Origin of the sequence: Clostridium paraputrificum AGR2156 (genome assembly GCF_000424025.1) — a bacterium.
Classification (GTDB): domain Bacteria; phylum Bacillota; class Clostridia; order Clostridiales; family Clostridiaceae; genus Clostridium; species Clostridium paraputrificum.
This window is the reverse complement of record NZ_AUJC01000006.1, coordinates 1-222,297: the sequence shown is the minus strand read 5'-3', so window position 1 is coordinate 222,297 and position 222,297 is coordinate 1. Positions and strand designations below refer to the sequence as shown.

Below are 222,297 nucleotides of genomic sequence, written 5' to 3'. Positions count from 1 at the left end.
TGGTCTATTTGGGGAGGACAAGGTAATTTCTATCCAAAGGATATACCAGCAGATAAATTAACACATTTAAATTTTGCTTTTATGGATTTTAATGCTTCAGGTGAGTTGATTTATTGTGATAAAGATGCAGCTATAGGACATCCGTTAGGAAACGCAGGTGTAACTTATGGTGATGTTAATGGTGGTATCTTAAATGCATTCCAAGTATTAAGAGCAGAAAATCCTAACTTAAAGATAGGTGTATCTTTAGGTGGATGGTCTAAGTCTGGAGATTTCTCAACAATAGCTGCAAATGCTTCAACAAGAGCTAAGTTTGTAGAAAACGTTATGAAGTTTATTAAGTATACAAATATGGATTTTGTTGATTTAGACTGGGAATATCCTGGTGAGTATAGAGAGTCTGATAAAGCTGACAATACAAACGATGAAGGAACACCAAATGCAAGTCCACAAGACAAGGATAATTACATCTTGTTATTACAAGATTTAAAGAATGCCTTAAATAAACAAGGTAAAGAGCTTGGAAAAACTTATGAATTATCTGTAGCATTACCAGCAGGAGTATCTAAAATAGAGGCTGGTATAGATGTTGATAAGTTATTTGATATAGTAGATTTTGCTAATATAATGACTTATGATATGGCAGGAGCTTGGAGTACAACAAGTGGTCATCAAACTGCATTATATGCTAATCCTAATGCTCCAGAAGAGTATAAAGGGTTTTCAGTAGATGAATGTGTTAATTATTATATATCTCAAGGTGCAGAAAGACAAAAAATAGTTATTGGAGCAGCATATTATACACGTGGATGGGAACAAGTTTCAGATAAGGGCGTTGACCCAAATAATCCAGGACTTTTTGGAGAAGCTGCAGTAGTTAATAAGAATGCAGACCTTACACCAACACCAGGAGCACTTAATGAAGCTCCATTGAAGAATGGTGAAGGTGGAAGAGCTGGTGGAGTATGGGGATACAATGCCCTAGATAAGTTAAAGGCTAAGTACACTGGATTAAAAGAGTACTGGGATGATAGCGCTAAGGCTCCATATTTATATAACCCAGAAACAGGTGCATTCTTTACTTACGATAATGTAAGGTCAATTCAAGAAAAAGCTAAGTATGTTAAAGAAAATAATCTTGGTGGTATGATTGCTTGGATGGCATCACAAGATGCAACTACAACTTCTACTAAGAGAGATGAATTAACAAATGCTACTAAGGAAGCTCTGTTTGGAAAAGAAGATTTACCTAAGTATGAAGTAAAATATAATAATAATGATATAAGTTGTACAGTAACTCCAGGAACTCAATCATGGGGAACAGGAGGCGTTTTAAAGATGTATATAACTAATAATGAAAAGCTAAGTGAGTCAGGTGAAGTATTGTCAAGTGTAGAAGTAGCAGCAAAAACGGTTAAGAATATGAAAGTTTATATTAAGACTGATGGGGTAGCTATTACAGGGTCACAATATCCAGCAGGACCAGTTTCAAAAGTAGGAGATTATTATGTTGTAGATTTTGGAGAAGTATATGATGGTAAGCTTATGAAACCAGGTACAACTTTTAATTTTGAGTTGAATCTTGATAAAGCTATTGAAGATACTAGTAGCATTATAAGTGTTGAAGTATCGCAAAGAATGTATCAAACATCTCCTGAAATTATGAGACAAACAATTTGGGAGAACACAAATTTATAATAGTACAGTATTAATCTAAAAAAGGTAGTGAGTTGATTCACTATCTTTTTTAAAATTATTAAAAAGATAAAATATAAAAGTGAAAGCATCTATTAGCTGTATTATTAATTTGCGCAGCATTTTTAGTATATTTCATTGTAATAAATCCATTTGGCGAACATGATATAATGCTTGCACTAGCTGTTACAGCAGGTTTTATTGCATTGGGAGATAATAAAGTTGGAAAAGATAAATCCTAGTTTTTTTAAAAATGTATAGATCAGTTATAAAATTTAAATTAGCTACAACTTAAAGGTATTATTATAATTTCATATTAAAAAATATAAAATCAAGGATAATAATTTTATAATTTCCTTATCTTTAGTATGAGTGGGGGGATATTTGTTTCCATGTGACTTGGAGCGTAGCGACGGAACAAATAAAATAAATATCCACTCCACCTTTTTTATTTCAAGCAGTTGAAGAGTCTGAATAGCCTTTTGGAAAAACTGATGTAAAAATAACACTACTTAATGATAGAAAGAAAAAAGTAGAAACTTTAATGTAGGAGATATTTACAAATTATTGTTAATACTCTATTTTTAGTATATTATTATATCTGAAATGGAGGTTTGATTTATATGAAGCATAAATTTTTGGGACAAGTAACTAATTTTTTTGTATTTATATTAGGGGGAATTTTATTATTGATTTTATAAATTAATAAGTATTTAAAAATTAGTGTTTATATAAAGTCTTAAAGGACCATATAAGTAAGTAGATTGTTAGAAAGAGCTTAGGAGATTCTAATCTTTTTTATTTTAGATAAAATCTAATAATATGGGAGATAGTTGTAATAAAGAAGAACAGTCATTAGGTTTTTGCGTTTGTGTATTATATATTGTTGTTAATACTCAGATAGGTGTTAATTACTTAATAAGTGTTGGAAATAGCGTTAAAGCAATGACTCCATTATTAGATTAAGAGGGGAAGTAGTAGTTGATAGATAAATAAGAATTTGGGAGGAAATTTTATGAAATTATATCATTATTCAGTAGATTCGTATAATGGTGATAAAAGTTTAAAAAATGATTTTGCAGGACATTATAGGTTTGTGGAACCTTTTATTTTGGCTCTAAGAGAAAATATTTCAGTATTTAAAGCAACTTATTATGCATGTATGTATTTTTCTCGTGAACTTTGCGATTTAAAATTGAGAAAACATGAGAACTTTAGAAAAGATGCTGTTGAAGCAATATTTGAATATGTAAGACAAACAGAGTTTGCTGAACATTCATGTAGCAGATTAAACTGTGTTTATTATTGTGATTCCAAACAAGAGGCTATCCAATATGCACTTGATGATTGCATCAACTGTGGTGATTTTACTAAGGAACAAGTAAAACTATTAGAAGTTGAAGTTCAAGAAAATAGGATATTTCGCTATGACCAGAATATCTATAATAGGGCAATAAACGTTATGAAAGAAAATGATTTTGAAGGAGTATTTGCTTTGGCTAGAGCTTACTTTAAGTTTGAAAGAACTGAAGAATCACTTATAGAAATTCTTTGTGATAGCCAAAACACCGTGTTGCAGATTATTGAGTATTAAAACACATAGTTTGAGTAGCATACAAATTCAGCTTATTATCTGATTGTAAGTAAGAAGGCTAGTAGCCATAATACGAATAAACTAAAATTGTAAATTCCATTAGATTTTGAGTAAGAATCCTTAATATATTACTAAGATAAAATTAAATATAAATTAGTAAGAATACCGTACTATTCAAATTGAATATGCGGTATTTTTATATACAAATACTAAGATGGTACAAGCTATTTATATATTGTGAACTAAACGATATTTGAAAATTGAATAATACAGTACTTACAAAAAATGTTATTATATATGTGTATTTAATTAGCTAATAATAGTATTAAAATTAAAGTTCAGGGGTGAAATTTTTACACTTACTGATTTTGAAGTGTGAATTATTTTGTGAGTCAAATAAATAGTAGGTAAATATTATGGAGGAGCAGAAAATGAAAAAGAAAGTGAACGTTTTATTTGTTATTGCAATTTCTATTTTAATTTGCATAGTAATTTCAGTTATACCAAAAGTAAAAATGTATTCACATAGATACAAATGTAAACAAGAGTTATATAAAGTTAAGACAACAATAGATACAACTGATGTTACTTTTAAAGCATTAGAACTATTTGAAAATGATCTTGAGAATAATGAAATTTTTATTGCTGGAGAATCTCATGGTTCTGTAAAATCTATTGATATGAATCTATATCTATTGAAATATTTTGTAGAAAGAGGAAATGTTAAATATATATTATATGAAGATGGTTATGCTAGTGCGCAGTATTTAAATATTTACTTAGATACTGGAGATGAATCAATACTGGAAGATTTATTTTATAAAATAAGAGGAACTATGAGTTACACCATGGAAAACTATAATTTTTTGAAAGGTGTCTATGAGTATAATGTAACATTAGAAGAAGAAAAAAATTAAGGTTTATTGGTATAGATAAAGAAAATCCACTTGTAGCAATAAAGTACATTAGGTCATTACTTCCAACAGCTGAACCTACAGACGATATAACAGAAGAATTTATTTCTGTAATAAAAGAGCTTTCTAAAAGTACCTATATTGATAAATCAAAAGAAGCAATTCAGTTATTAAGTGATGGAGAAAAAGAAATAGAAAAATACTTAGGGAAACACTATTTTGACTTGACATTTACATTGAAAAATTTAGCTGTTAGTGAAGGTCAATTAGATAGAGAGGATTTGTTGATTAATAATTTTATTGAATTATATGAGTACTTGCCTAAAGGAAAATTCTTTGGTCAATTTGGAGGTGCCCATACTAATCTAAGTCCTAATACAAAATCATTAGCAGCATATTTACAAAATAATTATGAAAAAACAAAGGATAAGGTTATTAGTATAAACTATGAATATAACAATAGTCATAGTTACATACCACAAGGATTGAATGTAGACTCTAAATTAACTGAGCGTATAGATTCATATTTCTTTCCAGATGATAAGTCCACTGTTTTATTAAAATTAAACTATGAAGATAGCGTTTATAATAAAAAGGACATTTATTTAAATGATAACAATCCACAAATAGAATATTTTCAATACATAATACTAATTAGTGATTCTCAAGCTGCTAATAAGTATTATATGAATTAAATATTAATTATTTTAAATATCGCAGTATTCAAATTGAATATGCGATATTTTTTGTAGATAATATGTAGAAAGTGAGAGCTAAGTGTTCTTTGAAAATTGAATAGTACGGTATTTACAAAATATGCTATAATAGACTCATAAGTATGATTTGATCTGGATAAATTGGAGTTTAAAGGAAAGATATATATGAAAAAAATATTATTAATTATATCTATTTTTATACTGTGTCTGCTAATATTAACAGGTTGCTTAAACATGAAATCTCAACCAGCTACAGATAAATCTTCAAATGATCTACCTGAATTAAATAGAGATTACGCATATTTGCGTGTGGAAGTAATTTCAAAAGATCCTGCAACCAAAATGATTCAAGTTAAAATTGTTGATTTTGGTTCTGTTTCTGGTGTAAACATAGGGGATGTTCCAGTAGGCTCAGAAGGTAAATTAGATTGCTCAGGTTTATTCACAATTGGAGGAATTAAAGAAGGTGCTGAATGGATTGTCTCATATAAAGATGAAAAACAAAGCAATTTGCCTTTGTATATATACTCCATAGAAAATATAGATTATTTTAATGAACGGTTATTGAAAAAATAAAATACCTAGTAGAATTCTCATAAATATATCTTCATTATTAATCGGAATCCTATGGATTGATATAAGAAAAACTTAAAGTAAACTGAAATTTGAAGCTCATTATATGGTATAATTGATTTGTAATTGACTATGCTGTTTAACAATATAAAGGAGAGTTATTGTGATTTTATTGTTTTCTCTTGGGTGTATTATTGCAACGATATTTATTGTTTACAACATTATGTGCTACAAAAATAAAAAAACTATTTATATGTTAAGTGATAAGTATGCTATTCTAAATTCTCATTATTATACTATACAATTAATTTTGGGATTATGTAATTCATTCTTATTACTTATTTTTTACATTACATGGTATATATTTAGTAAAAATGAATTCTTATTTATTATTTTGACTCCAATAATTTTTTGGGGATTAAACTACATTTTAGGATTTTATTCTAGAAAAAAAGGATATATAGGTGATAAAGAAGAATCATAATAATTAAGAAAATAAAAATATATTTATAGAAATACCGTACTATTTAATGTTGAATATGCGGTATTTTTTAGTGTGCTATTCTAAGATAATACGAAGTATTTAAATAACAAGATCCAGTGCTCCATAGCACTGGATCTTGTTATTTACTAAAGATAATTTTTAATAAAAAAGAGTTTATTCTTCAGAATCTATTTTTTATCTCGAAACATTAAGTTTCTTAAAATTAGTTCTTAATAAAGTTGGTATAAGTATATCTTTCTGTTACAATATGCTTTATAGAAATAAGTATAATTTCGTTATTTGAATCATAAAACTTTTTTTTAACACATAATAAGGGATGATTAATTTCTATATCTAATTTATTACTTAATTCTTGTGATGCAGACTCGATTATATAATTTTCTTCTACTCTATTTATCTTTATCTCCATTTTATCTAGCAGATCATCAATACTATTAACTTCTAAAGAACTTTTATCAATACTATTAAATTTATTATCTAAAAAGTAATAATCTACTAAAATTGATTTTTTATCGTTTATTATTACTAAGTATTGCATAAGTAAAGCTTTCATTTCTTCAGCTAAACTTGTTATATCTTTATCAAAAATTGACGTCATCCCAAACATAATTAATATATATTCATATAAATTATAATATAGCTTTTCTAATATGTTTCTCTCATCAACTTCAATAAATGAATTTGAGGATACTTTTTTTAAATCTGATACAAAAGATCCTTTTCCTTGTAATCGATATATAAAGCCGTCTTTTTCTAATTCAGCCATTGCAAGCCTCACTGTTGTTCTGCTAACAGAGTACATATCACAAATTTCTTTTTCTGATGGTATTTTATCATTTTCCTTCATATTTTCTTTAATTTGTTTTTTTAAAGTTTTAACTAATTGAAGATATAAAGGAAGTTTATTTTCACTACTAAGCAAACTCAGCACCTCTACTTAATTTATTATAATATCAATATTATTTGTTTGTATATTTAAAATGAGGGGATAAATAATCCCCCCCATTTATTATAGCTTATAAATCTATATCATCCAAATTAAAACTATCTACATCATTAGTTTTATTTTGTTCCATTAAAAGTTTAGATCTATCGTCTATTTTAAAGAATGGATAGTAAATTAATACATCTATTGCTATGGTTATGATTTGTATTATTGCACCACTTATGGAACCCCCTGTTGCCAAATATCCTGCGATAATTGGAGGGGTAGTCCATGGAATTACAGCTCCAATTGGTTTGTGTACAAATCCAAAATCCATTGCAAAATACGTAATAATAGCTGTAATAACAGGTGCTAAGATAAAAGGTATAACCATTTTTAAGTTCATTATAATAGGATTACCAAATAATACTGGTTCGGCAATTTGAAAACTTACTGGAGCTAAGGACATTTTCCCTAATGCTTTATTTTCTTTACTCTTTGACTTAAAGAATAGCAATAGTGCTAAAGCAAAAAGACATCCAGCCCCTCCCATAAATACAAAGTTATATAAAAATTCATATGTTATAATATTTGGTAATTCTTGTCCAGCCTGATATGCTATACGATTAATATCAGAATTCTGAAGAAGTAGAGGTTCTATTATAGGCGCAGTAACTTGAGCTCCATGAATACCAAACATCCAGAAAAAACACTGTACAAATATAACAAATATTATTCCTGGAAGTGTACTACCTAATACACCTAATAATGCTCCAATTGTATCTGCTATTAAATCATGAATATTATCAATTCCAAATGCATTAAGCCCTAATAATACTAGTAACCAAAAAACTATAACTGCTAATCCTGGTATAATGGATGAAAATGCTTTACTTACATTTGGTGGAACTGAGTCTGGCATTTTGATCATAATATTACGAACAACAAACCATCTGAAAACTTCTGTACTTATTATTGCAACAAATATTCCAACGAAAAGCCCTGAACTTCCCAAGTATTTTATTGGGAATCCTGTCCCAGATTCACCTGTTATAACTGGTGTTAATAATATAAATGAAGAAAGAGATATTAATCCTGCTGATATTGTATTTAATTTATAATAGTTTGCTAAATTATAAGCAGCTGTAAAAGTTACGGCAAATCCCAATATTCCAAAAGTAGCATCACTAGCCTTATTTAAAATTGCCTGTAAACCTATTGAGTTTAAAAAATCAGTAAATGGTTTATATGGAAATTGTGCAATTAACATAAATATAGAACCAATTATAATTAATGGCATAACGGTAGTCATAGCATCTCTTAATGCAATCAAATGTCTTTGCGACGTAAATTTACCAGCAAAAATTTGGATTTTACTTTCAAAACTGGCTTTATTCCTCATTAATCTCACCTCATAATCAACGAATATTAGACCTGGATAACATTATTAGTTGATGTCTTCTTCCTCTGATAGCTTGTCCTAATGCAAATATGTTTTCTGGTAAACATATCCCATTAAATGAATCTCCTATATGTTGTAAATCAGCTCCACAAGCTTTTGATACTAAACCAATTTTTTTAATTGTTTCAATATCAGCAGAATCTTGACTAGTACCATTAGCAGTCATAACTAAAATTTTATCTTCAATTGATTTGCCTTTATTAAATTCTTTTACTAAAGTTACAATTTCATATAAATCTTTTTCTCTAAAATATGGAACTGTATATGGTGCTGGAACTAGTAGTATATCGATTCCTTCGTTTATAAATTCCTTAGCAATATCAACATTCATAACTGGTTCATCAACACCTGCTCCATGCATTTTACCTGCAATAATTAATCCGCTATAATATTTTTTTGCCATTTTTATAGACTCTTTAATTGCTGAGTTAGATACTCCTGTTCCTGGATTTCCTGTCAAGCATATAAAACTAAAACCATACTTATCTGCTAGTTCTAACGTCTTAGGGGATACTATACGACCAATTGAAATTTCTGAACGATTTTCATTCATTTTTGCATTATAGTCAACTGGTTCTAGATTAATACCAATAGGTCTTGCTATTGCTTGTTTTACCCAAGTAATTTGTTCATCTGTTTTTATATTATTAGGTACACCTGCTATTTTAGGTTCAAATAAATCTAAGGCATTGAACATTATTAAATCAGCTCCAGCAGCTCTTTCAATTTCAGCGTTAGTAACTCCATTTAGAAAGCATCCTCCAGTTGGAACGTTTTCTGCCATTATAGTTCTTCCTTCTGATGCTAAAATACTTTGTTTTAAATCAATTGGAGATACATTTAAAAAATCTTGTCCTCCATAATCTAGTAGTCTTTTTTTCATTTTATCACTCCTAATAAATACTATAATTATAAAAATGTTTAAACAAATACCTATTTTATTTAATGTCATCTATTTATTACTTTGTTTATATAAAGAGATTGCAGACTTTAATACCTTTTCTCCATCCATTTTTCCATAATCAATCATGTTAATAGCCATAATTGGTATTGGACTATATTTCTTTATAGTTTCATCTAATAAATATCTAACTTGTGGACCAAGCAGTATACAATCTGGATTTTCAGTTTTTACAATATCATCCATAACAGATATTGAAAAAGCTTTAATTTCAACTTTTAAGTTATTTTCATTGGCGCAATTTTGCATCTTTTTTGCAAGCATACTTGTGGACATACCTGCACTACAAAACAAGTAAAATTTTTTCATTTTTTATCTTCCTTTCTAATGTATATATTTGAACTTGTTATAACAAGTTCGGATTTATATTTTTTATTATAATCGTTTTCAGGTCTTTGTCAACGAATTTTTTGTTAAATTATTATATTTTATTACAAATATATCAAGTTTGTTTGTAGAAATCCTTCTACTTGTTATAACAATAATGCTATAAAAATGGAAGGGATATTAAGTGATTATATCAAGGAAATATAAAAAATATAGCTTTAAAATATTCAAATTACAGGTTAGTTTGTTTATAATTACCAGGTAGAGGGGGTGATATATTGAAGAATAAGTCCAAACTTATTTTGATGGGAATAGTATTCATAATTCTATTTGGATATATTTTTTATCAGAATTATAAAATTAATAATTATAAAGAAAACTTATCAAGAATTACAAGACAGCATATTCAAAAGTTTGCTACTACTGCTGGAAATATAGAAAATGATAAAAACTATTTGCAAGAGTATGCAAGTATTGTTACTGCACAAGAGGCATATATTGCATTAAATGAATATAAAGGTGTTCCTTCAGATGAGTGGCCTACAAGTATTGAATATTTATTTATTCAGATAAAGGAAGTTATGCTTAATAATAAAGAAAAATTAAAAAAAGTATTTAAAGAAGAAAATGGATCTGAATTGATGTTTAGGATATCAAATAACTTTAAAGATAAAGATTCTATTAAGAAAGTAATTGAGTTATTAAATAATTAAGTTTAGCGTTAAGTTTATTATAGATTTATATAATGGGAGAGTTAAAATGATATTTTGTGTGTTACTTATTGGTATTATATGTATAGTACTTTTGGTGAATAATGTGATTTCTATTCTATATAAGATTAGAGATAATAAGAATAATACATCAGCAAATATATTTATTTGTTGTATAGCATTAATATACCTATGGCTTAGTATAATATTTTTATCAAGTATATAATCTACATATGAGATAAGAAAAGAAAGAGTATAATTTTACAAAGGTATAAAATTAGAAATTTAATAAATAATTTTAGGAAGTTAATAGGTGTTGAAGGGAGCTCTGCTAATATGAAAAAGATAAAAAAAGTTTTAATTGTTATATTATTAATTAGTATAGGAATATTAGCATTTTATTTTATTCCCGTGAGAATAACACCAAAGGTTCCATTAACAAGTGAAGATATTAGTATAAAAGTTGAAAGAACTAGCGGAAATACTGGGCCAGTTTTTAAAGTAGATAAAGATAAAAATAGACTAAAGAATATATTAAAAGAAAAGTATCCTGATAAACATATAGAACCATATTATATTGAATTAATAGGGAACTTGCCATACGGAGTAGTAAATGACCCAATATTATTGGGGGACTTTGTAGTGCATGGTAGGATTATTTCTCCAGATGGAGGAGAGGAAAAAAGTACAATAATTGATGTTAAATACACAGATGCAAGAATTTCAAGATTTTTTAGAGATGACTTACAAAATAGTGGAGAATATGCAACACTAACAGTAGTTATTGCATTTATAGTTGCATTAGCATCTGCAATTATGTTAATTATTATATTTATAAATCCTTAAGACTTAATGAAAGTTTATTATAGCAAATTTAAGTTTATAGAGTAGATAAATAAGTATGAAATTAATTTGAGTTTGAAGGGGGAGCTATGAGAAAATGTTTAATTTGATAAAACAGAGAAAATAGAATAGCAAATAAGAATAAGAGGCTTGAATTAATAAGTCTCTTTTCTAATTTTATAAGTAAAACAAAAAACTATCAACAGCATCTTTTGATATCATAAAATCTTTTTTATTCTAGCAATTTCAAATTTCTAAATTGTTTTTTTAGAAATTTTATCTGCATAAATGTATATTTAAGTATTGTTTTAAATAGTTAATTAATGTGAGCAGAATATTTTAGGTAGTGGTTTAGAATAATTAATGATGAACCATACCATAAATAAGTGAGGTGATTTTTGTAAGTGAAAAAAATATATAATAAGCAAGAGTGTAGTATCTTTGTTGGAATATTAAAATAACTAACAGTTATTTTTTGTGAAAAAAATATGAAAACACTTCAATTGTTTAAAATAGATAGCTTTGATATTATTTAATTAACAAATTCAAACTTAATGGATGATATAAATAGGGGGCTATTATGAAAATAAATGAAGTAATTAGATATTATAGGAAAAAGGAAAATCTTACTCAAGAGCAAGTCGCTAATTATCTAAATATAAGTGCACCAGCAGTTAATAAATGGGAGAATGGAATATCATATCCAGATATAACTTTACTATCTTCTCTTGCACGCGTATTAAAAATTGATGTTAATACTTTATTGGAATTTAATAAGGAGTTAACAGACACAGAAGTGAAAGAAATTACAAAAGAGATAGGTGAAATAATATCCAAGGAAGGGTTTAAAAAAGGATTTGAAAGAAGCTGTGCTTTAATTAAACAATATCCCAATTGTGATGAGCTAACAATTGGGATATCAACAGTGTTAAGAATATATTTATTAGAACCTAGTATTGAGGATAAATATAAATATGAAACTAAAATTATTGAGTGGCTTGAACTTGTAGCATCAAGCAATAAAGAAAAAATAGCTTCTATGGCTAAACTAGACCTATCGGCAATATATAGAGAGAAAAAAGAATATAAGAAGGCTCAAGAAATATTAGATAAGATTCCAGAGATAGATATAGATAAAAAAATTCAGCAGGCATTATTATTTGAAAGTAGTGGAGAATATGAGAAAGCCTATAGCATTTATGAAAGTAAGTTATGGAAAGATTCTCATGAAGTATTTGGAATTTTATCTTTTATAATAAACCTATTATATAAAGAAAATAAATTTAACGAAGCAGAAGAGTATGTTGAGTTTTGTAAAAAGATTATTGAAGTATTTGAGTTTGGTGAATACTATAAATATCAATTAGATTTATCCTTAGCAAAAGAAAAACGTGATAAAGATAAAACTATAGAAATGATTATAAAAATAGTCAGTGAAGCAAATAGTATGAATAATTCTATGAAGTCAAAATTATATAGACATATGAAGTTTAATGTAAATTCAAGCATTAGTAAAGATAAATACGAGAAAATGGTGAAAGAGGCAATTAAGAAAGATAAGACTCTTGATTTTGTAAAAAATGATTCTAGGATAAAATCTATCTTATTATAAGTCCAAAGTTTATATGATTTTATAAATATAAAAAAAGATAAACGAGAAGTTTGTAAGTGGCGCTAATATACTATGAATTATAGAAACTAATAATAGTCGTTAACAAGTATACTTGGTATGATATGTTATAAATATAAAGTGCACTTGTAAAGGAGGATGATTATAGATAAAAATCAAATTTTAGAAAAGAGTAGAAAAGAAAATTTTCTAGGAGATGAGCGTCAAAAAAATACAGATAGACTAGCTATTGAATGAGGATATATAACTGGAACAATAGGATTTATATTTGTTATGTGTCTTTCCTTTCTTAAATCATATGATACATCTTCTGCAAAAGTAGTTTTAATAAGTATGGTAATAGGTAAATGTTTATACAGCTTTATAAAAAGTGATAGAAAACAATCATCTTTTGAAAAAGTAGCTATGATTTTAGTAATTCTAGAAAGAATTATTATGATTATAGTTTTTGTAGGAGATGCTCTTAGCAATGGAACGTAATCATAACTTAGAACTTAACAACAATTTAAAATCTATAAGAGCTGAAAAAGGTATGACACAGACTGATTTAGCAAATCGTGTTGGAGTTTCTAGGAATACAATAAGTTCTATTGAGACTGAGCAATTCAATCCAACAGCAAAGTTAGCATTAATATTATGTATTGCATTAGATAAAAAGTTTGAAGAAGTTTTTTATTTTGAATAGGAATCAATAAAATTTAGTTTATAGATAATTAAATTATGAAGTGAAAAATAAATGTTATGTTTAAAAATCGCAATGTTCAAATTGAATATGCGGTATTTTTTTGAAGTAATATGTGAAAAGTGGGACGGAAATGATCTTTGAAAATTGAACAGTACGGTATTTACAAAATATGTTATAATGAATTCGTAATGATAATAAAGGGAGAGATAATTATGGCAAAAAAAATTATTTATCCATTACTGATTGGTGCTGGAGTTGGGTTAATAGGATCATTTTTGTATGGAGATTTTACAACACCAATAAAAATAGGTGGTGTTGTTTTATCACTGTGTATATTAATTAGCGGAATGATTTTTAATTATAGAAGTAATCATGAAAATAAATAATAGAATTAAAAATAATATTATTTGTTATATACAAAAAGTTAAAATTTGAATTCATGAAATACCGTATTATTTAAAAAAATATACGGTATTTTTTAGTGCACAATTCTAAGAAATGTTGTAGTAATCTGATAAAAGAAGAGGCTTCCATTAGCAAGCCTCTTACTTCTGCTATCTCCAATAATTTTACATCTAAAACTTATTTTAAAGTTTTAGCAAATTTATATGTTCTATCTAGAATATCTTCTGTTCCAAGCCATATATCTGGTTCTAAGCCTTTACCTTCTTCTATTTCAAATGAACTATAATTATAGGCCTTTGTGCCAAAAGCACATACTATTTTAGTATTAGGCAATAAAAAACCAAGTTTGTCCATAATCTTTGTGGTTCCTGAAGAGTTAGTACCTATAAAAATTACATTTTTTACTGTTCTAAGATAAATTAATAAGCTTTCAGCAGAAGATGGAACAGTATTATCAACTAAAACTAATAGATAGTTATCATTATCTAGAATCTCATCTACTTCAGTGTATGGGACAATACTATTCATCTTTTCTTTAGAGTAGAAATCAGATATTCTCTTAACTTCATTACTATATTCTTCTTCTGAACACAAACCAAGATCATATGTTGTTTTTATTTCATTTAGATACATCTCTTTTATAAATTCAGTATACTTAAAGAAAATAGTACCATTTATTCCTATTTTATAATTAAAATAAGTTTCAAACCACTTACGTGCCTCAAGATCACTACCTCCTGAGCATCCTCTTAGATCTAAAATATTTACTCTATTATTCTTAATAGACTTTGTTTTGTTTAAAATATCATCCGATATTTTTTTCATACTATTTAGTTTTATATAGCCAATACTGCTATCTTTTATACTAGCATTTTTAACTGTGTTACTAGACTGTTCCAAATTAATAGAGATTGTTTTCTTATGGTTATTGTTAGAAATCAGAACCTCTAGCTGTTTATTCTCTAAAGATAAAATTCCTAATTCATAAGATAGTACTCCATTTTTATTTAAAGTATAGCGAATGTAATTTTCAATATTTTTGTCTTTATTTATACTTTCTATCTTATATTTTTTATTCTCAAAGTTCATGTAATATTCTTGGCCATCTTTTATTATAGGGTGGTCATTATAATAATAAGTATATTTTTCTTTAAATACAGGATTTTCATTAATTCTAAAGTGGTTGTCTTTTATAAAACTTAAGTTATTTATCAAAATAGTTTCTAAATCTTTTACAAGCAAATTATCATGATTATTAATTTCTTTTAGAATGTTATTTTTAGCTTTAGTGAATATTTCATCGCCACCAAATATTTCATAACCACCATAGCCAAACTTAAGTGCCTTAAAAAGTAAGTTTATATCTTCTTTGGCATCCTTTTTTAATACTACATTATTATCATAGTTATAATAATTTCTTGCTATATTCATATTATCTTTTGTTATAAATAAAGAATACATCTCTTCTTGAGACATATTACAAGAAGGCAATTTTATGGATTCATAAATAGTGTTCTTTGCCTCTTTAGCTTCTAACAATCTCTCACTATTAACTTGCTGAACAAATTCATGATTCTTGTTACCTTTATAATTTAAAATAACAAATAAAAACAAAGTAACTATTAAAGCAAATAACATTGTTTTTTTATTCATCAACTACATCTCCTTATCTTATAAGATTATTATACTATTTTTAGAACTAAAAATTTAAATATCTTAATTTAGATTTCATTTGTACTTATTACTTTAAGTAGGGAATATGAAATTGAGACTATAGGAATGTGACTTCGGATACAAAAACAGGAGAATAAGTTACTATATAAATAGACTGGAAAATTTGTAAAGATTAGATTTTCCTTATTAGAAAATTTATATAAGGGGTGTGTTTATGGAACTAAAAAAAGTGTGGGCACAAGAGCATAGTTTTGATGTGGACAATCAAAATAAATATTCACTCCACTTTTTTGCCTCTAATACTAAAAAAGTGTAAGGAAAAGATGGGCATAAAAAATAAAATCACACAATAAATGCAATATATAGTTTACATTTGATAATATATATATTACAATATGCAATATAAGGAGGGTGTATATGAAAAATAAGAGAATGAAAATAGCACGTATAGAGTGTGATATGAAACAAGAAGATTTAGCAAAGGCTGTAGGTGTAACAAGACAAACTATTGGATTAATTGAATCAGGAGATTATAACCCTACACTTAATCTTTGTGTATCAATATGTAAAGCACTTGGAAAAACATTAAATGATTTATTTTGGGAGGAATAGTAATGAAGAAAGAAATAGTTCAAGATGAAAGAGTTTTATCACAAAAAAGAAAGATTGGAAATGATGCCTTTCAAATAATTTTTTTAGGCTTATTTTTATCTATTTTTGTGCAATCATATATATTTAATGCTGATTTTTCACAATATGCAGTAGAGGTGATCCTACTTATAGTGGGGGCTTTGTATGTTATAGTAAGAAATATAACAGTTGGAAACAATATTTTTGAGTCTAATAACGTAAATCAAAGATTTGTAATTATAAATAGCATTATTTGTGGAATCATAGTAGTTATTATAAATACTACTCTTAATTATATTAAATTTAAAGATTTATTTAAAAATGAGATGGGTGATATGTTAATTGCATCACTAATTACTTTTCTGTGTGCAACAGCTTCCACATTTGTAGTTCTTCAAGGATTATACTTTATAAATAAGAAAAAACAAATGAAAATAGATTCAAAGTTAGATGATGAAGAGGAGAAATAGTTAAATAAAAATTGAATAAAGCTATGCTAATTTAGATATGGAAAGTGTGGTTATAGGGGTGTATAATTGCATTATTATATAAGCTATATGTTTACTAAGTTACTAAATAAATTAGAATTTGTGGAGGAGAAGACGTATGAAAATAGCAATTATCTATGATAGCATAACAGGAAATACAAAGAAGATAGCTGAAGAGATAAAAAAAGAAATAGATGAATCAAATCTTGTTTATTTTGGAGAACCAGAAAAAGAAATTGAAGCAGACTTGTATATTGTAGGTTCCTGGACAGATAAAGGAATGTGTTCAAAAAAGATTACAGAATTTTTAAAGCAATTAAAAAATAAAAAAATTGCTTATTTTGGAACAGCTGGCTTTGGAGGTTCAATTGAATATTATGAAAAACTATATAATCGTGTAAAAGAAATAATAGACAGTAGCAATACTATACTAGGATATTTTTATTGCCAAGGTAAAATGCCAATGAGTATTCGTGATAGATATGTGAAGCTAATTACTGAAAATCCTGAAGATAAGAATATACAAGTATCTATAGAAAATTTTGATGAAGCGCTAATGCATCCAAATTATGAGGATATAATTAACGTTAAAAAGTGGATAGAAGGTATAATAAATTAATATAAAAAAGCATTTTCTAAAACCTTAGAAAATGCTTTTTATTTTTAAGTATCTATTCTATTATTTTCTTTTTAGCTTTTTTACTAAATGAAAATATTGCTAATCCTCCAGATGCAACTAATATATAAAATAATAAATTTGTCTTAGAAGTATCCCCTGTTTTAGGAATATCAGGAGTTTCAGTACCTGATCCATTATTAGTGTTGTTGTTATCATTATTTGGCTTGTCAGAAATTACAGGATCAGCAGGCTTAATAGGGGTAAGTGGAATTTCTTCATTTGAATTACGTTCTTTAATTGTTAAGTTTACAGCCTTCCTATCAAACTTATATTCTTCACTTGCTAATGGAACCATTGGACTATTTGGATCTTCTGGGTTTGAGCTTTCTAACTGCATGTTCTTTGGTAAAGCAGTATAATATAATGTATATTCACCAGCTGGTAACTTAGCTAAAGAATCTAAATCATTTTTTCCTGTACATAATAAGTCTACACTTGTAAGAGGATTATTAGATGTTGCAGTTTGCTCTTTTTTATTAAATTGTGGTTGGTCAGTTATTGAAAAGTCTACATCTCCATTTTCAGCAACTACATTTTCTAATATAGCATCTGTTTCACCTTCATAAATTGTTAAGTCTTTATATCCACTTAATCTAGGAGCATCTTTATAATATGCTTCTGCATCAGCTTTTTGTTGTGGTGTTTGAGCATAGTATACATAATCAATTGCAAATTCAGTACCAGCTAAGCCTTCTGAAATTTCTCCTGGCCAAGCTCCTCCCATTGCTAAATTAAATTGAATATATTGTGGTCTATCTAAACATTTTCTTGCAATTTCATCATTTGAATAATCAATTGATGAAACTATTTTATCATCAACATAGAAATCTAACTTTCCTTTTGACCAATCAATTCCAAAGATATGATAGTCATCATAAAAGTCTTCACCTATTGTATAGCTTGTCCCTAAAAGTTTATGGTCAGTATTTGAATCTGGTTTATTTGATGTATGAATAGTTTGATATACAGTTTTGTTACCAGCTTGATTTTCTTCAGAACCTATTAGTTCCATGATGTCTATTTCTCCACAACGTGCCCATCCATATCCTTGCTTAGAACTTACGTCACCATCTAATGTAAAATCAGATCCAAGTGTCCAAAAGGCAGGGAACACAGATTTACCTTTAGGAAGTTTAGCTTTCATTTCAATACGTCCATATAAAAATTCTTGCTTACCATGAGTTCTAACACTTCCAGAATCATAAATTACTTTTCTATCATTATTTCTAGGGTTATTATATTGTAATTCTTTAGGTCTGTCTGTTGCTTTTAAAACTAATTCTCCATTGTCTCCGTTCTTTCTTATAGAAACATTTTCTGGATCATTAACATAATGTTGTTGCTCAATTCCTCTAATAGAACCTAATTCATATTCCCAATTAGATAAATTTAAATTTTCATCATTAAAGTCATCAGCCCATACAAAATCATAATTTTCTTTATCAATAGAAGTCTTATATTCAACGCTTACATCATCAATATATGCTTCTGAATCTTTTAATGAAGCTGAAGCGTTATCTTCCCAACGTCCAATACCTACTGCATATTTTGTTGTTGAATCTGTTGTAAATTCTAAAGAAACTTCTTGCCATTCATTATTTATTGCTGTTACTTTTTTATCTATAAAATACTTAGCTTCAGAACTTCCTCCTTTTTTTACATCTAAAGTTACATAGCTATTTTTATCATCACTTAAAACCTTAACTTTTGCTTTTAATATATATGTTGTATTTGGTTTTAATGTAACGTCTTGCCATATATGTCCATTAGCATGAGGATCTGTAGTTTTTCCTAGTTTTCCATATTTGTTATTATCCTTGTCTGTTATAACAGAACTATTTTGTCCTACTATATTCCAATAGTTATTTTCTTCTTGAAAATTACCATTCTTAATGAAGTTACTATTTTGTAAGTCTGCTAGTTCATATTGATGTTTTACTGTTGATGCTGATACTTCTTTAAGTGGTATATTTGTAATTAATCCTCCAACAATACCTGATAGAACTAATAAAGATAATGCTTTTTTATGTTTCTTCATAGTTAATCTCCTTTAAGCCATAGAATTTGTTAATATTGTAGTAAAAGTATCTTTTTATTAATAATATTTTATAATTTTTATTAATAAAATTCATTAAAAAACGCGTTAATTAATTATTTTATATAACCAATTATAAAGTATGAATGGTTTTATGTAAACCTATTCTTTTAAAAAATATGTTAATTTTTATAAAAAAGCATTAATATTTGCTTTATCAGTGGGAAACAGTGACTAGAATATGCAATAGAAAAATAGCATAGATAAAGAAGAGGTTTTAATAAAATGAAAAAGATAAAAAAGTTTCAATTATTATTTTATTGATTAGTATAGGGATATTAGCATTTTATTTCATTCCAATAAGAATAACGCCAAAGGTTTCTTTAACAAGTGAAGATATTAGTATAAAAGTTGAAAGGACTAGTGGAAATACAGGACCAGTTTTTAAAGTTGGTGAATATGAAACAATAACTATATTTATTGCATTCATAGCTGCATTAGCATCTGCATTTATGTTAATTATTATATTCCTAGATAGATGAGTAAGAAAAATTATTAAAGCAATTAAGAATTAATTAAAGCTATTTTATAGCAAGTTTAAATTTGTTGAGTAGATAAAATAAACATGAAGTTAAGTATTCTTGCGTTTAGGACTGTGGTATAATTACTCAAAAGTAACCAATTAATTCAAGTTTGGAGGGTTAGCTATGAGGAAATGTTTAAGATGTGGTGAAACAATGAGTGAAGGTTATATGTTAAAGACAGAGAATATTACTGCACAAGCATCAGTTATGTTAGGTAAAGGAACTGGAATTTTTTCTGATACAAAGGGAAAAGTGAAGGCTGCTGTATGTAGTAATTGTGGAGAAATATCTCTTTATTTTGATAAAGTAGAGAAGATAGAATAGGAGATAAGAAAAAGAGGATTGCAATAAGTTGCGATCCTCTTTTTTATATAGTCATTTAAAACCTATAAATTATGATTTTAACATTTTTTATTTTTTTGATGACTTTTTCTATATTTTGAGGCTGACATAGAAAAGTGTTTAGAAAAAATTTTAGAAAACAATAAGGGATCACTGTAGCCAACCTTATTTGCAATTTCTGCTATAGATAAACTGGTTTCTTTTAATAATATGGATGACTTATACATTCTAATATTAATTAAATAACTTTGAGTAGATTCACCAAGATGTTTAATAAACATCTTATATAAATAACTTCTACTTAAGTTTACATGATCAGCTACCTCTTGTACTGTTATTGGATTCATATAATTATTATTTATAAATGTAGTAGCCTCTTGGATATAAGTATGAGTTAGATTGTTATTATATTTAAAAGCCTTAGGAAATTCTGATGATATATAGTATAAAAGTAGATGTAATTTACTTAATAGTAGTATATCATCAGAGGAAGTTTGATCATATTTCTTTGAAATATTACACATATCAATTATAAGATTGGGAATTTTAGATTTTTTACTAAAGTTAATAACGCATGAATCTATAATTGAAGTTCTTTTTAGATATTCATTTAAACTTTGTCCGCTAAATCCTATCCAATAATACTTCCAAGGATCATTAATAGAAGGGATATATTCTACATTCATATCTTTTAATAGAATAAAACCATCCCCTTTTTTAATGTATAAATTTTATCATTAATCTTAAAGGTTCCGCTACCTTTTGAAATATAATGTATAACAGCATTTTTTTCTACTTTATAATTATAACCAGCTCCAGGGGTACCTTGTTCAATTCCACATTCATCTAAATTTGCTTCAAAGTTATTACTTTTATATTTATTCCATAAAATTTGCATCTTTTTACCTCTGTCAGATATTTTAGAAACATTATAACATATTTTAGCGCTATAATTCTATGTAAACGTAAATATTTATCAATTATAATATAAATGTATTTAAGTAAGCGCTTTCTTAAAACAAAAATATATGTTTATGATGACTTTTCATAATCTATATATTTGAAGAAAGGTGGGTAAAGGTGTTATTAAATTCATATCATGAAAATATTTCTTTTTTACATGTAAATATGATGCCTAGACGAAGTTATTATGTTCCATTTGAAAGTGTTAATGAAGCACTTAAAGAGATTAGTAGAGATAATCAAAAGAGTTTTAAATCACTAAATGGTACTTGGAAGTTTAAGTACTTCAATAGCATAGGAAATATTAATATTGATAATCTTTTAAATAATAAAAATGAAAGTTTTGACTTAATAAAAGTTCCTTCTCTTTGGCAAATGGAGGGATATGATAATCATCAGTATACAAATGTTAAATATCCTATCGGTTTTAATCCGCCATTTGTGCCAAGCAATAATCCATGTGGGTTTTATATAAGGGATTTTGAAATAGATGATTTCTCTAAGGATAAGGATTACCACTTGAACTTTGAAGGAGTAGATTCATGCTTTTATATTTGGTTAAATGGTAAGTTTATTGGATATAGCCAGATTTCTCATAGTATTTCAGAGTTTGATATAACACAAGAAATATTAGAAGGAAAAAATACAATGGCAGTACTTGTTTTAAAGTGGTGTGATGGTACTTATTTTGAGGATCAGGACAAGTTTAGAATGTCTGGTATTTTTAGAGATGTATATATTTTGGAGAGAGCTAAGCCAAGAATTGTAGATTATAAAATAGATACTGATATTAACTTAGAAAATAAAATAGGATTTTTAAATTTCAAAGTTACAGACAAGGTAAACAATCCTAATATTACTTATAGTTTATTAAATCCTAAAGGTGAAGTTATTCAGTCAGGCCTTATAAATAATGATTCTGTTACTTTAAAAATAGAGGATGTTGAACTTTGGAATCCTGAAGAACCATTATTATACACTTTATTAATTAAGACAGAGGATGAAGTTATTAAAGAAAAAGTTGGAATGAGAGTAATTTCAGTTGAAGATAGTGTTTTAAAGCTAAATGGAGTAAATGTGAAATTACGTGGTGTAAATCATCATGATAGCCATCCTTTAAATGGATATGTTATGACAGAAGAGGATTTACTTTTAGATTTAAGGCTAATGAAACAATATAACTTTAATTCAATTAGAACAGCTCATTATCCCAAATCACCAATTTTTTATGAAATGTGCGATGAGTATGGATTCCTAGTTATCAGTGAAGCAGATATTGAAACTCATGGTGTAGTTGAATTATATGGCCTTGGATATCTTGAAAACTATAATATGATAGCAAATGATCCTATTTATGAAAAAGTTATAGAAGATAGAATTGAAGCTTCTATTATTCCTTATAAAAATAGACCATGTATTTTTATGTGGTCAGTTGGTAATGAATCAGGTTTTGGGTGTAATTTTGAGAAAGGGTTAATAAGAGCTAGAGAGTTAGATAACACTAGGTTATTACATTATGAAGGTGCATTTTATGCTGATAAAAATAGAGAAAATGACTTTAGCAATATAGATGTTATAAGTAGAATGTATCCTAGCATTGATGAAATAAAAGAGTATTTCAACAAGGGGATAGATAAGCCATTTATATTATGTGAGTATGCACATGCAATGGGAAATGGTCCTGGTGGATTAAAAGAATATGATGAATTAATTCAAGATCATAAAGAATTTGCAGGGGTCTATGTATGGGAATGGTGCGATCATGCTATAGATATTGGAAAAAGTAAAGATGGTAAAACAATGTATGGCTATGGTGGTGATTTTGGAGAAATATCTCATGATGGAAACTTCTGTGTTGATGGATTGGTATATCCAAATCGTATTCCTCATACAGGACTTTTGGAATATCAAAACATTAATAGACCAATAAGGCTAATTGAGGTAGATGAAGTTAATAAAAAAGTTAAGCTTAAAAATACGATGGATTTCAAGGATATAGGTAACTTTTTAAAGGTTAAATATAAGCTTTTTTCTGATGGAAATGTTATTAGTGACAAAGAATTGCTTATTGATACTTTAAAATCTAAGGAAGAAAAATGGTATTATTTAGATTTGCCAGAAATACCAAATACAATTGTAACTATATTATTTGAATACATTGTAAAAGCTGATTTTCTATTATATAAAGAAGGATTGAAATTAGGACATGACCAAATAGTTTGGTCAAATAATGTGAAAAGTCTTAAATCTTTTGAAAGTATTACAGAAGTAAAAAGTTGTGAAGAAGTATTTATAGTGAATGAAAGTGCAGAAGAAATAAATATAGTCAATGGAGATTTTAACTATATTTATGATAGAAACACTGCATTATTCAAATTAATAGAAAATAAAAAATGTAGATTTATTGAAGATTCTATGAAGTTTAAAGTATGGCGTGCTCCTACTGATAATGATAGAAAAATAAAATTTCAGTGGATAGAAGCTGGCTTTAATAACTTAGAGTCAAGAGTATACAAAACTACAATAGAAAATAAAGAAAGTTCTATAACAATTACCAGTCATTTGAGTTTGATTCCTATATACCGTGAGAAAGTATTAGATATTGTAATTAGGTGGATTATATTACCAAATGGTTTGATAAAATCTGAGATTGATGCAGTTAAAAATGTTAATTCACCTTTCTTACCAAGGTTTGGAGTTGAAATTAAATTAGATAAATCTTATGAGAATTTAAGTTATTTTGGGTTAGGACCTTATGAGAATTATCAAGATAAACATTATGCTAGTTATTTAGGAAGATTTAATTCAAGTGTTTCAAAAATCCATGAAGACTATATTCGTCCACAGGAAAATGGAAGCAGAAGTTTATGTAAAGAAGTTGAAATCTATAATGAAAATTCAAGTATTTATGTAGCGTCACAGGATGATTTCAGTTTTAATGTATCTCATTTTTCAACTGAAGAATTAACAAATAAAAAGCATAACTTTGAATTAGTTGAAGATGATGCAACCTATTTAATAATTGACTACAAACAAAGTGGAATTGGGTCTAATAGCTGTGGTCCAGAATTAGATCATAAATACAGATTAAATGAAAAATCTATGAAGTTTAATTTCTATTTAAAGTTTGAAGAAAGGTAACAGGAGGGATTTAAATGGCACGACTTGGAATTTCTATATATCCAGAACATTCAACAAAGGAAAAGGATATTGAATACATTCGTTTAGCTGGAAAATATGGATTTAAAAGAGTTTTTACATGTCTATTAAGTATAGGAAAAAAGACAAGGGAAGAGCTTATAGATGAATTTAGAGAATTAATTGATGTTGCACATGAAGAGGGCATGGAAGTAATTCTTGATGTTAATCCAGTAGTTTTTAAAGATCTTGGTGTATCTTATGATGATTTATCTTTATTTAGTGAGATACATGCAGATGGAATAAGATTAGATGAAGGTTTTGATGGAGTAAAAGAAAGTCTTATGACATATAACCAAGGTGGTTTAAAAATAGAGCTAAATGCAAGTGGGGGTAGTGGGTACTTAGATAATGTAATGAGTAATTTTCCAAACAAAGATAAGGTTATTACTTGTCACAATTTTTACCCACAAAGATATACAGGTTTAAGTTTAGAGCACTTTAATAATTGTAATAAAGCAATGAAAGAGTATGGGTTACATACAGCAGCTTTTGTATCTAGTAATAATAATGATACATTTGGGCCTTGGCCAGTAAGGGAAGGGTTATGTACTTTAGAAATGCATCGTGATTTGCCTATAGATTTACAAGTAAGACATCTATTTGCTACTAGAATGATTGATGACGTTATGATAGGAAATGCTTATGCTTCAGAAGAAGAATTAGAAGCATGTTCAAAAATTAATCCTGGAATTTTAACATTTGGAATTGAGTTAGATAAAGAATTAACTGAAGTAGAATATGAAATTTTATATTACAAGGAAAATCATGCAAATAGAGGAGACGTTAGTGAATATATGGCTCGTTCTAGTGCTCCAAGAGGAACATTTGCTAATGAATCTATTCAAAAAGCAAATGCTGTGGATATGAAAAGAGGAGACGTTGTTATATTAAATGATGAATATTCAAGATATAAAGGTGAGCTTCACATTGTACTAAAAGATATGCCTAATGATGGAAGAAAGAATGTAATTGGGCATATACCAAAGGAAGAATTATTTTTACTTAATTATATGGAACCTAGAAAAATATTTACATTCAAGAAAAACTTATAAAGAAAGTGAGAGGGTAGAATGAAAAAAATATATTTATTTTGTAGTGCAGGAATGTCAACTAGTATGTTAGCTAATAATATGCAAAAGGTGGCTAATGAGCATAAGCTTCCACTAGAAATAAAAGCTTTTCCAGATGGGAAGATAGATGAAGTTGTTGAAGAAAAACATCCAGATGTAATTTTATTAGGTCCTCAAGTAAAGTATAGATATAAGGAAATTTCAAAACGTTATGAAAATAGTGGGATTCCAATTGAAGTAATTAATTCTGATGATTATGGAATGATGAATGGAGAAAAAATATTAAAACATGCTATAAAGCTTATAAAAAGTAATAAATAAAAAAGTGAGGTGATTATTAATGTTAGATAAATTAGAATCAATTTTTATGCCACTTGCTGAAAAGATTGGGAAAAATAAATACTTAATTTCTATTAGAGATGGATTTTTACTTACAACACCATTATTAATTATAGGATCATTCTTCTTACTTATTGCAAACTTCCCAATTAATAATTGGACAGAATTTTGGGCAAGATTTTTTGGAGAAAATTGGACAGCCTATATGGCTAAACCAACAAGTGCAACATTTGATATTATGGCTATCTTAGCTGTAGTTGGAATTGCATATTCTTTTTCAAGAGAATTAAATGTAGATAAATTATCAGGAGCTGCTGTAGCTGTAGTATCATGGTTTATATTAATGCCATATAAAGTTACAGATGGAAGTGTAACATTAAATGGAATTCCATTAGATTGGGTTGGTTCTAAAGGAATATTCATAGGAATAATAACTGCATTTGTATCAGTTCATATATACGCATGGGTAATTAAAAAAGGATGGATAATTAAAATGCCTAAAGGTGTTCCACCAGCAGTTACTCAATCATTTGCAGCGTTAGTTCCTTCAGCAGTAGTACTTGGAGTATTCTTTTTAGCTAATAGTTTAATAGCAATTACACCATATGATAATGCATTTAATTTTATATTTAAATTTTTACAACAACCACTTCTAGTGTTAGGAAATACATTAGGTGCAGTATTAGTTGCAATGGGATTCCAACATTTCTTCTGGTTCTTTGGAATAAATGGAGGTTCTATTGTTGGTAGTATAATGCAGCCTATATTAACACCGCTTTCAATGGAAAATTTATCAGCATTCCAAGCAGGAACTGCACTTCCAAATGTAATAAATCAACAGTTCTATGACTTGTTCACTACATTTGGAGGAGCTGGATCAACATTATCTATGTTAATTGCAATGATTATTGTATGTAGATCACAACGTATTAAAAACTTAAGTAAGATTTCAATTGTACCTGCATTATTTGGAATAAATGAACCTGTTATATTTGGATTACCTGTAGTATTAAATCCAACAATTTTAATTCCATTTTTATTAACACCACTTATAAATATTTTAATATCATATTTTTCAATGGTTAGTGGACTAGTTCCATTTACTAGCGGAGTAAGTATGCCATGGACAACTCCTGTTATTATATCTGGATTTTTAACAACTGGCTGGAGAGGAGCACTTCTTCAATTAATTCTTGTAATTTTAGGTGTATTCATTTATATGCCATTTGTAAAGATGATGGATAAGCAATATAAAAAGGAAGAATTACAGGCAAGTGAAAGCTCAGATGATGATATCTCTCTTGATGATTTATCATTTGACGATTTATAGGATGGGAAGTTAATTATGAAAGTTATAATGATATTAGATCAAGTTCAATCTGGATATGGAACAAAAAATGATAAAATGATTCCTCTTACTGGAACAAAGGAGATAATTGGACCAGGGGTAATTATGAAGCCTTATTTAAAAGAAATAGATGGTAATATAGTTGCAACACTTTATTGTGGAACTGGAACATATCTTGAAAATCCAGAGGAGGTTAGTCGTAAGCTTTGTGGCATGGTTAAAAGGTTAAATCCGGATGTTGTAATATGTGGACCTTCATTAAGTTATGCAGATTCTGCTTCTATGTGTGCAAAAGTAGCTTATGATATTGTAACAACAACTAGTACAAAAGCTTTAGCAGCAATTTCAGAAGATCGCTCAGAAGTAATTGATATGTATAATGATAAAATTACAATTATTAAGACACCTAATAAGGGAGAAAGTGGACTTAGAGAAGCTTTTAAGAATATTTGTAGTGTTGCAAAAAGATTAGTAGATAGTAATGAAATAGAATAGATATAGAAAAAATAGGCTTGCAGTCACTTGCAAGCCTATTTTCCTTACCTTAAGTAGGAAGGGAATAGAATTTTATTTTTCTGTGAATTTGAGCTTGCGATGGAACAAGGAAAATAAATATCTATCCCATATTTTTTATTAAGCTACATTAAACTTAGTAACTTGTCTTTGTACTAACTGAGCTGAATACTTGCCAGTTAATGTACCATTCTTAGTAAGGAAAATATCTTTTTCTATGATGGTATCCATTAAAGTTGAAGCTTCAGCTTGAGTTAAGTTTTCCTTAACTCCTTCAATAGAGATAGTAGATTTATCTCCATTAGAAGTAGTGAAAGTCATTGATAAAGTAAACTCCATAACCTAGTTCCTCCCTTTCTTTAAGATTTAGAAATTACCCCTATTACTCTTGGTCGTTGTCAAGCAAGTTAGAGTCATTTAGGTAGTAGTTTCTAGTTGGATTCTTCATTACTGCTTTCACAGCATCTGCAACAGCATATACATTTTCAACAGCAGCATTTCCCTTAACTCCAGCAAAAGATTTCTTTCTATAAGTTGGAGCTCCGTTTTTGTCTGATCCATTTTCTACTTCAATAACTAAAGCAGAACTAGCTAAAACCTTAGTAATTGCCATAATAAATTCCTCCTTTCAAAGTATTCATAAATGATATATGCAGAAGTTAAAAAAGTAATATGTAAAGTAATACAAGAATGATTAACCAAATTGTACATAACTTCATATTATGTATATTACAGATAAGATTTTTATAATTTGGAGGGAAATTTTATGTCAAATTTTTGTAGAACTTGTGATAGATTTGCTGAAATACTTGGAGCTAAGGTTTTAAGTAGGGATAATGATGTATGTACAGTAATGTTTATGAGAAATATAAGAGCTGAAATATTAGGAAGAAGAACACAATCACCATTAGCTTTACCAGCAATGTTCTCTTTTGAGTGTCCTGATAATAATGGTAGAACTCTTAATTTAGGTGAAACAGTTATACTTCAAGACGAGATAAATAATTTTATAACTGAACTAAGAAAAAGGGGCATATTAGTAACTGCTTTTCATAATCACTGGTTATTTGATAATCCAAGACTTATGTATATTCATTTTGAGTCTATTGATAGGCCATTAGACTTTGCTATAAAAGTGGCAGAAGCTTTTAGAGTATTAAGAAGATAAGATAAACAATTTTTCAGCTATTTATACTTTACTAATCATATCTTTTAAAAAGGTAAAATGTAAAAGAATCCTAATGATAGGGTTCTTTTTTTATGCCTATGAAATTATAAAATTTTGATTAATTGTGAATATATAGAAAGTATGACATAAGTGTTCTTTGAAAATTGAATAGTACGGTGTTGGGAAAATATGCTATAATTAGCTCATAATTGTATTATTATAGTTTGTAGTTTTTTTACTAAACGATAAATTAGAAGTTGGGGGGGATTATAAAGTTGTCTAAAAGTAGAAAAATTTTGCGTGGTATTATATTGGTTGTATTGTTAATTTGCACAGCGTTTTTAGTATATTCCGTTGTAACAAATCCGTTTGGAAAACATGATATAATGCTTGCACTTGCAGTTACAGCAGGGTTTATTGCACTGGGAGATGATAAAGTTGAGAAAAGATAAATTCCAGTTTATCTAGTAAGCTAAATAATTAATTGTAAAATAAACGAACTAACGGAGGCGATTTTAATGAGCTTTATAGTAAAGTTTAAAACCTATATGAATAATAAAAAAATTAGCATCCCTTTTCTTATTGTAATTATAGGATTAGCATTAGCACCTTTCATTCATTATTCTTGGATTGCATCGATGATTGCATGTCTTTTCCTGAAAGAGGATGAAATTGATTAATATATAATCTTAAGAAATTGTGACATAAAACTTGAGAGGTGCTACACTCAAGTTTTTTTCATTACATGATTATAATAAAAGCAGATAGCACTATCAATAATAGTATTCATATAGATATTGTAGTCAGTGCTTGTGCCTTTAATTTGATTAAGCTTTATTAGTGTAGATTTTCTAAAAGAATAAGATCTACGGACTTCAAAATACTCTCCATCTATAGGTGGCGTAATACCATTGGGGTGAGCTTTATGTCTCTTATCTTCAATAGATGGGGTAGTAAAGTTGATTTGAGTGACAGGTTGAGTCTCTTTTTTTTCAAAAACTGCATTCTCTTCTTTAGCTTCATCAGTAAAACAAAAGCTAGCAACAACATCTTTAGATGGTGGTACATAATCTGTAAAACAGATTTCATCAATTGGTTCTTCGTAACATAAATCATCTTTGGACATTGTAAATTCTTTTTTTCTTCTTGCCATTTCAAACCTCCAAATTGTTTTTCTATAAATTTTATATGCAAAAAGATAAGTTCTTAAATTTTTGACAAGTTAAGAACTTAAGAAGAAAAGAACTTAAGAAGTTATAGTAAAAATGCGGGCTTGAAGGGGTTTTTATGAAATGAATTCTAAAAATACATATATTTTATTTGAAAATAATTTTTGGAGGTATTTATCATGGAAGATAAAATTAAATTGAGGGATGAAGAGTTTGAGAGTTTGATCGCTACGATAAGAAGGAGATAGCTTTAGCTATAAGGAATTCAACCTTGGATTACGAGATGGAGTGTTCATTATTAAATGAGAATATTATTTCTGATTGTAAGAACTACAATTTGTAATCTATTTGTGAGAAAATTGATAGGATAACTGATGAGTATATTGAAGAAACAAGAAAGGTTATTGGGAGTTTTAAAGTTTAATTAGAAAAGACTTGAAGTTAACTTTAGAATAATGAATAGTGAACCGTACCATAAGTAATGATCAATTAACAAAATATGTTGTAATAAAAGAAGAAGATAATTCTTTAGTGATAGGCAAATAATAGTTTGCCTGATTGAATAAAACTTGTATAAATTTAACATTTTAGTACAAATAACCTATATTTCATTACTTTTTTAATGAAATATAGGTTATTTGTATTTAGAATAAAGTTATGAAGTTAATTAAATATATATTCTAAATATGGAGGGATATAAAATGGAAGAAAATTCAAAAATATCAATTTTACAAATTCTCAAAGAGTCACTTAGAAAGTTTAAAAATATGGAAATTTTAATTGTAACTATGACTTTTATATTAGTAGGAACATTTGTGTCTACAATTTGTAGTGCTGGTGATAATCTTACAATTAAAGAGTTTGTCTTTGATGTTCTTGGTGACTTTATAAGTTTAATTGGATATATGACAATAATTAAGATAGTAGAGAAAAAATATAAAAAAGAAGAAGTTTATGTGAAGAATATTATTAAGGAAGTGATTCCGAGAAGTTTTCCTGCTTTAGTGCTATATTTAACAGTGGTTATTTTAACCCTTATTGGAACATTATTAGTAATCATACCAGGAGTGCTATTCTGCATATTTACAGCATTTTATCTTCAAGTTTTTACCCTTGATAATAATGGGATAATTGATTCTATAGGTAACAGTATTAGTTTTAGTGAAGGTTTTAGAGGATGCATTTTTAAAATGTCCATAATTGAAATAATTATATATTTAATTAATGATTATACAATATTATGGTTATTAACCCACCTATTTAATTCAACTATATCATCGGGAGTAGGTATAATTATATCATCTGTCATTACTTCAATTATGACAATAGGCTACACAAGTTTATATTTGAAGATAAGAGAAATTAAAACTATAGAATAAATAGTTAATTATACTAAAATTACAATTAATTGGACATGTTTTATATAAATCACCTATAATTTTATATATAATATGTTTGATTCAAAGTTTTTTTATGGAGTTGATGCTGGAATGATTTATATATTGGAAATATGCTCTTGTCTAGCAAGTATATATTTTGTTTACTTTCTGGGATTATTCAAATTTCAAGTTAAAAAATGTTTAACCATAAGCATAAGCGTTCTTAGTTCTATGATTATATTTTTTGTATTTGAGGATAAATTAAAAGACATTAGCTACATTTTAGATTCAAAGCTTATTTTGAGTGTAAGTTTAGTCATAGCTTTTTCTTTAGCCTATTATAAAGAAAAATATAAATGTCTAGAAAAATCACTATTTTCAGTATTTATAATATCTATAGTTAACAGATTTGTAGTAAATTTAGTTAAAATAATTTTTATCAGTGTTTATAATTATGATAAGCTAATTGATAATATTAATTTTATGCTTATATCAACCCTTGTAAGTTATCTATATACAATAGCTATAATATTTTTAATAAAAAAGTATAGTAAACTCAATAATTATAACATTAAGGATATATTTAAAAATAACTTTTTATACTACAGCATAATATCTTTGTTTTCGTTTACTTTAGTTATTGATAGATTTATAGTATATATGATTTCAATTATAGAATTTAACAAAAGTATTTTTAATGCATTACTAATTTTAAGTGAAATTACCATTGTTGTTGTCTTTGCAATAATTTTGGCTTTCATATATTTAAGTAAAAAACATGAAGAAATATTATTTAGACAATTAGAAATTGAAAAACTCACAGAATATACCAGAAATATAGAAGTTTTAAATCAAGATACTAGAGCTTTTAAGCATGATTTTGTAAATATACTGTCTTGTATAAGAGGATATTTAGATACAGATAATTTTAGTGAATTGAAAAGTTTTTTCTTTAATAAAATATTACCAATTAATGATGATTTGAATAAGGATTCTTTAAAACTACATTTACTTTCAAATATAAAAATTCCAGAACTAAAAGGACTTATTTCTTCAAAGGTTTTAAAAGCAAAGGCAGAGGGAGTAGATATATTTATAGATATAGCTGAACCTATTGAGGATATAAAGATGGATACTATTGATTTGTGCAGAGTTTTAGGTATTCTACTAGATAATGCTATTGAAGCAGCAGTTTTATGTGCTAATCCAATTTTGAAGCTAGGGGTTATTAAGAAAGAAAAGTCTATTGATTTTATAGTAATTAACTCATTTGAAGGAAAAACACCTAAAATACACGAAATATTTATAAGAGGATTTTCAACTAAGGGGAGTGGGAGAGGAATAGGACTTGCTAATTTAAAAAGCATACTTAGCAATTACTACAATACTATTCTTGATACTACTATAGAAGATAATTTATTCACTCAAAATATTAAGATTATAAGTAGGAGAATAACTCTATGATTAAAATATATATTTGTGAAGATATTGAAGAGCAAAGGAATAGGATAAGAAGTTTAGTTAAAGATATTATATTAGAAGAAAAATTAGATATGACAATTGAGATAGCATCTCCTAATCCTATGGAGATACTAAATAAGGCAAAAGAAAATGATAAGGATATTTCATTGTACTTTTTCGATGTAGATTTAAATTCTAATATTAATGGTATAGACTTAGCTAGTAAAATTAGAGAGTTTGACCAGAGGGGATTTATAGTATTTATAACTACTCATGGGGAAATGAGTTATTTGACTTTCACCTACAAGGTTGAAGCTATGGATTATATAATTAAAGATGATTATTCAAATATGGCTGAAAGAATAAAGGAATGCATTTTAGAAGCTAAAAAGAGATATTTAAAGAGTGATGAAGAAGAAGGTAAAGTTTTCACTATAAGAAAAGAAGATAAAGTTATAAATGTAAAGTATAAGGACATGCTTTTCTTTGAAACATCTGATACAATTCATAAGATAATATTACACGCAATTAATAGACAAGTTGAGTTTTATGGCAAAATGAAAGATATAGAAGAAACTTTAGATGAAAGTTTTGTAAGATTTCATAGAGCATATTTGGTTAATAAGAATAATATTTCGGAAATAGATAGGAAAAATCGCATAATTCATATGATAAATGGAGAGATATGTTATAGTTCGGCTAAGAATCTAGAGAAATTTTATAAGGGGAAGTTTTAATAACTTTAGGGCCTAGTATCAGTACACTTTCTATAAAAGTGGCAGAAGATTTTAGAGTATTAAGAAGATAGAATAAACAATTTTTCAGCTATTTATACTCTATAACTCATATATGTAAAAGAATCCTTATGATAGGGTTCTTTTTTGATGCCTAGGAGATTATAAAATGTGAATGTGTAGAAAGTATAACATAAATCTTCCTTTATAACTGAATAATATAGTATTGGAAAAAGATGATATAATAAGTATTAAGTTTAAATAGATAAAGTGGAATTTGAGGAGGTAAATTAAAATGGCGATTACTGTAAATATTTATTATACTGGTAAAAATGGGAATGCTAAAAAATTTGCAGAAGAGATGATTTCTAGTGGAGTTGTAAATGATATTCGTACTGAAAATGGAAATATACAATACGAATATTTTTTTTCTATGGATGACGAGGAAACCGTACTTTTAATTGATAGTTGGAAGGACCAACAGTCTCTTGATTTACATCATGATTCACCGATGATGGCGAAAATTATTCAACTTAGAGAAAAATATGATTTGCATATGAAAGTAAAACGATACATTGATGATGAAGTAGGGTGCGATTCTAAAGACAAAAAATTTATTAGGAATTAAACAAATAAATTCCAGTTTGTTGGTTAGCTTATTGAAGAGATAAAAATAAACAAGGGAGGAAAATAAAATGAAGAGATGTATAAAATCAGTTTTTTTGATTTTATTAGTATTTACTACCTTTATTGGTTGTTCATCAAAAAACAGCAACAAAGATGATATCACACTTATACCTACTGAAAATGATGAATTAATATGTGAGGAAACTATATCTCCCAATAAGGAATATGTAACCTCAGATGAGGATATTGTTAATTATACAATACAAATTTATCAAAATACAAAGAATAATATTATTGTTAATGCAGATTCTAATTCTGGCTTTTTTGAAAAAACACAATATGTATTAGATTATGATAAACCAATTTCTAAATCAGATGTAAATGTAGAATGGACTACTTTAATGGGAAATCCAAAATATACGGAAAAAGATCAATTGGCAGTTGCAAATGTATCAATTTCTTCAAATAATGAAGTGTTCAGCAAGCGAAAAATAAACTTCTTTAGTAAAGGCATTGAAATTATTGTTGATACAATAAACAAAAACAAAAAATAAAGATTAAGGTAGTATATTGTTTTAATTTAAGAAAAAGAGGCTTGTATATGCAGGCCTCTTTCTTTCAGAAGTTGAAGGATTAAATTAAAATGAGTAAGAACACCATATAATAAGCATCTTATTAATATATTTAATAGTTAAAATGTATAGATACATGATTTTTTATAAGCTTTTCTTCTAGCTCCTGTGCAAAATTTATAGAGTTTTCAAAGTAATTAGATACTCCAAAATTATAGATAGAAGGACCTTTCTTGTAATTTATTATTACATTATCATTTTTTATTAAAACTTCATTTATTTCATTAAAATCAATAATTATTTCTGAAAAAGATTTTTCTTGATCTATTAGTTTTTCTATTTCAGGTTTTAATAACTTTTTAGTTAATGGACTCATTTTTAGAAATGAATTATAATAATTTTTTAGTATAAGTAAATAATATAATTGAGGTGATTTTATGAAAAAGAAAGTTTTAACTTGTCTGTCAATAATATTATTATGCTTAGCAATATCAAATTCTAAAGTAAAAGCAGATGAAGAAATTTATCCTATTAATAATACATATAAACCAGGTATCTATATCTTGAATAAAAATGATAAAAATTCTTACAATTTAACTTATGAATTTGTAAATAAGGGACAGAAATCTGCTATTATTATTTTAGATGAGAATTATGATATTACCTATAAAAATGTTAATTGTAATAGAAGATGTAATGGTGGGACTATAACTAATAAAAACACTATAATAGTAGTGGGTGGAGAGATTGCTTTTTATTTTGAAAAAAATAGTTAATATAAAAAATACCGTATTATTCAAAAGAATATGCGGTATTTTTTTAGTTTCACTTCACTTTTTATGTGTAGTATTTTCTGAATTACGAGGATATATTATCTTTTTCAGTTTGGATTACAACACCTAATTTTGTTGATATTATGGTATTTAGCTTGTTTATAGAAGAGGTAAGTGTGGTTATCTGTTTTTCTAATCTTATTAATAGATAAGCACTAACTGCAACAGGGAAACCAACATTACCAATTAAATTCACAAGTTCATTTAGTTCCATAGAAAATCACCTCCTATTAGTCATATATGCAAGGAAGGTCATTGTATCTTTCTAATATAAAAGTTAGCAATAGATCTATAGATATTACAAACTAAGTAATCTTTGAAAAATGAATAGTAAGAAATTTACAAAACATGGTATAATAAATGTGTAATTGTATTATACATTTCATCATTTAAAACTGAAAAAGGGGGCATAGACAATGAAAGAATACTCTTTTGTTGATTTAATTAAATATCTTATTTTTCTAATTCCTATATTCTATGTGCTTGGAGTTATAGTAATGTTCTTTATTCAATGTTGGGGATATTTCCTATGAAAGAGTATTTAAGAAAAAAGCAACTAAATAAAACAGTCTTTATATTAATTATTAGTTTGTTTTCTTTAGTTTCTTTTATGTTTGGTTGTTTAACAATTCTAAAGTTAGGGGTATATTCATCTGTAATTGAGGGTTCTTCAATGGAAAAAACATTTTCTGATGGTAGTAAAATTTTACTTGTAAATACTTCTATAAGGGAAATAAAAAGAGGTGATTTAGTTTCTATTGGGGTGGAGGACCCTATCTATGGATATTGTCACTATACGAAAAGAATAGTAGGATTGCCTAATGAAACCATAAAAATAAAAGGAAAAACTGTATATATAGATGATAATATTTTAGAAGAACCATATGCATATTATAGTGACGACAGTGTTGATGACTTTGTATATGAATTATGTGAAAACCAATATTTCGTTATGGGTGATAATAGAAGTAATAGTTACGATTCAAGAGGTATTGGTCCTGTTGAAAAAGATGATATAGTATCAATTATATGGAAATACAAAGAATAATGAATAAATTCAGTATATTACTTAAATAAAATTAGATAGTAAATTAATGAAAATACTGTATTATTGAAAAGTGAATTTATGGTATTTAATCAAATATGAAGGGTGTGAAATTTATATGAAATCAGTGTTAATTGGTATAGGCGTTTTTATTGTAGGTTTTATTATATCAATTATTGGTTCAAATTTTTTTGATGGTGGTAGTGCTGAGTTTTCTTATTATACTGCAATTGTATTTTCAGTATTATACCTTTCAGGAGTTGTGGGAGTAGCAACATCACTTATTTTAAAGGCCTTAGAGAAAAATTATAAGGATAAATAAATTAGTATTTATAAAGTTAAATAACATATTACAGAATACCGTATTATTCAAAACTGAATATGCGGTATTTTTCAGTGCGTAATCCTAATAAAATATAATATATGTAGATATTACAAATGAAGTAATATTTTAAAAACGAATAGTACGTGCTTGAAAAAGGTGTTATAATTAACCTATAATTGTAAAAATGTCCAGATATAAATAAAATAAGCTCAAAAGGAGAGTATTAAATGGGGTTAATTACTATAGGAATAATTTTAGTAGCTATATTTATGGTTATATTCTATATACCAACTAAGTTAAAAGAACAAGAAGAAAAACAATCGTTATATGTTAAGGAACTATATATAAGAATAAATAGACTTGAATCTAAGATAGATAAAATACTAGATTCAAAGAAAAATGAACTTTAAAATAATGATTTAAATATATTAATAACAATATTAAATCAATGGTAACACCGTATTATTTATTTTGTATGATATAATCCAAGTTTGTAATTAGAATTAAGTATCAATTTATTAAAAGATAGATACATGGGGTGCTAGAAGTATGAAAAAAATTATATTGAAAATTATTGCTACAATATTTACTATTTTAGGTATGTTTATTATTTGGTTTATATATGTTACTGAATTTAAAGTTACATATGTTTCGCAACATGTAAACCCAATTAATAATTATACTATTTTATTTCAGGAAGTTGGAGAGCCTGAATGGCCCTTTGGAAAAACTCATGTCAAAATAACACTACTTAATGATAAAAAGAAAAAAGTAGAAAAAATTCCTACTTATATTCAAAATGATGGATCAGTTGCGGGAGAAGAAAATATTTTAGTTGAATGGTTTGAAGATTATGCCGAGGTTACATTATTAGGCAGTGAACAAGAGGATGAAGTTCATAAAATATATTATAATTAATAGTTTGATAAAATTGAATTTATTGGGTAAATTATATGAATAATATTAAGAAGATAAAAACAAATATTAAATTGGGAAAATATCGTATTATTCCAAAAAATATGCGATATTTTTTTATTCGCAATTCTAAGAAAGTGTACAACAAAAGATACATAAATTACTAAACTTGTAAAGTAAAAGGAGGATATTTATAAGAAAATATTGAATATAACAAATATAAAATTAAATTATGGGGGTATAAAGGGTGTATAAGAAAATAATTTGTGGGTTTTTTATTATTTGCTTATCGTTATTTACAATAGGTTGTACAGGCAAGCATAGTGATACTAATAATGGTGATGGTAATTATAGTTTAGGAAATGTGTCTATAAGCGAAAATACACCATGGAATGAGAGTACAAATTTATCAAAAGATGAAAAAAGCTTCTTAGAAGAAGTTAAAAAGGAGATAAATCATGATATTAAATTATATAGCGAAGGAAATATAAATACATTCCTAAATAAAACTATTTCAGGAATGGGAATTTTTAATTCTACTAGTAATACATTTTTTGAAGATAGTAATTTTGATAAATATGTTGCAAATAAAACAGATATTAAAGTAATAGATATTCAAACTGTAGACAATAATAATGCTAAGATTTTGTTGAATATTAAATATCCAGATATGAGACTTCCTCTTTATAAGTCTATAAAAAATAATGAACTAAAAAATGATGAGGATATAACTTTACAGTTTATAAAAGATACTTTTGAAAAAAATCCAGTATATAAAGAAGGAACTTATATTTTAAATTATAAAAAAGCTGAAGATAATAATGAAGTAATATATATATGTAATAATAATATCAGAAAGGCATTAACAGGTAGTTTGATAAATCCTGGTATAAGAAAAATAGATTCTGATGAAGATAAATGTGAACAAGTAAATAAATATTTAAATGATTGCCTTAAATTATTAAAGGACGATGATTTAAACAATTACTACTCAATGGTGTCTTCATGGAAAATAGAGAATATAAGAAAAGAAGTTTTAGAAAATGAAGCTTTTAAAACCATAAGATATTATTTTGTTGATAATATAAAGATTGAAATAATAGAAGGAAAAGAATCATTTCGAGCTATAGTTAGATATCCAGATTTTAATAAAATATTTTTACCCTTATTACAAGAAAAAAAGAATACTAATGAAATTATAAATGAGATAAATAAAAGCATAGTTGATGGTAAGGTAGAAATAGTAGAAGATACACTAGAAGGGGAAATTTATATTGATGGAGAGATAAAGGGAATTCTCGATGATTATAGCTGGCTATTTTCTAATTTAGGAATTGATAGCATTGACATGATAATGAGTAATTTTCAAGAACCATATAATTTTAACATATCTACAGAAATTGAAGGATTAAATTAAAATAAGTAGACCTCGATAGAATCGAGGTCTTATTTATATATTTAGTAATTAAAATGTACGGATGAATGATTTCTTATAAGCTTTTCTTTTAGCTCATGTGCAAAATCTATAGAGTTTTCAAAGTAATTAGATACTCCAAAATTATAGATAGAAGGACCTTTCTTGTAATTTATTATTACATTATCATTTTTTATTAAAACTTCACTTATTTCATTAAAATCAATAATTATTTCCGAAAAAGATTTTCCTACATAATTGTTACTTGATGTGCAAACAGCTACCTTCATTATGCCTCTAAATTCTATTGAATTATCTAATATAATGGCTTCTAAAGATTTTCCTTCATTTATTAATTTATCTATTTCAGGTTTTAATAATTTTTTTGTTAATGGACTCATTCTTTTTGGAATTAAAAGTTCAAATAATATAAGTAATAAAAAAATAGTAGACATAAACAAAACTACAAGATATAGATTTTTATCATTACCAGTTTTGTTTTTTAAATTTAAGAATACAAAAATAATAATTATTAGTAACAATGGAATAAATAAAAAATCCATTAATGAAGGCTTTTTAGTTTTTTTATAAAGATTTTCATTAAATTTGTACACAAAACCACCCCTACCATAACACCAACAATATATATAAAATATAACACATATTGAAAAAAATGTAAAACAATATTATAATTTAAAGGAATGAAAGGTAAAAGGTAAAAAAATTTTTTGAGGGGGATTTTATGAAGAAAAAGGTAAAAGTAATTCGTATTATTAGCATGCTTGTATTAAGTTTATTTATTTTGGACTTAATACCATCTAAGGTACATGCTACTGAAGGTAGAGATACTGAAACAAAAGAATGGAGTGAATATGGAATACTATCAGTATTAGATAAAGATATGGTACTTAATGTAGGGGATTTAGAAATTTCTTCTGATGTTCATTCTAATGGAAACATAAAGTCAAATTCTACTAAGCTAAGTGTTAATGGAGTACTAGAGGCATCTAAAAAAGTAGATATAGTAGCAAGTGAAGAAAATATTAATATACGAGAGAATACAAATAAGATAGAAACTGATGATGTATATGAAGATATATTAAATGAAACTAAGGATAATAGAAAAGAAATTAATGGGTTAAATTTTTTGAATGGGGCATCTATAGATGTAAACAATAATTATAATTCAACAGGTAATACAATAGTAAATGCTTCACAAGTTAACTTTCAAAAAAGTTTATTGTCAGATGGGGAAATATCACTTAATTCTTCAATTGTAAATAGTGGAGAATATAAAAGCTTTATAGCATCAAGAAACAGCAATATAACAGTTAATGCTGCCAACTTTAATTTTAAAGGTATAATTTATGCTCCAAATGGAGTTGTAAATATACAAGGTTCAGATATAAATATAGAAGGTAGAATAATTGCTAATGAGATAATCATAAATGGTAGTAAAGCAAAAATTAAACAAAATGATGATGATTTTGATTTTATTAAAGATGAAGTTAAACCAGATTTAAGTATATTGTCACCAAGCTATGAAAATGATTATCTAGTTACACAAGATGTAGATATAGATATAACAGGTATAGCTAAAGATAATAAGAAAGTAGAAAAAGTTGAATATCAAATTGTTTCAGAAGAATCAAATAATAAAATTAGTGGACAAGCTACTGGAATTGAGAATTGGGCAGTAGAAGACATACCGCTAGAATTAGGAATGAATTATTTAAAAGTTATAGCTTACGATACAAGTAATAATTCTGTTGAAAAAGTAATTAATATTAAAAGAATGAACACAGAAATTAATTTTAGTGATGATGTTGTATACGCTACAGAAAATGATGCAGCTAAATTGAAAGATCAATTTATAAATCAAAAATTAGATCAAAATAAGACTGATGGATATACAGCAGATGATAGAATAATATTAAAGCTAACAAAAAATAATATATTGTTAGATGCTATAAACAAGGGGAATTTTGGAGTAAATAAAATTCTTTATTTTGATCCTTGTGATGTTCTTCCGTCAGGATTTAGTGGTAAATTAGAAAGCTATAATGAAGTATCAGATGGTATAGAGTTTAGATTTAAAAAAGCTGAATTTAATGAAATGATAAATGATTATGTAAGCTTTGATTTAGACAATAATATAGATTTTCAAAATGATATAGCATATATTTTAGCTCCTGATGGAACTAGAGTTGATAAACCTATTCAGAAATCCAGGCTAAGAGCAAGTGAAGAAGTTAAGAAAGGCGTTCAGTTAAATGAATTAGTAAGATTTCTTGTTCCTAAATTTGATGGTTCATCCTTAAGGTTTGGTGATGCTAAAGATGGTCTAGTAATATATGATGAGGATGGTTTAAGAGAAACCAAAGGAGACCAAGTTGTGTTAAAAGCAGAACAAAAGTATTCTAATTTTCAAATTGATTCAGCTTTTGACTGGAATATGAAGATTAGTGATGTATTACCAAAGCAAATACGATTCAAGTTTTCATATGAAGATACAAAAACAAATGGAGTAACATTTAATAAATACTCTAAAGATTTAGAGGAAGTAGTAGATGATATACAAAGTTTAACTAATTCAAGTTTTGAAAATAAAATAGAATTCTTAAATTTCTTTGATATAGAAGGTGTTAAACTAGATGATACTATTGTCTTGGGTTGCGTAGGGGTAAGAACAAACGCAGGTACATCTATAAGCCTTATTCCTAAATATACATTAGATGGATTGGCAGAATCGTCATCAGGAAGGTTGGACCCTATTATATCATTGATGATTGTAATGGATATGAGTGGAGAGATTTCACTTAAGGCTTCTATAGAATCAAATACTAGTTCTTATGTTGAGAAAGGATTTAATATACAAAAAGAGGGCTATGTTGGCAAAGGTGGTAGCGTTGAAGATAATAAGGGGCAAAAAACTTATGATCTAGCTTTTGATAGAGTTGCTGATGTATATGATAGAGAATGTAATTCTAGATATGAATTAGATAAGGAGCCAGTTACAACTTTAAAAGGTTCTTTAGAAGGTAAAGCATCAGTAGATTTTGGATTAGGAGTTGGAATAGGATGTTTTACTATGGGAATAATGCCTGGAATGGTAAGAGCTTCAGGATATGCAAAATTTGATTCTAACTTAAAGGGGGATTTCTTAATAAGTAGCGAAAATTCTGATATAGGTTTTGAAGGAAAATTTGGTGCAGAGTTAGGTATAAGAGTTAGAGTAGATGGTAGAGTAGCAACCGACTTAGGTGTGTTAGAATTTAAGTATGTAAAACCTTGGGTATTATGGAGCAAAGGAATAGGAACTAGTGATGATTTAAAGATAGTTTTGACATGGAGCGATTTACCAAGAGATTTAGATTCACATTTATATACGTCTAAGGGTAATCACATTTACTATAGTAATAAGTATGAGTATGGATATGATGATTCTAATGAATATAAGAAGTTCATAGATTTAGATATTGATGATACTAGTGGATGGGGACCTGAAACTACTACTATTTACGAATATACACCAGGAGTATATACATTTAAAGTTAATGACTATACAAATCGATGGGATAGTAATTCATATGAACTATCTCAATCACGTGCAGTAGTTAAAGTTTATAAAGGAGATCAAGAATTACAAACATTTGTAGTACCAACAGAGAAAAAAGGAACTGTATGGAATGTTTTTTCTTATGATACAAGAACAGATACAATTACATCAATAAATACTATTAATTAAGTTAGAGAATAGGCTTATATATTTAAGCCTATTCTTTTTGTTTTTAGGTTATTAAGATATTTCATCTTTGTAAGGAAGAGTGAAGTGAGTTAAATTATACCTTAAATAAAATGCATGTTGCAGTGAGTATGAATAGTTAAGAATATGTAGTTAAGGTGAATTAAATGATCTTTGAAAATTGAATGATACAGTATTAAAATATGTTATTATTATAATAAAATTAATAATATATTATTTAAATTTTGATTAGTTAGGAGATAATAGTATGAATTTACTAATTACAGATATTTCTTTAGATATCAATTTTATTCAATCTGAGAATTCTAGATATGTAGATATATCTAAATTAAATATAGCTAATTGTTTAGGGTGTTTTAGTTGTTGGACAAGAACACCTGGTAAGTGCATAATACGAGATGATGCAATTTCAGTTTATCCATTAATTGCAAAAAGTAAGAACTTAATTTATGTAACTAAAATTAAATTTGGATCGTATGATACACCAATGAAAGTTTTGCTTGAACGTTCTCTACCAATACAAAAGGCGTTTATTAGACTTTATCAAGGAGAAGCTCATCATGTTCAACGAAATGTCGAAGAGAAAAATGCGATAATTGTTGCATATGGGAATGCTTCAGAAGAGGAAAAAGATTTATTTAGAAGACTTGTTGCTAGGAATTCACATAATATGCTATTTAAAAATTATAAAATAGTATTTACTCAAAAAGAAAATTTGAATGATTTTATTAAGAAAGAGGTTTCATTATGGGAAAATTAATTATTATAAATGGAAGTCCTAGAGCTAAAAAGTCTAATTCTAGAAAATATGCAGAAGTCTTTAAATTACATTATGAAGGTGAAATTTTAGAGTATGATGTTATCTCGAAAAAACATAAAAGTTTATGTGAAAAAATAGAGGCATATTCTGATATTCTTTTTATATTTCCACTATATGTAGATAGTATTCCTGCAGTATTAATGGATTTTTTGAAAGTATTAGAACAATATAAAATAGAAAACAAACCTACAATAAATGTATTAATTAATTGCGGTTTTATCGAACCAGAACAAAATTTTGTGGCTGTTGAAATAATAAAGCTTTTTTCTAAACAAAATGGATATCCTTTCGGATCAGTATTATGTATTGGTGGTGGAGAAGCTATAATGGAAACACCATTTGCTTTTATAGCAAAAAGTAAAATTAAAAAGTTTGCTAGAGCTATTAATAAGAATAGAGGTTCTTTCTATACAGTAACTATGCCATTAACTAAGAGACTATATATAAAAGCTTCTACAAACTATTGGATTAGTTATGGTAAAAGAAATGGAATAACGAAGGAACAAATGGAAACTATGGAAATTGAGTAGGCTTAAATTATTATTGTCAAATTAGGAGTTATGGAGGCATTTATGACAGAAAGAGAAAAGATGTTAGCAGGAGAACTTTATGATTGTGGTGATGCAGAATTATTAAAACAATGGCATAAAGCAAAAGATTTAGTACGAGATTATAATAATATAGATTCTGCAAATGCAGTGGAAAAAGAAAAGATTTTAAATGAGCTATTAGGAGGCAAAGGGAAAAATCTTTGGATCACAGCACCTTTCTTTGTTGATTATGGTAATAATATTTATTTTGGTAATAATTGTGAAGTAAACATGAATTGTACTTTTTTAGATGATAATATTATTCGTATTGGAAACAATGCACTTATTGCTCCCAATGTTCAAATATACACAGCATTTCATCCAACAAATGCTATTGATCGATTTGGAGAAGCGAAGGAAGATGGATTCTTTGAGTTTTGCAAAACGCAAACGGCTCCAGTTACGATTGGTAACAATGTTTGGATTGGTGGAGGAGCTATTATTATGCCAGGTGTTACTATTGGTGATAATGTTGTAATCGGAGCAGGAAGTATTGTAACAAAAGATATTCCCGATAATACCATAGCGTATGGGAATCCTTGTCAAGTGATAAGAGAAAATAAATAATTCTAATATATAAAATTGATTCATCCAAGATATAAAGAAAAGATAAATAGGGATTTATGGGAGCAATTGATATGGCAGAGCTGATTATTATTAGAGGAAATTCTGGTAGTGGAAAGACTACTCTTGCAAGAAACTTACAAAGAAAATTTGGAAGAAATACTATGGTGATTTCGCAAGATGTTATTCGCAGAGATATGCTTATGGAAAGAGATGGTTTTGATACAAAAGCATTACCACTTTTAATTGAGTTATTAAAGTATGGAAGGCGAAATTGTGAAGTTACCATTTTAGAGGGGATTCTGAATTCACAATGGTATAAACCACTGTTTGAAACAGCAATTTTAGAATATGGTTCCAATATTCATGCTTATTATTATGATATTCCTTTTGAAGAGACAGTTCAGAGACATAAAACGAAGTCTAATTGTAATGAGTTTGGTGAAGATTCCATGAGGATATGGTGGAAAGAAAAAGATTATATAAAGATTATTGATGAGATTAAATTTACTTCCGATGTAAGTGTGGAGAAAGCAATTGAAATTATCTCAGATAATCTTGTAAACACCATATAACTTTGAAGATAAAGATTCTATTAAGAAAGTAATTGAGCTATTGAGTAATTAGGTTTAGCATTAAAAAATGCTAATGAAATTTAACATAGGTTTGATGATTCATGCTACTCAGCAGAGTCAATGATTAATGAAAATGTTTAAGGGGGAATATTTTTGAAAAAGAGAATACCTAAAATACTATGGGGAGTTGGATTTTGTTTAATTATTTTAGTTATAGGAATTTTTACGTATTTATATTTTAATCATGTAATAAGAATATCTGAGGGAAAAGAATTTAAAAATCAAGGTAGTCCAGTACTAGAAAGTCGGCTATCTAAAGATGATGTGAAAGAAGATATTGACTATATAATTGATATTATGGAAAACACTCATCCTATATTTTTAGAGGATATACCAGAAAGTTATTATGCAGCAAAGGATGAACTTTTAGCTGCAAGTAATGAAGAGATGACTGTTGGTGAATTACAGTATAAAGTATCAAGATATCTATCATCAATAAATGATGGACATACTGCACTTTGGTGGACAGAAAATATGTTTTTAGATATAGATTGGAAATACTTAGACGGTAATTTATATTTACTTGATTCTAATAAGAAATTAACTGATAAGGTTGTAACTAAAATTGGAGATATAGAAATAGAGAAGATTATAGAAAGCATCAGGGCTCATTTTCCAGCAGAGAACTATGTAGCAGAAGCAAAAAATATAGAAAGTTTTTTAAAGGGTAAATTAGTTTTAGAAAATGTAGGAGTGGATTGTGCTAAAGATATTTTAGTTACTTTAAGTAATGGAGAAGAAGATAAGATTTTAGAGGTTGAATTTATAAGTGGGCCAGAGTATCGAAGTGTAAATAACGGTATTTATAGCAAAGTAATTGATAAAAATGTTGCATACATTAGATTAGGAACTTGTGATGTTAATTCAACATTGAAAAGTGTAGTAGAGAATATAGAAAAGTATAAGAATGAAGGAATTAAAGATTATATAATTGATGTTATAGATAATCCTGGTGGGGTTTCAAATGCTTGCTCAATGCTTCTAGAAGCGCTTAATATGAAGGGTGGAACATATGGTGGAATGTTAAGATTTTCCCCTTTAGCACAAGAGCAACTTGGTTATCTAAGAAAAAGTGGACATATAGAATATAAAAGTAATAATAATGCAGTTAAAAATAATGACATTAATTTGTATATTCTTACAAATGAGAATACTTTTAGTTCGGCACAGATGCTTGCTGTATGGGTTAGTGATGGTAACTTAGGGAAAATAATCGGTAGACCAAGTAGTAATATGCCTTCAAATTATGGAGACGTATTAAAGTTTCAGATGAAAAACTCAAAGTTAATAGGTCAAATATCTCATAAGAAATTTATACGACCTGATATACGTAAGGATAAGGAAAAGATATTAGAACCTGATATCTATGTTGAATATGGTGATGATATTTTAGAGACAGCAATAGATTATATAAATAAATAGGAACTTGAATTAGAGAGGAATAGTTTTTATAAGAAGAAAAAAAGTTGAGAAAGGTTACTCTAAACTTTTTTCTTTATATGTAAAACAGATTTCATCTATTAGTTCTTAGTAACATAAATTACTCTTTAGAGATTACCAATTCTTTCTTATAGATAGTGAAACTTAAGAGGTAATTAAGAGAAGGAGGGGGTAAGGTTGGAGTATGTTGAGAAAAAAGTTAGAGCAAAAAAATACAGTTGTAAAAATTGTGGGAAGAATTTTTATTCACTGAGAATTCAAGAAAACAAATATATTTAAATTGTTTTGATAATGAAGAGTTTATAGACGAAATAGAAAAAATAATATTTAAGTTTTTTCCTGGTATCAGTAAAGTTGAAGAGAGCAGAATATTTGATATTATATTAGGAAAGTGTTGTGATGAGGTAGGTGGAGAAAGATTAGTTTCTGAAGCAGATGAAGAAGTTTGTGAAGTTTGCTTAAGTAATGATGTTATTCATATTAACCATAGTGATGAATTATTAGAAGTTAAATTACCTTGTGTCACACATAAGCAATGGGATAGCTATAATTCTATTGAAAAGAAAAATATTGTTAGCGAAGAATTTAAATTAAAGAAGCTATTATGAAAATAGACCTGGCTATAGTCCAGGTCTTAAAGGTTAGCCATAAATATCACCTCCTTAAACCATGCATATATCACATTTGGAGGTGTTTTTTATGAATTTAAAGTGTATTGGAATTGATATTGGTCATAACTTAAGGTGTGATGTTGGAGCTGTGGGGATAAGAAGGGAAGATGAGCTTAATTTATTGGTTGGTAAATCTCTTATAAAAAGCTTTAGGGCAAAGGGAATTAAGGTGGTAGAATGTTTACCTCATTCAGCTAGTAGTCATAGGGATAGTTTAAGTAAAAGATGTAGGGTTGCTAATTATGGGAAAGTGGATATTTTTATTTCTATTCATCATAATGCTTGTCCTGGTGGATATGGAAGTGAGTGTTTGTGCATTAAGGGTGGGCAACAGAATGCTTTATCTGAAAAGTTGAGTAAGGTTATTTTAGAAGAGATATGTAAGCTTGGATTTAGAAATAGGGGAGTTAAAGATAGAAGAGATCTTTATGTGATAAATAATACAACTATGCCGGCTATAATTGTGGAGTGTGCTTTTGTTGATTCTGCTAGGGATATGAATGGGTATGATAGTGAAAAGATGGCTGAAGCTATATTTAGGGGAGTATGTAGGTTTTATGAAATAAGTGTAAGTGTTGACCAAGGAGAACTTGGTGGGACAAGCTCTCCTAAGTATCACGTTGTACAGAAGGGGGATACTCTTTGGGGAATTAGTAGAAAGTACGGAGTTAGTGTTGAAAGATTGATTGAGATTAACGGAATTAAGGATAGAAATAGTATTTATGTGGGGCAGAAGGTTTTAGTTAGTAGTTAGATTTAGAATAATGTATAGTGAACTATATCACTAATATGGTGATTATTTACATGGGTTAAAAACTAGTGATTTATATATGTTCATCTATTGCTCTAATTATAGCGCTTTTAATATTTGTAATGAGTGTATTTAAGAGTAAAATAAAGAATAACGGGCTTTAGATTGTTGATAAAATTAACATTTAAGATAAATAAAAGAAGAAATAATACAAATTTATTGACAATACGGTAAAGATAATATAATATATAAGTATGAAAACGATATACATGAGATGGATAGTGATTGTTTAAGTACAAGCTAGACCTATTTGTACGGATTTATTTTTGTAAATTCTGCAGGTGGGTCTTTTTTTATTCAAAAGAATCTAGGGAGGATATTATGGTTATTTCAAAGATACTAAATAATAATGTTATTGTTAGTTGCGACTCAAATGGTAATGAAATTATTGCTATGGGGAAGGGAATCGCTTATAAGAAAAAATGTGGAGAAGTTATTGAAGATGGACTTATAGATAAAGTTTATACTTTATCTAATAAAGATATTTCAAATAAGTTCCAAGAGTTGTTATCAAATATTCCAATAGAGTATTTGAATATTTCAAATGAAATAATTGAATATGCCAAAGTAACCCTAGGAAAGAACTTAAATGATAGTATTTATATTTCATTGACTGACCACTTAGGAACATCTATAGAAAGAGCTAAAAATAAAATTTTTGTTAGAAATGCAATGCTTTGGGAAATAAAAAGGTTTTATAAGGAAGAATATAAAATTGGTTTAAAAGTATTGGACAAGATTAAAGAGAAATTTGATATAGAGCTTCCGGAAGATGAAGCAGGTTTTATTGCACTACATATAGTAAATGCTCAATTAGATGAAACTATATCAGTGGTATATGATATTACTAAGGTTATGCAGGAAGTAGCTAATATAGTTAAGTACCATTTTGGAATAACATTTGATGAGAACTCAGTTTATTATTATCGTTTTATAACTCATTTAAAATTCTTTGCTCAAAGACTGTTTAACAAAAATGAGTATAAGGGACAAGATAATGATAGTTTAATGGAGCTAATAAAGAGTAAGTATGAAGATGCATATGCTTGTGTTCAAAAGGTAACAGACTTTATTAAGAATAAGTATTCATATGACTTATCAGAGGATGAGCAATTATACCTTACAATTCACATTGCAAGAATTGTAGAAGAAACAAAATAGAAATAGTTAAGAATTAAGAATTAGGCTCTAGTTCTTAATTATATATAAACATTAATAAGGAAGGAGGATATATAAAAAATTTTGGATGGTGACATTAAGTTGGCCAAACCTTCATGATTCAAAAAATTAAATGAAAAATGGAGGAATAAAAAATGAGAAAGTATGAAGATTTAGCAAAAGCCATAATTAGTAATGTTGGTGGGAAGGAAAACGTAAATAGCTTAACACATTGTATAACTCGTTTACGTTTCAAATTAAAGGATGAAAATAAGGCAAACACTGAAGCATTAAAAAATATGGAAGGTGTTGTAACTGTAATGAGAAGTGGAGGCCAATACCAAGTTGTTATTGGAAATCATGTTCCCCAGGTATTTGAAGTAGTTATGGAATTAGGTAATTTCAAAAGTGATCAACCAGGTCAAGAAGAATCAGGAGAAAAGCAAAGCTTATTTAATAAGTTTATTGATATTATCTCAGGAATATTTGCTCCAACACTAGGAGTACTTGCAGCTACAGGAATGTTAAAAGGTTTTAATGCGTTATTTTTAGCATTAGGATGGTTAACACAAGAATCAGGAACTTATCAAATATTAAATGCTATAGGGGATGGATTATTTTACTTTTTCCCAATATTCTTAGGATATAACGCTTCTAAGAAATTTAAAACAAGTCAGTTCTTAGGTATGTGTATTGGTGCAGCATTGGTGTATCCAAATATTGTTGGATTAACACAAGCAGAACCGCTATATACATTATTCCAAGGTACAGTAATTGAATCACCAGTTGCTATTACATTCTTAGGAATTCCAGTTATTATGATGAACTATACATCAAGTGTTATTCCAGTAATTGTAGCTACTTATTTTGGTGGTAAAATAGAAAAATTATTTAAGAAGATAATTCCAGATGTGGTTAAAGCATTCTTAGTACCTTTATTCACTTTAGTAACAATAGTTCCTTTAACTTTCTTAGTTATAGGACCAATAACAACATGGGCAAGCCAATTATTAGGAGCAGCAACATTAGGACTATATAATGTGTCGCCAATTATAGCAGGAATAGCTATAGGGGGATTATGGCAAGTATTAGTTATATTTGGTTTACATTGGGGAATTATCCCAATTGGCATATTAAATCTTACTACTTTAGGAGCAGACCCAATTTTAGCACTATCTTTTGCAGCATCATTTGCACAAACAGCAGTTATAATGGCAATGTTCTTAAAAACAAAAGATAAAAAACTTAAGGTATTAACAATTCCATCAATAATTTCAGGATTCTTTGGAGTTACTGAACCAGCAATATATGGTGTTACTTTACCAAGGGTTAAAATGTTTGTAATTAGTTGTATAGGTGGAGCAGTTGGGGGAGCTATAATAGGAGCTACTGCAGTTAAAGGCTATATAATGGGGGGACTTGGAGTATTTGGATTCTTTAACTTTATAAATCCACAGAACGGAAGCACAAGTGGAGTAATCAGTAGTATTATAGCAGTTGCTATAGCTATGGTAGTAAGCTTTGTTTTAGCATTCATTATGTATAAGGATGAAGAGAAGGAAACAGATAAAAAAGGAAATGAGCCATTATTATCAAAAGAGGCTATAGGAAGTCCAATAACAGGTGAAGTTATTAAGTTAACAGAGGTTAAAGATGATGCTTTTGCACAAGGAGCATTAGGAAAGGGTGTTGCTATAATTCCAACGGAAGGAAAAGTAGTTTCACCAGTAGATGGAGTTGTTACAACTTTCTTTCCAACTGGCCATGCTTTAGGAGTTACTTCTAATGGGGGAGCAGAAATATTAATTCATATAGGAATGGATACAGTTCAACTTGAAGGTAAATATTTTAAGCCTATGGTTAAACAAGGAGCAGAAGTTAAGAAAGGACAGCCTTTATTAGAATTTGATTTAGATGCAATAAAAGCAGAAGGTTTTGATATTGTAACACCAGTTATTATTACAAATGTAGATAACTATTTAGATATAGTTGAAACTAATTCAAAGGATATAGCTTTTGGAGAAGAGTTAATAAACGTGATTATTAGAAGTTAATAGGTAAGAATTAAGATTTGTTCTTGTCTCTTACTTAATTAATGAAAGTGAGGAATATTTATGTTTAATGAAGGTTTTTTATGGGGAGGAGCTATTGCTGCTAACCAATGTGAGGGAGCATATAAGGAAGATGGAAAGGGATTATCTTTAGTTGATATTATTCCTGCAGGGAAGGATAGATTTGAAGCTATGTTTAATCCTAAAAAGGCATTAGAAACTGATTATGGATTTTATCCAAGTCACTTTTCAATAGATTTTTATCATACTTATAAAGAAGATATAAAACTTTTAGCTGAAATGGGATTTAAGAGTTTTAGAATGTCAATATCTTGGCCAAGAATATTTCCACAAGGAGATGAAAAAGAGCCAAATGAAAAAGGATTAAAGTTTTATGATGATGTATTTGATGAATTGTTAAAGTATGGTATTGAGCCAATTGTTACAATATCTCATTTTGATACTCCTTTATACTTAGCTACTAATTATGGTGGCTGGAGAAATAGAAAGTGTATAGATTTCTTTGTAAACTATGCAACAGTTCTATTTAAAAGATATAAAGGAAAGGTTAAATATTGGATTACTTTTAATGAAATTAATATGATTCAACACATACCATTTTTGGGTGGCGGATTGATTATTGAAGAAGGAGAGAATAAGGAAGAAATTATATATCAAGCTTCTCATAATCTTTTTGTTGCAAGTAGTTTAGCTACTAAGATTGGACATGAAGTTGATTCAGAAAATAAGATAGGATGTATGATTGCATCAGGTAGCGTTTACCCTTATTCTTGTAATCCAGATGATGTTTTAAAGGCTAATGATGATAATAGACATACTTATTTCTACGGAGATGTTCATGTTAGAGGAAAATACCCTCATTATATTAAATCTTACTTCAAGAAGAACAATATAAATATAGTAATGGAAGAGGGAGATGAAGAAATATTAGCTAAATACCCAGTAGATTATTATGCATTTTCATATTATTCTTCAAGATGTACAAGTGCAGATCCAGAAGTTTTAGGAAATTGCAAGGCGAATATATTTGATTCCCTAAAGAATCCATATTTAAAGGCTAGTGAGTGGGGATGGCAAATAGATGCAAAGGGATTACGTATTACAATGCGTGAACTTTATGATAGATATGAGATTCCACTAATGATAGTAGAAAATGGGTTAGGTGCAGTAGATAAAGTAGAAGATGATGGCTGTATAAATGATGATTACAGAATAGACTACTTAAGAGAGCATATTAAGGAAATGAAAATTGCAGTAGAGGAAGGTATTGAGCTATTAGGATATACTCCATGGGGATGTATTGATTTAGTAAGTGCAAGTACTGGAGAAATGAAGAAAAGATATGGATTTATCTATGTTGATAAAGATAATGAAGGAAACGGAACATTAAAGCGTAGTAAGAAAAAGTCCTTTAATTGGTATAAGGAAGTAATTAAGAGTAATGGAGAGAAGCTTTAAAGAGCATTCAAACAAGACTGTAAATAATGAAAATACTATACAAATTCATTTACAAAAGAATATTACCTATTAAAAGGTAGTGTTGCACAAATAATACATGAATATAAGCAGGTAGCTAAATTATGATTTAGCTACCTATTATAATGCCTTCTTTTAAAAGCATTTGAAGGATACGCTATGCAACAAAAACTAATGGCCAATCCCATTAGTATTATACCTGGGGCATCGTTGTTATGTATAGCCAGATTAAAAATGGATATTGAAAAAAAGAATTTACTAAATTTTAAATTATGAAAACTAACCTGTATAGAAAGTAGTTAATAATTCCGATAATAATATATAATTATTAGTAAAATAAAATATTGTTAAATCTAATAAAATGTGCAAAGGAGGAATTTTATTATGGGTATACAACACTCTGAAGTAAATTATGATAATTTAATAAATAATTTAGGGAACTGCTGTTTAACAGAAGAAAGGTGTGGAACTTGCAAGCAAAGTAATTGTTTAATAGGTTATTCGAAAAAATGTGTTATAAGCTGTTTAAAAAGTAGTGTTACATATGTTATAGATGGACAAGCTAATATTCCAACTATAGATGGAAAAGTATATGATAAACATAATTTAATAGATGCAACTGCAGATGTATTAAAACAATGTAAGAACTGCAATAAGGATCACTTTGATAATTGCTTAATAAATGTTTTAAGAAATTGCTATGAAGTATTGTTATTTGGAGAAAAACAAGATTATAAAGGAAGTAATCTTTTATATTTAAATGATATAAAAAGCTTAGATGAAGAAATTGCAGAAGAATTATTAAAAAGATTATAGAAAAGGTGTGGATTAGTTAATTTTATATATTTAGAATTATTTAGCTAAGAAACATCATTACATGAAAGATTAAATCTTAAATGGATAATATAGAGGGTCATTATAACAATTGTTATAGTGACTTTTTTCTTTAAAGGAAATTGAATGTGTAAATAAAGAGTTGTATTGTGGCTTGTGTTGAAATTATGATAAAATAGAAAAATATTTAATTGTAGTAATCTAATCTTATCTTTTAAAAATAGAAGAGAAACTTTATATTTAAAATTACTATGGCTATAATAATACCAGTAGTTATATATTAATAGGTTTATTTACAATAAATGAATATACAGCAAGTACTATAATTTTAATAGCTTTTAAAGTAATAGTATAACTAAATTATTAGAAGGAGATAAGAATGAATAGGAAGTTTGGGAAATTCGCTAAGATAATTGTAGTATTTATAGCTGTAGTTATTATTAGTGCAATAATATTTAATAAGTTAATTAATACAAAGTATGAGTCATTAAATGATATGGATAGAAAAATATTAAATCAACTTTCAGAAGTTTATAAAATATATAATAATAATTCAAAGGAGATATGGAAAGAAGATTATAATGTAAATGATATCCCCATTGTGTTGACACCTGCAAAGAAAGAAAATGGTATGTTTCATTTATATTCATATGTAATAGGAGTAGATAAATTTAAAAGTTCAATATTTTCTAAAGAGATTGAAGTGCCAGAAGAAATGAACTTACCTCCAATATACAAGGTATCATTTCTTTCTCCAACGTTACTTAAACAATGGTTACCTATAAATTTTATATTTTCAGATATAGATGATGAACATGTGGCATTCTTTAAGTATAATCCAGTAAACACTGAATCTGAAGACACTGAGGAAGCTTTTAAATATTTTTTCATGCATGAAGTTTTTCATGAATATAGGCAAGTTCCAATTTGGAAAGATATTAATAGTTTAATTTCAAGTATATATACAGCAGAAAGAAATAAAGAACAATATCAACTTTTAATAACTGAGTTAGCAATTTTAGATAAAGCAGAAAAAGCAGGTACAAAAGATGAATTAAGAAATATTTTAAATAATTTTGTTACTATAAGAGATTTTAGATATGATAAGTTTACTTATATGGAACAAGAGAAAAAGGTTGAAACTTTAGAAGGAACAGCACAGTACATAGAATATAAATACTCAAGCTTGGTACAAGATAAGGTTAAGCCACCTATTACAGTTAATGGAAATAAGTATAACTTTTTAGATGTATTTAATGAGAAAACATTAAATGCCTTTGTGAACTTAAATGGTTTTATAGATAAAGATTTATATTATTATACAGGAGCTATACAAGAAACATATTTAGATAAATTGGAAGTTGATTGGAAAAATAGGGTTGAAAATAATGAGTTAATATATGATATTTTAAAAGAGGAAGTTAAAAAGAATTGGGTTAATAGTGAAAAAAGTGTAGATGATATAAAAAATGAATATGGATATAATAATTTTGAAGGTGAAGCAGAAATAATAGTAAATATATTAAAGGAAAATAGTTAATAAGTTTTGATAAAAACTCTTACTTAAATTTAAAGTAGGAGTTTTTATGTTGTAGAGAAATAAAAGAGGAATTTTAACAAAAAGGTATTATGTTTGACAATATCACTAATTAGTGATATATTGAATCCATAAAAGATACAAAGGGATGAAAGTAATGAAAGAAATTAAAGATATAATTAATGAGAATAAATTAGCATTATCTACATTAATCACATTTACAAGAGCAGAACATACTATCCATAAAAAGGAGTTAGAAACTATAAAAGAAAGTGGATTAACTACTGCTCAGTTTGGAGTATTAGAAGCATTATATAATAAAGGTGATTTAAGAATATGTGAGATTATAGAAAAAATATTGACCACATCTGGGAATATAACTGTTGTTATAAAAAATTTAGAGAAGGATGGATTAGTGAAAAAGAACTTAGATCCTAAGGATAAAAGATCTACTATAATATCAATAACAGATAGTGGGAAAAAAATTATTGAAGATATTTTACCAAAACATATTGAAAATATTAATGAAATTTTTAGTGTTTTAACTAAAGAAGAGCAAATTACTTTAAAAAACATATTAAAAAAGTTTAAAAATATCTAAAAACAAAAAAATTTATCTATATATAACTAATTAGTGATATCTTAAGATTAATATAATGAAATTTCAAATAAAATAGATAGGAGCTAAAAAATTATGAATAAGTTTAGAACAATAGAGAATATATTTAGAGGACCAGAACCTCATATGGTAGGGGATGGATTTAGAGTATAACAATATTTACCAGTAGGAGTAGGGGATATAAAACGCTTATCTCCATTTATATTATTAGATTATCATGCCCCACATTATTATGAACCGTCATCAATTAGGAGAGGTGTTGGAGCACATCCTCATCGTGGCTTTGAAACTGTAACAATTTCTTATGAGGGAAGTGTTGAACATCATGATAATAAGGGGAATCATGGAATTATAGGCCCTGGTGATGTTCAATGGATGACTGCTGCATCAGGAATTTTGCATAAAGAATACCATGAAAAAGAATTTAGTGAAAGTGGTGGAATATTGCATATGATTCAACTTTGGGTTAATCTTCCTAAGAGTGAGAAAATGTCAGAGCCTAAATATCAAACTTTATTAAAAGAGAACATGGGAGCTTTTAAGCTTGATAATAATCAAGGAAAAGTGAGCATTATTGCTGGAGAGTTTAATGGAATAAAAGGGCCAGCAAGCACTTTTACTAATATAAATATTTATAATATAAATCTAAAGAATTATGGAAAAACTATATTAAAAGAACCTGGTAATTTTAATACGGGAATATTAGTATTAAAGGGCGAAGTTAAAATAAATGAAAATCATACATGTAAAGAAAGTGATTTTATTATATTTGACAACATTGATGGTGACATTTCAGTCCAATCAGTTACTGAAGAATCTTTATTTGTTGTACTAAGTGGGGAACCTATAGATGAACCAATTGTTTCACATGGTCCATTTGTAATGAATACAGTGGATGAAATATATCAAGCATATGAAGATTTTAGAAATAATAAATTTGGAGTAGAAAACTTTTAAAATAAATATTAATCAAAAATAAAGTTAAAAAGGAGTAGAAAAAATGAGTAAAGTACTATATATTAAGGCAAACATTAAAAGTGAAGGAGAGTCAAGGACTTTTAAAGTATCTGATAGCTTTGTAGAAGAATATATGAAAAATAATCCACAAGATGAGGTGATTGTCTTAGATTTATATAAGGAGAAAATAGATTTTCTAAGACCTGAGGATTTGGGAGTAGTATTTGGACCTAAAAATGAGGATAGCAAGAAGCATCCAGTATTAAAATATGCATATCAATTTGCAGAGGCAGATAAATATATAATTGCGGCACCTATGTGGAATTTAAGTATGCCAGCAATATTAAAAGCTTATATTGATTATGTAAGTGTTACAGGAATAACATTTAAATATACAGAAAAAGGTCCAGTAGGACTTTTAAATGATAAAAAAGCTGTGCATATAGTATCTAGAGGTGGAGAATATGGGGATGCTCCATATGAAATGGGAGATAGATATTTAAGAACTATACTTGGATTCTTTGGTATCCACGATATAGAAACTATAGCAATAGAAAATTTAGATGTTGCAGGTGTAGATGTTCAAGGTAAAATTGAAGAAGGAATAGAAAAATCCAAGTTAATTGCACAAAAATTTTAAAGATATATTAAAAGAAAGATAAAATGGAACAAAAGCTTTTAAAGTGGACAATAAGTCAAGGACACAATAAAAAAGTTAAGAAGCTAATAAAAGATGATTTCTAAATTATTTAGGAGTCATCTTTTTTAAGTTTCATTATGCAAATTGTTTTTATGTTTTGATGTTAATTTATCAATTGTAGTTGCTATGATATCAAGAGTTCTTGAATTTGAGATATGAGGCGATACGGATTAGCATTTCTTATAGGACATTTAATATCATATTTTCTCATAATAGGTTGTAAGCTCTAATCCATCTAGCTGCTGCTTGTTCGTAGCGTCTAACACCAATAATATTCAAGTCAAATTCTGCTTCCTTAAAAATAATCCTAGGAAGCTTGCCTTTGAGATATTCTTCATCAAATATACAAAAGGATTTTATAAAAGTATTGAAGAAACTGTGATATTAAGTTAATATATACATAAAATTACAGTTTAAAAATAAAATTGTACAGGGGAAGATTAGGTGAAACCAATATTGGTTACTTTGCAATGGCAATAATTTTTAGTGTTATGATTAATTGATAAAAGATGGTATTAGGGGTGGTTTAGTGAATAATAATATATCAAAAATTTGGTTCTTTGCAGCAACTTGTTTTATTATAATTGGAATAGTACGTAAACATGCTACGTATATAGTATTAGGTTGTGCATATATTTGTTTTGGTTTTTCTAAACAAAATGAGAAAATAAATAGTAAGGATGATAAAAACAAATAACTACAAATACAGAATGTATTATAGATTAGAAAATATATTGAAAAGAAATAAAATTTACCTTATAATGATAAAAAACTTATTAGATAACTATAAAGAAATATACTGGAGGATAAAGATGGCTGGAAATAAAGTAGTATGTCATTGTAAGAACGTAAGCTATATAGATATTAGAAAGGCAATGATTGCAGGTGCACGTACTGTAGAAGAAATAAAAGAGATGACAGGAGCAGGTACTGCTTGTGGTGGTTGCGTTAAAGAAATAGAAAAGATTTTAGCATCTGTTTGTGGATGTAAAGGAACTTCATTAGAATCAGTAGTAGAAGCAGTGAAAAATGGTGCTGATACAGTTGAAAAGGTTGGAGAAGTTACAGGGGCAGGTACTCAATGTGGAAGATGTAAGGCCTTAGTACAAAACATAATTGAATTAAAAAGATAGAATAATCTGTATATATAACTAGAATACCCATAAATAATATTATTTATGGGTATTCATTTTTATTCTTTAGGAAATTATATCCATTATTAAATTGTGGATAACTTCAACTATTTAGCAATATATTAGTTTATTTCTTCCCAAAGAATAAAAAATTGTATAAGGTAATAAAAGTGATGTAGTAGGAATAACAAGACCATTTATAATAGTTAGTATTAAAGAATATGGTATAATTGAAAGTATAAAACTAACAGTTAGGTAGGTATTTAACTACTAATTTAATTGGGGGAAAGCCATGGATTATTATACAGCTTCAAAAAAGTTTATATTAAAGAATTCAAGACCGCTTGATATGGCCAGATGGAACTATTTATTTGAAAATGGAAGTAAGGAAGAGGTCATTAGTGCTTTAAAGGCATACCAAAATGATGATGGTGGATTTGCCAATGCACTGGAACCTGATTGTTGGAATATTAATTCAACACCCTTGCAAACATGGGTAGCAACTCAAATAATTAAAGAAATTAATTTAGATGATAAAAACCATCCAATAATAAAAGGAATTTTAGATTATTTATCTTCTAAGGATGAATTTGATGGACATAGGTGGCATGGCTTAAATACAGTAGTAACAAATGACAATTATCCTCATGCACCTTGGTGGTCTTATAGACAAAAACAAGAATCAACATATAATCCTACGGCGAGTCTAATAGGTTTTATATTGAAATATGCAGAAAAAGATACTGATATATATAAATCAGCATGTGAGTTATCAAAAGAAGCTTATGATTATTTTAAAGATAATTTTCCTTTAGAATCTATGCATGAAAGTGCTTGCTTTGTAGAGTTATACGATTATATTAAAGAGTGCTCTATTTTAAACTTATTGGATATGAAAGAATTTAAAAGATTATTACAAAAACAAATTAATCAAGTTATAACTTACGATACTAAAATATGGAACACTGATTATATATGTAAACCATCATTGTTCATAAATAGTAAATCAAGTGATTTTTATTTAGAAAACAAGGAGATATGTGATTTTGAATACCAATTTATTTTAAAGGCTCAAAATGAGGATGGTTCTTGGGGAGTTACATGGGAGTGGAATGATTATCCTGAAGAATGGGCTATAAGTAAAAACTGGTGGAAGTCAGATATTATTATAAAAAATATTAAGTACATTAGAGAATTTAAATTATAAATTATGCTATATAAATGAGTGTTTTTAGGATGTCAAATACTTTTGACATGAGTAAAATAGCCACTATCAAAGACTTTTGATAGTAGAAATTCATTTCAGGTTATAGACTGATAGTGCAGGAGGACATTTTATGAAGATTGGAAAACAAATAAGAAAATATAGAACAGAGATGGAGCTTTCACAGGATGAACTAGCTGAAAAGATTTTTGTATCTCGTCAAACTATTTCAAATTGGGAAAACAATAAGAACTATCCTGATGTGAAAAGCTTATTATTGCTAAGCTCTCTTTTTAGTGTATCTCTTGACATATTAGTTAAAGGAGACCTTGAAGAAATGAAGGAAAAAATTAAATCAGAAGACATTAAGGAATTTAACCATCTAAGTAGCATCTTTGCTGTGTTATTATTAGCAACTATTTTATTACCTGTTCCACTTGTACACTTTTTTGGGAAGATTGGAATGGGAATTTGGGGAGTAATTGCAATAGTTACATTTTGCTATTCCTTGAAGGTTGAAAAATACAAAAAGAAGTTTGATATCCAAACATATAAAGAAATTCTTGCTTTTATGGATGGAAAGAATATGGACGAGCCTCAAAAAAATCAAGAGTATGGAAAACGACCATATCAGAAAATTTTCTTAGCAGTAGGCGCTGGGACATTGGCAGTTGTAGTAGCCGTAATTATGGCTATTATTATAAAACTTTAAAATATATAAGCTCTAATTAATATACCCTATTATTCAAAAGAGAATATGGGGTGTTTTTTTATTCCTTACCTTAAGTAAGAAGGGAATAGATATTTATTTTTCTGTGACTTGGAGCTTGCGACGGAACAAGCAAAATAAATATCCACCCCACCTATAAATTAAAATGCAAAGTATACTATACAACTATGGTAAAATTTGCTATAATCATATTGCAAAGCTTACTTTGCAATATGGAGGTGTTACTTTGAAAACAAGAATTGCTGAATTGCGAAAGAAACATAAAATTTCGCAAGAAGAACTTGCTTTAGCTGTGGGAGTTACAAGGCAAACTATAACCTCTTTAGAGGTTGAAAAGTATACTGCATCCTTGGTTTTAGCTTATAAGATTGCCAAATACTTTGGCACTACCATAGAGGATATATTTGATTTTTCAGAGGTGGAGGAAATATAAAATGGATAAGTTTAAAAAAGACTTGCAAACAAGAATAAGAATGCTAGTTTGTTACAACAGTATACTAATAATAATGGTGTCTTTTGGCCTTTTTCACCCTACTGCTGGACAAAGTGAATTTACATTAGGATTTATGTCTGGCGTTAATGTGGGACTATATATAGCTGTTCAAGCCTTACTAATTTATTTAGTGTTTAAGTATCAAGGAGCCCTTAGAAAAGAAGATAAATTGAGGGAACTATATATTTATGAAAATGATGAACGTCGTAAATATATACGTACTCACATAGGTGGAGTTGGTATAAATATCATTTTAGGGGGCTTGGCAATAGGAACGATCATATCAGGATTTTATAATGAAACAGTATTTTTTGTATTACTTTCAACTTTGATGTTCAGTGCATTAGTGAAAGGAATATTAAAGGTGTACTTTAATAGAAAGATATAAGGAGGTGTATGTTCTATGAAAAGAAAATTACTAGCTTTATCATCACCAGTGGGAATAATATTATTATTAATCTATACTATTGGAAAGCGTTTTATTGGTGAGTATCCAGATATTGTAGCTTATCCTATGATGGTTGTTAGTATTGTTCTAATGATAATTGGAATAGCTTATAATGGGTATTGTTTTGGAAAGAAAAAAAGTCCATATGACTTTAAGTCCTAATTAAAAATTGGAAGGATAGGCTCCAAGGAGGGGCTTATCCTTTTTGTTAACACCAATAATATATATGTTATAATGGATTAATAAAAAGTTATAGGAGATACAGATGGAGAAATATTCACAAAATGAACTAGATGCAACAGTAAGATTTATATCTTCTACTATAAGTAAGTGCGAAAAGATGCAGTTAAAGTTTGTAGAAGGTACATCACAACACTCACTATTAAAAAATAGAATAAAGGCATTATATATTTCAAAAGTTTTGATAGAAAATGATACTGATATTAGTATGTACACTAAAGAAGACTTGGAAAAAGCCTTACCACCTGTTGTTTCAATTATAAATAAAACAGAAAAGGCTCAAATAAAATATGAAGAAGGAACTGCTCAATTTAGAAGATTTGCTCCTATTATAAGAGCTATGTATATTTCAAAAGCATTTATAGAGAATGAACTAGAGAAACGAGGGTAGAAAACATGAAGAAAAAAGTAGCATTTATATGTGTCCACAATTCTTGTAGATCACAAATGGCAGAGGCTTTAGGAAAAAAGTTTGCAGGAGATGTGTTTTATTCATATTCAGCAGGCACAGAAAAGAAGCCTCAGATTAATCAAGATGCAGTTAGAATAATTAAAGATTTATATGATATTGATATGAATGAAACTCAAAAATCTAAGTTATTATCAGATATACCAACTGTAGATATAGTTATAAAGATGGGATGTAATGTTGTATGTCCTTATTTACCTGCAAATCATATTGAAGATTGGGGATTGGAAGATCCAACTGGTAAATCAGATGAAGAGTTTATTAAGGTAGCAAGAGTAATTGAAGAAAAGGTTAAGAACCTTGCACTTAGAATTCAAAATGGAGAAGTTTAATAAAAAAGGTGTGGCGGATATTTATTTCCCTTGTTCCGTCGCAAGCTCTAAGTCACATGGAAACAAATAACCACCCCACGCGTACTAAAGGTAAGTAAATTATAAAATTACTATCCTTTATTTTGTATTTTTTAATATGAAAATGTAATAATACCTTTGATTTATAGTTAATTGAAATTTTATAATTTACTAGACAGTAAAAAAAGAAAAGATAAGTACCAGGGGGGAACTTATCTTTCTCACAAACAACCAATAATGATTCGGCACAAATCACTATATAATGTAATTATAATCTATGACATATACCAAAAAAAGGTACGAAATTTAATAAAATGGTGTTATTATTTAAAAAAATAAATTAGAGTTAAGTCATATTTAAAAGATAGAGTTATGAACATTGCTTATTAAGAAGATATAAATACATCACCTTTACCCACTATTACGATTCTATAATCTGGCTTTAAAGGTAGTAGATTATATTTATCAGAGTTCTTGGAAAGATGAATTGACTGTAATAAATTTTGATTTTCGTCAAAAAGCTGAATGAAAGCACTATTCTCTTTAGAGATATTTTGAACAATATATTTATTGTCTGATGAAAAGCTGAAGTCAGTTGCTTTATAAACACCTTCTTCAAATATGTTTACAGCAGATACTAGCTTAGGAGAAAGAGAAAGTAATAGTGATAACGAAATTAAGGATATACTTATAATTTTTTTCATAAAAACAAAACCACCTTTCAATGTTATTTTATCTAAGTATATATTTAAATATACAAAGAAGAAGATGAGTAAAGCTAATGGAAAAATAAATTCTAAAAGCTCTGGTAACAGCATCTTCATTTAGAGTTTTAATTCTTTATATAGGAGCATGTCCAACGTTAAACTTACTCTCCAATTTATTTCTATTAATATTTATATATTGTTTTAAATATATAAAGAAATAAACATATATTTATATAAATACATAAATATATGTTTATATAAATATGCAATTAAAATTTTGCCTCACAAGGAGTTTATAAAATGAATTTTGGTGAGGTTATTGTGGAAGATCAAATTAAATCTGATTGAAAGAATTGTAATTTGAAATATAAGATTGATAAGATAACTAATGAGTATATTGAAAAATAATAAATATTGTTAAAAGTTTTAAACTTTGGTATAAGAAGTGAAGATATAGGGCGAGTTTTTGATTCTTGCCCTTTTTTATTAATAAAATATATAATAATCACAAATCTATAATTTTCTTTAATAAAGCAGAAAGATTACAAAATTTTAGATTTATATTCTTCTCCCCAATTCGCCATAGCATCTAAAATAGGTTTTAAACTTCGTCCTAATTCAGTTAATGTATATTCTACACGTGGCGGCACTTCAGCATATACTTTACGATTAACAAGTCCTTTTTCCTCCATATCACGTAACTGTGCAGTTAAGACTTTTTGAGATACGGTTCCAATAGATTGTTTTAATTCACCAAAACGCTTTGTTCCAGGAAGTAAATCACGTAAAATTAGTACCTTCCATTTATCACCTATTAGCATAAGAGTAATTTCAACGGGGCAGTTAGGTAACTTTTTTATCATATTTTCAACTCCTAATTCAATAGTATCCTTTTGGTAACTATAACACATAAATGTGCTTACTTTACAGAAGATATCTATGGAATTATTATAATGACTAAGGGAAGAAAAATCAAATTCTCAGAAGTTTTTATTTGTTTAGGAGGCAATTTACTATGAATGAAGTTGTTAAGTTTTTAGAGGAAAATCCAGTACAATATCTTGCTACTATTGGTAGAGATGGAAAGGCAAAATGTAGGCCGTTTATGTTTTGTTTTGAGCAGGGAGGGAAACTTTGGTTCTGTACTAACAGTACTAAAGATGTTTATAAGGATATTCAAATCAATCCGTATATTGAAATTTCTGTATCTAGTCCATCTTATGCGTGGATTCGCTTGAATGGAAAAGCTATATTTGAAAATAATATGGATGTAAAAGAAGGTTGCATGAATAATCCTATAGTTAAGGGTCAATACCAAACAGCTGACAATCCTATATTTGAGGTATTTTATTTAGAAGATGCTTATGCTGTTATAGCTGATTTCTCAGGTAATCCACCTAAGGAGTATAAGTTTTAAAGTTGTGCACTAACAAAATAGTTTAAAACTGTATTATAATACTCATTATTTAAAAGTGAAAAGATTATAATCAATAAAAAATAAGACATGGAATAGTTCCATGTCTTAAACATTATAAGTATTATTCATAAATTCATTAAAAGGAATTTTCATTTTATCTAATGCTGATTTCTTTTTCTTTACAGCAGTGGAGTAATTGAGATTTTTAAATGTAGCATATTCTCTAACTGTATGTTCTTCAAAGACTACAAGGTTAACTAATTCAAGTTCATCTTTATTTAGCCCTTTAAAAACATGTTTAATAAGTTCAGCATCTATAATTTCTGACTCCTTTTTCTCATAAGGACATTCCTCAGGTTTAAGAAGAGATTCTAAGTCTGTAGAAATATCACCAGAGAGCAAGCCCTCATGGTCATCCCTTTGAGTAGATTTCCTAAGTATATATTTGAAGTTATTTTTTATAGCATTAATAGAATAAGCAACAAATCTATGTTTACTTGTATCATATTTAGCTATGCAGTTAAAAAGGATTCTATAGGATTCACTAATAAGATCCTCCCTTTCATATTCAGGAGCAAATACCTTTTTAGTAAGCCCATATATTATTGGCTTGAATTCTTCAACAAGAATTTCTTGTGCTTCAATATCTTTTTCCTTTGCAAGCTTCACTAAAGATTCAATATACTTATAATCCATAAATATCACCTCTTTTATTATATATGCAATTGGTGCATATATCACATTTTTGGGCGTTTTTTAAGGCTTAGAAAAGTATAAAATTTTAAACTAAAGTTATTAATATATTTTCATATTAAAAAGCTAGAAAATAAGGATAATGCCAGTTTGAATTTGAAGTGGACAAGCATCTAAGAATTTAAGCAGATTACTATGTATCTTTCTTTCAACAAAGATAGGTATATTTTATATCAAGGAGATGATATAGTTAAAATGAAAGTGAGGGTTAATATATGAATGGAAAAATAATATTAAATTTAGCAATTAGTTTAGATGGATACATAGCAGATGAAGAAGGTGGATTCGATTGGATAGTTGGAGATGGTAGTGACACATTAAATACAAAAAATAAAATAGATTTTGATAAGTTTCTAGAAGGTATTAATGTAGTAGTTATGGGGAGAAATTGCTACAATCAAAATTTTCATAATGAATATAAAGATAAAGATGTATATATAGCAACCTCAGATGATATGGAGGATTATGAAAACTATCATTTTATAAAAGGTGATATCTGCAAACAAATAAGTGATTTAAAGGAAGAAGGGAAGAACATATTTTTATTTGGTGGAGGCAAAATGATTGATCCCTTTATTAAAGATGATATTATAGATGAATATATTATAGGGATAATACCTACTATTTTAGGGAAAGGAAGAAGACTATTCCTGGGAAATAATCCTAAAATAGACCTGAAACTTCAGGAGTATTCAGTTGAGGATGGGATTGTAATTATGAGGTATTCAAAGAGAAGTAATTAAGTGATAATAAAGATTTTAGATTAGGAAGTTAGAAAACTAACTTCCTTTTTCTTTTGTATGAAATACTAACATCAAATGTATTCTTCATCACCACTAATCCATTCAACATCTAAAAGTTCTGTTGCATTTAGTATATTTTTATTTGGGAGCTTGTCTGATATAATTGCTCTATATTTTTTCAAGTCATTGATTTTGAAGAATCCAGTCACTTCAAATTTTGAGCTATCTATTAGCAAGATAGTTTCTTTTGCCTTATCTATTATTCTCTTTTTTGAAACAGCTTGGCTAAGGCTTACTTCATATACGTTAAATTCATCAATCCCTCTTGCAGAACAGAAAGCTATATCAATATTAAAATGATTAAGTAATGAATTTTCAATATCTAAGTTAACCACAGAAGAAGAAAAATGTTTTACTTCCCCCCCAGTTATAAAAATTTTCATAGTTGGGTTTCCGTATTCCGCCAACTTTAAAGCTGTATTTAATCCGTTAGTAAAAATTATTAAATGTTCAATATCACATAAAAAGGGACATAGTTCATATACTGTGGTACTAGAGTCTAGGTAAATGCACATTCCAGGTGCTATAAAGTCTTTTGCTAGAGAAGCTATAGTTCTCTTTTTGATTACGTTTTCACTTTCGCGTAAAAATTGAGAAGGTTCTACGGTATTGAAGTTATTTAAAATAATTTCTCCATGTAACCTCTTAACTAGACCCTGCTTTTCAAGAAAAATCACATCTCTACGTATAGTAGAAATACTAGAAAAAGTAATTTTTGCTAAATCTTCAGTTCGAATTCTTTTTTTACTTTGCATAATATTAGTTATTTCCATTAATCTATCTTGTTTTAGCATAAAACTCACCTACCCTTAAATTTATATATTAAAATTAGCACAAATTTGAACAAAATTGAACTTTTATTTGTTAATATTTGAAGAATTTTCAACATTATGTTCATGTATTGAAACAGTAAGTTCAGCCTTAGTATAATGAACTTGTAAAAAATAACAACATTTATTGATAAGGAGAAGTGATATGGGTAGTGTGTTAGCAGTTGACTTGGGGGCTTCATCGGGAAGAGGTATTTTAGGAGAATTAAAGGATGGAAAAATAAATTTAAAAGAAGTAAGTAGATTTCCCAATAAGCCTATTTATAAAAAAGGGATTCTAAGTTGGAATACAGATTATTTATTTTCTGAAATTAAAAAAAGTGTAATTGAAGCAAAAAAGTTTGATGAAGTTGAAAGTATTGGAATTGATACTTGGGGAGTAGATTTTGGCTTACTAGATGAAGAGGGAAATTTAATTACTTTTCCAGCAAATTATAGAGATAGTAGGACAAAAGGTATTTTGGAAAGAGTATCTAAACTATTTTCTCTAGAAGATCTTTATATGATTACAGGAAATCAAATAATGGAAATAAATACTCTGTTTCAATTATTGGCTTTAAGAGAAAAGAATCCAGAATTATTCTATCAAGTGAAAACGATTTTGTTAATTTCTGATTTATTTAATTACTTATTAACTGGGAAAATAGCTGCAGAATGTAGTATTGCATCAACAACTCAACTTACTAATTCTTATACAAAAGAATGGTCAGAAAAGGTTTTAGATAATTTCGAATTATCTAGACATATGTTTCCTAAAATTGTTAAGGAGGGAAATTTTCTTGGAACAGCTAAACCAGAACTAGGGTTAGGTGATATAAAGGTTATTAATGTTTGTCAGCATGATACAGCTAGTGCTGTTGTAAGTGTTCCTTCTGAAAAGGAATTTTTATTCATTTCTTGTGGGACATGGTCTTTGATTGGGACTGAACTAAAGGAGCCTATATTAAGTAAAGATGCAATGAAGTTTAATCTAACTAATGAAAGTGGTCATAGTGGGACAACTAGATTATTAAAAAATTGTACAGGCCTTTGGTTAATACAAGAATTAAAAAGGAATTATGAAGAAGATGGAGTTAACTATTCCTATGAAGAAATAGCGAATATTGCTAGTTTGGTTTCTAGTAATAAGTGCTTAATTGATACTGATGATGAAATCTTTTCAGAGCCAGGTGATATGAGAGAAAGAATAGTCTCATATGCTAAAAGAACAACTCAGAGTATACCTAATAAACCAGAAGAATTCTTTAGATGTGCTTATGAAAGCCTAGCACATACATATAAAAAAACAATTGAAGAAATTGAGATTGTTACAAATAAAAAGTTTGAAGAGATTCATATAGTTGGTGGTGGTTCTAACGCAACATTTTTTTGTCAATTAGTTGCCAATATAACAGGAAAAAAAGTTATTGCTGGACCTGGAGAGGCAACTGCCATAGGAAATATTGTTATTCAGTTAATTTCATTGAAAAAAATTAAAGATGTTGCAGAAGCTAGAAAGATAATTTCTAATTCCTTCAATTTGATTACTTTTATGCCAAATATGAAGTAAAGAGGGTGATTGTTTGTTAAAGGGTATTCCAAAGAATATTTCTCCTGAATTATTGAAAGTGTTAATGGAAATGGGACATGGTGATGAAATTGTAATTGCAGATGGTAATTATCCAGCAGCAAGTAATGCAAAAAAATTAGTAAGATGTGATGGATTAAATATACCAGAACTATTAGAAAGTATATTAGCTTTATTTCCTCTTGATGTTTATGTGGATTCAGCAATTAGTTTAATGTCAACAGTAAATGGTGATCCAAAACCTGAGATATGGGAGGTATATAGGAAGATTTTTAATGAAAAAAGTGTTGAAAATAATAATATTACTTATATGAATAGAGAAGATTTTTATGAAAGAGGCAAGAGGGCATATGCTATTGTTGCTACTGGTGAAGAAGCAATTTATGCAAACGTTATCTTAAAAAAGGGTGTTATAAAGTAATTTATATGTAGAGGAGTGTGTAACATGAAAGTATATCCTAAAATAGGCATTAGACCAACAATTGATGGTCGTCAAGGGGGAGTTCGTGAGTCATTAGAAGAAAAGGCAATGAAAATGGCTCAGTCAGCAAAGGAATTAATAGAAAATTCTCTTTGCTATGCAGATGGAACTCCAGTTCAATGTGTGTTAGCAAGTAGAACAATTGGTGGTGGTGGAGATGCTGGAATTGTTCAGCAAGAGTTTACAGGACAAAATATAGTGGCAACATTATCTGTAACACCTAGCTGGTGTTATGGAACAGAAACAATGGATCTTGATCCAAATACAATTAAAGCTATATGGGGCTTTAATGGAACAGAAAGACCAGGAGCAGTTTATTTAGCTGCTGCAATGAGTGGATATGCTCAAAAGGGATTTCCTGCTTTTAAGATTTATGGACATGATGTACAAGAACTAGATGATAACACAATTCCAGAAGATGTTAAAGAAAAAATACTTTCATTTGCAAAAGGAGCTATTGCTGTTGGTCAAATGAAAGGTAAATCTTATGTGAATATTGGTTCTTCGGCTATGGGTATTGCAGGTTCACAAGTAGATGTAAGTTTCTTTGAGGATTATCTAGGAATGTTAGTTGAATTTGTAGATATGACAGAAATTTTACGTCGTATCCATTTAGGAATCTTTGATCAAGCAGAATATGATAAAGCTTTAGCTTGGATAAAAGCTAATTGTCACGAAGGAATGGATATAAATGAGGGGAAGGACTTACCTCATATTATTAAGAAATCAAAGGTAGTTCCACCAGATAAGGATTGGGAGTTTATTGCAAAACAAGCTATTATTATTCGTGATATTTTATTTGGTAATGAAAAACTATCAGAACTAGGTTGGAAAGAAGAGGCTAGAGGTAGAAATGCTATAGCAGGAGGATTCCAAGGGCAAAGACAATGGACTGACTGGCTACCTAATGGTGATTTTACTGAAGCAATTATGGCTTCTACCTTCGATTGGAATGGTCCTAGACAAGTAACTGCTTTTGCAACTGAAAACGATACATTAAATGGTGTTTCAATGTTACTTGGAACATTACTTACCAATAAAGCACCTATTTTCTCTGATGTAAGAACTTATTGGAGTCCAGAATCAGTTAAAAGGGTAACTGGTAAAGAGTTAACTGGAAAAGCTGAAAATGGAGTTATACATCTTATTAATTCAGGTGCATCTGCTTTAGATGGTACAGCAGCTTCAAGAGATAAAGATGGAAATAGAACAATGAAAGAATTTTGGAATATGACAAATGAAGATATTCAGTCATGTTTAAAAGCAACAGATTGGTGTAGAGCTAATTATGAATATTTCCGTGGAGGTGGATTCTCATCACATTTCAAAACAGAAGGAGAACTACCAGTTACATTGATACGAATCAATTTGATTAAAGGCATTGGACCTACATTACAAATTGCTGAGGGATATACTTGTGTACTTGATGAAGAGATACATAAGGTTTTAGATGAAAGAACAGATAAGACTTGGCCTACTACTTGGTTTGCTCCTAATTTGGGAGAACGTGGCTTTGAAACTGTTTATGATGTAATGAATCATTGGGGAGCAAATCATGGTGCATTTGTTCATGGGCATATAGGAGCAGATTTAATTACTCTAGCAAGTATGCTAAGAATTCCAGTTACACTTCACAATGTACCACGTGAAAAGATTTTTAGACCAAGTATTTTTGAAGGAGCAGGAACAAAAGAGTTAGAAAATGCTGATTTTGAAGTATGTAGATTATTAGGTCCATTATATAAAAAATAGAATTGCATTTATGAAAGGCGTGATTAAACATGATAATGGAAAAAGAAAGAAAACAGTTAATCAACTATGGAAAAAAGTTGGTTATAGAAAAGTTAACAAAAGGAACAGGGGGAAATCTAAGTGTTTTTGATAGAAGTTTAGGTCATATTGCTATTACCCCATCTGGAATTGATTTTTTTGAAATGAAAGAAGAGGACATTGTAATTTTAGATCTAAATGGAAATGTAGTTGAAGGAGAAAATCTTCCTTCAAGTGAATGGCAAATGCACTTAAAACTATATAAAACTAGAGAGGATATTGATGCTGTAATTCATGCACATACAATGTATTCTACAGTTTTAGCATGTTTACATGAGGAATTACCAGCAACACATTATATGATTGCAGTAGCTGGTAAAAATGTAAAAGTTGCAAATTATGCTACCTATGGAACAGAAGAGTTAGCAGAAAATGCAGCAAAAGCTATGGAAAATCGAAAAGCTGTATTATTGGCTAATCATGGGATATTAGCTGGATCAAAGGATTTATTAAATGCTTTTAATATCATAGAGGAAGTTGAATATTGTTCAAAAATATATTGTATTTCTAAAAGTATTGGAAATCCAGTAGTTTTATCAGATGATGAGATGAAATTAATGGATAAAAAGTTTGTTTCATATGGTCAACGCAAGGCTAAGGAAGTGAGGTAACACAAAAGATGAGTAAGTACAAAAATGGAGTATTAGTAGTAAGTCATGGTCCATTAGCTGCTTCAATTGTAAGCTCTGCAGAAATGATTGCAGGAAAAATATCTGATGAGAGGTTACAAACATTAATGTTAGAGTTAGGAGCAGATGTAGACTCATTCTATAAAAAAATGAATGAGTTAACTGAAAGTTTATTAGAGAAAAATGAAAAAGTCATTATATTAACTGACTTATTAGGTGGTACACCAAATAATACAGCTTTAAAAATAGCAATAGAAAATGACAGAGTTTCTGTTATAACAGGATATAACTTAATGCTATTAATTGAAGTTTTTTCAAGTATAGATGATGAACTAGATAATAATAATTTAGTTGAAAATGGAAAAGGAGCATTATTAAACCTTAATGGTATTGCTTTAGAAGAGGAGGAAGATGAAGAATGGCTATAGAGTTTACTCGTATTGATGATAGGTTGGTACATGGACAAGTTGTAACTACTTGGTTGAAAAAATATGATATTGAACAGGTTATTATTGTTAGTGATGCTGTGGCATTAGATAAGACTAGACAATCAATACTTAAGTTATCAGCACCAAGTGGAATTAAAATTGTTTTTTTTGATACAGAGAAGTTTATTAGCGTTTTTAATAAAGTTGAAATTAAAAGAAGAACTATGCTTATTTTTACTAATCCAAAGGAAGTTTTTCAATGTATTACTGGTGGAGTAACTATTAAGTATTTAAATGTTGGTCAAATGAGCAAAAATGACACTAATGAAAAGGTTACAGTAGGAGTTGCTTTAGGGGATGAAGATAAATTATATTTCAAAAAAATAATTGATTTAGGAATAAAAGTTGAGATACAAATGGTTCCAAATGACAAAATTACACTTATGGATAAGTTTGTTTAAATAATAAAAAATTATGAAATTAAGGAGGAGATCTAATGTTAACATCAGCAATAATTATCACAATTATAGCAATTATAGCTACAATTGACTACAATGGTCCATTATTAATGCTTCATAGGCCTTTAGTTACAGGTGCTTTGACAGGATTGGCTTTAGGAGATTTTACTCAAGGATTAATTATTGGAGCTACCTTAGAATTAATGTGGCTAGGGGTAACTGGTATTGGGGGATATACTCCACCAGATACAATTTCTGGAGCAATTATTGGTACTGCCTTTGGTATTTTATCTGGTCAAGGAGCTACAGCAGGTATAGCTATTGCTGTACCAGTAGCGGTAGTTACTCAACAACTAGATGTTATAGCAAAAACTGTAGATATTTTCTTTGTAAAGAAAGCAGAGAAAGCTGCTAGCAAAGGAGATATGAGTAAAATTGATTTATATCATTATTCCTGTTTATTAGTAATTGTATTATTTAAGATTATTCCTATTTTTGTTGCTATTTTAGTAGGAGGAGAATATATTAAAGATCTTTTTGATAAAATACCTCCAATAATTATGACAGGATTAAATGTTGCAGGTGGAATGTTACCAGCAATAGGATTTGGAATGTTATTAAATATGATGTTAAAGAAGAAAATGTGGGTATTTTTATTAGTTGGATTTATCTGTTCAGCTTTTGGTGGAATGTCAACTATAGGAATATCATTAGTAGGAGTAGCAGCAGCATACTTGTTTACTAATAATATTACTCCAGCAGAACCAAAGGTTGTAACAGAAGTAGCATCTAACAATATAGAAGAGGAGGAGTATGATCTATGAGTTCAAACAATAGTATTAACAAATCAGATATAAGAAAAATGTTTTTTAGAAGTTTTATGTATGGTGCATCTTGGAACTATGAAAGAATGCAAAATCTAGGATTTCTATATACTATTAAACCAGCTTTAAAGAAGATTTATAAAGATAGTAATCCAGAAGAAAAAGCTGTTGCTATGAAGAGACATCTTGAATTTTTTAATACTCATCAATCAGCTGCCCCATTTATTATAGGTGTAACTTCTGCCTTAGAAGAAAAAGAGAAAAATGAAGGAGCAGACACAATTACAGGTATTAAAGTTGGTCTTATGGGGCCACTTGCAGGAATAGGAGATAGTCTTTTTTGGTTAACACTTGTACCTATTTGTTTTAGTTTAGGTGCCTCATATTCTAAAAACGGAAGTGCTTTTGGTCTGTTCTTGGCATTAATTTTAATAAATGCAATTAATCTTCCTATTAAGTATTTTGGATTAAAATTTGGATATAAGGGAGGAGCAGAATTTATACAAGAAAGTTCTGCAAAAGGAAACTTAGATAAAATAACTAATATGGCTATTGCACTAGGACTTGTATTAGTTGGAGGATTAATTCCTCAAATGGTAGGAGTTAATTTTGCCTTAGAATTTACACAAGGAGATTTAGTTATTTCTATACAAAATCTTATTACTAGCCTAATTCCAGGATTTATTCCAATGGGACTTACACTAGCGATGTATAAATTAATTAGAAAAGGAAAAAATCCAGTAGTTTTAATATTTTCAATGATGTTAATTTCTATATTACTTGCATGGTTAGGAATTTTAGGATAAGGATTGTATAAACTTAACAAATTCAAAATTACAATATGGAGGGATTGACTTGGATATATGGTTTAATGAAAAAGCGAATAATTGGAATGAGGCTATTCCAATAGGTAATGGACATATAGCAGGAATGATTTTTGGTGGGACTATTGATGATAAAATCCAGCTTAATGATGAGACTTTATGGTATAGAGGAAAATGTGATCGAAACAATCCAGATTCCTATAAATATTTAGATAAGATAAGAGAGTTGTTAAAGATTGGAAAAGTTAATGAGGCGGAAGATTTAGTCAAGTTGACAATGTTTGCTACACCTAGGGATCAAAGTCATTATGAATCTTTAGGAGAATTATATATAAATCATGTTGAAAGTCAAGAACCTCATAATCATTGTAGGGGTTTAAGTCTATCAGATGCAGTTGCAAGGACTACTTATGATATTGAAGATGTTCAATATACTAGAGAATATTTCACTAGTTTTAATTCAAATCTTTTATTTATAAGGATGAAATCTAGCAAAAAAGGATCAATAAGTGTAAATATAAATTTAGGAAGACAGAAAAGATTTAGTGACATTATTGAGAAATATGAAAATGATGGAATTATAATGTGTGGCTCAGCAGGTGGCATAAAAGGTGTAGCTTTTAATGTAGGCTGTAGAGTAATAAACACTGATGGAGAAAGTGAAGTTTTAGGAGAAACAATTATAGTTAGAAATGCATCAGAGTTTACCTTATGTTTAACGTCTGTCACTGATTATTGGGAAAGTGATTTAGATATTAATTTAGAATGTAAAAAGATACTAAAAGAAATGTCTTTTCATGATTACGATTTAGAAATAGAGAAACATAAGGAGAATTACAAGAGACAATTTGATAGGGTTTCATTAAAGCTTGGAGATGAGCAAAATAATATAAAAAATACTAAGGAAAGACTTGAAAGTTTTAAGAAAAATGCAAATGATTTAGGGCTAATAAAAACAATGTTTGATTATGGAAGATATTTATTGATTTGTTCAAGTCAACCTAACGGCTTGCCATCTAATCTTCAAGGAATTTGGTGTGAGGATTTGAACCCTATATGGGGATCAAAATACACAATAAACATAAATACTGAAATGAATTATTGGATGACAGGCCCTTGTGATTTACCAGAAGTAGAAATTCCATTATTTGAAATGATGAATAAAATGAGAGAGCCAGGTAGGATAACTGCAAAGAAAATGTATGGAGTAAATGGTGTTACTGCACATCATAATACAGATGGCTTCTTTGATACTGCACCTCAATCCCATGCAATTGGGGCTGCAGTATGGCCTATGACACTTCCATGGCTTTGTACACATATATGGGAATATTATAATTATTTTCAAGATATAAGTATTTTGGAAAAATATTATCCATTAATAAAAGAAGTAGTTCAATTCTATGAAGGATATCTTTTTGAATATGATAACTATTTAGTAACAGGGCCATCAGTGTCACCTGAAAATAAGTTTATTACAGAAAATGGCGTAATAGGAAATGTATGTTTATCACCAACTATTGATAATCAAATATTACGTATGTTCTTTAATTGTTATCTAGATATTTGTGAGGTTTTAGATATAGATAGAGATCACTGTAAAAATGTAAAAGATATTTTAGCTAAATTACCACCTACAAAAGTTGGTAAACATGGACAGATACAAGAATGGTTAGTTGATTATGATGAAGTTGAAATTGGACATAGGCATATTTCACCACTATTTGGTTTACATCCTGGTAATGAAATTGACTTAGATAAAACACCAGTTTTGGCTAAAGCAGCTTTAAAAACCATTGAAAGAAGAACTAGTTATGGAAAATATTTAGATGTGAAAAATAGGGAAGAAGCAATAAATAGTTGGCAAACAGCAGGATTGTTTGAAAGCACTAGAACTGGATGGAGCTCTGCTTGGTTAGTTCATTTTTATGCTAGATTGAAAAAGGGACAACAAGGATTTAATGAGTTAGTAGGAATGATAAAAAATACTACATTACCTAATCTTTTCTCAGACCATCCTCCTTTCCAAATAGATGGGAATTTAGGGTTTGTTAGTGGGCTATGTGAGCTTTTAATTCAAAGTCATAACAACAAAATAAAGATTTTACCTGCTATTCCATCTGAAGTTCCTTCTGGAGAATTTGTAGGATTCAGGGTAAGAGGAGGAGAAAAGTTTTCTGTCAAATGGAAAGATAATATGGTTGAAAGAGTTTATATAAAAGGAGAACCAGAGAAAAAAATAACATTTTCTATTGATAAAGAAAAAATGAAGTGTGGAAAAGATACAGTTATTGAAATTGAGTTAGATGAAAATGGAGAAACTGAAGTTACTTTTTAAAATTATTAAAAATATACTTTGAAGGATGTGTATATTAATGAAGAAAAAATTTCATGGTTTAGCAATTTGTATAGTGTTATGTATGATGTTTAATATGCTTTTTAATAGCCGAATTGTATTTGCAAGTCAAGAAGATGAGATGAGAACAAAAATTAGTAATGATTCTCCTTTATTAATAGAACCTGTTTATGGGGATACAGAAAATTCACTTTGGTGGGGTAATACATTAAAAGGAGCATGGAATGCGATACCTGATGATGTAAAGCCTTATGCAGCAATAGAATTACATCCAGCTAAAGTCTGCAAACCAACAAGCTGTATTCCAAAGGATACTCCAGAGTTAAGAAGATGGTATATTAATATGTTAGATGAAGCTCAAGCTAATAATATACCAGTTTTTCTAGTAATTATGTCAGCTGGTGAAAGAGATACAGTTCCACCAGAATGGTTAGAAGAGCAATTTAAGAAATATAGTGTGCTAAAAGGTGTAATGAATATAGAAAACTACTGGATATATAATGATCAGATAGCAACTAACAGTGCAAAATATCTAGAAGTTTGTGCAAAATACGGAGCTCATTTTATATGGCATGATCATGAAAATTGGTTTTGGCAAAATGTAATGAGAAATGAAAATTTTTATAATGCAGCTAAAAAGTATAAAAAGAATCTTGTTTTAGCTACAAAAAATACTCCTATTAGAGATGATGCATCAACTGACAGTATTGTAAATGGAATGTGGTTATCAGGATTCTGTGACAATTGGGGCGCTTCTAGTGATAGTTGGAAATGGTGGGAAAAAAGATATACGAATACTTTTGAACCAGTAGGTAGCAGAAATAGAGATATGCGTTCATACGCCTCTGAACCAGAGTCAATGTTAGCAATGGAAATGATGAATGTTTATACTAACGGAGGAACTGTATATAACTTTGAGTGTGCAGCCTATACCTTTATGGATAATGATGTACCAACACCTGCTTTCTTAAATGGAATAATTCCATTTTTCAGACATGCTATTAAAAATCCAGCTCCTTCAAAGGAAGAAGTAATCAATCGTAGTAAAGTAGTATTTTGGGAAGGTGATGGTGAGATAAATAGCATACCTAATTTTTATAAAGACTTGTATTCAGATGATGAAACAATGCCTTTATATGATACAGGTAGATACAATATTTTACCAGTTATATCATCTAGACTAACTTTAGATGAGGTTAAGAAAATTTTCCCTAATGCAGATATTTTAACAAAAAATAGCCCTGAATTATCATCAAAGGTTAAATATTTAAATTCTAAATATCCTAGTTTATATACAGGAAGTGGATATGCACAAAGAGTTGGAGATAGCTGGTACACCTATAACAGCAATGTTAATATAGATGAAAATCAACAAGTTTCTCTACCAATGTATGTAAACAGTACTAAATCTTTAGATATTGATATGACTGCTCATACTTATGGAATTGTAAAAGAGAAAAAAGATAGCTTAGATATAACTTTAAATAATTATAGAACAGATAAAAGTAAGATGTGGTCTCTTTCAGGCAATTTTGATGCATCACAAAGTTGGAAACAAGGTGAATTAGATTTATCAAATTGGCTTAGTGAAAATTATTGTAAAAATCCAGATGATAATACATTAAGAAAGACTGTTTTAACAATAAATGGGTCTACCAACGCAGAAAAACCTAAAATAAATATAACAGGTGATAAAGATCATTACAATTATACTGAAGAATGGGATAAAGATACTGGAAAGTACACATTGACTATTGACCATAATGGTTACGTTAATGTTTCTTTAGAAGTAACAGGAAATGGACCAAATAAATTACCAGAACCAGATGAGTTTAACCCAGAAGATTTGAATTTGGCTTATGGTAAATCAACAAGTCAAAGTTCAGAAGCATATGGTGCTAGTTCTAATAGGGCTGTAGATGGAATCACAGATGGAGATTATGGAAAAGGATCAGTAACACATACAAATGGTGATTATCCTTCATGGTGGAAAGTTGACCTTGGAGAAACAAAAAATATAGATAGAATTTGTATTTTTAATAGAACTGATTCTAATATGGACAGACTCTCAAATTATGATGTTATTGTTTTAGATGAAAATAATAATGAAGTTTGGAGGGAGCATCAAGATAGCTATCCTTCTCCTATGAGAGAGTATAATTTGAAAAATATTAAAGGAAGATATGTAAAAGTTGAATTAAAAAATAACGGAGTTCCTTTAAGTCTAGCAGAAGTAGAAGTTTATGGTAAACAAGAATCTTTATAGGAGGTATTTTGTTAATGAAAGTAGTAATTGGATCAGATAAAGATGGTATGAAATTAAAAAATTTAATTAAAGAACGATTAATAGACATGGGTTATGAAATTATAGATAAAAGCGAGGTTGCTTCAGTGGATTTTGTAGAATCCACTCTAGCAATTGCAAAAGACGTTCTAGAAAACAATGAGAGTTTAGGCATTGCATTTGATGGTTATGGTGCAGGAAGCTTTATGGTAGCAACAAAAGTAAAAGGGATGGTAGCAGCAGAAGTTTCAGATGAACGTTCTGCATACATGACAAGAGAACATAATAATTCAAGAATGATTACCATAGGTTCAAAAATTGTTGGAGAAGAAATAGCATGGAATATAGTAAAAGAATTTTTATCTGCTAAATATGATGGGGGACGTCACCAAATAAGAGTAGATATGTTAAATAAAATGGCATAAGAAAAAGGGGGAAGGAACAAAATGAAAATTGCTATAGGATGTGATCATATTGTCACTGATACAAAAATGGCAGTATCTGATTTTTTGAAATCCAAAGGATATGAAGTTCTTGATGTAGGAACATATGATTTCACTAGAACACACTATCCTATCTTTGGTAAAAAGGTTGGGGAAGCTGTTGCTAGTGGAGAAGCTGATTTAGGTGTTTGTATTTGTGGAACAGGAGTTGGAATTAATAATGCAGTTAATAAAGTGCCTGGGGTTAGGAGTGCACTTGTTCGTGATATGACGACAGCTATTTATGCTAAAGAGCAATTAAATGCAAATGTTATTGGATTTGGAGGAAAAATAACTGGAGAATTTTTAATGTGCGATATAATTGAAGCTTTTATTAAAGCTAATTATGTAGAAACAGAAGAAAATAAAAGAATAATTAATAAGATTAAGAGTCTTGATGAAAATATGCCTAAGCAAAATGACATACATTTCTTTGATGAATTTTTAGAAAAGTGGAATCGTGGAGAATATCATGATTAAGTAGATAGAGTGAATTATTGCAGCCTAAATTAAAAGAGGAGATTAAAGAAGGATGATTTTTACTGGAAAGAAGAAAGAATATATTAGTCAATTAGTTAATGAAAATAATGTAATTGGAGCTCTTGCAATTGATCAACGTGGAGCCTTAAAAAGAATGATGGGAAAATTTCAAGAGGATGAAGTTGCAGAAAGTAAGATTAGTGAATTTAAAAAAATTGTTTCTTCAGAATTAACAAAATATGCTTCTTCAATACTTTTAGATCCTGAATATGGATTAGATGGAGCTAAAGTACGTGATAAAGATTCAGGCTTATTATTGGCATATGAAAAAACAGGGTATGATGCTAAGGTTAAAGGAAGATTACCCGATCTTTTATCAATGTGGTCAGTAAAACGATTAAAAGAACAGGGTGCTGATGCATGTAAGTTTTTACTCTATTATGATGTGGATGAAGATATCAAAATAAACGAACAAAAAAAGGTGTTTATCGAACGAATTGGATCTGAATGTTTAGCAGAAGATATACCATTTTTCTTAGAACTTGTTTCATATGACTCTAATAATGGAGATACATCTACTAAGGAATATGCTTTGAAAAAACCTCATAAGGTTATTGATATGATGAAAGAATTTTCAAATCCTAGATATGGAGTAGATGTTTTAAAAGTAGAAGTTCCTGTTAATATGGATTATGTAGAAGGATATGGCAATGGAGAATTCGTTTATACTAAAGAAGAAGCAATGAAATTTTTCAAGGAACAGTCTGAAGCAACTAACCTACCATTTATTTTCTTAAGTGCAGGGGTAAGTGCAAAGCTATTCCAAGAAACATTGAAATTTGCAAAATTATCTGAATCTAAATTTAATGGAGTTCTTTGTGGAAGAGCCACATGGGCAAATGGTGTTGATGAATTCATTTTAAAGGGAGAAGATTCTGCCCGTGAATGGATGAAAACTCAGGGACGTAAAAATATCCAGGAATTGAATGATGTTCTTAATAAAACTGCCACACCGATTATTATAGATTAGGAAAAAGATTATATAGTAAGGACTAGGAAGTTAGGAAACTAACTTCCTTTTTTAACGTCTAGGGAATTATAAAATTTCTGGAAAATCATAAGATATTTAGGAGGAATATGGAACTGTATGTAGAATTTTAAAGATATGAATGAAATGTTAACAAACAACTTTTAATAGACAGAAGAGTGGGAGATGAGATTTATGATTGAGGCTATGGAACAGCAAATGGTTAACTACATTAATAGCAGGTGGACAAAAGACATAAATAAGAGAAGAGAAGTTGATATTAATAAATTTTGTGAGTGTTTTAGGGTGCTATGTTCAAGTAGAAATTCTACTTTGTGCATAATTACAAGTATTAAAGAAGAAGGATATACCCATAGAAATGAATATGAGTTAAAAGAAAATCTTGCTTGGATATATGATTGGGTTACCAGTGATTGTATTAATAATGTAATAAAAAAATATGAGGAGTCTACAGGTAAAGATACAAAAAAAGTTGATGAATATAAAGCAGAGGTTCCTTTAATAAAAGAATTTCTAGAAAAGCTTAAAGAAGAAGTAATTGAAATAAGCATAAGAAAGTTATTTGTGTTTCATAACGTAAGTGAAGAGGTGTAAGATGATTAGTCCCCAAAGAGCATGGAAAGAATTTGATTCCTTTGAAGAAAAGTTAGAAAAACTAAAGGAGTTTGAGATTATATCCCCTAAGGCAAAAGAAATAAAGACCCTATACTACAAAGGAGCTTATACTGCAGATATTGTAGAATGTGATGTTGTAGGATATGTAGATAAATTTGAAATTATATTAAATATAAATGGTAAATTACATAGTATTATGCCAGAGTGTTTTGTAGATATGCAAAAAAGGGAAAGGTTTATAATTGTTGATATAGAGACTCCTAAAAGTTTTAAACCAAAGGATGGAATAAGAGAAGTAGTAGCAGTTTTTGTGGAAGACTATAGAGTGGTAGATTCTATTCATATTGCAAAGATAACAGATGAAGATTTGTATAAAAAAGGTTATGGACAAGGCCTAGAAGCAATTGAAGAAGATAAAGAGAGTATAGAAAGGTTCAAAGCATTCATATCAAAATATAAATGTCCAATAATAGCTCATAATGCACAGTTTGAAAGAAGTTTTCTAAGATATTGGAAGTGGGTAGATGAAAAACAAAAGTTTTACTGCAGTATGCATAATATAAAGTTAAAAGAGGATTTAGAGAGTTATAAGTTAATTAGCTTATTAAAACACTTTAGAATAAAGAGTGAACAAACACATACTGCAATGGAAGATGTCTTAGACTTACTGGAATTATTAAAGGTAGTAAAAATAGAAAAATGGGTAGAATTAGGTGCATCATCAATTAAAGGAGCTCCAGATAAAGATACTGATAAAAAAGTTAATACTAAAATAAAGTATTTAAGTAAGGAAGAAAAAGAAAATAATAAAAGAAGGCTTGAAGAGGCTAAAAATAATATAATTAAAGACATATTTAATGGCAAGAAGCTTGTTTTTACAGGGGATATGACAAAGGAAAGAAACGAAATGATGGAGTTAGCAATTAAATATGGTGCAACAGCTGCAACAAGCGTAAGTAGTAAAACAGATTTAGTTGTATTAGGAGAAGCTCCTGGAAAAAGCAAAATAAGTAAAGCAGAGCAATTAGGAATAAAAATGATATCTGAAAAAGAATTCTTTGAAATTATAGAAGGAGAAGAAATAGTTTAGGAGGTTAGGAAACTAACTTCCTTTTTTAATATCTAGGAAATAATTTGAAATATAATAAGGTATTTGGAAGGAATATGGAGATATATATAGAATTTTAAATATATGAATAAATTGTTAAAGGTGTAATTAAAAATGGATAAAGAATTTATGAGAAATATAGCAGAAAAAGAGATAGCCATGGGGGTAGATGTTCCCTATAGCAGAGAAGTAGATTACATAACTTTCTCTAGAGTTTTAAAGGATGATAGAGTTGTTGCAAGTTATAAAATGTATTGGCTACTAGCGATATTAGATGAAGTTCAAGAAGGTAATGTTGAAATAGAATTTAGAAAATTAATAACTAGAATGATTGCCTATGCATGGTATCCTATATCAAAATTCAGATTATACTTTGGAGCATATGATAACCTAGGAAAGGTTGTTAATTATATTTCAGATACCTATAATTTGAAGCCAAACATTAATAAAGGTGAATTAATAGATTTTATTTATAATTCTAATGATAAAGAATTAAACAAAATGATAAAAAACTTAACATATAATGTTCCACACAAGTTTTTATCACCATTTTATGATGGTATAGCTAAGGAGCCTCCTCTGAAGACTGTAATGATACTTTCTAAGGAGCATAAGAGATGGATATATGAAATCTATAGAAATAGTGATGAAGAAAACTGTATCAGAATTAGAGAAGGTTGGGATGATTATTTAAAGTATAACTATAAGATGATTCAAGGATGGGTTTATTATAAGTTGGTTTGTTTCTTGCAAAAAAGAAATCCTAATGTTCCTGGAATTGCAATGAAGCTTGAAGCACCACTAAATAGAAAACTTACTACTCAAACAAAGATTTGGACTAGCATTATTGAAAGAAAAAATATCATTGATTTATATACAGGATTACCATTTACAAAGGAAAACTATAAAGAACATGGTAACTTAAGCATGGACCATTTTATACCATGGAGCTTTGTACTTCATGATCAAATGTGGAATTTGGTGCCTACCTTTAAGAATATAAATAGTCAAAAAAGTGATAATTTATTTAATTATGAAGATTATATAGAAGGTTTAGCCCAATTGCAGTATGATGCTTTTTGCTTTGTGGTAGATGAGAAAAGGGAGAATGAAATTGAGGAATATAGGGGGATTTTAAGAGTTCCAGATGCAGTAGCTTTTAAAGGTAAAGGAAGTTATGAAGAGTTCTTTAAAAGGTATAAGGATGGGACATGCCCTATTTATAATATTGCTGCTAACCAAGGATTTAAGGTGGTTAATGGGATTTATATAAGAAGTTAAGTTTCAACAGGAGAAGAATTATGAAGGAATATAATAAGTTGGTTAGAGATAAAATTCCTGAAATTATAAGAACTGATGGCAAGGAATGTGAGATCAGAGTAGCTCAAGGTAAGGAAAAGTATGAATTGCTTGAGAAGAAACTTATGGAAGAAGTTAATGAGTTCTTAGAAGATAAGAATTTAGAGGAACTTGTGGATGTGATGGAGGTTCTTTTTGGACTGGCTAATGAACTTGGATATAGTGAAGAGGATTTGATTAGGAAGAGGGAAGAGAAGAAGAGAGAACGTGGTGGATTTGAAGAAGGAATTATTTTGAAAGGTGTAATGTAGAAAAAAATGTAAGAAAATTTATTTTTACAAATTAGGTAAATTAAAAATTTAATGAAGGGATGATAACATGAGTGATAACATTAAAAAATTAAGGGATATGCTTCTAGAGGGAGCACCAATTCTTTTTTTGGGAGCTGGTTTTTCGTTTGGTAGTAATATTGGAAATGGCAATGCTATACTACCGACAGATTTAAAAGCAGAAATTAAAGAGAAGTTATTACATATTGATGAAAATCATGGTGATATAGAAGAAATTAATAGATATAACTTAAAAGAAATGTGTGAGTTGGCAAAAGATATGAAGGGGCGTGACGAATTAGATGATTTTTTAACAACAATTTATTCTAATGTATATCCACAAGAGCATCATTTTAATTTGATTAAATATCCGTGGAAAAAGATTTATACTACTAATATAGATGATTTAGTTGAAAAAATATATATAAAAAATAAATTACCTATTAAGGTTCAGAATTCAGCTATTGAGAAAGAATATGACTTTGAAGGTACGGAGTATTATAAGTTGCATGGTTGCGTAAGAAACAGAAAAGAGGGATATACATTTACTGACAATGATTACATTAACAGAATCGGGAAGACTGACTATAGATTGCTAGAATTTTCATTCGATATTCAGCGTTATAATATTATTTTTTTAGGAACAAGTTTTGAAGAACCAGATATTGAATATTATATAAATTTATATAAGAATGCTGGATATCAATCGAGAAAAGGAAAATTAATTTTTATAAATCCTAAACCTTCAGCCAAGTTTAAAAGAATGATTAAATCATTAAATGCTGAGCTAATTGAGTGGGATACTAAAGAGTTTTTAGAGTATTTAGCCAGCTTAAATTATAAACCTGAAAAGATTAAATATTTAGAGGGAAAAATGTCTTATGAAGGGTTTCACTTGTTAAAGAGGATAAAAGAAATCTATGAACAAGGGGAATACAATAGTGAATTATATCAGGGTCAAAGTACTAAATGGGAAGATATATTTTATCAATGGGATTTTGTAAATCCATTAGAGAAACAAATTATAGAAGATATAAAGTCTGAAAAATATCTTATAGATGGTACAAATGTGCAATGTATATCAATGGTAGGGCAGTCTTATATCGGAAAAACAACTATGCTAAAAAGATTAGCAGTAGATTTATTAAATGATGGATATGAAGTAATAGAGTTTAAAGGTGAGGAATTTAATATTAAACTGTTAAAAGAATATATAAGTAGCATATCACATGATAAATTTGTATTGATTTTTGATAATGCAAGTCAAAGTTATCCTATAATAGAAAAGTTATTGTTAGATAGAAATATAAATAAGAAATTATTTATATTAGCAGCTTCAAGAAAATATTATCATAATAAAAAGAAATATTATTTAATAGATGATAATAAAAGTTATAAAGAATATTTAATTAGTACAGAAGTAAATTATGAATATGCATTAAATATAGTGAATAAATTAGATGAAAAAGGATATCTAGGATATTTAAGAAGCCAAAGAAGTTTAGATAATAAAATACGATTGTTAAAGAAAGAAAAAGATTTAATAACTTTCATGATAAAATTAACAAATGGCACAGATTTCAAAAACAGTATAAGTATAGAAAGCAAGGAAGCTTTAATGCAAGATAATATTTCAAAATATATAATTGTTACATTAGCTATATTTGATAAATTAGATGTTGACTACTTACCCAATGAACTTTTGAATATTATTTACAATACGAATATAGATATAGTACAAGGAAATAATGATGCTATTTGCAATATGTTAAAGATAGATCGAAATGGTATACAAATCAGAAATGGAATATATACAAAAAATATTTTGGATGCATGTGGAAATCCTTTTAAATTAAAATGTATTTATAATGTTCTTGTAAATATAGCAGGAAAAGTTAATGAAAATAAATATAATAGTTATAGAATTATATTTGAGCAATTAACAAAAGAAGATAGATTAAGAAAAGATATGAATTTTCAAAATGAAGAAATTAAAAAACTGTATTATCAAATTAAAGATTGGTATAATAATATTAGTTATTATTGGCTTCAGCTAGGATTGGTTGAGCAAGCAGATTTAGAGTTTGAAAAAGCACTAAATCATCTTGAGCAAGCTGAAAGTATTCGCCCAGATAAATATCAAATTCAGCATGCACTTGGTAGAAACTATTTAAGACATGCAAATAGTTTAAATGATTTAAGTATCGCTGAACCTATTTTTAAAATTGGTGAACAAAGACTTATAAAGTTAATTGAAGAAAAAGAAATTACTCAGCCACTTGCATATTCAATTAATTGCTATATAAATGAAAAAATTAAATATATAGATAAATTTAATATATCAATATCAAAAGATGAATGTATGAAAATGTTTGATTATATAAAGATAATGGTAACAAAGAGAATTGATGAAGATAATCAATTAGATGTATTGGTAGTTAAAAGATTTTTTGACTTATTAAAAAGTAAAAAAATATATGGAGTGATTAATTTTTCTAGTGGGGATGAGTTTGTTAAAGAGTTTATTTTAAAAAATAGAATAAAAATGGTCTAAAGTTATATTAATAGTATATACAGATATTGTTAATAAGGAACAAGAATTATGTTACGTATGAATATTTAATTAATAAAAGAGTCCATAATTAATATGAGGCGGTGTTAATTATGGACTCTTTTTATGTAGAAGAAACTTCAATATGGAGTTTTAAGGATAGAGGAGATTGGGCTACTCATAGAGGTGACTATCCTGGAAATTGCTCCCCAAGAGTTGTTAGAAACTTACTAATTAAATATACAAAAGAAAATGATGTTATATTAGATCAATTTTTAGGTGGTGGAACGACAGCAATAGAATGTTTATTATTAAATAGAAAAATTATTGGAATAGATATAAATAAAAATGCAATTTCTATTACACAGGATAGAACACGGAAGCTAAATGGTGATAAGAGTTTATATTTAGGTGATGCTAAAAAGCTAAATTTGCAGGGAGAATCGGTTGATTTTATTTGTACCCATCCACCATATTTAGACATAATTAAATACAGCAATAATATAAAGGATGATTTATCTTTGCTAAGGAAAGAGGAATTTTATAGTGCAATGCTAGAAGTTGCAACTGAATCTTTTAGGGTATTAAAGAAGCATAGTAGGTGTGCTGTAATAATTGGTGATGTTAGAAAAAAAGGATATATCGAGCCATTAGGTTTTACTGTCATGAATATATTTATTAATGCGAGATTTTTACTAAAAGAAATAATAATTAAAGAACAACATAATTGTAAAAACACAGAAAAGTGGAGAGAAATTGCGAAAAAGAAGAATTTTTTATTAATTCAACACGAATATATATTCGTATTTGAGAAGAGCTATTCAAATTAGCTCTTTTTTAATGTAAAATATAATTTGGAGGAGTGTGAATTATGAATAAACGTGTTGTAAAAGATAGATATAGTTTATATTGTGCTGATACAGTTAAAACTTTAAAAAAGCTAGAAGAAAAATCTATAGATATGATCTTTTCGGATCCTCCATACTTTTTAAGCAATGATGGCATAACATGTTCAAATGGGAAAATGGTTTCGGTAAATAAAGGTGAGTGGGATAAATCAAATGGTTTAGATAATGATATTAAGTTTCATAAAAGATGGTTAAAAGAATGCGATAGGGTGTTAAAAGATGAAGGAACTATATGGATTTCTGGAACATATCATTGTATTCATCAAATAACATATATATTGTTAAAATTGGGATACTATATTATAAATGAAGTTACTTGGTATAAGCCTAATGCTGCACCAAATCTTGGGTGTAGGTGTTTGACTGCAAGTCATGAAACTCTAATATGGGCGAAAAAAACTAAAAAATCTAAGCATATATTTAATTATAATTTGGCTAAGGAGCTTAGTGAAGGCAAGCAAATGAGAAGTTTATGGACTATAAGTACAACACCTAGAAGTGAAAAACAATTTGGAAAACATCCAACTCAAAAACCAATTAAATTACTAGATAGAATAATTAAGATATCAACAAATGAAAATGATTTGATTTTAGATCCTTTTTGCGGTAGCTCTACAACTGGAGTAGCTGCAGTTATTAATAATAGAAGATATATTGGTATAGATATATCAGAAGAATATATAGATTTATCTATAAAAAGATTAGAAGACGTTGAACTAAGGAGGAAATAAATGAGTAATAATGAAGCGAAACCAGTATTAAAATGGGCTGGTGGAAAATCCAAACTTATACCAGAAATTGAGTCAAGATTTCCCAAAGATATAGATAAGGAAATAACTACATATATAGAGCCTTTTATAGGAGGCGGAGCAGTTTTTTTTCATATAATGAATGAATATAAATTTAAAAAGGTTATAATTAATGATATTAATAAAGAATTAGTATTAATGTATAAGGTGCTTAAAGAAAAACCTTATGAACTAATAGAAATTCTGGAAAGAAAACAAAATGAATACAATAATTTAAATTCATTAGAGGAAAAAAGTGAACTTTTTTATAGTATTAGGGAAAAGTTTAATAAAGGAAAAGGAAGTATAAGTTATGATATTATAGATATAAAAGAGATAGAACATGCTTCCTATATGATTTTCTTGAATAAAAGTTGTTTTAATGGATTATATAGGGAGAATAAAAAGGGATTATTTAATGTACCTTTTGGAAAAAAAGAAAAAATAAATATATTCGAAAAAGCAAATATTTTATCAGCAAGCAATGCGTTACAAGATGTAATTATCTTAAATGGAGATTTTGAAGGTATAGAAAGGTACATTAATGATAAAAGTTTTATTTATATGGATCCACCATACAGACCTTTAAAAAAGGATAGCTTTACAGATTATTCTAGGGAGGAATTTAATGATAATTCGCAAAAAAGGTTAGCGGAACTGTGTGAAAGAATAGATAAGGTAGGAGCTAAATTTATTCAAAGTAATTCAGATCCTAAGAATACTGATGAGAATGATGAATTTTTTGATGAATTATATAAACAATTTAAAATAGATAGAATAAAGGCAGCTAGGAATATTAATAGTAAGGGAACTGGAAGAGGAAAAGTATCTGAATTATTAATTAAAAATTATTAGATATTAATTAAAAAGGGGATGGGAGAAATGAAAAGAAATTTTGAGGAATGGTTAGATAAATTTAGGACAAGTATATCTGGATATGGATATTATATTGATTTTGATAAGGTAGTTAATAATATTGAGAAGATAAAGATTGAATTAAATATACTAAATTCATTAATAGGTTCTAAAAATATAGAAGATGATTTTGAAAAAATAGTTAATAAATATCCAGAAGTATTAAAATGTATTCCATTATTATTGGCTGTAAGACAATATGAAATTTTTGCCCAAGATGAAGAAGGAAAATTTGTTTATAATTTTAAAAAAATGAATTACGATATAGAGCAATATAAAGTATTTATGAGAAAAACAGGGTTATTTGATATTATTCAAAACCATTTGGTAAATAATTTAGTTGATTATGCATATGGGGTTGAAACAGGATTAGATTCTAATGGAAGAAAAAATAGAGGAGGTCATCAAATGGAAAATTTGGTGGAAAACTTTATTAAAAATTCGAATGTTAGAGAGTATTACAAAGAAATGTATCTTGCAGATATTGAAAAGAAATGGGATATTGACTTATCAGCGTTGTCCAATAATGGAAAAGCAAGAAAGAGATTTGATTTTGTTGTTAAAACTGATAGTATGATTTATGCAATAGAAACAAATTTTTATGGAGGAACAGGTGGAGGTTCAAAATTAAATGAAACAGCTAGAAGTTATAAAATGCTTTCTCAAGAAGCTGATACTATAGATGGGTTTACGTTTGTTTGGTTTACTGACGGAACAGCATGGAAAAGTGCTAGAGGGAATTTAAGAGAGACTTTTGATGCTATGGAAAATATATACAGTATTGATGATATGGAAAATGGAATAATGAATAAGATTTTTAAATAGATAATATAAAGGTTTATATAAAATATGAGGTTAGAGGGAAAAAGATGTATACAAAGTTAGAGAAACAAATAGTAGAAATATTTAATAAAAATAATTTTTTGCAGTTATATTATCAGAATAAAAAAGCTTTTATCAAATTAAAAACAGGTTTGGAAGTAAATAATGATTTAGATATAAAGATAGTTTTTCCAGGATATAAGACTAAAGTTAGCGGGGATAAGGTAGAAAAATATGATTATAGAGTAGATTACAACGATATTCCTGTATCACATGTTAATATAGTTATAGATTTTTATAATAAAGTGGTACAAGCTCCTCATTTGAAGTCAAAATTAGAAGAATTTATAATTGACTTAGCGATAAAAGGAAGTAATATAAATAGAGATATCTATTTAGAATTAGAAAGATTTAGATTTTTGCCGCCTAACGTAGAGTTATTACAAAAAGTGAAATTATTGCATAACAAGATTGGAAAGAAGTATCTGTTTGAGGGAAATTATAATAAAAATTATTCCATTGATGAGCTATCTAAGTTGATAACATTAATAGTAATGCAAGAAGATATTAATTATCCTATGCCAAGGTATGAGGGGAGGAGAATGAGCTTTTATAGATATTTAGAAGCTATTCACTGCGTAGATATTAATAAAAAAATAGATGAAGTTATATTGAGGGCATTATCTCATACTAGGCCTAAGTTATGGAATGAAATTGATTATAGTAAAATAAGAAATATAGTGAATTTAAAAGAGTATAGTATTACAAAAAATGATAAATTTATATTAAAGTAATTTAAGATGATACAATTATATATTATAACAAATAATTAAAATATAAATAAAGTTAAAATTCTATTGTAATAGTATTTAAAGTCAGTATCAAATTAATTGGTACTGATTTTTTTTCAGTGACAAATTCCAAATAGAATAATGTATAGAAGTACTGAATGTATAGATAGTATTGGTCAAAGATAAAGATCACTCTATTTAAGAAATACAATAACATAAAGTTACTTTTTGGTGAATATAACTTTTATGGGGTGAGAAAATTGGAAGATTATAAATGTGAATGCGGTGGAACTGCTTTTAGGTTAGTAAAACTTACAGAAAAGGATAAAGAGTACACTAATGATAAGTATCAGTTTCAATGTACAGAATGTGACAAAGTTATTAATCTTGATGAAAACAATAGAATACTTAAAACTTTCAGAAAAACAAAAAAACAATTGCAAGATGTCGAAGATACTTTTGATGAAGATATTGAGCAGCTAGAAAAATGCTTGAAAGCTTTAGAACCTATAAAAACCAATATAACTCAATTAGAACACTTGCTTAGAGAATTAAAATTTATATACTTTGAGGAAAGTGGGGAAATTCCAAGTAATATAAAATCAATTGCAACAATAATAAATAAGAACTTGCCTTATGGACATAAGGGTGAATATGAGAACACTAGCAATCTTGATAGTCAAAAATATAAGGTTAAAGATGAAGAAGGAAAAGAAATATATTCATTTGAGGTAGGTTATAATAAAAATAATAATATACAAGTCATTATAAAAGACAAAGATAAAAGGGTTAAGCAGTGGTCATTTGAGATTACTGATAGCTTTAGAGTAATACAAGTATTATTAAGAATTAATGAAAAGTTTAATTACAGCAAGTAGAAAAATTAAAAATGATTAGATGTTTTAGACTACTTCTAAATAATTAGGAGTAGTTTTTTATATTTTCACCACAAAGCATAGAAATGAAATCAAATGCCAGAAGTTGGATTGAAGTTGCAAGATATGGTATAATATTGAAAAAAGTATTTACTGGTGGGGGTATAATATGTCTTTTTTAAAGAATTTATTAGATATTAGGGAGATAAAAGGTCCAGAGTTCTATAAAGATTTTGAAAGTGAAAATAAGCAATTATATGATCTTGAAGAACTCTTTTCTAGAGTAAAAAGCGAAAAGAGAAAGAAAATACAACGAGACATAATAAATCTAAAGATAGGTCTAGAAGGGGAAAGGGCAGTAAGCTATGAGCTAAAGAATTCTTTTATTCCAATGATTTGTTTACATGATATAAGAATTGAAAATGCTGGTTATGTTGCTCAAATGGACTATATCCTAATTACAGAATATTTTATTATGGTACTTGAAACTAAAAAACTTAATGGAGATATTGTAATAAATGAAGCAGGAGAGTTTATAAGAAGATTTAAAACTAAAGAAGGAAAGGTCTTTAAGCAAGAGGGAATGTATAGCCCAATTGCTCAAAATGAAAGACATATAAGAATACTAGAAAATTTCTTAAAGGGTAATGGAATAATTAAAAGAGTTCCAATTTATTCTACAGTAATAATTGCAAATCCTAAAGCTATTATAAATAGAAGTAAAGCACCTTATGCTATAAGAAATGGCATTTATAAATATGATCAAATAACAACTATGTTAAAGAAAAAGCTAAGTAAATGCCAAAAGGATGGCAAGATGTTTGAAAGCCATATGGTTAAAATAGCTGAATTCTTATTAGAGAATAATAAGGAGATAACTTTTGATTATAATGCTAAGTATGGATTAACAGAAGAGGATTTTAAGGAAGCTACAGTTGAAGAGAATGTTGAGGTTTCAGTGCAGGAAGAAGCCTGTGTTGAGGAAGTAGCTGAAAATGAGCAAGTAGTAGCAACTGAGGTTGTGGAAGAAGAGAAAACAGAAGAGCAGGTAGAAGATAATACAAGTGATTTATATGAAGAGATAAGAAAGTATAGATATAATAAAGCAAAGGAAGAGGGGAATAAGCCATATTTTCTTTTCAATAATAATACCTTAGATTTATTAGTTAAGGAGAGACCAAGAACAAAGGAAGAGCTTTTGAAAGTTCAAGGCTTTGGACAAGTTAAGGTAGACGAGTATGGTGATGACCTTTTAAACATAATAAATAAATATGTAAATATATAAATATAGAAAAAAATCCTTTTAGAGTTATTCTAAAGGGATTTTTGTTTTTAAATAAAACATATGTATTTTCCAAATTTATTTTATTAAAACTCATTCAAAGCCGTATTTTTACTATAACTTCTTATCTTCTTAAGAAGTTAAGAACATAAGAAGTTAAGTTTTTTTCTTTATCTTTAGTATAAGTGGGGGGATATTTGTTTTGATGTGACTTAGATCTTGCCACGAAACAAGCAAAATAAATATTCCCCCAACATTTTTTAGATTAATCTTGTACTTCTCTATTTGATTCTATAGTTTTATGTTTTCCAATTGGTTTAACATTTATATTAGATCTATATTCTGTTTCTGCCCAGTATATATTTTCAGCAACTAAAGCTTCAGGGTTTAGTTCAACTCCATCTAAAATTATTTCTTTAAACCTATGATATCCAGCTCTATCTATTAAGTGGCCTCCATGTAAGTATTCAGGCTTATAATCCAATGCCCAAGCAGAAAACTTTTGCCAGTTTGCAAACATTCCTAATACTACATCTTCAGTAACAAAGTTTAAGAAAGTTTTACCCATTCTAGGAGTTTGTTTTCCTGTTCTTCCACCTATAACAACTCTATAGAATTTTTGAGGACTTCTTGTCCATGCACTTGCAGGGCAAGCTAGAACACATTCACCGCAACCAACACAGCAGCATGGGTCTTTATCTACAAGTCCATTTTTATTTAAACTTAAAACTCTAGTTGCATGATGTTCACATGCTTTTACACAAGCACCACAACCAATACATCTTTCAGGATGATATATCATTCTAGCTTGACCAATAACACCAAAGTCTTGGAAATGAGCTTTAGCACAATCATTTGGACAACCTGATACTGAAACTTTAATATGGTAGTGAGAAGGGAAGACTAGGCTTTCTATTTTATTTGCTAAATCCTTAGTGTTAGCATTTGCTTTTATGCAATGAGAATTACCTATACATGCCATAACATTTCTAGCACCTATTGTAGGATATCCATTTTCATCTACTGTCATATTACAGTTACATTCATCAACTTCAACTTCTTTTAAATAATTAGAAATATACTCATTAACAGAAGGAATATTTTTATATTTAATTCCAGGGATACTGAAGGTTTGTCTCATTCCCATATGAAAAGTACCATTACCATAAGTTTCTGCAATATATTGAATATCACTTAAATATTTAGCATTAACAAGACCTCCTGGTACACGCATTTGAAGCATAAATTCTCCAGGAATCTTTGATTGACGAAAACAATTTAATCTAACCTTTTTAATATCTATATCATGATTCATAAAAGTATCCTCCTAATCTAATAATGATTTAGCCTTAGTATAGTTAAATACAGGGCCCTCTAAGCATACATAAGTTTCATCAATTCTACAGTGTCCACATTTACCAACAGCACAAGACATTTTTCTTTCAAATGATACCCAGATTTTTTCTTCAGGAACACCAAGTTTTAGCATTTCAAGAGCTGTAAAGTGCATCATTACTGGTGGCCCAACTATAACAACTTCATAGTTATCTTCAAAAGAGTCTAAAGGAAGTTTTGATAAATGTTTAGTTACAAGACCTTGTTCCCAACCATCTTTTTCACCCTTATCTAGTGTATATATTGTATTAAATTTCTCTCTCCATTTATCTAATTCAGGTTTGAACAATATAGAATCTATATCTTTAAAGCCAAAGATTAAACTTAATGATTTAACATAATCTTCTTCAATATAAAATTTATTAATCATACTTCTTACAGGGGCAACTCCTGTACCACCAGCAATTATAATTAAATTTTTATTTTTAAACTTTTCAACTGGCCATCCTTTACCATATGCTCCTCTTAAGAAGATTTTATCCCCTGATTGTAATTTGAAAAGCTCATCAGTTACCTTTCCAACAGATCTTATTGTAAAGTCCATATATCCTAGTCCAAATCCGCTTACAGAAATAGGTGCTTCGCCAATTTTAGGTAGTGATAGTTGTAGGAATTGTCCATGCTCAGGAACTATATCAGTTGCAACTCTAAAAGTGTATTCATGGTTAGTTTCATGAGTAACGCTAATAATTTCATATGATTTAGGTGTTAATATATTGTTTTCCATATTATTTTCCCTCCATAATTTCATTAACTGCATTATTTACTTTGTTTATTGTAGCTGTAATTGAAATATGTTCAGGGCATCTATCAGTACATCTACCACAACCAACACACATATGCTCATCTCCAAATTGAGCTTTATAATCATGAATTTTATGAAGAACTTTATATCTCATTTTATCTGCCTTAGTTGTTCTAAAGTTATGTCCTCCAGCCATTTCATCAAAACCATCTATGTGACAAGATGCTTGTACTCTTCTTCTTTCACCAATTTTACCTAGAGAATCATATACAATATCACGTGTAGTATAGCAAGAACATGTGCTACAAGCTATTGTACAACTTCCACAACCAAGGCATCTTTTGTTGTATTCATCCCACATTGGATGATTTTTAAGCTTTATTAATATTTCTTTATCATTAATTTCAGGAATTGTTACCTTTGCTTCATTTTCTTCAATAAATTTTAGTTCAAATTCTTCTTCTGTTTTATCATTGAAAAATTTACTGAATTCCTTATCTTTAACATCAAAAAGTAAAGAAGATTCATTAAATCTTACAGCTAAAGAGTAATCATCAGTCTTATTACTGTTCATTGATACGCAGAAGCAAGTGTCAAATCCATCAACACATTCAATACAAATAAATTTAATTCTTTCTCTTATCCTTTTATAGAAGGTATCTTCAAAGTTACCATTGTGAAGATAAATCATATCTTGTCTTCTTTGTGCATTAATATCACAAGGTCTAGCAAAAATTAATATCTTTTTGTTATGACCTATAGAACTTTCTCTAAATTCATCTTCTGTAAAGTAATAAAGTGTTTGAGTAATAGGAGTTATTACTTCCTTTACTGGATAGTGTGATTTTTCCTTAAATTCAATTTCTTCTACAGTAGAAACTTCATCATACTTTATAATGTCTGTGTCTGAGTATCTACCTTGTTTTTTAAATCTCTTTGGTGCATAAATCTTGTATTCTTTCTTTAAGTCTTCAAATAAAGTATTTACTTCTTGGAATGATAGATTATATCCCATATGATACCTCCTAAAATAGTTTTATTTTTAACAATCTTTCTGATTTGATTATATAGCTACATATGAAAAAAATATAATATCAAAAAAATATGGGAATCATAAGTAAAACCTATAATAAAAAATACTTAATTTAAATAGACTTTAATTCCATTAATAGTACTGTATAGTAGAATATAAATTAAAATGGTAAAATATAGACATAAAGTCTATATTAAGGAGAAATATTGTGGATATAAGTAAAAACCTAATAATGGTTATGAATAATAAAACAAATAAATTTGAAGATAAAACAAAAGAAATAAAATGGATTAATGATTATAAGGACACGTGGAAGCGTAAAGTTACATATACAAACGAAAAAACATATACCTACAACTACAACAATATCCAATGGTTTAAAGATCCTACAGAAATAGATTGCAAATCTAATGTAGTATTTTACAAAGGAGAACCAAGAAATGGAGCATTAAAAATCTTAGATTTTAATGAATACATAAAAATATTTTTTAAAAATGATTACACTGAAATCCATGAAAAAAGATACATAAGAATAGAAAAGTCATCTCTAGACAGTGCAAAGTCTAAAAGTTGTTTTAAGTATTTAAAGCATCTATCATCCCTAATAAAAATAGATGAAACAAATTTCCTAGAAAAACAATATGAAAAAATGGAGTTTATAAGTCCTAATAGTGTTTTGTCAAAATACCTTAATGGTAAAAATCCAAAAGAAAGAAAAAAATATGAGAGTTTTATATATCCCTTTGGTTTTAATATAAGCCAAAAGGAGGGTACAGAAAAGGCTCTAAATAGTGAAATTAGCATAATTGAGGGGCCTCCTGGTACAGGAAAAACTCAAACAATTTTAAATATTATATCCAATGCAATAATTAATAATAAAACTGTAGGGGTTGTATCAAACAATAACTCTGCAACCTCAAATGTTATAGAAAAGCTTAATAAATATGGTGTTGGCTTTATAGCTGCCTTTCTTGGAAATACAGAAAATAAAGAGAAATTTATAGATGGCCAAGATGGGGCTTATCCTTCTATGGAGGGGTGGTTCTTTAATTTTAGTGATGAAAAGGAACTTAAGAACAAGCTACTTCAGGTAGAAAATCATTTAAATGAAATGCTAAATAGAAAAAATGAATTAGCAAAGCTAAAGGAAGAACTAGATGGAATAAAAGTGGAGAAGGAGCATTATTTAAGCTCTACTGAAAAGCCTAATATACTTCCTTATAGGAGCTTGTATAGAAAAACTCCAGATAGAATACTTACTTTATGGAATAATATCCAGTATCACATAGAGAATAAGGGGGATTTTACTACCTTAGATAAGGTTAAGTATTTAATTAAGTTTGGTATATATTCCTTTAAGTTTTATGATAACCCTAGTGAAGAGGTGGTTTTATTATTACAGAACTTATATTATGAGATGAAAATTGAAGAGCGTGAGAAAAGAATTACTGAAATAAGCAAGTCCCTAGAAAGATATAAGTTTGAAGATAAGATGAAGGAGTATACTGATCTTTCTATGAAGTTATTTAAATCTAGTTTATATAAAAGAAAGGGAAATAAAAGTGCAAGAAGTAGGTTTTCTAAGGATGATTTATGGAAAAACTTTGGGGATGTGGTTAAGGAGTATCCTGTAATTTTAAGCACCACTCATTCCTTAAGAAATTCCATAGGGGAGAACTATTTATTTGATTATGTAATTATAGATGAATCATCTCAAGTGGACATTGTTTCAGGGGCTTTAGCCCTATCTTGTGGGAAGAATGTTGTAATTGTTGGGGATGAGAAGCAATTGCCTAATGTGGTATCCGATGATTTGAAGGTTAAAACAAATGAGGTGTTTTATAGCTATGATTTAGATGAAGCTTATAATTATAGTGAAAAGAGCCTACTTACTTCTATAAAAACCTTGTATCCAGATGTTCCTTATACTCTTTTAAAGGAGCATTACAGGTGTAATCCAAAGATAATAGGCTTTTGTAATGAGAAGTTTTATAATGGAGAGCTTATTCCTTTAACGGAAAATAATATAGATAATCCTCTAATGGTTTATAAAACAGTGGAGGGAAATCATGCTAGAGGTAAGTTTAATCAAAGGGAGCTTGATGTTATCTTTGATGAAGTAATTCCTAAGGAAAACCTACAAAATTTAAATGAATCCATAGGGATAATATCTCCCTATAGACTTCAAGCTGATGAGATTAGAAAGTATATTGGTGATTTAGATATTGAAGCAGACACTGTTCATAAGTTCCAAGGTAGGGAAAAGGATAACATTATAATATCTACAGTTTCTAATGAGATGAATGACTTTATTTCTGGTTCTAATTTAATTAATGTTGCAGTTTCTAGAGCTGTTAATAGGCTGATTCTTGTGGTTTCTGGAAATAAGGAGTTTATTGAAACTGAGAGCAATATTGGAGATTTAATTAGATATATTAGCTACAACAATGTGGAGTGTATAAAGGAAAGCAAGGTTAACTCTATTTTTGATTATTTATATAAATCCTATAATGATAGAAGGTTAGAGCTACTAAAAAACACCAATAAGTCAAGGTATGATTCTGAAAATCTTATGGTAAATTTATTAGAGGGTATTTTGGAGGATGAGAAAGATTTAAGTATAGGCTATGATATGCATTATCCTTTGAGAAACTTAATAAGGGACACTTCTTTACTTAATGATAGAGAGAAAAGCTATGTAGGAAATATTAATACTCATGTGGATTTTATATTGTTTAATAAGCTTGATAAATCTCCTGTTTTGGTTATTGAGGTTGATGGATTTAAGTATCATGATGAAAATGAAGTTCAGCTAGAACGTGATAATATTAAGAATTCTGTTTTGGAAAAGTATGAGATTCCTTATTTAAGGTTGAAGACTAATGGTAGTGATGAAGAAAAGAGGATAAGAGAAGCATTAATATCTTAGGATAAGAGGTGAATAATATGGCTATGTGGAATCCTTGGCGTGGATGTAAAAAGTGCAGTGATGGATGCAAGTTTTGTTATATTCATAAGGGAGATTATAAAAGAAAAGTAGATACTAGTAAAATAGTTAAAACAAAAGATTTTTATAAGCCTATAGAGAAATTAAAAAATGGAACTTATAAGATTAAGTCAGGAATAGTATATCTATGTTTTTCATCAGACTTCTTTATTGAAGAAGGGGATCAATGGAGAGATGAGTGCTGGAATATGATAAAAGAAAGAAGTGATTTAACCTTCTTATTTCTAACTAAGAGAATAGATAGATTTAAGGATTGTATTCCTGATGATTGGAATGAGGGGTATGATAATGTAGTAGTTTGTTGTACTATTGAAAACCAGAAGAATGTAGATTATAAGCTTTCAATTTTTAGGGATTTCCCTGCAAAGCATAAATGTATTACAGCACAGCCACTATTGGAAGAAATACATATTGAAAAATATTTGAAAGACATTGAACTTGTTGTAGTTGGAGGAGAGTCTGATTATAATGCAAGACCATTAGATTATGATTGGGTTCTTAGTATTAGAAAGCAATGTATGGACGCAAATGTGAACTTTGAATTTAGACAGTGTGGCACACACTTTATTAAGGATAAAAAACTATATAAGCTACAGGTGAAGGATTTATGTAAACAAGCCAAGTTAGCTAATATAGATTATAAAGCAACTTAGAAATAGAAACTACTTCTAAATTAGAGGTAGTTTTTTTTGTATTTAAAGATAAAAAACTTACCACTTACTTTTGAAAAATTACCACTTGTTTTACTTTTGTTTACAAAAAGATACCATAAGTTATAATTTATATTGTGGAGTGTGAGGAGATGAAAATAAGGATTGAAGTTGATGAGAATATTCAAGATGATGAAGTTATCATAAGATGTGCTAATTTAAATGAAGATATACAAAATCTTCAAAGTGCAATTAAAGATGCTTTATCCCAAAAGAATAGAATAATATTCTACAAAGATAATACACAGTTTTATATATCTTTAGATGAAATATTGTTTTTTGAAACAGAAGAAACAAGTATTAGTGCACACACATTAAATAATGTTTATGAGGTTAAATATAAGCTTTATGAGCTAGAAGAAATACTGCCTAATAATTTTATGAGGGTTTCCAAATCAACAATACTAAATGTAAATTATATTTATTCCATAACTAGAAATCTTACATCCTCAAGTCTTGTTGAATTTAAGAACACACATAAAAAGGTTTATGTTTCAAGATATTATTATAAACCATTAAAAATTAAGTTATTAGAAATGAGGAGATAAAATGAAAAAGGAAAGAGTTTTTTGGGGTCTATTTCTTGTAATAGCTGGAATAGTCTTAGTTGTTAGTAAGCTTGGATATTTTGCAGGCGTTAATTTGTTTAGTTTAGTTGCTACAGTATTTTTAGTTGCAATTATTATAAAAAGTGTATTTAAGATGAATTTTGCAGGCATTCTATTTCCATTAGCATTTATAGGAATACTTTTTGATGATCAGCTTGGAATTACTGCAATTACTCCATGGACAGTATTAATTGCTGCAACATTAGGAAGTATAGGGCTATCAATTATATTCCCTAAGAAAAAGAAATGGTATGGTAGAAACTATGATTATGATTGTAATGTTATTGATGTAGAAGATGATAGTCATATTAAGTTGGAAACTTTATTTTCTGGCAGTACTAAATATGTAAATTCTGACTCATTAGAACAAGTAGATCTAAAATGTAATTTTGGTGGTAGTACGGTATATTTTGATAACGCAAAGCTAAATGGTGGAAAAGCCATTGTAAGGTTAGATGTTAACTTTGCTGGTGTAGAATTATATGTGCCTAAAACATGGACTGTTGTTAGCAATGCAAATGTATCTTTAGGTGGAATAGATGAAAAGAATAAAGGAATAGGTAATGGAGAAAATATCTTAACTTTAGTTGGAAATGTTAGTTTCTCTGGTATAGAAATAATTTATATTTAAAGGTAATAAAGCTACTTCTAAGAAATTAGGGGTAGCTTTTTTAATTTCCTTACCTTTAGTACGCGTGGGGGGGATATTTGTTTTGATGTGACTTGGAGCGTAGAGACGGAACAAACAAAATAAATATCCACTCCACCTTTTTTATGCAAAGTTCAAATTCTAAAAGGAATTTTCTATAGCAATATAGAATTATATATTTAAACAGATAATATTTTGAAGGGAGAGATATTTATGGAAATGAAGAGAGTTTTAATACCTGTTGATGGAACTGAAAGGAGTATGCATTCTCTAGATTTTATTAAGGGTATATTTCCTAAGGATTCAGTTCACATTACCCTAATGAATGTTAAAGAGTTAGTTTTTATTAATGGTATGGCAGTAGCAGAAGAGCTTAAGGATGCTCAGGAAATTGGACAACAAATACTTGATAAAGCTGCTGAAAGAATGCAGGGATATTCCATATCAACATACTTTACCTTTGGATATGCAGGAGATGAAATATTAAAGAAAGCAAAGGAAGATAAAACAAATGTAATAATAATGACTAAGTCAACTAAGAGTGCATTAATAAGAATGATAGGATCAACAACATCACATGTAGTAAAAGGAGCTAAATGTGTAGTGATGATAGTCCCAGAATAAAAAGAGGTTGTTCACGCAACCTCTTTTTTAATTTCCTTATCTTTAGTATGAGTGGGTGGTTATTTGTTTTGATGTGACTTTGGAGCATAGCGACGGAACAAGCAAAATAAATACATACTCTACTTTTTATAGTTATTATAACTTCAATTTAGATAATAAAAAATTTCATAAAATGAAATTTTTAAATCTTTTTTCTGTAAGGTGATATATTATAGACATCCAAAGAAAACATTTACAGAAAAGAGGTATGGATATGAAGAAAAATGCAGTAGTTATAGTAGGTGCAGGAAGCACACACACACCAGGAATAATTCAAAGTTTATTACAAAAGAAGGATGAATTTCCTTTAAGAAAATTAGCTTTATTTGATATCGATGAAAAGAGATTACATTTAGTATATGATATCATGAAGCAATTCATTAATGAGACTTATCCAGGTCTTGAGGTTGTAGTTACAACAAATGAAGAAGAGGCTTATACAGATATAGATTTTGTATTTGCTCAAATTCGTCAAGGTGGATTAAAGTTAAGAAGTTCAGATGAAAAGATTCCATTAAAATATGGAGTAGTTGGACAAGAGACTTGTGGTCCTGGAGGATCAATTTCTTATGGAATGCGTTCAATTCCAGCTATAATTCATATCATAAAGATGGCAAAGAAGTATTCTCCAAATTGTTGGATTTTGAATTATTCAAACCCAGCAGCAGTTGTTGCAGAGGCTACAAGAAGAGAGTTCAATAATGAAAGAATACTAAATATATGTGATATGCCAACAGCAATTCTGTTATCTTACTCTAAGATGTTAGGCTTAGATAGCTGGCAATCACTAGATCCATGTTATTTTGGATTAAATCACTTTGGATGGTTCACAGCTTTATATGATAAAGAAGGAAAGGATCGTTTACCAGAATTAAGAGAAATGATATTAACTTCTGGTATGACAGCTTGTAGTGATAAGCATCATAAAGATAAGGATTGGCAAAAAACATGGAAGCAATATGCAGAGATAGTTAAGGATTATCCTGACTTCTTACCAAACAGCTATCTTCAATACTATTTATATTCATCAGAAATGGTAGCCAAAATGGATATAAATCGTACAAGAGCAGATATGGTTATAGAAGGACGTGAACAAGAAATGTTTGCAGAACACAAGAAATATTTAGAGTCACCAGAAAGCTACAAGAGTCCATTACAAGAGTTTACAGTATTTGGCGATTTTATAGTTGATGCAGCTTCATCTATTGCATACAATAAGGGAGAACGTTTCTTAGTAATTGTAGAAAATAATGGAGCTATCCCTAATATGCCAGCAGATGCAATGGTAGAAGTACCAGCATATATACGTTCATGGGGGCCAGAGCCAGTGTCAATTCCTGCAATACCAACCTTCCATAAAGGAATGATGGAAAATCAATTAGCTTCAGAAAAATTAGCTGTAGATGCTTATTTTGAAAATTCTTATGATAAAGCATTACAAGCTATAGCTATAAACAAAACAGTACCATCTACAACAGTTGCAAGAAAAATTTTAGATGACTTAATTGAGGCAAACGGTGATTATTGGCCAACATTAAAATAAAGAACGAAAGATAAGGGGGATTTTCATGGATAAGAAAAAAATATTTAGCTCATTTCAAAAACTAGGTAAAGTTCTAATGGCACCTGTTTTACTTTTACCTATTTCAGGTATTCTTGTTGGTGTTGGTAGTGCATTTACAAATGCTAGCTTAGTTGAAGTTGCACCTTTTTTAGGGAATAGTTTCTTTTCTCTTATATTCCAATTAATGAAGGATGCAGGTAACGTTGTAAATAATAATATTTCAATTATTTTTGCTATATGTATTGCGTATGGATATGCTAAGTCTGAAAAAGCTACAGCAGCATTATCAGGCTTCTTAGGATATATGACAATGAATACAATAATGGGAAGTTTTTTAATTGCTAGAGGTGTTATAGATACAAGCAATTTAATAACTGGGCAAAAAGCAATTTTAGGTGTAACTACTTTAGATACTGGTGTATTTGGTGGTATTATAATTGGTCTTATAGTAAGTTATCTTCATAATAAGTATTATAAGATACAATTACCTCCAGTATTAGGTATCTTTAATGGAACACGTTTTATACCTGCAATTACAATTATAGTTTCTAGTTTTGTAGGTATTGGGTTATCGTTTATATTTCCTCCTATACAAAATGCTTTAGAGCTATCTTCTGAATTTATTAATTCAACAGGTGTGTTTGGAGCATTTGTATACGGATTTGCAGAGCGTATGTTATTGCCTTTTGGGTTACATCACTTTATATATCTTCCATTCTTCTTTACATCTCTTGGTGGTGTAATGGAAATTGGAGGTCAAACAGTAGAGGGAGCTGTAAATATATATAATGCAATATTAAATACTCCTGGTGCTATGTTTGATATTAATATAAGTAGATATGTAATGAATGGTAAAGTATTATTTGCTATGTTTGGTTTAACAGGTGCGGCACTTGCAATATATAAGACTGCAAAGAAGGAAAATAGAAAGAAAGTAGCATCTCTTATGATAGCAGCAGTTATACCTTGTGCACTTATGGGAATTACTGAACCACTAGAGTATAGTTTCCTTTTCGTAGCACCTATGCTATTTGGAGTTCATGCTTTATTGTCAGGAATAGCTTATGTATTAACATATATAGTTCAATTTAATGTAGCAGGACCATCAGCCTTTGGAGGACCATTATTATCATGGATATTCAATGGAATATTAAATGCTGATAAGGGATCTAACTGGTATTGGTTACCTATACTTGGAATAGTCTATTTTGCAGTTTACTATTATGTATTCAAATTTGTAATTATTAAATTCAATTTAAAAACCCCTGGAAGAGAAGTTGTAGATGTAGAAGAAAATGCAGTAAGTGAAAGTAATACAGGAGATTTAATTCCTAGAATAGTAGAAGCTGTTGGTGGCAAAGATAATATTTTAAAAGTAGAAGCATGTTTTACTAGATTACGCTTAACACTAAAAGACACCTCGGTAATAGAAAAAGATGAGTATTTCAAAAACGAATTATCTGCTAATGGAATAGTTAAGGTTGCTCAAGGTGTACAAATTATTTATGGCAATAAAGCTTCTGTTTATAAAACTGAAATGAGAGAATATTTAGGTATTGAATAATTACATAAAGATATAGGGTAGTTTATGCTATCCTATATTTTTGTATTATAATATATATTTAATAGTTATAGATAGATAAATGGAGGAAGGTATGTATTCATTTTTTTCTAACTTAAAAAGATGTGTAGAAGAAATAACAGAGTATTCTTCTACAGATAGCTATATAGCACAGTACATTTTACATAACCATGAAATAATACCTAACATGACTATATTTGATATTGCAAAAGCATGTAACACCTCACCTTCTACAATAACAAGGTTTTGCAAAAGGGTTAATAATTCAAGCTTTAAGGAGTTAAAAGAGGATGTTATTGTTTATAATGAGTTTCTTCAGGATGAGATAAGCAATAGAAGTGTTAAAAGTGGTAAAGAAAATAGGAATAGTAACTCTATATTGAATGGGTATTTTAATGCACTTAATAAGTCATTTGTAGAAACAAAAGAACTTATTGATGAAAAGAAGCTGATTAAAGCTGTTCACTGGATTGAAGAAGCTAAGGGGATTTATGTCTTTGGTAGCTCTTTTTCTAATATTGTTGCTAAAAATTTCAGCGAAAAATTTACAAGGTTAAATAAGACTGCTTATTCGTTTCCAACTTTAAAAAGCCAGATACTTGCAATAGAAAGTATGAGTGAGGATGATATTGCAGTAATTATATCATTTTCTGGAACAACACGACATATTAAGCAAATAAATAAACTTTTAAAAGAAAAGAATATAAAGATAATTTGGATTACATCACAAAATGAAATTAAGAATTCCTTTAGAGAAATTAGATTATTAGTAAGTACTTTAAAAATGGAGGAGTTTCAAACATCAATTATTCAAGATCATGCACTAAATAGCATTGTAGATATATTATATATTTATTGTGTATACCTATATACTAGTTGATACAACTTGGCGTTTTCTAGCTTTTTTATAAAGTGTGGTAAAATATAAGAATAATAGAAAAGGGTTTGTATAAGGGTGGAAATAGTTACATATGAACATAAAGCACATTATTATGAAACAGATCAAATGGGAATAGTTCATCATAGCAATTATATTAGATTTTTGCAGTTTCTTTTTTTTTGTGTGGGGTTTGTATGAAAAATAGTTAAGATTATTTCATATATATTAATGAGGGGGTAATATGTATGAAATTGTATAAGGTAATAGTAAGAGAGATTCATTCTGATGTATGTAAAGAGAATGGTACTGAAGAGGTAATGGCAGAACTAACAAGCATTTATAATAAGATGGTATATTATGAATAATAAGAGTGTGATTGTATTTAGTTCTGATATAAGATGTATAAACTATAAGATGCCTGAAAGAGCAAAGGATTTAGATAAAACTACTGTTAAGAAGATTACTAATGCAATAAATTATGGTAAAACAGATAGTAGAGGACTTATTTGGATAAATTGTTCAACTATTCATACTGTATTAAGAGTAAGAAGAAAGGTAGATGCAAGACATTTATTAGAAACAATTGATTCAAAATATAAAACAACCTATGAAGGGGCAGAATATGTATTGTGGTCAAGCCTTATATCTATAGTTGAAAGAAGAAGGGAAGAAAATCCTAAAAACAGATATTTATCATTAGTTATGGAGATATTAAACGAAATAAATGAAAGTGATGATATACAGTTGTTGAGGTTAAGACCCCAAAATTTAATTGAGAAAAGGGTTAAACAAGTGGGAGATAGACGTGAAAAGTTCTGTTAGAAAGTAATGAGAATATAAAAAATATGAATAAAATATGAATATATTATTTTTTTGAAGAAACTAATATTAAGTTTGATTTTAGTTTCTTTTTATTTTTGAATTAAAAAAAATTAACTTCATATACTAAAGGTTATAAAAAAGTATAAAAGTTGGGAGAGGTGATTGATTAGTGTATACTAATTAATCAATATGTGGTATACAGACAAGTATTATTTGGTAAATAACATCTATATGTGCTACTTAAAATTATTAAAGAATTATAAATTTATTAAAAGAAGTGGGCATTTGTCGGAAAAAGTGTATTAATGTTATTAATTAGTTAAATAATAATTATAAAATGTTAAAATAACAGATATAATCTTGTAAAAGTATGATGAATTTAGTATATTATGAGTAGAACTGTTACAAATCGGTAACAAGTTTTTATGATATTTTACAAGCATACTAGGAAGACTTAAAGAAAACTAAAAATTACTAGAGGTGAAACATGATACAGATTGAAAATCTAAAAAAAGTTTATAACAACGGTTATGAAGCTTTAAAAAGCATTAATCTCGAAATTAACGACGGTGAACTTATTTGTTTATTAGGACCAAGTGGTTGTGGGAAGACTACAATCCTTAATTTATTAGCTGGATTATTAGATCCAACAGATGGAGATATCAAGTTTGACAAGGAATCAGTTATTGATAAGCATCCTAAGGATAGAAATATAGGCTTAGTATTCCAAAACTATGCATTATATCCACATATGACTGTCTTAGAAAATGTTATGTTCCCTCTTACAGTTGGAAATAAAAAGATGCCTAAAAAAGAGGCTGAGGAAATAGCAAGAAAATATATGAAGGTAACAAGTATAGAAGAGCTTGCTAATAAAAAACCAGGGGAAATGTCTGGTGGACAACAACAAAGAGTTGCAATTACAAGAGCACTAGTTCAAAATCCTAAGATTCTTTTACTAGATGAACCATTAAGTAATTTAGATGCAAGATTAAGATTAAAGATTAGAGAAGAAATTAGAAGACTTGTAAAGGAAATTGGTATAACAACTGTATTCGTTACACATGACCAAGAAGAAGCTTTATCAATAAGTGACAGAATAGTGTTAATGAATGAAGGTATAGTACAACAATTTGATGTTCCTCAAAATCTTTACCTAGAACCATCAAATCTTTTTGTTGCAAAGTTTATGGGTAACCCAATTATAAACATCTTCGAAATGGAGAAGGAAGGGAATGCCCTTAAAGCAAAAGATTTTACAATTGATTTAAGTTTACTAAATAAAGATAGATTCAAGGGTGAATTAAATGAAAGTAAGTACTTTGTAGGGATTAGACCAGAGTACTTTGAATTAAGTGAAAATCCATTATTTAAGGCTAAGGTTGAATCAATAGAATTAATAGGAAAAGATTGTATAGTAAATTTCAATGCTAATGGTATACATGCTAAGTCAATTACTGATATTACTCGTAATGTATCAGAAGGAGACGAGTTAGGATTTGAAATTGACTACAATAGTATATACATATTCCAAGAGAATGGAGTTAGAGTGTATTAAAATGAGAAAGTTAAAGTATAGAGCGGAGAATTCACCACAGGCATGGTTTTTCTTACTTCCTGCCTTAATAATAATAGGAGTATTTAGCGTATTCCCATTAATTAGAACATTTATAATGGCCTTTCAAAAAGGTACATTAAATAGCTTAGAGTTTAATGGATTTAAGAACTTTGAAGTAGTATTATCAGATCCAAAATTCCATACAGCAATAGGTAATACATCTCTTTATGCCTTTGTTGTTGTACCTGTTGGATTAATTATTTCAATGTTTATTGCAGTTACAATATATGAAAAGATTAAGCGTAAAGATGTGTTTGAAACAATTTTCTTTATACCTTACTTAACAAGTATTATAGCAGTTGGTATTGTATTTAGATTTTTATTAAATGGAGAGTATGGATTTGTTAACTATATATTAGGATTATTTAATGTAGGACCATTTAATTTCTTAGATGATCCATCTATGAGTATGATTACGTTAATTATATTTGGTATATGGTCAGGACTTGCATTTAATATAATAATACTTCTTTCAGGTTTAAGAAATATTGATGATAGTTATTACAAGGTTGCAGATATGTTTGGAGCAACTAAGAGACAACAATTTTTCAGAATAACTTTACCTCAAATGATACCAATTATTACATTCTTATTAATGGTTAACTTCATTAATGCATTTAAGGTATATGCACAGGTATTCTCTATATTCAACGGAAAAGCAGGTATAGCAGATAGTGCAACTACAGCAGTATTCTATATCTTTAATAAGTTCTATGTAGAAAATAGATATGGTCAAGGTATGGCAGCAGCAGTTATCTTATTTATACTAATTCTATTGTTTACATTAATTCAAAATCGTATATTAAAAAGAATATCTAAGTAGGTGAAGAGATGAAAAAGTTTAATTCAGTTTTGTCAAAAACATTCATTCTTATAATGGCATTAATTACGTTATTTCCTTTTGTATATATGATTCTAGCAAGTTTCATGACATATCAAGAGGCAACAAGTATACCGCCAACATTGATTCCTGAAAAGTTCAACTGGAGCAATTTTTCAGAAGCAATGAAGCAAGCACCATTTGTTAGATATTTCTTTAATACAATTTTAGTTTCAGGAATATCAACAATAGGTACAGTTTTAACTTCAGTTTTAGCAGCTTTTGCTTTAGTAAAGTTAGAATTTAGATTTAAGAATCTTTTAGTTTTAGTTATGGCAGCATTATTAATGGTTCCATATGAAGTTACAGTATTTACAAATTATCAAACAATTGCACAATTTGGATTATTAAATACATACACAGCTTTAATAGTTCCATCACTTGCAAGTGTCTTTTATATATTCTATCTAAAAGAGTATTTAACTAGTATTCCAATATCTTATTATAAGGCAGCAAAGGTAGATGGATGTGGAGATTTAGAGTTCATAAGAAGAATTTTAGTTCCATTAGGTAAGCCAGCTTTATTCACAATGGGAATATTAAGCTTCATTAATGGGTGGAATTCATTCCTATGGCCAATACTAGTTACAAATAGTAAGGAAATGAGATTATTAAGTAACGGATTAAGTGCATTTGCTACTGAAAGTGGTACAAATGTTCAATTACAAATGGCTGCTTCAACTATAGCTATAGTTCCAATACTAATTTTATATTTAGTATTTAGAAAGCAGATAATTAGAGGAGTTGTTAAGAGTGGCGTTAAAGGATAAGAAAACTAAGATTACTTTCCACAATGGTATTTTAACTATAGGTGGAACAATTATAGAAATTGCATATGAAGATAGTCATATCTTCTTTGACTTTGGTAGTGAATATAACCCAAAGGCACCAGTGCAACCAACAGACTTACAAGGATTATTAGATGAAGGATTAGTTCCTTATTTAAACAATATGTATGACCCAAGAATTCCTTTAAAGGGATATGAATCAAAGGAAGATAGTTTTAAGAATACAGCGGTATTCCTATCACATGTTCACTTAGACCATTCAAAGATAGTTAACTATTTAAATCCTTCAATTCCTTTATATACATTAGAAGGAACAAAGTCTTTATTAAACACTTTAAATATTAAGGATGATTTCTTATTCCCACTTCATGTTAAAGAAGGAAAGAATACAAGAGACATAATTGGTGTTAAGGAAAATGAAGTAATAAAAGTTGGAGAAATTGAAGTAAAGGTAATGCCTGTTGACCATGATGCTTATGGAGCTTGTGGCTTACTTATAAAAACTCCTGATTTAGTTATATCTTACACTGGTGATATTAGATTACATGGATATAGAGAAAATGATACATTAAACTTCTGTAAGGAAAGCGAAGGCTGTGATGTTCTTTTAATTGAAGGTGTTTCAGTATCATTCCAAGAGTTTGATGAAGATGTAAGTGATAAAGAAATATCTAATGAACCAGAATTATTAGATAAGATTAATGAAATTGTTAAGAACAATCCAGATAAACAAATAACTTTTAATTATTATATTTCTAATATTGAAAGAATTAAAAAGATAATAGAAACTAATCCAAGAAAGGTTGTTTTAGATGCTTATTATTCTTATGTAGTTAAAGAAGCAACAGGATATCAATCATATTACTATCAATTAGATGATAAAGATTATGGATTAGATGCAGCTTATAAAATTGATTTTGAGACCCTTTTAAATGACCAAGGTGATTTCTTCTGGCAATTAGATACTCTTGCCTTAGAACATATAGATAAACTTAAGGAAGGTGGAATTTATATTCACTCGAATGCTGTTCCATTAGGTGATTTTGATCCAGCTTATGAAAAGTTCATAGACAATCTTGAATCACACAAAATTGAATTTGTCAGAACTTCTTGTAGTGGTCATGCTCATCCAAATGACTTGATTAAGATAATTAACTTAATTAAGCCTAAGCTTTTAGTGCCTATACATTCATATCGTCCAGAGAAACTTTATAATGAAAATGGCGATAGACTATTACCAGAGAAAAAACAAACAATATAACTATGCGGAGGGAAGAGCATGAAATTTAAAAGATTATTAGCTTTAGGTCTAGTATTTATGTCTGCTGCTATGGTTGGATGTGGATCAAAAGGAAATGACACATCAAGCGCAGATATCGTAACTGAAATTAAAGAGCCAGTAGAAATTACTTTCTGGCATGCCATGAATGGAGATTTAGAAAAATCTCTTACAAGCTTAACTGAAAAGTTTATGGCAGAAAATCCAAACATAAAGGTAACTTTACAAAACCAATCAAGCTATAAGGATTTACAACAAAAGATAACAGCAACAGTTGCAAGTCCTAAGGATTTACCAACAATGACTCAAGCATATCCTGACTGGATGTTCAATCCAATAAAGGATAACTTAGTTACAGATTTAACTCCATATATTGAAAATGAAACTTTAAAGTTTGATAACTATGAAGATATATTACCAAGTTTCAGAGAAGCAGCTAAAATAGATGGAAAGATCTATGGAATGCCTTTCAACAAGTCTACAGAAGTTTTATGGTACAACAAGACTTTACTTGATGAACTAGGATTAAAGGCTCCAACTACTTATGACGAATTAGTTCAAGTTGCTAAGACTATAAAAGAAAAGAAGGGTATAGCTGGTGCTGGATTTGATTCATTAAACACTTACTATACAACTTTCTTAAAGACTGAAGGAAAAACTTTCGATTCAAGCTTTGATGTAACAAGTGAAGCATCAGCTAAGGCTCTTAACTACTACTTAGAAGGAGTTAAGGAAGGTTACTTCAGAATTGCAGGAACAGACAACTATTTATCAGGACCATTTGGTAATGGAACTGTAGCTATGTACGTTGGTTCAAATGCTGGTGAAAACTTTGTTAAACAAGGTGTTGGTGATAAGTTTGAAGTAGCAGCTGCTCCATACCCAACAAGTGCTTCATTACAACAAGGAACAGATTTATATGTGTTCTCAAGTGCTACAGCTGAACAAAAGACTGCAGCATACATGTTCTTAAAGTTCTTAACAACTAAAGAAAACCAAATTACTTGGGCTTCTGAAACTGGATACATGCCAGTAAGACAAAGTGCTATTGATTCAGAAGAGTACAAAAAGTCAGGAAGCTTAATAGCTCCAATACTTTCAGATGCAACTAAGAATCTTTACACTAATCCAGTTGTTTCAGGTGCAGATGCTGCATACCGTGAAGCAGGTACAGTAATGGAAACTGTATTAGCTAATCCAAGCAATGCAGATGTAACTAAGACATTAGAAGGATTTAAGACTACTTTAAAATCAATCTGGGAATAGAATAATTTAGGGCTGTATCAATAGAGATACAGCCCTTTTGTAAATAGGAGGTTTTTATGAAGATTGCTATATATCAAACAAGCGATTTACATGGATTTGTTTATCCAACTAATTATGTAACAGAAAAGCAATTAGGAATACTTAAAATAGGAAGCTATATATTAAAGGATAAGAAAAATTATGATGCTTCATTAACTATAGATTGCGGAGATTTAGTTCAAGGTTCTTCTCTAACTCATTATTTATCAAAGAAGAATCCTGAGGTGAATCCTATAGTTCAATGTTTAGAAAAAATAGGTTATGATGCCTATGTACTTGGTAATCATGAATTTAACTATGGATTAGATTATTTAACTAAAGCTTATACTCCTATTTCAGAAAAAGTTATTAATGCTAATATTGAAGGGTTAGCATTTAAGTCAAAACCATATAAAATATTTGATTTTAATGGATTTAAAATAGGATGTATAGGTCTTACAACCTCATTTATACCAAACTGGGAGCAAGAAAAAAACATTAAGGGAATTAAATTCTTAAATCCTGTTGAGGTATATGGAAAATATGAAAAAGAGCTAAAAGAAAAAGCAGATTATATTATTGTTTGTTATCATGGCGGATTTGAAAAAAGTTTAGATGAAAATATGACTCCTACTGAGAAGTTAAATAAAGAAAACCAAGGAAGTGAGTTATTAGAAACTTATGATTCTATAAATATGATTTTAAGTGGACATCAACATAGATCCTTCGCTACTAAAATCAAAGGGGTAGTTTGTACTCAACCTTTAAATAATGGTCAAAACTTTACTAAGATAATTTTTGATACAGAAACAAAAGAAGCTACTTTTGAATTAGTGGATGTTAGTAAGTTAACTGATGATATTAATTCAGATTTAGAAAGTCTTTTTACAGAGGTAGAAGGAGAACTTCAAGAGTACTTAGATAAGGAAATTGGAGAGTTTGATAAGGACATTTTAATGGATGATATATTTGAAGGAAGATTAAAAGGGCATCCTTTTATAAACTTCTTACATCAAGTACAGTTAGAAGAATCAGGTGCTGATTTCTCTGTTTTATCACTATTTGATACTGCCATTGGATTTAAAAAAAATGTTTCCATTAGAGATGTACTAATTAACTATCCTTACCCTAACACAATGATGGTTCTTAAGGTAAGAGGAGATAAGTTTAAGGAAGCAATGGAAAAGAGCGCTACTTACTTTGTTGTTAATGATGGTAAGGTAGAAGTAAATGAAGAGTTCTTAGTTCCAAAGGTGCAAAATTATAACTATGATACTTTTGGGGGAATAACTTATGAAATAGATTTATCAAGGGATTTCTATGATAGAGTTGTTTCTATAAAGAAAGATGGTAAAGAAATAGAGTTAGATAAATATTATACAGTGGTTATGAATAACTATCGTGCAACTAATACTTCAATTTACCCATCTTATGAAGGTGCAGAAGTAGTAAAGGAAATTACAAAAGAGATGAGTGAACTTATAATAGATTACTTTGAAAAGCATCATACTGTAAAAGCAATAGAGGAAAGTAACTACATAATCAAATAATGGATATATTTACATAGAATGCAAAGTGTGTTATTATATTAACAGAGTGATCAAGGTATCACGAAGGGGGACACCACCAAGGGTGTCATTCCTTCGTGATACCTTTTTTTAGTTTAAAAAAAGGAGGGATAAGATGATTAAGGTAAATGGTGAACTTATTAATGGATATGAAGGTAAGACCTTAAGTGAATTCCTATGTAATGAGGGATATGAAATTACTAGAATTGCTGTTGAATTAAATGGACAAATAGCAAGAAAAAAAGATTATCAAAGTATTATTTTAAAAGAAAATGATACCTTAGAAGTTGTAACCTTTGTAGGAGGGGGCTAAAGATGAAAATAGTATTAAATGGACAAGCTATAGATACTAATTGTAAAACTCTTTATGAACTAAAAAGAGAGTATTATGGAATTAAGGATAATATAGTAACAATAATTGAAGGCTTTGCTACAAATGATGATGTAGAATTACATGAAAATAGTGAAGTAACATTTATTGAAAAGGGAAAGCTTCCTTCAAAAGAAGTTTTTGAACATATGCTTTGTGCAAGACATACTCCAAATGTTCATGAAAAAGTAAAGATAGCTAGGGTAGCAGTTGCAGGACTTGGTGGTTTAGGGTCTAATATAGCAATAAGTTTAGCTAGAACTGGAGTTGGAACCTTACATTTAATTGATTTTGATATAGTTGAACCCAGCAATTTAAATAGGCAGCAGTATAAAATATCGCATTTGGGAATGTTTAAAACAGAGGCTTTAAAGAAGGAAATATCAGAAATAAATCCTTTTGTGGAAGTAATAGTAGATAGTGTTAAGGTAATAGAAGAAAACTTAGAAAGTCTTTTTAAAGATGATGATATAGTATGTGAGGCCTTTGATAATCCAGAAGGAAAAGCTTTGTTAGTCAATGGTGTTTTACAATATTTCCCAGGAAAAAAGGTTGTTGCATCCTCTGGTATGGCTGGATTTGAAAGTAGTAACACAATAAAAACAAGAAAAATAACCAATGATTTTTATCTTTGTGGAGATGGAGAAACATCAGCAAGGATTGGTAGAGGCTTAATGGCACCACGCGTAAGTATATGTGCTGGCCATCAGGCTAATATGATTTTAAGATTAATTTTAGAGGAAAAGGATGTGTAGGTTAAATGGAAAATAGAGATGATAAATTAATTATAGGTGGACATGAGTTTAATTCAAGGTTTATTTTAGGTTCAGGTAAATACTCTCTTGATTTAATTAAAGCAGCTGTTGAAAATGCTGGAGCAGAAATAATAACTCTTGCCTTAAGACGTGTTAATGATGGTGGAAAAGATAATATTTTAGATTACATTCCTAAGGGAGTAACTTTATTACCTAATACATCTGGTGCAAGAAATGCTGAAGAAGCAGTAAGAATAGCAAGGCTTGCAAGGGAGCTAGGTTGTGGAGATTTTGTAAAGATTGAAGTTATAAGAGATAGTAGATACCTGCTTCCAGATAATTATGAAACAATAAAGGCTACAGAGATCTTAGCTAAAGAAGGCTTTGTAGTTATGCCTTACATGTATCCAGATTTAAATGTAGCAAGGGATTTAATGAATGCTGGAGCTTCAGCAATAATGCCGCTTGCAGCACCAATTGGGTCAAACAAGGGATTATGTACAAAGGAATTTATTAAAATTTTAGTAGAAGAAATAGATTTACCTATAATAGTTGATGCAGGAATAGGTTCACCTTCTCAAGCTTGTGAGGCTATGGAATTAGGGGTAGATGCAATTATGGCTAATACTGCAATAGCAACCTCAGGCAATATACCATTAATGGCACAAAGTTTTAAGAAAGCAATTGAAGCAGGACGTGAAGCATATATAGCTGGTCTTGGGCGTGTTTTACATAATGGTGCTTCTGCCTCATCTCCATTAACAGGATTTTTAGAAAAGTAGGAGGGGATTAACATGATAGAAAGAACAAATCATATGGAATATACCCCTGGAATGGAAATAATAGAACATGATATTTTTAATAAGGTAATATCTGAAATGAATTCTTATGACTATAATTCTTATACTGAAGGGGATGTAAAAAGAGCTTTAAATAAGGATAGCATTAATTTAGATGATTTTAAGGCATTGCTATCTCCAGCTGCCTTTCCATTTTTAGAGGAAATGGCAAGAAAAGCACAAATAGAAACAAAGAAGCACTTTGGAAATTCAATATATATGTTTACTCCTCTTTATATATCTAATTATTGTGAGAACTATTGTATTTATTGTGGCTTCAACTGTTACAATAAGATTCACCGTGCTAAGTTAAATGCAGAAGAAATAGAAAATGAAATGAAAATAATTGCAGATACAGGACTTGAAGAAATCCTAATTTTAACTGGTGAAAGTCCAAGAATGTCTGATGTTAAATATATAGGAGAGGCTTGTAAAATAGCACGTAAGTACTTTAAGGTAATAGGACTTGAGGTTTATCCAATGAACTCTGAGGATTATGCTTATCTTCATGAATGTGGTGCAGATTTTGTTACTGTATTCCAAGAAACTTATAATTCTGATAAATATGAAACCTTACATTTAGAAGGTCATAAGAGAATATTCCCTTATAGATTCAATGCGCAAGAACGTGCAATAATGGGTGGAATAAGGGGAGTTGGTTTTGCAGCACTTTTAGGGCTAGATGATTTTAGAAAGGATGCCTTTGCAACAGGAATGCATGCATATATGCTTCAAAGAAAGTATCCTCATGCTGAAATTGCTTTTTCATGTCCAAGGTTACGTCCAATAATTAATAACCATAAAATTAACCCTAAGGATGTACATGAGCCTCAATTATTACAAATAATAACTGCCTATAGATTGCTTATTCCTTCAGCAAATATAACAATTTCAAGTAGGGAATGTGCAAGGTTTAGAGATAATATTATAGATATTGCAGCAACTAAGATTTCTGCTGGGGTTGATGTTGGAATTGGAGGTCACACAGGAGAAAATAAGGGTGATGAACAATTTGAAATATCAGATGGACGTACTGTAGATGAGGTTTATAATGCAATAGTTGAAAAAGGTCTACAGCCTGTAATGAGTGATTATTTATATGTTTAAGATAATTGCTGTTACTAATAGGAAGTTATGTCATATTGATTTTTTGGAACAAATTGAAGCTTTGGCAAAATCAGAGGTGGATTCAATTATTTTAAGGGAAAAGGATCTTAGTGAAGATGAGTATTATGTTTTAGCTAAGAATGTACTTAGAATATGTGAAAAGTACAATAAAGAGTGTGTTCTTCATAATTTTGTAGGCGTAGCTAAAAGGTTAAATTATAACAAGATTCATCTATCCCTTCCAATATTAGAAAAACACCATAATGAAGTTAAGAATTTTGAAAAGGTAGGAGTATCTATTCATTCACTAGAGGAAGGGGAAAGAGCAGTAACCCTTGGAGCAACTTATATTACAGCAGGTCATATATTTCAAACAGACTGCAAAAAGGACTTAGAACCAATGGGACTAGCCTTTTTAGAGAATATCTGTAGAGGCGTTGATGTACCTGTTTATGCCATAGGTGGAATTTCAAAATATAATATAAATTTAGTTAAGGAAACAGGTGTTAATGGTGCTTGCTTAATGTCATTCTTTATGCAAAGTAATGATTTTATATCAGATATTAGCGTTTTAAAAATATAAAATAGTAAGAAACAAGGTTAGGTATATAACCTTGTTTTTTATTTATCTTTTTAATTGTAACTAAATAGTTATATTTAAAGTTATTAATGTGATTATATTGAGATAATTAAAATCTATAATTAAAAGTGGAGGAGGGGAATAATAAAAAATGATAATAAAAACTAATTAAATAAAGATTAGGGGGAAGATTTATGAGAAAATTATTAATTTCAGCAGCTCTTACTCTTACAATGATTGGTGGAGTTACAGCTAGTTCCGCTACTATTTTAAAAGGGAAAAATGAAAGTATTAACAAAAAAGTAGAAGATAAAATAAGTACAATGACATTAGAAGAGAAAGTAGGACAAATGATGTTCTACGGAGTTAATGGGACGAATGTAGATGATAAAGTAGTAAATTTATTTGAAGATCAACATGCAGGAGGCATTATTTTATATGGTCATAGAAACTTTTGGGGAAGTAGTTTAGATAATAATGTTAAGTATGTAAATTCAATTAAAAAAGCTAACAGACAAAATAGTGATATACCTTTATTTATTGGGTTTGATGAAGAAGGAGGAAGTATGTCACAATTGCCTCAGGAGTTAATGAGAACACCTTCTAAAGGAGAGTTAGGAAATACAAATGATTCAAGTTTAGCAACTGGAATAGGAGCTGGTACTGCTAAAAAATTAAAGCTATTAGGAATAAATACGGATTTTGGTACTGTTTTAGATATTAATACTAATAAAAATAATCCAATTATAGGGGTAAGATCTTATGGCTCAACAAAGGAAAAGGTAACAGAGTTTGGTATTAATGAACTAAAAGCAATACAAAATGAAGGGGTAATCCCAACAGTAAAACATTTTCCGGGACATGGAGATACGGAGGTGGATTCTCATTTAGGGCTACCATCATTGAATCATGATTTAAATAGATTAAAAAGTACAGAACTTGTTCCTTTTCAAACTGCCATAAATAATGGAGTAGACATGGTAATGACAGCACATATTATGCTTCCACAAATTGATAAAGAGTACCCAGCAACTATGTCTAAAAAGATACTAACAGACTTGTTACGTGATGAAATGGGTTATAAAGGAGTTATTATTACTGATGATCTTGAAATGCAAGCTATAAGTAAGAACTGGGATTTAGGAGAAGCTGCAATAAAATCAGTTGAGGCAGGTGCAGATATTTTATTAGTTTGCCATACAATAGAAAATCAACAAAAAGTATATAATGCTGTAGTTCAAGGAGTTAATGATGGAAAGATTGATGAAAATAGGATAGATGAAAGTGTTAGAAGAATTTTAAGATTAAAATATCAATATAAACTTTCTGACAAGGCAAATAATCCTACTCAAGATGATATAAATAATGTAAATGGCTTCATATATGAAAGCATACAAAAGTATAATTCTAAAGTAGTTGAAGCAATGTATAAATAGATAAAAAAATCCATGGCTAAATAGTCATGGATTTTAAATTTAAACAGTGATGATTTCGTTTACAAAAAGTGTTATGATATAAGTAGGCAATGAATTATGCTTTAAGAAAGAGGGGATGTTATGAGATATCAAGATTATAAAGAAAAAGTATTAAATCACTTAGAAGAGTACAAGTTAAACTCCTTAGGTTGTGTAAAAGATGGGCTTTATCAAAATAAGGAATATGGACACATATTACCAAGTGGATTTAGGCCATTGAATTTTCTTTTAGGAGTTAATCAACCTAAAGATATACATTATCACATGCATTCACACCACTTAAATTCATCTCAAATTATGTGTATAAACTTTTTTGAGCCAATAATGAAAGATAATTTACTAATTGATATTTTAAAAGATACTTTAAAGATTAATATTCCAGATCACACAAAGATAATATTTTCAAAATTTGAATATGGAGCTCCAAAAGGAAAGGATGGGACAACCTTTGATTTCTTTATAGAGCTTATAACTGGAGAAAAAATATATTTTGAAGTTAAGTATACTGAGCAAGGCTTTGGAAAAATTAGCAAAAGTAAAGAAACTAATAAGCTACCTGAAAAATATGAACACAAATTTACTGATGTTTATATGAAGCAGTTAGGGGAAAGCATGCATTTAAAAGAATTAGTTAATGATAAGGACAAGTTCTATTCAAGTTATCAACTGTATAGAAATATTTCATATATAAAAGGGGATAAAGATTATGTGGTTTTCTTATATCCATATGATAATGAGAATTTAGCCCAAGAAATGAATGAGGTGAAGGATTTAAAAAATGTCTATTCATTAGATTGGAAGGAGCTTTCAACAAAAGCATTAGAGCATACTAAAAACACTCACAAGTATAGAGTATATAAAGAGTTTTATGATAAATATATGGATATATAAAGGGACTAACACATATAAAACAACATGAAATATGTTGTTGTTTAAAGATCATAAAGCTAATAAAAGGTTGAAGTTTTCTTCAACCTTTTATTTTTAGAAAATAAACATAGAATTTTAGTTTAAGTTTAGTGTTAAATTATTAATTAAATCTTGACCAGATTTTATTTGAATTGTATTTTTATCTAACCACTGAATATCCTTATCTATATTAATTTTATATGACGACACAAAATAAGCTTTTGGTATAGGCTTTTTAAAAAAATGAAAATGTTTTTCAAAAAAGCTATACTGAAATTTACCATTAAATGATGAAGTTTCTGTTACAATTAGTGAATAATTTAACTTATCATTTTGTACAATGTAATTATATGTAGGATTATTCAGAGCTACAGAACAAAGAATCGTTAATATTATTAACATAACACCAACTTTGGTAAAGGTTTTATTATTTATTAGTTTTAAGAATATTAGGAATATAGTTGAATTAATAAATAAGTAATAAAAAGAGTTTATAAAGTAATATTGATATTTATAAGCAATAAGTTCACAAATTAAAATTATAAATAATATTATATATGCAATTTTCTTTTTCAAATAATTATTCCCCTTTCGCTAAATAAGTTGTTTTTTACAATATATACATTATATTATATTGAGAGGGGAGTAGATTTTTGTTTTGATGAGATCAATAAGGAAAACAAATATCTACTCCATTTAATTACTCATAATGTTTTTTTAAATAATTTAATTCTTCTTTGGAATTTATCCATATTTCAGTGTAACCACATTCACAGCAAATATAATAATAAGGATTTAATAATTTAGGCATAATACCCTTTTGCATTTGAACTGGGGGAGCCTTTATTACTTTAATTTCGTCTGAGTTACATTTTAAACATTTCATTTAAGGGAACCTCCACTCTTCGTTATAATTCTATTATAAATGATTTATGGATTATAATTCCATATGGATGTATTGTTTTAAATATATAAATACATAAAGAAACAAATATATAAATATAAAAACATATAAATATGCAGTAAAGAAGTTTTCTTTGAGATTGAGCTTGCTATGAAAAAGGAAAATATAAAATTCTCATAAGTTACAATTCAGAGTTACGATGATATTTTGAAATAAAAAAATTATAAAGCCAAAGATAATAATTTTATAATTTCATTACCTTAAGTAGGAAGGGAATAGATATTTATTTTTCTGTGACTTGGAGCCAGCTATGAACAAGGAAAATAAATATCAATGAACCATACAAAACAAACATATACATAAACTATAAGAATAATTTAAAGGAGAAAAGTTTTATGTATTCCCTTGGAGATCAATTTATATCAATAGAAGATTTTAAAGAACCAGAGAGAATAAGAGAGTTAATAAATAAATGCAATAATATATATTTAATAGTTGATTATGAACCAAAGTATGTATTAGTACCAATTGAAGAAACAAAAGAAACTAAAGTAAGGTATGTAGCAGAGGGGAAGGAAGAGAAAAAAATAGGAAAATATATTAAAGAAACTTTATTTGATCTTATAGAAAAAGAATTAATACCTTTTGAAGAAGTAGAAAGGCTAGAGGAGGAAAAATATTCTAAGAAGGCCCTAAATTCTAATTATCCTGTATTAAAAGAAATAAGTAATGATGCAAGTGAAGAAGAAATTGATAAGGCGAAGAGAGATGAAAGAGGATATGGTAGATACTACAAGACTCCAATAAAAGCTTATGGAAGAACTTATCTTTTAGTTTCTCAATGGGTGGAGAACCAACATAGAAAGTATTTTAGTAAATGGATAGAGAACTTGAAAAAATAAACCCTTCAGTATGTTGGAGAAGGATATTTATTTTGGTGTGACTTGGAGCTTGCGACGGAACGAGAAAAATAAATATCTATGGACTATGCGACGGAACGAGAAAAATGAATATCTATGCACCTTGCGAAAGCTAAGTAAAAATGCTATTCTCAAAGTAGTGAACAAGAGAAAAAAGTAGGAGTGGGACCATGAACTTTGAGGAGAGAGTTTTATTAAATGAGTTGAGATTAACAGATACAGATGACCAAGTGGTGGATTATATACGAGAAGATTATAGTAGATTTGTAAATCAGTCTGTCCAGAAAGTAGCTGAGGATTTATTTACTGTACCCAATACTATAGTAAGATTATCTAAGAAACTAGGTTATAAAGGCTTTTCAGATTTAAAGTTTTCATTACGTGCAGAACTTGAAGGAAAGACTGGTGAATTAAAAGGAGAGACATTTAAAAATCTAGAATTGATTCCTGATACAATTAAAAAAACCTTAGATATTTTAGATAATAAAATAATTGATAAATTAGTAAGCCAAATAAAAGAAGCTAAAAATGTATACTTCGTAGGAATAGGAGATTCAATATATTTTTGTGAGATGTTTGCAAAGAATATAAGATGCATTGGAATAAAAGCTGAGTATTTTAATCATAGACACGATATGATGTATGCAGCAGAAAATTGTGATGATAAGGATTTGTTTATTGCTATAAGTGTAAGTGGTGAAAGCAAACAGATATTAGATGTGTGCAAAATTGCAAAAGAAAGAAATGCAAGTATAGTTAGTATGACTCATTTTAATAAGAATTCACTTATGGATATTGCTGATATAAATATTTTCTTTTGGGCACCTAGAGTTGAGATACATAAATATAATGCTCCAGATAGAATAGGAATAATGCTTATTATAAGGATCATAAATGAAGCTTTATGGAAAGATTATAATTGTGTATAAATACACAATGTATTAAATAAAAAGAAATATTTGTGTAAAAATAAGAAGAATTAATTCTTCTTATTTTTTTTTGATAATATAAGACTGTAAACGTTAAGCAAATCGGATTTGTTGAATATGAATGGGAGGAATAAAAAATGAATTTAAGAAGTCTAACAAATGAAAAACTTATTTCAATTGGTCTAGATTTAAACAAAAAAGAGGATGTTATTAAACACCTAGTTGAAAAATTATATGAAGAGGGAAAGATTACATCTAAAGAAGAATTTTTTAAGGATGTACTAGAAAGAGAAAAACTTTCTCCTACAGGTTTTGAAGGTGGACTAGCTGTTCCTCATGGAAAATCTAGTTCTGTTAAAGAAGCATCATTTGCAGTAGCAATTCTAAATAAACCTATGAAAGAATGGGAAAGTATAGATGAGAATAATGAAGTTGAAATAGTATTCTTATTAGCTATACCAACTGAAGAAGCAGGTTCAACTCATATTCAACTATTAGCAGAGCTTGCTACAAGAATAGCAAATCCATCTTATAAAGATTTGCTTAAGAATTCAAAGAGCAAGAAAGAACTTTACAATAATTTAGATAAAGAAATTATAAAAGAAGATATAGATATAAGTAAGTTTAAAAAATCAATCGTTGCTGTAACAGCTTGTCCTGCTGGAATAGCTCATACATATATGGCTGCAGAAGCTTTAGTTAATGCAGGTAAAGAAATGGGAGTAGCTGTTTATGTTGAAAAACAAGGAGCTAATGGTATAGAAGATAGACATACAAAAGAACAATTGAAAAATGCAGATGCTGCTATATTTGCAGTAGATGTAGCTGTAAAAAATGAAGAAAGATATTCGCATTTACCTACAGTAAGAGCTAAGGTTGCTACTCCTTTAAAGGATGCAAAGGGACTTATAGAAAAAGCACTTAAGGCAGCAGAAAACAAAGGAAAAGGAGAATATGTAGAAACTTCTGACGATGAAGAAAAAGTTTCATTTAGAGAAGAGGCTAAGAAGTCAATTCTTACAGGTATATCTCATATAATTCCTTTAATAGTTGCAGGAGGTATGATTCTAGCTTTCGCAGTATTAGTATCTCAAGGTTTTGGGTTACAAGAATTATATGAAACAGATGGTTCTTGGATTTGGATGTATCGTAAGCTAGGTGGTAATTTACTTGGAACAATAATGGTTCCTGTATTATCTGCATACATGTCATACTCAATTGCTGATAAGCCAGGTTTAGCACCAGGTTTTGCAGCTGGTATAGCAGCTAATATGATAAATGGTGGATTCCTAGGTGGTATGCTTGGAGGTTTCCTAGCAGGTTATACAATTAAATTATTTAAGAAGTATATACCAGCAAAAGGTACATTAGCAGGATTCGTTAGTTTCTGGGTATACCCTGTATTTGGTACATTATTAGTTTCAACACTTATGTTCTTTGTAGTTGGTAAGCCTGTAGCAGCATTAAACCAAACATTAATTGATTGGTTAGGATCTATGGGAGGAACAAATGCAGCACTTTTAGGTGCAATACTTGGTATCATGGTATCATTTGACCTTGGTGGTCCTATTAATAAAGCAGCTTATACATTCTGTGTAGGTGCAATGACTGATGGAATTATAATGCCATATGCAGCTTTCGCATCAGTAAAAATGGTTTCAGCATTTGGTGTAACCTTTGCTACTTTATTAGCTAAGAAGTATTTCAATAAAGAAGAACAAGAAATAGGTAAGTCAACTTGGATTTTAGGACTAGCAGGTATTACAGAAGGTGCTATTCCATTTATGATAGAAGACCCATTAAGAGTAATTCCTTCATTATGTGCAGGTTCAGCAGTAACTGGTGCTTTAGTAGCAATGTTTAACATAGGACTTGATGTTCCAGGAGCAGGTATATTCTCAATATTTATGCTTAAAGATGGTTCAACTATGTTAATGAATATAACAGTATGGCTTGGAGCAGCAATACTTGGAGCAATTATATCAGCAATATTATTAGTAATAACAAGAAAAATGAAACTTAAAAAGCAAGGACTTTTAAAATAATATTTTGCGAGAGGAATTTCCTCTCGCAAAGCTATATCATGGAAAAATATAAAGTTAAATCGGAGTAAGAGGTGTAATAAATGAGTAAAAAAGTTCATGTTGTGCCCCATATGCATTGGGATAGAGAATGGTATTTTACAACGGAAGAGTCAAGAATTCTTTTAGTTAATAATATGGAAGAAATAATGGATATGTTAGAGAACAATCCTAACTATCCTAATTATGTATTGGATGGGCAAACAGCTATATTAGAAGATTATTTCGCGGCAAAGCCAGAAAATAAAGAAAGAGTAAAGAAATTAGCTAAAGAAGGCAGATTAATAATAGGACCTTGGTATACTCAAACAGATGAAATGGTTGTAGGTGGAGAATCTATAACTAGAAATCTATTATATGGATTAAAGGATTGTGAAGAATTTGGTGATGCTATGATGATAGGATATCTTCCAGACTCTTTTGGACAATCTTCTCAAATGCCACAAATATTAAATGGATTTGGAATAAATCGTTCTATATTCTGGAGAGGTGTCTCTGAAAGAATGGGAACAGATAAAACTGAATTTTACTGGGAAGGTGAAGGGGATTCTAAAGTATTAACTCAATTATTTCCATTAGGATATGCAATAGGAAAGTATTTGCCAAGCAATATGGATGATCTTAAGAAGAGAATGGATAAGTATTTCCCTGTACTTGATAAGGGAGCTACAACAGAAAATATCATACTTCCAAATGGTCATGATCAAATGCCTGTACAAAAGAATATATTTGAGATATTAGAAAAGTTAAAGGAATTATATCCAGAAAGAGATTTCTTCTTAAGCAGATATGAAAAGGTATTTGAAGAACTAGAAAAAGAAAAGAATTTACCAACATTAAGAGGGGAATTCTTAGATGGAAAGTATATGAGAGTTCATAGAAGTATCTTCTCAACAAGAATGGATATTAAGGCTGCTAATACAAGGATAGAAAATAAAATAACTAATATATTAGAACCTTTAGCTTCACTTGCTTATTCATTAGGTTTTGAATATCATTCAGGGTTAATTGAGCTTATTTGGAAAGAGATAATGAAAAACCATGCTCATGACTCTATAGGATGTTGTTGTTCTGATAAGGTTCATAAAGAGATAATGAATAGATTTTTCTTAGCTGAAGAAAAGGTAGATAGATTAATAGATTTCTATATGAGAGTTATAGTTGATGCTATGAGCAAAGAGATAGCATTAGATAAATTAACAGCATTTAACCTTCTTCCATATGAAAGAGAAGCTGTAGTTAAAGGTGAAATCATTACAAAGATGAAAAACTTCAACCTTGTTAGTGATGATGGAGAAGAATATGATTTCCAAGTTATAAATAAAGAAGTAGTTGATGCAGGGTTAATTGATAGACAAATTGTTCACTATGGAAACTATGATCCTTTTGTAAGATATACTATTGAATTAAAGGATGTTATTCCTTCAATGGGATATAAGACTTACTTAATTAAAGGAGCAGAAGGAGTTATAAACTCTGAAGAAGGCAAGAAAACAGATAAGATTGAAAATAAGTATTTTAATATAACTGTAAATGAAAACGGGTCATTAAACATACTACATAAAGATACAAACACATTATATGAAAATGTACTTTTAATAGAAGATGGTGCAGATGACGGAGATGAATATGATTTCTCACCATTAGAGGATGATTTTATTGTTAAGAGTGATTTAGTTAAGTGTAACTATAATATAAGCACTTATGAAAATAGTAGTGAGATAGCTATTAATTATACTTTAGATGTACCAAAGGATTTAGATAGCAGAAAGAACAAGAAAATTGATGGTTCTATGGATATATCAATAATTGTTAAGGTTGATAATTGTAGCCCATATTTAAATGTTAAGATGGATATAGATAATAGAGCAAAAGATCATAGAGTAAGAGCATACATTCCAACTGGAATAAAATCTAATTTCTCATTCTCTGATAATCAATTTGGTGTTATAAAAAGAGATGTATATGATAGTGCTATGGATGTATGGGAAGAGGAAAACTGGGATGAAAGACCAGATTCTATTTATCCAATGCTTTCATTTGTAACTTTAAAGAATGAAGAAAGAGGAATGGCTGTCTTAACTAATAGTACTAGAGAGTATGAAATAATTGGAGAAGATTATGATACAATAGCTATAACTTTATTTAGAGGGGTAGGCTTCCTTGGTAAAGAAGAAATGTATAGAAGACCTGGAAGACCATCAGGAATAAAATTAGAAACTCCTGACTCACAAATGCTTGGAAAAGTAAGCTTAGACTTTGGAATATATCCATATGTATCTAGGGAAGATAAGGTATCAAGAGTTGCAAAAGAGTACTTAACTCCAGTGTATACTTACAATAAAATGCCTCACAATGCTATGAAACTAAATTCTGTAGACTTTGAAGTTCCATATAATTATTCTCTATTAAAAGAAGAGAATGATAATGTGACTTTAAGTGTATTAAAGAAGGCTGAAAATAAAAAGGGGTTAGTTCTTAGATATTTCAATGGAACAGCTTCAGAAAAGAAGGTTCATTTTAGCATTAAAGGAAGCAAGTTTAAGAAGGTTAATCTTAAGGAAGATATACTAGAGGATATAGAAGATTTTAGCAAAGTAAATTGTAGTAAAAATAAAGTAGATAATATATACTTTGAATTAGTATAAAAGGTTAGTAACTCTCTTAGCTAAGGTTAAGAGAGTTACAATAATTTTATTTAGAGGTGAATGATATGAAATTTATTTTAGCACCAGATTCATTTAAGGAGAGTATGACAGCTAAGGAAGCTTGTATATCTATGGAAAATGGAATAAGAAAAGTTTTTAAAGATGCTACCTGTATACATGTTCCTATGGCAGATGGTGGTGAAGGTACAGTAGATGCTTTAATAGAATCTACCAATGGAAATTTGCATGAAGTAGAAGTAACAGCTCCACTAGGAAATAAGGTGAAAGCAAAGTTTGGAATATTAGGTGATGGAAAGACTGCTGTAATAGAAATGGCAGAAGCTAGTGGAATTCACTTAGTTAAATTAGAGGATAGAAATCCACTCCTTACTACTACCTTTGGAACTGGTGAACTTATAAAATATGCTTTAGATATGAATATAGAAAGAATAATTATAGGCTTAGGTGGCAGTGCAACTAATGATGGTGGAGTTGGTATGCTTCAGGCATTAGGGGCAAGTTTTAAGGACAGTGATGGAAAAGAGATAGCATTTGGTGGTGGCGTCTTAAAAGATTTATGTACAATAGATTTAAGTGGTTTTGATAAAAGAATTTATGATGTAAAAATAGAAGTAGCTTGTGATGTAAAGAATCCATTAACAGGAGAGAATGGTGCAAGCTTTGTATTTGGGGCTCAAAAGGGTGGAAATAAAGAAACATTAGAGGAGTTAGATAGTAACTTAAAACATTATGCAGAAGTAGTAAAAAGAGATATGGGAAAAGAAATTGATAAGGTTGAAGGTGCAGGTGCAGCAGGAGGACTTGGTGCAGCTTTAATAGGTTTTTGTAATGGAAAACTAGAATCGGGAATAGATTTAGTAATTAAGCATTCTAATTTGGAAGATAAAGTAAGAAAGGCAGATTTTGTATTTACAGGGGAAGGAAGTATAGATTTTCAAACTAAGTTTGGAAAAACTCCTATAGGAGTAGCTAAAATAGCTAAAAAGTATAACATTCCTGTAATAGCTTTTGGGGGAAGAATTGGGGAAGGAATAGATGAATTATATTCATTAGGAATAGATTCTGTAATAGGAATAACCCCAGGGGTAATTTCTTTAGATGAAGCATTAAGCAAAGGGAAAGAGAACCTAGAGATATCAACTGAAAATGTAGTTAGAATATTAGAAACTAGAAAAGTATAATATAATTTATGATAAATTAAAAGAAAAATACATTTTTTCTTTTATGATTAGTTGAATTTTATTATATATAATGCTAATAAGTACAGAGAAAAAGGGGATATTTTGTCAATATTAGTTAAGTAAGAATCTTGAATATAATATATATTATGATATAATTAGGAAAGTAAAGAAATATAACTTGTCACAAATCTAATCTTAAATAATAGAATAACTAAATTATTTATTTTATTTAACTTTTCAATAAGGAGAAAATAAAATGAATGAATTTGGTATTCGTACAAGAGTTTATTTTGGTAAGGGATCATTAAATAAGCTCAATGATATTAAAAATAAGAAAGTTTTAATTGTATGCGATAAGTTTATGGAAACTTCAGGGATGGTTGAAAAGGTTTCGAAAGAACTATCTAATTGTGAAGTATCCATATTCAGTGATGTTGTTCCAGACCCAGCAGTAGAAATTATTGCATCAGGAATTCAAGCTCTTAAAGCATGCAATGCAGAAGTAATTATTGCATTAGGTGGCGGTTCAGCTATTGATGCAGCAAAATCAATAAAAGAGTATTATAATAATTTAAATGACGGTATACAAAAAATAGAAGAATTTTACGCAATTCCAACAACTAGTGGGACAGGTTCGGAAGTTACAGAGTATGCTGTAATTACTAATAAACAAGAGGGGATAAAATATGCTTTAACAAGTGAGTCATTGTTGCCTAATGTGGCTATATTAGACCCGGAACTTGTTAAATCAGTTCCTAAAAGTATAACTGCAGATACAGGAATGGATGTAATTACTCATGCCATTGAAGCTTATGTAGCTAATGGAGCTACTGATTTTTCAGATGCTTTAGCTGAAAAAGCATTAACTCTTGCTGTTAGATTTTTACCATTAGCATATGAAGATGGTAATAATTTATTAGCTAGAGAAAAACTTCATAATGCTTCTTGTCTAGCAGGGATTGCTTTTAATGCAGCAGGTCTTGGTATTACACATAGTTTAGCTCATGCTATAGGGGGTAAATTGCATATCCCACATGGAAGAAGCAATGCTATAATATTGCCTCATATAATAAAATTTAATGCAAATTTAAATGGTGGTTTATACAATAAGGATTATAGTTTAGCAGCTAAGAAGTATCAGAGATTAGCAAAGCTTTTGAAACTTCATGCACCTAATGTCCATATTGGAGTTAATAATTTAATTAGGAAGATTGAAGAACTTCAAAAGAATCTTATGATTCCAACTACACTTACTAAGCAAGGAGTAGATATTGGGCTATTAGAAGAATCTATGGAAGAGATTTTAAAGGCTGCGTTAAAGGATGTATGCACAGAAGCAAATCCTAGGGCTGTTACTAGAGAAGATTTATCTAATATAATAGATAAACTAAAGTAAATTAAACCACCATATGGTGGTTTTTTTCTTTGGGGAAAGATATAAAAAATAAATATAATAGATCATTTTTATAAATAAATTGGGGAGAATATAAAAGTTGGAGGCTTATTTATGGAAAATGATATGTACTCTATAGGTAAAGTTGAAGAAATGTGTAAGATTACGAAAAAAGCTTTGCGATATTATGATAAAATAGGGATTTTATCACCAGATAAGATATCAGATGATAGTGGATATAGATACTATAGTAAAAGAAATCTCTTGTTGGTGCCTTTAATAAAATATTATAAACAAAGTGGTTTTAAACTTGATGAGATGAGGGAATATCTTGGAGGGGCATCTTACTTTAAAATTGAAAATGGTTTCAGAAAAAAGATAGATGAATTAATATCATTACAAAGTGAACTTGAATTAAAGTTAAGATCAGTAAATGATTGGTACAAGCTTATTCTAGAGGCTGAGGGGATAATGGAATGTAATGCTTGTCAAGTTGGAGTGAAATATATAGAAAAGAAAGAAATGATTTTCTTAGATCAAGACTTTAAATATGATTATATGGATTCAATAATAAATATTGAATTTACTAATTATATAGAAAGCAAGAAGAATGCAATAACAGGACCAGTTATAATATCATATCCATCTTTTAAGGATAAGATGAATGGTAATTGTAAAAAGATGAGGATAATGCAAGAAACAATTTTAAAGTGTGATGATGGGATAAAAGTGGAATATGGTGGCGGTACAGTTGTATCTTGTTATCATATAGGTCCACATGAAACTATAAATGAAACTTACAAAAAGATGAGTGAATGGATTAAAAAGCATGGTTATACATGTGAGGATGAATGTTATGAAAGATATGTAACTGATTATTGGACAACGCAAGTACCAGAAAAATTTGTGACAGAAGTAATTTTTAAAATAAAAAAATAAATAATAAAGAAATTATGAAAGTGTATACTGAAAAATCAAGTTATTTTTTAGTATACACTTTTTCATATTTTAAAAGATAATTGAGAAAAAAGGACTTATAAAAATAATGTTAAATTAATATCAAATTTCTATTGACCTTCCTCCTAAGGGGAAGGCATATAATTCGAATTAGGATATAGTTGTCCACAAAGAAATAAATAAGTTGTTATTCTAAATTATTTAAGCAGAGATGTGACAAGTTTGTTGCTTTAATATCCTTGAGTTAAACGTTTAAACAGTTTATTAAAAGCTGGCTTAAATTTTTATTATATTTTAGTAGAACACTTGGGGAGTGTTGTAAACGATATATAATATAAGTTTTAGTTTTGTTAAGGAAATTTGGAATATTTCTTTGGATGGCTAGCTCAGGTTTATATTAAAGTTGTGTTGAGAATTACGCTCAAACAGAAATTGAATAAAAGGATGATAGGAGGGATATCAAGCAGCAATCTTCTAAGATTTATATTTGGATAGATAAGTATAGCTGGCGATTTACTGATCTAAAAACATATTCACTAATACAATTAATTTAATAAAAGAAGGGAGATTTATCATGAATGTAGTTTCAACAGATAAAGTCAATATAAAAGAAGTTAGCATAAAAGCAACGGAAGCTAAAAAGAAATTAGCTAGTAACTTTTTTAAAAAAGGTATCACGTTAGCTTTGTTTTCGGGGGTAACTTACGGCCTTTATACAGCTTTCTTAACAATGGCCATGAGAAAAGGTGTATGGGAAGATTGGACAGGGGCAAATACAGCAGGATTATCTACTTTTGTGGTTATATATTTAGTTGCAGCTTTAGGAAATGCTATTAATGATACTTGTAGTGCCGTATGGGCAATATTAAATTCAATAGCTAAAGGAAAGTTTAAAGATTTTGTAAGGTGTCTAAAGTCAAAGCCAGGTAAGATTATGATATTAGCAGCATTAATTGGTGGTCCAATAGCTGGGACAGCTTATGTTGTATCAATCCAATTGGCTGGTTCAATCGTAGTTCCGATATCTGCACTATGTCCAGCTATAGCTGCTATTTTAGGTAGAGTTCTTTATAAGCAAGAATTAAATAAGCGTATGAGCGTTGGAATTTTAATTTGTGTATTTGCAAGTTTTTTAATAGGAAGTACAGGCTTTGGAGGGGAAACTTCTCCAACATTGGTATTAGGTTTATTAGTTGCAGTAATAGCTGCATTAGGATGGGGATTTGAAGGATGTGTTGCTGGGTATGGAACAGCAATGATTGATCCAGAAATAGGAATATGTATACGTCAAGTAACATCAGGAATAGCAAACTTATTTATTATAGTTCCAGTATTAGGTGTAATGGCTGGAGGAGTTGATATTTCAATTGACTTAGCTTTTCAAGCATTTACAAGTGGACCAGCTATGATTTGGTTTGTATTTAGCGGATTATTAACATTCATTACTTTTATGACTTGGTATGCTGGTAATAGTATGTGTGGTGCAGGACTTGGTACTGCATGTAATGGGACATACTCTTTCTTTGGACCTTTATTCTGCTTCTTATTATTAGGAGTATTTGCAGGAATGGAAGGTTGGGCATTACCAGCTGTAGCATGGATTGGAGCTATCATAATGATGGTTGGAATTTTAACAATAGCCATGAATCCATTAGATATTTTTAGAAGAAAAAAAGGGAGTGAAATTGATGAAACCGCTTAATTATGCAATATTAAAACATTTTACTAAAGTAAAAGAGGCTTGTGCAGAAGATATTATTGAAGCTTTAAAAGGAGAATATGGAAGCTTTAAAGCTTTAAACAAGAAAGATGTAACTACAGCTTTAATGACAGCGGAGGCAAATGGGCTTATAGAAGAAACTAGATATATGCTTGATTCTAATGAAGAACTAAGAGTTTATTATCATGCTCATGAAGAAGGGGCAGCTACAATTAATAAATATATAAAAGATTAAAACATTTACCTTAGGGTAATTTTCCAAGATATATTATATGGATTAATAGCGAGATAAAACATATAAATTTTTCATTGAATGGTAGCTATTAACTTAGATTATGTTTATTCCCTAAAAAATAAATTTATAGAAAAACATATTGACTTTCCCCTTATGGGAAAGGACTATAATCACTTTAGGGAATAGAACATAATTAAAAATAAAACAGATTATTAATATAAAAAATCTTAGGGTATGTATAGATATGCTCAGCTTGGAAGGAGGAAATTTCATGAGATATTATGGAGATGAAGCATTAGGTCTTATAGAAACCATAGGATTAGTACCAGCACTTGAAGCAGCAGATAAAATGTTAAAAGCTTCAGATGTTGAGCTGATTTCATATGAAAATATTGGTTCAACCCTTGTTACCATAATAGTAAAAGGGGATGTAGCTGCCGTAAGATCAGCTGTTGAAGCAGGTGCTGAAGCTGCTGCTGCTATTGGTAAATTAACAGCAAAGAATGTTATGCCTAGACCTATTAGAGAAGTAGGAGATATTGTTTCAGTACATGATATAGATAGTTAATATAGAAAGGAAATGATGTATATGGCGAGATATGAAGCTATAGGATTAATTGAGACTTTCGGCTTAGTTTTCGCATTGGAAGCAGCAGATGCTATGTGCAAAGCGGCTGATGTTGAGCTTGTAGGTTATGAAAACGTTGCCTCTGGATATATTTCGGTATTAGTACGTGGAGATGTTGGTGCTTGTAAGACAGCAGTTGATGCTGGAGTTAAAGTTGTTAAAGAAATGGAAGATGGGAATCTTTATAGCTCAGTAGTTATTGCAAGACCACATCAAGATCTTGAAAAGATTATTGAACGTTATGCAATAAAGAATCTTATACCAGAGCAAAATTAAAGAAAGTTTTTAAATAGAAGGAGAGAGAAAAATGAATATTATTGACAATGATCTACTCTCTATGCAGGAAGCAAGGATACTTGTTGAAAATGCTCGTGAAGCACAAAAGAAACTTGCAACATTTCCTCAAAGTAAGCTTGATGAAATAGTTGAGCGTATGACTGAGGAAATTGAAAAACACATAATTGAGCTTTCGAAAATGTCACATGAAGAAACTGAATATGGTAAATGGGAAGATAAAAGAATAAAAAATACCTTTATATGTTCCTATTTAAGGGAAAGATTAAGGAATATGAATTGTGTAGGCATTATTAAGCGAGATGAAGAGCAGAAGACTATGGATGTTGGAGTTCCAATAGGAGTAATTGTAGCCTTTTGTCCTGCAACAAGTCCAGTGTCTACAACAATTTATAATGCACTTATTGCTATAAAATCAGGAAATGCTATAATTTTTTCTCCTCACCCTAGAGGTAAAAAAACTATTAGTAAGACTATTGATATACTAATTAGGGCAGCAGAGGGATATGGATTGCCAGAAGGAGCTATTTCCTATCTTCATACTGTTACTAGAAGTGGGTCTGTGGAGTTAATGAACCATAGAGATACTTCACTAATTATGAATACAGGTGTACCTGGAATGTTGGATTTAGCATATGAGTCTGGAAAACCATTAATATATGGAGGCACAGGAAATGGACCAGCATTCATAGAGCGTACAGCAGATATTAAGCAAGCAGTAAAAGACATAATTGATAGTAAAACTTTCGATAATGGAGTGCTTTCAGCAGCTGAACAATCTATTGTTGTAGATAGTTGTATTGCATCAGAAGTTAAAAGTGAACTTCAAAAGAATGGTGGATATTTTATGAGTGAGGATGAGTCTGAAAAGCTTGGTTCACTTTTGTATAAAGCAGATGGAAGTTTAGATGTAGATTATATAGGTAAATCACCACAATTCTTAGCAAAAAGGGCAGGATTTAATATTTCTGATGAGATTAAGATTCTAATTTCACAGCAAAAGTATGTTTCAGCAAATAATCCATATTCTAAAGAAAAACTTTGCCCAGTTATATCTATGTATATAGAAGATGATTGGATGAATGCATGTGAAAAATGTATTGAATTATTGCTAAGCGAAAGACAAGGACATACTTTAGTCATTCACTCTAATGATGAAGAAGTAATTCGTCAATTTGCTTTAAAGAAACCTGTTGGTAGGATACTTGTAAATACACCAGGAGTATTTGGAAGTATGGGAGTAACTACAAATTTATTCCCTTCTATGACACTAGGAAGTGGTTCAGCAGGAAAGGGTATGACATCTGATAATGTTTCACCTATGAATCTTATATATATTCGAAAAGTAGGTTATGGTGTTAGAAGAATGAAAGAAATAATAACTTCTATTACTAATGTAGAGGAACCTCAAGGTAGCAATGATAGATTAAATAATAATGAAAATGATAATGAAGAGCTATTAAAGATGCTACTGAAGAAGATTCTTAAAGAATTAAAATAGCTAATAAAAATAATTAATAGAATGTGAGGTAGTAAATTGGATATTCGTGAGTTTTCAAATAAATTAATGGAAGCAACTCAAAATATGTCTCCTTCAGAACGTGAAGCTTTGATAGAGATGTTTGAGAGTGTTTCTAATGAGATAACAAAGGACGAGGATACTAAGTCTAATGTAGTATGTGAAAATAATGGACAAATTCCAGATGGAATAACAACACGTTTGATGAAGTTAAAGGAAAATTATTTAAAGCAAGTTCCTAAAATCACTATTCATCGTGCTAAGGCAATTACAAAGATTGCAAAAGAAAATCCAGGAGCCCCTAAAGCAATTTTACGTGGTAAGAGCTTTAAATATTGTTGTGAAACTGCACCGTTAGTTATTCAAGATAATGAACTTATAGTTGGTGCTCCAAATGGTGCTCCACGTGCTGGTGCATTCTCTCCGGATATAGCTTGGAGATGGATGGTAGATGAGTTAGATACTATAGCAACTCGTCCACAAGACCCATTCTATATATCAGAAGAAGATAAAAAATATATGAGAGAAGAGATATTCCCATTCTGGAAAGGAAAATCAGTTGATGAATATTGTGAAGATCAATATCGTGAAGCAGGTGTATGGGAATTATCAGGTGAGTCTTTTGTTTCAGATTGTTCATACCATGCAATAAATGGTGGTGGAGATTCTAACCCTGGATATGATGTTATCTTGATGAAAAAAGGTATGTTAGATATCAAGAGAGAGGCAGAAGAGAAATTAGCAAAATTAAATTATGAAAAGCCAGAAGATATAGATAAAATATATTTCTATAAATCAATAATAGATACTGCAGAAGGAGTTATGATTTATGCAAAACGTATGTCAGACTATGCTGCAGAATTAGCTGAAAAGGAAACAAATCCTAAACGTAAAGCTGAATTATTAAAGATTTCAGAAGTAAATGCTAAAGTTCCAGCTCATAAGCCAACTACATTCTGGGAAGCTATACAAGCAGTTTGGACAATAGAATCTCTATTAGTTGTAGAAGAAAATCAAACTGGTATGTCTATTGGACGTGTTGACCAATATATGTATCCATTCTATAAGGCTGATATTGAATCAGGTAGAATGACTGATTTTGAAGCTTTTGAACTTGCTGGATGTATGCTTATAAAGATGTCAGAAATGATGTGGATTACAAGTGAAGGTGGTTCTAAATTCTTTGCAGGATATCAACCATTTGTAAATATGTGTGTTGGTGGTGTAACTAGAGAAGGTAGGGATGCTACAAACGAATTAACTTACTTATTAATGGATGCTGTTAGACATGTAAAAATATATCAACCTTCATTAGCATGTCGTATTCATAAAGGGTCACCACAAAAATTCTTAAAGAAGATAGTACAAGTTATCCGTGCAGGAATGGGATTCCCAGCATGTCACTTTGATGATGTTCATATTAAGATGATGCTAGCAAAGGGGGTTTCTCTTGAAGATGCTAGAGATTACTGCTTAATGGGATGCGTAGAACCACAAAAATCAGGAAGATTATATCAATGGACTTCTACAGCATACACACAATGGCCAATATGTATAGAACTTGTTCTTAATCAAGGTGTTCCTTTATGGTATGGAAAACAAGTTTGTCCAAATCTTGGTGATATAGATAGCTTTAAAACTTATGAGGAATTTGAAGCCGCAGTAAAAGAACAAATAAAATATATTACTAAATGGACAAGTGTAGCAACAGTAATTTCACAACGTGTTCATAGAGAACTTGCTCCAAAGCCACTTATGTCAATTATGTATGAAGGATGTATGGAAAATGGTAGAGGAGTAGAAGCTGGTGGAGCAATGTATAACTTTGGACCAGGAGTTGTTTGGAGTGGACTTGCAACATATACAGATTCTATGGCAGCAATTAAGAAATTAGTATTTGAAGAAAAGAAATATACATTAAGAGAATTAAATGAAGCTTTAAAGGCAGACTTTGTTGGTTATGAAAAACTAAGAAAAGACTGTTTAGAAGCACCTAAGTATGGTAATGACGATGATTATGCGGACTATATAGCTGCAGAACTTATCAACTTTACAGAAATGGAACATCGCAAATATAAGACTTTATATTCAGTATTAAGTCATGGAACATTATCAATTTCTAATAATACTCCATTTGGACAATTAACAGGAGCGTCAGCAAATGGACGTAGAGCTTGGATGCCATTATCAGATGGAATAAGTCCAAGCCAAGGTTCTGACTATAAGGGACCTACAGCAATAATAAAATCTGTATCAAAAATGAGTTGCGAAAACATGAATATAGGTATGGTTCATAACTTCAAGCTTATATCAGGATTACTTGAAACTAAGGAAGGTGAAGAGGGAATTATTACACTACTACGTAGTGCATGTGCTCTTCAACTTGGAGAAGTTCAATTTAATTACTTAGATAATAAGACATTAATAGAAGCTCAAAAACATCCTGATCAATATAGAGATTTAATTGTTCGTGTAGCTGGATATAGTGCATATTTTGTAGAACTTTGCAAAGATGTTCAAGATGAAATTATAAGTAGAACAGTCTTAACACATTTCTAATAATTAAAATTTAATCTGGTAAGTGGCTATATAGAGAATTAATTTATATAGTCACAACCAGAAAAAATAATAGTGGAGAAATAAGAATGAGTAATGAAAATCTAGGAGTCTTGGAAAGAAAAGCAACTATATTTAATATACAGAAATACAACATGTATGACGGACCAGGAGTAAGAACTTTAATCTTCTTTCAAGGATGTCCACTTAGGTGTAAATGGTGTGCAAACCCTGAAGGGATGATTAGAAAACATAGAGTATTGTTTAAAAGCAATTTGTGCATTAATTGCGGAGCCTGTGTTTCTGCCTGTCCAGTAGGTATACACACAATTTCAAATGAAACCTTAAAGCACGAAGTAAATAGAAATATTGACTGTATTGGTTGTGGAAAGTGTAAGGAAGAATGTGTAAAGTCAGCTATTTCTATAATAGGAGAAGAAAAAACTATATCTGAACTTCTAGAAATAATTGAAGAAGATAGAACTTTCTATGAAGTTTCTGGTGGTGGAGTAACACTTGGTGGTGGAGAAGTTTTAATGCAACCTGAGGCTGCAAGTAGCTTACTTATGGCATGTAAAAATGAAGGTATTAATACAGCAATAGAAACATGTGGATATGCAAAGCTAGAATCAGTCCTTAAAGTTGCAGAGTTTACTGACCTGTTCTTGTTTGATATTAAGCATATAAATTCTGACAAACATTTATATTGGACAGGTGTTAGAAATGAACAAATCTTAGAAAATTTGAAGGAACTTCTTCGCAGAAAGTATAATGTGCAAATTCGTATGCCATTACTTAAGGGAGTTAATGATTGTCAGGAAGATATAGAAAATGTTATGAAGTTTTTACTTCCATATAAAGACTATAAAAATTTTAAAGGCATTGATTTATTACCTTATCACAAGATGGGGGTTAATAAATATAATCAACTTGGAGTTCCATATCCAATTGAAGGTGATCCAAGCTTAAGTAATGAGGATTTAGATAAGATTGAAAGTTGGATTAAGAATTATGATTTGCCTGTTAAAGTGGTTCGTCACTAAATGATTTTCAAATAAATAAAAAGGTGGAAAGTAAGGTTATGGAGGATTTTCTTAATAAGAATATACAGCGTGTTATACAAGAGTCAGTACCAGGTAAGCAAATAACAATAGCTCATATTATTGCCTCACCTATGCCAGATATATATGAAAGATTAGGAATTGATGATAAGGGAGCTATTGGAATACTAACTCTTTCTCCTTTTGAAACAGCAATAATAGCTGCTGATATAGCAACTAAAGTTGCAGATGTTGAAATTGGATTTCTTGATCGTTTCACTGGATCAGTAGTTATAAATGGTGATGTTCAAAGTGTTGAAACAGCACTTAGTGCAGTAAATGATGCTTTAAAAAATATGCTGGGCTTTACAGTTGCTCCAATAACACGAACATGAGAAAAAAACGAATAATGATTATTGGTCCTTCAAAAAGTGGCAAAACAACTTTGGCTAATGAGCTTAATGGTTATACTGGTCCATTAAGAAGAACATCAGATATTATTTATGGGAAAAATACTATAGATGTACCAAGTGCATATATAGAAAATTCATGGATGTATAAACATGTTATTGCAGTATCTCAAGATGCTTCAAAAATTCTTATTTTAGTTGATCAATCAAATAGTGTAGATGTGTATTCTCCAGGATGGGCAAAGTTATTTAATTGTCCAGTGATTGGAGTGATTACTAAGAGTGATATGAATCCAGAAAATAGGAATATATGCTTGCATCAGCTTAAGAGAATAGGAGTAAATGAACCTTATTTTGATATTAGTTTTATAAAAAGAACAGGAATTGATGTTTTAAAAAAATATTTATTTGAAAAGTGTGAGGAGTAATGAGGAGATGATGAAATTTATTACTGAAGAGTATTTAAGGGATGTTTATAAGGAAGCTCCCTTTGATACATATAAATTAGCTGAAGGACAACGCCTTACACCTGGAGCAAGACAATATCTATCTGATAAAGGAATAAAGATGGAAGATGATGTCGTTCAAGAAAAGAAAAAGGTTACTCAAGTCAATGACTCAAAAGAAGGTGAGATATCTCAAAAAAGAAAAAGAGAAAAGCTATGCAATAGATTAAAATCTATTGAAGCTTTATTCTTTGATACTAGTAGAGAGCTATTGACTTTAGATATTATTTTAGCACAGAAAATCATTAGTTTAGGAAGAAAGGTTACAAACATTAGAAAAGTTGTTGAAGGTAACTCTACTTTAGAAACAATTGAAGTTAAAGAATGTAGTGGAATATCCAAAGAAAATTTCTTTGATAATATAGAAGACTGTTTTGAAATTACTGAGTTTCATATACAACTTGAAAAAGGTAAGGAAATATTAAAACTTCATTTATTAAGATGTGCTTTAAGAGAAGTAAGTTTAGAAATTAGTGAAAGTTATGAGCATGATGAAAGTCAGACAGGAAATGAAATTATAAAGAATGTTAATTCAATTATAAATAGTATATCCCAGATGATTTGTATAACAGTAGGAGGAGAGAGATGTCAGAGAAAAGTATAGCTTTTGAATATTGTGATAATCTCGTTGAAGAGTTTGAACATGTAATAGAGTCACCTAAAGTAGGGGAAACTTCTACGTATTATACAGGTGTTGATTTAGGTACAGCTTGCATAGTTTTAGCAGTTTTAGATGAAAATTATAAACCAGTAGCTGGTGCATATAGATATGCGGATGTTGTTCGTGATGGCATGGTAGTAGATTATTTAGGAGCAGTAAGAATTGTTAGAGAGTTGAAAAAAGAAATAGAAGAAAAAATTAATGCAGAATTAATTTATGCAGCTGCTGCTATTCCACCAGGAACAGATGCTTTAGATTCTGGAGCTATAAAAAATGTTGTTCAAGCTGCTGGATTTGAATTAACAAACCTTCTTGATGAACCTACTGCAGCTAATGAAGTTTTAAAAATACAAAATGGAGCGGTTGTAGATATAGGGGGAGGAACAACAGGAATATCTATTCTGAAGGATGGGAAAGTTGTTCATGTAGTTGATGAACCTACAGGAGGTACACATTTTTCATTAGTTATTGCAGGTGCTTATGGAATGCCTTTTGCTAAAGCAGATGAGTTTAAGAGAGACAATAATAATCATAAAGAACTTTTACCAGTTTTAAAGCCAGTTATTGAAAAAGTAGCATCAATAATTAATCAACATGTAAAAGGATATGATGTTGATGGAATATCTCTTGTAGGAGGAACATGTTGCTTGACAGGAATTGAGGATGTTATACAAAAACAAACTGGTATATATACACATAAGCCTAAGAATCCTATGTTTGTGACCCCACTTGGAATAGCATTAAGCTGTACTCAAGAAATTATTGAATAAGGAGAGTGTGAAGAAGTGGATTTCAGAATTATTAAATCACCTTCTGAGAGCACAAAAAATATTCTTAGAAGAAGAATGGGGACAGGTTGTAAAACTGATTTAGATAATATTGGTGCAATAGGATTAGTACAAGGAAAACTTATAGATATGATTTATGCATCAGATATTGCAGATAAAGCAGTTGATGTTACAGTTGAGGATATTAAAGGAAATTGCCCTCAACATATGATACTACTTGCTATATTTGGAGATATATCATCAGTAGAATCTGCCATTAACGAAATAAAGCTCAAGTTGAAAGAGGGAAAGATAATATGATTACAGCTAAACTAATAGACAATGTATGGGCTACTAGAAAGGCCGAATCATTAAATGGATTAAAATTTATGCTTGCTGAGGTAATAGGTGGTACAGAAGCAGGTAGAAGGTTAATAGTAGTGGATATAATTAGTGCAGGTATTGGTGACAGAGTTATTGTAAGCACTGGTTCCGCAGCACGTAGAATGCTTGGTGATGATAATATTCCGGTAGATGCAGTAGTTGTGGGCATCATTGATGATGACTGTGATTTTATATAAATTTCAGTTATACATTGAAAGGAAGTGAGTAAATGAAAAAGTTAATATGTGTAAAAGAGATGGAAGAGTTCATAAAAACAGGAAAAACAAAATTTTATGTTACCAGTGATATGATTATAACTCCATCTGCAAAAGATCTGGCAAAAAATAAGAGCATAGAATTAACAACAGAAAGCCAAGGGTGTGAATTAAAATCAAATATTAATTTAAATTTATCAGATAGTGATTTAGATTCTGAAGCCATGTTAAAGTTGTTTAAAGCTATGATGAATAAAGGCCTTTTACAAGAAGTTCTTAAATGTTTAAAGGGAGAGAATCTTCCATATGAATCAGAATGCGATGTCAATGGTCTTAAAATAGTTAGAGGTAACACAGTAAAGTTGGATGTGTTTGATACAGGGAATCCAGATGCAAATGCTCATTATCAAGAATTAGTAAGTAAAGAAGAATCAAAAATGAGTGCTGGTTTTTTAGTAATTGAAAAATCAAGATTTGATTGGGAACTAACTTATGAAGAGATTGATTATGTAATTGAAGGGACATTAACTGTTGAACTAAATGGTAAAACATATACTGCCCATGAGGGAGATGTGTTATTTGTACCTTCAGGATCTAAAGTAGTTTGGGGTTCACCTGACAAAGCAAAAATATTCTATGCAACATATCCTGCAAACTGGGCTGATCTTTTATAGTGGCATTAAAAGGAGGACTAATCTATGCAGGCATTAGGTTTACTAGAAACAAAGGGATTAATTGCAGCTGTTGAGGGTGCCGATATTATGGTAAAGGCAGCAGATGTAAGTATCCTTGAAAAATCATATGTAGGTGGTGGATTAGTTACAATTACCATAACAGGAGATGTTGGAGCTGTAAAAGCTTCCATAGAGGCTGGTATTGCTGCTGTAAAGAAATTAGGTAGTGAATTCTTAATTTCAAATCATGTAATTCCTAGACCTCATAATGAATTAGGTATGATAATTGAAACTAAAACAATACAAGAGAGAGAAGAAACAAAAGAAGATAGTACTACTGATACAGATATTATTAAGAATGATACTCCTTTAGAAGATAATACAGAAAGTATCACAACTGTTATATCAGAAGAAAGCGAATTAGTAGACGATGAAAATTTAATTATAGTTAATGATATTAGTAAATTTCATAAAGAAGATGTAGATAAGCTTGTACAAGAAAATGGGTTAGAAGAAACCATTGCTACTTTAGGAAAACTTAAGGTTACGAAGCTAAGAAACTTAGCACGTGAGTATAACAAGTTTGAAATAGTAGGAAGACAAATTTCTAAAGCAAACAAAAACGTCTTGATTGAGAAGTTTAAATTATACTATGAAAAGAAATAACATTTGAGTCTGAAATAAGGAGGAAGAAAAATGCAAAATTTTGATAAGGATTTATGTTCTATACAAGAAGCAAGAGATTTAGCTAGACTTGGGAAAGCAGCTACTGACATTATTGCAGATTATACAGAAGAACAAATTAATAAAATAATATGTAATATGGTTAGGGTAGCTGAGGAAAATGCGGCATGCTTAGCACAGATGGCTGTTGAAGAGACTGGTTTTGGTAAAGTTGAAGACAAGACATTTAAGAATCATTTAGCATCTGGAGTTTTATACGATTCAATTAAAGATATGAAGACTATAGGTGTAATAAATGAAGATAACGTCAATAAAATAATTGAAGTTGCTGAACCAGTTGGACTAGTAATGGGAATTGTTCCTTCAACTAATCCAACATCAACAACAATATTTAAATCAATAATAGCTATAAAATCACGTAATGCTATAGTATTTTCACCACATCCATCAGCTGCAAAATGTACTATAAAGGCAGCTCAATTAATGCATGATGCTGCAGTAGAGGCAGGTGCACCAAAGAATATTGTTGGGTGCATAACTAAGCCATCTCTAGGAGCAACTAATGAATTAATGAAGAGTAAGGAAGTGTCATTAATTATAGCAACAGGTGGTCCTGCAATGGTTAAGGCAGCATATAGTGCTGGTAAACCAGCTTTAGGAGTAGGTGCAGGTAATTCACCTGCTTATATAGAAAGAACTGCAAATGTTCAACAAGCTGTAAGAAACATTATGGCAAGTAAGACTTTTGATAATGGTACAATATGTGCTTCAGAACAATCTATAATTTGTGAAGAATGTAATCATGACTTAGTTGTAGAAGAGTTTAAAAAGCAAGGTGCTTACTTCATGACAGATGAAGAAACTGAAAAAGTTTGTAGACTACTGTTCAAAAATGGACATGCAATGAATGCTAAATTTGTTGGTAGATCCCCACAAGTAATAGCTAATGCAGCTGGAATAAGTATTCCACAAGGAACAAAAGTACTTATTGGTGAACAAAAGGGTGTTGGAGAAGGATATCCTCTATCATTTGAAAAATTAACAACAGTTCTTGGGTTCTATACAGTTAAAGATGATCAAGAAGCATGTGAATTAAGCATTAAGTTGCTTCAAAACGGAATTGGTCATACTATGAGTCTTCATACTGAAGATAGAAATATAGTGATGAAGTTTGCTAGAAAACCAGCATCACGTATTTTGGTTAACACTGGAGGTACACAAGGTGGAACAGGTGCAAGTACAGGACTTATGCCATCATTTACATTAGGATGTGGAACATGGGGTGGAAGCTCAGTTTCTGAGAATGTAACTCCAAGACACTTAATTAATGTTAAGAGAGTAGCTTATGGATTAAAGGATTGTGCAACATTAGCATCAACAGATCCAACATTTAATTGTATAAAGACTGAAGAAAATTGCCATTCAGTGAACAATCAAAGTTTAAATATGAGTCCAGCAGAAATTTTTGCTGCAGCGCAAAGACTATCTAATAATGAATGCAATACAGAAAAATGTAAAGCTGCAAATGATACTGAGAATAATGAAGAAATAAGAAATTTAGTTAATCAAATCGTTGCCGCTATGAAAGGGGCAAAATAGATGGATAAATACGAGGCTGTATTAAAGCTTTTAGTTGAAGCTATACAGAATAACCAAGGAAAAGAAGTAATAGAGCCTAAGGCATTTGAGATACCTGTTGGAGTATCTAATAGACATGCTCACTTATCTCAAGAAGACTTAGATATGTTATTTGGTAAAGGATATAAGTTAACTAAAATTAAAGATTTATCTCAACCAGGTCAATATGCTTGCAAAGAAACTATTACTATTTGTGGCCCTAAAGGAGCTATAGAGAAAGTTAGGATTCTTGGACCAATAAGGAGCAAAACACAAGTAGAAGTTTTAGCAGGAGATTGTGTTAAGTTAGGAACAGCTGCTTATCCAAGATTATCTGGAGACCTAGCAAATACTCCTGGAGTAACCTTAGTAGGACCAAAGGGAGCAACACAAATTAAAGAGGGATTAATAGTAGCTCAAAGACATATACACATGACTCCATGCGATGCAAGAGAACTAGGAGTTCATGATGGCGAAATTGTATCAATAAAGTTTGACACAATAAGAGGTGGAATTTTCAATAATGTAGCAATAAGAGCCAATGATGCTTCAAAGCTTGAGTGTCACTTGGATATTGAAGAAGTAAATGCTATGGGAATTAATTCTAAATCAAAGGTTGAAATTGTTAAACATTAGTAGATTATAATAAAAAAATTATAATAAATAAATTTATTAATATTTTAGGAGGATTTAAAAATGAAATATGATGCATTAGGAATGATTGAAACAAAAGGATTAGTAGGATCAATAGAAGCAGCAGATGCAATGGTTAAGGCTGCAAACGTATATTTAATAGGAAAAGAATATGTTGGTGGAGGATTAGTAACTGTAATGGTTAGAGGAGATGTTGGAGCTGTTAAGGCTGCTACAGATGCAGGTGCAGCTGCAGCACAACGTGTTGGAGAATTAATTTCAGTACATGTAATTCCAAGACCACATGTGGAAGTAGAAGTAATATTACCTGCTTCAAAAGAAGCAAAATAATATTATTGTAAGATAAGAGCCATGCTAGTAAACTAGTGTGGCTTTTTTATATTTAGAATTAAAGGGATTTATTTTTAATTATAGAATTAATTAAAAATAAGGGGTGATTATTAATATGGTAGAGAAGAGAAATTAAAAAAATTGGTAGATTAATTTTATTGGAGATTTAAAATTTGGTTTTCTCCTCACGAGGAAACAAGGTTTATCATAAGATGTAGAAGAATAAGCGCATATTATGCTATCTACTTAATATCATTATTTTTTATTGAATGTTTATTTGGTATAGAAACAAGTCTAACAGGTGTTTGTTCAAGGATAGCAGCTGTTGAAACTGAACATCAATTTACTAGATTTACAGTATATGCTACTGGTTTTAATAATAAACGTGAAATAAAGTTTTTTGTTAAAGCAAATTATTTATCTATAACAGAGGGGGAGGTTATCACTGTAGTTCATGGGGTGTTTTCAAAAAGAGTAATATATGTTAAAGGACATAGTTTAAATATTATATAAAGGAAGGTGTATCATGAGTTCCATAACATATTCATTGAAAGGGGGACAAGCTGCTTCAAATAACTATTACGGAAAAGCTGAAAGGTTAAGCAAGAAAGTAATTTTAGATGTTTTTCAAAATGGAAAGGAATATCTACAAGACTTTATGGAGTATATAGTGAAAAACAAAGTAGAAGCTTTAAGGACTAAAGAGGAATATGCAGTAGAATTATTATTTATTGGTGTAATTCTTATGGAGTATAGTGAATATGCCTATGGTTTCAATCCTAAGTGGAGTGGAATTTTTAAATGGTTAAATTCCTTAAGGGATAAAGAAAGAATAAAAGAAAAAGTAGATATTATAAAAGGTAGAGCAATACTTAAGAATTTATTAAAAAAGAAAAAAATTAAAGAATTAGATTTAGATTTATTTAAGAAGATCCTATCTTGGTTGGAATGTACAGGTGATTTTAAAGAAGAAGTCTTTAGGCTTAACATATGGATGGATTTTTTATGTGAAAAAGATTCTAATTATGTAGGAAAAGTTTTAATGTTTGCTTTAAAGGAAGGGGAATATCTTCTAAAGGAAGGTCAGTATTATTTAGGAGAGTATATATCAGGTGTAAAGAGTTATTTAAGTACATATGAATTAATACATATAAACAAAGAGGATATAATTTATTGTGGCAAGGGAGAAATACAGTACATTTTTAATATGGTTTGCGCTGAAATATTAAATAAGGTATATAAAGAAAAATTTTTAAGATGTGAAGAAAAAATTGTCTTTGCACCAGCTTGCATGAAACAAACTTTAAAGCCATGCCCTAGTTCAAAAGAAAAACTTGGAGATGTATGTAAAAGATGCTCAAAAGAATGCAATATAAATAAGTTAACAACCTTAGGAAAAAGTTTAGATTTTAAGGTATATGTTATATCACATGAAACAAATTTATTAAATGCAAAAAGAGAAAAAAATGATAAGATAGGAATAATAGGAATAGCTTGTGTGCTAAATTTAATCTCTGGAGGATGGAAGGCATTAAGGTTAGGATTTATTCCTCAGTGTGTTATCTTAGAGGAGTGTGGCTGTAATAATCACTGGCTTAAAGAAAGCAAAATGACAGCTATAAATGAAAAAAGATTAAGTTATATACTTAAAGGATAAAGGAATAAATAAATGGACATCCTATCCTTAGGGAGGGATTAAATTATGAATGATAAGAATGTGTATAACAAAGAAATTCAAGATGTGGTTAAGACGGAACTTAGAATGGATGAGGTACATGAAAACTTAAAGCCAACAGATCCAGATAAGGTTCAAAAAGATGCAATTAAAATAGGAACTATCTAGTCAAAAATACCTATGGAGGAATTCTATAGGTATTTTTTTATGTCTTGAATAATATAATTAACAGTATATTAATAAAATATTCAGAATTTTGTGTTAAAATTAGTAATATAAAGTAGAAATAGAGAAAAAAGGAGGAAAGATTATGGAAACAAAATTTTTAATTTGCAAACATTGTGGTAATATCGTTGAAGTAATAAGAGAATCAGGAGTATCTATAGTTTGTTGTGGTGAAAAGATGAGTGAGTTAAAGGCTAACACAACAGATGGTGCAGTAGAAAAACATGTTCCTGTTGTCAATATTGATGGTAATAAAGTAGAGGTAGTTGTAGGAAGCACTTTACATCCAATGGTGGAAGCTCATTATATACAATGGATATATCTAAAAACTGATAAGGGTGTTCAAAAGAAATATTTATCACCAAGTGATGAACCAAAAGCAGAGTTTGTTATAGGTGATGATGAAAAAGTAATTGAAGCATATGAATACTGTAATTTACATGGTCTTTGGAAAAAAGAAATTTAAATAATTAACGAGGTGATTTTAATGAAGGATTTAAAAGGTACAAAAACAGAAGCTAATTTAATGGAAGCCTTTGCAGGCGAATCAATGGCAACTAATAAGTATATGTATTATGCATCTAAAGCTAAGAAAGATGGTTATGTTCAAATAGCATCTATTTTTGAAGAAACTGCAAAAAATGAAAAGGAACATGCAAAGCTTTGGTTTAAGTTATTACATGATGGAATTGGACAAACTACTACTAATTTAAGTGATGCAGCTGATGGAGAAAACTACGAATGGACAGACATGTATGATAAATTTGCTAAAGAAGCAAGAGAAGAAGGCTTTGAACATATAGCTAAGCTTTTTGAAGGCGTTGCTGCAATTGAAAAGGAACATGAAGAAAGATATAGAAAGCTTTTAGCTAATATAGAAGGAGATTTAGTATTCTCTAAGGATGAAGATGTAATTTGGCAATGCTCAAATTGTGGACATATCTGTATTGGGAAGAAGGCTCCAGATGTATGCCCAGTATGTGCTCATCCACAATCATATTTCCAAGTAAAAGCAGAAAATTATTAATATAAATAATTAATGGAGGGGAGTTGCAAAGCAATTCCTCTTTTTTTGATGTCTAGGAAAGTATAAAATTTCAATTGACTATAACTCAAAGGTATTATTATAATTTCATATTAAAAAAATATAAAATCAAGGATAGTAATTTTATAATTTCCTTACCTTTAGTACACGTGGGGTGGATATTTGTTTCCATGTGACTTGGAGCTTGCGACGGAACAAGGGAAATAAATATCCACTCCACCTTTTTTGTGGTAAAATATAGTCAAAAATAATAAAAAGTGGGGATTGATATGAAAAAGCTAAAAGGGGTAATAATATCAGTTTTAATTAGTATTTTTATCATTAACATTGTAGAAGTAAGGCCCAAAGCAGAAGATGAAGGATATTATATAAAAAATATGCAAGTGGATGTGGAGGTTAATGATAAGAGACAGTTTTTTATAACAGAAACAATAGATGTTTACTTTAATGAAGACAGACATGGCATTAAAAGAGATATAACTACTTCATCAGGTACAGAGGAATGTAGTATTTCAGATATTTCTGTAATAGGGGCACCCTATGAATCAACTAAGGAATCAGGGAATGTAAGTTTAAAAATAGGTGATGAAGATGAAACTATAGATGGAGACAAAAGATATATAATAAAATATACTTTAAATTATTATGATGATGAAGAAGTTGATGGAGACTATATTTATTTAAATCTATTGCCAACTTGGGATACAAGAGTTGAAAGCTTTAGATCAAATATAACGTATCCTAAAGGAGGAAAGCTAGAGAATATTACCTTAACAGATGGGGAATATGGAAGTAAAGAAAATAAGCTTTCTAAATATACAGTTAAAGATAACGAAATTATAATTGAATCTACAAAAGAAATTAAAGAAAATAATGGGATAACTATAAATGCAAGGTTAGAAGAAGGGACATTTAAAAATGTAAAAGAAAGAAAATATCCTTTCAATATAAATAATGAAATAGTTAATATTAAGATTACAAAAGAAAAGGAATACTTGGTAGAAAGAGAATTTGAAATAAAGGTTACATCACAAAACTATGATTTTGGATCAAATGAAATAAAGCTATGGGATGATAATAAATATAATAAGATAAGTGAATTAAGCTGTGATAATTCCCAATTTAAAGTGTCAGAAAAATACTCTTCAATTTATGTTCCTAAAGAAGTTGGAGTATATAAGGTTAAGGTATCTTATAAGGTTAGGCCAAGACTTGCAGATGATATCTATTTAGGTTTAAAGAGTAATAATTACGAAGGTAAGGTTGATAATCTTATTGTAAATGTAGAATCAGAGGTTCCTATAGAAAATGCTTTGGTAAACTTTTTAGATAGAGGCATTGGTAGTAATAAGGATAGATATACCCTAGCTAGAGAGAATAATAAGGTTACATTTAATAATACAAATACTATTCATCCAAGAGAAAAGGTATTTATATCAATAGACTGTGATAATAGTTTATTTACAAGAGAGATGGATAAGTCAGAAATAAAAACTATTATTTTATCATTTATAGTAGTAATAATTTCAGGAATTTTATTTTTAGTATTTAAAGAAAAAAGGAGATACGAACTAGAGTTAGAGTTTTATCCTCCAGATGGAATGAATAGTGCAGAATTGGCTTATGCCTATAAAAATAGTTGTACACCTAAGGATATTACTTCATTAATTTATCTTTGGGCAAGTGAAGGTCATTTAGAAATCAATTTTGATGAGAATAATGAGTTTAAATTGATAAAAATCAGTGAACTAGATAGTGAGCATAAAAAGTATGAACATACTTTGTTTAAAGGGCTATTTAAGAAAAGTAATGAGGTAACAGAAGCTAAGCTAAGGAATGGAGAGTTAGAAAATAAAATCTCCTCAGCTATTAATTCAGTTCAATCAGTATTTAAAGGTAAAAGAAAGAAGCTAACAGATGCAAAATCAAGAAAGATTTCAGTGTTGTTATTATTCATATCATTTATTCCAATGGTATTGTTCTATATCTCTGCCAAGTATACAAGCAATTTAACTAATGGAGATGTAATTGGATTATCTTTAATATCAGCTGGAATAATAAGTATTGTGTATATTATAATTTATGCTTTAAACGTAAATAATTTAAATAGAATTGTTACTAATAAAGCTAAATTAGGATTTTTTATTGCTTTATTTATATATTTATTATCAGCCTTTATTATAGTATTAATCTTTAAGATAGGATCCTATGCTATAACTGATATTGTAGTAGCTATATGTATTTTTTCAATAATTATTATGGCAGGACTTTTACCAAAGAGAAGTGAATATGGAAGAAAGATATTAGAAAAAATATTAGGATTCAGAAAATTTTTAGAAACAGCAGAAAAAGAAAGGTTAGAAGCCTTACTAGAAGAAAATCCAAATTATTTTTATAATATACTTCCTTATGCTCAAGTACTAAATATAACAGATAAATGGGCTGATAAATTTGAGGGCATAGAAGTAGATAAATCACCATATTATACAGGGTATACAGATTTAAATAGCTATAGTATGCTTAGGATAATTAGTACTAATATGAATTCAGTATCTGATACTGTGGGATCTCATAATACAAGTTCTTCTGATGGAGGTTTCTCAGGAGGAGGAACTGGTGGTGGAAGTGGATCAAGCTGGTAGGCTATAGGATTTAACCTCAATATTACAATTAGTTTACAAAGATGTAATTTGATTTAACAATGCTATGTTATCATAAGGTTGTAGCAAGCAATTGATAAAATTTCTTTGGTTTCGTGTTTCATCCCACTTAAAAAAGCGTCGCAAAAAATGCGACGCTTTTTTCTATTTATTTTTACAATCTACTTCTTTAATTTTTATGTTTTTAGGTAGTATAACCTTAATGTCTTTAATAGTAGATTTACTATCTTCTACATTTATCTTACAAGATACAAGGTCAGTCTTAGTTGTTACTTCCATTTCATATGCTCCATTTTTAGGATTCCTTTTTAATAATAAGTTGACCATTTCTGAGTATTCAATATAGTTATTTTTAAAAACTAAGTAAGTATCAAAAAAGTAAAGTTCTTTAATACTTAATCTTATTAGTAGTCCAACTACAATAGTAATTATAACCATTGCTCCAGTAATTATAGGACTGTACCCAGAATTTCTAAAATAGAAAGCAAATATTATTGTTGCTAGGATTAAACCAAATAAAGGAGCGTAAGAAGTTATTGAACTAGTTTTTACTCTATATTTAATATTTGATTTGTTTTTCCATACAGTTTTATAATGAACAGAATATAAAGAGCTTATGTAGTATCCTAGTGTCATTAAAAAAACAATTCCAAGTAATATTATTATAAATGAATTCATATGCCATCCCTCCATAATGATAAATAGTCAATGTAGAACATTATACTACTATAAATAATGTAGTCAACTATGTTAAAGGATTTGGTAAAATAGAGGTTTATAGGTCACCCCCAATGTATAGTGTTAGTTTTAGGGGTACCACAATATATAGTGAAAAATTCTTATCATAACCCGATATTTTGTGCAAATGATGATATAGTGCAATAATTAGCAAAAATAATAGAAAAACGAAGAAAGATGAAAATAGTTATAAATATCTATTAATTTAATTTCTGAAAACTATTTTTTTATAAGTTATAATAGCTTTAGTTGATTTGAAAAAATAAACATATTAAACCATAAGAGGTAATTTATTGTAAGGGGAATGTACATGGAAGTAATAAAAAGAGATGGAAGCATAGTTGAATTCAACAAACACAAGATTAGAGAGGCTATTTTAAAGGCTATGAAACATGGAAGTGGTATTTATTTACCAGATATAGCAAAATTAATAGCAAATGATGCAGAGAATTATTTTAAGGATGAAAATGAAACTCCAACAATTTATAAAATTGAATCTTATGTTTATGAAAGACTAGTGCATTATGGTCAATCAATAACAGCTAAATCATATGAGGGATATAGAGCTGTTCAATCATTTAAGAGAAATATTAATACAACAGATGAAAGTATATTAGGGTTAATTCAAAAGACAAATGAGGATGTACTAAAGGAAAATTCAAATAAGAATTCTGTAATAGCTGCAACTCAAAGAGATTTAATTGCAGGAGAAGTGTCTAAGGATATATCAAGAAGAAGATTAATTCCACCACATTTAGTGCAAGCTCATGATGAAGGTGCAATTCACTGGCATGATATGGATTATACTCTATCACCAATATTCAATTGTTGTCTTATAAATCTTGAGGACATGCTAAACAATGGTACAGTTATAAATGATAAATTAGTAGAATCACCAAAATCCTTTGGTACAGCTTGTACAGTGACTACACAAATTATTGCTCAAGTTGCATCTAACCAATATGGTGGTCAAAGTATAACAATTAAGCATTTAGCTAAGTTCTTAAGAGTTACATATGACAAGTATTATAAATTCTATATGGAAAAATATAATAATGAAGAATTAGCAATAGATTTAGCTAATGACATGAAGATGAAAGACTTGAGGGATGGAGTACAAACTATAAGATATCAGCTTTCAACTCTTCAAACAACTAACGGACAAGCGCCATTTAGTACAATTTACCTTGAAATTGAAGAAGGTAATGAATATGAAGAGGAAATGGCATTAATATGTGAAGAAATGATTAAACAAAGACTTGAAGGTATGAAGAACTATAAGGGACAAGAAATAGGTGAAGCCTTCCCTAAATTAGTATACCTTTTAGATGAGCATAACTGCCTAGAAGGTGGAAAGTATGATTACATAACTAAGCTTGCTGCGGAATGTACTGCAAAGAGATTGGTACCTGATTATCAATCAGCTAAGATTATGAGAATGAACTATGAAGGAAATACATTCCCACCAATGGGATGTAGATCTCATTTAAGTCCTTGGAAGGATTCAAATGGAGATTATAAGTGGTATGGAAGATTCAATCAAGGTGTTATAAGCCTTAACCTTCCACAAATAGGTATTATTGCAAATGGTGATATGGAGTTATTCTGGGAACTTTTAGACCAAAGATTGGCTTTATGTAAGGAAGCATTAATAACAAGACATAATATGTTATTAGGTACAGTTTCAGATGTTTCGCCAATTCACTGGCAACATGGTGCAATTGCTAGACTTGAGAAGGGTGAAGCTATAGACAAGCTTCTTAATGAAGGATATTCAACATTATCCCTTGGATATGTAGGAGTACATGAAATGGTTCAATCAATGCTAGGGGTAAGCCATACAACTCAAGAAGGAGAGAAGTTTGCACTTGAAGTTATGAATCATATGAAGGATGCATGTGATGAGTGGAAGAAGGAAACAGGATTAGGTTTTGGTTTATATGGAACACCAGCAGAAAACTTAATTTATAGATTCTGTAGATTAGATAAAGCTAGATTTGGAGAAATAAAGAACGTAACAGACAGACTTTATTATACAAACTCATATCATGTTCATGTATGTGAGGAAATAGATGCTTTCTCTAAGCTTAAGTTTGAATCTCAATTCCATGGTATTAGTTTAGGTGGTTGTATTTCATATGTTGAAGTGCCTGATTTAACAAGAAATGTAGAAGCTGTAGAAAGCCTAATTAACTTCATTTATCACAATATTCAATATGCAGAAATCAATACAAAACCTGATATATGCTATAGTTGTGGATATACAGGAGAAATTAAGTTAGATGAAAACTTAGAATGGTACTGTCCATCATGTGGTAATAGAGAAGAAAGCGAAATGCAAGTAATGAGAAGAACTTGTGGGTTAACAATATAGGCTCACGTTAAATTACCGAAACTGCGGGGACATCCTTAGAGCTTAATGCTACCAAGTAATATTAGAAATAGTATTATGGCTAAGAGTAATTGCTTAGGTATGGTAAAAAGGCATTAGGATTGGACAATCCGCAACCAAGCTCCTAAAAATATGGAGAAGGCTCAACGACTATAATGGTAATACATGTGTAATGAACATATTGTAAAGGGATAGTCTAGTCCGACCTTATATAAGGTGTTAAAGTATTGGGAAACCAACGGTGGTACGATATAGGAACAAATTTCTGGAATAAAGGAAGAACGGCTGAAATAGGAGATAGAGTACTTCATTTATAAGAAGGTGTTTTCATGAGATATGCAAAAATAAGAAAATTTGATGTAGCAAATGGACCAGATATAAGAACAACTCTCTTTGTTACAGGATGTACAAATAACTGTGAAGGATGTTTTAACAAAGATCTTCAAGATTTTAATAGTGGAGAACTTTGGACAAAAGAGATAGAAGATGAATTTTTATCCTATGTTAAAAATCCTAATATTAAGGGAGTAAATATTCTAGGTGGAGAGCCAATGGAACAAACTATGGATGATTCTTTAGTAAATCTTTTAAAAAGAGTTAAAGAAGAAACAGGGAAAGATATTTGGCTTTGGTCAGGTTATATTTATGAAAATATAATTAATGATGAAAAGAAGAGAAGAATTCTTCAACAAGTTGATGTTCTTATTGATGGACGCTTTCAGCTAGAAAATAGGGACATAAAACTAAAATATAGAGGCTCAAGTAATCAAAGAGTTATTGATGTTAAAAAGACTCTTGAAACTGGAGAAATAAGTTTAATAATAAAAAATGAATAGTTGATATTTAAAGGAGAAATTGCTTTGCAGTTTCTCCTTTAAAATTATTTAGGAGTAATCACTGTTTAGTTTTATTTTCATATAATGTTATAATGAGTAATTATAAGAAGGGATAGTATGACTCCTAATAAATTATTAAAGCTATACAATATAAGTGATAGAATACCCTTTGATAGAGAATCTAAAATAGTTGTAATTAGCGATGTTCATAGAGGAGATGGAAGCTATGCTGATTCATTAATAAGCAATAAAAATATATATGTAGCAGCTTTAAATTACTATTATAAAGAAGGATATACACTTATTGAAGCAGGAGATGGAGATGAACTATGGAAAAATAAATGTTATAGAGATATTTCTTATAATTATAGAGATGTTTTTCAAATATTAAATAAATTTAATAAACATGGAAGACTTCATATGCTTTATGGGAACCATGATGGTAAGAAAGCATCTAAAGAATATTTAGAAAAGCAAAAAAGAAAGCTTCATAAAATAGATAGGGCCTTTGGTGAAGACTTAATATATTTATTGGATAAAATTAAATTTAAAGAAAGTATAGTTTTAAGACATGAGCCAAGTAAGAAGGAGATATTCATAACCCATGGGCATCAGCTAGATTTTATGAATTATGAATTTGCACCTGTAAGCAAGTTTTTAGTAAGGCACCTTTGGAGATACATGGAAGGTATTGCAGGGTTTAAAGCTCCAACTAGTCCAGCTAATAACTATAAAAAAGGTGGTAAAGTAGATAAGAAATTAGCTGAGTGGAGCAAAGAATATAATAAATTTATTATTTGTGGACATACTCATGAAAGTAGGTTTCCTAAGTTAGGAAAAGGCTTGTATTTTAATGATGGATGTTGCGTTTTACCCTATTCTATAAGTACAATAGAAATTAGTAGTGGACTTATAGCATTAGTTAAATGGATAATAGATGTTAGAGATGATAACACCTTATACATAAGAAGAAATATTTTAGGTGGTCCAGAAAGGGTGGATGAATATCTAAAGTATGTAAAAGAGTAAAGAAAAAAGGGGAAATAGCTATGAAGTATATTGATTTACATTGTGATACAGCTGGTAGAATGTTATATGAAAATGGTGGACTAAAAAGTAATAGTTTTAAAATTGATATTGAAAAGATGAAAAAGGGCGGAGCTTTAGCTCAAGTATTTGCATTTTTTATAGATATAGGAGAAGTTAAAAATCCATTTTTAGAGTTTCAAATTATGCATAGAAATCTAGAAAAAGAGTTGGATAAAAATAAAAAGGATATAACTTTAGTTAGGAATGTAGAGGAATTATCAAAGGCTGAAAAGGATAAAAAGATAGGAGCATTTCTTTCCATAGAAGAGGGAGAAACCCTTGAAGGGAACATAGATAATATTCAAAAGGTTTATGATTATGGAGTTAGATTTATTACCTTAACATGGAATTATAAAAATAGTCTAGGATACCCTAACTATGAATTTTTATATAAGGATAAGGGACTTACACCTAAAGGTATAGAAATGGTGGAAGAGATGGAGAGATTAGGAATAGTTCCTGATGCATCACACCTTTCAGATAAGGGATTCTATGATTTGGTGGAAAAATGCAAGAAACCATTTATAGTAACACATTCAAATAGCAGAAGTATAAAAAGGCACCCAAGAAATTTAACTGACGATATGATTAAAAAGTTATCAGAAAAAGGTGGAATTATGGGAATTAACTTCTGTGCAGACTTTGTAGGTTATGAAAAAGTTACTCAAATAAAGGACTTGGTTTCACATATTAAGCACATAAAAAATGTTGGTGGAATAGATGTTATATCATTAGGTAGTGATTTTGATGGTATAGGAAATGAAGTGGAAGTTAAAGATGCTTCTGAAATGGGAAAATTAGCACAAGCCTTAGAAAAAGAAGGTTTTACAATAGATGAAATAGAAAAAATATACTATAAAAATGCATTATCATTTTTAATAGATACATTAAAGTAAGGATAGGTAAAGAAAGATGTCAAAGTTATTAGGTAAGGTAGCCATTATTACTGGTGCCTCAAGAGGAATAGGAAGAGCTATAGCTATTGAATTAGGAAAAGAGGGAGCTAGCGTTGTAATTAATTATTCTAAGGATGAAGAGGGTGCAAAGGAAACTCTAGAAGCTTTAAGAGAGCTAGGGGTAGTAGCATATGCTATAAAGAGGGATGTTTCTTCTTTTGAAGGAGCAGAGGAGATAATTAATAAAACTTTAGAGCATTTTGGTAAAGTTGATATAGTTGTAAATAATGCAGCAAGAAGTACATTAGGATTATTTATGGATGCAACAAGGGAAGATATTGAAGGGTTAATTAGCACAAATCTTTTAGGAGCAATGTATCTTACAAAGTTAGCAATACCTCATATGCTTGGAAAAGGTGGAGCAGTTTTAAATATTTCTTCTATGTGGGGAGAAGTAGGAGCTTCCTGTGAGGTTTTATATTCTACATCAAAGGGTGGATTAAACTTATTCACAAAAGCCTTAGCAAAGGAAATGGCTCCATCTAATGTAAGAGTTAATGCTATAGCACCAGGTGTTATAGATACAAAGATGAATTCATTTTTAAGTCAAGAGGAAAGAGAAGAACTAGAAAATGAGATTCCAGTTGGAAGGTTTGGACTACCTGAAGAAATAGGAAAGACAGCAGTATTTTTATGTTCAGATGATTCAAGTTATATTACAGGACAGATACTTAGAGTGGATGGAGGGTATATTTAAAATAACTTTACTTAGGGCAAAGTTATCTTATTAAGAGAGAATAAAGATAATAAAGTGAAGGAAGAACTTTGCCTATGGCAAAGTTCTTTTAAGTGAGTGTTGACTAAGACGCACAATAGCAATTGTATTGATGAATATTCTAAAATGGGGGAGTATATGGAACAGAAATCGCAAAGCAATTTCTCCTCCTAATCTCTATTATCCTAATTAACCTGCTTATCTTTTTATCTATCTTTCTCTCACTGCAGCTGCAATATTATTTGAATGGTCTCCAATTCTCTCTAAGTTACTTATTAAATCAAGGAAAATTGTACTTGAGTTTGCAGAGCAAGAGTGTTCATTTAATCTTCTAATATTGTTTTCTCTAAGATCCTTTTCGTATTTATCTATGGATTCTTCTATCTCTTTAATATTTAATGCTTCTATATTATCTTCATTCTTATAGCTTTCAATAGCTAAAGTTAAAGCTTCTAAAGTTTTTTCATACATAGCTATTAATTCATTTTTCGCATCAGTACCAATAGAAATATTATTATTTATTTTATCAGTAGCCAATTCAACTATATTTTCAGCATGATCACCAATTCTTTCAATGTCATTTATAACATGGAAAGTAGCACTTAAGTTCTTACTATCTGTTACAGGTAAATCATAGGATGATAAATCTACTAAGTAGTCTGTTATTTCTCTCTCTAGATTATTTATTATTTTTTCTCTTCTATAGACTTGCTCTATATTCTTTTCATTATTATTTAAGAATGCATCCATTGCTGCTTCTATATTTTTCTTAGCTATTTCACCCATTCTTATAGTTTCTTTAAAAACTTGGGAACTTGCTACAACAGGTGTTTCAAGTAAATTCTTATCTAAATAGATAGCACCATCTTTTTCGATAATTTCATCACCTGGTAAAAGTTTATTAGCAAGTAAAACTAGGTATTTAGCTAGAGGTAATAGTACTATAGTTACAGAAATATTAAATATAGTATGTGCATTTGCAACTTGTCTAGCAACATTACCTGGATCTATACTTTCAATTAAAGAAATTAATGGAGTCATAAATGGAATAAAAATAACTACACCAATAACATTAAAGAATAAATGAATAAGAGCTGCTTTTTTTGCAGTTCTATTAGCTCCAGCTGAAGCAAGTAAAGCTGTTACACATGTACCTATATTACAGCCTAAAATTATTGGAAGTGCTACATTCATATCTATAGAACCAGTTGTTGCTAAAGCAACTAAAATACCAGTAGTAGCAGAGGAACTTTGAACTATTGCAGTCATTCCAAGTCCAGCTAAAACACCTAAAAATCTATTATTTCCAATTATATAAATTACATTTCTAAAGGCATCTGATTGGGTGATAGGATTTAATGAAGATGACATAACTCCCATTCCCATAAATAAAATACCAAAACCTAAGGCTATAGATGAAATATCTCTAGCTCTTTTTTTCTTTAGGGCTAATAAACCAATAGCACCAAGGCCTATAAATATTGGTGCTATTTTATCTAAATCTAAGGAAACCATTTGAGCTGTAATGGTTGTCCCAATGTTAGCACCCATTATAACACCAGCAGCTTGCATTAATGTCATTAGTCCAGCATTTACAAAACTAACAACCATAACTGTAGTAGCACTAGAACTTTGGATAACTGCTGTTACAATAGTACCTACAAGTACTCCTATATATTTATTGCTAGTAACTCTTTCTAATATACTTTTTAGTTTTTCTCCTGCGGCATTTTCTAAGCCATCTCCCATAAGTTTCATTCCAAAAAGGAATAAACCTAAACCACCAAATACTTCAATGAAAATGTTAAATGTGTCCAAAATTTTCGCTCCTTCGAATATATAATTTTTACATAAATTTAATGTACAATACTATTTTATAATTAAAAGTTAACAATTCTAAGAGCTTTAACCTATATTTAACAATACGTATAATAAAAAGTTACAAAAATTATGTCAAATAATACGGAATAAAAAAAGATACTACCTGGGAGAGTAGTATCTTTATGATATAGGGTTCTTGGGGAGTTGTGACGTTGTGTAAACTTCCATATCTGCTAGGAATAATCTTACAATACAAGTATATATAACTAAGTTACATAAATCAACAGAATATGCTTAAGTTAGGACCTTTTTCCCTAAAATAGGGACTAAGTTACTATTTACCTATTCTTCAGGTGGATTTTCTACAGGTAATAGAAATTTAAATTCTACAGCATTTTCAATATTATTTAAAGAGTAATTAAAGTTGTGAATATCTAGTATGTTTTTTACTATAGACAAGCCAAGACCTGTGCTATTTTTATTTCTACTACGAGCCTTATCTATTCTATAAAACTTATTGAAAAGTTTATCTATATCATTTTTATCTATTTGAATACCATAGTTTATTACAGATATTTCATAAAAACTATCTTTCATGGAGATAGATACAACAATATCATTATTTTCAGGAGTATATTTTATTGCATTAGTTATAAGGTTTGTTAAAACCTGTTCCATCTTAAATCTATCTGCCTTTACATATGAGAAGTCAGTCTTTTCATCAAAAATTATTCTTAATCCATTTTCATTTGCTTCAATAGTAAATTTATTTACTAAGTTTTTAATTAATCTATTAATATTAAAAATTTCTAAGTTTGGTTTTATAACACCTGATTCAAGTCTAGATATTTCAAGCATATTTGTGACTAGAATGCTCATTTTTTTTGATTCATCAATTATTGTCTCCAGGTATTCTAGGGCGTTATCTCCAGAAACAATACCATCTTTAAGACCTTCAGCATATCCTTCTATTATACCTATTGGAGTTTTTAATTCATGGCTAACAGAGTCAACAAAGTCTTTTCTCATAATCTCTAGATTTCTTTCTTTTTCTATATCTTCTTCAAGTTTCTTATTCTTTTCTTTTAAGTCTTGAAGGGCTCCATCTAAATTGCTTGATAAAAAGTTTAAAGTACTAGCAAGATTTCCAATTTCATCTTCTCTGTCAATTTTACATTTTTCATTAAAGTTCATTTGGGACATCTTTTTAGCAACATTATTAATTTTTATAAGTGGTTTAGATATAAGATTAGTGTATACAGTAGAAAGTAATATTGATATAAATATGAAACCTATAAATATGTAAGAATAAAATTCCCTTATAACATCAGAAGCTTCTTGAATAGGTTGAATGGATGTAACTGAAATTAATATTGAATCATTAGTAGAATATAAACTCATAGGAGCCAAAACACCAATTTTCGTACTGTTACTATTAGGATCTATAAAATCTATGGTTTGAGGTTTTCCTGATGCAATAATCTCTTTTCTTAAATTATTATTTTTCAATAGTTGTTTTAGTGTTCTAACATAGGCTGTATCTTCACTGTAGGAATCAGAGATATAAAGTGTATCTCCAGTAATGGAAGAGAAAATACCTATTCTTGAATTTGTTTCACTTTCTAATATAATTAATGCTTTGCCAATGCTATTATAATCTTGAGTTTGATTAGCATATAAGGAAGTAAACCTATTAATATCTTTAACTAAATTATTCTTTTTCTTTAATTCATAAAAGCTTTGAAAAAAGAAGGTTTGAAATATAAATATAACAATCATTAATCCAAGTAAAAGGCTAAGAGTAATGATGAATATTTTTTTTGATAAGTTATTCTTCATTATTTCACCTCAAATTTATATCCGCTACCTCTAACAGTAACTATATAGTTAGCTTTATCTCCTAATTTTTCTCTTAATCTTTTAACATTGGTATCTACTGTTCTAATATCCCCATAGTAATCTATTCCCCAAACATTATCTAATATATTATCTCTACTTAAAGCAATACCTTCATTAGAGGCCAAATATATAAGAAGTTCATATTCTTTTGGGGATAATGAAAGTATATTTTCATCTATTTTTACTTCTCTGGAAAGTTTATTTATTACTAACCCATTAAAGTTTTGGGTACTTGAATCTATTTTTTCACTAGTCCTTTTTAACAAAGCCTTTACCTTTGCAACTAAAACCTTAGGACTAAAAGGTTTTGTAATATAATCGTCAGCTCCAAAGTCATATCCTTGAAGTTTATCTTCTTCTTGCCCCTTAGCAGTAAGTAAAATAACAGGAATTGTTGATACTTCTCGTATTTTTTCTAATACAGTTAATCCATCCATTACAGGCATCATTATATCTAAAATTATAAGGTCGATTTTATTACTTTTAAAGATTTCTAAAGCTTCTTTACCGTTTTCAGCTTCATATACTAAAAAGTCTTCCTTTTGGAAATAATCTCTTAATAGAAACCTTATTCTTATTTCATCTTCAACAATTAAAATATTTTTTCTCATAGTATAAAAACTCCTTTCATTATTGTTTGTATAAGAAGTTAAAGTTATTATAATATACCTTATGTACATTATATAGAAAATTCCGAGGATATAAAATAGAATAATGTAATTATATATTGTAAAGTTAGGTAAAAAAGCTTATATTATATAGATACAATGATTGATAAGGAGATAATTGATGCTTAAGCTGAATTTTGATGTGAAAAAACACTATTTAGATAATGGTTTGGAAATATTAACTATAAAGAAAGATACTCAAATAGCTTCTATAAATTTAGGAGTTAAAGTGGGTGCAATATATGAGTCCTTAGAAGAAAAGGGAATAAGTCATTTTATTGAGCATATGCTTTTTAAGGGGACAAATAAAAGAAATAATGAAGAGCTTAATGATGAGCTTGAATCTTTAGGCGGAGAATATAATGCATATACAGATTATAATTCTACAGTATATACAATAAGTTGCTTAAGTGAAGAATTAGAGAATGCTTGTATATTATTAGGAGATATGATTACTTCATCCAATTTTCCAGAAGAAGAGATAGAGAGGGAAAGAGGGGTAATTCTTGCAGAAATGAGAACAAGCAAGGATGATATAGAGGATTTAAGTTTTAAAAGAGTAAATGAAGTGGCTTTTAATAGTAGTCCATTAAGATATGATGTTACAGGATTAGAAGAAGTTGTTAAAGGATTAAAAAGGGATGATATTAAAAGGTTTTATAATAAGTATTACACTCCTAAAAACAGCTTAATAACAATGGTATCATCTATGGAACATGAAGATGCTAAAGAGTTAATTAGTAGAGAATTTTCTAATTGGCAAGGGGCAGAGGAAGTAGAACATCCTGTAATTTGTGAAGATAATACTCCACTAAAGAAAGTAAGCTATAAAAACGACATGGAGCAAAGTACTATAGTTTATTTATATACATTTTATCATTTAGATAAGAATGATGAGTTAGCACTTAGAATACTAAATCACAGATTAGGTGAAAGCTCTAATTCATTGCTTTTTAGAGAGGTAAGAGAAAAAAAAGGACTTGCTTATGATATCTATACACATTTAGATATGACAAAGAACGTTAAGACTTTATATGTATACACTGCAGTTTCTGATGAAGATGTGGAAGAGGCTATAAGAGCAATTGATGAAACATTAAATAATGTAGTTAATGGAAATATAGAAATAGGTAATAAGGACTTAGCTATAATGAAAAAGGTCCATAAAACTGCAGTAATATCAACTTTAGAGGACTCTGCTGAACTTTGTAACTATATACTACATCAGGAGCTTGAAGATGAAGATATTTATGAGTTTGTTAAGGATATGGAAGGTTTAAATAATTTAAATAAGGATAAAATTTATAAAGTATCAAAGTTGGTACTAAAAGATCCTACAATTCATATTTTAACATCTCCAAAGGAGTAGATTATAAATGAGCAAAATAACTAAGATAGAAGCTCAAAAAAGAACAAAAGATAGGGTTAATATTTATATTGATGAAGCCTATGCCTTTTCTGTAAGTGCAGAACTTGTATATAGAGAGGGATTAAGGAAAGACTTAGTAATAAATGAAGAAAAGCTAAAAGAAGTAGTTAAAGAGGACAATATAATAAAGTGTAAGAATACAGCTTTAAGAATAGTAGAAAGAAGCTATAAAACTGAAAAAGAAATTAAAGAAAAGCTTTTTGAAAAAGGTTATGAAAAAGATGAGATAGATAAAACCTTAGAGTTTTTAAGTGAATACAAGTTTATAAATGATGAAGCTTATACAAAGATGTACGTTAAGGATAGGTCTAAAACCCAAGGTAGAGGGAGAATAAAATATGCCCTTATGAAAAAAGGAGTAGACCAAGAGGATATAGAAAGTGCATTAGAAACAATAGATAAAGATGAAGAAAAAGAAGCAGCACTAGAGTTGGCTAGAAAAAGGTACCTAGCAATTTCTAAAAGAGAAAGTGATAAATATAAGATTTGGAATAAACTATGTAGATTTTTAGTAGGTAGGGGGTATGACTATTCTTTGGTAAAAGAGGTAGTTAAGGAAGTTGTCAATGTAGAAGAATTAGAGTAAGGGTGAGCCTATGGATTTATTTAACTTAGATATTCAACAGCTAGTCTGTTTGGGGATAATTATTTTTTCTATAATTACTTGTGTTAGAAAAGTAGTATATAGTCGAGATCTAAACGAAGCAGTAGACCCAATTTTATCAGGGTGTTCAACTATAGTTACATTTTTCATAATTCTTTCTTATTATGAAAAGTTTGACATTATGGTTGGTAACTTATTAGCTCAAGTATTTCAAAATTCAATAAGAGATAATGGAATAGTTCATGTTATTTTATTAGTGGGAATATTTGCTGTGGTTAAGTTTATTATATATTCAGTACTTAAATTGGTTCATTCATTTTCACTAAATTCTGCTTTAAACAAACTAAGACACAATAGTCCTTTTCTTATAATTTTTTCTATTATATTTGGATTTATAAGGGGAATTATTTTTATTGTTTTAATATGTATTCCCTTAGTTTTATATAATAATTTAGTAAGTTCAAGCTATAGAGTAGGCATATTAGATGGACTTAAGCCTTATGATAAACTAGAGGAAATGGTAGATAGTAAAAAGGTTCAAGTTATTTCAAATGGACTAAAGGAGAATATATCTAGCAATAAAATTATTTATTATAATGGTATTACCTTAGATGAAGGGGTTAAATCTAATGCAAGCATAGATAATAAAGCAAAAGCATTAGTTTCTAGAGATACTAGTGATAGAGGAAAAGCTAGAAGTATTTATAGATGGGTTGGAAGCAATGTGATTTATGATGATGAAAAGGCAGATTCTATAATGGAAAATACATCATCCTTTGAAAGTGGAGCAATACCAACTTTTAGAGATAAAAGAGGAATTTGTTTTGATTATGCTTGTCTTTATACAGCTATGTGTAATGCTATAGGATTAAAAAATAGAATTATTGTAGGTGATGCTTACAATGGAAGTGAGTTTGTAAGTCATGCATGGAATCAGGTATATCTTGAAGATGAAGGCAAGTGGATAAATGTAGATCCAACTTTTTATATTTCAGGTAATTATTTTGATTCATCAAACTTTGAAGAAACACACAGAACTAAAAATATAGCAGGAGAATTTTAAAGGAGCTAAAGTTATTTGGCTCCTTTTTTAAGGCATATGAAATTAGATATAGCCAAGATATTTTTAAAGAAGATTGGAGCAAAATGGATTTTTTATATGGTTATAACTAAAATATAAAAAGAAAAGACCGAAATTGATTTCAGTCTTCTACATATAAGAATGTGAAATGTTATTTACTTATTTCTGATTTTAGATGTTATTAGTTTAATTGCTTTTTCACAGTCATCATCATCATTATTTAATGCCCAAGCCATATTAAAGTTAACTAAAGCTTTATTAGAATCCTCTTTCATGGCATAGCAATACCCTAAGTTAAAGTAATACTTGCTATCTTTTTGAAGAGACAGAGCATTTTGTATCATGGTAATAGCATTGTCATAATCTTTAAGTTTAATGAAGCAAACACCAGCATTATAGTAGGAGCAAGCTTCATTTTCTTTTTTAGAAACAGCTCTTTTATAACAATCTATAGCTCTTAAATAATCTTGAGAATTGTAAAGTTTATTACCTTCGCTAAAAAAATTCATAGTTTCCTCCATAAGTATAAAATATAAGTTCATTATGATTATAGACATTGGCAATATAATATATACATATTTTTCTATGAATATTCATAATATAAATAAATAATTACAATAGTAAACAAATGTTACAAATCTTTAAATCATTCTTAAATTTTCGGTGCTTTTCTTGAAATAAGTTTCAAGGAGTCTATAATATAGTTTGGGGCAAAATTTACTAAAGTAGGTGTATTTATGAAAAAATATAATATGGGGCTAGATGTGGGGTCGACTACAGTAAAATTAATAGTATTAGATGGTAATGAGAATATTGTTTACAGTGAATACAGAAGGCATTTTTCTGATATTAGAAGCACAATAATTAATTTAATAAAAGAGGCTTATGATGTTGTTGGAGAGTGCAAAATTACAGTAGGTGTAACAGGTTCTGGAGGGCTTTCTGTATCAAAGTGGTTAGATGTAGACTTTATTCAAGAGGTAATAGCGTGTACTAAAACAGTAGAAGAAGTTATACCAGAAACAGATGTGGCAATTGAATTAGGTGGAGAAGATGCCAAAATTACATATTTTAAAGGCGGAATAGAACAGAGAATGAATGGTACTTGTGCAGGTGGTACAGGTGCGTTTATAGACCAAATGGCAACTCTATTAAACACTGATGCAATGGGGTTAAATGAATTATCAAAGGGACATAGTGTTATATACCCAATAGCTTCTAGATGTGGAGTTTTTGCTAAAACTGATGTGCAACCATTAATTAATGAAGGAGCTAAAGCAGAGGACATAGCTGCATCAATACTTCAAGCTGTTGTTAATCAAACTATTAGTGGACTAGCTTGTGGAAAGCCTATAAAGGGAAATGTAGCATTTTTAGGAGGGCCATTATACTTTTTATCTGAATTAAGAGAAAGATTTATTGAAACTTTAGGTTTAAAGGATGATGAAGTGATTTTTCCTGAAAACCCTCAGCTTTTTGTTGCTATAGGCGCTGCACTTTTATCAAGAAATAAAGAATTTATTAGCTTTAAAGAATTACATAAGAAAGTTGAAAATATATCAAATATAAATGAAGAGGAAGTAGATAGATTATCACCATTATTTAAATTACAAAGTGATTATGATGAATTTGAAAAGAGACACTCTAAATCAAAAGCAAAAAGAGGAAAACTAGAGGATTGTAGAGGTGGTGTATTCTTAGGTATAGATGCAGGATCTACTACAACAAAAGTGGTGTTAATTAATAAAGATGGAGAAATTGTTTATGATTTTTATGGTGGTAATGGAGGAAATCCTTTAAAGAAGGTTATAGAGATATTAAAAGACCTATATTCTAAGTTGCCACAAGGAGTAGAAATTATTAACTCAGCAGTAACAGGATACGGTGAAGCTTTGATTAAAGCTGCATTACATATAGATATAGGAGAAATTGAAACAATTGCACATTATAAGGCAGCAGATTACTTCTTGCCTGGAGTTGACTTTATACTAGACATTGGTGGACAAGATATGAAGTGTCTTAGAATAAAAAATGGAGTTATAGACTCAATTTTACTTAACGAAGCATGTTCGTCAGGATGTGGGTCCTTTATTGAAACCTTTGGTAAATCACTAAATATGAGGGTGGAGGATTTTGCTAAGGAAGCAATTAAGTCAAAATCACCAGTTGATTTAGGATCAAGGTGTACTGTGTTTATGAATTCCAGAGTTAAACAAGCCCAAAAAGAGGGGGCAGAAATAGCAGATATTTCAGCCGGACTTTCATATTCAGTAATAAAAAATGCATTGTTTAAGGTTATTAAAATACGTGATGAAAAAGAAATGGGAGAAAAGATAATAGTTCAAGGTGGTACATTCTATAATGATGCCGTTCTTAGAAGTTTTGAACTTATATCTGGAAGAGAAGCAGTAAGACCAGATATAGCTGGGCTTATGGGAGCTTTTGGAGCAGCTATTATCTCTAAGGAAAGATATGTAGAAGGAGAAAAGTCTACTATTCTTTCAAAGGAAAAGGTTGATAGCTTCCAAATGACTTCTGATTTTAGGAGATGTGGTCGCTGTGGAAATAACTGTCTTTTAACAATTAATAAATTCTCTACAGATGAAGAATTTATTTCTGGAAACAGATGTGAAAAAGGATTAGGAATAGATAAGATAAAAGAAGAAGTTCCTAATATGTACAAGTATAAATTTAAAAGAACCTTTAATTATATTCCATTAAAGAAAGATGAAGCCAAAAGGGGGACTTTAGGATTACCAAGAGTTCTTAATATGTATGAAAACTACCCATTTTGGTTTACACTTTTAACTAATTTAGGATTTAGAGTAGAGCTTTCTCCAGTTTCAAGTAAGAGTATATACGAGCTTGGAATAGAAACAATACCATCTGAATCTGCTTGTTATCCAGCAAAAATTGCTCATGGACACATTATGGCATTAATAAATAGGGGGATAAAAAATATATTCTACCCATGTATTCCTTACGAGAGAATAGAGTTTAAGGATGCCAATAATCACTATAATTGTCCAATGGTAACATCATATCCAGAAGTGATAAGAAATAATATGGATGTGTTAAAAGAGAAGAATATTAAATTTATTCAACCATTTTTAAATTTAGAAGAAAAAGATGTATTGTCAGAAAGAATAGTTGAAGAATTTAAGGACTTTAATGTAACTATAGATGAAGCAAGAAAGGCAGTTGAAGAGGCCTATAAAGAGAGAGAAAACTTTGATAATGATATAAGAAATAAAGCTAAAGAAGTATTAGAATATTTAAAGGAAACTGGAAAGAAGGGTATAGTTTTAGCAGGAAGACCATACCATATTGACCCAGAAATTAATCATGGAATACCTGATATAATTAACTCCTTTGATATGGCTGTATTAACAGAGGATAGTGTGGCACATTTAGGAGAATTAGATTCGCCTTTAAGGGTTGTTGATCAGTGGATGTATCATTCAAGATTATATAGGGCTGCGAGTTTTGTAGCTAAGAATGATTCCTTAGAATTAATTCAACTTAATTCTTTTGGATGTGGTCTTGATGCAGTTACAACAGATCAAGTTTCAGAAATTCTTTCTTCTAAAGGAAAGATATATACATGCTTAAAAATTGATGAAGGTAACAATTTAGGAGCTGCTAAAATAAGAATAAGATCTTTAAAGGCTGCTATGGAAGAAAGAGAAAGAAATGGATATGTGCCTGTAGAGGAAAAAATAGAGTTTAGAAATCCTACATTTACAAAAGAAATGAGGGGAAAACATACTATTATTGCTCCTCAAATGTCTCCAATTCATTTTGATATAATAGAACAGGCAGTAAGGTCATGTGGTTACAATTTAGAAGTGCTTCCTGCTATAGATAGTGAGGCTGTAGAAGAAGGATTAAAGTATGTTAATAATGATGCTTGTTATCCATCAATAATAGTTGTAGGACAAATAATACATGGTTTAAAATCAGGTAAATATGATGTTAATAATACCTCTGTCATTATTACTCAAACAGGGGGTGGATGCAGAGCAACAAATTATGTTGGGTTCTTAAAGAAAGCATTAAAGGAAGCAGGATTTCCACAAGTACCTATATTATCTTTAAATGCTGTAGGGCTTGAAAAACAACCAGGGTTTAAAATTACTCTACCTTTAATTAATAGAGCTATTATGGGGATGGTTTATGGGGATTTATTCATGAGAGTTTTATATGCTACAAGACCTTATGAAAAAGTAAAGGAATCTGCTAATGCTTTATATAAAAAGTGGAATGAAATAGCTAAAGAAAATGTTAAGAATGGTAGCAAGAGAACATTTAATAAAAATATAAAACAAATAGTTAAAGAATTTGATGAGTTAGAGTTATTAAATATAAAGAAGCCTAAGGTTGGTTTAGTAGGAGAAATTCTTGTTAAATTCCATCCAACAGCTAATAATAATGTTGTTGATATAATTGAAGAAAACGGTGCTGAAGCAGTAATGCCAGATTTAATGGACTTCTTCTTCTACACAGCATATGATGAGGACTTTAAGTATAAATGTCTTGGTGAAAGTAAGGTTAAGAGAAATATATATATGATGGTCATAGAGTTCTTAGAAAGCTATAGAAAAACTATGAAGAAGGCTTTAAATGACTCTAAGAGATTCCATGCTCCAGCTCATATTAAAGATTTAGGAAAAATGGCATCACAAATACTTTCTTTAGGAAATCAAACTGGTGAAGGATGGTTCTTAACAGGAGAGATGATAGAACTTATTGAAAGTGGTACGTCTAATATAATTTGTATGCAACCATTTGCTTGCTTACCAAATCACGTAACAGGTAAAGGAATGATAAAGGCACTTAAGGAAAAATATCCTGAATCCAATATAGTAGCAGTAGATTATGATCCAGGAGCTTCAGAGGTGAATCAATTAAATAGAATTAAGTTAATGCTTTCTGTAGCATTTAAGAAGCTTGAAGGTGAGATGTTTATAGATTTACCAGCACATAAAGAGGCGAGTATAACAGAAGAGACTTTAATAACAATAGAATAAAATGAAAAAGGGATAGATGCATATCTAATCCCTTTTTATATGTAAAAAAACAGGATGTTTTTAATAAAAAACAAATTACTAATATGTTTAGTTTGTAACTAAAGTAATATAGTAGGTTTAATTTTTTATAATATGTAGTATTTTTAAATAAGTATCACTAATAAAATTAATAGAAGTACAAAGGGGGATTTATGATGAAGAAACATTATTTGGGTGTAGATATAGGTGGAACTTTCATAAAGTATGCTAAGGTAGATGAAGAGTTTAACATTATTAATAAGTGGAAGGTAAAGTCTGTTGAGTTTGCTGATAAGGATGGATTTTATGATTATCTTTGTTCCAATATGGGAGATTTACATGAAGTTGAAAGTATTGGAATAAGTGCCCCAGGCCTTATAGATAAAGAGTCTAATGTGAAATCTTATGCAGCACCTAATGTTCGCATTATGTATGGCACCAATATTAACAATGAAGTTAATAAAAGAACAGGAAAAATTGTGGCATCAATAAATGATGCAAAGTCAGCAGGGCTTTGTGAATTCAAAATAGGTAATGCTAAAGGAAGTAGTTCATCTGCATTTCTTATTATAGGGACAGGTACTGGTGGGTGTGTATGTGATAGTAATGGAGTTGTTTTTGGAAAAGATTCTTTTGCAGGAGAATTTCATCACTTAGCATTCATGAACTTAAAAACTAAACAAATAGATAGATTAGGTGATTATGCCTCAATAACTGCTCTAGTTTCAATATATAATTCAAAAGTAGATGATAAAGACAAAGTCGAGTTTGGAAGTGAAGTTACTTTTAGATATAAGAATGGTGAGGAGAAGGCAATTGAATCAGTTGAAGATTGGATGAATAATATAATTGTTCAGTTAATTACAATGACAACCTTTTACAATCCAGAGGTAATATGTATAGGTGGAGGCATCTCTGAGGAGGATTGGTTTATTAATTTATTAAAAGAGAAATACAAGGAAAAATGTATTGAGTTTTTATGTTCGGATGTTATTACTACTGATATAAGAGCATGCAAATATAATAATGATGCTAATATATTTGGAGCAATAATAAATGTTAAATCTTAATTTTGTATAAAAAACTAGTATATTAAGCAGAAGTTAGTTATAATGTTTCTGTAAACGATTAATGACGAATGGGGTTGACAGTAATATGTTTAATTATGAGGTTATACAAAGTTTAAATGAGTTAGAGCTTTCATTATATAGCTATATAATGATGAATAGAAAAAAAGTTATGTATATGAGAATTAGGGAATTAGCAGATGAAGCTCATGTATCAACAACTACTATTCTAAGATTTTGCAAGAAACTAAAATGTGAAGGATTTTCAGAGTTTAAAGTTAGATTTAAAATGTATATAGAAGAAGAAAATATAAAAAAAGTAAGTGATGATGCATCAGAGATAGTAAACTTTCTTAAGGGCATAGATAATAGTGATTTAGATTACAAATTGGACAGACTATGTAATATGGTTAAAAACGCCAATACAGTGATTTTTGTTGGAATAGGCTCTTCGGGAATATTGTGTAAGTATGCAGCTAGGTATCTTTCTTCCATAGGAAAATTTGCAGTACATATAGATGACCCATTTTTCCCTACAAATTTTAGATATTACTCTACTAATGCTTTAGTTATAGCACTATCAGTTTGTGGAGAGACTCCAACTATTATTGATCATGTTACTAGATTAAAAAAGGAAGGCTGCACAGTTGCTAGTATTACCAATACAGAGAATTGCACCCTTGCCAAAATGTCGGACTTAAACCTTTCATATTATGTTCAACAAGTAAAGGTAGGGGACAGTGATATTACAACACAGTTACCGGTATTATATATAATAGAGAGAATAGGTAAAAAATTATATAATGAATATAGAATTTAAAGTAATAAGACTCCTTACATGAACTATTATGTAAGGAGTCTTATTTTTTAATGTCTAGGAAAGTATAAAATTTCAATTGACTATAACTCAAAGGTATTATTATAAATTCATATTAAAAAAATATAAAATCAAGGATAGTAATTTTATAATTTCCTTACCTTTAGTACGCGTGGGATGGATATTTGTTTCCATGTGACTTGGAGCTTGCGACGGAACAAGGGAAATAAATATCCACTCCACCTTTTTTATTAAAAATACAGATAAATAAAAAAACAAGATGTTACTTTTGGGTATCAATTTATTAAAGAGTAGGACATGTTTTTTAAGGACCTAATTGGGTTACAAAGAGTCTTTAGAGGGGGTATAATAAGCTTGTAAGGCAGAATGAAAGGAGTTGATATAATGATATATACTAAATTGGATGCTTTCAGAGATGATTTTTTGTGGGGATCAGCATCAGCTGCTTATCAAGTAGAAGGAGCTTGGAATGATGGGGGCAAAGGAGAAAGTATATGGGATATATATACTAAAATTCCTGGTGCAACGTTTAAGGGAACTAATGGAGATATAGCAGTAGACCACTATAACAGATATAAAGAGGATGTAGCATTAATGGCTGAAATGGGGTTAAAAGCATATCGATTTTCAATATCATGGAGTCGTATATACCCAGAAGGAAGAGGAGAAGTAAATGAAGAGGGCTTAAAGTTTTACGATGACTTAATTGATGAATTATTGAAAAACAATATAAAACCAATCATAACAATATATCATTGGGATTTACCTCAAGCACTTCAAGATTTATATGGAGGATGGGAGTCTAAGAATATCATAGAAGATTTTAATAATTATTGTATAACTTTATATAAGAGATATGGAGATAGGGTAAAATATTGGGTAACTTTAAATGAACAGAATGTGTTTATAGGATTAGGTTATAAAGAAGGTTTGCACCCACCTGGTGTAAAGGATATCAAAAGAATGTTACAAGCTAATCATATAGCTAATCTTGCAAATGCAAAGGCTATAGAGTCATTTAGGTTATTTGTACCTAATGGTATGATAGGGCCAAGCTTTGCTTTCTCACCTACATATCCATATAGTTGTAATCCAGAAGATATATTAGCAGCTGAGGATGCTGAGGACATAAATTGTAGTTGGTGGTTAGATGTTTATTGTAAAGGGACTTATCCATCATTTACACTTAAAAATTATGAAAAGCTAGGAATCGCTCCTGTTATTGAAGATGAGGAGTTAGAACTTTTAGAAAAGGGTAAGGCAGACTTTATAGGAATAAATTATTACAGAACATCTACAGTTGCAATGAATCCCCTAGATGGAGTGACTAGAAATTATAGAATGAATAATTCAGGTGAAAAAGGAACTCAAGAAGAGGGAGGAATACCAGGAGTATATAAAAATAAAAAAAATCCACATCTTGATAGTACAAATTGGGATTGGGAAATTGATTCTACAGGGTTAAGAATAGGATTAAGAAGATTAACAAGTAAATATGGATTACCAATCTTAATTACTGAAAATGGCCTTGGAGAGTTTGACAAGCTTCAAGAGGGTGATGTAATAAATGATGATTATAGAATAAAGTATTTAAAAAATCATGTAAAAGCTTGTAAAGAAGCAGTTACTGATGGAGTAGAACTTTTGGGATATTGTACTTGGTCATTTACAGATTTATTAAGTTGGCTAAATGGATATCAAAAGAGATATGGTTTTGTTTATGTAAATAGAGATGAAAATGATGTAAAGGATTTAAGAAGAATTAAGAAGAAAAGCTTTTATTGGTATAAGGATGTAATAAAAAGTAATGGTGAAGACATTTAAATGAATCTAAATTGAAACTTTTAAAATTAAGGAGTGAGTTTTTATGAAAAAAATATTATTAGTATGTGCAGCAGGAATGTCAACAAGTTTATTAGTTAATAAAATGAAAGAATCTGCAATAGAACAAGGAATAGAAATAGATATAGAAGCATTACCTGTATCAGAATGTTCAACAGTAGTAGATAGTGTTGATATTGTATTATTAGGGCCTCAAGTACGTTTCCAAAAGCCACAAGTAGACGCTTTAGTTGCAGGAAGGATTCCAGTAGAAGTAATAGACATGAGGTTATATGGAACAATGAATGGAAAGGCAATATTAGAGAGTGCATTGGCTAAGATTTCTTAATCTTAGCTTAATGATATAAATAATATTTAAGGAGGAAAAGAAATGAGTTTTATGGACAAGTTTCAAGTAGGAATTGAAAAAGCTCTTGTACCAATTGCTACAAAACTAAATGCACAAAGACATATTTGTGCGGTAAGAGATGCATTTATTTTAACATTCCCTCTTACAATGGCAGGATCCCTAATGATATTACTTAATTTTGTTTTGTTATCACCAGATGGATTTATTGCTAAGATATTTAAGCTAGGAGAAATATTTCCTAATTTAGCTGATTATCAAGCAATATTTAGTCCAGTATTAAAGGGGTCAGTAGACATACTAGCAATATTAATTGTATTTCTAGTAGCTAGAAACCTTGCAAGAATAATGAAAGCTGATGATTTATTGACAGGATTAACAGCTATATCAGTATTCTTTATAATCTACCCAGACTATGTTGCTGTAGAAGGCGCTAACCACTTAGCAACAAAATATATGGGTGCGCAAGGTTTATTCGTAGCTATTATAGTAGGTTTACTTGTTGGTGAGTTAATGTCTAGATTATCAAAAACAAGCAAATTAGAAATTAAAATGCCACCACAAGTTCCACCAGCAGTAGCAAGAACTTTTAAAGTTTTACTACCTATTATGATTGTAACAATTTCTTTCGCTATTATCAACTTTATTGTTATTAAAATTGCCCCAGGTGGATTACACGAAATTGTATACAATGTTGTTCAAGGACCTTTAACTAAACTTGGAAATAATGTTGGTTCAGTTGTTGTATTTGCTTTAGTTTCACAATTACTATGGGTTATGGGAATTCATGGCCCAAACACTATTGCAGCGGTTAGAGATACTATGTTTGCAGAAGCAAATAATGCAAACTTAGCATATGTTGCACAAAATGGTACTGCATGGGGAGCTCCATTTCCAGTAACTTGGGGAGGAATGAATGATGCTTTTGCAAACTATGGAGGATCAGGATGTACTTTAGGTTTAATTATAGCCATATTTTTATTTAGTAAGGCACAAGACCAAAGAGGTATTGCAAAATTATCTTTAGCTCCAGGATTATTTAATATAAATGAATCTATAATCTTTGGGTTACCAATAGTATTAAATCCGATATATATAATTCCATTTATTATTACTCCAGTTGTAAACATATTACTGGGTTATATGTTTGTGGTGGTACTGGAAATAATGCCACCGGTAGCATATGGGGTGCCTTGGACAACACCAGGACCATTAATACCATTCTTAGGAACAGGTGGTTCAGATGTAATGTCACTTGTATGTGGCTTTATATGTTTAGCTGTTAGTGTTTTAATTTATGCTCCATTCGTTATAGCTGCTAGTAAATCTGCTCAAAAGCAAGCTGAAGCAGAGGGGAATTTAGAATCCCAAATGGCAAACGTATAGAGAAGAAGTAGGAGAAGAGTAATGGAAGGGTTAGAACTTATATCATTTGAAATAATAAGTAATGTAGGAATGTCAAAGTCATTATCTATAGAGGCAATTAGAGAAGCTAGAAAAGGCAATTATGAGATGGCTGATGAAAATTTGAAAAGAGCTAATCAGTATTTAACTGATGGTCATCACGCACATGCATCATTAATTCAGCAAGAAGCAGCAGGAGAAAAGGTGGATTTTTCACTAATACTAATGCATGCAGAGGATCAAATGATGAGTGCAGAAATCATAAAAAGTTTAGTAGAAGAAATGATAGAGATGTATAAGGATTTAAAGAAAGCTTAATTAAAAGGGTAGCCTGGTTTATAACATTAGGCTACCTGTTATTTTAGTAGAAAGTATGGAGGATATATATGAATTATAAATTTAATGAAGGATTTTATTGGGGAACTGCTATTTCAGCACTTCAAACAGAAGGAACCCATGAAGGTGATGGGAAAAGTGATACTACTTTTGATGTGTGGTTTAAGAAGGAACCTGAAAGATTTTTTGGTGGCGAGGGAAATAAAGTAGCGGTAGATTTTTATCATATGTATGATGAAGATATAAAGATGATGAAAAAAATGAATCATAACTCCTTTAGGTTTTCTATAGCATGGTCAAGGTTAATACCAAATGGAGATGGAATAGTTAATGAAAAAGCAGTTAAGTATTATAATGATTTAATTAATAAGCTATTAGATAATGGAATAGAACCTTTTGTTTGTTTGTTTCATTTTGATATGCCTTGGATTATGCAAGAAAAAGGTGGCTGGGAGTCATTAGATGTTGTTGATAAATATAAAGAATATGCAGAAATTGCTTTTAGATTATTTGGGCATAGAGTAAAGAAGTGGTTTACTCATAATGAACCTATAGTACCCATAGAAGGTTCATATATTTATGGATTTCATTATCCAATAATAAAGGATTTAAAAAGAGGTGTAAAAGCTACATACTATACTATACTGTCTAGTGCAAAAGCTGTAGAAGTATTCAAAAGACTTAGAAAAGATGGGGTTTTAAGAAGTGATAGTACTATTGGGACCATATTAAGTATGTCACCAGTATATCCTAGAGATTATAATAATAAGGAAGATGTTAAGGCATCAGAGATTTGCAAACTATTTTTTACAAATAGCTTCCTTGATCCTATGGTAAAGGGAGAATTCAATAGGGAATTAGTAGAATTATTAAAAAAATATAATTTATTAGAAGAGTTTTATACACAAGAAGAATTAGAGTTAATAAAAAATAACACCATAGAAACTTTAGGATTCAATTACTATTTTCCAAGAAGGGTAAAGGCTAAAGAACATATAAGTGGAGGAAAAGTAGAAAGTCCTGAATATTTCTTTGAACATTACGAAATGCCTAATAGAATCTTTAACAAGGATAGGGGATGGGAAATTTATCCTGAGGGTATTTATGATATTTTAATAATGTTAAGGGATGAATATGATAATATTCCAGTATATATTTCAGAAAATGGAATTGGAAGATATAAAGGTGATATTGAGGATATGGATGATGCAGGTTTTATTCATGATGATGCTAGAATTGAATTTGTAAAGGAACATTTAAAGTGGATTTGGAGGGCTCAAAATGAAGGCTCTAATGTTTTTGGATATCACATGTGGTCACTTATGGATAATTGGTCTATGTCTAATGCTTTCAAGAATAAGTATGGATTTGTACATGTAGACAGGGAAAATGGATTAAAGAGATCATTGAAAAAAAGTGGATATTGGTATGGGGATGTTAGTAAAAATAATGGTTTTTAAAATAAAGATACTAGATTTTATATAAATCTAGTATCTTTATTTGTATTTTAATAAGTTATCTCTTCAGTACTAATTTTGTAATTATCTTCTTTATAAGTTTTGGCAAAAATTGATATTGCAGAAATTACAGTGAATAAATAGCTTACACCTAAGTCTTTTATAAAAGCACTTTTTACTTCAGGAACTTTTAGTAATGCAGGAATGTCTAATAAACAATCTAACAAAGAAGCTCCTATATCTTTAAATTCTGAATATAATGAAATTCCAAGGGACAAGTAATTTGCAAGGAAAACCATAAGTATAATAATTAATGAAGTTATTAAAACACCTGAAATGTTAATCCTACCTCCAAACTTTTTATATCCAGCTATACAACAAAATACAAGCAGTATTGCACAAAGTGCAGAGATATATCCTAAATAGTTTACAAACATCCATACTGCAACACCTATTAAAGAGCCAAGTATTCCACCTATTATTCCCAGTGGAATGTTGTTTGGAAGCTCTCTTATAGATTCTTGTTTATAAGCAATATCAGCATGTACATTATTTTTGCAGTTATCACAACATAGCACTAGTGTTCCATCTATTGCAAATGGAGAAATGCTAACAACTTCACCACATAAACCACAGCAACTTGAAAGATTGTTAAGTGATAGTTCATTAGTAATTTTATTTAGTATTTCAATAAATTCATCTACATAAAGATCATTTATCTTTTTAGGTGTATAACTAACAATAATGTTTGAATTAGAGTAAAGTATATCATTTATTTTGTCATAATCAATTTTTAAGTTGTCTAAGAAGTATAATAACTTCATTTTTGTATAAGTTTCTGAAAGCTTTACTGGTAATACAAGATTATATGTATTTTTGTTAGCAACTATAGTAAAGCTAAAGCCATCTATAGAACCAATAACAGCCTCTTTATTCCCCAAAGCGTTAAGAGTGATTTTTTCACTTAGATTATTAAGAAATTTATCTTTCATATTTACCCCCCTTTTTGAAAATACAAATATTCCCTTTAGATTATATAACAATATAAAGGATATTTGCAAATATATGTAATTAATTTAATGTTGATATAAGGTTATCTTAAGGATATAATGATTTATCATAAAGTAATAGGAGAAGAAAATGGAGAAAGTAAAGTTTACTTTAAATGAAATAACTACTATAGTAGTGGCTATGATAGAGCAGATTGAGGTATATGAGATATCAGGAATAGATGAAGATATATATTTACCTAAGCCTATAGAAGATAAAATAGATTTATTAGGTACAGATGAAATAGAAGAGTTTTATAATAGTATAAATTTAATAGTTAATGAGGTAAGGGATTTAAAAAGTGGAGAATTAAATATGTTAAACAATTTAAGGAGTGAAATCTCATATATTGCTAATGAATATTTAGAAGATTATATTATAAATTAGTATAGGTTTACACAAAAATATGATATTATTATATTAATAAATGATTTGGAGGCGATGAAATGGGTATTTATGATAAGCTAGTTGGTAATGCTACTATGGGAGCAGATTTAAAATATGTTAATGATCATATTTTAGATGGGGAAGAAATAATAGCTTCATTTCAATTTATAAGAGATTCTATAATTCTAACTAACTTGGGATTATATTTAGTTGATGTACAAGGTGTAACCGGTAAAAAAGTAGAGGTTAAATTTTTCCCAGCGAAAAATATAAAAAGTGTTACTTATGAAACAGCAGGTAATTTTGATCTTGATGTTGATGTTAAAATTGGTGTTGATGGAAATACAGTAATGGCTACAAGTGGAGCTTTTTATAGTGCGCCTATTTCTTTTAAGGTGCCTAAAAAACAAGCAAATGAAGCTAAAGAAATAATTAAATTAGTAAAACAGAATTATTTATGTAAGTAAAAATTAGAATCCTTTACCGTAATAGGCAGAGGATTCTTTTACATATCTACAACTTTATATCTAGAAAGGGAATGATTATAATGATTTATAAAGTATTTGGAGACACAATTGTAATGAAATTAGAAAAGGGAGAAGAAATAATTTCAGAAATTACAGAATTATGCAAAGAAAAAGCTATAAGTGCAGGTTCTGTATCAGCTATAGGTGCAGTAGATAATGTGATTTTAGGCTTGTATAAAGTAAAGGAAAAGAAATATTTTTCTAGTGAGTATAAAGAGGAAATGGAGATGACAAGCCTTACAGGGAATATATCAGTAAAAGATAATGAACCATATTTACATTTTCATGCAAACTTTGGTAGAGAAGATGGAAGCGTAGTTGGTGGTCATTTAAATAAAGCTGTAATTAGTGCTACTTGTGAAATAATAATACATAGAATAAATGGAGTTATTGGTAGAAAATTTGATGATGAAATAGGATTGAATGTAATAGAGTTTAATTAGAAAGTGTTTTAAGAGCAAAATTTAAGAACCTTTAAAGCAAAAATGAATAAGATAAAATATGATTTAAATAATTTATGGGGGGATTAGGATGAATCCTTATGAACTAATAGTAAAGGTTCAACAAAGAATGCAGCAAGATCCTGCTTTCGCACAAAAGTTTGCTCAACTTACTCAAGATTTAAATAACATACCTGGACTTCAACAGGAAGTTATGAGAATAATGCAATTAGATGAAAAGAAAAGAAAAAAGGCTTTGGATAAGTTACCTGATAATGTAAAGAGAACAGTAAAGGAAATGTTCGATCTTTTAAATAATTAATTAAATAAAAATCACAGAGGATTTTACTCTGTGATTTTTATTTTACTTTTTTACTTCTTGTACACCTGAAACTGAAGCATCTCCATCTAATTTAAATGTGTCTTTAGCTTCTTGGTTTTGGAAGTATATGTTTCCTTGTACCTTTGTATTTGAGATTTTAAAGTTCTTTCCTTGAACGTATATGTCTCCAACAAATGTACCACGTTTTAATTCAACGTCATCAGCAGCAATTGTTAATCTAGGTGCAGTTAGTGTAAATTCTTTAACTACATTTTGATTTTCATCAGTTGCATAAAGTGAAATATTACGTCCAACTTTTCCCTCAGGAATAGTTGTAAGTTTAGAAACAACTATGTCTTTATCAGTTTTAATATCATTCTGAGGTATTACTATCCAAGGACCAGTTTCATTTAAAGCTTCAACTAAAGTAACATCATCTGTAACCTTAGATGGGGAAGTAATTATATCAGGTTTTTCTGTACCTGTTGAATTTCCAGGATTTTGGCTTTGTTCAGTAGATGGTGGATTGCTGTTATTACCATTATTGGTATCATTATTCTTATCATTACTACATCCAATAAGAAGTGTAGATCCGATAAGAACTGCTGCTAATATTTTTCCGTACTTCATTATATATTCCTCCTTGTTATAGAATTCACATCTAGTATGTGGAGAAACATATAGAATTATTTATAGTAAGTTAAGTTTATATTTGCTGAATGCAATTCTTGCTGTTTCTATCATATCATTCCAAGAACCAAACTTAGTATTTTTTTGTATATAATCATTAAATTCATCAATATCTATATTATTAAAATCTTCTTCTGTTGTAATAATACAATTACAAGAGTTGAAAAAGTCGTCTATATTATTAAATTTACTGAATTTGCGCATGAACTCATCAGATAATACAGTTCTATATAAATCTATTTTTTTACTCAAGCTATTATTATTACTAGATAATGTCATATTAATCACCTCTTATATATTATAATATCATTAAATAGTAGTAAGTAAATTATATATAGTAAATATTAATAAATTTTTAAAAATTATAAATAATAGAGTCATGACTAAATAAAGCGAAAAAGGTATTTAATTATATGAAAAAGTTTGTATAATTGTATTTGAGGTGAAATAGATGAATAAAATAATACCTGGAATTTACAGACACTTTAAGGGAAATGAATATGAAGTAATTGATATAGCAGAGCATACAGAAACTGGTGAAATGCTTGTTGTATATAAGGCGCTATATGGAGAATTTAGAACTTTTGTAAGACCTTTAGAGATGTTTGCAAGTGAAGTAGACCATGACAAATATCCAGAAGTAAAACAAAAATATAGATTTGAATATGTAAGGGAGAATTAAGATATGAACATAAGATTTGATGAAAAGGCTAAAAAAGCTTTAGAAGATATAATAAAGGATAGTAGTGAAAATTACATAAGAATAAAGGTCTTTAGAGGGTGTGGAAGACCTGCATATGAAATTTATCCAAGTTATAAAAGTGAAGAGGATATGTTAGTAGAAATTGATGATATTCCTTTTGTATATAAAAAAGAGGATGAAAAAATGGTTAATGGAATAGAAATAAAGTATGATAAAGAAACTTATACAAATGGATTTTATATAAAATAGGGGAAAAGGTTTATGAAAAAAACACTATACTCTAATACAGTGAAAATTGTACTATCAGCTACAATTTCAATTATAATAGCAACAAGGTTAGGCTTAGAATTTAGTGTTACTGCAGGAATTATATCAATATTAAGTATACAAGGTACTAGAGTTGAATCTATATTAGTTGCAATAAAAAGATTTATTGCAGTATCTATAGCAATATTATTATCTTATTTTCTATATTTACTTCTTGGTACTAATCCAATAGTTTTTGGACTATTTCTTTTAATATTTGTTCCAATAACAAAAAGATTTTCCTTGCAAGAAGGTATGGTAGTTGGGTCTGTTTTATCTACTCATCTATTAGTTAGTAATCCCATAGATATTTATTGGGTTATAAATGAGTTTGGTCTAACCTTAATTGGTATAGGGGTAGCTCTTATATTTAATTTATTCACTGAGTCTTTAGAACATAAGTTTGAAGAGAATAAAGAAAATATTGAAGAGGGATACAGAAAAATACTTTATTCCATGGGGGAAACTTTAATTACTCATGCTGTACCAATAGATGAGCAGAAGGTTTTAGATGAGATAGAAGAAACTATTGCTTCCACAAAAACATTAGCTTTAGAGATAAATAATAATTATCTATTTAAGGAAAAGAAGCAATTTATAAAGTATATAGATATGAGAATCATGCAGATGGACACAATAAAAAGAATGAAAAAGCATTTTCAAAGGTTTTATATGAAGTATGAGCAAACTAAAATGCTTTCAAACTTAACTAAAGAGGTGGCAAATAATCTAGCTGAAGAAAATGACTGTCTTCAGCTAATTAATAAGGTTAATTATTTAAGAGATATATACAAACAAATGGATTTACCAAAGAGTAGAGATGAATTTGAGAATAGGGCATTATTATTTCAATTCCTAAATGATTTAGAGGAGTTTTTGCAAATTAAAAGAGAGTATTACTTATCAATACACAGATAATTGTATTAGTATTTACATTTTTGACACAATTGACAAGTATTAACAAAAAATAGAAAAAAGGTGTAAATTAGGACTAAATATGATAAAATTAATTATTATGGGTCAAAAGGGGATGAGATAATGCCAATAAATACTATGGATTTATTAGGAATTACTTTTAATGAAGAAATAATAGGCAATATGATAGTGGGGTTAATCAATAATTCTAATAATTTCAAAAATGCATTTGGTAAACATATACTGGAGGTACCTAATATAGATAGATTTGAAGTAGAAGCTTATACCAAAAATTCTACATCAAGGGGGGTACCAGATATTATTGTAATTGCTGAAAATGCAGATGAAATTGTTATATCTGTTATTGAGGAGAAATTAAAAGCAAATGAAGGTCATAATCAAACCTTTATTTATACTGAAGAAGTAGCTAAAACAGAGCTTATTCAAGGGTATAATAATGATAAGAAGGTTAAATTTCAATGTATCTATTTAACATTGCTTGAGGACGAGCTTAAGGAAGATGATAGGTATATTAATAAAACTTTTAAGGATTTAATAAATGATGTTTGGGTAGAAATAGAAGATGAAGGATTAAATAGGTTATATAAAGATTTTGGAGCTAATATGATTAGATATTATAGCCTTAAAGAGCTTCCAGCTAACACACAGTCTATAAACATTCTTCTTGATAGTAATGAAAAGGAAAAGATGTTTATACACTTTAGGACATTGATGCTTTCATTGGATTACCCAGATAATTTATCTGTAAGGTTTTTTGGGAAAGGTGCAGGTGGAGATGAACTAAGCTTTATATCTAAGCTTGTAAAGAGTAGGTGGATAGGTAAAGAAGCAAAGTGGGAATATGGATTGTATGAAGTTGGAGAAGAAACTTATGAAATTCATATTGAAGCAGAGTTCCATGTTACTAATGAGAAGTTGGTACTATATGTACATTATGAGCCTAATCCATATATTACAAGATATAAACTTAAGAATGTTGCAAATAGTAAAAATGTTGACGCATTTGAAAAAAGAAGAAATTTAGTATTAGAAGTTGTACATAATGAAATTGATAAACTGGGAGATCCTTATATTAAAAAGTATGAAGGCACAAATAGTATAGCTTATACTGAATTCTATTTTAAACAAGATACAACCATTGGTGATTTTAAAGAAGTATTTATGAAATATGTATATATTCTATCTCATATTATTGATAAATCTTTAGATATTGTTGATGATAATAGGGCAAATATAAAATAAGATATAATTAAAGAACTAAAGATAATTAGGTGATTACAAATGAATAAAAGAATTAAAGGAGCTTTATTTGCTCTGAGGCAGAGGATAAGTCCGCAATTATTGACATTTTTTCTAATATTAATCATCGGAGGTGTTACACTTTTTATCAGACCTATAATTGGTGTTGCTGATAATGGAGATTATTTTAGAATAATGAGTAGTAATAATTTATATCATTTGCCAATAGAAGAAGAAGATAAGATTTTAGGATATTTTAATAAGGATTATGGTATTTATGAGTATTATAATGAATCGGAAACTTTATTGATATCTACTCAATCATTTTTTATAAAACTTGCTTTAGGAATAAATAAAATATTCTATAGTAATAAAATATTTGATATAAGATTTTTAGGGGGATTACTACTCTTTACACACTCCATAGCAGGATATTTATTAGTAAAAGTATTTACATCATATTTAAAAAAAGAAAGATTAAAATATCTAATTTCTTTGTTATATGTTGTAATATTTTGTGATACTGGATATATATCTTACTTCAATTCTTTTTATGGAGAAGGAGTGGTAGTCCCTACGTTTTTATTAAGTATAGGAATAATCCTATATATTATAAGATTTAATAAAATAAATCTATTAAATCTTATTCTGTTTTCATGTATTGCTTTCTTGTTTTTTGGGGCTAAACAACAATTAGCACCTATTGGTATATTAATAGCAATACTTATTTTAAGAGTAGCATTTTCTACTAGAGATAAAATCATAAGAGCAGGCTCTATAGCATTATCCATTATATTTGTAGTATCTGCATTGTTTTTTTATAAATCTATTAAGGGAGATTTTGATTATATAAATAGATTTCATGCAATGAATAGAGGGGTACTATTACATGAGAATGATCCTGAAAAAATATTAAAGTACTTTGGAATAGAGGGAAGTTATTCAGTATTAGAAGGTGAAATATTCTATGAGGAAACACCATCAATTTCTCCATATGATGAAAGATTATTAGAAAACTTCTATAATAAATACTCTATTGGATCCATTATAAAATATTACACAACCCACCCATCTGCTTTGAAAAAAGTATTAGATATGGGCTTTAGTAAAGCTTATGAAATAAGACCAGAGGCAATGGGGAACTTTGAAAAGATAGAAGGGAAGGAATTTGGAGCAAAGAGTAATTTCTTTGTATTATGGAGTTCATTAAAGAAGTTTATAATTCCTAAAGGACTTTTATTTGCAATAGTGTATTCAGGAGTATATTTTATTTATTCCTTTAAAAGATATAAAAAAGCTTTTAATAACAAGGATAAGAAATCAATTCTCATTGAAGATTGCTTTATATATGTATATTTGGCTGGGTTATCTCAAATATTCACATCTGTAATAGGTGCAGGAGATGCAGATTTATCAAAGCACGTATTTCTATTTAATTTAAGCTTTGATTTGATTTTGATAAATTTTATTGTACAAATGATAAAAAACAGTGGAAAGGAAGTTAACTAAGGATGAATGATTATAAAGCAAATAATAAAATAGATATATCTATAAGTTTACTTATAGCATATTTTTTAATATTATCCATTTCTTTCAATTACTTAAACTTAGGTTCTGACATTAAGAATTATATAATGATTACACTTGTAATGATTGTAGCCTTAGCAAGTTATTATTTAAGTAGAACTTTTGTTTTAGTAATGATCTTAATAATAGACTTTGTCTATACCTCCTATAACTTTTTAATTTCTGTGATTTCTAATGTGAAAATAGAGGAAGAAGTTTTTTTCTGGATAGTTATAATCCCTATAACTGCATTGGTTGTATCCTTCTTATCAGAAGAAATTAAGAATCTTGAAAATAATTATACAAAGATAATTTCATATAACGAAAAGTTTATAAAGGTAGATATATCAACTGGATTAAGAAATTTAAGTGCCTTTATGGAAGAAATGCCTGTATATATTAACCTTTATAAAAGATATAACGTTCATGTAAGTCTAATTCTTGTGAGAATTAAACATGGAAATAGGCTTGTAAAGATTGTAGGAAAAGAATATTTTAATAAGGTTTTAGTTAAGTGCTCAGAAGAATTAAGTGATTCATTAAGGTTTGAAGATAGAAAATATATTCTAGATGATGACACATTTGCTTTTATTATAATTTCAGATAAGGATGGAACTAGTATTGTAAAAAATAGACTAAAAAAATCTATAGGTGAATTAAAAATTGGAAAAGAACAGCTATATAATGATTTAAATATAGAAGTTCAAATAGGTTCATACACTATAAATGAATCAATAAATGATTCAATGGATTTCATTGAAAGAGCTGAGAAGGAATTAGAATACGATGTTTAAAAAAAGGATCTTGGTATTTCTTTTATGTATAATGCTATTTGCTACATTTCCTGTTAGAACTATAAAAGCAGATACTGAAAATAAGTATTTTCTAATTATATTTGATAGCTATAAGGAGTTTACAGCTAATGAAAATTTGTTAAATAAATTAGTAAGAGTTATGGTAACAAGTGGCTCTGACTTAAAAATAAAAAGATGGAATGAATACACAAATGAGGATGTGTCTAATGCCTCAGGTGTTATAGTTTTGTCCGTTGAAGATGAGCTAAATAATAAGGTTAATAGTATAAAAGAAAGAAATTCAAATGTAGTTACCTTTAATAAAAGTAATTTAGATATGTTAGATAGAGGAAATGAACTAATTTTAAAAAGATATCTAGAGAGGGAATTTAATATAGATAATTCTAAAAAAGGCACTTATCTTGTTTTAAAAAATGTCTATCCATATGATAGTTTAAAAGAATTGGTTGAAAAAGTAGAGTATCTAAAAGAAAGGGGAATTAACTTTATTGTAGATGCAATGCCTGTGTTTAAAAATCAAAATTTTGATTCTATGAAAAGATATACTGAAGCCTTAAGGTATTGTGCTGCAAATGGAGGAACAATATTTATATCATCACCATATATATATCAGTCTCAAAATATTCAGGTTAGTGAGCTTATTAGTAAAATGACTTTAGCATATGAAAGCTTTGTTAATTACTGGCTATATCCAGTTGGGCTTACAGTGCCAAATGAGTGGATATATAGTTATGATAAAGAAAACTTTATACATAAAAGTAATACAATTCTACTTTGGAATAATAGAGATATAGGAAATTTAAATATAAGAAGTCTTAATATTAAAGGAATAAAAAATGTTCTTGTGGAAGAGGGATGGAAAAAACTAGATGAGGAATATTACCATGGAGTAGCTTTAGCTATTGATGGAAACATCGAAAATGATTTATTTCAAAAAACAGTAGAAGAAATGTTATCATCAGGAATTGTTTTTTCAAATCCTACTAAAAGAATGGATATGGAGATTTCTTTTGGTAACTATAAAATTGAAGGGAATTATAAAGGGACATTTCTAAATGGAAAAAGTGTATATACTGAAAGGTTTATATCTAATAAAGAATATAGTAAGGCTTTTATTAATGAAGAAATAGAGAAAGAAGATAAGGTGAGTTTAAGTGCCTTTAATAAAGGGATATTTACTATTACATTAATAGCAATATGTATTTTTATAATTTTCTTTTTTAATAGTAGAAGAATTGATAAAAAGAAATATTTCAAGTAGGTGGGAAAAGGAATATGAATGTTTTTGACTATCTTTTATTATACTCCCTAGGGACTATATGGGTTGTTATAACTGTAAATATTGTCTTAGTAATTGGAGGGTATATTTATTATACAAAAACAAATGACAAAAAAATGAAAGAGGAATTGGAGCATTATCCATTTGTAAGCATTATGGTACCTGCACATAATGAAGGAATTGTAATAGAGAAGACTGCAGTATCATTGTTAAATTTGGATTATCCAGCGGATAGATATGAAGTCATAATTATAAATGATAATTCATCAGATAATTCAGCTGAGATATTAGAAAACGTAAAAAATAGGTATTCAAATAGAAACTTCATTGTAATAAATACAGATAATATAACAGGTGGTAAGGGAAAGTCTAATGCATTAAATATTGCCTTAGATTTAAGTAAGGGTGAATATTTAGCTATATATGATGCTGACAATACGCCAGAGTCTAAAGCATTAAAATACCTAGTTCAAACCATAGAAGAAGATAAACAATTAGGTGCTGTTATAGGGAAGTTTAGATGTAGAAATAAGAGAGTAAATATGTTAACTGCTTTTATAAATATTGAAACTTTAGCTTTCCAGTGGATGTCACAGGCTGGAAGGTGGCAGTTCTTTAATTTATGTACCATTCCTGGCACAAACTTTATTATAAGAAGATCTTTAATAGAAGAAATGGGGGGATGGGACACAAAAGCAGTTACAGAAGATACCGAAATAAGTTTTAGATTATATAGAATGGGGTATAAAATTAAATTTATGCCACTTGCTGTAACTTGGGAGCAAGAACCTCAAACCTTAAAGGTTTGGTTTAAGCAAAGGACAAGATGGGCAAAAGGAAATATATATGTGGTTTTAAAGAATGTTAAATACATTTTTGCAAGGGATTCAGGAGCAACGCGATTTGATATTGCTTATTATGTTATGGTATATTTCTTCTTTTTAAGTGCAAATATTATTTCGGATTTATTATTTATTTTATCAGCAATGGAGCTTATTACATTAAATATTGAAGGGTATGGTATTACACTATGGGTTATGGCAGTATCTGTTTTTATATTATCATTGCTGGTGTGTATATCTACAGAAAAAGGAGAATTGAATTTAAAGAATTTCTTTATTATAGCCATAATGTATTTTACATATTGTAAGCTTTGGGGTATAGTAGCTGGATTTGGTTTCTATAGTTTTATGAAGGACACAATTTTAAAGCAAGAGGTTAAATGGTATAAAACTGAAAGGTTTGAATAAGGGAGTAGGAGGTACTAATGAAGAAGAAGATAGAAGAACTTTTAAAGATAATTAGTTTGATTTTAGTTGTAAGTTTTATTATACCAGTAAATATTGCTACAGCTTTTCCTAAAAATAGTTATACATATACAAATGAAACTTATATAAGTAAGATTGAGTTAAATAGTAATATTACCTTTCATGGAGTATTTGATAGTTATAGATGGATTTTTAATACTAAGAGTAAAGAAGGAACTGAAAGAGTTACTTTAAACTTACAGATAGAATCAACAGATGTGTTAGCTGATAAAGTAAAGAGCTACTTAACATTTTCACTTAATGGTTCAGAATTTTATTCTATGGAAATAAATAAGAGAAATGGAGAGCCACAAACTCTCACTATAAATTTACCTAGTTATTTATTGAAAGAGGGATCTAATGAAGTTAAAGTAGAAGGATATTTAAGATGCAGTGATGAACCATGTACTGATGATTATAATACTGCAAACTGGTTAGTTTTGGGGGAAAAATCAAATATAGAATTAGTAGAAAAGGCTAAGGTATATGAAAATAAAATTATAGAATTTCCTTATGGATTATCAGAAAGCTATGATTCTAATAATAAAATAATAATTCCTGATAAATATACAGATGGTGAATTATCATCTGCTCTAAAATTCCAAACTCTTTTAGGAGGGATTAATGGTAATGGGGAAATAGTAAAATGGAGTGATAGAGGGGATTTATCTAAAAGTAATGTTATATTTATAGGTTCTAAAGAAGAGGGAAAAAGTAATATTCCAATAATAAGTAATGATATAAAAGATTTGCCTTTAGATAATGAAGCTTATATAGGAGTAAATAATTCACCTTTTTCTACAAGAAGTGATTTAAAGCTAATTTCTATAATTTCAAATAGTGAAACTGAATTAGAGAGTGCTATTAAGTTTTTGATGAATAAGGATATATATGGTCAAGTTTCATCAAGTTCAACCTTTGTAAATAGTAATCTTGATTTAGATAAAGATATAAAGCCAATTAGCTCTATAATTACCCTAGATGAATTAGGGATAAGTGAAATGAAAGTGGAAGGACTTTTTAGAAAAGAAGTTAAGATTGGATATGCCTTACCTAAGAATAAAAAGTTATCTCCAGGAGATAAGCTTGAATTAAATTTAAGATATTCTGAAAATCTTGATTTTGATAGGTCTTTATTTACCGTATATATAAATGATACTCCAATAGGTAGTAAAAAGTTAGAGAGGGAAAAAGCTAATAATGATAATATATCAATAGTTATTCCTAAAGATGTTTTAAATACATCATACTTAGAAATAAAATTAGCTTATGATTTAAATTTGAAAGGTGTAGAGTGTGAGAAGAATCAGCATGAACAACCATGGGGGTTAGTAACTGGAGATTCATATATACAAATTAATAGTAGAAATACAAATGAGTTTTATTTTAATAATTATCCTGCGCCATTTGTTCAGGATTGGGATATAAATGATACCATGTTTATTGTTCCAGATAACCTTCAATCTAAGGAGTTAACTGCTTTAGGAAATATGGCTAACCTTATGGGAAAAGGCATGAGATACAACCTTGGTAAAATAGGAGCAGTAAGTATAGGTAACTTAAAGGATGAACATAAGGATAATAATATTATAGTTTATGGTACGCCTAATAGTAATAAGCTTATAAAGGAACTAAATAATTCATTATGGTTTAAGTATGATAAAGATTGGAGTAAATTCTTATCTAATGAAAAATTATATTTAATGGATGACTATGCTAAAAACATTGCAACATTTCAGTTAGATTACTCTAGCTACAGTAGTGGAAAGTTTATGTTAGTTCTAACATCTCCAAATGAAGAACTACTAACTAAGAGTTTGGTGTATCTAGGAAAAGAAACAGAGGTATATAAGTTGTATGGAGATGGAGCTGTTATTGATATAGATGGTAATGTAAGAAACTTTAAGTATAAAGAGTCAGAAGAGGCACCTATGTATGAACAATTAAAAGGACTAGAAGGTGGGGAAAAAACATTATTGATTATATCAGGATTAATCTTTGTCTTTATAATTGCAGCTGCAGTATTTTACCTAAATAAGAATAGAGATATTATAAGAAGCAAGAAAAATAAATAGAAATGTGAAAAAGTACTTGGATTTTTCTAAGTACTTTTTTTATCTTTAGTATGGTACGGTGGATAATATATAAGTATAATGTATATTGAATTTTAATTTAAAAAGCTACATTAGGAGGAACAGATGAATTTTAATAATTTGAGTAATAGAACAAAAGGAATAATATTTATAATACTATCAGCCTTTGGATTTGCTATGATGTCAGCCTTTGTTAAGTTAGCTGGGGATTTACCATCCTTTCAAAAAACTTTTTTTAGAAATCTAGTATCTGCAATAGTTGCTTTAATTTTAATTTTAAAACACAAGGAAAGTTTATTTGGTAAAAAGGAAAACCAAAAGACTTTAATAATGAGATCAACCTTTGGTACATTAGGAATAGTTCTAAATTATTATGCTATAGATAGACTTATTCTATCAGATGCAAATATGCTAAATAAATTAAGTCCATTTTTTGTAATAATATTTTCTGCTTTGTTTTTAAAGGAGAAGATTAATTTTAAACAGGGATTAGCTTTAGTTATAGCTTTCTCAGGAGCTTTATTCATTATAAAACCAAGTTTTAATTTTGAAATGATTCCTGCTTTAGCTGGTATAGGTGGAGCAATTTTTGCAGCAGCAGCTTACACTTGCCTTAGAGTCTTAGGAGGAAAAGAAAAACATTATACAATAGTATTTTATTTCTCTGCCTTTTCATTAGTGGCAATATTCCCATTTATGATGGCAGTATATAAATCTATGACAATGACTCAGCTTATGTATTTATTATTAGCTGGTGTCTTTGCAAGTGTTGGACAGTTTGGAATAACATTAGCATATAAATATGCTCCTGCAAAAGAAATTTCTATTTTTGATTATTCAAATATAATTTTCTCAGCATTAATTAGTTTTGTTATCTTTGGAGCATTACCAGATTATTTAAGTGTTATTGGATATTTAATAATATTTGGAGCATCGTTGTTTATGTTTTTATATAATAAGAAGCTGGATAAAAAGATAAGAAGGTAAAAAGAGTTAATGTAGATGCTTGAATATTTTTTTCTTCTTGCTATCTCAAATCTCCAAATCATTCTTTATAAATTCTAAAAATGAATATATTGAAGAAACAACAAAGCTTATTGGAAGTTTTGAATTTAATAAGAAAAGGAGTTGTCCCAATAGAGAAAAATTATTATCTATTGAGACAGCTCCTTTATTTTAACTTTATTATATTAATTATCTATCTTATTTTGATTATCCTATTTAAGTCCTTCATGAATTGCATTTAAAAGTTTACCAGTCTTATCAGCATCATAAAGCCAGAACATAATTCCCCTTAAATTATTATCCTTAACATATTTGGTTTTATGAGAAATAGATTCTTCATCATCATAGGATATAAAATTATCACCATTAAATAGGTAAGGGGCTTTTGCTTCATCATCCCAATATCTTGTGTAACCATTTTTATTAATATAATCTCTATCTAAATCAGTAAAGTCTTGAGATATACCACCTGTTGATTGAGCCATTTGAAGATATCCATTATTTACATTAGGAACTCCTGTCCAAGATCTGGAGTAGAAGGCAGAACCTATTAATAATTTTTCTGATGGTACTCCAGCAGCTTCAAATAGTTTAACTGAATTCATAATACTGCTTGGAAATATATCTCCTGAAGAAGTATAAAGATTAGTATGATGACCAGTTAATATTTGAAAACCGCCTCTAAAATCATAGGTCATAAGCATAACATAATCTAAGTACTTTTGAACTTTTTTCATATTAGTAAATCTAATAAAATATTCATCAGCACCAGCTGCTATAGTTAACAAATAGTGTCTGTTGTCTTTCTTTCCTTCTTTGTCTAAAGCTTCTCTTAAATCCTTTAATAGAAGAGTGAAGTTCTCTTTATCTTTAGGGCTAGATGTAATTCCAGAGATTGATGAAGTAGGATATTCCCAATCTATATCAATACCATCTAATTTATATTCTTTCATAAATCTTATAGCTTCTTCATTAAAGAATTTTCTACTTTCTTCTGTCATGGCAGCTTCAGAGAAACCACCATTTCCCCATCCGCCTAGAGAAATAAGAAATTTAATTTCAGGATTATATTTTCTTATTCTTTCTAATTCATTAAGGTTCTTTAATTTAGTATAAATTTTTCCTTCAGAATCAATTTTACCAAAGGCTAAGTTAACATGAGTAAGTTTCTTAGCGTCTTCTTCAGTAATTGTTTCTAGTCCACCATCTCTCATATAAGCTATTACATATTTTTTCTTCATAGTGAATCCTCTCCCCATTTATAGAATACGTAATTATTATAACAGTTATGGATAATAATAGGGAAGATTGTATAGACATATTATTTATAAATGCAAAATTTGGGGTGGATATTTATTTTGCTTGTTCTGTTGCAGGGTCCAAGTCACAGAAAAATAAATATTTAAAGATAAGGAAAATGTAATAATACCTTTGATGTATAGCTAATTGAAATTTTATACTTTCCTAGACAGTGAAAAAAGAACTTCTAGCTATTCTAGAAGTTCTTTTATATGGTTGCGGGAGCAGGACTTGAACCTACGACCTTTGGGTTATGAGCCCAACGAGCTACCAACTGCTCCATCCCGCGTTATTTACTATGTATTTATATTAAGGCAATTATTAAAGTTAGTCAAATACAGGATTGCCTAGATATATTCAGTATATAAGAGGAAAGTGTGAGGTTTATGTATGAGATGGTTTAAAACCATACAATAGCAAGAAAAATATATGGATTGACCTTTAAGAGATAAAAATTTGTTAGAAAAGTATAATTTGCATAGAAAAAATAAATGTTAAATATTTATAATTATGTATACTAGTGCGATAATTATTCATATAAGAAAGGGAAAAAGGGGTAGAATAAGGGATGAGTTCATATTATGTTACTAAGAAAGTTGACTTAAATGGTATGCATATAGTTCATGAAGAGGGATGCAAGAATATGCCTGAAGAATTAAATATAACTTATATGGGGGAGTATTATAGCAATATTGAAGCGGTAGAAGACTGCAAAAAGAATTATTATCATAATAGTGATGGATGCTATACATGCTGTCCTGATGCAAACTTTAGATAGAAAAAAGAACTAAAACCAAAGAAAACAATTTTATAATTTTCCTACCTTCAGTGGGGGAGGAGAGGATGTTTGTTTTTCGGTGACTTGGAGCTTGCGACGGAACGCGAAAAATAAATATACTCTCCAAATTTCTTGGCTATTATTATATTATGTGGTAGAATTTATATTAAACAAAATATGAGATAAAGGGGCGTTTGCTTTTGAATTGGATAAATAAACTAGATAGAAAATTTGGAAGACATTATATTCATAATTTAATGGGAATAATTATAGCTGGTAGTGCAGCCTTATTTATAATAGATTATGTTTTAAAGACAAATATAAGAAGTATGCTTTATTTAGAACCAGCTTTAGTATTACAAGGTCAAATATGGAGACTTGTAACCTTTGTTTTTGTAATGAATCCAGGAAGTATAGTATTTGCAGTTTTTGCTTTCTACTTTTATTATATAGCTGGGAACGCTTTAGAATATGAGTGGGGCGGGTTTAAATTTAACCTTTATTATTTGGTAGGTATGATATCAGCAATTGTTATATCTTTTATAACAATGAATTCTGTTACTGCTGATATAATAAATTTATCTTTATTTTTAGCTTATGCTAAGCTATATCCTAATGCAGAATTTTTACTATTTTTCATTTTGCCTATTAAAGCAAAGTATTTAGGATATTTTAACTGGGCAATAATAATATTAGGAGTTTTACAAAGCATTATTAATTTTAGTATACAAGGAATTTTAATTAATCTAGTTCCTGTAATTAATTACCTTTTATTCTTTGGAGCAAGTAATTATAGGGAAAAGAAAATGAGAAATAGCTCTGTTATAAGAATGAAGGACTACAAGAGAAAAATTAATTCTGTTAAAAAGTCATATACTCATAAGTGCACTGTTTGTGGCATTACTGATGTAGATGATCCAGATATGGAATTTAGATATTGTAGCAGGTGTAATGGAAAGCATGCTTATTGTGAAAAGCATATTTTAGATCATGAACATATAAAATAATCTAGGGGGTAGCAAGTAAATGCTGCCCTTTTTACATCTAGGAGTGATAAGATGGTTGATTTATGTTTTTTGGGAACACTAGGAAATATACCTTTACCTAATAGACATTTAGCAGCTTTAATGGTTGCTTATAATGGAAGAAAGATATTAATTGATTGTGGAGAAGGAACACAAGTAGCTATTAGAGAAGGTGGGTTAGGATTTAAGAATATTGATTGTATATGTATAACACATGTACATGGTGATCATGTAATAGGACTTCCAGGGCTATTATCTACTATGGGAAATAGTGATAGAAGAGAGAAGGTAAAAATAATAGGTCCTGTAGGGCTAAAAAAAGTAGTGGATGGATTAAATATTATTAACCCATATTTACCCTATGAATTAGAGGTTATTGAGGTGAAAACAGAAAAAATAGTGCTAAGTGATGAAATTATTATTTCTTCATTAGAATTGGAACATTCAACTAATTGTGTTGGATACAGCTTCTATTTTAAGAGAAGAAGAAAGTTTGATAGGGAAAAGGCAGAAGAAAATAATGTTCCAAAGATTTTGTGGTCAAAGCTTCAAAAGAATGAAGAGGAAATTGAATATGAGGGGAGCATATATACAAAGGAAATGGTGTTAGGCCATGAGAGAAGGGGAATAAAATTATCATATATTACAGACACAAGGCCTATAAAAGAAATACCTGAATTTATTAAAGATAGTGATTTGTTTATTTGTGAGGGTAACTATGGTGACGATAATGATTTGGATAAAGCTTTAAAAAATAAGCACATGACTTTTAGAGAAAGTGCAACACTTGCAAAGTTAGGGGAATGTATGGAACTTAAAATAACTCATTTTAGTCCATCACTTCCAAATCCTCAGGATTTTATTCATAATGCTAAAGAGGTTTTTGAAAATTCATCTATTGCTTATGATGGAGAATTAAAGACAATTAGTTATAGGGAATAATAAGGGCGTAATTCTATTTAGAATTACGCCTTTGGTAAACTTATATTTTATATAGTAAGTCTGCATAAGTTGGTATTGGCCAATATTCTTTGCCTACTAATAATTCAAGACTGTCAGCATAGGATCTAGCTTTTTCCATAGCAGGTATAATTAATGATTTATAGAAGTCTGCAACTGATAGTGGATCTGAATAGTCATCAACCCTTCTTAAAAGGCTATCTAGCTTTTCTATTTCGGTATATAAATTATTAGCTAGGTTAGATATATTAGTTAAGGTTCCTCTTTCCATATCACAGCAGTTACTTAAGCCAATAGACTTTTTAGCTATAATTGTATCACTTAAATTTTTCATGTAATTAGTAACAGCAGGTAGTATTTCTTTCCTTATCATATCCACCATTGTTAGTGCCTCAATATTTATAATTTTTGAGTAATTTTCAAGTAATATTTCATATCTTGAACGAATTTCTGTTTCAGTAAATATATTATGCTTTTCAAATAAAGCTATATTTTTATCCTTAATGAAGTAAGGAAGAGCATCAACTGTAGTTCTTAAGTTTAATAAACCTCTCTTTTCTGCCTCTTGAATCCATTCATCAGAGTAATTATTTCCATTAAATATAATTCTCTTATGGTCTTTTAGAGTCTTTTTAATTAATGAATTTAAAGCTTTCTTAAAATCAGTTGCCCCTTCAAGTTCATCTGCAAAGGAAGAAAGAGCTTCAGCAACAATTGTATTTAAGATTACATTTGGTCCAGAGACAGAGAAGGTAGAGCCAAGCATTCTAAATTCAAACTTATTACCTGTAAATGCAAAAGGAGATGTTCTATTTCTATCTGTTGTATCTTTAGGAAATCTAGGAAGGACATCAACTCCAAGTTCCATTTCTACCTTGTCTTTAGCTGAGTACTTTTCATTATTTTCAATAGCATCTAATATACCTGAAAGCTCATCACCTAAGAACATTGAAACTATAGCTGGTGGAGCTTCATTAGCACCTAATCTATGGTCATTTCCAGCATTGGCCACAGATATTCTTAGTAAATCTTGATATTCATCCACAGCTTTAATTACTGCACATAGGAAAGTTAAAAATTGAGCATTTTTAGCTGGAGTTTTTCCAGGTTCTAAAAGGTTTTGACCATTATCAGTAGATAAAGACCAGTTATTGTGCTTTCCTGAACCATTTATACCTTCAAAGGGTTTTTCATGAAGTAAACATACTAAACCATGTTTATCAGCAACCTTCTTCATAGTTTCCATAGTTAATTGGTTGTGATCTGTAGCTAAATTAGTTGTAGTAAATATAGGAGCAAGCTCATGTTGGGCAGGCGCAACTTCATTGTGTTTAGTCTTTACAAGTACTCCAAGCTTCCATAATTCCTTATCTAATTCTTCCATAAAAGCTGCTATTCTAGGTTTTATAATACCAAAATAGTGATCTTCAAGTTCTTGCCCTTTAGGCGCTTTTGCACCTAGTAAAGTACGTCCTGTTAATATTAAGTCTAATCTCTTTAAGTAAAGATCTTTATCAATTATAAAGTATTCTTGTTCAGGTCCAACAGTTGTTATAACACTCTTAACATCTTCATTACCAAATAAATTTAATACTCTTAAAGCTTGTTTGTTTATTGCTTCCATGGAACGAAGTAGAGGAGTTTTTTTGTCTAAAGCTTCCCCGCTATATGAGTAGAAGACAGTTGGTATACATAAAGTATTATCTTTTATAAAGGCATATGAAGTGGGGTCCCATGCTGTATAACCTCTAGCTTCAAAGGTTACCCTTAAGCCACCATTTGGGAAACTTGAAGCATCAGGTTCCCCCTTAATTAATTCTTTACCTGAAAATTCCATAATTATTTGTCCATCTTCAATTGGTGAAATAAAGGAATCATGCTTTTCAGCTGTTATTCCTGTCATTGGTTGGAACCAGTGTGTAAAGTGAGTAGCACCTTTTTCTAATGCCCAGTCTTTCATGGCACATGCTACAATATTTGCCACATTTATATTAAGAGCTTTACCCTTATCAATACAAGATTTTAGTTCCTTGTAAGTTTGTTTTGGTAATCTTTCTTTCATTATTTTTTCATTGAAAACCATGCTTCCAAATAAATTAGGTACATAATCTTTATTCATTTATAAATCCCTCCTATAGCAAGTTTATATTATTTTCTTTACAAATTTTTAGGGTATCTTTATCCCAAATTGATGAATGAACTTCTCCTATATGTGCTTTTCCAAGTAGAAGCATGGAGAGTCTAGATTGTCCAATTCCACCACCTAAAGTTAGTGGCAAGGTTTCATTAAGAATCATCTTATGAAAAGGTAGGTTCTTTCTATCTTCGCATCCACTTTTAACTAACTGTTCTTCAAGGGAGGTTTTATCTACTCTTATTCCCATTGAAGAAACCTCAAAGGCACATTCTAAAATATCATTCCAAAATAATATATCTCCATTTAATGCCCAGTCATCATAGTCAGGAGCACGTCCATCATGCTTTTTACCATTAGGTAGAAGATCTCCAATTTTCATTATGAAAGAGGTTTTATGAGTTTTTACAAATTCATTTTCTCTCTCTTTAGGAGTTAGCTCTGGATAAAGATTATATAGTTCTTCTGTGGTAATAAAAGTAACATCATTAGAAAGAGTGGTTGTAATTTCAGGATAAATTACTTTTAATGAATCCAAGGTATTACAGATTGCAGAAACAATGTTTTTTACTGTATCCTTCAAATACTCAATATTACGTGTTTCTTTAGTAATTATCTTTTCCCAATCCCACTGATCAATATATATTGAGTGAAGGTTATCCATTTCTTCATCTCTACGTATTGCATTCATATCAGTATAAAGACCTGTTAACTCTTTAAAACCATATTTAAATAGTGCCATACGTTTCCACTTAGCAAGAGAGTGTACTACTTCTGCGTAAGTTCCAGTTTCCTTAATATCGAAACTTACTGGACGTTCGTATCCATTTAAGTTGTCATTAATTCCTGTTGTAGGATCTACAAATAGTGGTGCAGATACTCTCTTTAAATTTAACTTTTCCCCAAGTTCTTTTTGAAATTTACTTTTTATAATTTCAATAGCCATTTGTGTTTGAAATAAATCAAGTTTAGGTTCATAGTTGTTAGGAATGAATGTTTTACTCATATATATATAGCCCCCTTTTAAAATAAAAAAAGACGCCCTAGGAAATTAATCCTATAGCGTCTTTGCTTTAGTTCATTATATTCTTGATGGAAATAAATAGTCAATACTTTTTTAAAATATTGACAAAAAAATATCTAAGGAATAAAATGTTAATAGGACAAAGGCGTTCTAAGTTTGTGAGTGATTCGCAGGTTTAGTGACGTCTTTTTTTGTTTATAGAGACATTAAGGAGGGTAATTATGGATAGAACAATAAGTGAAATCATCAAGTTTGTAGATGATAATGATATTAAATTTATTAGACTTCAATTTTGTGATATATTGGGGGAATTAAAAAATATATCAATAATGTCCTCTCAATTAGAAAGGGCTTTTAAGTATGGAATAAGCTTTGATGCTTCATCTATAAAGGGATTTTTAGATATAGAAGAGTCAGATTTATTCTTATATCCAGACCCATCAACATTAACAATATTACCTTGGAGACCACAGGAAGGTAGGGTGGCAAGATTCTTTTGCTATATTAAAAAGCCTAATGGGGAAATCTTTGAGGGAGATACGAGATATATACTTAAAAAAACAGAAGATGAACTTTGGAGTAAAGGATATTTATCTAAGGTTGGACCAGAATGTGAATTCTACTTGTTTAAAAGGGATGATGAAGGAGACCCAATATTAATTCCTCATGATTTAGCTGGATATTTTGATGTTGCACCTTTTGATAAGGGAGAGAATGTAAGAAGAGAAATTTGCCTTACACTTGAGGATATGGGATTAACTCCAGAAAGTTCTCATCATGAATCAGGACCAGGGCAAAATGAAATTGATTTTATGTATGATGGATCTCTAGCTTCCGCTGATAATTTTATAACTTTTAAAAATGTAGTAAAAACAATAGCATCATTAAATGGGCTACATGGAAGTTTTATGCCTAAACCATTTATAGATAAGAGTGGTTCAGGTCTTCATATAAATTTATCCTTGTTTAAGGATGAGGATAATATTTTCTTAACTGATGTAAATCATAATAAAAATGCAGAAAGTTTTATAGCTGGAATTTTAGGGCGTATTAAAGAGATAACAGCAGTTTTAAATCCTACTGTAAATTCATATAAAAGATTTGGGGGATATGAAGCACCTAAATATATAACATGGTCACACAATAATAGATCACAGCTTATAAGAATACCAGCATCAAAGGATAAGTACTGTAGGATGGAACTTAGAAGTGCAGATTGTACATGCAATCCATATATGGCTTTTTCTTTATTATTAAAGGCAGGTCTTGAAGGCATAGAGAAGAATAAAAAACTTATAGCTCCTGTTGATAAAAATATGTATTCAAGTCTATTAGAAAATGATATTGATAGTCTTCCAGATAATCTTGGGGAAGCTATAAATATAATGGAAAAAAGTACATTTGTAAAAGAGTCATTAGGAGATTTTGTTTTTAATAAGTTTATCGAGAATAAAAAGAATGAATGGAAGCATTACGAAGAAAAATGTGTTCAAAATGATGAAGTAAGTGATTGGGAAATAAATAATTACTTTATTAAACTTTAATTAGATGTGCTAGCGTGGGAGGTGTTATATGGATAAGATACTTGTAGTTTGTAGTTCTGAAAAAGGAAGAAAAGTATATACTGACAATTTAAAAGATATGGGATATATCCATGTTGACACTGAAAATAATAGTGGAGCTGCAAGGAGAAGAATACTTGTAGATGAATATAATATGGTTATAATTGATACACCTCTTACTGATGAATTTGGTAATGATTTAGCTATTAAAATAGCAGAAGGAGGAACTATTGGGGTTATACTTATGGTTAAAAGTGAAAGTGCTGATATGATTAGTGCTAAGGTTGAAGATTATGGAGTATTTGTTATATCAAAGCCTTTTACAAAATCAATATTTTATCAAGGAGTAAAATTTGTTTTTACCTCTTTAAGGAGATTTAGGGCGTTAAAAAAGGAGCAAAGCACATTAAAAAGAAAAGTAGAAGATATAAAGAGAATAGATAGAGCAAAATGTTTGTTAATTCAATATAATAACATAACGGAGGAAGAAGCTCATAGAGTTATAGAAAAGCATGCTATGAATGAAAGAATAACTCGTAGAGAGGTGGCAGATAAAATTATTAAAAGATATGGGGTATAGATATTATGAAATTTACAAAGATGCATGGTATAGGAAATGATTATATATATTTTAATTGCTTTGAAGAGAAAATAAAAAATCCAGGGGAATTATCAATTAAGTTAAGTGATAGACACTTTGGAGCTGGTGGAGATGGTATTGTGCTTATATTGCCATCAGATAAGGCAGATTTTAGAATGAGAATGTTTAATGCTGATGGATCAGAAGGAAAGATGTGTGGCAATGCATCAAGATGTGTTGGTAAATACTTATATGAGAAGGGGCTAACTAAAAAAACAAGTATTAAACTAGAAACTCTATCAGGAATTAAGGTATTAGATTTAAAGGTAGTAAATGAAAAAGTAGTATCTGTAAAAGTAAATATGGGAAAACCTATTGTAGAGGCAAAAAATATTCCGGTTATATCAGATGAAGAAGAAGTTATAAATAGAGAGTTAATTATTAATAAAGAAAAATATAATATTACATGCCTATCAATGGGAAATCCTCATTGTGTAGTATTTATGGATAATATTCATAACTTAGATTTAGAAAAAATAGGACCATATTTTGAGAATAATGAAATTTTTCCAGATAGAATTAATACAGAATTTGTGGAAATTATTAATGAAAAATATATAAAAATGAGAGTTTGGGAAAGAGGAAGTGGTGAAACCCTTGCTTGTGGAACAGGGGCATGTGCTTCTGTTGTAGCTTCAGTTATAAACGGATATTGTAAGAGAGATAGTGATATAAAGGTTGGGCTTTTAGGTGGAGAATTAATTATAAATTATACTTCACAGGGAGATGTTTATATGGAAGGACCTGCAGAATTTGTGTACGAAGGAAGGATAGAAGATGAGTAAAAAGTATATTTTTGTAACAGGTGGAGTTGTATCAGGCCTTGGAAAAGGTATAACAGCAGCATCCTTAGGAAGACTTTTAAAAAGTAGAGGATTAAAGGTAGCAGCTCAAAAGTTTGACCCATATATTAATATTGATCCTGGAACAATGAGCCCCTTTCAACATGGTGAGGTTTTTGTAACAGATGATGGTGCAGAAACGGATTTAGATTTAGGGCATTATGAAAGGTTTATTGATGAAAGCTTAAATAAATATTCTAATATTACAACAGGTAAGGTATATTGGAATGTTTTAAATAAAGAAAGAAAAGGGGAATACTTAGGAGAAACGGTTCAAGTAATACCACACATTACAAATGAGATTAAAAACCAAGTTTATTTACTGGGAAATAATACCAATTCAAATGTGATTATTACTGAGATTGGAGGAACTGTAGGTGACATAGAATCACTTCCATTCCTAGAGGCTATAAGGCAAGTTTCATTAGAAGTAGGACGTGAAAATTGTTTGTTTATACATGTTACTTTAGTTCCATACATATTAGGGTCAGAGGAATTAAAGACTAAACCAACACAACATAGTGTAAAAGAGTTGCAAGGTTTGGGAATAAAACCAGACATTATTATGTGTAGATGTGACATAGAATTAAATGAGTCAGTAAGAAATAAAATTGCAATGTTCTGCAATGTAAAAGAGGATTGTGTAATAGAAAACAGAACTGTACCAGTATTATATGAAGCACCATTAATGCTTGAAAAGAATAGATTTTCTGAGATTGTATGCAGAGAATTAGGAATTAAAAATACTAAATCCAACTTAACTGAATGGGAAGCTATGGTTAAGAAAATTAAAGCCTGTGATAAGGAAGTTAAAATTGGAATAGTAGGGAAGTATGTACAACTTCATGATGCATATATTTCTGTAGCAGAAAGTTTAAAGCATGCAGGTTATGAAAATGGAGTAAACATAGATATACAATGGATTGATAGTGAAGAGGTAACAAGAGAAACAGTTAAAGAAATGCTAAGGAATTGCAGTGGTATAGTTGTACCAGGTGGTTTTGGTAATAGAGGAATAGAGGGGAAAATTGAAGCGATAAGGTATGCTAGAGAAAATAATTTACCTTTCTTAGGAATTTGCTTAGGTATGCAAACTGCTGTAATTGAGTTTGCAAGAAATGTTTTAGGTTTAAAGGATGCTAATTCAAGGGAGTTTGATGAAGTATGTAAGAACCCAGTTGTAGACTTAATGAATAATCAACTAGGTGTTGAGTATAAGGGTGGAACAATGAGATTGGGCTTATACCCTTGTGCTATAAAAGATGGTAGTAAATTAAAAGAATTATATGGAAGAGATAGAATAGAAGAAAGACATAGACATAGGTTTGAGTTTAATAATAAGTATAGAGCAATGTTTGAAGAAAAGGGTATGACATTAAGTGGTGTTTCTCCAGATGGAAGTTTAGTTGAAGTTGTAGAAATAGATAAGAATGACTTCTTTGTTGCAGCTCAATACCACCCAGAGTTTTTATCACGTCCAAATAGACCACATCCGTTATTTGTGGGATTAGTAAAAGCATCCAAGGAGGGGGAGTATGGTAAAGATCAATAGTAACTATTTAAGTTTAAAAGATAGCTATTTATTTTCAACAATAGCTAAAAAGGTTAAAGCTTATAAAGAAAAGAATCCTGATAAAAGAGTTATATCTCTTGGAATAGGAGATGTAGTTTTACCATTATCAGAGCCAGTAATTAATTCATTAAAAACTGGTGTTGAAGAAATGGCAAAAAAAGATTCCTTTAAAGGGTATGGTCCTGAACAAGGGTATGATTTCCTAAGAGAAGGTATTAGGGGATATTATAGTGAATTTGGTGTTCAGCTAGATGAAAAATCAATATTTATAAGTGATGGAGCTAAAAGTGATTTGGGAAATTTATTAGATATTTTCTCAAAGGATAATATAGTTTTAATACCAGATCCAGTGTATCCTGTATATGTAGATACTAATATTATGGATGGAAGAAAAATAGAATATATGAACTGTAATGCAGAAAATAATTATCTTCCATTACCAGATTTCAATGTTAAAGGAGATATAATATATTTATGTTCACCTAATAATCCTACAGGTGCAGCATACAATAGGGAACAATTAGAAAAGTGGGTTCAATATGCAAAGGAAATTGGAGCAATAATCCTTTTCGATGCAGCATACGAAGCTTTTATATCTAGCCCAGAAATTCCAAGAAGTATATATGAAATAGAAGGGGCAAAAGAATGTGCAATTGAAGTATGTTCCCTTTCTAAAACAGCTGGCTTTACAGGAATGAGATGCGGTTATACAATAGTTCCTTTAGAATTAGAATGTGAAGGAGTTAAGTTAAACAAGTTGTGGCTTAGAAGACAAACAACTAAATTTAATGGGGTATCTTATGTTGTTCAAAAGGCTGCTTCAGGAGTATTCTCTAAAGAGGGAAGAGAGAAGGTAAAGGAAGTAATAGATTATTATAAAGAAAATGCTAAGATAATATCTAAAGTCTTTGATGAACTTGGAATTTCTTATACTGGAGGAGTAAATTCACCATATATATGGATTGAATGTCCAAACAAAATGTCATCTTGGGAGTTTTTTGATTTTCTATTAACAGAAGCAAATGTTGTTGGAACTCCAGGAGAAGGCTTTGGTGAAAATGGTGAAGGACGCTTCAGATTTAGTTGCTTTGGAGATAGAGAAGATATAGAGGAAGCTTCACAAAGAGTGTTTAAAGCGTTAAATGATTTAAAGTAGTATCTAAAGAGAAAAAGGTTATAGACATAGTTGTTAAAATAAAGAAAAGTATAAATAAATATATATTAAAGATTTTAAAGTAAGCTTAGAAATTATATTTTAAGCTTACTTTTTATATTTTTAGGTATTCATTCTTTGGAAAATGAATATAATTTTATAATGACTAATAGTCATTGTAAGATTATAAGGAGGTAATGCTATGAACATAATTGAAACCATCGGAAAGGAAAGTAGGGAGGTGATTATTTCTCAGGTTTGTAGAATCCTAGAAAAGAATCCAGAAAAGAATGTAGACAAGTTATTTAGTGTTATTAAGGCATTATCAAGAAATACAGAAAGTAAAGATGCTATAGAGAGTATAGAGAAATACTATAATGAAGTACCTTCTATAAAGGAAGAGATAAATCATATACTTTCCACCACAAATTCAAACTGTTTACAAAAGTTTTTTAAGAATTTTTTGGCTAATGCTATATGGAGTGGAGTACCTAAAAGAGGAAAGTGGATGGAAAGTGAAGATACAAAGATTCCTTTTGTACTATTATTAAGTCCATCAATGAGATGTAATCTTAGATGTACTGGGTGCTATGCAGCAGATTATCCTAAAGATTCAGGACTTTCATATGAAGAGGTGGATAGAATAGTTGGAGAAGCTAGAGAGTTAGGAATACATTATATGATTATATTAGGGGGAGAACCTTTTTTTGTAGATTATATGTATAAAATATATGAGAAATATAATGATGTTTACTTTACTCCGTTTACAAATGGAACCCTATTTAATGATGAGGTAGCTGATAAATTATGTAAGCTTGGAAATGTAATGCCTATGTTTTCTTTAGAAGGTTTTGAAGAGGAAACTGATAGTAGAAGGGGAAAAGGAATATTTAAAAAAGTAATGGAAGGTATGGATTTATTAAGGAATAGGGGAATACCTTTTGGCGTTTCTTCAGCTACATCAACTCATAATATAGATAAGGTAAGTTCTGAAGAGTTCATTGATATGCTTATAAAGAAAGGATCCTTAATGAGTTGGTATTTTATTTATATGCCTGTTGGAGACAAGCCTAATGTAAAGGATATGCTAACTCCAAGTCAAAGAATAGACCTTGGTAGAAGAACTAGAAAAATAAGAACTACAAAGCCTTACTTTACAATAGATTTCTTTAATGATGCTCCTTATGTAGGAGGATGTATAGCAGGAAAGTACTATTGTCATATAAATTCTAGTGGTGATGTAGAACCATGTATATTTGCTCATATTGCTACAGATAACATAAAGGATAAAAAGCTTATAGATGTATTTAGATGCAATATGTTTAAGGAATTAAGAAATAGGCAACCCTATAATAAAAATATGTTAATGCCATGCATGATGATAGATAACCCTAATGTAATAAGAGAAATTGCAGCTAAGGTTAATGCATATACCACAGATGCCAGTGCAAATGCTATGCTAAATGATAAATATTTTAAAGAAAAGTTAGATACTTTAGCAAGTGAATTTAAGCCATATGCCGATGAAGCTTGGAAAAAAGATTTCAATTGTAAAGGTAATGATGAGTTTTCTAAGGGATAAAATATATAGTTAGGTATTTATCATTTTTTATTTTTAGGATAAACTATAAATATACCGATATAGGGTATAAGGAGGAATAATAATGAGTAACGACAAAGATAAATTAAATAAGGATATTTTAAATAGATTAAAAAGAATAGAAGGTCAAGTAAAAGGAATCCAAGGAATGGTGGATAAGAATGTATGCTGTAAGGATGTTCTTATACAAATTTCTGCTATTAGATCAGCTATTAATAAAGTGGGCGCATTAATGCTAGAAAACTATGCAATGAATTGTTTATCCCTTGATGAAAACTCTGAGGATAAAGAAAAATTACAAGAGTTAATTAAAACAATGAATACATTTATGAAATAATATAATCCAAGATATAAAAGAGAAGTTCTAATAGAGCTTCTCTTTTACTGTCTAGGAAAGTTACCTTTAGTATGTGGGGGAATAGATATATTTTTCTGTGACTTCTAGCTTGCGACGGAACGCGAAAAATAAATATCCATTCCACCTTTTTTATGATTTAAAGAAATATTTAAATATTGTTATAAATATACAAATATATAGCAAAAATAAGTTGGGCAAGTTAAAATTATACTAGGGATGATAATAATGAAAGTTAATAAAAAAATGCTTTTGGGAGTAATAGCTTTAATTATTTTTTCATGGGGAGTAAATATGATTTATTTTATGAATACTCGTATCAATGAACCTTTGTTTTGTTATAGCTATGGAGATAATGAATTAGCTCTTATTTCTTATTTTACAAGTGATGAAGAAGATAAGATAGAAAGAGTTGTATTTCCTGAATTAGGAGAGGAAGAATTTGATATTCTTAATATGTACAGTTATCCTGGAAGTTCAACTGGTCTTTTTCATAATGAATTAAATCATGAGATAGGTTGTAAGTATAAAGTAAATTATTTTTATATTCCAATAAGGGAATTCTCTGATGAATATACAAAGAAATTATTTGGTGGTACCAAAGTAACAAAGTTAAATTATACTACAGCTAAAGGAAAAGAAGGTGCCATAGAATTTGGTGAAATTAAGTTTAAAAATAAAGATTTAACTTTATTAGATAACAATATTATTAGTGTGAGTGATTCACTTTACGATAGCTATTACAATTACTCTAGTTTTATTGTAGAAGATGATATTGAAATTACAGGAATAGATGATGAGTTATTTAAGTTATATTTAGAAAATGGTTTGATTGAAATTAATAATAAGAAAATAGATATCAAAAGCTTTCCTATTAAATTGGGATATCAATTATAAAATTATTAATATTTATCTTTCCGCACCTTATACTGAATCTTTCTGATGCTGTAATTATGGAAGATAGTATTTATTTTTTTATTGCAAAAGAAAGTCTTAATATTGTATCTACTGTACTTTGGATTTATGTGGTTTTTTACTTGTTAAAAGGGGTTTATGCAATGGTGGCAGAAAGGGGAGACAATGCGATTTTAAGGCATATTAGATTTACTATGGTGTGTTATTTAACGCTATTTGCCATAGAGCACATTATGACCTCTCTTTTATATAACATAGATTTTGCAGGAGTAATAAGGACAATTGCTATATTTGTTGTAGTGGCAGAAGCAGTATGTAATATATTAATTTTGGTTATTATAAATAGAAGTAAAAAACTTCTTGAGGATAAGAGTGATTTAGTATAAAATTTAGAAGGAAATTCACAAAAGAAAGTAGAGGAATTAACTCATGGACTTTATTATTTTAATTATAGGATTCTTTTTGCTAATTAAGGGAGCAGATATATTTGTTGATGGGGCTTCTTCAATAGCTAAAAAAATAGGAATCCCTTCTGTAATAGTTGGACTAACAATTGTATCATTAGGAACAAGTGCACCTGAACTTGCAGTAAGTTTGATTTCTTCTTTTAATGGAAACAATGGTATTGCAGTAGGAAATGTTTTAGGATCTAATTTGTTTAATACACTAGTAGTTCTAGGTGGAACAGCTATAGTAGCACCACTTTTAATAAAAAAATCTACTATAAAAAGAGATTACATAGCTACATTAGTAGTAACAATTTTAACTTGTTTCCTTATTTTTGGATTAGTACCTAAGAGTGAGAATATGCTTTCACGTATAAGTGGTATTATCTTATTAGTAGTATGTATTGCTTATATGTTTATATTAGTTAAGGCTGCTAAAAAAGATAGTGTTAAAGATGAAGAGAATACATCTGAAATAAAAATGTCAAAGAATATACTATTATCATTAATAGGTGTTGTAGGAATAGTCTTTGGAGGAAATTTAGTTGTAGATTCAGCTACAAATATTGCTTATGCTCTAGGAATGAGTGAAAAGTTAGTTGGACTAACTATAGTGGCTGTTGGAACTTCCTTACCAGAATTAGTAACATCAATTGTTGCAGCTTTAAAGGGTGAAAATGATATTGCATTAGGGAATGTTCTAGGTTCTAATATATTTAATTTAGTACTTATACTTGGAGCTTCAGCAACCATTAGTCCTATTACAGTTTCAGGGGTAATGCTAATAGACTTCATAATTTTAATTGCAGTAACATTATTTATTGGTGCTTTAATATTCTTTAATAAAAAGGAAGATAAAAGGCTTGGTAGATTAGAAGGAATAATCCTTGTTGGAATATATGTAGCATATTTAGCTTATATAATAATGAGAAACTAAAAGAAGAGAGCTATAGATTATATTATCTGTAGCTCTCTTCTTTACTATATAAAAATTTGATATACTAAAATAAAAAGATTTATTTTTTGATTTTTTTGTTAAGTATAATCATAAACCAAATTAGTGAAGCACCTAATATAGCATGTCCTAAACCTGCCATATGAGGAAGGCCAGCAAAATCCTTAGAAAGTACTTCAAGTACTCCACGGAATACTATTGTTCCAATTAAGGATATTAATCCTATGTTGTATGATATTAACCATTTGTTAAAGTGTTTGTAAGATGAAACATCAAAGTTTTTATCAAGTAATAATATTATTAGGAAAAATAAAAATCCTAATACTAAAGTATGTGTGTGTGCAGTTCCAAGAACTGTTTCACCAGAAAAATTATTGAACTTAGTAAATTCTCTGTGGAAAACACCAAGGATTAGTCCAAGTCCAAGATAGATAAATGATAAATTAAATAATTTTTTCATTTGCTTAACTCCTTAAAAACAATAAATATTAACTAAGATTAATTATACATTAAATAATAAAAAAGTAAAGAGGGGATGAATATATGGGTACAATAATAGCTCTACTTATGTTAGCAGCGGGTTTATTTGTAATAGGCTTAGTAGCATATAAAACAGCCGTAGGTATGGGAGGTAGTACAGCATTAAGAGGTGTTGCTGTTAAGAAGGAAAATAAGGGATCAATATCTTTTAAGGAATGTAGAAATCTAACTGGAGAAAAAAGCAAAGTCTTTATGATTGAGGCAAATAAAAAGGTTAAAGTATTACTTAATGTAGAAGGGGAAAAAGGAGAGGTTCTTGTAACTATTAAGGATAAGAGTGGAAATTTAATTCTTAATGATAGAAAAAGTGAAGAGTTTGAATATACTGCTGATGTAAAAACTAGAATAAATGCAAGTATTAAGTTTACTAACTTTTATGGACAAGTAGAATTGGATGTTATATAAAAAGTTGTACTGTAGGGAATATTTTTAATTCGCTACAGTACAACTTTTTAGCTTATTATAACATTTGTTTTTTCTGGAATGTTGTCATATATCCATTTAGCGTTTACTTTTGTAAGTCTTACACATCCATCTGAAAGAGCCATTCCTAATCTTCCATCTCTTATTGAGCCATCTAAATTATAAATTATTGAATGAAATAGATAGTTTCCTTTAAATTGAGTATAGTACCAGCATTTATAGCCTTTTTCCACTCCAAAATATAATCCTTTAATGCCAACTGTATATGTTCCTTTAGGTGTTGGAGTAGAGGCTTTGCCTATTGTACATAAATAACTGTGTACTAGTGTCCAGTTATTGGTTTTGCCTTTAAAAATATTTGTTTTAAAATTCTTTGTATCTACCCAAATTAAATAGGAAGTTAAGCTTGAGTAATTTTTTGAATTAATATAGTCTAATATTTCTTCAGTATAATTTGGAGAAGCTCTATAAAACTTTTTTGATATATAATTGATTATTTTCAATTTACACCTCATTAATTACTTTTATAGTAAGGATTTACATGAACCATACAATGCTTTATTCTTGAATCTTCTTCTATTAAATTATGGACATATAATGCTATTTTATGTCCTTCTTCTACAGTTAATGTAGCATCCACAGATATATCAACATCAACGTAAAGCCTATTGCTATGCTTTCTGGTTTTTAAATTCTTTATTTCATAAATTCCATCTATTGAGTTGATTCTATCAATTATAACTTGGATATCTTCTTCAGATGCAGCTTCGTCTATTAATTGTGAAATACTTTGTTTACTAATATCAAAAGCAACTTTAATTATTACTAAGGCTATTATTATTGCAACAAGAGGATCTAGAAAAGTATAACCCATTCTAGCACCAGCTATACCTATTAAAGCACCAGCTGATGATAATGCATCAGATCTATGATGCCATGCATCAGCTTTTAAAGAAGGGCTATTAATTTGGTTAGCATATTTTATTGTATACCAATACATTAATTCCTTTACAATGATTGAAATAATAGCTGCAATTATAGCTGAAAAGCCAGGAGTAACATAGCTATGGTTAATTATTTTGATTATTCCAGAGAATCCTATGCTAATTGCTACAAGAAAAAGAACAATAGCGAGAAATAATGAAGTTATACTTTCTATTTTTTCATGACCATAAGGATGAGACTTATCAGCTTCCTTATGAGATAGCTTTAAACCAATAATAACGCCTATTGTCGTTATCACATCAGAAAGAGAGTGCATTCCATCTGCAAGCATAGCAGTACTTCTAGCTATAAAGCCTATTAGTATTTTTATAAATGCTAAGATAAAGTTTCCTATAATAGTATTTTTACTTACACGTACCCCAATGTCTAACCTTTCATCTTTCATAAATTCATCTCCTAGTTCTCAATTGAATAAGTAAAGAAAATTTTCTCTTTATATAATATTAATAAATATAAGGAGTGTTACAGAAGTAGGAAGTGATAGCATTTATCAATTGAAAAAATGGAGGTAGATATTTATTTTTCTCGTTCCGTCGCAAGCTCCAAGTCACAGAAAAATAAATATGTATTTCCTAGACGTTAAAAAAAGAAGAGAAATTTTATGAAATTTCTCTTCTATTAGTTATTTTCATTTAATAAATTTTTTTTACTCTTCCTTCTATTTATTAACCTTGTAATTGTAGAAACAAAAATAATACCAAGAACTAGAGTGCCTGAAGAGGCTAGTGTATTTAATCCAAGTTCTAAAGAACCTGTTACATTTCCGGTAATTGCTTCATACATTGTGTAATACATTCCTGCTCCAGGAACTAGTGGAATAAGACAACATATTACTAGGGTAGTAACTGGAGTTTTTAGTACTCTAGCAAATATTTCTGAATATACGCTAAAGCATATAGATGAAATAAATAAAGAGCTAATAGTAGAAAGGCTTAAATGAAGACCTAATGCATATACAAACCAGCTAAGACCACCACCAATAGCTGCAAAAAACAACTTTTTTCCCTTTATATTGAATATAATTCCAAAACCACAGGAAGCAATAAAGGATGCCATAGTTTGAACAAAAACCATTGTCATTATATATTACCTCCTAAAGTATTAATCCAGAAACTTAATATTGCACCTGATCCGACAGCAATTGATATAGCTATAAGAAAAGCTTCAGCAGCTTTAGTTAACCCTGCTAAAAAATCACCGGCTATAGTATCTCTAATTGCATTTGTAATTGCAAGTCCAGGCACAAGAAGCATTATAGCACCAATTATAGTTTTATCTATATTAATTTTAAATCCTAATATAACTAAAAGTAATGTAAGTGAAGCTGCAGTAGCCCCTCCAATACAGTTAATAAAGAATTCATTTATAGATAGTTTTTGGAACTTTATAGTAACTATTTTTATTATTAAACCTATAAAAGTAGCAGCTAAAAGGTCATTAAAGCCTCCTCCAAAAAGTATGGAGAATGTACCTGCTGCAAGTGCAGAAAAAGCTAATGTAAGAGGAATAGAATATCTTTCGCCATTATCTATTTCTTTTAGTAGCTTTAAAATATGGCTTAAATCCATAGGTTCACTTTGTAAAGTTCTTGAAAGTTCATTAATTTTATCTATTTTATTTAAGTCTACGCTTCTTGATTTAACTCTATTTATTAAAGAATATGTTTTATTGTCATGGCAAATTGAAACCATTATTCCAGTAGGAGTTACAAAACTATCAGCTTCATCAACACCAAAGGAATAGCATATTCTACATATTGTTTCTTCAACTCTATATGTTTCAGCACCGCTTTCAAGCATTATTCTACCAGCATATGTAGAAACATGTAGGAGCTTGTTCATATCCATATATATCACTCCTAAAGTAAAAATTACTTAAGTATTATAGCATATAAGAAGAAAATATTATATAAATTTTGGTTGATAATTGGTATAATAAAGACTATAATTTATTAAAAACTAGATTGGGGTGGAAAAATGAATTTTGATAATGTAAAAAAGGTAGATGAAGAAGTTTATGCTCTTATGGAAAAAGAGTTAAACAGACAACAAAAAGGTATAGAACTTATTGCATCTGAAAACTTTGCTAGTGAAGCTGTTATGGAAGCAATGGGATCATACTTAACAAATAAGTACGCAGAAGGATATCCAGGAAAGAGATATTATGGGGGCTGCTACGTTGTTGATGAAATTGAAGATATAGCTAGAAATAGAGCTAAGGAACTTTTTGGAGCTGAGCATGCAAATGTTCAACCTCATGCAGGTTCACAAGCTAATATGGCTGTATATTTCACAATTTTAAAACCTGGGGACACTGTTTTAGGGATGGACTTAAGTCATGGTGGACATTTAACTCATGGATCACCAGTTAATTTTTCAGGAAGATTATTTAACTTCGTATCATATGGCGTTGATAAGGAAACTGAAAGAATTAATTATGATGAAGTAAGAAAAATTGCATTAGAATGTAAGCCAAAACTAATTGTAGCTGGTGCGAGTGCTTATGCAAGAATAATTGATTTTAAAAAGTTTAGAGAAATTGCAGATGAAGTTGGTGCATATTTCATGGTTGATATGGCTCATATTGCAGGGTTAGTTGCTGCAGGGTTACATCCATCACCAGTACCATATGCTGACTTTGTAACATCTACAACTCATAAAACTTTAAGAGGACCAAGGGGAGGATTAATCCTTTGCAAAGAAAAGTATGCTAAGGATTTAGATAAAAATATATTCCCAGGAATGCAAGGTGGACCTTTAATGCATGTTATTGCTGGTAAAGCAGTATGCTTTAAGGAAGCTTTAGATCCTAGCTTTAAGAAATATATGACAAAAGTAGTAAATAACTGTAGAGTTTTAGGGGAAGAACTTGTAAATAGAGGATTTAAATTAGTTTCTGATGGAACTGACAACCACCTAATCCTTGTTGATTTAAACAATAAGGATGTAACAGGAAAAGAAGTTGAAAATCTTTTAGATACAATTGGAGTTACTGTTAATAAAAATACAGTGCCAAATGAAACTAGAAGCCCATTTGTAACATCAGGTATTAGAATTGGTACTGCAGCAGTTACTACTAGAGGCTTTGAAGAAGAAGATATGAAAGTTATTGCTGAAATAATTGATGAGGCAATACAAAATAGAGAGGGAGATCTGTCTACTTTAAGAGAAAAGGTTGAAGCTCTTTGTGACAAACATTCATTATACTAGAATATAGGAGGTTCATATATATGAGCCTCTTTTTTGTTTATAAATTTAAAATTATGAGAGGTAATAAGAAGTGAGAAAAAAGAAATATATTATTGTAATAACTGGGTTAATAGCATGTGTCTCCTTAATATTAGGATACAATTTAATTAAAGCAATAAATAAGCAAAAGATTTTTAAATACTCATTAAAAGACATGGAAATTATATCTACAAATATGGATGAAAACAATAATTTAGAAGATAGTATTAATGGTATTGAAGTGATAGAATTTACTCCACCATTTATCGAAACAACTATTGAAAGTACTTCAAATGACTGCACTACATTAGCAGTATATATGAGCGAAAGATATCATATTAATTTATCAAAATCTAATAATGAATTGAGTGAATATGCAAAGTTAGGTGGTGTAGAAAGACATAAGGTGATAAAGGGTGATGTTAATGACTTTATTATTGAGCTAACCTATGCTTCAAATGGATTAGATGAAAATTCAGTTTTATTAAAGGATAGGGATAAAGATAAGAGTAGACCTTTATTCAAAACTAGATATCATATAAAAAAGACTAATAAGCCAGCAACTTATGAATTAGTTGAAGTTGGGGCAAATCTAGGTGAATAGGGGGAGAATATAATGAAAGAAAAAACAGAAAAAATATTAATATGTACTTCTATAGCCTTATTGTTATTTTGCATATTTTCTTCTATATATATTTTTAAAAATAGGAAATATAATGATGAAGAAAAATATCCAGTTATAGAATATAGTGATACATCAAGAATGAGGTATATAGCTGTTCCAATGTTAGAAGAGTATTTAAATAAATATGTAAATAATGCAAGTTATGAAGAGGAAAATATAAATATAGCTAGTTATAAATATAAAAATAGTCAGCTTATTGCAGGAGATAATGAGGTTTTTGCAGTAGCAACTATTTTTGAAGTAGAACCTAAAAATCCTAGGGATATAGGAGATTTAGTAAACTGGGGGATTTATGGAGATGATGGCCTTATACATTGTAATTGGACTTTTATAATTAGAAAAATTGATGGAAATAAATATAAATTAATAGATATAAAAGATACTAAAGAGGTAATTAAAGAGCTTCAATTAGATAACAATATAAATTTGATGGAAGTAGTAGCTGAAGCTAATAAGTGTAGTTATAAGATAGAAAATGACAAAATATATGTTACCTACGATTTAGGAGAACAGTGGGTTGATACATCTCTAACATATAGTGGTTTTGTAGGAGATATAGTAGATAATGGAAGGAACCCACAATTGCCAGAGGGAAGTTATATGCCTGAGTTACCAAAGGGAAGCTATTATATAACACCAGAGAAGACAGCATTTATATCCCCATCAGGAGATATGATATTATCTGAGGATAAAGGCTTAACATGGGATAAGGTTAAGGTAGGACCAGCTGGTATTGTTGGTGTAAGAGCAAGCTTTGTTGGATTTACTGAAGATGGATTTGGGTATGCACTTTTATGTGGAGATAGGGTAATGAGTTGGGAAACAGCATCTATATTTACAAGTAATGATGGTGGCCATAATTGGAATTATATTGGGGTGTTAGAGGATGAAGGAGGCTCTAGTTTATCTACTGGAATATCATTTTCAACAGATAAAATAGGATTTATTTCTACTAATGCAGGATTAGAGAGAACTGTAGATGGAGGAAAAACCTGGAGTAGGGTTGAAGTGGATATTCCTGTAGATTTGAAGGTATACTATGACACTCCATTAGTACCAGCTTTTAAGGATGGAAAGGGAGAACTTTTAGTTGGTCAAGGTAGCGATGGAGATTATGGAGCAGCAGGAAGTCAGTTTGCAAGATTTGTAAGTGAGGATAATGGGCTTACTTGGACTTATAGTGGCGAGGTAATAAAATAGTTATTCATAATTAAGTAGAATAAATATTACTAAAAAGAACAACCTATACTTGAGGTGATATTATGGGAAAAAAGAAAACAAATAATAAAGTACACATAAATCATGATCCACAAGCAGAAAGCTCTAGAGCTGTTTTTGGAGAGCCTAAAGCTAAAGGTGATGAATTTACTCCAAGAACCTTTAAGTAATATCTACATTTAAGTATAAGGGGAGATATATAATGACTAAAGAAGAAAGAATTAATAAATTACTTGAATGGATGAAAACTGCAACAAAGAGTGAAAGGCATATACCTGAAATAGAGGAATTTGCAAAGAATAATCCTAAAGTTTTTGGTGAATTTCACAGACTTGCTGGAGGAATAATAAGTGGTGAAGATTTAAGTACAAAAGAAAAGTTAGTTGAATTAATAAATAATAATGAAGAAGAATTTAATGCCATATTTAATGCATTAAATATAAAGTGATTTTAGTATTAAGGAGTAGGTATTTATTTTACTTAGAACAAGAAAAACAAATATCTACTCCCCTTTATTTTTAGTTAGTAATATAATAAGTCTAGGGGGGATGAAATGAAGGATTATGATTCAATAAGGCCGGAAATAAAAGTTGAATATAAGTTATGGGAAAAGGTTGTTATAGCTATAGGAGTACTAGGAATTTTATTTTCAATTATATACTTAGTTATCAATTGGGGAGGCTTACCAAAAGAAATTCCAGTTCATTTTAATGGAGCAGGTGAAGTAGATAATTGGGGCAATAAAGGAACACTTATGATATTTCCTATATTATGTACTATAACTTATGGACTAATGATGATATTTACTTTATTTCCTAATGGATATAATTATATCGTTAAGATAACAAGAGAAAATGCAGAAAATCAGTATAGAAATGCTAGGGAATTAATAAATTATATGAATACAGAAATGGTATTATTTTTTGCATTTTTAGAGTGGAGTTGTATTCAAGTAGCATTAGGACAAGCTAAAGGACTAGCAGTATGGTCTGCTATAGTATTTGTTGTAGTTTTAATTATAACTTTAGGATATAAAATATATAAAATGTATAAGTTAAAGTAAACATTGACAAAAAAAGTGGAATAATATATTATGAAATAAATTAATAATTTTAATGGCAGTGATAAAGAGGAGTAAAAACTGAAAGTATCAAAGAGAGAGGGGTAAGGTGTAAGCCCTTATATGGAAGGTTTTGAAGGTAGCTTTTGAGCTTCTTTAGTGAAATTTAAGTAGCTAAAGACGGTTTTTCTAAATCGTTATTTAATTAAGAGCCCATGAAAGTGGGAATAAAGGTGGTACCGCGAGTCTTCGTCCTTTTTTGGATTGAAGGCTCTTTTTTATTTTATAAAATAAAGAAAGCAATTAACTTAAAGGAGGAATTAATATGTTAGAAAACAAAGAATTATCTACAACTTATAATCCTAAAGAGTTTGAAGATAGAATTTATAAGACTTGGGAAGAAAATAAGTATTTTACACCTGTAATAGACAAGAGTAAAAAGCCTTATTCAATAGTAATGCCGCCACCAAATATAACTGGTAAGTTGCATTTAGGGCATGCACTTGATAATACACTTCAAGATATGCTTATAAGATTTAAGAGAATGCAAGGTTACTGTACTTTATGGTTACCAGGTGAAGACCATGCCTCAATTGCAACAGAAGTTAAGGTTGCTAATGAACTTGCAAAGCAAGGTTTAGATAAGAAGGAAATGGGAAGAGAAGCTTTCCTTGAAGAAGTATGGAAGTGGACTGAAGAATATAGAGAAAAGATAAGACAACAATTAAAGAAAATGGGTGTTTCTGCTGACTTTACAAGAGAAGCATTTACTATGGATGAACACCTAGATAAGGCTGTAAAACATGTTTTCGTTAAATTATATAACGAAGGGTTAATCTATAGAGGAAACAGAATAACTAACTGGTGTCCTAAGTGTCAAACTGCATTGTCTGATGCAGAAATTGAATATGAAGAACAAGATGGATTCTTCTGGCACATTAACTATCCACTAGCTGATGGATCAGGTTCACTTGAAATAGCTACAACTAGACCTGAAACATTACTAGGAGATACAGCTGTTGCAGTTAATCCTAATGATGAAAGATTTAAGGATTTAGTAGGTAAGATGTTAATCCTACCTTTAACAAATAGAGAAATTCCTATAATAGCAGATGATTATGTTGATATGGAATTTGGTACTGGTGCAGTTAAAATAACTCCTGCTCATGACCCTAATGACTATCAAGTTGGTTTAAGACATGATCTTCCACAAATTAAGGTTATGGATGATAAGGGAATTATAAATGAACTAGGTGGAAAGTACCAAGGCATGGATAGATATGAAGCTAGAAAAGCTATGGTTAAGGACCTAGAAGAGCAAGGATTACTTGTAAAAGTTAAAGCTCACACTCATAATGTAGGAACTCATGATAGATGTGGAACTACAGTTGAACCAATGATATCAAACCAATGGTATGTAAAGATGGAATCTTTAGCTAAGCCTGCTATAGATGTGGTTAGAGAAAAGAAGACTAAGTTTGTACCAGAAAGATTTGAAAAGACTTACTTCAACTGGATGGAAAATATTCAAGATTGGTGTATTTCAAGACAATTATGGTGGGGACACAGAATACCAGTATGGTACTGTGGAGACTGTGGAGAAATAAACGTTGCAGAAGTTGCTCCATGTAAGTGTTCTAAGTGTGGATCAGAAAACTTAACTCAAGAAAATGATGTTTTAGATACATGGTTCTCATCAGCACTTTGGCCTTTCTCAACTTTAGGATGGCCAGAAAAGACAGAAGATCTAGAATACTTCTACCCAACAAGTACATTAGTTACTGGATATGATATCATATTCTTCTGGGTTGCTAGAATGATATTCTCAGGCCTTCACAACATGAAGGAAACTCCATTTGATACTGTACTAATTCACGGTATTATAAGAGATTCAGAAGGAAGAAAGATGAGTAAGTCACTAGGTAACGGTGTTGACCCACTTGAAGTAATAGACACTTATGGTGCAGATGCTTTAAGATTCATGCTAGTTACTGGTAATGCTCCAGGAAATGACATAAGATACTATCCAGAAAGAGTTGAATCTGCAAGAAACTTTGCTAATAAGATTTGGAATGCATCTAGATTTGTTATGATGAATCTTGATAAGGAAGTTATGAATAAGTATGCAGATTGTAAGGAATATTCATTAGCTGACAAGTGGATATTATCTAAGATGAACACATTAGTTAAAGAAGTTACTGAAAACATGGATAAGTTTGAACTTGGTATTGCATTACAAAAGGTATATGACTTCATGTGGACAGAATTCTGCGACTGGTATATAGAACTTGTTAAGCCTGTATTCTACGGAGATGATGAAAAGGCTAAGGGAGTAACTTATAACGTATTAAATACTGTTCTTGTTACAGGATTAAAATTATTACACCCAGTAATGCCATTTATCACAGAAGAAATTTATACTCATTTAACAGATGAAGAAACTATAACAACTTCAGTATGGCCAGAATATTCAGAAGAGCTAAGTAATGCTGATGCTGAAACTGAAATGGGATATGTAATAGAAGGTGTTAAGGCTTTAAGAAATGTAAGAGCTGAAATGAATGTTCCACCTTCAAGAAAAGCAAAGGTTATTTGCTATATTGGAGAAGAAGCTAAAAATGCATTTATGGCAGGAACAGCTTATATTGAAAAGCTTGCATCAGCTTCAGAAGTTGAATTTATAGCTGATAAGTCAGAAGTTCCAGCAAATGCTGTATCTGTTGTTGTTAAGGGTGGAGAATTATTTATGCCACTTCTTGATTTAGTAGATAAAGAAAAGGAACTTGAAAGATTAAATAAAGAAGTTAAGAAGCTTGAAGGTGAAATTGAAAGAATTGACAAGAAGCTTAATAACCAAGGGTTTGTAGCTAAGGCTCCACAAGCAGTTGTAGATGGAGAAAAAGCTAAAAGAGAAAAGTATGTTGAAATGTTAGAAGCTGTAAAAGGAAGAATAGATGCTTTAAATTAAAAAATATGTTTTATTTAGGTGCTATAAGATTATATCTTATAGCACCTTTTTAAGCTAAAAAATACATATCTTACCTTTAATAAGAAAAATTCACAAAATATTAATTGAATAAATATTCTGAATATTCTACAATAAAAGTAGAACGTTAAGTTCAAAAAAACTATTAAAGGAGGAGAAAGATGAAAACTAGAAGGTTTAAACAGTTTTTGTCGACACTTTTAGTAGTTGCGCTAACGTCAGCAGGAATTACAGTTAGTACTAGTGCAACGGAAGCAAAAGATAATGGACAGCTTAACGTTACAAATGAAAAAAACTCAGATGAACTTAAGAGAAAAATAGTAGGATACTTTCCAGAATGGGCTTATTCAAGTGAAGCTCAAGG

General features: G+C 29.3%; 230 protein-coding genes, 1 tRNA gene, 1 pseudogene and 1 other annotated feature. Of the genes and pseudogenes, 192 read left to right on the top strand and 40 right to left on the bottom strand.

Annotation, left to right across the window (positions count from 1 at the left end; all coding sequences use genetic code 11):
- The 6 genes from G594_RS18595 to G594_RS0107885 form a co-directional block, all read left to right on the top strand.
- A partial coding sequence (locus G594_RS18595) for a glycoside hydrolase family 18 protein (RefSeq protein WP_034866125.1) occupies positions 1-1,698 on the top strand: 1,698 nt, incomplete at its 5' end.
- Positions 1,699-2,517: 819 nt separating this feature from the next.
- Positions 2,518-2,661 carry a DUF6440 family protein gene (locus tag G594_RS20310; RefSeq protein WP_167539555.1) on the top strand — a complete coding sequence of 48 codons (144 nt, stop codon included), beginning with the start codon at positions 2,518-2,520 and terminating at the stop codon, positions 2,659-2,661.
- 49 nt (positions 2,662-2,710) lie between these two features.
- Positions 2,711-3,289: a hypothetical protein gene (locus G594_RS0107900; protein ID WP_027098087.1), complete on the top strand. Its 579-nt coding sequence runs from the start codon at positions 2,711-2,713 to the stop codon at positions 3,287-3,289.
- A gap of 431 nt (positions 3,290-3,720) precedes the next feature.
- A complete protein-coding gene (locus tag G594_RS0107895) occupies positions 3,721-4,206 on the top strand; it encodes a TraB/GumN family protein (protein ID WP_027098086.1) in 486 nt (161 codons plus the stop codon).
- A 221-nt stretch (positions 4,207-4,427) separates the two neighbouring features.
- Entirely contained in the window at positions 4,428-4,898 is a 471-nt protein-coding gene (locus tag G594_RS0107890) for a hypothetical protein (RefSeq protein WP_034866123.1), read from the top strand.
- 186 nt (positions 4,899-5,084) lie between these two features.
- Positions 5,085-5,495, top strand: a complete 411-nt coding sequence (locus G594_RS0107885; RefSeq protein ID WP_155849296.1) for a hypothetical protein — start codon at positions 5,085-5,087, stop codon at positions 5,493-5,495.
- 704 nt (positions 5,496-6,199) lie between these two features.
- Here G594_RS0107885 and G594_RS20630 read toward each other — a convergent pair.
- From G594_RS20630 to G594_RS0107860, 4 genes are all read right to left on the bottom strand, one after another.
- Complete coding sequence (locus tag G594_RS20630) at positions 6,200-6,919, bottom strand: GntR family transcriptional regulator (protein ID WP_027098082.1); 720 nt, start codon at positions 6,917-6,919, stop codon at positions 6,200-6,202.
- A gap of 94 nt (positions 6,920-7,013) precedes the next feature.
- Positions 7,014-8,324, bottom strand: a complete 1,311-nt coding sequence (locus tag G594_RS0107870; protein WP_027098081.1) for a PTS sugar transporter subunit IIC — start codon at positions 8,322-8,324, stop codon at positions 7,014-7,016.
- 16 nt (positions 8,325-8,340) lie between these two features.
- On the bottom strand, positions 8,341-9,267 hold the full coding sequence (locus tag G594_RS0107865) for a DUF7916 family protein (RefSeq protein ID WP_027098080.1): 927 nt from the start codon (positions 9,265-9,267) through the stop codon (positions 8,341-8,343).
- Between the two features lie 69 nt (positions 9,268-9,336).
- Complete coding sequence (locus G594_RS0107860) at positions 9,337-9,654, bottom strand: PTS sugar transporter subunit IIB (protein WP_027098079.1); 318 nt, start codon at positions 9,652-9,654, stop codon at positions 9,337-9,339.
- A gap of 296 nt (positions 9,655-9,950) precedes the next feature.
- On the opposite strand from G594_RS0107860, the gene G594_RS0107855 reads away from it, so the two are divergent.
- The 6 genes from G594_RS0107855 (at position 9,951) to G594_RS20090 (ending at position 13,926) form a co-directional block, all read left to right on the top strand.
- Complete coding sequence (locus G594_RS0107855; RefSeq protein ID WP_027098078.1) at positions 9,951-10,385, top strand: hypothetical protein; 435 nt, start codon at positions 9,951-9,953, stop codon at positions 10,383-10,385.
- A gap of 333 nt (positions 10,386-10,718) precedes the next feature.
- Positions 10,719-11,228 (top strand): hypothetical protein, encoded by a 510-nt coding sequence (locus tag G594_RS0107845; RefSeq protein WP_027098077.1) that lies wholly within the window; start codon positions 10,719-10,721, stop codon positions 11,226-11,228.
- Positions 11,229-11,805: 577 nt separating this feature from the next.
- A complete protein-coding gene (locus G594_RS0107840; RefSeq protein WP_027098076.1) occupies positions 11,806-12,837 on the top strand; it encodes a helix-turn-helix domain-containing protein in 1,032 nt (343 codons plus the stop codon).
- A gap of 291 nt (positions 12,838-13,128) precedes the next feature.
- Positions 13,129-13,335: a hypothetical protein gene (locus G594_RS0107830; protein WP_027098075.1), complete on the top strand. Its 207-nt coding sequence runs from the start codon at positions 13,129-13,131 to the stop codon at positions 13,333-13,335.
- Positions 13,325-13,540: a helix-turn-helix transcriptional regulator gene (locus G594_RS0107825; RefSeq protein ID WP_027098074.1), complete on the top strand. Its 216-nt coding sequence runs from the start codon at positions 13,325-13,327 to the stop codon at positions 13,538-13,540. Before G594_RS0107830 ends, G594_RS0107825 begins: the two co-directional genes overlap by 11 nt.
- 212 nt (positions 13,541-13,752) lie before the next feature.
- Entirely contained in the window at positions 13,753-13,926 is a 174-nt protein-coding gene (locus tag G594_RS20090) for a hypothetical protein (protein ID WP_155849294.1), read from the top strand.
- Between the two features lie 196 nt (positions 13,927-14,122).
- On the opposite strand, the gene G594_RS0107815 is transcribed toward G594_RS20090, so the two are convergent.
- The gene (locus tag G594_RS0107815) at positions 14,123-15,598 is read right to left on the bottom strand and encodes a S41 family peptidase (RefSeq protein WP_027098073.1); all 1,476 of its coding nucleotides are present in this window, start codon (positions 15,596-15,598) and stop codon (positions 14,123-14,125) included.
- Positions 15,599-16,036: 438 nt separating this feature from the next.
- Between G594_RS0107815 and G594_RS0107805 the strand changes: the two genes are divergently transcribed.
- From G594_RS0107805 to bilS, 3 genes are all read left to right on the top strand, one after another.
- The gene (locus G594_RS0107805; protein WP_027098072.1) at positions 16,037-16,231 is read left to right on the top strand and encodes a helix-turn-helix transcriptional regulator; all 195 of its coding nucleotides are present in this window, start codon (positions 16,037-16,039) and stop codon (positions 16,229-16,231) included.
- Between the two features lie 2 nt (positions 16,232-16,233).
- A complete protein-coding gene (locus G594_RS0107800; protein ID WP_027098071.1) occupies positions 16,234-16,719 on the top strand; it encodes a DUF6773 family protein in 486 nt (161 codons plus the stop codon).
- Positions 16,720-16,855: 136 nt separating this feature from the next.
- Complete coding sequence (bilS, locus tag G594_RS0107795) at positions 16,856-17,356, top strand: flavodoxin family protein BilS (protein WP_027098070.1); 501 nt, start codon at positions 16,856-16,858, stop codon at positions 17,354-17,356.
- 52 nt (positions 17,357-17,408) lie between these two features.
- On the opposite strand, the gene G594_RS18590 is transcribed toward bilS, so the two are convergent.
- Positions 17,409-19,454 carry a family 16 glycosylhydrolase gene (locus tag G594_RS18590; protein WP_051195938.1) on the bottom strand — a complete coding sequence of 682 codons (2,046 nt, stop codon included), beginning with the start codon at positions 19,452-19,454 and terminating at the stop codon, positions 17,409-17,411.
- Positions 19,455-19,771: 317 nt separating this feature from the next.
- Here G594_RS18590 and G594_RS0107785 point away from each other — a divergent pair, with 317 nt between their 5' ends.
- Both G594_RS0107785 and G594_RS0107780 read left to right on the top strand, forming a co-directional pair.
- The gene (locus tag G594_RS0107785; RefSeq protein ID WP_027098069.1) at positions 19,772-19,993 is read left to right on the top strand and encodes a hypothetical protein; all 222 of its coding nucleotides are present in this window, start codon (positions 19,772-19,774) and stop codon (positions 19,991-19,993) included.
- Between the two features lie 165 nt (positions 19,994-20,158).
- Entirely contained in the window at positions 20,159-20,359 is a 201-nt protein-coding gene (locus G594_RS0107780; RefSeq protein ID WP_027098068.1) for a hypothetical protein, read from the top strand.
- A 77-nt stretch (positions 20,360-20,436) separates the two neighbouring features.
- On the opposite strand, the gene G594_RS20505 is transcribed toward G594_RS0107780, so the two are convergent.
- Together G594_RS20505 and G594_RS20735 are read right to left on the bottom strand one after the other, a co-directional pair.
- Positions 20,437-20,658 carry a helix-turn-helix domain-containing protein gene (locus G594_RS20505; protein ID WP_242829710.1) on the bottom strand — a complete coding sequence of 74 codons (222 nt, stop codon included), beginning with the start codon at positions 20,656-20,658 and terminating at the stop codon, positions 20,437-20,439.
- A 228-nt stretch (positions 20,659-20,886) separates the two neighbouring features.
- Positions 20,887-21,275 (bottom strand): annotated as a pseudogene (locus G594_RS20735) (AraC family ligand binding domain-containing protein); the annotation flags it as partial.
- A gap of 182 nt (positions 21,276-21,457) precedes the next feature.
- Between G594_RS20735 and G594_RS0107770 the strand changes: the two are divergent.
- The 5 genes from G594_RS0107770 to G594_RS0107750 are packed head-to-tail and all read left to right on the top strand — an operon-like array spanning position 21,458 to position 27,793.
- The gene (locus G594_RS0107770) at positions 21,458-24,481 is read left to right on the top strand and encodes a glycoside hydrolase family 2 TIM barrel-domain containing protein (RefSeq protein WP_027098067.1); all 3,024 of its coding nucleotides are present in this window, start codon (positions 21,458-21,460) and stop codon (positions 24,479-24,481) included.
- 14 nt (positions 24,482-24,495) lie between these two features.
- The gene (locus G594_RS0107765) at positions 24,496-25,593 is read left to right on the top strand and encodes a DUF871 domain-containing protein (protein WP_027098066.1); all 1,098 of its coding nucleotides are present in this window, start codon (positions 24,496-24,498) and stop codon (positions 25,591-25,593) included.
- A gap of 18 nt (positions 25,594-25,611) precedes the next feature.
- Positions 25,612-25,932: a PTS sugar transporter subunit IIB gene (locus G594_RS0107760; RefSeq protein WP_027098065.1), complete on the top strand. Its 321-nt coding sequence runs from the start codon at positions 25,612-25,614 to the stop codon at positions 25,930-25,932.
- A 19-nt stretch (positions 25,933-25,951) separates the two neighbouring features.
- On the top strand, positions 25,952-27,280 hold the full coding sequence (gene celB / locus G594_RS0107755; protein WP_027098064.1) for a PTS cellobiose transporter subunit IIC: 1,329 nt from the start codon (positions 25,952-25,954) through the stop codon (positions 27,278-27,280).
- Between the two features lie 15 nt (positions 27,281-27,295).
- Positions 27,296-27,793, top strand: a complete 498-nt coding sequence (locus G594_RS0107750; protein ID WP_027098063.1) for a GrdB-related putative oxidoreductase — start codon at positions 27,296-27,298, stop codon at positions 27,791-27,793.
- 138 nt (positions 27,794-27,931) lie between these two features.
- Here G594_RS0107750 and G594_RS0107745 read toward each other — a convergent pair whose 3' ends face one another.
- Together G594_RS0107745 and G594_RS0107740 are read right to left on the bottom strand one after the other, a co-directional pair.
- A complete protein-coding gene (locus tag G594_RS0107745; protein WP_027098062.1) occupies positions 27,932-28,150 on the bottom strand; it encodes a DUF2922 domain-containing protein in 219 nt (72 codons plus the stop codon).
- A gap of 43 nt (positions 28,151-28,193) precedes the next feature.
- On the bottom strand, positions 28,194-28,424 hold the full coding sequence (locus tag G594_RS0107740; protein ID WP_027098061.1) for a DUF1659 domain-containing protein: 231 nt from the start codon (positions 28,422-28,424) through the stop codon (positions 28,194-28,196).
- A gap of 153 nt (positions 28,425-28,577) precedes the next feature.
- On the opposite strand from G594_RS0107740, the gene G594_RS0107735 reads away from it, so the two are divergent.
- The 3 genes from G594_RS0107735 to G594_RS20295 all read left to right on the top strand — a co-directional run bounded on the left by G594_RS0107735 (position 28,578) and on the right by G594_RS20295 (position 29,659).
- Positions 28,578-28,979, top strand: a complete 402-nt coding sequence (locus tag G594_RS0107735; RefSeq protein WP_027098060.1) for a DUF1259 domain-containing protein — start codon at positions 28,578-28,580, stop codon at positions 28,977-28,979.
- A 275-nt stretch (positions 28,980-29,254) separates the two neighbouring features.
- Complete coding sequence (locus G594_RS20300; protein WP_167539554.1) at positions 29,255-29,431, top strand: hypothetical protein; 177 nt, start codon at positions 29,255-29,257, stop codon at positions 29,429-29,431.
- Positions 29,432-29,497: 66 nt separating this feature from the next.
- A complete protein-coding gene (locus G594_RS20295) occupies positions 29,498-29,659 on the top strand; it encodes a hypothetical protein (protein WP_167539553.1) in 162 nt (53 codons plus the stop codon).
- A 47-nt stretch (positions 29,660-29,706) separates the two neighbouring features.
- Here G594_RS20295 and G594_RS19600 read toward each other — a convergent pair whose 3' ends face one another.
- Entirely contained in the window at positions 29,707-30,132 is a 426-nt protein-coding gene (locus G594_RS19600; RefSeq protein WP_027098059.1) for a hypothetical protein, read from the bottom strand.
- 717 nt (positions 30,133-30,849) lie between these two features.
- Between G594_RS19600 and G594_RS0107715 the strand changes: the two genes are divergently transcribed.
- The 5 genes from G594_RS0107715 (at position 30,850) to G594_RS0107695 (ending at position 34,903) form a co-directional block, all read left to right on the top strand.
- Positions 30,850-31,527, top strand: coding sequence for a hypothetical protein (locus G594_RS0107715; protein ID WP_027098058.1), 678 nt, complete (start codon positions 30,850-30,852; stop codon positions 31,525-31,527).
- Between the two features lie 231 nt (positions 31,528-31,758).
- Positions 31,759-32,991 (top strand): sensor histidine kinase, encoded by a 1,233-nt coding sequence (locus tag G594_RS19595; protein WP_167539552.1) that lies wholly within the window; start codon positions 31,759-31,761, stop codon positions 32,989-32,991.
- Complete coding sequence (locus tag G594_RS0107705; protein ID WP_027098056.1) at positions 32,988-33,725, top strand: LytR/AlgR family response regulator transcription factor; 738 nt, start codon at positions 32,988-32,990, stop codon at positions 33,723-33,725. The genes G594_RS19595 and G594_RS0107705 overlap by 4 nt, the downstream gene beginning before the upstream one ends.
- A 292-nt stretch (positions 33,726-34,017) precedes the next feature.
- Positions 34,018-34,350 (top strand): putative quinol monooxygenase, encoded by a 333-nt coding sequence (locus G594_RS0107700; protein WP_027098055.1) that lies wholly within the window; start codon positions 34,018-34,020, stop codon positions 34,348-34,350.
- Positions 34,351-34,417: 67 nt separating this feature from the next.
- Entirely contained in the window at positions 34,418-34,903 is a 486-nt protein-coding gene (locus G594_RS0107695; protein WP_027098054.1) for a hypothetical protein, read from the top strand.
- Positions 34,904-35,033: 130 nt separating this feature from the next.
- On the opposite strand, the gene G594_RS0107690 is transcribed toward G594_RS0107695, so the two are convergent.
- Positions 35,034-35,297, bottom strand: a complete 264-nt coding sequence (locus G594_RS0107690; RefSeq protein ID WP_027098053.1) for a hypothetical protein — start codon at positions 35,295-35,297, stop codon at positions 35,034-35,036.
- A gap of 61 nt (positions 35,298-35,358) precedes the next feature.
- Between G594_RS0107690 and G594_RS0107685 the strand changes: the two genes are divergently transcribed.
- Complete coding sequence (locus G594_RS0107685) at positions 35,359-35,697, top strand: hypothetical protein (RefSeq protein ID WP_027098052.1); 339 nt, start codon at positions 35,359-35,361, stop codon at positions 35,695-35,697.
- Positions 35,698-35,779: 82 nt separating this feature from the next.
- Here G594_RS0107685 and G594_RS0107680 read toward each other — a convergent pair whose 3' ends face one another.
- Positions 35,780-35,968 (bottom strand): YvrJ family protein, encoded by a 189-nt coding sequence (locus G594_RS0107680; RefSeq protein ID WP_027098051.1) that lies wholly within the window; start codon positions 35,966-35,968, stop codon positions 35,780-35,782.
- A gap of 315 nt (positions 35,969-36,283) precedes the next feature.
- Between G594_RS0107680 and lepB the strand changes: the two genes are divergently transcribed.
- The 5 genes from lepB to G594_RS0107650 all read left to right on the top strand — a co-directional run bounded on the left by lepB (position 36,284) and on the right by G594_RS0107650 (position 39,456).
- Positions 36,284-36,802, top strand: coding sequence for a signal peptidase I (lepB, locus tag G594_RS18570; protein WP_051195937.1), 519 nt, complete (start codon positions 36,284-36,286; stop codon positions 36,800-36,802).
- Between the two features lie 115 nt (positions 36,803-36,917).
- Positions 36,918-37,121: a hypothetical protein gene (locus G594_RS0107665; RefSeq protein ID WP_034866118.1), complete on the top strand. Its 204-nt coding sequence runs from the start codon at positions 36,918-36,920 to the stop codon at positions 37,119-37,121.
- Between the two features lie 230 nt (positions 37,122-37,351).
- Positions 37,352-37,534 (top strand): hypothetical protein, encoded by a 183-nt coding sequence (locus G594_RS0107660; RefSeq protein ID WP_027098049.1) that lies wholly within the window; start codon positions 37,352-37,354, stop codon positions 37,532-37,534.
- Between the two features lie 139 nt (positions 37,535-37,673).
- A complete protein-coding gene (locus G594_RS0107655) occupies positions 37,674-38,042 on the top strand; it encodes a hypothetical protein (protein ID WP_027098048.1) in 369 nt (122 codons plus the stop codon).
- 244 nt (positions 38,043-38,286) lie between these two features.
- The gene (locus G594_RS0107650) at positions 38,287-39,456 is read left to right on the top strand and encodes a hypothetical protein (RefSeq protein ID WP_027098047.1); all 1,170 of its coding nucleotides are present in this window, start codon (positions 38,287-38,289) and stop codon (positions 39,454-39,456) included.
- Positions 39,457-39,497: 41 nt separating this feature from the next.
- On the opposite strand, the gene G594_RS0107645 is transcribed toward G594_RS0107650, so the two are convergent.
- A complete protein-coding gene (locus G594_RS0107645; protein ID WP_027098046.1) occupies positions 39,498-40,067 on the bottom strand; it encodes a hypothetical protein in 570 nt (189 codons plus the stop codon).
- A 128-nt stretch (positions 40,068-40,195) separates the two neighbouring features.
- Here G594_RS0107645 and G594_RS19590 point away from each other — a divergent pair, with 128 nt between their 5' ends.
- The 25 genes from G594_RS19590 to G594_RS0107515 all read left to right on the top strand — a co-directional run bounded on the left by G594_RS19590 (position 40,196) and on the right by G594_RS0107515 (position 63,152).
- Positions 40,196-43,201: a hypothetical protein gene (locus tag G594_RS19590; RefSeq protein WP_027098045.1), complete on the top strand. Its 3,006-nt coding sequence runs from the start codon at positions 40,196-40,198 to the stop codon at positions 43,199-43,201.
- Positions 43,202-43,466: 265 nt separating this feature from the next.
- Positions 43,467-43,979: a flavodoxin family protein gene (locus G594_RS0107635; protein WP_027098044.1), complete on the top strand. Its 513-nt coding sequence runs from the start codon at positions 43,467-43,469 to the stop codon at positions 43,977-43,979.
- Positions 43,967-44,569 carry an NADPH-dependent FMN reductase family protein gene (locus tag G594_RS0107630; protein WP_027098043.1) on the top strand — a complete coding sequence of 201 codons (603 nt, stop codon included), beginning with the start codon at positions 43,967-43,969 and terminating at the stop codon, positions 44,567-44,569. The genes G594_RS0107635 and G594_RS0107630 overlap by 13 nt, the downstream gene beginning before the upstream one ends.
- Before the next feature lie 42 nt (positions 44,570-44,611).
- Positions 44,612-45,196 carry a sugar O-acetyltransferase gene (locus G594_RS0107625; protein WP_027098042.1) on the top strand — a complete coding sequence of 195 codons (585 nt, stop codon included), beginning with the start codon at positions 44,612-44,614 and terminating at the stop codon, positions 45,194-45,196.
- Between the two features lie 71 nt (positions 45,197-45,267).
- Positions 45,268-45,768: a kinase gene (locus tag G594_RS0107620; RefSeq protein WP_027098041.1), complete on the top strand. Its 501-nt coding sequence runs from the start codon at positions 45,268-45,270 to the stop codon at positions 45,766-45,768.
- Positions 45,769-45,921: 153 nt separating this feature from the next.
- Positions 45,922-47,250: a S41 family peptidase gene (locus tag G594_RS0107615; protein WP_027098040.1), complete on the top strand. Its 1,329-nt coding sequence runs from the start codon at positions 45,922-45,924 to the stop codon at positions 47,248-47,250.
- A gap of 245 nt (positions 47,251-47,495) precedes the next feature.
- A complete protein-coding gene (locus tag G594_RS0107610) occupies positions 47,496-47,876 on the top strand; it encodes a hypothetical protein (RefSeq protein WP_027098039.1) in 381 nt (126 codons plus the stop codon).
- A 91-nt stretch (positions 47,877-47,967) separates the two neighbouring features.
- Positions 47,968-48,693 carry an N-acetylmuramoyl-L-alanine amidase gene (locus G594_RS0107605; protein ID WP_034866113.1) on the top strand — a complete coding sequence of 242 codons (726 nt, stop codon included), beginning with the start codon at positions 47,968-47,970 and terminating at the stop codon, positions 48,691-48,693.
- A gap of 378 nt (positions 48,694-49,071) precedes the next feature.
- Positions 49,072-49,911: a BglG family transcription antiterminator LicT gene (gene licT / locus G594_RS0107600; RefSeq protein ID WP_027098037.1), complete on the top strand. Its 840-nt coding sequence runs from the start codon at positions 49,072-49,074 to the stop codon at positions 49,909-49,911.
- A gap of 152 nt (positions 49,912-50,063) precedes the next feature.
- A complete protein-coding gene (locus tag G594_RS0107595; RefSeq protein ID WP_027098036.1) occupies positions 50,064-51,962 on the top strand; it encodes a beta-glucoside-specific PTS transporter subunit IIABC in 1,899 nt (632 codons plus the stop codon).
- A gap of 60 nt (positions 51,963-52,022) precedes the next feature.
- Positions 52,023-53,438 carry a 6-phospho-beta-glucosidase gene (locus tag G594_RS0107590; protein ID WP_027098035.1) on the top strand — a complete coding sequence of 472 codons (1,416 nt, stop codon included), beginning with the start codon at positions 52,023-52,025 and terminating at the stop codon, positions 53,436-53,438.
- Positions 53,439-53,840: 402 nt separating this feature from the next.
- Positions 53,841-54,272, top strand: coding sequence for a hypothetical protein (locus G594_RS0107580; protein WP_027098034.1), 432 nt, complete (start codon positions 53,841-53,843; stop codon positions 54,270-54,272).
- A gap of 397 nt (positions 54,273-54,669) precedes the next feature.
- Positions 54,670-55,830 (top strand): hypothetical protein, encoded by a 1,161-nt coding sequence (locus G594_RS0107575; protein WP_027098033.1) that lies wholly within the window; start codon positions 54,670-54,672, stop codon positions 55,828-55,830.
- A gap of 154 nt (positions 55,831-55,984) precedes the next feature.
- The gene (locus tag G594_RS0107570) at positions 55,985-56,428 is read left to right on the top strand and encodes a MarR family winged helix-turn-helix transcriptional regulator (RefSeq protein ID WP_027098032.1); all 444 of its coding nucleotides are present in this window, start codon (positions 55,985-55,987) and stop codon (positions 56,426-56,428) included.
- 198 nt (positions 56,429-56,626) lie between these two features.
- A complete protein-coding gene (locus G594_RS18560) occupies positions 56,627-57,403 on the top strand; it encodes a pirin family protein (protein ID WP_278244160.1) in 777 nt (258 codons plus the stop codon).
- 43 nt (positions 57,404-57,446) lie between these two features.
- Positions 57,447-58,043: an FMN-dependent NADH-azoreductase gene (locus tag G594_RS0107560; RefSeq protein ID WP_027098031.1), complete on the top strand. Its 597-nt coding sequence runs from the start codon at positions 57,447-57,449 to the stop codon at positions 58,041-58,043.
- A gap of 589 nt (positions 58,044-58,632) precedes the next feature.
- A complete protein-coding gene (locus G594_RS20085) occupies positions 58,633-58,800 on the top strand; it encodes a hypothetical protein (RefSeq protein ID WP_155849293.1) in 168 nt (55 codons plus the stop codon).
- A gap of 115 nt (positions 58,801-58,915) precedes the next feature.
- Positions 58,916-59,236, top strand: a complete 321-nt coding sequence (locus G594_RS0107550) for a (2Fe-2S)-binding protein (protein WP_027098030.1) — start codon at positions 58,916-58,918, stop codon at positions 59,234-59,236.
- A 292-nt stretch (positions 59,237-59,528) separates the two neighbouring features.
- Entirely contained in the window at positions 59,529-60,443 is a 915-nt protein-coding gene (locus tag G594_RS0107545) for a hypothetical protein (RefSeq protein WP_027098029.1), read from the top strand.
- Positions 60,444-60,573: 130 nt separating this feature from the next.
- Entirely contained in the window at positions 60,574-61,152 is a 579-nt protein-coding gene (locus G594_RS0107540; RefSeq protein WP_027098028.1) for a helix-turn-helix transcriptional regulator, read from the top strand.
- 244 nt (positions 61,153-61,396) lie between these two features.
- Positions 61,397-61,603, top strand: coding sequence for a helix-turn-helix transcriptional regulator (locus G594_RS0107535; protein WP_027098027.1), 207 nt, complete (start codon positions 61,397-61,399; stop codon positions 61,601-61,603).
- A gap of 1 nt (position 61,604) precedes the next feature.
- On the top strand, positions 61,605-62,051 hold the full coding sequence (locus G594_RS19585) for a hypothetical protein (protein ID WP_051195936.1): 447 nt from the start codon (positions 61,605-61,607) through the stop codon (positions 62,049-62,051).
- A gap of 15 nt (positions 62,052-62,066) precedes the next feature.
- A complete protein-coding gene (locus G594_RS0107525; protein WP_027098026.1) occupies positions 62,067-62,273 on the top strand; it encodes a hypothetical protein in 207 nt (68 codons plus the stop codon).
- Between the two features lie 103 nt (positions 62,274-62,376).
- Positions 62,377-62,742 carry a hypothetical protein gene (locus G594_RS0107520; protein WP_027098025.1) on the top strand — a complete coding sequence of 122 codons (366 nt, stop codon included), beginning with the start codon at positions 62,377-62,379 and terminating at the stop codon, positions 62,740-62,742.
- Between the two features lie 5 nt (positions 62,743-62,747).
- Positions 62,748-63,152, top strand: coding sequence for an arsenate reductase ArsC (locus G594_RS0107515; protein ID WP_027098024.1), 405 nt, complete (start codon positions 62,748-62,750; stop codon positions 63,150-63,152).
- Positions 63,153-63,556: 404 nt separating this feature from the next.
- Here the strand turns inward: G594_RS0107515 and G594_RS0107510 are convergent, their stop codons facing one another.
- Complete coding sequence (locus G594_RS0107510) at positions 63,557-63,874, bottom strand: hypothetical protein (RefSeq protein WP_027098023.1); 318 nt, start codon at positions 63,872-63,874, stop codon at positions 63,557-63,559.
- Between the two features lie 545 nt (positions 63,875-64,419).
- Positions 64,420-64,740, bottom strand: a complete 321-nt coding sequence (locus G594_RS0107505; RefSeq protein ID WP_027098022.1) for a winged helix-turn-helix transcriptional regulator — start codon at positions 64,738-64,740, stop codon at positions 64,420-64,422.
- Positions 64,741-64,892: 152 nt separating this feature from the next.
- On the opposite strand from G594_RS0107505, the gene G594_RS0107500 reads away from it, so the two are divergent.
- Positions 64,893-65,294, top strand: coding sequence for a pyridoxamine 5'-phosphate oxidase family protein (locus tag G594_RS0107500; RefSeq protein ID WP_027098021.1), 402 nt, complete (start codon positions 64,893-64,895; stop codon positions 65,292-65,294).
- 105 nt (positions 65,295-65,399) lie between these two features.
- Here G594_RS0107500 and G594_RS0107495 read toward each other — a convergent pair whose 3' ends face one another.
- Positions 65,400-65,990, bottom strand: a complete 591-nt coding sequence (locus tag G594_RS0107495; RefSeq protein WP_027098020.1) for a sigma-70 family RNA polymerase sigma factor — start codon at positions 65,988-65,990, stop codon at positions 65,400-65,402.
- Between the two features lie 272 nt (positions 65,991-66,262).
- Between G594_RS0107495 and G594_RS0107490 the strand changes: the two genes are divergently transcribed.
- Entirely contained in the window at positions 66,263-66,790 is a 528-nt protein-coding gene (locus G594_RS0107490) for a dihydrofolate reductase family protein (protein ID WP_027098019.1), read from the top strand.
- A 71-nt stretch (positions 66,791-66,861) separates the two neighbouring features.
- On the opposite strand, the gene G594_RS0107485 is transcribed toward G594_RS0107490, so the two are convergent.
- A complete protein-coding gene (locus G594_RS0107485) occupies positions 66,862-67,644 on the bottom strand; it encodes a DeoR/GlpR family DNA-binding transcription regulator (RefSeq protein ID WP_027098018.1) in 783 nt (260 codons plus the stop codon).
- Between the two features lie 181 nt (positions 67,645-67,825).
- Between G594_RS0107485 and G594_RS0107480 the strand changes: the two genes are divergently transcribed.
- The 25 genes from G594_RS0107480 (at position 67,826) to G594_RS0107355 (ending at position 93,657) form a co-directional block, all read left to right on the top strand.
- The gene (locus G594_RS0107480; protein ID WP_027098017.1) at positions 67,826-69,229 is read left to right on the top strand and encodes a rhamnulokinase; all 1,404 of its coding nucleotides are present in this window, start codon (positions 67,826-67,828) and stop codon (positions 69,227-69,229) included.
- Between the two features lie 13 nt (positions 69,230-69,242).
- Positions 69,243-69,668 (top strand): RbsD/FucU family protein, encoded by a 426-nt coding sequence (locus G594_RS0107475; protein WP_027098016.1) that lies wholly within the window; start codon positions 69,243-69,245, stop codon positions 69,666-69,668.
- Positions 69,669-69,692: 24 nt separating this feature from the next.
- A complete protein-coding gene (locus G594_RS0107470) occupies positions 69,693-71,480 on the top strand; it encodes an L-fucose isomerase (protein WP_027098015.1) in 1,788 nt (595 codons plus the stop codon).
- A gap of 29 nt (positions 71,481-71,509) precedes the next feature.
- Positions 71,510-72,169, top strand: a complete 660-nt coding sequence (locus tag G594_RS0107465) for an L-fuculose-phosphate aldolase (protein ID WP_034866107.1) — start codon at positions 71,510-71,512, stop codon at positions 72,167-72,169.
- A gap of 8 nt (positions 72,170-72,177) precedes the next feature.
- The gene (locus tag G594_RS0107460) at positions 72,178-72,615 is read left to right on the top strand and encodes a PTS sugar transporter subunit IIA (RefSeq protein WP_027098013.1); all 438 of its coding nucleotides are present in this window, start codon (positions 72,178-72,180) and stop codon (positions 72,613-72,615) included.
- On the top strand, positions 72,606-73,076 hold the full coding sequence (locus G594_RS0107455; RefSeq protein ID WP_027098012.1) for a PTS sugar transporter subunit IIB: 471 nt from the start codon (positions 72,606-72,608) through the stop codon (positions 73,074-73,076). The genes G594_RS0107460 and G594_RS0107455 overlap by 10 nt, the downstream gene beginning before the upstream one ends.
- Positions 73,077-73,111: 35 nt before the next feature.
- Complete coding sequence (locus tag G594_RS0107450) at positions 73,112-73,897, top strand: PTS mannose/fructose/sorbose/N-acetylgalactosamine transporter subunit IIC (protein WP_034866104.1); 786 nt, start codon at positions 73,112-73,114, stop codon at positions 73,895-73,897.
- Entirely contained in the window at positions 73,894-74,703 is an 810-nt protein-coding gene (locus G594_RS0107445; protein ID WP_034866101.1) for a PTS system mannose/fructose/sorbose family transporter subunit IID, read from the top strand. Before G594_RS0107450 ends, G594_RS0107445 begins: the two co-directional genes overlap by 4 nt.
- A 49-nt stretch (positions 74,704-74,752) precedes the next feature.
- Complete coding sequence (locus tag G594_RS0107440; protein WP_027098009.1) at positions 74,753-77,059, top strand: glycoside hydrolase family 95 protein; 2,307 nt, start codon at positions 74,753-74,755, stop codon at positions 77,057-77,059.
- A gap of 37 nt (positions 77,060-77,096) precedes the next feature.
- Positions 77,097-79,343 (top strand): glycoside hydrolase family 98 domain-containing protein, encoded by a 2,247-nt coding sequence (locus G594_RS18550; protein WP_051195935.1) that lies wholly within the window; start codon positions 77,097-77,099, stop codon positions 79,341-79,343.
- 14 nt (positions 79,344-79,357) lie between these two features.
- Positions 79,358-79,786 carry a galactose-6-phosphate isomerase subunit LacA gene (lacA, locus tag G594_RS0107430; protein ID WP_027098008.1) on the top strand — a complete coding sequence of 143 codons (429 nt, stop codon included), beginning with the start codon at positions 79,358-79,360 and terminating at the stop codon, positions 79,784-79,786.
- A 21-nt stretch (positions 79,787-79,807) separates the two neighbouring features.
- Positions 79,808-80,323, top strand: a complete 516-nt coding sequence (lacB, locus tag G594_RS0107425; RefSeq protein WP_027098007.1) for a galactose-6-phosphate isomerase subunit LacB — start codon at positions 79,808-79,810, stop codon at positions 80,321-80,323.
- A gap of 52 nt (positions 80,324-80,375) precedes the next feature.
- On the top strand, positions 80,376-81,353 hold the full coding sequence (lacD, locus tag G594_RS0107420) for a tagatose-bisphosphate aldolase (protein WP_027098006.1): 978 nt from the start codon (positions 80,376-80,378) through the stop codon (positions 81,351-81,353).
- Positions 81,354-81,545: 192 nt separating this feature from the next.
- On the top strand, positions 81,546-81,965 hold the full coding sequence (locus G594_RS0107415) for a hypothetical protein (protein WP_027098005.1): 420 nt from the start codon (positions 81,546-81,548) through the stop codon (positions 81,963-81,965).
- A gap of 1 nt (position 81,966) precedes the next feature.
- Positions 81,967-83,076 carry a 3'-5' exonuclease gene (locus tag G594_RS0107410; protein WP_027098004.1) on the top strand — a complete coding sequence of 370 codons (1,110 nt, stop codon included), beginning with the start codon at positions 81,967-81,969 and terminating at the stop codon, positions 83,074-83,076.
- Between the two features lie 132 nt (positions 83,077-83,208).
- Entirely contained in the window at positions 83,209-84,375 is a 1,167-nt protein-coding gene (locus G594_RS0107405; protein WP_027098003.1) for an HNH endonuclease domain-containing protein, read from the top strand.
- 20 nt (positions 84,376-84,395) lie between these two features.
- Positions 84,396-84,704 carry a nucleoside triphosphate pyrophosphohydrolase gene (locus G594_RS0107400; RefSeq protein ID WP_027098002.1) on the top strand — a complete coding sequence of 103 codons (309 nt, stop codon included), beginning with the start codon at positions 84,396-84,398 and terminating at the stop codon, positions 84,702-84,704.
- Between the two features lie 67 nt (positions 84,705-84,771).
- The gene (locus G594_RS0107395) at positions 84,772-87,276 is read left to right on the top strand and encodes an SIR2 family protein (protein ID WP_027098001.1); all 2,505 of its coding nucleotides are present in this window, start codon (positions 84,772-84,774) and stop codon (positions 87,274-87,276) included.
- Positions 87,277-87,386: 110 nt separating this feature from the next.
- The gene (locus G594_RS0107390; protein WP_034866099.1) at positions 87,387-88,103 is read left to right on the top strand and encodes a TRM11 family SAM-dependent methyltransferase; all 717 of its coding nucleotides are present in this window, start codon (positions 87,387-87,389) and stop codon (positions 88,101-88,103) included.
- A gap of 41 nt (positions 88,104-88,144) precedes the next feature.
- Positions 88,145-88,912: a DNA-methyltransferase gene (locus G594_RS0107385; RefSeq protein ID WP_027097999.1), complete on the top strand. Its 768-nt coding sequence runs from the start codon at positions 88,145-88,147 to the stop codon at positions 88,910-88,912.
- Positions 88,913-89,824, top strand: a complete 912-nt coding sequence (locus tag G594_RS0107380) for a DNA adenine methylase (protein WP_027097998.1) — start codon at positions 88,913-88,915, stop codon at positions 89,822-89,824.
- Between the two features lie 27 nt (positions 89,825-89,851).
- The gene (locus G594_RS0107375) at positions 89,852-90,709 is read left to right on the top strand and encodes a type II restriction endonuclease (RefSeq protein WP_027097997.1); all 858 of its coding nucleotides are present in this window, start codon (positions 89,852-89,854) and stop codon (positions 90,707-90,709) included.
- Positions 90,710-90,753: 44 nt separating this feature from the next.
- Positions 90,754-91,500, top strand: a complete 747-nt coding sequence (locus tag G594_RS18545) for a hypothetical protein (RefSeq protein WP_051195934.1) — start codon at positions 90,754-90,756, stop codon at positions 91,498-91,500.
- Positions 91,501-91,757: 257 nt separating this feature from the next.
- Positions 91,758-92,375 (top strand): hypothetical protein, encoded by a 618-nt coding sequence (locus G594_RS0107365; RefSeq protein WP_027097996.1) that lies wholly within the window; start codon positions 91,758-91,760, stop codon positions 92,373-92,375.
- 166 nt (positions 92,376-92,541) lie between these two features.
- The gene (locus G594_RS0107355) at positions 92,542-93,657 is read left to right on the top strand and encodes an NERD domain-containing protein (protein WP_027097995.1); all 1,116 of its coding nucleotides are present in this window, start codon (positions 92,542-92,544) and stop codon (positions 93,655-93,657) included.
- A 262-nt stretch (positions 93,658-93,919) separates the two neighbouring features.
- On the opposite strand, the gene asrC is transcribed toward G594_RS0107355, so the two are convergent.
- The 3 genes from asrC to asrA are packed head-to-tail and all read right to left on the bottom strand — an operon-like array spanning position 93,920 to position 96,809.
- On the bottom strand, positions 93,920-94,969 hold the full coding sequence (asrC, locus tag G594_RS0107350) for a sulfite reductase subunit C (protein ID WP_027097994.1): 1,050 nt from the start codon (positions 94,967-94,969) through the stop codon (positions 93,920-93,922).
- A 12-nt stretch (positions 94,970-94,981) separates the two neighbouring features.
- Positions 94,982-95,776 carry an anaerobic sulfite reductase subunit AsrB gene (gene asrB, locus G594_RS0107345; RefSeq protein WP_027097993.1) on the bottom strand — a complete coding sequence of 265 codons (795 nt, stop codon included), beginning with the start codon at positions 95,774-95,776 and terminating at the stop codon, positions 94,982-94,984.
- A gap of 1 nt (position 95,777) precedes the next feature.
- The gene (gene asrA, locus G594_RS0107340) at positions 95,778-96,809 is read right to left on the bottom strand and encodes an anaerobic sulfite reductase subunit AsrA (protein ID WP_027097992.1); all 1,032 of its coding nucleotides are present in this window, start codon (positions 96,807-96,809) and stop codon (positions 95,778-95,780) included.
- Positions 96,810-97,035: 226 nt separating this feature from the next.
- On the opposite strand from asrA, the gene G594_RS0107335 reads away from it, so the two are divergent.
- The 22 genes from G594_RS0107335 to G594_RS0107225 all read left to right on the top strand — a co-directional run bounded on the left by G594_RS0107335 (position 97,036) and on the right by G594_RS0107225 (position 120,746).
- Positions 97,036-99,756 (top strand): AAA domain-containing protein, encoded by a 2,721-nt coding sequence (locus G594_RS0107335; protein WP_027097991.1) that lies wholly within the window; start codon positions 97,036-97,038, stop codon positions 99,754-99,756.
- A 17-nt stretch (positions 99,757-99,773) separates the two neighbouring features.
- Positions 99,774-100,487, top strand: coding sequence for a DUF5131 family protein (locus G594_RS0107330; protein WP_027097990.1), 714 nt, complete (start codon positions 99,774-99,776; stop codon positions 100,485-100,487).
- 149 nt (positions 100,488-100,636) lie between these two features.
- Positions 100,637-101,092, top strand: a complete 456-nt coding sequence (locus tag G594_RS0107325) for a LytTR family DNA-binding domain-containing protein (RefSeq protein WP_027097989.1) — start codon at positions 100,637-100,639, stop codon at positions 101,090-101,092.
- A 1-nt stretch (position 101,093) separates the two neighbouring features.
- The gene (locus tag G594_RS0107320; protein WP_027097988.1) at positions 101,094-101,783 is read left to right on the top strand and encodes a LiaF transmembrane domain-containing protein; all 690 of its coding nucleotides are present in this window, start codon (positions 101,094-101,096) and stop codon (positions 101,781-101,783) included.
- Positions 101,784-102,014: 231 nt separating this feature from the next.
- Entirely contained in the window at positions 102,015-102,425 is a 411-nt protein-coding gene (locus G594_RS0107315) for a universal stress protein (protein WP_027097987.1), read from the top strand.
- 253 nt (positions 102,426-102,678) lie between these two features.
- Positions 102,679-104,007, top strand: a complete 1,329-nt coding sequence (locus G594_RS0107310) for a family 4 glycosyl hydrolase (RefSeq protein ID WP_027097986.1) — start codon at positions 102,679-102,681, stop codon at positions 104,005-104,007.
- A 25-nt stretch (positions 104,008-104,032) separates the two neighbouring features.
- Positions 104,033-105,592 (top strand): PTS transporter subunit EIIC, encoded by a 1,560-nt coding sequence (locus G594_RS0107305; RefSeq protein ID WP_027097985.1) that lies wholly within the window; start codon positions 104,033-104,035, stop codon positions 105,590-105,592.
- Between the two features lie 91 nt (positions 105,593-105,683).
- On the top strand, positions 105,684-106,490 hold the full coding sequence (locus G594_RS0107300; protein ID WP_027097984.1) for a MurR/RpiR family transcriptional regulator: 807 nt from the start codon (positions 105,684-105,686) through the stop codon (positions 106,488-106,490).
- A 357-nt stretch (positions 106,491-106,847) separates the two neighbouring features.
- Positions 106,848-107,312, top strand: a complete 465-nt coding sequence (locus G594_RS0107290; protein WP_027097983.1) for a hypothetical protein — start codon at positions 106,848-106,850, stop codon at positions 107,310-107,312.
- Positions 107,313-107,799: 487 nt separating this feature from the next.
- A complete protein-coding gene (locus G594_RS0107285; protein WP_027097982.1) occupies positions 107,800-108,870 on the top strand; it encodes an ABC transporter ATP-binding protein in 1,071 nt (356 codons plus the stop codon).
- 1 nt (position 108,871) lies between these two features.
- Positions 108,872-109,753, top strand: coding sequence for a carbohydrate ABC transporter permease (locus tag G594_RS0107280; protein ID WP_027097981.1), 882 nt, complete (start codon positions 108,872-108,874; stop codon positions 109,751-109,753).
- 8 nt (positions 109,754-109,761) lie between these two features.
- A complete protein-coding gene (locus G594_RS0107275; RefSeq protein WP_027097980.1) occupies positions 109,762-110,580 on the top strand; it encodes a carbohydrate ABC transporter permease in 819 nt (272 codons plus the stop codon).
- Positions 110,564-111,859 (top strand): MBL fold metallo-hydrolase, encoded by a 1,296-nt coding sequence (locus tag G594_RS0107270; RefSeq protein WP_027097979.1) that lies wholly within the window; start codon positions 110,564-110,566, stop codon positions 111,857-111,859. The genes G594_RS0107275 and G594_RS0107270 overlap by 17 nt, the downstream gene beginning before the upstream one ends.
- Before the next feature lie 18 nt (positions 111,860-111,877).
- Positions 111,878-113,143 (top strand): ABC transporter substrate-binding protein, encoded by a 1,266-nt coding sequence (locus G594_RS0107265; RefSeq protein ID WP_027097978.1) that lies wholly within the window; start codon positions 111,878-111,880, stop codon positions 113,141-113,143.
- Between the two features lie 56 nt (positions 113,144-113,199).
- A complete protein-coding gene (locus tag G594_RS0107260; protein WP_027097977.1) occupies positions 113,200-114,711 on the top strand; it encodes a bifunctional metallophosphatase/5'-nucleotidase in 1,512 nt (503 codons plus the stop codon).
- A 133-nt stretch (positions 114,712-114,844) separates the two neighbouring features.
- Positions 114,845-115,042, top strand: a complete 198-nt coding sequence (thiS, locus tag G594_RS0107255) for a sulfur carrier protein ThiS (protein WP_027097976.1) — start codon at positions 114,845-114,847, stop codon at positions 115,040-115,042.
- A 2-nt stretch (positions 115,043-115,044) separates the two neighbouring features.
- The gene (gene thiF, locus G594_RS0107250; RefSeq protein ID WP_027097975.1) at positions 115,045-115,854 is read left to right on the top strand and encodes a thiamine biosynthesis protein ThiF; all 810 of its coding nucleotides are present in this window, start codon (positions 115,045-115,047) and stop codon (positions 115,852-115,854) included.
- A 5-nt stretch (positions 115,855-115,859) separates the two neighbouring features.
- Positions 115,860-116,636, top strand: a complete 777-nt coding sequence (locus G594_RS0107245; RefSeq protein ID WP_027097974.1) for a thiazole synthase — start codon at positions 115,860-115,862, stop codon at positions 116,634-116,636.
- A 12-nt stretch (positions 116,637-116,648) separates the two neighbouring features.
- Positions 116,649-117,800, top strand: coding sequence for a 2-iminoacetate synthase ThiH (gene thiH / locus G594_RS0107240; protein WP_027097973.1), 1,152 nt, complete (start codon positions 116,649-116,651; stop codon positions 117,798-117,800).
- The gene (locus G594_RS18540; protein WP_051195933.1) at positions 117,793-118,383 is read left to right on the top strand and encodes a thiamine phosphate synthase; all 591 of its coding nucleotides are present in this window, start codon (positions 117,793-117,795) and stop codon (positions 118,381-118,383) included. The genes thiH and G594_RS18540 overlap by 8 nt, the downstream gene beginning before the upstream one ends.
- Before the next feature lie 191 nt (positions 118,384-118,574).
- Positions 118,575-119,816, top strand: coding sequence for a glycoside hydrolase family 3 protein (locus G594_RS18535; protein WP_051195932.1), 1,242 nt, complete (start codon positions 118,575-118,577; stop codon positions 119,814-119,816).
- 120 nt (positions 119,817-119,936) lie between these two features.
- Positions 119,937-120,746, top strand: coding sequence for a PGN_0703 family putative restriction endonuclease (locus G594_RS0107225; protein WP_027097972.1), 810 nt, complete (start codon positions 119,937-119,939; stop codon positions 120,744-120,746).
- Between the two features lie 114 nt (positions 120,747-120,860).
- On the opposite strand, the gene G594_RS0107220 is transcribed toward G594_RS0107225, so the two are convergent.
- A complete protein-coding gene (locus tag G594_RS0107220) occupies positions 120,861-121,340 on the bottom strand; it encodes a hypothetical protein (RefSeq protein ID WP_027097971.1) in 480 nt (159 codons plus the stop codon).
- Between the two features lie 124 nt (positions 121,341-121,464).
- Positions 121,465-121,650: a hypothetical protein gene (locus tag G594_RS0107215; protein WP_027097970.1), complete on the bottom strand. Its 186-nt coding sequence runs from the start codon at positions 121,648-121,650 to the stop codon at positions 121,465-121,467.
- A gap of 413 nt (positions 121,651-122,063) precedes the next feature.
- Here G594_RS0107215 and G594_RS0107210 point away from each other — a divergent pair, with 413 nt between their 5' ends.
- The 30 genes from G594_RS0107210 (at position 122,064) to G594_RS0107065 (ending at position 152,279) form a co-directional block, all read left to right on the top strand.
- The gene (locus G594_RS0107210) at positions 122,064-122,570 is read left to right on the top strand and encodes a hypothetical protein (RefSeq protein ID WP_027097969.1); all 507 of its coding nucleotides are present in this window, start codon (positions 122,064-122,066) and stop codon (positions 122,568-122,570) included.
- A gap of 188 nt (positions 122,571-122,758) precedes the next feature.
- Positions 122,759-123,517, top strand: coding sequence for a MurR/RpiR family transcriptional regulator (locus tag G594_RS0107205; RefSeq protein ID WP_027097968.1), 759 nt, complete (start codon positions 122,759-122,761; stop codon positions 123,515-123,517).
- Positions 123,518-123,654: 137 nt separating this feature from the next.
- On the top strand, positions 123,655-125,562 hold the full coding sequence (gene mngA / locus G594_RS0107200; protein WP_027097967.1) for a PTS 2-O-a-mannosyl-D-glycerate transporter subunit IIABC: 1,908 nt from the start codon (positions 123,655-123,657) through the stop codon (positions 125,560-125,562).
- An 80-nt stretch (positions 125,563-125,642) separates the two neighbouring features.
- A complete protein-coding gene (gene mngB / locus G594_RS0107195; RefSeq protein WP_027097966.1) occupies positions 125,643-128,246 on the top strand; it encodes a mannosylglycerate hydrolase in 2,604 nt (867 codons plus the stop codon).
- 65 nt (positions 128,247-128,311) lie between these two features.
- Complete coding sequence (locus G594_RS0107190; protein WP_027097965.1) at positions 128,312-129,448, top strand: glycerate kinase; 1,137 nt, start codon at positions 128,312-128,314, stop codon at positions 129,446-129,448.
- A 256-nt stretch (positions 129,449-129,704) separates the two neighbouring features.
- Positions 129,705-130,844, top strand: coding sequence for a 1-propanol dehydrogenase PduQ (locus G594_RS0107185; protein ID WP_027097964.1), 1,140 nt, complete (start codon positions 129,705-129,707; stop codon positions 130,842-130,844).
- Between the two features lie 111 nt (positions 130,845-130,955).
- Positions 130,956-131,780, top strand: coding sequence for a MerR family transcriptional regulator (locus tag G594_RS0107180; protein ID WP_027097963.1), 825 nt, complete (start codon positions 130,956-130,958; stop codon positions 131,778-131,780).
- Positions 131,781-132,372: 592 nt separating this feature from the next.
- On the top strand, positions 132,373-133,500 hold the full coding sequence (locus G594_RS0107175) for a membrane protein (RefSeq protein WP_049179076.1): 1,128 nt from the start codon (positions 132,373-132,375) through the stop codon (positions 133,498-133,500).
- On the top strand, positions 133,487-133,753 hold the full coding sequence (locus G594_RS0107170) for a hypothetical protein (RefSeq protein ID WP_027097961.1): 267 nt from the start codon (positions 133,487-133,489) through the stop codon (positions 133,751-133,753). Before G594_RS0107175 ends, G594_RS0107170 begins: the two co-directional genes overlap by 14 nt.
- A gap of 271 nt (positions 133,754-134,024) precedes the next feature.
- On the top strand, positions 134,025-134,321 hold the full coding sequence (locus tag G594_RS0107165) for a BMC domain-containing protein (RefSeq protein WP_027097960.1): 297 nt from the start codon (positions 134,025-134,027) through the stop codon (positions 134,319-134,321).
- Positions 134,322-134,342: 21 nt separating this feature from the next.
- A complete protein-coding gene (locus G594_RS0107160) occupies positions 134,343-134,657 on the top strand; it encodes a BMC domain-containing protein (protein ID WP_027097959.1) in 315 nt (104 codons plus the stop codon).
- Between the two features lie 31 nt (positions 134,658-134,688).
- The gene (locus G594_RS18530; protein WP_051195931.1) at positions 134,689-136,176 is read left to right on the top strand and encodes an aldehyde dehydrogenase family protein; all 1,488 of its coding nucleotides are present in this window, start codon (positions 134,689-134,691) and stop codon (positions 136,174-136,176) included.
- A gap of 36 nt (positions 136,177-136,212) precedes the next feature.
- Positions 136,213-138,753, top strand: a complete 2,541-nt coding sequence (gene cutC, locus G594_RS0107150) for a choline trimethylamine-lyase (RefSeq protein ID WP_027097958.1) — start codon at positions 136,213-136,215, stop codon at positions 138,751-138,753.
- A gap of 86 nt (positions 138,754-138,839) precedes the next feature.
- Positions 138,840-139,793: a choline TMA-lyase-activating enzyme gene (gene cutD, locus G594_RS0107145; protein ID WP_027097957.1), complete on the top strand. Its 954-nt coding sequence runs from the start codon at positions 138,840-138,842 to the stop codon at positions 139,791-139,793.
- Between the two features lie 38 nt (positions 139,794-139,831).
- Entirely contained in the window at positions 139,832-140,185 is a 354-nt protein-coding gene (locus G594_RS0107140; RefSeq protein ID WP_027097956.1) for a BMC domain-containing protein, read from the top strand.
- Complete coding sequence (locus G594_RS0107135; RefSeq protein ID WP_027097955.1) at positions 140,182-140,628, top strand: EutP/PduV family microcompartment system protein; 447 nt, start codon at positions 140,182-140,184, stop codon at positions 140,626-140,628. Before G594_RS0107140 ends, G594_RS0107135 begins: the two co-directional genes overlap by 4 nt.
- Positions 140,629-140,635: 7 nt before the next feature.
- A complete protein-coding gene (locus G594_RS0107130) occupies positions 140,636-141,310 on the top strand; it encodes an ATP--cob(I)alamin adenosyltransferase (RefSeq protein ID WP_027097954.1) in 675 nt (224 codons plus the stop codon).
- On the top strand, positions 141,292-142,137 hold the full coding sequence (gene eutJ, locus G594_RS0107125; protein ID WP_027097953.1) for an ethanolamine utilization protein EutJ: 846 nt from the start codon (positions 141,292-141,294) through the stop codon (positions 142,135-142,137). Before G594_RS0107130 ends, eutJ begins: the two co-directional genes overlap by 19 nt.
- A 15-nt stretch (positions 142,138-142,152) precedes the next feature.
- Positions 142,153-142,455: a BMC domain-containing protein gene (locus tag G594_RS0107120; protein ID WP_027097952.1), complete on the top strand. Its 303-nt coding sequence runs from the start codon at positions 142,153-142,155 to the stop codon at positions 142,453-142,455.
- Positions 142,452-142,715, top strand: a complete 264-nt coding sequence (locus G594_RS0107115; protein ID WP_027097951.1) for a EutN/CcmL family microcompartment protein — start codon at positions 142,452-142,454, stop codon at positions 142,713-142,715. The genes G594_RS0107120 and G594_RS0107115 overlap by 4 nt, the downstream gene beginning before the upstream one ends.
- Before the next feature lie 32 nt (positions 142,716-142,747).
- A complete protein-coding gene (locus tag G594_RS0107110; protein ID WP_027097950.1) occupies positions 142,748-143,407 on the top strand; it encodes a cupin domain-containing protein in 660 nt (219 codons plus the stop codon).
- A 24-nt stretch (positions 143,408-143,431) separates the two neighbouring features.
- Positions 143,432-144,073 (top strand): BMC domain-containing protein, encoded by a 642-nt coding sequence (locus G594_RS0107105; RefSeq protein ID WP_027097949.1) that lies wholly within the window; start codon positions 143,432-143,434, stop codon positions 144,071-144,073.
- A 30-nt stretch (positions 144,074-144,103) separates the two neighbouring features.
- Complete coding sequence (locus tag G594_RS0107100) at positions 144,104-145,690, top strand: acetaldehyde dehydrogenase (acetylating) (RefSeq protein ID WP_027097948.1); 1,587 nt, start codon at positions 144,104-144,106, stop codon at positions 145,688-145,690.
- On the top strand, positions 145,691-146,344 hold the full coding sequence (locus G594_RS0107095; RefSeq protein WP_027097947.1) for a phosphate propanoyltransferase: 654 nt from the start codon (positions 145,691-145,693) through the stop codon (positions 146,342-146,344).
- Positions 146,345-146,404: 60 nt separating this feature from the next.
- Positions 146,405-146,692, top strand: a complete 288-nt coding sequence (eutM, locus tag G594_RS0107090; protein WP_027097946.1) for an ethanolamine utilization microcompartment protein EutM — start codon at positions 146,405-146,407, stop codon at positions 146,690-146,692.
- A gap of 526 nt (positions 146,693-147,218) precedes the next feature.
- Positions 147,219-148,349: a DUF116 domain-containing protein gene (locus G594_RS0107085; RefSeq protein WP_027097945.1), complete on the top strand. Its 1,131-nt coding sequence runs from the start codon at positions 147,219-147,221 to the stop codon at positions 148,347-148,349.
- Between the two features lie 45 nt (positions 148,350-148,394).
- The gene (locus G594_RS20080; protein ID WP_155849292.1) at positions 148,395-148,535 is read left to right on the top strand and encodes a hypothetical protein; all 141 of its coding nucleotides are present in this window, start codon (positions 148,395-148,397) and stop codon (positions 148,533-148,535) included.
- 142 nt (positions 148,536-148,677) lie between these two features.
- The gene (locus G594_RS0107075; RefSeq protein WP_027097944.1) at positions 148,678-149,058 is read left to right on the top strand and encodes a desulfoferrodoxin family protein; all 381 of its coding nucleotides are present in this window, start codon (positions 148,678-148,680) and stop codon (positions 149,056-149,058) included.
- Between the two features lie 21 nt (positions 149,059-149,079).
- Positions 149,080-149,619, top strand: coding sequence for a rubrerythrin (gene rbr, locus G594_RS0107070; RefSeq protein WP_027097943.1), 540 nt, complete (start codon positions 149,080-149,082; stop codon positions 149,617-149,619).
- A 287-nt stretch (positions 149,620-149,906) separates the two neighbouring features.
- On the top strand, positions 149,907-152,279 hold the full coding sequence (locus tag G594_RS0107065; RefSeq protein WP_027097942.1) for a DUF2207 family protein: 2,373 nt from the start codon (positions 149,907-149,909) through the stop codon (positions 152,277-152,279).
- Between the two features lie 162 nt (positions 152,280-152,441).
- On the opposite strand, the gene G594_RS0107060 is transcribed toward G594_RS0107065, so the two are convergent.
- The gene (locus tag G594_RS0107060) at positions 152,442-152,975 is read right to left on the bottom strand and encodes a hypothetical protein (protein WP_027097941.1); all 534 of its coding nucleotides are present in this window, start codon (positions 152,973-152,975) and stop codon (positions 152,442-152,444) included.
- Between the two features lie 370 nt (positions 152,976-153,345).
- Between G594_RS0107060 and nrdD the strand changes: the two genes are divergently transcribed.
- From nrdD to ymfI, 5 genes are all read left to right on the top strand, one after another.
- Positions 153,346-155,409: an anaerobic ribonucleoside-triphosphate reductase gene (gene nrdD / locus G594_RS18525; RefSeq protein ID WP_051195930.1), complete on the top strand. Its 2,064-nt coding sequence runs from the start codon at positions 153,346-153,348 to the stop codon at positions 155,407-155,409.
- A gap of 347 nt (positions 155,410-155,756) precedes the next feature.
- Positions 155,757-156,263: an anaerobic ribonucleoside-triphosphate reductase activating protein gene (gene nrdG / locus G594_RS0107050; RefSeq protein ID WP_027097940.1), complete on the top strand. Its 507-nt coding sequence runs from the start codon at positions 155,757-155,759 to the stop codon at positions 156,261-156,263.
- A 117-nt stretch (positions 156,264-156,380) separates the two neighbouring features.
- Positions 156,381-157,292: a metallophosphoesterase gene (locus G594_RS0107045; RefSeq protein ID WP_027097939.1), complete on the top strand. Its 912-nt coding sequence runs from the start codon at positions 156,381-156,383 to the stop codon at positions 157,290-157,292.
- Positions 157,293-157,312: 20 nt separating this feature from the next.
- Positions 157,313-158,248 carry a dipeptidase gene (locus G594_RS0107040; RefSeq protein WP_027097938.1) on the top strand — a complete coding sequence of 312 codons (936 nt, stop codon included), beginning with the start codon at positions 157,313-157,315 and terminating at the stop codon, positions 158,246-158,248.
- 16 nt (positions 158,249-158,264) lie between these two features.
- Positions 158,265-159,005 carry an elongation factor P 5-aminopentanone reductase gene (gene ymfI, locus G594_RS0107035; RefSeq protein ID WP_027097937.1) on the top strand — a complete coding sequence of 247 codons (741 nt, stop codon included), beginning with the start codon at positions 158,265-158,267 and terminating at the stop codon, positions 159,003-159,005.
- A 228-nt stretch (positions 159,006-159,233) separates the two neighbouring features.
- Here the strand turns inward: ymfI and G594_RS0107030 are convergent, their stop codons facing one another.
- From G594_RS0107030 to G594_RS0107020, 3 genes are all read right to left on the bottom strand, one after another.
- Positions 159,234-160,841 carry a Na/Pi cotransporter family protein gene (locus G594_RS0107030; RefSeq protein ID WP_027097936.1) on the bottom strand — a complete coding sequence of 536 codons (1,608 nt, stop codon included), beginning with the start codon at positions 160,839-160,841 and terminating at the stop codon, positions 159,234-159,236.
- A 345-nt stretch (positions 160,842-161,186) separates the two neighbouring features.
- The gene (locus G594_RS0107025) at positions 161,187-162,683 is read right to left on the bottom strand and encodes a sensor histidine kinase (RefSeq protein WP_027097935.1); all 1,497 of its coding nucleotides are present in this window, start codon (positions 162,681-162,683) and stop codon (positions 161,187-161,189) included.
- A complete protein-coding gene (locus G594_RS0107020) occupies positions 162,683-163,354 on the bottom strand; it encodes a response regulator transcription factor (protein WP_027097934.1) in 672 nt (223 codons plus the stop codon). The genes G594_RS0107025 and G594_RS0107020 overlap by 1 nt, the downstream gene beginning before the upstream one ends.
- Positions 163,355-163,532: 178 nt before the next feature.
- Here G594_RS0107020 and G594_RS0107015 point away from each other — a divergent pair, with 178 nt between their 5' ends.
- Genes G594_RS0107015 through G594_RS0107005 form a run of 3 tightly spaced genes read left to right on the top strand, consistent with a single transcriptional unit; the run spans position 163,533 to position 166,507 of the window.
- Positions 163,533-164,780, top strand: a complete 1,248-nt coding sequence (locus tag G594_RS0107015; RefSeq protein ID WP_027097933.1) for a M16 family metallopeptidase — start codon at positions 163,533-163,535, stop codon at positions 164,778-164,780.
- Positions 164,781-164,787: 7 nt separating this feature from the next.
- A complete protein-coding gene (gene recX, locus G594_RS0107010; protein WP_027097932.1) occupies positions 164,788-165,426 on the top strand; it encodes a recombination regulator RecX in 639 nt (212 codons plus the stop codon).
- 10 nt (positions 165,427-165,436) lie between these two features.
- Positions 165,437-166,507 (top strand): transglutaminase domain-containing protein, encoded by a 1,071-nt coding sequence (locus tag G594_RS0107005; protein ID WP_051195929.1) that lies wholly within the window; start codon positions 165,437-165,439, stop codon positions 166,505-166,507.
- Between the two features lie 173 nt (positions 166,508-166,680).
- On the opposite strand, the gene G594_RS0106995 is transcribed toward G594_RS0107005, so the two are convergent.
- Positions 166,681-167,034, bottom strand: a complete 354-nt coding sequence (locus tag G594_RS0106995; protein WP_027097930.1) for a tetratricopeptide repeat protein — start codon at positions 167,032-167,034, stop codon at positions 166,681-166,683.
- Between the two features lie 228 nt (positions 167,035-167,262).
- Between G594_RS0106995 and G594_RS0106990 the strand changes: the two genes are divergently transcribed.
- The 8 genes from G594_RS0106990 to G594_RS0106955 all read left to right on the top strand — a co-directional run bounded on the left by G594_RS0106990 (position 167,263) and on the right by G594_RS0106955 (position 178,866).
- Positions 167,263-171,555, top strand: coding sequence for a 2-hydroxyacyl-CoA dehydratase (locus tag G594_RS0106990; RefSeq protein ID WP_027097929.1), 4,293 nt, complete (start codon positions 167,263-167,265; stop codon positions 171,553-171,555).
- Between the two features lie 194 nt (positions 171,556-171,749).
- Entirely contained in the window at positions 171,750-172,643 is an 894-nt protein-coding gene (locus tag G594_RS0106985; protein WP_027097928.1) for an ROK family protein, read from the top strand.
- Between the two features lie 85 nt (positions 172,644-172,728).
- The gene (locus tag G594_RS0106980) at positions 172,729-173,460 is read left to right on the top strand and encodes a MurR/RpiR family transcriptional regulator (protein WP_027097927.1); all 732 of its coding nucleotides are present in this window, start codon (positions 172,729-172,731) and stop codon (positions 173,458-173,460) included.
- A 402-nt stretch (positions 173,461-173,862) separates the two neighbouring features.
- The gene (locus G594_RS0106975; RefSeq protein WP_027097926.1) at positions 173,863-175,302 is read left to right on the top strand and encodes a glycoside hydrolase family 1 protein; all 1,440 of its coding nucleotides are present in this window, start codon (positions 173,863-173,865) and stop codon (positions 175,300-175,302) included.
- Positions 175,303-175,345: 43 nt separating this feature from the next.
- Positions 175,346-175,648: a PTS sugar transporter subunit IIB gene (locus G594_RS0106970; RefSeq protein WP_027097925.1), complete on the top strand. Its 303-nt coding sequence runs from the start codon at positions 175,346-175,348 to the stop codon at positions 175,646-175,648.
- Positions 175,649-175,690: 42 nt separating this feature from the next.
- A complete protein-coding gene (locus G594_RS0106965; protein ID WP_027097924.1) occupies positions 175,691-177,052 on the top strand; it encodes a PTS sugar transporter subunit IIC in 1,362 nt (453 codons plus the stop codon).
- A gap of 21 nt (positions 177,053-177,073) precedes the next feature.
- Entirely contained in the window at positions 177,074-177,388 is a 315-nt protein-coding gene (locus G594_RS0106960; RefSeq protein WP_027097923.1) for a PTS sugar transporter subunit IIA, read from the top strand.
- 68 nt (positions 177,389-177,456) lie between these two features.
- Positions 177,457-178,866: a glycoside hydrolase family 1 protein gene (locus tag G594_RS0106955; RefSeq protein ID WP_034866083.1), complete on the top strand. Its 1,410-nt coding sequence runs from the start codon at positions 177,457-177,459 to the stop codon at positions 178,864-178,866.
- Positions 178,867-178,913: 47 nt separating this feature from the next.
- On the opposite strand, the gene G594_RS0106950 is transcribed toward G594_RS0106955, so the two are convergent.
- Positions 178,914-179,855, bottom strand: coding sequence for a hypothetical protein (locus tag G594_RS0106950; protein ID WP_027097921.1), 942 nt, complete (start codon positions 179,853-179,855; stop codon positions 178,914-178,916).
- Positions 179,856-180,003: 148 nt separating this feature from the next.
- On the opposite strand from G594_RS0106950, the gene G594_RS0106945 reads away from it, so the two are divergent.
- From G594_RS0106945 to G594_RS0106930, 4 genes are all read left to right on the top strand, one after another.
- Positions 180,004-180,300 (top strand): hypothetical protein, encoded by a 297-nt coding sequence (locus tag G594_RS0106945; protein WP_027097920.1) that lies wholly within the window; start codon positions 180,004-180,006, stop codon positions 180,298-180,300.
- Positions 180,301-180,359: 59 nt separating this feature from the next.
- Entirely contained in the window at positions 180,360-180,767 is a 408-nt protein-coding gene (locus tag G594_RS0106940; RefSeq protein WP_027097919.1) for a PH domain-containing protein, read from the top strand.
- 80 nt (positions 180,768-180,847) lie between these two features.
- Positions 180,848-181,270, top strand: a complete 423-nt coding sequence (locus G594_RS0106935; protein ID WP_027097918.1) for a PPC domain-containing DNA-binding protein — start codon at positions 180,848-180,850, stop codon at positions 181,268-181,270.
- An 88-nt stretch (positions 181,271-181,358) separates the two neighbouring features.
- Positions 181,359-181,589 (top strand): hypothetical protein, encoded by a 231-nt coding sequence (locus G594_RS0106930; protein ID WP_027097917.1) that lies wholly within the window; start codon positions 181,359-181,361, stop codon positions 181,587-181,589.
- A 42-nt stretch (positions 181,590-181,631) separates the two neighbouring features.
- Here the strand turns inward: G594_RS0106930 and G594_RS18520 are convergent, their stop codons facing one another.
- Together G594_RS18520 and G594_RS18515 are read right to left on the bottom strand one after the other, a co-directional pair.
- A complete protein-coding gene (locus tag G594_RS18520; protein WP_034866080.1) occupies positions 181,632-182,219 on the bottom strand; it encodes a hypothetical protein in 588 nt (195 codons plus the stop codon).
- A gap of 60 nt (positions 182,220-182,279) precedes the next feature.
- The gene (locus tag G594_RS18515) at positions 182,280-182,558 is read right to left on the bottom strand and encodes a hypothetical protein (RefSeq protein ID WP_034866077.1); all 279 of its coding nucleotides are present in this window, start codon (positions 182,556-182,558) and stop codon (positions 182,280-182,282) included.
- Between the two features lie 172 nt (positions 182,559-182,730).
- Here G594_RS18515 and G594_RS0106915 point away from each other — a divergent pair, with 172 nt between their 5' ends.
- The 10 genes from G594_RS0106915 (at position 182,731) to G594_RS0106870 (ending at position 193,510) form a co-directional block, all read left to right on the top strand.
- On the top strand, positions 182,731-182,961 hold the full coding sequence (locus tag G594_RS0106915) for a DUF1653 domain-containing protein (RefSeq protein ID WP_027097916.1): 231 nt from the start codon (positions 182,731-182,733) through the stop codon (positions 182,959-182,961).
- Between the two features lie 3 nt (positions 182,962-182,964).
- On the top strand, positions 182,965-183,231 hold the full coding sequence (locus tag G594_RS0106910; protein WP_027097915.1) for an iron-sulfur cluster biosynthesis family protein: 267 nt from the start codon (positions 182,965-182,967) through the stop codon (positions 183,229-183,231).
- 12 nt (positions 183,232-183,243) lie between these two features.
- Entirely contained in the window at positions 183,244-184,206 is a 963-nt protein-coding gene (locus G594_RS0106905; protein WP_027097914.1) for an aromatic acid exporter family protein, read from the top strand.
- 120 nt (positions 184,207-184,326) lie between these two features.
- Positions 184,327-185,466: a hypothetical protein gene (locus G594_RS0106900; RefSeq protein WP_027097913.1), complete on the top strand. Its 1,140-nt coding sequence runs from the start codon at positions 184,327-184,329 to the stop codon at positions 185,464-185,466.
- A 39-nt stretch (positions 185,467-185,505) separates the two neighbouring features.
- Positions 185,506-186,972, top strand: a complete 1,467-nt coding sequence (wsfD, locus tag G594_RS0106895) for a glycan biosynthesis hexose transferase WsfD (RefSeq protein ID WP_051195928.1) — start codon at positions 185,506-185,508, stop codon at positions 186,970-186,972.
- A 2-nt stretch (positions 186,973-186,974) separates the two neighbouring features.
- Entirely contained in the window at positions 186,975-187,823 is an 849-nt protein-coding gene (locus G594_RS0106890; RefSeq protein ID WP_027097911.1) for a diguanylate cyclase domain-containing protein, read from the top strand.
- Entirely contained in the window at positions 187,816-189,105 is a 1,290-nt protein-coding gene (locus G594_RS0106885; protein WP_027097910.1) for a polysaccharide deacetylase family protein, read from the top strand. Before G594_RS0106890 ends, G594_RS0106885 begins: the two co-directional genes overlap by 8 nt.
- Before the next feature lie 14 nt (positions 189,106-189,119).
- The gene (locus G594_RS0106880) at positions 189,120-190,373 is read left to right on the top strand and encodes a glycosyltransferase family 2 protein (protein ID WP_027097909.1); all 1,254 of its coding nucleotides are present in this window, start codon (positions 189,120-189,122) and stop codon (positions 190,371-190,373) included.
- A 17-nt stretch (positions 190,374-190,390) separates the two neighbouring features.
- Positions 190,391-192,505: a cellulose biosynthesis cyclic di-GMP-binding regulatory protein BcsB gene (locus tag G594_RS18510; RefSeq protein ID WP_034866073.1), complete on the top strand. Its 2,115-nt coding sequence runs from the start codon at positions 190,391-190,393 to the stop codon at positions 192,503-192,505.
- Positions 192,506-192,628: 123 nt separating this feature from the next.
- Positions 192,629-193,510 carry a DMT family transporter gene (locus G594_RS0106870; protein ID WP_027097908.1) on the top strand — a complete coding sequence of 294 codons (882 nt, stop codon included), beginning with the start codon at positions 192,629-192,631 and terminating at the stop codon, positions 193,508-193,510.
- Between the two features lie 230 nt (positions 193,511-193,740).
- Here G594_RS0106870 and G594_RS0106865 read toward each other — a convergent pair whose 3' ends face one another.
- Together G594_RS0106865 and G594_RS0106860 are read right to left on the bottom strand one after the other, a co-directional pair.
- Positions 193,741-194,769, bottom strand: coding sequence for a glycoside hydrolase family 18 protein (locus tag G594_RS0106865; protein WP_027097907.1), 1,029 nt, complete (start codon positions 194,767-194,769; stop codon positions 193,741-193,743).
- A gap of 271 nt (positions 194,770-195,040) precedes the next feature.
- Positions 195,041-195,116 (bottom strand) — tRNA-Met (locus G594_RS0106860).
- Between the two features lie 279 nt (positions 195,117-195,395).
- On the opposite strand from G594_RS0106860, the gene G594_RS0106855 reads away from it, so the two are divergent.
- The 3 genes from G594_RS0106855 (at position 195,396) to G594_RS0106845 (ending at position 197,572) form a co-directional block, all read left to right on the top strand.
- A complete protein-coding gene (locus G594_RS0106855) occupies positions 195,396-195,605 on the top strand; it encodes a hypothetical protein (RefSeq protein WP_027097906.1) in 210 nt (69 codons plus the stop codon).
- A 200-nt stretch (positions 195,606-195,805) separates the two neighbouring features.
- Complete coding sequence (locus G594_RS0106850; RefSeq protein WP_027097905.1) at positions 195,806-196,612, top strand: rhomboid family intramembrane serine protease; 807 nt, start codon at positions 195,806-195,808, stop codon at positions 196,610-196,612.
- A 51-nt stretch (positions 196,613-196,663) separates the two neighbouring features.
- Positions 196,664-197,572: a ribonuclease Z gene (locus tag G594_RS0106845; RefSeq protein ID WP_027097904.1), complete on the top strand. Its 909-nt coding sequence runs from the start codon at positions 196,664-196,666 to the stop codon at positions 197,570-197,572.
- A gap of 40 nt (positions 197,573-197,612) precedes the next feature.
- On the opposite strand, the gene G594_RS0106840 is transcribed toward G594_RS0106845, so the two are convergent.
- Together G594_RS0106840 and asnA are read right to left on the bottom strand one after the other, a co-directional pair.
- Positions 197,613-199,709, bottom strand: coding sequence for a glutamine synthetase III family protein (locus G594_RS0106840; RefSeq protein ID WP_027097903.1), 2,097 nt, complete (start codon positions 199,707-199,709; stop codon positions 197,613-197,615).
- A 13-nt stretch (positions 199,710-199,722) separates the two neighbouring features.
- Positions 199,723-200,730 carry an aspartate--ammonia ligase gene (gene asnA / locus G594_RS0106835; RefSeq protein WP_027097902.1) on the bottom strand — a complete coding sequence of 336 codons (1,008 nt, stop codon included), beginning with the start codon at positions 200,728-200,730 and terminating at the stop codon, positions 199,723-199,725.
- 239 nt (positions 200,731-200,969) lie between these two features.
- On the opposite strand from asnA, the gene glnA reads away from it, so the two are divergent.
- The 10 genes from glnA (at position 200,970) to G594_RS0106785 (ending at position 210,771) form a co-directional block, all read left to right on the top strand.
- Positions 200,970-202,292 (top strand): type I glutamate--ammonia ligase, encoded by a 1,323-nt coding sequence (gene glnA, locus G594_RS0106830; protein WP_027097901.1) that lies wholly within the window; start codon positions 200,970-200,972, stop codon positions 202,290-202,292.
- A 28-nt stretch (positions 202,293-202,320) separates the two neighbouring features.
- Entirely contained in the window at positions 202,321-202,890 is a 570-nt protein-coding gene (locus G594_RS0106825) for an ANTAR domain-containing response regulator (RefSeq protein ID WP_027097900.1), read from the top strand.
- 5 nt (positions 202,891-202,895) lie between these two features.
- Complete coding sequence (dapF, locus tag G594_RS0106820) at positions 202,896-203,735, top strand: diaminopimelate epimerase (RefSeq protein WP_027097899.1); 840 nt, start codon at positions 202,896-202,898, stop codon at positions 203,733-203,735.
- Positions 203,728-205,344: a CTP synthase gene (locus G594_RS0106815; protein ID WP_027097898.1), complete on the top strand. Its 1,617-nt coding sequence runs from the start codon at positions 203,728-203,730 to the stop codon at positions 205,342-205,344. Before dapF ends, G594_RS0106815 begins: the two co-directional genes overlap by 8 nt.
- Positions 205,328-206,521 (top strand): LL-diaminopimelate aminotransferase, encoded by a 1,194-nt coding sequence (locus G594_RS0106810; RefSeq protein ID WP_027097897.1) that lies wholly within the window; start codon positions 205,328-205,330, stop codon positions 206,519-206,521. The genes G594_RS0106815 and G594_RS0106810 overlap by 17 nt, the downstream gene beginning before the upstream one ends.
- A gap of 199 nt (positions 206,522-206,720) precedes the next feature.
- Positions 206,721-208,100: a radical SAM/SPASM domain-containing protein gene (locus tag G594_RS0106805; RefSeq protein ID WP_027097896.1), complete on the top strand. Its 1,380-nt coding sequence runs from the start codon at positions 206,721-206,723 to the stop codon at positions 208,098-208,100.
- Between the two features lie 82 nt (positions 208,101-208,182).
- Complete coding sequence (locus tag G594_RS0106800; protein WP_027097895.1) at positions 208,183-208,455, top strand: metal-sensitive transcriptional regulator; 273 nt, start codon at positions 208,183-208,185, stop codon at positions 208,453-208,455.
- Positions 208,456-208,701: 246 nt separating this feature from the next.
- Positions 208,702-209,370, top strand: a complete 669-nt coding sequence (locus tag G594_RS0106795) for a hypothetical protein (protein ID WP_027097894.1) — start codon at positions 208,702-208,704, stop codon at positions 209,368-209,370.
- 56 nt (positions 209,371-209,426) lie between these two features.
- The gene (locus tag G594_RS0106790) at positions 209,427-209,774 is read left to right on the top strand and encodes a hypothetical protein (RefSeq protein ID WP_155849291.1); all 348 of its coding nucleotides are present in this window, start codon (positions 209,427-209,429) and stop codon (positions 209,772-209,774) included.
- Positions 209,775-209,817: 43 nt separating this feature from the next.
- Positions 209,818-210,771, top strand: coding sequence for a calcium/sodium antiporter (locus G594_RS0106785; protein WP_027097892.1), 954 nt, complete (start codon positions 209,818-209,820; stop codon positions 210,769-210,771).
- Between the two features lie 79 nt (positions 210,772-210,850).
- On the opposite strand, the gene G594_RS0106780 is transcribed toward G594_RS0106785, so the two are convergent.
- The gene (locus G594_RS0106780; RefSeq protein ID WP_027097891.1) at positions 210,851-211,249 is read right to left on the bottom strand and encodes a DUF2871 domain-containing protein; all 399 of its coding nucleotides are present in this window, start codon (positions 211,247-211,249) and stop codon (positions 210,851-210,853) included.
- 83 nt (positions 211,250-211,332) lie between these two features.
- Between G594_RS0106780 and G594_RS0106775 the strand changes: the two genes are divergently transcribed.
- Positions 211,333-211,734 (top strand): hypothetical protein, encoded by a 402-nt coding sequence (locus tag G594_RS0106775; RefSeq protein WP_027097890.1) that lies wholly within the window; start codon positions 211,333-211,335, stop codon positions 211,732-211,734.
- 47 nt (positions 211,735-211,781) lie between these two features.
- Here G594_RS0106775 and G594_RS0106770 read toward each other — a convergent pair whose 3' ends face one another.
- The 4 genes from G594_RS0106770 to G594_RS0106755 form a co-directional block, all read right to left on the bottom strand.
- Entirely contained in the window at positions 211,782-212,255 is a 474-nt protein-coding gene (locus tag G594_RS0106770) for a L,D-transpeptidase (protein ID WP_242829708.1), read from the bottom strand.
- An 11-nt stretch (positions 212,256-212,266) separates the two neighbouring features.
- Positions 212,267-213,142: a cation diffusion facilitator family transporter gene (locus tag G594_RS0106765; RefSeq protein ID WP_027097888.1), complete on the bottom strand. Its 876-nt coding sequence runs from the start codon at positions 213,140-213,142 to the stop codon at positions 212,267-212,269.
- Between the two features lie 233 nt (positions 213,143-213,375).
- Complete coding sequence (locus G594_RS0106760; protein ID WP_027097887.1) at positions 213,376-213,837, bottom strand: threonine/serine exporter family protein; 462 nt, start codon at positions 213,835-213,837, stop codon at positions 213,376-213,378.
- A complete protein-coding gene (locus tag G594_RS0106755; protein WP_027097886.1) occupies positions 213,837-214,604 on the bottom strand; it encodes a threonine/serine exporter family protein in 768 nt (255 codons plus the stop codon). Before G594_RS0106755 ends, G594_RS0106760 begins: the two co-directional genes overlap by 1 nt.
- Positions 214,605-214,733: 129 nt before the next feature.
- Here G594_RS0106755 and glyA point away from each other — a divergent pair, with 129 nt between their 5' ends.
- The 8 genes from glyA to G594_RS18505 all read left to right on the top strand — a co-directional run.
- The gene (glyA, locus tag G594_RS0106750) at positions 214,734-215,966 is read left to right on the top strand and encodes a serine hydroxymethyltransferase (RefSeq protein ID WP_027097885.1); all 1,233 of its coding nucleotides are present in this window, start codon (positions 214,734-214,736) and stop codon (positions 215,964-215,966) included.
- Positions 215,967-216,036: 70 nt separating this feature from the next.
- The gene (locus tag G594_RS0106745) at positions 216,037-216,588 is read left to right on the top strand and encodes a hypothetical protein (RefSeq protein ID WP_027097884.1); all 552 of its coding nucleotides are present in this window, start codon (positions 216,037-216,039) and stop codon (positions 216,586-216,588) included.
- Positions 216,589-216,600: 12 nt separating this feature from the next.
- Positions 216,601-217,869 carry a WD40/YVTN/BNR-like repeat-containing protein gene (locus G594_RS0106740; protein WP_027097883.1) on the top strand — a complete coding sequence of 423 codons (1,269 nt, stop codon included), beginning with the start codon at positions 216,601-216,603 and terminating at the stop codon, positions 217,867-217,869.
- Positions 217,870-217,931: 62 nt separating this feature from the next.
- Positions 217,932-218,057 (top strand): CPC_1213 family protein, encoded by a 126-nt coding sequence (locus G594_RS20625; protein ID WP_271805043.1) that lies wholly within the window; start codon positions 217,932-217,934, stop codon positions 218,055-218,057.
- A 32-nt stretch (positions 218,058-218,089) separates the two neighbouring features.
- A complete protein-coding gene (locus tag G594_RS0106730) occupies positions 218,090-218,335 on the top strand; it encodes a hypothetical protein (RefSeq protein ID WP_034866070.1) in 246 nt (81 codons plus the stop codon).
- A gap of 105 nt (positions 218,336-218,440) precedes the next feature.
- The gene (locus G594_RS0106725; RefSeq protein WP_027097881.1) at positions 218,441-218,950 is read left to right on the top strand and encodes a DUF1648 domain-containing protein; all 510 of its coding nucleotides are present in this window, start codon (positions 218,441-218,443) and stop codon (positions 218,948-218,950) included.
- 49 nt (positions 218,951-218,999) lie between these two features.
- Positions 219,000-219,207 (top strand) — a binding site (T-box leader).
- Between the two features lie 65 nt (positions 219,208-219,272).
- Complete coding sequence (locus tag G594_RS0106720; protein WP_027097880.1) at positions 219,273-221,915, top strand: valine--tRNA ligase; 2,643 nt, start codon at positions 219,273-219,275, stop codon at positions 221,913-221,915.
- A 179-nt stretch (positions 221,916-222,094) separates the two neighbouring features.
- The coding region (locus G594_RS18505; RefSeq protein WP_034866069.1) for a hypothetical protein at positions 222,095-222,297 on the top strand (203 nt) is incomplete at its 3' end.

Bases quoted from the DNA above. Each gene is read 5' to 3' on its own strand.
- G594_RS20090 (WP_155849294.1), top strand. From the start codon at position 13,753: ATGGCAAAAAAAATTATTTATCCATTACTGATTGGTGCTGGAGTTGGG.
- G594_RS0107510 (WP_027098023.1), bottom strand. From the start codon at position 63,874: ATGAAAAAAATTATAAGTATATCCTTAATTTCGTTATCACTATTACTT.
- G594_RS20080 (WP_155849292.1), top strand. From the start codon at position 148,395: ATGAATGATAAGAATGTGTATAACAAAGAAATTCAAGATGTGGTTAAG.
- G594_RS0107245 (WP_027097974.1), top strand. From the start codon at position 115,860: ATGGAAAATAGAGATGATAAATTAATTATAGGTGGACATGAGTTTAAT.
- G594_RS19590 (WP_027098045.1), top strand. From the start codon at position 40,196: ATGAAGAAAAAGGTAAAAGTAATTCGTATTATTAGCATGCTTGTATTA.
- G594_RS0106755 (WP_027097886.1), bottom strand. From the start codon at position 214,604: ATGGATATGAACAAGCTCCTACATGTTTCTACATATGCTGGTAGAATA.
- G594_RS0107865 (WP_027098080.1), bottom strand. From the start codon at position 9,267: ATGAAAAAAAGACTACTAGATTATGGAGGACAAGATTTTTTAAATGTA.
- G594_RS0106795 (WP_027097894.1), top strand. From the start codon at position 208,702: ATGAAAGTTAATAAAAAAATGCTTTTGGGAGTAATAGCTTTAATTATT.
- nrdD (WP_051195930.1), top strand. From the start codon at position 153,346: ATGGAAGTAATAAAAAGAGATGGAAGCATAGTTGAATTCAACAAACAC.
- thiS (WP_027097976.1), top strand. From the start codon at position 114,845: ATGATTAAGGTAAATGGTGAACTTATTAATGGATATGAAGGTAAGACC.
- mngA (WP_027097967.1), top strand. From the start codon at position 123,655: ATGAATTTAAGAAGTCTAACAAATGAAAAACTTATTTCAATTGGTCTA.
- G594_RS0107760 (WP_027098065.1), top strand. From the start codon at position 25,612: ATGAAAAAAATATATTTATTTTGTAGTGCAGGAATGTCAACTAGTATG.
- G594_RS18550 (WP_051195935.1), top strand. From the start codon at position 77,097: ATGAAGAAAAAATTTCATGGTTTAGCAATTTGTATAGTGTTATGTATG.
- G594_RS0107130 (WP_027097954.1), top strand. From the start codon at position 140,636: ATGATGAAATTTATTACTGAAGAGTATTTAAGGGATGTTTATAAGGAA.
- G594_RS0107745 (WP_027098062.1), bottom strand. From the start codon at position 28,150: ATGGAGTTTACTTTATCAATGACTTTCACTACTTCTAATGGAGATAAA.
- licT (WP_027098037.1), top strand. From the start codon at position 49,072: ATGGTTATTTCAAAGATACTAAATAATAATGTTATTGTTAGTTGCGAC.
- G594_RS0107895 (WP_027098086.1), top strand. From the start codon at position 3,721: ATGAAAAAGAAAGTGAACGTTTTATTTGTTATTGCAATTTCTATTTTA.
- G594_RS0107705 (WP_027098056.1), top strand. From the start codon at position 32,988: ATGATTAAAATATATATTTGTGAAGATATTGAAGAGCAAAGGAATAGG.
- G594_RS0106775 (WP_027097890.1), top strand. From the start codon at position 211,333: ATGGGTACAATAATAGCTCTACTTATGTTAGCAGCGGGTTTATTTGTA.
- G594_RS0107590 (WP_027098035.1), top strand. From the start codon at position 52,023: ATGTTTAATGAAGGTTTTTTATGGGGAGGAGCTATTGCTGCTAACCAA.
- G594_RS20625 (WP_271805043.1), top strand. From the start codon at position 217,932: ATGGGAAAAAAGAAAACAAATAATAAAGTACACATAAATCATGATCCA.
- recX (WP_027097932.1), top strand. From the start codon at position 164,788: ATGAGCAAAATAACTAAGATAGAAGCTCAAAAAAGAACAAAAGATAGG.
- G594_RS0107685 (WP_027098052.1), top strand. From the start codon at position 35,359: ATGAAAAAGAAAGTTTTAACTTGTCTGTCAATAATATTATTATGCTTA.
- asrA (WP_027097992.1), bottom strand. From the start codon at position 96,809: ATGGGATATAATCTATCATTCCAAGAAGTAAATACTTTATTTGAAGAC.
- G594_RS0107900 (WP_027098087.1), top strand. From the start codon at position 2,711: ATGAAATTATATCATTATTCAGTAGATTCGTATAATGGTGATAAAAGT.
- G594_RS0107315 (WP_027097987.1), top strand. From the start codon at position 102,015: ATGGAAATGAAGAGAGTTTTAATACCTGTTGATGGAACTGAAAGGAGT.
- G594_RS0107380 (WP_027097998.1), top strand. From the start codon at position 88,913: ATGAGTAATAATGAAGCGAAACCAGTATTAAAATGGGCTGGTGGAAAA.
- G594_RS0107260 (WP_027097977.1), top strand. From the start codon at position 113,200: ATGAAGATTGCTATATATCAAACAAGCGATTTACATGGATTTGTTTAT.
- G594_RS0106800 (WP_027097895.1), top strand. From the start codon at position 208,183: ATGAGTAACGACAAAGATAAATTAAATAAGGATATTTTAAATAGATTA.
- G594_RS0107605 (WP_034866113.1), top strand. From the start codon at position 47,968: ATGAATTTAAAGTGTATTGGAATTGATATTGGTCATAACTTAAGGTGT.
- lacA (WP_027098008.1), top strand. From the start codon at position 79,358: ATGAAAGTAGTAATTGGATCAGATAAAGATGGTATGAAATTAAAAAAT.
- G594_RS19600 (WP_027098059.1), bottom strand. From the start codon at position 30,132: ATGGCAAGAAGAAAAAAAGAATTTACAATGTCCAAAGATGATTTATGT.
- G594_RS0107560 (WP_027098031.1), top strand. From the start codon at position 57,447: ATGAGTAAAGTACTATATATTAAGGCAAACATTAAAAGTGAAGGAGAG.
- G594_RS0106995 (WP_027097930.1), bottom strand. From the start codon at position 167,034: ATGAATTTTTTTAGCGAAGGTAATAAACTTTACAATTCTCAAGATTAT.
- G594_RS18540 (WP_051195933.1), top strand. From the start codon at position 117,793: ATGTTTAAGATAATTGCTGTTACTAATAGGAAGTTATGTCATATTGAT.
- G594_RS0107500 (WP_027098021.1), top strand. From the start codon at position 64,893: ATGAATGAAGTTGTTAAGTTTTTAGAGGAAAATCCAGTACAATATCTT.
- G594_RS0107525 (WP_027098026.1), top strand. From the start codon at position 62,067: ATGAAAAGAAAATTACTAGCTTTATCATCACCAGTGGGAATAATATTA.
- G594_RS0106785 (WP_027097892.1), top strand. From the start codon at position 209,818: ATGGACTTTATTATTTTAATTATAGGATTCTTTTTGCTAATTAAGGGA.
- G594_RS0107290 (WP_027097983.1), top strand. From the start codon at position 106,848: ATGAATAATAAGAGTGTGATTGTATTTAGTTCTGATATAAGATGTATA.
- G594_RS19595 (WP_167539552.1), top strand. From the start codon at position 31,759: ATGATTATATTTTTTGTATTTGAGGATAAATTAAAAGACATTAGCTAC.
- G594_RS0107885 (WP_155849296.1), top strand. From the start codon at position 5,085: ATGAAAAAAATATTATTAATTATATCTATTTTTATACTGTGTCTGCTA.
- G594_RS0107805 (WP_027098072.1), top strand. From the start codon at position 16,037: ATGAAAAATAAGAGAATGAAAATAGCACGTATAGAGTGTGATATGAAA.
- G594_RS18535 (WP_051195932.1), top strand. From the start codon at position 118,575: ATGAGAAAATTATTAATTTCAGCAGCTCTTACTCTTACAATGATTGGT.
- G594_RS18590 (WP_051195938.1), bottom strand. From the start codon at position 19,454: ATGAAGAAACATAAAAAAGCATTATCTTTATTAGTTCTATCAGGTATT.
- G594_RS0107800 (WP_027098071.1), top strand. From the start codon at position 16,234: ATGAAGAAAGAAATAGTTCAAGATGAAAGAGTTTTATCACAAAAAAGA.
- G594_RS0107410 (WP_027098004.1), top strand. From the start codon at position 81,967: ATGATTAGTCCCCAAAGAGCATGGAAAGAATTTGATTCCTTTGAAGAA.
- G594_RS0106940 (WP_027097919.1), top strand. From the start codon at position 180,360: ATGGGTATTTATGATAAGCTAGTTGGTAATGCTACTATGGGAGCAGAT.
- G594_RS0107620 (WP_027098041.1), top strand. From the start codon at position 45,268: ATGGCAGAGCTGATTATTATTAGAGGAAATTCTGGTAGTGGAAAGACT.
- G594_RS0107385 (WP_027097999.1), top strand. From the start codon at position 88,145: ATGAATAAACGTGTTGTAAAAGATAGATATAGTTTATATTGTGCTGAT.
- G594_RS0107505 (WP_027098022.1), bottom strand. From the start codon at position 64,740: ATGATAAAAAAGTTACCTAACTGCCCCGTTGAAATTACTCTTATGCTA.
- G594_RS0107175 (WP_049179076.1), top strand. From the start codon at position 132,373: ATGAATGTAGTTTCAACAGATAAAGTCAATATAAAAGAAGTTAGCATA.
- G594_RS0107305 (WP_027097985.1), top strand. From the start codon at position 104,033: ATGGATAAGAAAAAAATATTTAGCTCATTTCAAAAACTAGGTAAAGTT.
- G594_RS0107545 (WP_027098029.1), top strand. From the start codon at position 59,529: ATGGATTATTATACAGCTTCAAAAAAGTTTATATTAAAGAATTCAAGA.
- G594_RS0107700 (WP_027098055.1), top strand. From the start codon at position 34,018: ATGGCGATTACTGTAAATATTTATTATACTGGTAAAAATGGGAATGCT.
- G594_RS0107355 (WP_027097995.1), top strand. From the start codon at position 92,542: ATGTCTTTTTTAAAGAATTTATTAGATATTAGGGAGATAAAAGGTCCA.
- G594_RS19585 (WP_051195936.1), top strand. From the start codon at position 61,605: ATGGATAAGTTTAAAAAAGACTTGCAAACAAGAATAAGAATGCTAGTT.
- G594_RS0107185 (WP_027097964.1), top strand. From the start codon at position 129,705: ATGAATGAATTTGGTATTCGTACAAGAGTTTATTTTGGTAAGGGATCA.
- G594_RS0107665 (WP_034866118.1), top strand. From the start codon at position 36,918: ATGAAATCAGTGTTAATTGGTATAGGCGTTTTTATTGTAGGTTTTATT.
- G594_RS0106900 (WP_027097913.1), top strand. From the start codon at position 184,327: ATGCCAATAAATACTATGGATTTATTAGGAATTACTTTTAATGAAGAA.
- G594_RS0107020 (WP_027097934.1), bottom strand. From the start codon at position 163,354: ATGAGAAAAAATATTTTAATTGTTGAAGATGAAATAAGAATAAGGTTT.
- G594_RS0107690 (WP_027098053.1), bottom strand. From the start codon at position 35,297: ATGAGTCCATTAACTAAAAAGTTATTAAAACCTGAAATAGAAAAACTA.
- G594_RS0106805 (WP_027097896.1), top strand. From the start codon at position 206,721: ATGAACATAATTGAAACCATCGGAAAGGAAAGTAGGGAGGTGATTATT.
- G594_RS0107100 (WP_027097948.1), top strand. From the start codon at position 144,104: ATGCAAAATTTTGATAAGGATTTATGTTCTATACAAGAAGCAAGAGAT.
- G594_RS0107075 (WP_027097944.1), top strand. From the start codon at position 148,678: ATGGAAACAAAATTTTTAATTTGCAAACATTGTGGTAATATCGTTGAA.
- G594_RS18530 (WP_051195931.1), top strand. From the start codon at position 134,689: ATGAATATTATTGACAATGATCTACTCTCTATGCAGGAAGCAAGGATA.
- glnA (WP_027097901.1), top strand. From the start codon at position 200,970: ATGGATAGAACAATAAGTGAAATCATCAAGTTTGTAGATGATAATGAT.
- G594_RS0107040 (WP_027097938.1), top strand. From the start codon at position 157,313: ATGAAGTATATTGATTTACATTGTGATACAGCTGGTAGAATGTTATAT.
- G594_RS20310 (WP_167539555.1), top strand. From the start codon at position 2,518: ATGGGAGATAGTTGTAATAAAGAAGAACAGTCATTAGGTTTTTGCGTT.
- G594_RS0106855 (WP_027097906.1), top strand. From the start codon at position 195,396: ATGAGTTCATATTATGTTACTAAGAAAGTTGACTTAAATGGTATGCAT.
- G594_RS0107205 (WP_027097968.1), top strand. From the start codon at position 122,759: ATGAACTTTGAGGAGAGAGTTTTATTAAATGAGTTGAGATTAACAGAT.
- eutJ (WP_027097953.1), top strand. From the start codon at position 141,292: ATGTCAGAGAAAAGTATAGCTTTTGAATATTGTGATAATCTCGTTGAA.
- G594_RS0107715 (WP_027098058.1), top strand. From the start codon at position 30,850: ATGGAAGAAAATTCAAAAATATCAATTTTACAAATTCTCAAAGAGTCA.
- G594_RS0107110 (WP_027097950.1), top strand. From the start codon at position 142,748: ATGAAAAAGTTAATATGTGTAAAAGAGATGGAAGAGTTCATAAAAACA.
- G594_RS0107460 (WP_027098013.1), top strand. From the start codon at position 72,178: ATGAGTAAGTACAAAAATGGAGTATTAGTAGTAAGTCATGGTCCATTA.
- G594_RS0107520 (WP_027098025.1), top strand. From the start codon at position 62,377: ATGGAGAAATATTCACAAAATGAACTAGATGCAACAGTAAGATTTATA.
- G594_RS0106740 (WP_027097883.1), top strand. From the start codon at position 216,601: ATGAAAGAAAAAACAGAAAAAATATTAATATGTACTTCTATAGCCTTA.
- G594_RS0107330 (WP_027097990.1), top strand. From the start codon at position 99,774: ATGGCTATGTGGAATCCTTGGCGTGGATGTAAAAAGTGCAGTGATGGA.
- G594_RS0107735 (WP_027098060.1), top strand. From the start codon at position 28,578: ATGTCAAATTTTTGTAGAACTTGTGATAGATTTGCTGAAATACTTGGA.
- G594_RS0106960 (WP_027097923.1), top strand. From the start codon at position 177,074: ATGGAAGGGTTAGAACTTATATCATTTGAAATAATAAGTAATGTAGGA.
- G594_RS0107060 (WP_027097941.1), bottom strand. From the start codon at position 152,975: ATGAATTCATTTATAATAATATTACTTGGAATTGTTTTTTTAATGACA.
- G594_RS0107265 (WP_027097978.1), top strand. From the start codon at position 111,878: ATGAAATTTAAAAGATTATTAGCTTTAGGTCTAGTATTTATGTCTGCT.
- G594_RS0107115 (WP_027097951.1), top strand. From the start codon at position 142,452: ATGATTACAGCTAAACTAATAGACAATGTATGGGCTACTAGAAAGGCC.
- asrC (WP_027097994.1), bottom strand. From the start codon at position 94,969: ATGAATCATGATATAGATATTAAAAAGGTTAGATTAAATTGTTTTCGT.
- G594_RS0107845 (WP_027098077.1), top strand. From the start codon at position 10,719: ATGAAAAAGATAAAAAAAGTTTTAATTGTTATATTATTAATTAGTATA.
- G594_RS0106885 (WP_027097910.1), top strand. From the start codon at position 187,816: ATGTTTAAAAAAAGGATCTTGGTATTTCTTTTATGTATAATGCTATTT.
- G594_RS0106870 (WP_027097908.1), top strand. From the start codon at position 192,629: ATGAATTTTAATAATTTGAGTAATAGAACAAAAGGAATAATATTTATA.
- G594_RS0106865 (WP_027097907.1), bottom strand. From the start codon at position 194,769: ATGAAGAAAAAATATGTAATAGCTTATATGAGAGATGGTGGACTAGAA.
- wsfD (WP_051195928.1), top strand. From the start codon at position 185,506: ATGAATAAAAGAATTAAAGGAGCTTTATTTGCTCTGAGGCAGAGGATA.
- lacB (WP_027098007.1), top strand. From the start codon at position 79,808: ATGAAAATTGCTATAGGATGTGATCATATTGTCACTGATACAAAAATG.
- G594_RS0107630 (WP_027098043.1), top strand. From the start codon at position 43,967: ATGGGAAAATTAATTATTATAAATGGAAGTCCTAGAGCTAAAAAGTCT.
- G594_RS0107485 (WP_027098018.1), bottom strand. From the start codon at position 67,644: ATGCTAAAACAAGATAGATTAATGGAAATAACTAATATTATGCAAAGT.
- G594_RS0107815 (WP_027098073.1), bottom strand. From the start codon at position 15,598: ATGAATAAAAAAACAATGTTATTTGCTTTAATAGTTACTTTGTTTTTA.
- G594_RS0107635 (WP_027098044.1), top strand. From the start codon at position 43,467: ATGAATTTACTAATTACAGATATTTCTTTAGATATCAATTTTATTCAA.
- G594_RS0107450 (WP_034866104.1), top strand. From the start codon at position 73,112: ATGTTAACATCAGCAATAATTATCACAATTATAGCAATTATAGCTACA.
- G594_RS0106780 (WP_027097891.1), bottom strand. From the start codon at position 211,249: ATGAAAAAATTATTTAATTTATCATTTATCTATCTTGGACTTGGACTA.
- G594_RS20295 (WP_167539553.1), top strand. From the start codon at position 29,498: ATGAGCTTTATAGTAAAGTTTAAAACCTATATGAATAATAAAAAAATT.
- glyA (WP_027097885.1), top strand. From the start codon at position 214,734: ATGAATTTTGATAATGTAAAAAAGGTAGATGAAGAAGTTTATGCTCTT.
- G594_RS0107465 (WP_034866107.1), top strand. From the start codon at position 71,510: ATGATAATGGAAAAAGAAAGAAAACAGTTAATCAACTATGGAAAAAAG.
- G594_RS0106965 (WP_027097924.1), top strand. From the start codon at position 175,691: ATGAGTTTTATGGACAAGTTTCAAGTAGGAATTGAAAAAGCTCTTGTA.
- G594_RS0107105 (WP_027097949.1), top strand. From the start codon at position 143,432: ATGCAGGCATTAGGTTTACTAGAAACAAAGGGATTAATTGCAGCTGTT.
- G594_RS0107005 (WP_051195929.1), top strand. From the start codon at position 165,437: ATGGATTTATTTAACTTAGATATTCAACAGCTAGTCTGTTTGGGGATA.
- G594_RS0107695 (WP_027098054.1), top strand. From the start codon at position 34,418: ATGAAGAGATGTATAAAATCAGTTTTTTTGATTTTATTAGTATTTACT.
- asrB (WP_027097993.1), bottom strand. From the start codon at position 95,776: ATGGAAAACAATATATTAACACCTAAATCATATGAAATTATTAGCGTT.
- G594_RS0106725 (WP_027097881.1), top strand. From the start codon at position 218,441: ATGAAGGATTATGATTCAATAAGGCCGGAAATAAAAGTTGAATATAAG.
- G594_RS0107860 (WP_027098079.1), bottom strand. From the start codon at position 9,654: ATGAAAAAATTTTACTTGTTTTGTAGTGCAGGTATGTCCACAAGTATG.
- G594_RS0106720 (WP_027097880.1), top strand. From the start codon at position 219,273: ATGTTAGAAAACAAAGAATTATCTACAACTTATAATCCTAAAGAGTTT.
- G594_RS0107740 (WP_027098061.1), bottom strand. From the start codon at position 28,424: ATGGCAATTACTAAGGTTTTAGCTAGTTCTGCTTTAGTTATTGAAGTA.
- G594_RS0106760 (WP_027097887.1), bottom strand. From the start codon at position 213,837: ATGACAATGGTTTTTGTTCAAACTATGGCATCCTTTATTGCTTCCTGT.
- G594_RS0106935 (WP_027097918.1), top strand. From the start codon at position 180,848: ATGATTTATAAAGTATTTGGAGACACAATTGTAATGAAATTAGAAAAG.
- G594_RS0107325 (WP_027097989.1), top strand. From the start codon at position 100,637: ATGAAAATAAGGATTGAAGTTGATGAGAATATTCAAGATGATGAAGTT.
- G594_RS0107300 (WP_027097984.1), top strand. From the start codon at position 105,684: ATGTATTCATTTTTTTCTAACTTAAAAAGATGTGTAGAAGAAATAACA.
- celB (WP_027098064.1), top strand. From the start codon at position 25,952: ATGTTAGATAAATTAGAATCAATTTTTATGCCACTTGCTGAAAAGATT.
- G594_RS18515 (WP_034866077.1), bottom strand. From the start codon at position 182,558: ATGACATTATCTAGTAATAATAATAGCTTGAGTAAAAAAATAGATTTA.
- G594_RS0107285 (WP_027097982.1), top strand. From the start codon at position 107,800: ATGATACAGATTGAAAATCTAAAAAAAGTTTATAACAACGGTTATGAA.
- G594_RS0107455 (WP_027098012.1), top strand. From the start codon at position 72,606: ATGGCTATAGAGTTTACTCGTATTGATGATAGGTTGGTACATGGACAA.
- G594_RS20505 (WP_242829710.1), bottom strand. From the start codon at position 20,658: ATGTTTATTAAACATCTTGGTGAATCTACTCAAAGTTATTTAATTAAT.
- G594_RS0107415 (WP_027098005.1), top strand. From the start codon at position 81,546: ATGATTGAGGCTATGGAACAGCAAATGGTTAACTACATTAATAGCAGG.
- G594_RS0107405 (WP_027098003.1), top strand. From the start codon at position 83,209: ATGGATAAAGAATTTATGAGAAATATAGCAGAAAAAGAGATAGCCATG.
- G594_RS0106945 (WP_027097920.1), top strand. From the start codon at position 180,004: ATGGAGAAAGTAAAGTTTACTTTAAATGAAATAACTACTATAGTAGTG.
- G594_RS0107015 (WP_027097933.1), top strand. From the start codon at position 163,533: ATGCTTAAGCTGAATTTTGATGTGAAAAAACACTATTTAGATAATGGT.
- G594_RS0107470 (WP_027098015.1), top strand. From the start codon at position 69,693: ATGAAAGTATATCCTAAAATAGGCATTAGACCAACAATTGATGGTCGT.
- G594_RS0107320 (WP_027097988.1), top strand. From the start codon at position 101,094: ATGAAAAAGGAAAGAGTTTTTTGGGGTCTATTTCTTGTAATAGCTGGA.
- nrdG (WP_027097940.1), top strand. From the start codon at position 155,757: ATGAGATATGCAAAAATAAGAAAATTTGATGTAGCAAATGGACCAGAT.
- G594_RS0106905 (WP_027097914.1), top strand. From the start codon at position 183,244: ATGAAAAAAACACTATACTCTAATACAGTGAAAATTGTACTATCAGCT.
- G594_RS0107550 (WP_027098030.1), top strand. From the start codon at position 58,916: ATGGCTGGAAATAAAGTAGTATGTCATTGTAAGAACGTAAGCTATATA.
- G594_RS0107540 (WP_027098028.1), top strand. From the start codon at position 60,574: ATGAAGATTGGAAAACAAATAAGAAAATATAGAACAGAGATGGAGCTT.
- ymfI (WP_027097937.1), top strand. From the start codon at position 158,265: ATGTCAAAGTTATTAGGTAAGGTAGCCATTATTACTGGTGCCTCAAGA.
- G594_RS0107400 (WP_027098002.1), top strand. From the start codon at position 84,396: ATGAAGGAATATAATAAGTTGGTTAGAGATAAAATTCCTGAAATTATA.
- G594_RS18520 (WP_034866080.1), bottom strand. From the start codon at position 182,219: ATGAAGTACGGAAAAATATTAGCAGCAGTTCTTATCGGATCTACACTT.
- G594_RS0106880 (WP_027097909.1), top strand. From the start codon at position 189,120: ATGAATGTTTTTGACTATCTTTTATTATACTCCCTAGGGACTATATGG.
- G594_RS0106990 (WP_027097929.1), top strand. From the start codon at position 167,263: ATGAAAAAATATAATATGGGGCTAGATGTGGGGTCGACTACAGTAAAA.
- G594_RS0107375 (WP_027097997.1), top strand. From the start codon at position 89,852: ATGAAAAGAAATTTTGAGGAATGGTTAGATAAATTTAGGACAAGTATA.
- G594_RS0106985 (WP_027097928.1), top strand. From the start codon at position 171,750: ATGAAGAAACATTATTTGGGTGTAGATATAGGTGGAACTTTCATAAAG.
- G594_RS0107165 (WP_027097960.1), top strand. From the start codon at position 134,025: ATGAGATATTATGGAGATGAAGCATTAGGTCTTATAGAAACCATAGGA.
- eutM (WP_027097946.1), top strand. From the start codon at position 146,405: ATGAAATATGATGCATTAGGAATGATTGAAACAAAAGGATTAGTAGGA.
- G594_RS0106975 (WP_027097926.1), top strand. From the start codon at position 173,863: ATGATATATACTAAATTGGATGCTTTCAGAGATGATTTTTTGTGGGGA.
- G594_RS0107095 (WP_027097947.1), top strand. From the start codon at position 145,691: ATGGATAAATACGAGGCTGTATTAAAGCTTTTAGTTGAAGCTATACAG.
- G594_RS0106970 (WP_027097925.1), top strand. From the start codon at position 175,346: ATGAAAAAAATATTATTAGTATGTGCAGCAGGAATGTCAACAAGTTTA.
- G594_RS0106930 (WP_027097917.1), top strand. From the start codon at position 181,359: ATGAATCCTTATGAACTAATAGTAAAGGTTCAACAAAGAATGCAGCAA.
- G594_RS0107680 (WP_027098051.1), bottom strand. From the start codon at position 35,968: ATGGAACTAAATGAACTTGTGAATTTAATTGGTAATGTTGGTTTCCCT.
- G594_RS0107750 (WP_027098063.1), top strand. From the start codon at position 27,296: ATGAAAGTTATAATGATATTAGATCAAGTTCAATCTGGATATGGAACA.
- mngB (WP_027097966.1), top strand. From the start codon at position 125,643: ATGAGTAAAAAAGTTCATGTTGTGCCCCATATGCATTGGGATAGAGAA.
- G594_RS0107830 (WP_027098075.1), top strand. From the start codon at position 13,129: ATGTGTCTTTCCTTTCTTAAATCATATGATACATCTTCTGCAAAAGTA.
- G594_RS0107490 (WP_027098019.1), top strand. From the start codon at position 66,263: ATGAATGGAAAAATAATATTAAATTTAGCAATTAGTTTAGATGGATAC.
- dapF (WP_027097899.1), top strand. From the start codon at position 202,896: ATGAAATTTACAAAGATGCATGGTATAGGAAATGATTATATATATTTT.
- G594_RS0106840 (WP_027097903.1), bottom strand. From the start codon at position 199,709: ATGAATAAAGATTATGTACCTAATTTATTTGGAAGCATGGTTTTCAAT.
- G594_RS0107480 (WP_027098017.1), top strand. From the start codon at position 67,826: ATGGGTAGTGTGTTAGCAGTTGACTTGGGGGCTTCATCGGGAAGAGGT.
- G594_RS0106890 (WP_027097911.1), top strand. From the start codon at position 186,975: ATGAATGATTATAAAGCAAATAATAAAATAGATATATCTATAAGTTTA.
- G594_RS0107570 (WP_027098032.1), top strand. From the start codon at position 55,985: ATGAAAGAAATTAAAGATATAATTAATGAGAATAAATTAGCATTATCT.
- G594_RS0107180 (WP_027097963.1), top strand. From the start codon at position 130,956: ATGGAAAATGATATGTACTCTATAGGTAAAGTTGAAGAAATGTGTAAG.
- lacD (WP_027098006.1), top strand. From the start codon at position 80,376: ATGATTTTTACTGGAAAGAAGAAAGAATATATTAGTCAATTAGTTAAT.
- G594_RS0107840 (WP_027098076.1), top strand. From the start codon at position 11,806: ATGAAAATAAATGAAGTAATTAGATATTATAGGAAAAAGGAAAATCTT.
- G594_RS0107765 (WP_027098066.1), top strand. From the start codon at position 24,496: ATGGCACGACTTGGAATTTCTATATATCCAGAACATTCAACAAAGGAA.
- G594_RS0106810 (WP_027097897.1), top strand. From the start codon at position 205,328: ATGGTAAAGATCAATAGTAACTATTTAAGTTTAAAAGATAGCTATTTA.
- G594_RS18510 (WP_034866073.1), top strand. From the start codon at position 190,391: ATGAAGAAGAAGATAGAAGAACTTTTAAAGATAATTAGTTTGATTTTA.
- G594_RS0107495 (WP_027098020.1), bottom strand. From the start codon at position 65,990: ATGGATTATAAGTATATTGAATCTTTAGTGAAGCTTGCAAAGGAAAAA.
- G594_RS0106825 (WP_027097900.1), top strand. From the start codon at position 202,321: ATGGATAAGATACTTGTAGTTTGTAGTTCTGAAAAAGGAAGAAAAGTA.
- G594_RS0107140 (WP_027097956.1), top strand. From the start codon at position 139,832: ATGGAGGATTTTCTTAATAAGAATATACAGCGTGTTATACAAGAGTCA.
- G594_RS0107780 (WP_027098068.1), top strand. From the start codon at position 20,159: ATGAGGAAATGTTTAAGATGTGGTGAAACAATGAGTGAAGGTTATATG.
- G594_RS0107870 (WP_027098081.1), bottom strand. From the start codon at position 8,324: ATGAGGAATAAAGCCAGTTTTGAAAGTAAAATCCAAATTTTTGCTGGT.
- rbr (WP_027097943.1), top strand. From the start codon at position 149,080: ATGAAGGATTTAAAAGGTACAAAAACAGAAGCTAATTTAATGGAAGCC.
- G594_RS0106730 (WP_034866070.1), top strand. From the start codon at position 218,090: ATGACTAAAGAAGAAAGAATTAATAAATTACTTGAATGGATGAAAACT.
- G594_RS0107160 (WP_027097959.1), top strand. From the start codon at position 134,343: ATGGCGAGATATGAAGCTATAGGATTAATTGAGACTTTCGGCTTAGTT.
- G594_RS0107225 (WP_027097972.1), top strand. From the start codon at position 119,937: ATGAGATATCAAGATTATAAAGAAAAAGTATTAAATCACTTAGAAGAG.
- G594_RS0107825 (WP_027098074.1), top strand. From the start codon at position 13,325: ATGGAACGTAATCATAACTTAGAACTTAACAACAATTTAAAATCTATA.
- G594_RS0107210 (WP_027097969.1), top strand. From the start codon at position 122,064: ATGTATTCCCTTGGAGATCAATTTATATCAATAGAAGATTTTAAAGAA.
- G594_RS0106955 (WP_034866083.1), top strand. From the start codon at position 177,457: ATGAATTATAAATTTAATGAAGGATTTTATTGGGGAACTGCTATTTCA.
- G594_RS0106790 (WP_155849291.1), top strand. From the start codon at position 209,427: ATGGAAGATAGTATTTATTTTTTTATTGCAAAAGAAAGTCTTAATATT.
- G594_RS0107215 (WP_027097970.1), bottom strand. From the start codon at position 121,650: ATGAAATGTTTAAAATGTAACTCAGACGAAATTAAAGTAATAAAGGCT.
- G594_RS0107025 (WP_027097935.1), bottom strand. From the start codon at position 162,683: ATGAAGAATAACTTATCAAAAAAAATATTCATCATTACTCTTAGCCTT.
- G594_RS0107065 (WP_027097942.1), top strand. From the start codon at position 149,907: ATGAAAAAGCTAAAAGGGGTAATAATATCAGTTTTAATTAGTATTTTT.
- G594_RS0107280 (WP_027097981.1), top strand. From the start codon at position 108,872: ATGAGAAAGTTAAAGTATAGAGCGGAGAATTCACCACAGGCATGGTTT.
- G594_RS0107625 (WP_027098042.1), top strand. From the start codon at position 44,612: ATGACAGAAAGAGAAAAGATGTTAGCAGGAGAACTTTATGATTGTGGT.
- G594_RS0107045 (WP_027097939.1), top strand. From the start codon at position 156,381: ATGACTCCTAATAAATTATTAAAGCTATACAATATAAGTGATAGAATA.
- G594_RS0107390 (WP_034866099.1), top strand. From the start codon at position 87,387: ATGGACTCTTTTTATGTAGAAGAAACTTCAATATGGAGTTTTAAGGAT.
- G594_RS0107445 (WP_034866101.1), top strand. From the start codon at position 73,894: ATGAGTTCAAACAATAGTATTAACAAATCAGATATAAGAAAAATGTTT.
- G594_RS0106765 (WP_027097888.1), bottom strand. From the start codon at position 213,142: ATGAAAGATGAAAGGTTAGACATTGGGGTACGTGTAAGTAAAAATACT.
- G594_RS0107395 (WP_027098001.1), top strand. From the start codon at position 84,772: ATGAGTGATAACATTAAAAAATTAAGGGATATGCTTCTAGAGGGAGCA.
- G594_RS0107170 (WP_027097961.1), top strand. From the start codon at position 133,487: ATGAAACCGCTTAATTATGCAATATTAAAACATTTTACTAAAGTAAAA.
- G594_RS0107575 (WP_027098033.1), top strand. From the start codon at position 54,670: ATGAATAGGAAGTTTGGGAAATTCGCTAAGATAATTGTAGTATTTATA.
- thiH (WP_027097973.1), top strand. From the start codon at position 116,649: ATGATAGAAAGAACAAATCATATGGAATATACCCCTGGAATGGAAATA.
- G594_RS18545 (WP_051195934.1), top strand. From the start codon at position 90,754: ATGTATACAAAGTTAGAGAAACAAATAGTAGAAATATTTAATAAAAAT.
- G594_RS0107580 (WP_027098034.1), top strand. From the start codon at position 53,841: ATGGGTATACAACACTCTGAAGTAAATTATGATAATTTAATAAATAAT.
- G594_RS0107515 (WP_027098024.1), top strand. From the start codon at position 62,748: ATGAAGAAAAAAGTAGCATTTATATGTGTCCACAATTCTTGTAGATCA.
- G594_RS0106910 (WP_027097915.1), top strand. From the start codon at position 182,965: ATGAACATAAGATTTGATGAAAAGGCTAAAAAAGCTTTAGAAGATATA.
- G594_RS0107655 (WP_027098048.1), top strand. From the start codon at position 37,674: ATGAAAAAAATTATATTGAAAATTATTGCTACAATATTTACTATTTTA.
- cutD (WP_027097957.1), top strand. From the start codon at position 138,840: ATGAGTAATGAAAATCTAGGAGTCTTGGAAAGAAAAGCAACTATATTT.
- G594_RS0107190 (WP_027097965.1), top strand. From the start codon at position 128,312: ATGAAATTTATTTTAGCACCAGATTCATTTAAGGAGAGTATGACAGCT.
- G594_RS0106950 (WP_027097921.1), bottom strand. From the start codon at position 179,855: ATGAAAGATAAATTTCTTAATAATCTAAGTGAAAAAATCACTCTTAAC.
- G594_RS0107660 (WP_027098049.1), top strand. From the start codon at position 37,352: ATGGGGTTAATTACTATAGGAATAATTTTAGTAGCTATATTTATGGTT.
- G594_RS0106915 (WP_027097916.1), top strand. From the start codon at position 182,731: ATGAATAAAATAATACCTGGAATTTACAGACACTTTAAGGGAAATGAA.
- G594_RS0107085 (WP_027097945.1), top strand. From the start codon at position 147,219: ATGAGTTCCATAACATATTCATTGAAAGGGGGACAAGCTGCTTCAAAT.
- bilS (WP_027098070.1), top strand. From the start codon at position 16,856: ATGAAAATAGCAATTATCTATGATAGCATAACAGGAAATACAAAGAAG.
- G594_RS0107310 (WP_027097986.1), top strand. From the start codon at position 102,679: ATGAAGAAAAATGCAGTAGTTATAGTAGGTGCAGGAAGCACACACACA.
- G594_RS0106980 (WP_027097927.1), top strand. From the start codon at position 172,729: ATGTTTAATTATGAGGTTATACAAAGTTTAAATGAGTTAGAGCTTTCA.
- G594_RS0107275 (WP_027097980.1), top strand. From the start codon at position 109,762: ATGAAAAAGTTTAATTCAGTTTTGTCAAAAACATTCATTCTTATAATG.
- thiF (WP_027097975.1), top strand. From the start codon at position 115,045: ATGAAAATAGTATTAAATGGACAAGCTATAGATACTAATTGTAAAACT.
- lepB (WP_051195937.1), top strand. From the start codon at position 36,284: ATGAAAGAGTATTTAAGAAAAAAGCAACTAAATAAAACAGTCTTTATA.
- G594_RS0106845 (WP_027097904.1), top strand. From the start codon at position 196,664: ATGGTTGATTTATGTTTTTTGGGAACACTAGGAAATATACCTTTACCT.
- G594_RS0107595 (WP_027098036.1), top strand. From the start codon at position 50,064: ATGAGAAAGTATGAAGATTTAGCAAAAGCCATAATTAGTAATGTTGGT.
- G594_RS0107135 (WP_027097955.1), top strand. From the start codon at position 140,182: ATGAGAAAAAAACGAATAATGATTATTGGTCCTTCAAAAAGTGGCAAA.
- asnA (WP_027097902.1), bottom strand. From the start codon at position 200,730: ATGAGTAAAACATTCATTCCTAACAACTATGAACCTAAACTTGATTTA.
- G594_RS0106815 (WP_027097898.1), top strand. From the start codon at position 203,728: ATGAGTAAAAAGTATATTTTTGTAACAGGTGGAGTTGTATCAGGCCTT.